The organism is Picosynechococcus sp. PCC 8807 (assembly GCF_001693295.1).
Classification (GTDB): domain Bacteria; phylum Cyanobacteriota; class Cyanobacteriia; order Cyanobacteriales; family MRBY01; genus MRBY01.
In genome coordinates this window covers 2,104,397-2,335,082 of record NZ_CP016483.1, presented here as the reverse complement: position 1 = coordinate 2,335,082, position 230,686 = coordinate 2,104,397, and the positions used below count along the sequence as shown (strand labels likewise).

Annotated in this window: 218 protein-coding genes, 8 tRNA genes and 1 pseudogene (2 of these 227 cut by a window edge); 100 read left to right on the top strand and 127 right to left on the bottom strand. The window is 49.7% G+C overall.

Translation table 11 applies throughout. The annotated features are described in order from the left end of the window. Both AWQ24_RS11375 and AWQ24_RS11370 read left to right on the top strand, forming a co-directional pair. Positions 1–170 carry the final stretch of an acyl-CoA dehydrogenase family protein gene (locus AWQ24_RS11375; RefSeq protein WP_071932322.1) on the top strand. Its footprint begins 931 nt before the window's first position, so only the last 170 of its 1,101 coding nucleotides appear in the window; its start codon lies off the left edge, out of view; the stop codon is at positions 168–170. After that, a tRNA-Gly gene (locus tag AWQ24_RS11370) sits at positions 150–221 on the top strand. Before AWQ24_RS11375 ends, AWQ24_RS11370 begins: the two co-directional genes overlap by 21 nt. A 170-nt stretch (positions 222–391) precedes the next feature. Here AWQ24_RS11370 and AWQ24_RS11365 read toward each other — a convergent pair. The 8 genes from AWQ24_RS11365 to tatA form a co-directional block, all read right to left on the bottom strand. Beyond that, positions 392–1,435, bottom strand: coding sequence for a hypothetical protein (locus AWQ24_RS11365; RefSeq protein ID WP_065716865.1), 1,044 nt, complete (start codon positions 1,433–1,435; stop codon positions 392–394). A gap of 100 nt (positions 1,436–1,535) precedes the next feature. After that, positions 1,536–2,369 (bottom strand): matrixin family metalloprotease, encoded by an 834-nt coding sequence (locus tag AWQ24_RS11360; RefSeq protein WP_232318807.1) that lies wholly within the window; start codon positions 2,367–2,369, stop codon positions 1,536–1,538. Positions 2,370–2,376: 7 nt separating this feature from the next. Beyond that, complete coding sequence (gene secG, locus AWQ24_RS11355; protein ID WP_062435414.1) at positions 2,377–2,619, bottom strand: preprotein translocase subunit SecG; 243 nt, start codon at positions 2,617–2,619, stop codon at positions 2,377–2,379. Positions 2,620–2,678: 59 nt separating this feature from the next. Beyond that, positions 2,679–4,256 carry a 2,3-bisphosphoglycerate-independent phosphoglycerate mutase gene (gpmI, locus tag AWQ24_RS11350; RefSeq protein ID WP_065716863.1) on the bottom strand — a complete coding sequence of 526 codons (1,578 nt, stop codon included), beginning with the start codon at positions 4,254–4,256 and terminating at the stop codon, positions 2,679–2,681. A 157-nt stretch (positions 4,257–4,413) separates the two neighbouring features. Then, entirely contained in the window at positions 4,414–5,955 is a 1,542-nt protein-coding gene (locus AWQ24_RS11345) for a Gldg family protein (protein ID WP_065716862.1), read from the bottom strand. 29 nt (positions 5,956–5,984) lie between these two features. Further along, on the bottom strand, positions 5,985–6,776 hold the full coding sequence (locus tag AWQ24_RS11340) for an ABC transporter permease (RefSeq protein WP_198161543.1): 792 nt from the start codon (positions 6,774–6,776) through the stop codon (positions 5,985–5,987). Further along, a complete protein-coding gene (locus AWQ24_RS11335; RefSeq protein WP_065716860.1) occupies positions 6,766–7,743 on the bottom strand; it encodes an ABC transporter ATP-binding protein in 978 nt (325 codons plus the stop codon). Before AWQ24_RS11335 ends, AWQ24_RS11340 begins: the two co-directional genes overlap by 11 nt. A gap of 38 nt (positions 7,744–7,781) precedes the next feature. Next, a complete protein-coding gene (gene tatA, locus AWQ24_RS11330) occupies positions 7,782–7,958 on the bottom strand; it encodes a twin-arginine translocase TatA/TatE family subunit (RefSeq protein ID WP_041443593.1) in 177 nt (58 codons plus the stop codon). Positions 7,959–8,122: 164 nt separating this feature from the next. On the opposite strand from tatA, the gene AWQ24_RS11325 reads away from it, so the two are divergent. Continuing rightward, positions 8,123–8,860, top strand: a complete 738-nt coding sequence (locus AWQ24_RS11325; protein ID WP_065716859.1) for a phycocyanobilin:ferredoxin oxidoreductase — start codon at positions 8,123–8,125, stop codon at positions 8,858–8,860. A 110-nt stretch (positions 8,861–8,970) separates the two neighbouring features. Here the strand turns inward: AWQ24_RS11325 and AWQ24_RS11320 are convergent, their stop codons facing one another. Beyond that, entirely contained in the window at positions 8,971–9,444 is a 474-nt protein-coding gene (locus tag AWQ24_RS11320; protein WP_065716858.1) for a hypothetical protein, read from the bottom strand. 242 nt (positions 9,445–9,686) lie between these two features. Here AWQ24_RS11320 and AWQ24_RS16725 point away from each other — a divergent pair, with 242 nt between their 5' ends. After that, on the top strand, positions 9,687–10,070 hold the full coding sequence (locus tag AWQ24_RS16725; protein WP_065716158.1) for an IS5 family transposase: 384 nt from the start codon (positions 9,687–9,689) through the stop codon (positions 10,068–10,070). Between the two features lie 23 nt (positions 10,071–10,093). Further along, positions 10,094–10,507, top strand: coding sequence for a transposase (locus AWQ24_RS16720; RefSeq protein ID WP_315862304.1), 414 nt, complete (start codon positions 10,094–10,096; stop codon positions 10,505–10,507). Here the strand turns inward: AWQ24_RS16720 and AWQ24_RS11305 are convergent. From AWQ24_RS11305 to AWQ24_RS16260, 7 genes are all read right to left on the bottom strand, one after another. Continuing rightward, positions 10,478–10,807, bottom strand: coding sequence for a hypothetical protein (locus tag AWQ24_RS11305; protein ID WP_065716857.1), 330 nt, complete (start codon positions 10,805–10,807; stop codon positions 10,478–10,480). The genes AWQ24_RS16720 and AWQ24_RS11305 overlap by 30 nt on opposite strands. A gap of 133 nt (positions 10,808–10,940) precedes the next feature. Further along, positions 10,941–11,013: transfer RNA gene (locus AWQ24_RS11300), tRNA-Arg, on the bottom strand. Between the two features lie 31 nt (positions 11,014–11,044). After that, the gene (locus AWQ24_RS11295; RefSeq protein ID WP_065716856.1) at positions 11,045–12,721 is read right to left on the bottom strand and encodes a hypothetical protein; all 1,677 of its coding nucleotides are present in this window, start codon (positions 12,719–12,721) and stop codon (positions 11,045–11,047) included. 75 nt (positions 12,722–12,796) lie between these two features. Continuing rightward, entirely contained in the window at positions 12,797–14,491 is a 1,695-nt protein-coding gene (locus AWQ24_RS11290) for a hypothetical protein (RefSeq protein ID WP_065716855.1), read from the bottom strand. Between the two features lie 69 nt (positions 14,492–14,560). After that, complete coding sequence (locus tag AWQ24_RS11285; protein ID WP_065716854.1) at positions 14,561–15,538, bottom strand: ABC transporter ATP-binding protein; 978 nt, start codon at positions 15,536–15,538, stop codon at positions 14,561–14,563. A 193-nt stretch (positions 15,539–15,731) separates the two neighbouring features. After that, complete coding sequence (locus tag AWQ24_RS11280; RefSeq protein ID WP_012307821.1) at positions 15,732–15,929, bottom strand: DUF2949 domain-containing protein; 198 nt, start codon at positions 15,927–15,929, stop codon at positions 15,732–15,734. 446 nt (positions 15,930–16,375) lie between these two features. Further along, positions 16,376–16,513, bottom strand: a complete 138-nt coding sequence (locus tag AWQ24_RS16260) for a hypothetical protein (RefSeq protein ID WP_157072221.1) — start codon at positions 16,511–16,513, stop codon at positions 16,376–16,378. Here AWQ24_RS16260 and AWQ24_RS11275 point away from each other — a divergent pair. The 4 genes from AWQ24_RS11275 (at position 16,512) to AWQ24_RS11260 (ending at position 19,054) form a co-directional block, all read left to right on the top strand. Beyond that, the gene (locus tag AWQ24_RS11275) at positions 16,512–16,853 is read left to right on the top strand and encodes a histidine triad nucleotide-binding protein (RefSeq protein ID WP_012307820.1); all 342 of its coding nucleotides are present in this window, start codon (positions 16,512–16,514) and stop codon (positions 16,851–16,853) included. The two genes, AWQ24_RS16260 and AWQ24_RS11275, sit on opposite strands and share 2 nt — an antisense overlap. Positions 16,854–16,902: 49 nt before the next feature. Then, a complete protein-coding gene (locus AWQ24_RS11270; RefSeq protein WP_041443592.1) occupies positions 16,903–17,463 on the top strand; it encodes a gamma-glutamylcyclotransferase family protein in 561 nt (186 codons plus the stop codon). A 42-nt stretch (positions 17,464–17,505) separates the two neighbouring features. Continuing rightward, positions 17,506–17,994 carry a thioesterase family protein gene (locus tag AWQ24_RS11265; protein ID WP_012307817.1) on the top strand — a complete coding sequence of 163 codons (489 nt, stop codon included), beginning with the start codon at positions 17,506–17,508 and terminating at the stop codon, positions 17,992–17,994. A 73-nt stretch (positions 17,995–18,067) separates the two neighbouring features. Next, positions 18,068–19,054, top strand: a complete 987-nt coding sequence (locus AWQ24_RS11260; RefSeq protein WP_065716853.1) for a saccharopine dehydrogenase-like oxidoreductase — start codon at positions 18,068–18,070, stop codon at positions 19,052–19,054. Between the two features lie 57 nt (positions 19,055–19,111). Here AWQ24_RS11260 and AWQ24_RS11255 read toward each other — a convergent pair whose 3' ends face one another. The 8 genes from AWQ24_RS11255 to AWQ24_RS11220 form a co-directional block, all read right to left on the bottom strand. After that, the gene (locus tag AWQ24_RS11255) at positions 19,112–19,729 is read right to left on the bottom strand and encodes a HEAT repeat domain-containing protein (RefSeq protein ID WP_065716852.1); all 618 of its coding nucleotides are present in this window, start codon (positions 19,727–19,729) and stop codon (positions 19,112–19,114) included. A gap of 52 nt (positions 19,730–19,781) precedes the next feature. Next, positions 19,782–20,588: a HEAT repeat domain-containing protein gene (locus AWQ24_RS11250; RefSeq protein WP_065716851.1), complete on the bottom strand. Its 807-nt coding sequence runs from the start codon at positions 20,586–20,588 to the stop codon at positions 19,782–19,784. Positions 20,589–20,724: 136 nt separating this feature from the next. Next, positions 20,725–20,967: a phycobilisome linker polypeptide gene (locus AWQ24_RS11245; RefSeq protein WP_012307811.1), complete on the bottom strand. Its 243-nt coding sequence runs from the start codon at positions 20,965–20,967 to the stop codon at positions 20,725–20,727. A gap of 178 nt (positions 20,968–21,145) precedes the next feature. Next, positions 21,146–22,018, bottom strand: coding sequence for a phycobilisome linker polypeptide (locus AWQ24_RS11240; protein ID WP_012307810.1), 873 nt, complete (start codon positions 22,016–22,018; stop codon positions 21,146–21,148). Between the two features lie 118 nt (positions 22,019–22,136). Further along, positions 22,137–22,625: a phycocyanin subunit alpha gene (gene cpcA, locus AWQ24_RS11235; RefSeq protein WP_012307809.1), complete on the bottom strand. Its 489-nt coding sequence runs from the start codon at positions 22,623–22,625 to the stop codon at positions 22,137–22,139. Positions 22,626–22,730: 105 nt separating this feature from the next. After that, positions 22,731–23,249 (bottom strand): phycocyanin subunit beta, encoded by a 519-nt coding sequence (locus AWQ24_RS11230; protein ID WP_062435379.1) that lies wholly within the window; start codon positions 23,247–23,249, stop codon positions 22,731–22,733. A 744-nt stretch (positions 23,250–23,993) separates the two neighbouring features. Then, the gene (locus AWQ24_RS11225; RefSeq protein ID WP_041443948.1) at positions 23,994–25,523 is read right to left on the bottom strand and encodes an ammonium transporter; all 1,530 of its coding nucleotides are present in this window, start codon (positions 25,521–25,523) and stop codon (positions 23,994–23,996) included. A 474-nt stretch (positions 25,524–25,997) separates the two neighbouring features. Next, positions 25,998–26,240, bottom strand: a complete 243-nt coding sequence (locus AWQ24_RS11220) for a 2Fe-2S iron-sulfur cluster-binding protein (protein ID WP_012307806.1) — start codon at positions 26,238–26,240, stop codon at positions 25,998–26,000. A 226-nt stretch (positions 26,241–26,466) separates the two neighbouring features. On the opposite strand from AWQ24_RS11220, the gene hemL reads away from it, so the two are divergent. Beyond that, on the top strand, positions 26,467–27,765 hold the full coding sequence (gene hemL, locus AWQ24_RS11215) for a glutamate-1-semialdehyde 2,1-aminomutase (protein WP_065716850.1): 1,299 nt from the start codon (positions 26,467–26,469) through the stop codon (positions 27,763–27,765). 129 nt (positions 27,766–27,894) lie between these two features. Then, on the top strand, positions 27,895–29,157 hold the full coding sequence (locus tag AWQ24_RS11210; RefSeq protein ID WP_065716849.1) for a pentapeptide repeat-containing protein: 1,263 nt from the start codon (positions 27,895–27,897) through the stop codon (positions 29,155–29,157). 21 nt (positions 29,158–29,178) lie between these two features. Here the strand turns inward: AWQ24_RS11210 and AWQ24_RS11205 are convergent, their stop codons facing one another. Then, on the bottom strand, positions 29,179–29,781 hold the full coding sequence (locus AWQ24_RS11205) for a hypothetical protein (protein ID WP_065716848.1): 603 nt from the start codon (positions 29,779–29,781) through the stop codon (positions 29,179–29,181). A 122-nt stretch (positions 29,782–29,903) separates the two neighbouring features. Next, on the bottom strand, positions 29,904–30,938 hold the full coding sequence (trpD, locus tag AWQ24_RS11200; protein ID WP_065711117.1) for an anthranilate phosphoribosyltransferase: 1,035 nt from the start codon (positions 30,936–30,938) through the stop codon (positions 29,904–29,906). Positions 30,939–31,060: 122 nt separating this feature from the next. Here trpD and AWQ24_RS11195 point away from each other — a divergent pair, with 122 nt between their 5' ends. Continuing rightward, positions 31,061–31,558, top strand: a complete 498-nt coding sequence (locus AWQ24_RS11195; RefSeq protein ID WP_012307801.1) for a pentapeptide repeat-containing protein — start codon at positions 31,061–31,063, stop codon at positions 31,556–31,558. An 81-nt stretch (positions 31,559–31,639) separates the two neighbouring features. Here the strand turns inward: AWQ24_RS11195 and AWQ24_RS11190 are convergent, their stop codons facing one another. Then, positions 31,640–32,944 (bottom strand): ABC transporter substrate-binding protein, encoded by a 1,305-nt coding sequence (locus AWQ24_RS11190; RefSeq protein ID WP_065716847.1) that lies wholly within the window; start codon positions 32,942–32,944, stop codon positions 31,640–31,642. Positions 32,945–33,070: 126 nt separating this feature from the next. Here AWQ24_RS11190 and AWQ24_RS11185 point away from each other — a divergent pair, with 126 nt between their 5' ends. Further along, the gene (locus tag AWQ24_RS11185) at positions 33,071–34,525 is read left to right on the top strand and encodes a carotenoid oxygenase family protein (RefSeq protein WP_012307799.1); all 1,455 of its coding nucleotides are present in this window, start codon (positions 33,071–33,073) and stop codon (positions 34,523–34,525) included. A gap of 81 nt (positions 34,526–34,606) precedes the next feature. On the opposite strand, the gene psbD is transcribed toward AWQ24_RS11185, so the two are convergent. Beyond that, positions 34,607–35,665, bottom strand: a complete 1,059-nt coding sequence (psbD, locus tag AWQ24_RS11180) for a photosystem II D2 protein (photosystem q(a) protein) (RefSeq protein WP_012307174.1) — start codon at positions 35,663–35,665, stop codon at positions 34,607–34,609. A gap of 410 nt (positions 35,666–36,075) precedes the next feature. Further along, the gene (locus AWQ24_RS11175; RefSeq protein WP_041443588.1) at positions 36,076–36,909 is read right to left on the bottom strand and encodes an acyl-CoA desaturase; all 834 of its coding nucleotides are present in this window, start codon (positions 36,907–36,909) and stop codon (positions 36,076–36,078) included. Positions 36,910–37,322: 413 nt separating this feature from the next. Between AWQ24_RS11175 and AWQ24_RS11165 the strand changes: the two genes are divergently transcribed. Continuing rightward, a complete protein-coding gene (locus AWQ24_RS11165) occupies positions 37,323–38,552 on the top strand; it encodes a methionine gamma-lyase family protein (protein WP_065716845.1) in 1,230 nt (409 codons plus the stop codon). Here the strand turns inward: AWQ24_RS11165 and rodA are convergent. The 4 genes from rodA to AWQ24_RS11145 form a co-directional block, all read right to left on the bottom strand. After that, positions 38,549–39,811 (bottom strand): rod shape-determining protein RodA, encoded by a 1,263-nt coding sequence (gene rodA / locus AWQ24_RS11160; protein ID WP_062435339.1) that lies wholly within the window; start codon positions 39,809–39,811, stop codon positions 38,549–38,551. The two genes, AWQ24_RS11165 and rodA, sit on opposite strands and share 4 nt — an antisense overlap. 64 nt (positions 39,812–39,875) lie before the next feature. Further along, positions 39,876–41,021, bottom strand: coding sequence for a quinone-dependent dihydroorotate dehydrogenase (locus AWQ24_RS11155; RefSeq protein WP_062435336.1), 1,146 nt, complete (start codon positions 41,019–41,021; stop codon positions 39,876–39,878). Positions 41,022–41,114: 93 nt separating this feature from the next. After that, positions 41,115–41,651: a DUF2062 domain-containing protein gene (locus AWQ24_RS11150; protein ID WP_012307793.1), complete on the bottom strand. Its 537-nt coding sequence runs from the start codon at positions 41,649–41,651 to the stop codon at positions 41,115–41,117. A 67-nt stretch (positions 41,652–41,718) separates the two neighbouring features. Beyond that, the gene (locus tag AWQ24_RS11145; protein ID WP_065716844.1) at positions 41,719–42,039 is read right to left on the bottom strand and encodes a 2Fe-2S iron-sulfur cluster binding domain-containing protein; all 321 of its coding nucleotides are present in this window, start codon (positions 42,037–42,039) and stop codon (positions 41,719–41,721) included. A 205-nt stretch (positions 42,040–42,244) separates the two neighbouring features. On the opposite strand from AWQ24_RS11145, the gene AWQ24_RS16450 reads away from it, so the two are divergent. After that, on the top strand, positions 42,245–42,421 hold the full coding sequence (locus tag AWQ24_RS16450) for a hypothetical protein (RefSeq protein WP_012307791.1): 177 nt from the start codon (positions 42,245–42,247) through the stop codon (positions 42,419–42,421). 34 nt (positions 42,422–42,455) lie between these two features. Further along, the gene (locus tag AWQ24_RS11140; RefSeq protein WP_065716843.1) at positions 42,456–43,457 is read left to right on the top strand and encodes a zinc-dependent alcohol dehydrogenase family protein; all 1,002 of its coding nucleotides are present in this window, start codon (positions 42,456–42,458) and stop codon (positions 43,455–43,457) included. On the opposite strand, the gene AWQ24_RS11135 is transcribed toward AWQ24_RS11140, so the two are convergent. Then, positions 43,454–45,184, bottom strand: coding sequence for an ABC transporter ATP-binding protein (locus tag AWQ24_RS11135; RefSeq protein ID WP_065716842.1), 1,731 nt, complete (start codon positions 45,182–45,184; stop codon positions 43,454–43,456). The two genes, AWQ24_RS11140 and AWQ24_RS11135, sit on opposite strands and share 4 nt — an antisense overlap. 135 nt (positions 45,185–45,319) lie before the next feature. On the opposite strand from AWQ24_RS11135, the gene AWQ24_RS11130 reads away from it, so the two are divergent. The 3 genes from AWQ24_RS11130 (at position 45,320) to AWQ24_RS11120 (ending at position 49,285) form a co-directional block, all read left to right on the top strand. Beyond that, positions 45,320–46,525 carry an aspartate aminotransferase gene (locus tag AWQ24_RS11130; RefSeq protein WP_065716841.1) on the top strand — a complete coding sequence of 402 codons (1,206 nt, stop codon included), beginning with the start codon at positions 45,320–45,322 and terminating at the stop codon, positions 46,523–46,525. 388 nt (positions 46,526–46,913) lie between these two features. Continuing rightward, complete coding sequence (locus AWQ24_RS11125) at positions 46,914–47,771, top strand: restriction endonuclease (protein ID WP_198161461.1); 858 nt, start codon at positions 46,914–46,916, stop codon at positions 47,769–47,771. A gap of 338 nt (positions 47,772–48,109) precedes the next feature. Then, entirely contained in the window at positions 48,110–49,285 is a 1,176-nt protein-coding gene (locus AWQ24_RS11120; protein WP_012307786.1) for a TRC40/GET3/ArsA family transport-energizing ATPase, read from the top strand. A gap of 67 nt (positions 49,286–49,352) precedes the next feature. Here the strand turns inward: AWQ24_RS11120 and AWQ24_RS11115 are convergent, their stop codons facing one another. The 4 genes from AWQ24_RS11115 to AWQ24_RS11100 form a co-directional block, all read right to left on the bottom strand. Beyond that, positions 49,353–50,357: a glycosyltransferase family 2 protein gene (locus tag AWQ24_RS11115; protein ID WP_065716839.1), complete on the bottom strand. Its 1,005-nt coding sequence runs from the start codon at positions 50,355–50,357 to the stop codon at positions 49,353–49,355. A 9-nt stretch (positions 50,358–50,366) separates the two neighbouring features. Continuing rightward, entirely contained in the window at positions 50,367–51,065 is a 699-nt protein-coding gene (locus tag AWQ24_RS11110; RefSeq protein WP_030006592.1) for a C40 family peptidase, read from the bottom strand. Between the two features lie 69 nt (positions 51,066–51,134). Continuing rightward, positions 51,135–51,584, bottom strand: coding sequence for a hypothetical protein (locus AWQ24_RS11105; RefSeq protein WP_065717364.1), 450 nt, complete (start codon positions 51,582–51,584; stop codon positions 51,135–51,137). A gap of 4 nt (positions 51,585–51,588) precedes the next feature. After that, positions 51,589–52,437: an ABC transporter permease gene (locus tag AWQ24_RS11100; RefSeq protein WP_012307782.1), complete on the bottom strand. Its 849-nt coding sequence runs from the start codon at positions 52,435–52,437 to the stop codon at positions 51,589–51,591. A gap of 188 nt (positions 52,438–52,625) precedes the next feature. Here AWQ24_RS11100 and rpmI point away from each other — a divergent pair, with 188 nt between their 5' ends. The 3 genes from rpmI to AWQ24_RS11085 all read left to right on the top strand — a co-directional run bounded on the left by rpmI (position 52,626) and on the right by AWQ24_RS11085 (position 54,140). Next, positions 52,626–52,829 (top strand): 50S ribosomal protein L35, encoded by a 204-nt coding sequence (gene rpmI, locus AWQ24_RS11095; RefSeq protein ID WP_012307781.1) that lies wholly within the window; start codon positions 52,626–52,628, stop codon positions 52,827–52,829. 78 nt (positions 52,830–52,907) lie between these two features. Beyond that, positions 52,908–53,258, top strand: coding sequence for a 50S ribosomal protein L20 (rplT, locus tag AWQ24_RS11090; RefSeq protein WP_012307780.1), 351 nt, complete (start codon positions 52,908–52,910; stop codon positions 53,256–53,258). A 99-nt stretch (positions 53,259–53,357) separates the two neighbouring features. Beyond that, positions 53,358–54,140: a transporter substrate-binding domain-containing protein gene (locus AWQ24_RS11085; protein WP_065716838.1), complete on the top strand. Its 783-nt coding sequence runs from the start codon at positions 53,358–53,360 to the stop codon at positions 54,138–54,140. 20 nt (positions 54,141–54,160) lie between these two features. Here the strand turns inward: AWQ24_RS11085 and AWQ24_RS11080 are convergent, their stop codons facing one another. Continuing rightward, positions 54,161–56,833, bottom strand: a complete 2,673-nt coding sequence (locus AWQ24_RS11080) for a hypothetical protein (RefSeq protein ID WP_157096860.1) — start codon at positions 56,831–56,833, stop codon at positions 54,161–54,163. 609 nt (positions 56,834–57,442) lie between these two features. Here AWQ24_RS11080 and AWQ24_RS11075 point away from each other — a divergent pair. Next, positions 57,443–58,012, top strand: a complete 570-nt coding sequence (locus AWQ24_RS11075; RefSeq protein WP_065716836.1) for a hypothetical protein — start codon at positions 57,443–57,445, stop codon at positions 58,010–58,012. A gap of 313 nt (positions 58,013–58,325) precedes the next feature. Then, a complete protein-coding gene (locus AWQ24_RS11070; RefSeq protein WP_065716835.1) occupies positions 58,326–58,856 on the top strand; it encodes a tetratricopeptide repeat protein in 531 nt (176 codons plus the stop codon). A gap of 181 nt (positions 58,857–59,037) precedes the next feature. Here AWQ24_RS11070 and AWQ24_RS11065 read toward each other — a convergent pair whose 3' ends face one another. The 10 genes from AWQ24_RS11065 to psbA all read right to left on the bottom strand — a co-directional run bounded on the left by AWQ24_RS11065 (position 59,038) and on the right by psbA (position 76,215). Further along, the gene (locus AWQ24_RS11065; RefSeq protein WP_083993525.1) at positions 59,038–61,143 is read right to left on the bottom strand and encodes a DUF11 domain-containing protein; all 2,106 of its coding nucleotides are present in this window, start codon (positions 61,141–61,143) and stop codon (positions 59,038–59,040) included. 86 nt (positions 61,144–61,229) lie between these two features. Beyond that, positions 61,230–66,095 (bottom strand): hypothetical protein, encoded by a 4,866-nt coding sequence (locus tag AWQ24_RS11060; RefSeq protein WP_065716833.1) that lies wholly within the window; start codon positions 66,093–66,095, stop codon positions 61,230–61,232. Beyond that, on the bottom strand, positions 66,092–67,630 hold the full coding sequence (locus tag AWQ24_RS11055) for a DUF11 domain-containing protein (RefSeq protein ID WP_065716832.1): 1,539 nt from the start codon (positions 67,628–67,630) through the stop codon (positions 66,092–66,094). The genes AWQ24_RS11060 and AWQ24_RS11055 overlap by 4 nt, the downstream gene beginning before the upstream one ends. A 60-nt stretch (positions 67,631–67,690) precedes the next feature. Continuing rightward, a complete protein-coding gene (locus AWQ24_RS11050) occupies positions 67,691–68,350 on the bottom strand; it encodes a DUF11 domain-containing protein (RefSeq protein WP_083993524.1) in 660 nt (219 codons plus the stop codon). A 6-nt stretch (positions 68,351–68,356) separates the two neighbouring features. Further along, positions 68,357–70,993: a hypothetical protein gene (locus AWQ24_RS11045; protein ID WP_083993523.1), complete on the bottom strand. Its 2,637-nt coding sequence runs from the start codon at positions 70,991–70,993 to the stop codon at positions 68,357–68,359. 564 nt (positions 70,994–71,557) lie between these two features. Further along, positions 71,558–72,376, bottom strand: a complete 819-nt coding sequence (locus AWQ24_RS11035; RefSeq protein WP_065716830.1) for a hypothetical protein — start codon at positions 72,374–72,376, stop codon at positions 71,558–71,560. Positions 72,377–72,630: 254 nt separating this feature from the next. Further along, positions 72,631–73,458, bottom strand: coding sequence for a bifunctional diguanylate cyclase/phosphodiesterase (locus tag AWQ24_RS11030; protein ID WP_012307767.1), 828 nt, complete (start codon positions 73,456–73,458; stop codon positions 72,631–72,633). 293 nt (positions 73,459–73,751) lie between these two features. Further along, positions 73,752–74,240 carry a DUF3122 domain-containing protein gene (locus AWQ24_RS11025; protein WP_065716829.1) on the bottom strand — a complete coding sequence of 163 codons (489 nt, stop codon included), beginning with the start codon at positions 74,238–74,240 and terminating at the stop codon, positions 73,752–73,754. 23 nt (positions 74,241–74,263) lie between these two features. Then, complete coding sequence (locus tag AWQ24_RS11020; RefSeq protein WP_083993522.1) at positions 74,264–74,911, bottom strand: DUF3365 domain-containing protein; 648 nt, start codon at positions 74,909–74,911, stop codon at positions 74,264–74,266. A gap of 221 nt (positions 74,912–75,132) precedes the next feature. After that, positions 75,133–76,215 carry a photosystem II q(b) protein gene (gene psbA / locus AWQ24_RS11015; protein WP_030006608.1) on the bottom strand — a complete coding sequence of 361 codons (1,083 nt, stop codon included), beginning with the start codon at positions 76,213–76,215 and terminating at the stop codon, positions 75,133–75,135. 200 nt (positions 76,216–76,415) lie between these two features. Between psbA and AWQ24_RS11010 the strand changes: the two genes are divergently transcribed. Beyond that, positions 76,416–77,282: a mechanosensitive ion channel family protein gene (locus AWQ24_RS11010; RefSeq protein ID WP_012307763.1), complete on the top strand. Its 867-nt coding sequence runs from the start codon at positions 76,416–76,418 to the stop codon at positions 77,280–77,282. Here the strand turns inward: AWQ24_RS11010 and AWQ24_RS11005 are convergent. From AWQ24_RS11005 to AWQ24_RS10965, 9 genes are all read right to left on the bottom strand, one after another. Next, positions 77,271–78,182, bottom strand: coding sequence for an RluA family pseudouridine synthase (locus AWQ24_RS11005; RefSeq protein ID WP_065716828.1), 912 nt, complete (start codon positions 78,180–78,182; stop codon positions 77,271–77,273). The genes AWQ24_RS11010 and AWQ24_RS11005 overlap by 12 nt on opposite strands. Before the next feature lie 9 nt (positions 78,183–78,191). Then, on the bottom strand, positions 78,192–79,139 hold the full coding sequence (locus AWQ24_RS11000; protein WP_012307761.1) for a DnaJ C-terminal domain-containing protein: 948 nt from the start codon (positions 79,137–79,139) through the stop codon (positions 78,192–78,194). A 98-nt stretch (positions 79,140–79,237) separates the two neighbouring features. Then, positions 79,238–81,496, bottom strand: a complete 2,259-nt coding sequence (gene dnaK / locus AWQ24_RS10995) for a molecular chaperone DnaK (RefSeq protein ID WP_065716827.1) — start codon at positions 81,494–81,496, stop codon at positions 79,238–79,240. Between the two features lie 107 nt (positions 81,497–81,603). Further along, entirely contained in the window at positions 81,604–82,428 is an 825-nt protein-coding gene (locus AWQ24_RS10990; RefSeq protein WP_041443935.1) for a tetratricopeptide repeat protein, read from the bottom strand. 161 nt (positions 82,429–82,589) lie between these two features. Then, the gene (locus AWQ24_RS10985; protein WP_065716826.1) at positions 82,590–83,162 is read right to left on the bottom strand and encodes a Uma2 family endonuclease; all 573 of its coding nucleotides are present in this window, start codon (positions 83,160–83,162) and stop codon (positions 82,590–82,592) included. Between the two features lie 79 nt (positions 83,163–83,241). Beyond that, positions 83,242–83,442, bottom strand: a complete 201-nt coding sequence (locus AWQ24_RS10980) for a hypothetical protein (RefSeq protein WP_012307757.1) — start codon at positions 83,440–83,442, stop codon at positions 83,242–83,244. Positions 83,443–83,517: 75 nt separating this feature from the next. Next, a complete protein-coding gene (locus AWQ24_RS10975; RefSeq protein WP_065716825.1) occupies positions 83,518–84,573 on the bottom strand; it encodes a metallophosphoesterase in 1,056 nt (351 codons plus the stop codon). 5 nt (positions 84,574–84,578) lie between these two features. Then, entirely contained in the window at positions 84,579–85,319 is a 741-nt protein-coding gene (locus AWQ24_RS10970) for an HAD family hydrolase (protein WP_065716824.1), read from the bottom strand. Positions 85,320–85,358: 39 nt separating this feature from the next. Continuing rightward, entirely contained in the window at positions 85,359–87,329 is a 1,971-nt protein-coding gene (locus tag AWQ24_RS10965; protein ID WP_065716823.1) for an NAD(P)/FAD-dependent oxidoreductase, read from the bottom strand. Positions 87,330–87,501: 172 nt separating this feature from the next. Here AWQ24_RS10965 and AWQ24_RS10960 point away from each other — a divergent pair, with 172 nt between their 5' ends. Further along, positions 87,502–87,798, top strand: coding sequence for a 2Fe-2S iron-sulfur cluster-binding protein (locus AWQ24_RS10960; RefSeq protein ID WP_012307752.1), 297 nt, complete (start codon positions 87,502–87,504; stop codon positions 87,796–87,798). Between the two features lie 132 nt (positions 87,799–87,930). Next, on the top strand, positions 87,931–88,035 hold the full coding sequence (gene psbM / locus AWQ24_RS10955; protein WP_012307751.1) for a photosystem II reaction center protein PsbM: 105 nt from the start codon (positions 87,931–87,933) through the stop codon (positions 88,033–88,035). A gap of 93 nt (positions 88,036–88,128) precedes the next feature. On the opposite strand, the gene AWQ24_RS10950 is transcribed toward psbM, so the two are convergent. Continuing rightward, on the bottom strand, positions 88,129–88,980 hold the full coding sequence (locus tag AWQ24_RS10950) for a universal stress protein (protein WP_065711086.1): 852 nt from the start codon (positions 88,978–88,980) through the stop codon (positions 88,129–88,131). A 131-nt stretch (positions 88,981–89,111) separates the two neighbouring features. Here AWQ24_RS10950 and AWQ24_RS10945 point away from each other — a divergent pair, with 131 nt between their 5' ends. Further along, complete coding sequence (locus AWQ24_RS10945) at positions 89,112–89,975, top strand: energy-coupling factor transporter transmembrane protein EcfT (protein WP_041443581.1); 864 nt, start codon at positions 89,112–89,114, stop codon at positions 89,973–89,975. On the opposite strand, the gene AWQ24_RS10940 is transcribed toward AWQ24_RS10945, so the two are convergent. Next, complete coding sequence (locus tag AWQ24_RS10940) at positions 89,976–91,004, bottom strand: ABC transporter permease (protein ID WP_065716822.1); 1,029 nt, start codon at positions 91,002–91,004, stop codon at positions 89,976–89,978. 197 nt (positions 91,005–91,201) lie between these two features. Here AWQ24_RS10940 and aroC point away from each other — a divergent pair, with 197 nt between their 5' ends. Then, entirely contained in the window at positions 91,202–92,296 is a 1,095-nt protein-coding gene (aroC, locus tag AWQ24_RS10935; RefSeq protein WP_030006618.1) for a chorismate synthase, read from the top strand. Here the strand turns inward: aroC and AWQ24_RS10930 are convergent. Next, entirely contained in the window at positions 92,293–93,228 is a 936-nt protein-coding gene (locus AWQ24_RS10930) for an AEC family transporter (protein ID WP_065716821.1), read from the bottom strand. The genes aroC and AWQ24_RS10930 overlap by 4 nt on opposite strands. A 135-nt stretch (positions 93,229–93,363) precedes the next feature. Between AWQ24_RS10930 and AWQ24_RS10925 the strand changes: the two genes are divergently transcribed. The 3 genes from AWQ24_RS10925 (at position 93,364) to AWQ24_RS10915 (ending at position 95,719) form a co-directional block, all read left to right on the top strand. Next, positions 93,364–94,149, top strand: a complete 786-nt coding sequence (locus AWQ24_RS10925) for a D-alanyl-D-alanine carboxypeptidase family protein (protein ID WP_173867237.1) — start codon at positions 93,364–93,366, stop codon at positions 94,147–94,149. A 69-nt stretch (positions 94,150–94,218) separates the two neighbouring features. Then, positions 94,219–95,061, top strand: a complete 843-nt coding sequence (locus AWQ24_RS10920) for an SWIM zinc finger family protein (protein WP_065716820.1) — start codon at positions 94,219–94,221, stop codon at positions 95,059–95,061. Between the two features lie 106 nt (positions 95,062–95,167). Then, entirely contained in the window at positions 95,168–95,719 is a 552-nt protein-coding gene (locus AWQ24_RS10915) for a hypothetical protein (protein ID WP_065716819.1), read from the top strand. Between the two features lie 93 nt (positions 95,720–95,812). Here AWQ24_RS10915 and AWQ24_RS10910 read toward each other — a convergent pair whose 3' ends face one another. The 5 genes from AWQ24_RS10910 to AWQ24_RS10895 all read right to left on the bottom strand — a co-directional run bounded on the left by AWQ24_RS10910 (position 95,813) and on the right by AWQ24_RS10895 (position 100,208). Further along, positions 95,813–96,358 (bottom strand): hypothetical protein, encoded by a 546-nt coding sequence (locus tag AWQ24_RS10910; RefSeq protein WP_065716818.1) that lies wholly within the window; start codon positions 96,356–96,358, stop codon positions 95,813–95,815. 35 nt (positions 96,359–96,393) lie between these two features. Beyond that, complete coding sequence (locus AWQ24_RS16680; protein ID WP_257784382.1) at positions 96,394–96,528, bottom strand: hypothetical protein; 135 nt, start codon at positions 96,526–96,528, stop codon at positions 96,394–96,396. Positions 96,529–96,673: 145 nt separating this feature from the next. After that, positions 96,674–97,159: an allophycocyanin subunit alpha-B gene (gene apcD, locus AWQ24_RS10905; RefSeq protein WP_012307741.1), complete on the bottom strand. Its 486-nt coding sequence runs from the start codon at positions 97,157–97,159 to the stop codon at positions 96,674–96,676. Positions 97,160–97,339: 180 nt separating this feature from the next. Then, positions 97,340–99,904 carry an alpha-glucan family phosphorylase gene (gene glgP, locus AWQ24_RS10900; RefSeq protein ID WP_012307740.1) on the bottom strand — a complete coding sequence of 855 codons (2,565 nt, stop codon included), beginning with the start codon at positions 99,902–99,904 and terminating at the stop codon, positions 97,340–97,342. A 215-nt stretch (positions 99,905–100,119) separates the two neighbouring features. Then, positions 100,120–100,208, bottom strand: a tRNA-Ser gene (locus AWQ24_RS10895). A gap of 80 nt (positions 100,209–100,288) precedes the next feature. Here AWQ24_RS10895 and AWQ24_RS10890 point away from each other — a divergent pair. Both AWQ24_RS10890 and AWQ24_RS10885 read left to right on the top strand, forming a co-directional pair. Next, positions 100,289–100,870 (top strand): TIGR04376 family protein, encoded by a 582-nt coding sequence (locus AWQ24_RS10890; RefSeq protein WP_012307738.1) that lies wholly within the window; start codon positions 100,289–100,291, stop codon positions 100,868–100,870. Between the two features lie 41 nt (positions 100,871–100,911). Then, on the top strand, positions 100,912–101,496 hold the full coding sequence (locus tag AWQ24_RS10885) for a Uma2 family endonuclease (RefSeq protein WP_065716817.1): 585 nt from the start codon (positions 100,912–100,914) through the stop codon (positions 101,494–101,496). On the opposite strand, the gene AWQ24_RS16255 is transcribed toward AWQ24_RS10885, so the two are convergent. The 6 genes and pseudogenes from AWQ24_RS16255 to AWQ24_RS10860 form a co-directional block, all read right to left on the bottom strand. Then, a complete protein-coding gene (locus AWQ24_RS16255; protein WP_012307736.1) occupies positions 101,497–101,643 on the bottom strand; it encodes a hypothetical protein in 147 nt (48 codons plus the stop codon). Further along, on the bottom strand, positions 101,640–102,020 hold the full coding sequence (locus tag AWQ24_RS10880; RefSeq protein WP_083993521.1) for a nucleotidyltransferase family protein: 381 nt from the start codon (positions 102,018–102,020) through the stop codon (positions 101,640–101,642). The genes AWQ24_RS16255 and AWQ24_RS10880 overlap by 4 nt, the downstream gene beginning before the upstream one ends. A 23-nt stretch (positions 102,021–102,043) precedes the next feature. Next, positions 102,044–104,800, bottom strand: a pseudogene (locus AWQ24_RS10875) (class I SAM-dependent DNA methyltransferase). A gap of 150 nt (positions 104,801–104,950) precedes the next feature. Beyond that, complete coding sequence (locus AWQ24_RS10870) at positions 104,951–106,246, bottom strand: homoserine dehydrogenase (RefSeq protein WP_065716815.1); 1,296 nt, start codon at positions 106,244–106,246, stop codon at positions 104,951–104,953. Between the two features lie 76 nt (positions 106,247–106,322). Beyond that, positions 106,323–106,802, bottom strand: coding sequence for a hypothetical protein (locus AWQ24_RS10865; protein ID WP_041443575.1), 480 nt, complete (start codon positions 106,800–106,802; stop codon positions 106,323–106,325). Between the two features lie 87 nt (positions 106,803–106,889). Continuing rightward, complete coding sequence (locus AWQ24_RS10860) at positions 106,890–107,177, bottom strand: YggT family protein (RefSeq protein WP_012307731.1); 288 nt, start codon at positions 107,175–107,177, stop codon at positions 106,890–106,892. A gap of 255 nt (positions 107,178–107,432) precedes the next feature. Between AWQ24_RS10860 and AWQ24_RS10855 the strand changes: the two genes are divergently transcribed. After that, on the top strand, positions 107,433–107,918 hold the full coding sequence (locus AWQ24_RS10855; protein ID WP_157096858.1) for a hypothetical protein: 486 nt from the start codon (positions 107,433–107,435) through the stop codon (positions 107,916–107,918). Positions 107,919–107,983: 65 nt separating this feature from the next. Here the strand turns inward: AWQ24_RS10855 and accC are convergent, their stop codons facing one another. From accC to glgA, 3 genes are all read right to left on the bottom strand, one after another. Beyond that, positions 107,984–109,330, bottom strand: coding sequence for an acetyl-CoA carboxylase biotin carboxylase subunit (accC, locus tag AWQ24_RS10850; RefSeq protein WP_030006631.1), 1,347 nt, complete (start codon positions 109,328–109,330; stop codon positions 107,984–107,986). 111 nt (positions 109,331–109,441) lie between these two features. Then, the gene (locus tag AWQ24_RS10845; RefSeq protein WP_065716813.1) at positions 109,442–109,723 is read right to left on the bottom strand and encodes a hypothetical protein; all 282 of its coding nucleotides are present in this window, start codon (positions 109,721–109,723) and stop codon (positions 109,442–109,444) included. A 141-nt stretch (positions 109,724–109,864) separates the two neighbouring features. Continuing rightward, entirely contained in the window at positions 109,865–111,337 is a 1,473-nt protein-coding gene (glgA, locus tag AWQ24_RS10840) for a glycogen synthase GlgA (protein ID WP_065716812.1), read from the bottom strand. Positions 111,338–111,604: 267 nt separating this feature from the next. Here glgA and AWQ24_RS10830 point away from each other — a divergent pair, with 267 nt between their 5' ends. Next, positions 111,605–112,462: an urease accessory protein UreD gene (locus tag AWQ24_RS10830; RefSeq protein ID WP_012307725.1), complete on the top strand. Its 858-nt coding sequence runs from the start codon at positions 111,605–111,607 to the stop codon at positions 112,460–112,462. A 78-nt stretch (positions 112,463–112,540) separates the two neighbouring features. Here the strand turns inward: AWQ24_RS10830 and AWQ24_RS10825 are convergent, their stop codons facing one another. Next, positions 112,541–113,218, bottom strand: coding sequence for an HAD-IA family hydrolase (locus tag AWQ24_RS10825; RefSeq protein WP_065716811.1), 678 nt, complete (start codon positions 113,216–113,218; stop codon positions 112,541–112,543). Between the two features lie 14 nt (positions 113,219–113,232). Then, positions 113,233–114,405 carry an NAD(P)/FAD-dependent oxidoreductase gene (locus tag AWQ24_RS10820; protein WP_065717361.1) on the bottom strand — a complete coding sequence of 391 codons (1,173 nt, stop codon included), beginning with the start codon at positions 114,403–114,405 and terminating at the stop codon, positions 113,233–113,235. Between the two features lie 289 nt (positions 114,406–114,694). On the opposite strand from AWQ24_RS10820, the gene AWQ24_RS10815 reads away from it, so the two are divergent. Further along, positions 114,695–114,781, top strand: a tRNA-Ser gene (locus AWQ24_RS10815). Between the two features lie 2 nt (positions 114,782–114,783). Here AWQ24_RS10815 and AWQ24_RS10810 read toward each other — a convergent pair. Then, the gene (locus AWQ24_RS10810) at positions 114,784–117,165 is read right to left on the bottom strand and encodes a DUF3488 and DUF4129 domain-containing transglutaminase family protein (protein ID WP_065717360.1); all 2,382 of its coding nucleotides are present in this window, start codon (positions 117,163–117,165) and stop codon (positions 114,784–114,786) included. A 179-nt stretch (positions 117,166–117,344) separates the two neighbouring features. Next, a tRNA-Asn gene (locus tag AWQ24_RS10805) sits at positions 117,345–117,416 on the bottom strand. 146 nt (positions 117,417–117,562) lie between these two features. Here AWQ24_RS10805 and AWQ24_RS10800 point away from each other — a divergent pair. The 3 genes from AWQ24_RS10800 (at position 117,563) to AWQ24_RS10790 (ending at position 119,166) form a co-directional block, all read left to right on the top strand. Further along, complete coding sequence (locus tag AWQ24_RS10800; RefSeq protein ID WP_030006642.1) at positions 117,563–118,162, top strand: sigma-70 family RNA polymerase sigma factor; 600 nt, start codon at positions 117,563–117,565, stop codon at positions 118,160–118,162. After that, the gene (locus AWQ24_RS10795) at positions 118,159–118,581 is read left to right on the top strand and encodes a hypothetical protein (RefSeq protein WP_065716810.1); all 423 of its coding nucleotides are present in this window, start codon (positions 118,159–118,161) and stop codon (positions 118,579–118,581) included. The genes AWQ24_RS10800 and AWQ24_RS10795 overlap by 4 nt, the downstream gene beginning before the upstream one ends. 87 nt (positions 118,582–118,668) lie before the next feature. Then, entirely contained in the window at positions 118,669–119,166 is a 498-nt protein-coding gene (locus tag AWQ24_RS10790; protein WP_030006644.1) for a Spy/CpxP family protein refolding chaperone, read from the top strand. A 6-nt stretch (positions 119,167–119,172) separates the two neighbouring features. Here AWQ24_RS10790 and AWQ24_RS10785 read toward each other — a convergent pair whose 3' ends face one another. Then, entirely contained in the window at positions 119,173–122,112 is a 2,940-nt protein-coding gene (locus AWQ24_RS10785; RefSeq protein ID WP_065716809.1) for a calcium-translocating P-type ATPase, PMCA-type, read from the bottom strand. A 311-nt stretch (positions 122,113–122,423) separates the two neighbouring features. On the opposite strand from AWQ24_RS10785, the gene AWQ24_RS10780 reads away from it, so the two are divergent. Then, the gene (locus AWQ24_RS10780) at positions 122,424–123,539 is read left to right on the top strand and encodes an RNA-guided endonuclease TnpB family protein (RefSeq protein WP_162010638.1); all 1,116 of its coding nucleotides are present in this window, start codon (positions 122,424–122,426) and stop codon (positions 123,537–123,539) included. Between the two features lie 220 nt (positions 123,540–123,759). On the opposite strand, the gene AWQ24_RS10775 is transcribed toward AWQ24_RS10780, so the two are convergent. Both AWQ24_RS10775 and AWQ24_RS10770 read right to left on the bottom strand, forming a co-directional pair. Further along, on the bottom strand, positions 123,760–124,743 hold the full coding sequence (locus AWQ24_RS10775) for an ATP-binding cassette domain-containing protein (protein ID WP_065716808.1): 984 nt from the start codon (positions 124,741–124,743) through the stop codon (positions 123,760–123,762). 37 nt (positions 124,744–124,780) lie between these two features. Next, entirely contained in the window at positions 124,781–125,908 is a 1,128-nt protein-coding gene (locus tag AWQ24_RS10770) for a septal ring lytic transglycosylase RlpA family protein (RefSeq protein WP_232318805.1), read from the bottom strand. 398 nt (positions 125,909–126,306) lie between these two features. Here AWQ24_RS10770 and AWQ24_RS10765 point away from each other — a divergent pair, with 398 nt between their 5' ends. Continuing rightward, on the top strand, positions 126,307–128,556 hold the full coding sequence (locus AWQ24_RS10765; RefSeq protein WP_065716807.1) for an ATP-dependent helicase: 2,250 nt from the start codon (positions 126,307–126,309) through the stop codon (positions 128,554–128,556). Here the strand turns inward: AWQ24_RS10765 and argC are convergent. From argC to AWQ24_RS10750, 3 genes are all read right to left on the bottom strand, one after another. Continuing rightward, positions 128,553–129,611, bottom strand: a complete 1,059-nt coding sequence (argC, locus tag AWQ24_RS10760) for an N-acetyl-gamma-glutamyl-phosphate reductase (protein WP_065716806.1) — start codon at positions 129,609–129,611, stop codon at positions 128,553–128,555. The genes AWQ24_RS10765 and argC overlap by 4 nt on opposite strands. A 158-nt stretch (positions 129,612–129,769) precedes the next feature. After that, positions 129,770–130,024 carry a hypothetical protein gene (locus AWQ24_RS10755; protein ID WP_041443573.1) on the bottom strand — a complete coding sequence of 85 codons (255 nt, stop codon included), beginning with the start codon at positions 130,022–130,024 and terminating at the stop codon, positions 129,770–129,772. An 837-nt stretch (positions 130,025–130,861) separates the two neighbouring features. Beyond that, entirely contained in the window at positions 130,862–132,157 is a 1,296-nt protein-coding gene (locus AWQ24_RS10750; protein WP_065716805.1) for a PAS domain-containing sensor histidine kinase, read from the bottom strand. A 138-nt stretch (positions 132,158–132,295) separates the two neighbouring features. Here AWQ24_RS10750 and AWQ24_RS10745 point away from each other — a divergent pair, with 138 nt between their 5' ends. Genes AWQ24_RS10745 through pyrC form a run of 3 tightly spaced genes read left to right on the top strand, consistent with a single transcriptional unit; the run spans position 132,296 to position 135,242 of the window. Beyond that, positions 132,296–133,246 carry a branched-chain amino acid ABC transporter permease gene (locus tag AWQ24_RS10745; RefSeq protein ID WP_030006650.1) on the top strand — a complete coding sequence of 317 codons (951 nt, stop codon included), beginning with the start codon at positions 132,296–132,298 and terminating at the stop codon, positions 133,244–133,246. A 1-nt stretch (position 133,247) separates the two neighbouring features. After that, positions 133,248–134,144: a branched-chain amino acid ABC transporter permease gene (locus AWQ24_RS10740; RefSeq protein WP_065716804.1), complete on the top strand. Its 897-nt coding sequence runs from the start codon at positions 133,248–133,250 to the stop codon at positions 134,142–134,144. Positions 134,145–134,201: 57 nt separating this feature from the next. Next, on the top strand, positions 134,202–135,242 hold the full coding sequence (gene pyrC / locus AWQ24_RS10735; RefSeq protein WP_065716803.1) for a dihydroorotase: 1,041 nt from the start codon (positions 134,202–134,204) through the stop codon (positions 135,240–135,242). Here the strand turns inward: pyrC and AWQ24_RS10730 are convergent. Next, the gene (locus AWQ24_RS10730; protein WP_065716802.1) at positions 135,239–136,267 is read right to left on the bottom strand and encodes a hypothetical protein; all 1,029 of its coding nucleotides are present in this window, start codon (positions 136,265–136,267) and stop codon (positions 135,239–135,241) included. The genes pyrC and AWQ24_RS10730 overlap by 4 nt on opposite strands. Before the next feature lie 312 nt (positions 136,268–136,579). Between AWQ24_RS10730 and AWQ24_RS10720 the strand changes: the two genes are divergently transcribed. The 6 genes from AWQ24_RS10720 (at position 136,580) to AWQ24_RS10695 (ending at position 141,364) form a co-directional block, all read left to right on the top strand. Next, entirely contained in the window at positions 136,580–137,179 is a 600-nt protein-coding gene (locus AWQ24_RS10720) for a chromophore lyase CpcT/CpeT (RefSeq protein ID WP_030006655.1), read from the top strand. 44 nt (positions 137,180–137,223) lie between these two features. Further along, positions 137,224–137,439, top strand: a complete 216-nt coding sequence (locus tag AWQ24_RS10715; RefSeq protein WP_012307699.1) for an NAD(P)H-quinone oxidoreductase subunit O — start codon at positions 137,224–137,226, stop codon at positions 137,437–137,439. A gap of 15 nt (positions 137,440–137,454) precedes the next feature. Further along, positions 137,455–138,426, top strand: a complete 972-nt coding sequence (gene mdh, locus AWQ24_RS10710) for a malate dehydrogenase (protein WP_030006656.1) — start codon at positions 137,455–137,457, stop codon at positions 138,424–138,426. Positions 138,427–138,436: 10 nt separating this feature from the next. Then, a complete protein-coding gene (locus tag AWQ24_RS10705; protein WP_065716801.1) occupies positions 138,437–139,120 on the top strand; it encodes a 4'-phosphopantetheinyl transferase superfamily protein in 684 nt (227 codons plus the stop codon). 65 nt (positions 139,121–139,185) lie between these two features. Beyond that, positions 139,186–140,286: a branched-chain amino acid ABC transporter permease gene (locus tag AWQ24_RS10700; RefSeq protein WP_012307696.1), complete on the top strand. Its 1,101-nt coding sequence runs from the start codon at positions 139,186–139,188 to the stop codon at positions 140,284–140,286. Between the two features lie 118 nt (positions 140,287–140,404). Further along, positions 140,405–141,364: a DUF362 domain-containing protein gene (locus tag AWQ24_RS10695; protein WP_065716800.1), complete on the top strand. Its 960-nt coding sequence runs from the start codon at positions 140,405–140,407 to the stop codon at positions 141,362–141,364. 107 nt (positions 141,365–141,471) lie between these two features. On the opposite strand, the gene AWQ24_RS10690 is transcribed toward AWQ24_RS10695, so the two are convergent. Continuing rightward, positions 141,472–141,542 (bottom strand) — tRNA-Gly (locus AWQ24_RS10690). Positions 141,543–141,633: 91 nt separating this feature from the next. Next, the gene (modB, locus tag AWQ24_RS10685; protein ID WP_012307694.1) at positions 141,634–142,335 is read right to left on the bottom strand and encodes a molybdate ABC transporter permease subunit; all 702 of its coding nucleotides are present in this window, start codon (positions 142,333–142,335) and stop codon (positions 141,634–141,636) included. 244 nt (positions 142,336–142,579) lie between these two features. Between modB and AWQ24_RS10680 the strand changes: the two genes are divergently transcribed. Beyond that, positions 142,580–142,900, top strand: a complete 321-nt coding sequence (locus tag AWQ24_RS10680) for a Mo-dependent nitrogenase C-terminal domain-containing protein (protein ID WP_045441732.1) — start codon at positions 142,580–142,582, stop codon at positions 142,898–142,900. A 104-nt stretch (positions 142,901–143,004) separates the two neighbouring features. Then, complete coding sequence (locus tag AWQ24_RS10675; protein ID WP_012307691.1) at positions 143,005–143,256, top strand: hypothetical protein; 252 nt, start codon at positions 143,005–143,007, stop codon at positions 143,254–143,256. Positions 143,257–143,411: 155 nt separating this feature from the next. Here the strand turns inward: AWQ24_RS10675 and AWQ24_RS10670 are convergent. Beyond that, positions 143,412–143,496: transfer RNA gene (locus tag AWQ24_RS10670), tRNA-Leu, on the bottom strand. A 313-nt stretch (positions 143,497–143,809) separates the two neighbouring features. Between AWQ24_RS10670 and rpsD the strand changes: the two genes are divergently transcribed. Further along, complete coding sequence (gene rpsD, locus AWQ24_RS10665; RefSeq protein ID WP_030006662.1) at positions 143,810–144,418, top strand: 30S ribosomal protein S4; 609 nt, start codon at positions 143,810–143,812, stop codon at positions 144,416–144,418. A gap of 127 nt (positions 144,419–144,545) precedes the next feature. Continuing rightward, a complete protein-coding gene (locus AWQ24_RS10660; RefSeq protein ID WP_065716799.1) occupies positions 144,546–145,688 on the top strand; it encodes a hypothetical protein in 1,143 nt (380 codons plus the stop codon). Positions 145,689–145,715: 27 nt separating this feature from the next. On the opposite strand, the gene AWQ24_RS10655 is transcribed toward AWQ24_RS10660, so the two are convergent. From AWQ24_RS10655 to AWQ24_RS10645, 3 genes are all read right to left on the bottom strand, one after another. Beyond that, positions 145,716–146,096, bottom strand: coding sequence for a hypothetical protein (locus tag AWQ24_RS10655; RefSeq protein WP_030006664.1), 381 nt, complete (start codon positions 146,094–146,096; stop codon positions 145,716–145,718). A gap of 82 nt (positions 146,097–146,178) precedes the next feature. Beyond that, positions 146,179–146,427 carry a Ycf34 family protein gene (locus AWQ24_RS10650; protein ID WP_012307687.1) on the bottom strand — a complete coding sequence of 83 codons (249 nt, stop codon included), beginning with the start codon at positions 146,425–146,427 and terminating at the stop codon, positions 146,179–146,181. A gap of 128 nt (positions 146,428–146,555) precedes the next feature. Further along, complete coding sequence (locus AWQ24_RS10645; protein WP_062435153.1) at positions 146,556–148,583, bottom strand: elongation factor G; 2,028 nt, start codon at positions 148,581–148,583, stop codon at positions 146,556–146,558. Between the two features lie 239 nt (positions 148,584–148,822). Here AWQ24_RS10645 and AWQ24_RS10640 point away from each other — a divergent pair, with 239 nt between their 5' ends. Next, positions 148,823–149,740: a lipopolysaccharide assembly protein LapB gene (locus tag AWQ24_RS10640; RefSeq protein ID WP_232318804.1), complete on the top strand. Its 918-nt coding sequence runs from the start codon at positions 148,823–148,825 to the stop codon at positions 149,738–149,740. Between the two features lie 38 nt (positions 149,741–149,778). On the opposite strand, the gene rph is transcribed toward AWQ24_RS10640, so the two are convergent. Both rph and AWQ24_RS10630 read right to left on the bottom strand, forming a co-directional pair. Then, on the bottom strand, positions 149,779–150,501 hold the full coding sequence (gene rph, locus AWQ24_RS10635; protein ID WP_065716797.1) for a ribonuclease PH: 723 nt from the start codon (positions 150,499–150,501) through the stop codon (positions 149,779–149,781). 114 nt (positions 150,502–150,615) lie between these two features. Beyond that, positions 150,616–150,687: transfer RNA gene (locus tag AWQ24_RS10630), tRNA-Lys, on the bottom strand. A gap of 279 nt (positions 150,688–150,966) precedes the next feature. Between AWQ24_RS10630 and clpS the strand changes: the two genes are divergently transcribed. The 3 genes from clpS to AWQ24_RS10615 are packed head-to-tail and all read left to right on the top strand — an operon-like array spanning position 150,967 to position 152,525. Beyond that, positions 150,967–151,260: an ATP-dependent Clp protease adapter ClpS gene (gene clpS / locus AWQ24_RS10625; RefSeq protein WP_012307683.1), complete on the top strand. Its 294-nt coding sequence runs from the start codon at positions 150,967–150,969 to the stop codon at positions 151,258–151,260. Beyond that, positions 151,261–151,548 carry a DUF2103 domain-containing protein gene (locus tag AWQ24_RS10620; protein WP_012307682.1) on the top strand — a complete coding sequence of 96 codons (288 nt, stop codon included), beginning with the start codon at positions 151,261–151,263 and terminating at the stop codon, positions 151,546–151,548. It begins immediately after the preceding gene. 41 nt (positions 151,549–151,589) lie between these two features. Beyond that, a complete protein-coding gene (locus AWQ24_RS10615; protein WP_065716796.1) occupies positions 151,590–152,525 on the top strand; it encodes a YegS/Rv2252/BmrU family lipid kinase in 936 nt (311 codons plus the stop codon). Here AWQ24_RS10615 and AWQ24_RS10610 read toward each other — a convergent pair. Next, complete coding sequence (locus AWQ24_RS10610; RefSeq protein WP_065716795.1) at positions 152,491–153,252, bottom strand: hypothetical protein; 762 nt, start codon at positions 153,250–153,252, stop codon at positions 152,491–152,493. The two genes, AWQ24_RS10615 and AWQ24_RS10610, sit on opposite strands and share 35 nt — an antisense overlap. A 166-nt stretch (positions 153,253–153,418) precedes the next feature. Continuing rightward, positions 153,419–154,018 carry an urease accessory protein UreG gene (ureG, locus tag AWQ24_RS10605; protein WP_065716794.1) on the bottom strand — a complete coding sequence of 200 codons (600 nt, stop codon included), beginning with the start codon at positions 154,016–154,018 and terminating at the stop codon, positions 153,419–153,421. Positions 154,019–154,183: 165 nt separating this feature from the next. Here ureG and AWQ24_RS10600 point away from each other — a divergent pair, with 165 nt between their 5' ends. Next, the gene (locus AWQ24_RS10600; protein ID WP_065716793.1) at positions 154,184–155,449 is read left to right on the top strand and encodes a dihydroorotase; all 1,266 of its coding nucleotides are present in this window, start codon (positions 154,184–154,186) and stop codon (positions 155,447–155,449) included. A gap of 73 nt (positions 155,450–155,522) precedes the next feature. Here the strand turns inward: AWQ24_RS10600 and ahcY are convergent, their stop codons facing one another. Beyond that, on the bottom strand, positions 155,523–156,899 hold the full coding sequence (gene ahcY, locus AWQ24_RS10595; protein ID WP_062435133.1) for an adenosylhomocysteinase: 1,377 nt from the start codon (positions 156,897–156,899) through the stop codon (positions 155,523–155,525). A 252-nt stretch (positions 156,900–157,151) separates the two neighbouring features. On the opposite strand from ahcY, the gene grxC reads away from it, so the two are divergent. The 12 genes from grxC (at position 157,152) to AWQ24_RS10535 (ending at position 166,661) form a co-directional block, all read left to right on the top strand. Next, positions 157,152–157,457 carry a glutaredoxin 3 gene (gene grxC, locus AWQ24_RS10590; RefSeq protein WP_065716792.1) on the top strand — a complete coding sequence of 102 codons (306 nt, stop codon included), beginning with the start codon at positions 157,152–157,154 and terminating at the stop codon, positions 157,455–157,457. Further along, on the top strand, positions 157,454–157,930 hold the full coding sequence (gene tadA, locus AWQ24_RS10585; protein ID WP_198161457.1) for a tRNA adenosine(34) deaminase TadA: 477 nt from the start codon (positions 157,454–157,456) through the stop codon (positions 157,928–157,930). Before grxC ends, tadA begins: the two co-directional genes overlap by 4 nt. Before the next feature lie 52 nt (positions 157,931–157,982). Further along, positions 157,983–158,378, top strand: coding sequence for a phosphomannose isomerase type II C-terminal cupin domain (locus AWQ24_RS10580; RefSeq protein WP_030006675.1), 396 nt, complete (start codon positions 157,983–157,985; stop codon positions 158,376–158,378). A gap of 33 nt (positions 158,379–158,411) precedes the next feature. Continuing rightward, positions 158,412–158,741 carry an iron-sulfur cluster assembly accessory protein gene (locus AWQ24_RS10575; RefSeq protein ID WP_030006676.1) on the top strand — a complete coding sequence of 110 codons (330 nt, stop codon included), beginning with the start codon at positions 158,412–158,414 and terminating at the stop codon, positions 158,739–158,741. Positions 158,742–158,823: 82 nt separating this feature from the next. Next, positions 158,824–159,198, top strand: a complete 375-nt coding sequence (rpsL, locus tag AWQ24_RS10570; protein ID WP_012307672.1) for a 30S ribosomal protein S12 — start codon at positions 158,824–158,826, stop codon at positions 159,196–159,198. Positions 159,199–159,422: 224 nt separating this feature from the next. Continuing rightward, the gene (rpsG, locus tag AWQ24_RS10565) at positions 159,423–159,893 is read left to right on the top strand and encodes a 30S ribosomal protein S7 (RefSeq protein ID WP_012307671.1); all 471 of its coding nucleotides are present in this window, start codon (positions 159,423–159,425) and stop codon (positions 159,891–159,893) included. Positions 159,894–160,109: 216 nt separating this feature from the next. Beyond that, positions 160,110–162,191 carry an elongation factor G gene (gene fusA, locus AWQ24_RS10560; protein ID WP_065717358.1) on the top strand — a complete coding sequence of 694 codons (2,082 nt, stop codon included), beginning with the start codon at positions 160,110–160,112 and terminating at the stop codon, positions 162,189–162,191. 22 nt (positions 162,192–162,213) lie between these two features. Continuing rightward, positions 162,214–163,443 (top strand): elongation factor Tu, encoded by a 1,230-nt coding sequence (tuf, locus tag AWQ24_RS10555; RefSeq protein WP_030006678.1) that lies wholly within the window; start codon positions 162,214–162,216, stop codon positions 163,441–163,443. Positions 163,444–163,600: 157 nt separating this feature from the next. Then, positions 163,601–163,909 (top strand): 30S ribosomal protein S10, encoded by a 309-nt coding sequence (gene rpsJ / locus AWQ24_RS10550; protein WP_198016669.1) that lies wholly within the window; start codon positions 163,601–163,603, stop codon positions 163,907–163,909. A gap of 153 nt (positions 163,910–164,062) precedes the next feature. Further along, entirely contained in the window at positions 164,063–164,701 is a 639-nt protein-coding gene (locus tag AWQ24_RS10545) for an LON peptidase substrate-binding domain-containing protein (RefSeq protein WP_012307668.1), read from the top strand. A 44-nt stretch (positions 164,702–164,745) separates the two neighbouring features. Continuing rightward, positions 164,746–166,161 (top strand): GTP-binding protein, encoded by a 1,416-nt coding sequence (locus AWQ24_RS10540; RefSeq protein WP_065716791.1) that lies wholly within the window; start codon positions 164,746–164,748, stop codon positions 166,159–166,161. 59 nt (positions 166,162–166,220) lie between these two features. Continuing rightward, positions 166,221–166,661 (top strand): OsmC family protein, encoded by a 441-nt coding sequence (locus tag AWQ24_RS10535; protein ID WP_065716790.1) that lies wholly within the window; start codon positions 166,221–166,223, stop codon positions 166,659–166,661. Here the strand turns inward: AWQ24_RS10535 and AWQ24_RS10530 are convergent. Further along, the gene (locus tag AWQ24_RS10530) at positions 166,658–167,596 is read right to left on the bottom strand and encodes a serine hydrolase (RefSeq protein ID WP_065716789.1); all 939 of its coding nucleotides are present in this window, start codon (positions 167,594–167,596) and stop codon (positions 166,658–166,660) included. The genes AWQ24_RS10535 and AWQ24_RS10530 overlap by 4 nt on opposite strands. A 67-nt stretch (positions 167,597–167,663) precedes the next feature. Between AWQ24_RS10530 and AWQ24_RS10525 the strand changes: the two genes are divergently transcribed. Beyond that, complete coding sequence (locus tag AWQ24_RS10525) at positions 167,664–168,245, top strand: DUF924 family protein (protein WP_065716788.1); 582 nt, start codon at positions 167,664–167,666, stop codon at positions 168,243–168,245. Positions 168,246–168,297: 52 nt separating this feature from the next. After that, complete coding sequence (locus AWQ24_RS10520; RefSeq protein WP_065716787.1) at positions 168,298–168,921, top strand: ribonuclease H-like domain-containing protein; 624 nt, start codon at positions 168,298–168,300, stop codon at positions 168,919–168,921. Between the two features lie 9 nt (positions 168,922–168,930). Here the strand turns inward: AWQ24_RS10520 and AWQ24_RS10515 are convergent, their stop codons facing one another. Beyond that, on the bottom strand, positions 168,931–169,482 hold the full coding sequence (locus tag AWQ24_RS10515) for a phycobiliprotein lyase (RefSeq protein ID WP_030006683.1): 552 nt from the start codon (positions 169,480–169,482) through the stop codon (positions 168,931–168,933). A gap of 89 nt (positions 169,483–169,571) precedes the next feature. Beyond that, positions 169,572–170,324 (bottom strand): hypothetical protein, encoded by a 753-nt coding sequence (locus tag AWQ24_RS10510; RefSeq protein WP_065716786.1) that lies wholly within the window; start codon positions 170,322–170,324, stop codon positions 169,572–169,574. A gap of 153 nt (positions 170,325–170,477) precedes the next feature. Here AWQ24_RS10510 and AWQ24_RS10505 point away from each other — a divergent pair, with 153 nt between their 5' ends. Then, positions 170,478–170,867 carry a hypothetical protein gene (locus AWQ24_RS10505; protein WP_012307660.1) on the top strand — a complete coding sequence of 130 codons (390 nt, stop codon included), beginning with the start codon at positions 170,478–170,480 and terminating at the stop codon, positions 170,865–170,867. Between the two features lie 24 nt (positions 170,868–170,891). Continuing rightward, positions 170,892–171,317, top strand: a complete 426-nt coding sequence (locus AWQ24_RS10500) for a hypothetical protein (protein ID WP_065716785.1) — start codon at positions 170,892–170,894, stop codon at positions 171,315–171,317. Here the strand turns inward: AWQ24_RS10500 and hisD are convergent. Continuing rightward, the gene (gene hisD, locus AWQ24_RS10495; protein WP_065716784.1) at positions 171,306–172,619 is read right to left on the bottom strand and encodes a histidinol dehydrogenase; all 1,314 of its coding nucleotides are present in this window, start codon (positions 172,617–172,619) and stop codon (positions 171,306–171,308) included. The genes AWQ24_RS10500 and hisD overlap by 12 nt on opposite strands. A gap of 239 nt (positions 172,620–172,858) precedes the next feature. On the opposite strand from hisD, the gene rpsT reads away from it, so the two are divergent. The 5 genes from rpsT to AWQ24_RS10470 all read left to right on the top strand — a co-directional run bounded on the left by rpsT (position 172,859) and on the right by AWQ24_RS10470 (position 183,644). After that, on the top strand, positions 172,859–173,158 hold the full coding sequence (rpsT, locus tag AWQ24_RS10490; protein ID WP_012307657.1) for a 30S ribosomal protein S20: 300 nt from the start codon (positions 172,859–172,861) through the stop codon (positions 173,156–173,158). Between the two features lie 75 nt (positions 173,159–173,233). Further along, positions 173,234–174,013, top strand: a complete 780-nt coding sequence (locus tag AWQ24_RS10485; protein ID WP_012307656.1) for a TatD family hydrolase — start codon at positions 173,234–173,236, stop codon at positions 174,011–174,013. Between the two features lie 208 nt (positions 174,014–174,221). Further along, positions 174,222–177,533, top strand: a complete 3,312-nt coding sequence (gene rpoB, locus AWQ24_RS10480) for a DNA-directed RNA polymerase subunit beta (protein WP_012307654.1) — start codon at positions 174,222–174,224, stop codon at positions 177,531–177,533. Positions 177,534–177,645: 112 nt separating this feature from the next. After that, entirely contained in the window at positions 177,646–179,556 is a 1,911-nt protein-coding gene (locus tag AWQ24_RS10475; protein WP_012307653.1) for a DNA-directed RNA polymerase subunit gamma, read from the top strand. A 92-nt stretch (positions 179,557–179,648) separates the two neighbouring features. After that, positions 179,649–183,644 carry a DNA-directed RNA polymerase subunit beta' gene (locus tag AWQ24_RS10470; protein WP_065716783.1) on the top strand — a complete coding sequence of 1,332 codons (3,996 nt, stop codon included), beginning with the start codon at positions 179,649–179,651 and terminating at the stop codon, positions 183,642–183,644. Between the two features lie 98 nt (positions 183,645–183,742). On the opposite strand, the gene AWQ24_RS10465 is transcribed toward AWQ24_RS10470, so the two are convergent. Continuing rightward, complete coding sequence (locus AWQ24_RS10465; RefSeq protein WP_065716782.1) at positions 183,743–184,402, bottom strand: Uma2 family endonuclease; 660 nt, start codon at positions 184,400–184,402, stop codon at positions 183,743–183,745. On the opposite strand from AWQ24_RS10465, the gene AWQ24_RS16675 reads away from it, so the two are divergent. Further along, the gene (locus AWQ24_RS16675; protein ID WP_254903439.1) at positions 184,390–184,515 is read left to right on the top strand and encodes a hypothetical protein; all 126 of its coding nucleotides are present in this window, start codon (positions 184,390–184,392) and stop codon (positions 184,513–184,515) included. The genes AWQ24_RS10465 and AWQ24_RS16675 overlap by 13 nt on opposite strands. Here the strand turns inward: AWQ24_RS16675 and AWQ24_RS10460 are convergent. Beyond that, on the bottom strand, positions 184,512–185,912 hold the full coding sequence (locus AWQ24_RS10460) for an aspartate ammonia-lyase (protein WP_012307650.1): 1,401 nt from the start codon (positions 185,910–185,912) through the stop codon (positions 184,512–184,514). The two genes, AWQ24_RS16675 and AWQ24_RS10460, sit on opposite strands and share 4 nt — an antisense overlap. Before the next feature lie 99 nt (positions 185,913–186,011). On the opposite strand from AWQ24_RS10460, the gene AWQ24_RS10455 reads away from it, so the two are divergent. The 5 genes from AWQ24_RS10455 (at position 186,012) to AWQ24_RS10435 (ending at position 191,202) form a co-directional block, all read left to right on the top strand. Further along, positions 186,012–186,695: a Uma2 family endonuclease gene (locus AWQ24_RS10455; RefSeq protein ID WP_065716781.1), complete on the top strand. Its 684-nt coding sequence runs from the start codon at positions 186,012–186,014 to the stop codon at positions 186,693–186,695. Between the two features lie 75 nt (positions 186,696–186,770). Then, positions 186,771–187,886, top strand: coding sequence for an ABC transporter ATP-binding protein (locus AWQ24_RS10450; protein WP_065716780.1), 1,116 nt, complete (start codon positions 186,771–186,773; stop codon positions 187,884–187,886). An 85-nt stretch (positions 187,887–187,971) separates the two neighbouring features. Continuing rightward, positions 187,972–189,273, top strand: a complete 1,302-nt coding sequence (locus AWQ24_RS10445; RefSeq protein WP_157096857.1) for an ABC transporter substrate-binding protein — start codon at positions 187,972–187,974, stop codon at positions 189,271–189,273. 85 nt (positions 189,274–189,358) lie between these two features. Beyond that, positions 189,359–190,339, top strand: coding sequence for a carbohydrate ABC transporter permease (locus AWQ24_RS10440; protein WP_232318803.1), 981 nt, complete (start codon positions 189,359–189,361; stop codon positions 190,337–190,339). Continuing rightward, entirely contained in the window at positions 190,339–191,202 is an 864-nt protein-coding gene (locus AWQ24_RS10435) for a carbohydrate ABC transporter permease (protein WP_065716778.1), read from the top strand. The genes AWQ24_RS10440 and AWQ24_RS10435 overlap by 1 nt, the downstream gene beginning before the upstream one ends. Here AWQ24_RS10435 and AWQ24_RS10430 read toward each other — a convergent pair. The 3 genes from AWQ24_RS10430 to AWQ24_RS10420 form a co-directional block, all read right to left on the bottom strand. Continuing rightward, positions 191,199–191,888 (bottom strand): GUN4 domain-containing protein, encoded by a 690-nt coding sequence (locus tag AWQ24_RS10430; protein ID WP_012307644.1) that lies wholly within the window; start codon positions 191,886–191,888, stop codon positions 191,199–191,201. The two genes, AWQ24_RS10435 and AWQ24_RS10430, sit on opposite strands and share 4 nt — an antisense overlap. Positions 191,889–192,019: 131 nt before the next feature. Further along, on the bottom strand, positions 192,020–192,544 hold the full coding sequence (locus tag AWQ24_RS10425; RefSeq protein WP_065716777.1) for an adenylyltransferase/cytidyltransferase family protein: 525 nt from the start codon (positions 192,542–192,544) through the stop codon (positions 192,020–192,022). Then, positions 192,544–193,203 (bottom strand): response regulator transcription factor, encoded by a 660-nt coding sequence (locus AWQ24_RS10420; RefSeq protein WP_065711026.1) that lies wholly within the window; start codon positions 193,201–193,203, stop codon positions 192,544–192,546. Before AWQ24_RS10420 ends, AWQ24_RS10425 begins: the two co-directional genes overlap by 1 nt. A 243-nt stretch (positions 193,204–193,446) precedes the next feature. Here AWQ24_RS10420 and cruF point away from each other — a divergent pair, with 243 nt between their 5' ends. From cruF to purT, 3 genes are all read left to right on the top strand, one after another. After that, complete coding sequence (gene cruF, locus AWQ24_RS10415; RefSeq protein ID WP_065716776.1) at positions 193,447–194,355, top strand: gamma-carotene 1'-hydroxylase CruF; 909 nt, start codon at positions 193,447–193,449, stop codon at positions 194,353–194,355. Between the two features lie 78 nt (positions 194,356–194,433). Continuing rightward, the gene (gene cruG / locus AWQ24_RS10410; protein WP_065716775.1) at positions 194,434–195,627 is read left to right on the top strand and encodes a 2'-O-glycosyltransferase CruG; all 1,194 of its coding nucleotides are present in this window, start codon (positions 194,434–194,436) and stop codon (positions 195,625–195,627) included. Positions 195,628–195,672: 45 nt separating this feature from the next. Beyond that, positions 195,673–196,845: a formate-dependent phosphoribosylglycinamide formyltransferase gene (purT, locus tag AWQ24_RS10405; RefSeq protein ID WP_065716774.1), complete on the top strand. Its 1,173-nt coding sequence runs from the start codon at positions 195,673–195,675 to the stop codon at positions 196,843–196,845. On the opposite strand, the gene AWQ24_RS10400 is transcribed toward purT, so the two are convergent. The 8 genes from AWQ24_RS10400 to AWQ24_RS10360 all read right to left on the bottom strand — a co-directional run bounded on the left by AWQ24_RS10400 (position 196,842) and on the right by AWQ24_RS10360 (position 206,222). Next, positions 196,842–198,305 (bottom strand): LCP family protein, encoded by a 1,464-nt coding sequence (locus AWQ24_RS10400; protein WP_065716773.1) that lies wholly within the window; start codon positions 198,303–198,305, stop codon positions 196,842–196,844. The two genes, purT and AWQ24_RS10400, sit on opposite strands and share 4 nt — an antisense overlap. Before the next feature lie 93 nt (positions 198,306–198,398). Then, entirely contained in the window at positions 198,399–198,782 is a 384-nt protein-coding gene (locus AWQ24_RS10395; RefSeq protein ID WP_012307636.1) for a hypothetical protein, read from the bottom strand. Between the two features lie 82 nt (positions 198,783–198,864). Then, positions 198,865–199,773, bottom strand: coding sequence for a pentapeptide repeat-containing protein (locus AWQ24_RS10390; protein ID WP_012307635.1), 909 nt, complete (start codon positions 199,771–199,773; stop codon positions 198,865–198,867). A 14-nt stretch (positions 199,774–199,787) separates the two neighbouring features. Beyond that, positions 199,788–200,426: a hypothetical protein gene (locus AWQ24_RS10385; RefSeq protein ID WP_012307634.1), complete on the bottom strand. Its 639-nt coding sequence runs from the start codon at positions 200,424–200,426 to the stop codon at positions 199,788–199,790. A gap of 96 nt (positions 200,427–200,522) precedes the next feature. Further along, positions 200,523–201,863, bottom strand: a complete 1,341-nt coding sequence (locus AWQ24_RS10380; protein ID WP_065716772.1) for a bifunctional diguanylate cyclase/phosphodiesterase — start codon at positions 201,861–201,863, stop codon at positions 200,523–200,525. A gap of 564 nt (positions 201,864–202,427) precedes the next feature. Further along, the gene (locus AWQ24_RS10370; protein WP_065716771.1) at positions 202,428–203,540 is read right to left on the bottom strand and encodes a hypothetical protein; all 1,113 of its coding nucleotides are present in this window, start codon (positions 203,538–203,540) and stop codon (positions 202,428–202,430) included. Positions 203,541–203,647: 107 nt separating this feature from the next. After that, a complete protein-coding gene (locus AWQ24_RS10365; RefSeq protein WP_065716770.1) occupies positions 203,648–204,487 on the bottom strand; it encodes a mannosyl-3-phosphoglycerate phosphatase in 840 nt (279 codons plus the stop codon). Beyond that, entirely contained in the window at positions 204,468–206,222 is a 1,755-nt protein-coding gene (locus AWQ24_RS10360; RefSeq protein WP_065716769.1) for a sugar phosphorylase, read from the bottom strand. Before AWQ24_RS10360 ends, AWQ24_RS10365 begins: the two co-directional genes overlap by 20 nt. A gap of 313 nt (positions 206,223–206,535) precedes the next feature. On the opposite strand from AWQ24_RS10360, the gene AWQ24_RS10355 reads away from it, so the two are divergent. From AWQ24_RS10355 to AWQ24_RS10340, 4 genes are all read left to right on the top strand, one after another. Then, positions 206,536–207,792, top strand: a complete 1,257-nt coding sequence (locus tag AWQ24_RS10355; RefSeq protein ID WP_065716768.1) for a glucosyl-3-phosphoglycerate synthase — start codon at positions 206,536–206,538, stop codon at positions 207,790–207,792. A gap of 106 nt (positions 207,793–207,898) precedes the next feature. Continuing rightward, positions 207,899–208,294, top strand: a complete 396-nt coding sequence (locus AWQ24_RS10350) for a hypothetical protein (RefSeq protein WP_012307629.1) — start codon at positions 207,899–207,901, stop codon at positions 208,292–208,294. After that, a complete protein-coding gene (locus AWQ24_RS10345; RefSeq protein WP_065716767.1) occupies positions 208,281–210,074 on the top strand; it encodes an ABC transporter substrate-binding protein in 1,794 nt (597 codons plus the stop codon). The genes AWQ24_RS10350 and AWQ24_RS10345 overlap by 14 nt, the downstream gene beginning before the upstream one ends. A gap of 6 nt (positions 210,075–210,080) precedes the next feature. Further along, positions 210,081–211,472 carry a TldD/PmbA family protein gene (locus AWQ24_RS10340; protein ID WP_157096856.1) on the top strand — a complete coding sequence of 464 codons (1,392 nt, stop codon included), beginning with the start codon at positions 210,081–210,083 and terminating at the stop codon, positions 211,470–211,472. 61 nt (positions 211,473–211,533) lie between these two features. Here the strand turns inward: AWQ24_RS10340 and AWQ24_RS10335 are convergent, their stop codons facing one another. The 5 genes from AWQ24_RS10335 to rpoD form a co-directional block, all read right to left on the bottom strand. After that, positions 211,534–212,181, bottom strand: a complete 648-nt coding sequence (locus AWQ24_RS10335) for a DUF4145 domain-containing protein (RefSeq protein ID WP_065716766.1) — start codon at positions 212,179–212,181, stop codon at positions 211,534–211,536. A gap of 94 nt (positions 212,182–212,275) precedes the next feature. Continuing rightward, positions 212,276–212,914, bottom strand: a complete 639-nt coding sequence (locus AWQ24_RS10330) for a Vat family streptogramin A O-acetyltransferase (protein WP_315862331.1) — start codon at positions 212,912–212,914, stop codon at positions 212,276–212,278. Between the two features lie 113 nt (positions 212,915–213,027). Then, a complete protein-coding gene (locus tag AWQ24_RS10325) occupies positions 213,028–213,408 on the bottom strand; it encodes a DUF423 domain-containing protein (RefSeq protein ID WP_065716765.1) in 381 nt (126 codons plus the stop codon). Between the two features lie 9 nt (positions 213,409–213,417). After that, positions 213,418–216,165, bottom strand: coding sequence for a bifunctional acetate--CoA ligase family protein/GNAT family N-acetyltransferase (locus tag AWQ24_RS10320; RefSeq protein WP_065716764.1), 2,748 nt, complete (start codon positions 216,163–216,165; stop codon positions 213,418–213,420). 180 nt (positions 216,166–216,345) lie between these two features. Continuing rightward, complete coding sequence (rpoD, locus tag AWQ24_RS10315; RefSeq protein ID WP_012307623.1) at positions 216,346–217,473, bottom strand: RNA polymerase sigma factor RpoD; 1,128 nt, start codon at positions 217,471–217,473, stop codon at positions 216,346–216,348. A gap of 768 nt (positions 217,474–218,241) precedes the next feature. Here rpoD and AWQ24_RS10310 point away from each other — a divergent pair. Then, a complete protein-coding gene (locus AWQ24_RS10310; RefSeq protein WP_065716763.1) occupies positions 218,242–219,054 on the top strand; it encodes a carbon-nitrogen hydrolase family protein in 813 nt (270 codons plus the stop codon). Here the strand turns inward: AWQ24_RS10310 and AWQ24_RS10305 are convergent. Genes AWQ24_RS10305 through AWQ24_RS10295 form a run of 3 tightly spaced genes read right to left on the bottom strand, consistent with a single transcriptional unit; the run spans position 219,051 to position 220,687 of the window. Then, complete coding sequence (locus AWQ24_RS10305; RefSeq protein ID WP_030007874.1) at positions 219,051–219,272, bottom strand: type II toxin-antitoxin system HicB family antitoxin; 222 nt, start codon at positions 219,270–219,272, stop codon at positions 219,051–219,053. The genes AWQ24_RS10310 and AWQ24_RS10305 overlap by 4 nt on opposite strands. Continuing rightward, positions 219,265–219,477: a type II toxin-antitoxin system HicA family toxin gene (locus AWQ24_RS10300; protein ID WP_041443565.1), complete on the bottom strand. Its 213-nt coding sequence runs from the start codon at positions 219,475–219,477 to the stop codon at positions 219,265–219,267. Before AWQ24_RS10300 ends, AWQ24_RS10305 begins: the two co-directional genes overlap by 8 nt. A gap of 10 nt (positions 219,478–219,487) precedes the next feature. Next, the gene (locus AWQ24_RS10295) at positions 219,488–220,687 is read right to left on the bottom strand and encodes a class I SAM-dependent methyltransferase (RefSeq protein ID WP_065716762.1); all 1,200 of its coding nucleotides are present in this window, start codon (positions 220,685–220,687) and stop codon (positions 219,488–219,490) included. 279 nt (positions 220,688–220,966) lie between these two features. On the opposite strand from AWQ24_RS10295, the gene AWQ24_RS10290 reads away from it, so the two are divergent. Beyond that, a complete protein-coding gene (locus tag AWQ24_RS10290) occupies positions 220,967–223,627 on the top strand; it encodes a phycobilisome rod-core linker polypeptide (RefSeq protein WP_065716761.1) in 2,661 nt (886 codons plus the stop codon). A gap of 117 nt (positions 223,628–223,744) precedes the next feature. Here the strand turns inward: AWQ24_RS10290 and AWQ24_RS10285 are convergent, their stop codons facing one another. Then, positions 223,745–224,239, bottom strand: coding sequence for a hypothetical protein (locus tag AWQ24_RS10285; RefSeq protein ID WP_012307617.1), 495 nt, complete (start codon positions 224,237–224,239; stop codon positions 223,745–223,747). Positions 224,240–224,579: 340 nt separating this feature from the next. Between AWQ24_RS10285 and AWQ24_RS10280 the strand changes: the two genes are divergently transcribed. After that, positions 224,580–224,972, top strand: a complete 393-nt coding sequence (locus AWQ24_RS10280) for a DUF3110 domain-containing protein (RefSeq protein ID WP_012307615.1) — start codon at positions 224,580–224,582, stop codon at positions 224,970–224,972. Between the two features lie 15 nt (positions 224,973–224,987). Here the strand turns inward: AWQ24_RS10280 and AWQ24_RS10275 are convergent, their stop codons facing one another. The 4 genes from AWQ24_RS10275 to AWQ24_RS10260 all read right to left on the bottom strand — a co-directional run bounded on the left by AWQ24_RS10275 (position 224,988) and on the right by AWQ24_RS10260 (position 227,980). After that, positions 224,988–225,572: a manganese efflux pump gene (locus tag AWQ24_RS10275; protein ID WP_083993520.1), complete on the bottom strand. Its 585-nt coding sequence runs from the start codon at positions 225,570–225,572 to the stop codon at positions 224,988–224,990. Between the two features lie 224 nt (positions 225,573–225,796). Beyond that, positions 225,797–226,357: a manganese efflux pump gene (locus AWQ24_RS10270; RefSeq protein ID WP_065716759.1), complete on the bottom strand. Its 561-nt coding sequence runs from the start codon at positions 226,355–226,357 to the stop codon at positions 225,797–225,799. A gap of 105 nt (positions 226,358–226,462) precedes the next feature. Beyond that, positions 226,463–227,509, bottom strand: a complete 1,047-nt coding sequence (hrcA, locus tag AWQ24_RS10265; RefSeq protein WP_065716758.1) for a heat-inducible transcriptional repressor HrcA — start codon at positions 227,507–227,509, stop codon at positions 226,463–226,465. A 114-nt stretch (positions 227,510–227,623) separates the two neighbouring features. Next, positions 227,624–227,980, bottom strand: coding sequence for a rhodanese-like domain-containing protein (locus tag AWQ24_RS10260; RefSeq protein ID WP_030007866.1), 357 nt, complete (start codon positions 227,978–227,980; stop codon positions 227,624–227,626). Between the two features lie 319 nt (positions 227,981–228,299). Here AWQ24_RS10260 and AWQ24_RS10255 point away from each other — a divergent pair, with 319 nt between their 5' ends. The 3 genes from AWQ24_RS10255 to AWQ24_RS10245 form a co-directional block, all read left to right on the top strand. After that, positions 228,300–229,880: an NAD(P)H-quinone oxidoreductase subunit 4 gene (locus AWQ24_RS10255; protein WP_065716757.1), complete on the top strand. Its 1,581-nt coding sequence runs from the start codon at positions 228,300–228,302 to the stop codon at positions 229,878–229,880. A gap of 216 nt (positions 229,881–230,096) precedes the next feature. Continuing rightward, positions 230,097–230,291: a type II toxin-antitoxin system VapB family antitoxin gene (locus AWQ24_RS10250; protein WP_065716756.1), complete on the top strand. Its 195-nt coding sequence runs from the start codon at positions 230,097–230,099 to the stop codon at positions 230,289–230,291. A gap of 2 nt (positions 230,292–230,293) precedes the next feature. Then, positions 230,294–230,686, top strand: partial view of a PIN domain-containing protein gene (locus AWQ24_RS10245; RefSeq protein ID WP_065716755.1) — the 5' portion only. The gene runs 6 nt beyond the window's last position; the window shows 393 of its 399 coding nt (coding positions 1–393); its start codon is at positions 230,294–230,296; the stop codon falls past the right edge of the window.

Below are 230,686 nucleotides of genomic sequence, written 5' to 3'. Positions count from 1 at the left end.
CAGGAAATTTACTCACCAGTCCGGCCCAACGTCTTTATCGCGAAGCAATGATGTACAGCATCTTTGGTCAAACCCAGGCCATTCGCGCCGCCATGGTCAAAAGCTTGCTACCGGGAAAAAGTTCAGGATATACTGTTAAATCGAATTACGCGGGTGTAGTTCAGTGGTAGAACGTCAGCTTCCCAAGCTGAATGTCGTCGGTTCGAGTCCGATCATCCGCTTTGACTTAGAAAATCAAGATTATTTCCCAGGATTAAAATTGAGTGGTTTTGCTCCATTCAGTTTGGAACAATTATCAGCCTACCCTAAACATCCGAAAAGATTCCCAGCAGATTATTGAATCCACTGGGAACTGAAATTTTGAGATCATCTAAGGACAAAAATTCGCCTTTTAGTATTTACGCCAACGGTTGAGATAGAATTCACCGATGCTGGCAACGCCTGTCGTTTGGTGAGTCTGGGCTTCTAAGGCGCGGAGGCGATCGCCTTGCAATTTGTATTGTTGCTGCAAATCCGCATGGGCCTGTTTCAGACTGGCGATCGCCTGGGCTTGGTCAGCTTGGGCGGCTATTTGTGCTCGACTAGACTGTAGCGCCTGTTCGAGTTGAGCGATCGCCTGGCGTTGCTGGGTCATTTGGCTTTGTAACGTTGCCTCAGCGGTACTGGCTGCCTGGAGTTGCTGTTGCAGTGTTGCTGTTTCTTGTTGCAGAGCCGTAAGGCGTTCCTGAAGTTGGGTTTGTTCAGTTTGGGCTTGTTGTGCCGCTACCCCCTGTTGCTGGAGTTGAGCAATCTCTGCTTTCTGAGATTCAAGGGTTTGAACAAGGGTTTTGTTTTCCCCTTGAATTGTTTCAAACTGGGTCGTTACTTGGTCAAGTTCTTGTTGTAATGCTTTATTTTTTTCGTTGGTTACAGCAAGATTTTTTGCTGATTCATTTAACTGTTTTGTTAAGTCTTGAACCTGATTTTTTTGCTCAGCAATTTGCTTTTCGAGGGTCGCAATTTTTGGAGACTGATCGGTGACCGCCGGGGCTGATTTTTCGGCAGTATTGGGACGAGCCACTGGCCGTTTAAGGGGAGGAGAAGCCTCTGCTAATTTAGCTTCTAGATCGGCAATGATCTTCGCTTGAGAGGCAACTTTTTCTGCTAATTCTGCATCGGGATCAGGGGCCGTTGGTGCGTTATTAGCGGCAGTGGTTTCGGCCAAATCTACTTGTACTTTTGCGGTGTCTTCGGCCTCGTTTTCAACGGACACCAAAAGATTCTTTTCTGCTTCCGGTGCCGTGATTGAGACAGTACCCGCCATTAGATTCTCGACAAAGGCAGACCGGGAAAAGCCAGATTTTTGAGCCATTTCTGCAAGGCGATCGATGGCTTGGGACGTAAGGGATAGGGTAACAGCATTTTTGCCAGTGGTCTTACGTTTCTTTTTTGCCATGTAGATTGCCTCAAAATTTTCTCTAGCCTTTAACTATAGGATAGGCATCTGCCCACTGTAAAGTCAGAAAAAGCCTTCATAATACTTCACAAAAGAAATCTTATTGACCTTCTTTAAGGCTGTGGGGATCAGCGAGTTTTTTATTGGCAAAAGGAGGCATTGGCCAACCTAAGCGGGTTGGTTGTTGGTAAATTTTGCGGAGGGTATTGATATCAGCGGCAGAGATCCTTGCTTGGGTGCCCATTTGTCTTGGAAAAAGTGCATCTGCAGCATTGGGACTATGACCCCAAATACCAAGGGCATGGCCCAATTCATGGCAGGCGGTGTTTTGGGTGGCGATCGCCCCTTGGTGATCATTCAGCAGAATAGTCATGCGGTGACGGAGGATATTTTGGTCATCGATGTAAAATTCGTAGCGAGTTTCGGCATTGCGGCCCAAGGAATAACGAATTTCGCCTGTTTCTGGGTCGGTCTCCCTTTGAATTGGGGGAGCTTGGCGCTGAATGATGATATCCGCAGTCTCTATTGTTTCTACAGTTAACAACGGTATGTATGCTTGCCATTGGGCGATCGCCGCAAAAGTAGCCCGTTGCCATTGCTGTTGACGTTGTTGGGCCGCTGGACTGACAGTGAGATCAAGGGGAGCCACATATACCTTCACTGGAAATTCCGACCAGATCAAATGACCCAGGGGAGAAGGGGTGACGGCCTCAAAGTAATCTGCCGCAGTTATCGGGTCTGGTGTCCCTTGGAGTACTTCTGGCAAAGGATGAATTTGGGCTTGGGGTAACCGCGTGAGTAATTCTGGGCCTAAACCATAGCTGCCCCACTGAATCCCTAAGGCGATCGCCAGGCCCCCAAGGAGACCAAACCAAAAACGCCACCCCCAAAGGTGACGCCGCCAAGCACGAAAAATATCGTCCAACCTAGCCAAAAGAATCCTATTGACCAACGACTGGTGTTAACCAACCCGCACTCAGAATGACTGTCAAGCTCATAAAGGTAATGCACAAAATCCAAGTGGCACGGTTGAGAGCTGTTTCGGCACTTTTTGTACTGGTAAACATCTGCGCCTGACCGCCAATGCCCCCTAAACCGTCTCCCTTGGGGCTATGGAGTAAGACCAGAAGCACAAGGCCAACAGCGGAGACCATCCACACAATTTGCAAAATAGATTCCAACATAGATCAATGACGAACGAATAAATGTTTGATTTCAGCGGGGAAACTTTAGGATAACCGATTTATCGACGTCGGGTCACGGCATAGGGGGCCGGAGCAATGAGAGACTGACCCGTCATTTCCTGTGGTTTGTCAATGCCAAGAATATCGAGGATCGTCGGGGCGACATCTGCTAAACAGCCATTTTCCCGCAACACCACATCAGCACCATGGCCAACTACCTTACGGCGTTCCCCTTCAATCAAGATAAAGGGCACAGGGTTAGTTGTGTGCGCTGTCCAAGACTTCCCATTTTGATCGGCCATATATTCTGCATTGCCGTGATCAGCGGTGATTAATGTCGTGCCGCCCATTTTGCCGATGGTTGCCACCAAACGACCTAAACAATGATCAACGGTCTCAATGGCCTGTACCGCCGCTTCAAGTTTTCCAGTATGGCCGACCATGTCCGGATTGGCATAATTAATCACCACCAGACTATAAATACCTTTTTCGATGGCTTGGCAGGCCGCATCCGTCACTGCTTTAGCGGACATTTCTGGCTTTTGGTCGTAGGTCGCCACCTGGGGGCTAGAAATTAACTCTCGGTCTTCTCCTTCGAAGGCAACCTCTAAGCCACCATTAAAGAAATAAGTAACATGGGGATATTTTTCTGTTTCTGCGGTGCGGAATTGCTTCAGGCCATTGTCCGCAATCACTTCCCCAAGGATTTTCGTCAGGTTTTGGGGTGCAAAGGCGACCTGTACGGGCAAATTGGCGTCGTATTGAGTAAAGGTGACAAAATTGAGATCCGGAATCAGTTCCCGCTCAAACCCTTGGAAATTCTTATCTACTAGGGCATAGGAGAGTTGGCGGGCACGGTCGGGTCGGAAATTGTAGAAAATCACCCCATCGCCTGGTTCAATGGCGCCTTCTTTAAGACGCACGGGCGGGATAAATTCATCGGTCACACCGTTGTCGTAGTGGCTTTGGAGAATCTCGGCGAAGGAACGTTGGTCGAGATTAACGTTTTGGGTCATCACGTCATAGGCTTGCTTGACGCGATCCCAGCGGCGATCGCGATCCATGGCAAAGTAGCGGCCACTGATCGTCGAGATCGAGCCGACCCCAAATTTATCGATGTGCGCTTGGATCTGTTGGAGGTAATTAATCCCTTCGGTGGTGTTGGTGTCGCGCCCGTCGGTAATGGCATGGATATGGACATCGGCAATGCCGTTAACCTTGGCTAGGTCTAACAAACCGAGGAGATGATTGAGATGGGAGTGGACACCACCATCTGAGCAAAGACCGATAAGGTGTAATTTTTTTCCGGATTGGCGGGTTTCTCGGCAAACTTTAACGAGGACGTCATTGCGGAGGAAGGAACCGTCTTCAATGGCATCGGAAATACGCACCAGTTCCTGAGGGACGACACGTCCTGCCCCAAGGTTTAAGTGACCGACTTCAGAATTCCCCATTTGGCCATCTGGCAGCCCCACCCTTTTTCCGGATGTATGAATTAATGTCGAAGGGTATGTAGCGAAAAAGGCATCGACATTTGGTGTATTGGCAGCCGCAATGGCATTTGCGTTAGCTTCTTGACGGTAGCCCCAGCCATCTAAGATTACGAGCACCACTGGGGATACAGGTGCGTTCGCCATGATGAATTCTTTCCTCTATTGTGGGTGTCTGTACGGGGGAATGCAAATCGATAATATCACTTTCTGTAATTTAGACTATCATTCCCGAAAATTAATAATGTTTTAATGTTGTTTTCTCAAAGTTTACGTAAATTTATCGGTCATCTCACATATTTTTCTAACGGCGTCGCCAAAGGCAAAAGATTGCGCCGCCTAAACCACCAAGGGGAAATAGGATGGGGGCAAACCAGGCAAGGGTTGCAATTTGCCAACGACGGAGATTTAGACGTCGCTCTTGGGGGGTTCTCGGTTGGATTGCGAGGGGCACCTCTTCCGTTTGGGCCAGCCAATTCACGGTATTGAGCAAGAGGTCGCTGTTTAGGTATTGTTCTAGCCAACCATTGGTTACAAAGGTGGTGTTACCAATTGCCACAAGGCGAGTTGCCTTCATTGTAGCTTGGGAATCTATTTTTTCCAAAGCCCAGCCAAAGGTCAGGGGGCCGGGGCGATCGCCTGGGGGGTCAAAGGTCGGATCCGGGATTTCGGGTTGGCTTTCAGCCCAGGTCTGGTCATCGGTACGGAGAATTGCGGTGGCGGCGATCGCCTCTGTGGTGTCGCTGAAAATGGGGCGCACCGCTTGATAGATGGAGTTTTGTCCAGCAAGGGCCGTGGTGATCGGATGGTCGCCGTATTGATTGAGGACAAGGGTCGATTGTCCTAAACCGAGGAAGTCCGCCCGGTTCCCTTGGTCGAGAATAAGCCGTTGATCGAGGCTGAGGCCCCACTTGTCCAGGAGCGAATTTAACTGGGGGTCTGTCTGGGGATCAAGCAGAAGGAGGAGACTTTGGTTATTCGCGAGGGCAGTTTCCAAGAGGGCAACTTCCCCTGGGAGAAATGGCGTTTGGGGGCCAATGACTGCAATCAGATCGGCATCTGGGGGAATCGTAGGCGTTTGGGTGAAATTCAAAGGAGAGACTATATAACCTTGGGTGGCCAAAAGTTGGGCCATTTGCCCTAGCCCTCCGGGAATTTGGTCGAGGGGCGGTTCGCCGTGGCCTTGGAGGACGTAGAGGTGGGGTTGGCGATCGCCTTGGATTTGCAGAATGCTATTGGTCAGTTGGCTTTCTGTGAGGGGTTCCCCCTGGGCTAAAACTTTCAGCAGTTGGGTTTTATCGCCATACTCAAGGTGGACTTCGCCGCGACTCTCGACCTGGAATCGCTGTACTGCGTCAAGATTACGGTCTGGATCGACAAAAACATAGCGAAAATTATTGGGATTGAGCCGTTGATAATTGTCTAAAAAGGGCTTTAAATTCGCATCGTCCGTTTCTTGGAAGAGCCACAGGGTTAGAGGTTGAGATAGATTTTGCAGCACCCCTTGGGTTTGGCTAGAGAGGGTGTGGATTTGGTTTTCTGTGAGGTCAATGCGGAGGGGAATCTGGATAGCTAAAAAATTCGTCAGACCAAAAATGAGCAAAATGGCGATCGCCCCCACAACCCCATTTGTCCCCATCTGGGTAGATCGCTTGCGCCAGAACCGTTGCAGCCCCGTTCCCAAACCTGGAAAATGACTGATCCCCCAACCCAACAACAATAACCCAACCAGAATCAAGCCATAGGCGAAGCCTTCTCCCGTGGCCCCTAGAACGACAGCGCCCGCGACCACCAGAGCCAAGCCTAACCAAATGAAATATCGTGAAAATCGTTGCTGTGGAAACATGATGCTCTGTTAACAATATCAAGAAACCATCAACGCCGTGCCCAGCGCAAAGCTTCAATGGATTGAGCCGTGAGGACAACCCCCAGAATGCTATAGCTGAGGAGTAAGACCAGGCTACTGCTATCGAAAATTCCCTCGAGGAAATTGTTGTAATGCTTCAGTAAAGAGAGATGTTTGAGGCCATTGCCCAACGGCCCCGACAGGTGATCGCCCAGCATATCTAACAGCCATAACATCAGCACTAGGGTAAAGGTCAAGACCGCCGCAATCAGGGAACTGTCTGTGAGAGACGACACGAACATCCCCAAAGATAAAATAGCGGCCACCAAGAGCAACAAGCCCAAATGCGCTAAAAGAAAAAGACTGAGGGGAAAAGCTGGGGCTGCATTCACTAAGACGATTAGTTCCCACAGCACCATGGGCAGGAACAGTACCGAAAAAAACGTTACGACTCCCAACAATTTGCCCACTGCCACCGCCCAGTTCGTCACCGGAGAAGTCGCTAAAAGTTCCAAAGTGCCCTGTTTGCGTTCTTCAGCATAGAGACCCATGGAGAGCAACGGCAACAGAAACAAGACTAAAATGCCCAGGATGCCCCAAAAAGCCTGGAGAAATTCTGTGGCTACATCAATGGGAGGTAAGGCAACGCCCATCTGTTCTTGGGTCGCGACAAAGGTGACAATCCCCTGGGGGCCAATCAGGAGCGTTAGGAAAAAAAATCCTCCCAAAAACCACAGCAACGTCGCAAAAATATAGGCAAGGGGAGCCGTAAAGTAGCTCTGTAGTTCCCGGCGAAAAATCGCCACAATGTTATTCAGCATCAGCATGGAGTTGTTCAGACATCGGATCGTTCGCCTCAGCGTCTAATAATTCTAAAAAAACGTCCTCAAGGCTGGGGCGCAGTCGTTGCATTTCATAGAGACCGACCCCTGCATTGACAAGGATTCTGGCAATGTCTTTGCCCCATTCGGGATTGTCCGCAGTGGTGATCCGGAGGCGGGGACGCCGGGGATTCATTGGTGCTAAAGATTCGATATGAATAACACCAGATAAGGGATCGAGGAGACGTTGGATTTGCGCTAGTTCGCCGTCGGTCTCTAGTTCGTAACCGTGGTAATTGAGGAAATGATTCTGGAGATTGTGGGGGGTATCGGTGGCGACGAGGTGGCCTTGGTTAATCATTACCACCCGGTCACAGGTGAGACTGACTTCTGAGAGGAGATGGGTGGATAGCAAAATAGTGCGATCGCCGCCTAAGGATTTAATCAGGTGCCGCACTTCGATCATCTGGGCGGGATCTAAACCAACGGTGGGTTCATCGAGAATGATCACCGGGGGGTCATGGACGATCGCCTGGGCAATGCCGACCCGTTGCCGATATCCCTTAGACAGATTACGGATGTGGTGGTTGGCTTTGGTTTGTAATTGGCACTGGGCGAGGGCAGCTTGGATTTTGTGGGGGCGATCGCCAGCACTGACCCCTTTGAGCTGTGCGACAAAATTGAGATAGCCAGCCACGGTCATATTGGGATAGAGGGGCGGATTTTCCGGGAGATAGCCCAGGTGTCGCCGCACTGCCATGGATTCTGTGTGGACATCGTAGCCCGCAATTTTCGCGGTTCCCGTTGTCGCGGGTAGATAGGCGCTGAGAATGCGGAGGGTCGTGGTTTTCCCTGCGCCGTTTGGCCCCAAGAAACCGACAATTTCCCCTGTTTCTACCCGAAAACTGAGATCGGCGATCGCCTCTGTTTGGCCATAGGTTTTGCCAAGCTGCTCAACTTCAATCATGGTGCACTAAAAATTTCGCCAACCCCAAATAACTGAGCCTAACGTTGGTCGGAGTCAAGATAATCCTCTTCCGTCTCTGGAGTTTCCATTTCTTCTTTGAAGCCCCGCAGAGTTTTTCCTAGGGCACTGCCCACTTCAGGGATTTTCTTGGGGCCAAAGATCAACACCACCACCCCTAAAATAATCAAAACTTCAGGCCAACCTAAGCCGAACATGGGCGTACCCCTTACAAACATTAATTTATGGGACAATTGTGCCGCATTTGCGGCGGTTCCAGTATATCTTTGGTTCTAAATTCTGGGTCTGGGTCACCGCTCGCGTTACCCAAGCGACTTTAGAACATTGTTTTAAACCACTTTTTAAGATTTCTTTTTAGCCCATGACTGCCCCTGCAACCAAGCCAAAATTTTATCCCCTCATCGAACAGCTCGCTGGTGTCATCCTCGAAACCTGGCATCAACACTTAGATCTAGAACCCTTTACCCTGCCGGAGGGCCTCGGCTACATCGAAGGGAAATTAGAAGGGGAACGGCTCACCATCGAAAATACCTGCTACCAGAGCCAGCACTTCCGCAAAATGCACCTGGAAATGGCCAAAGTGGGGGCAAACCTCGATATTCTCCATTGTGTGATGTTTCCCCGCGCGGAATATGCTCTACCAATGTTTGGCTGTGATTTAGTCGGTAATCCCCGTGGTGTGAGTGCGGCGATCGCCGATTTATCTCCGACCAGCGCCGATAAAACTTTGTCTACGGCTTACCAAACACGACTACGACAAAATCAAGGCAACTTAGACTTTTCCCAGCCCCGTGATCTCCCGGAATGGGGCGCAATTTTTTCAGAATTTTGCCTCTTTATTCGTCCCAGCAATCCCAGCGAAGAACAGCAGTTTTTGGAACGGGTGCGAGAATTTCTCACGATTCATTGTCAGTTGGCCCTGGGTTTAGAAAAGCTTTCTCCGGCTGAACAGGCTATTTATCTGGCTGGACAACGGCACTATTGCCAAGAACAGCAGCGTAATGACAAAACGCGGCGTGTTTTAGAAAAAGCCTTTAATCCTGACTGGGCCGAGCGCTATATGAGCCAGGTGCTGTTTGATATCCCTAACTCCATATAGTGATGGGATCCGGTTGAGCAACGGAAACTTCAGGCTACGTCTGAACCAGTTTAAAGAAATGCTTATTGTCTGCATTCAGTATTAAGCTTGCCATTGCAGTTCACATGCTTCTATTTCACAGACGTAGTTCGACTTGTGCCGTATATCAAGGAAATCACTATTCCTTCCACTAAAACGACGATAACCCAGAAGAGTAATTCGAGAAGAACAAGAGGGACAGGCTCATGAAACATGTTAAATGGCACATGAAACTCAAAATATAATGCCATTAGCGCCCATAAAATCGCAGCAAATGCAGCACCACGCTTGATTTTATCTTTGGGTAAGGAGGGTTCTATATATGTAAAAACTAATCCATGGACAATGCCAATAACTGCAGCAATGGCCATATATTGAGATCCGTTGGTGAACATTAGAGGCAATGGTTCTATCTCAAAAAGAACGGCAATTAATTTTTCACTCTGAATCTCCGGATTAAAGAGAATTGATTGACCAATCTGGAAAAATAAAAGATTGCTGACGATGTTGGCGATAACAAAAGCAATAGCTCCAGAAAATCCACCCCGTATCAGTTTGAATCGCATAAGAGAAGTTTTTTTTGTTGTCTATAACGCTAGAACAAATAACCTTATCTTTGAACCCATGATAATACTCTGGTTGATATCAGGCGTTTTCCAAAATGAGCAATAATGAGCAATTTTTAATTACCACAACACCGGTCAATACCTAAGAGGGTATTTATAAAGTAAAGATAAAAAAGATGAAAATTGGAAAAGATAGAGGCTAGATTGGTTGGTAACTGAGCGTTGTGGTGAGGCTTTGACCCATGACAGATAAAGTCTATCCTAGCGACCTGAGCGATGCAGAATGGGCCTTAATCCAACCCTTGATTCCCCCCGCCAAACCCGGTGGTCATCCTCGGACTACTGACATGAGACGGGTTTGCAATGGTATCTTCTATCTCCTCAAAACAGGCTGTCAGTGGCAATATTTACCAAAGGATTTCCCGCCCTCCCCAACGGTGTACTACTACTATCGAAAATGGCAAAGGAAAGGGGTATGGGAAAGCATTAACCATGCTCTGCGCGGCCTATGTCGACAACAAGTAGGTAAATCAGTACAACCAAGTGTGTTAATCGTAGATGCTCAGTCGATAAAAACGACGGAAAAAAGGGGGAGGTATTTGGCTTCCATGGAGGCAAAAGAGTAAAGGGAAGATGCCGGGGCCTGTTGGTGGATAGCTTAGGTCTGGTCTATAAAGCCATGGTGGCAGAGGGGAATGCCTCAGAACGAACCTTAGCAAAGGCGGCGGTGATGGAGTTATTAGAAACACAGCCAAAGTTGTTAGAGAGAGTGAAATTAATGTGGGTCGACGCCGGATATCGTGGCGAGGTCTTTGGACTGGGGATTTGGCTGATGATACAGGCGACAGTAGAAGTAATCAAAAGAGAGGGGCGAGAATTTCAGATGCTACCAAAACGGTGGATTGTGGAGCGAACATTTGGGTGGTTGAATTGGTATCGTCGTCTGAGTAAGGAATATGAAAAATTCCCCGAAGTATCGGAGGCGGCAATTTATGCTTTGCATGACTCGCTTAATGCTACGGCGATTGGTTACCTAAAGATTTACTTTATAGATAGGCTCTAAGCTATCAAGGATCAAATCACTCACGGCATTGGCCACCGCAAATTCGCCGTAAAACGATTCTTTAAAATTAAATGAGCGCATTTCTGTGACGATGGCAATCACGAGGGAACCAAGGTCATTTTCCCCTTCGAGACGTTGACGCACATAAATTTCCCGGGCGCGATTGGCAATTTTTTCGTTGGCCGGTTCTGGTAAAAACTCCGTATCAAGCCAATGCTGCAGGGATTTTTCTAACCATTGTCCCTCAATGGCGGGATCAGTAATCGGTGGTAAGGTGATCGGCGGAATCGGTTCAGCCATATAAATTGCAAAAAAGGTGCACAGTAGCGGATTGACCCTCAGTATATCAATTTCCCTTAGACCTGGGGGCCTTTAAGAAAAACGACCTGCACCTTACGGAAGACAAGTCGTTAATGTTTTTTCTTTTTTTTCACGAGCACGGAGGGATTCGAACCCCCGACCCTCAGAACCGGAATCTGATGCTCTATCCACTGAGCCACGTGCCCATACAGGAATACAAGAATAACATGTTTTAGATCATTCGGTAGGGGTCGGCTGAAAAGTTTTCAGGTCGGATTGTCCGAGACGTTGGATCTGTTGTTGCAGTCCCCAAAGACAGCCGAGAATCATGCCCCACTGGGCGATCGCACTCCAGATCACCATACTGGGCACCGCCATGGCAACGGCACTGAGGGGAAACGCCGAAAAGAGGCCGAAGGTAATGGGCAAGGTAAAGCGTCCATGGAAGACCATGAAGAGGATAAAAGGGACAACACTAGGCCCGATGACGGCAACGCCGAACCAAATAGCTCGTTTTTGACGACGGAGAAAGATCCATTGGGTTAAAACTGCTAGAAGGAAAAGACAACTTCCCTGGAGCCCTAAACCTGTGATCACCAACAATTTTTGGCTGGGCATGGAGGATAGGAGGACAATGGCCATTTGGTAGCCCGTGGTGAGGAGCAACATCAAGGCGATCGCCCCTAGGGCTGGAGATCGATCCTCCCTGAAAAAAGACCATTTAAACCGTCGGTGAGCAACATCCTGGTGCCGAAATCTTGCCCAATCTTGTACCCGCTGCCGGGTCGGTGTTAACAAAAGAATTAGCCCCAACATTACCACCCAATAGAAGCCTTGTAGGGTTTGAAAATTGGCAAACAGACGTTCGGGGCGATCGCCAGCCCAAACAAACCCAGTCATAAAAATCGTGCTGCTAATGGCGACCCCGCAACCCATGGCTTTCGTGATCATCGTGGCCTGGGGATCATAAAAACGCCGCCGAATCCCTTGCCAAGCCAAGGCCCCTAAAAGAGCATAATGGATCGCCATAAACCCAAGGCCCCCCAGCCTGATCACCCAAAGGGAAGAGCCGTACCATTGGGTCTGAAACCAGTTGTGGGGTGAAAAATAACCGATGGTTTCCGGGGCGAGAGAATTCTGGTCAACGAGGTAATAAAAGACATTACCTGGATAAAATAGCCGCACCCAATCAAAGGGGGTATAGCTGGGAAAATTATCCTCAAAGCAAGCCACAGACATCCCAAAGAGATAGAGACCAAGACCACCACTATAGAGCCAGGTATGAAAGCCTCCCAGCAGTTCGCGCCCCACGAAACTCCATAGAACCGCCCCCGTAAAGGCAGTGAAACAAGCGGCGATCGCCACCCCATAAAGCACCATTAGCCAACCCAGAGCAATGCCACCTTGAAAACCGAGCCACAGGTGCCAGGACAGGACAAAAGCTAAACCAACATAAATCAGGCTAGGCACTCCCAACAGCTTCCCGAGCAAAATTTTTGAGACGGGTTGGGGACTGAGGCGCACAAAACCCAGGGTGCCCCGTTGTTCTTCCTTCGCGATATCGGCCCCAATTAAATGGGTACCAACCACCAGGAGAATCCCCAGGGCCACTAGGGTCAGGGCGACAAACAGGTCAAAATGCCATAACTGCCAGTTGATCAGCCAGTCGTTGCCATCCCTCAAACATTGATAGGTAGACCGCCAGTAGTCATCTTCCGGGCCGGTACAGTAACGGTTGTAGGGTTGATCAACCAGGGCATTGGGCAATTCTCCCAGGTAGAAAAGATAAAGCAGGCATTGGGTAAAGCAAGCAAGACCAAAGGCGATCGCCACATTTTTACGGGTGAAGCGGCCTTTTAATTCCCGAAAAAGTTGGGGATTCCAATCACCGAGGGGGTTGAGGATTCTATCCATGGTTGATACCTGGGATTATAGTTCTTAGCAAGGGAGAAGCATTTTCGACCGACGAGACTTCAGGTAATTTAGGGATTAATCTGCTGGGGTCAGGGTTTGCTTTAGCTCTGAGGTGCCAAGCTGCTGAATCCGGCGACCCACAACCCGATGCAGCACGGCGATCGCCCCCATTTGGCCCAAAATGGTGAGAAAAATGCTGGCTAAACTGGCGTTTTCAGTGGCGACCATCGGGATAATTGTCCAGAACCAAGGGGCCGCCTGCAATTCTGGGTTAACGCCATTAATACCGAGGAAAATGAAGGGCAAGATCACCCCACTGGTGACGAGAATCGTGGCGCCAACGCCTTGCCGCTTGCCTTTTTTCAGAAGTACCCGCTGGGCCACAACACAAAGTAGAACAACTATTAAGCCCTGCATCACCACCCCAAGCGCAAAGGAGATTTTGTAGGGAGAAGCGACAATCACAGCCACAGCCAAGGCGATCGCCCCGGTGACAATGGCAACATTCACCATCACCGCACCAATGGCAGGACTTCGTTCCCCAAAGAACCAATCTTGCCATTCTCCTTTTTGGTAACGGCTCCAATCTTGGAGGGACTGGAATGACGGCGAAAGCACCGCCATCAGCGTAAATAAGTAACAACTACCGGCGAGGGAAAGCAGCAGAAAATTAAACAACCAGTCGTTATGATCAGCGATCGCCCCCAGGGGAGATTGCACCGTAAAGCCAAGCCCAAAAATGGTAAGCAACGCCGTTAGGCTATAACTTTGTTTCTTGCTAAGGAGGGTGCCATTGAGATAATGAAATTTCCGGCGGAACGCTTGGAGAAACCAGTAGATCCCTACTCCGTAAAGCAACAGATAAATCAGAGCGGTGATCGCCCCATTCTCCCAAAGATAAACCCGGAAAAAGGAAACATCGGCGAGGCTGTCATAGTTAAACGTGAGCAGTTGTTCCGCGGCGGCACTGGCTTGACCCAAATACACCAACATGTGCAGCGGATTAAACAAATTGACGCCATCCATGAGATTGCCGACGTGGCTATTTTCCTGGAGGAGAAACGTCGTGCTCCCCATCATTAAGTAAAAAAGTCCCCCTGTCGCTAACCAAGCTTTCAGGGCCGGTTGGGTCGGATTCACCAGACTATACAATGCCGCACCACTATAGAAAAAGCCGTAACTGGCCGTGATCACCCCGTAGAAGAGAAAAATCAACGGTAAAGGAATGCCTCCCCTGAGCCCAGCCCAAAAGTGTAAGGGAAAAACCAAGGCCAGACCGACATAAATGAGACTGGGAACCCCTAAAATCTTGCCAATGGCGATCGCCTGGGCCGACTGGGGACTCAATTTGACAAAGTTTAATGTGCCTGCCTTTTGCTCTTTGCCCAAATCTTGGATTAGTAAATAAACGCCCCCTAGCAGCGCCACGAAAAATCCCACCACACTGAGGGTAATAAATAGGTCAGTCCACCACAGGGGCCAATTTAGGTTCAAATTTCCCGCCGCATCAGCCACACAAAAGTTTTGGCTATGGATTAAATGGCTCTTGGGATCAAAGTCTGCCGGGGCGCGACCAATGCAGTAATGGTTGGTGGTGCTAATCCCAGCACTGGGGAGGGCGATTCTCAGACTTAAATAAAATATTCCCTGCGTGAAAAAAGAGGCGATCGCCACTAAACTGAGGGCTTTTTTAGACAGTCGGCCTTTTAGCTCCCGAAAAAGTTGTGGATTCCAGTCACCGATGCGGTCTAGCCATTGATGAAAAACCATGATGTTTTGGAGATGGAGATCAATAAACGATTAAAAAATGTGGGCAAACATAAATTCAAGCGACCACTGCTAGGTTGTTTGTTGGTGGCCCAGCTTCAGGAAGATGCTTTCTAGATCCTCCGTTTTGCCATAAAACTCAGACACTGGAATTCCCGCGGCAATGAGATCCTTTAAAAGTGCCGTGCTTTCTGCGGGAGTTCCCGCAAATTCTACTTGCAAACGATTGGGGGCGCAGCTTTCCCAACCCCGAACCAGGGGCTGCTGCTTTAGTTCCCCCACGAGTCCGTCTAGGTTATCCAGGGTACTAACCACTAAATATTGCCGGGAAAGCCGCTGGTACAAATCCTCTAGGGAGGTACTCTCGACGAGATAACCCAATTCCATAATGCCCACAGAAGAACAGAGTTCTGCCAAATCACTGAGGACATGGGAGGAGATCAGGATGGTCATGCCAGCTTCCTGGAGCACCTTAATAATTTCACGAAATTGCATCCGCGCAATGGGATCTAAACCCGATACCGGCTCATCTAGGAGCAATAGGAGGGGTTCGTGAATAATGGTGCGGGCCAGGCTGAGCCGTTGTTTCATCCCCCGGGAAAGGGTGGCGATCTTGTCGTCCCGCTTGTGGGTAAGTTGCACCAGTTCTAGGACTTCGCTTAAACGACGCCGACGACGGGGTTGGTGGAGAATATAAAGGCGCGCGAAGTAGTCCAGATAATCCCAAACATTGAGGTCATCGTAGAGGGGAAAATCATCGGGGAGATAGCCGAGGCGTTGCTTCAGGTGAGGATTGCTGTCGTCCCGCAGGAGGCGATCGCCATGGATATAAATTTCGCCGAGGGTGGGTTCCTCTGCCGTTGCCAACATCCGAATTAATGTGGTTTTCCCAGCACCATTGGGGCCAATCAAGCCGTACACTTCCCCCGGTTGTACCTGAAGTTCCACATCACTCACAGCCACCTGTCGGTCAAACTGTTTCGTCAAATTAAAGGTGGCGATCGCCATTTGGTCAATGATCGGCGAAGAGGTCGATTGTGCAGCAAGCATAGGCCCTTAAATTCTCAACCTAATTTGCCCCTAGCTTAACCACAGTTAACCGCCGCTGCCCTGGGCCGTTACAAAATTGAAACAGCATCTCCCCAAGGGTTTTTTCACTAAAAAGCAGGCCCCACTCGTGCGAGAACCTGCATCACGTATCATCCGTTGTGATTGGGTCAATCCAATTCAGCTTGAATTCTTTTTACGCTGTCTCCAGCCATTCATAAATGCGGTCTAACTGCTCTAGGGTCACCAGGCCATACTGCCACAGCACCATGGGTAAAGGATGATGGGCAGAGGTATTACTCCGATGGCGTTCCATCACAGAAATAGATTCCCCAGGGATAGCCAGTTCTTCTTGCAGGAAGTGAATAAATTTTGAGTAGGTGATCGGCGTCATATATGGTTTTGCGCTCCATAACTTATGGAAATTTCACTAATACTTAGCGGTGAGGGAGAGGAGGATATGCGTTGACTGGGGTGAGGGGAAAATTGAAATTATCCTAAAGGACTTTGAGACAAACAAACATTATCTTAAAGGTGAATTTTTGATAAGTCTGTAGTAGAGATCACAAGGGGTTAGATTTCGCCTAGGGAGATGGGAACTCAGCGAAAAAAAGGTGATCCACGCTCTGCTCATCAATACTCCAGCCTTTATAAGTTTCCCCGATTATAGGGAGTGTTTTTCCCTTGTGGTGTGCTGTTTCTGTTTTTGCAACCCCAGATTGGTTAGGATAAAAAGAACCAAATTTCACCGGCAAACCTAGAGGCCCTATTTAGGTCGATGGTGAACGAAAAAGTGGAACTGATAAGGTTAAGGCCCATATCCTACTGTGCTTTTTTGCATTAAGCAAGAATCTTAATATCTTTTTCGGTTTGTTTGCGGTAGCGGGGATTTGCTTCACTGAACTTAATACTCAAGCGCCCCAGGCGAGCAACCCGATAAAATAACTCCCCAGAGACTTTCACAAGGCGATAGCCCATGAGCGATACGATTTTTGGCAAAATTATTCGGCGAGAAATTCCGGCGGATATTGTCTATGAGGACGATCTAGCCCTGGCTTTCCGTGATGTCAACCCCCAAGCCCCTGTGCATATCTTGGTGATTCCCAAAAAGCCAATTCCCATGCTGACAGCGGCCGATGATACAGATCAAGCGCTTTTGGGTCATTTATTATTGACCGTTAAAAAGATTGCCCGCCAGGAAAACCTCGATAAAGGCTACCGTGTCGTGATTAATACCGGTGAAGATGGGGGCCAAACGGTATTCCATCTCCATCTGCATCTCCTCGGCGATCGCCCCCTAGCTTGGCCTCCTGGCTAAATCCTTGTAGCGTAAACCCCAGGCTTTTATTCCCTTGAGGTAGCGGCCCATGTCCTTTGACCCTTCTGCGCCCCCTTTCCAAACCCACACAGCGTCCCAACCCCGCACCATCACCCACACAGACAGGGCTTTCTATTATTTCGCCTATGGGTCTTGTATGTGTCCCGTCGATTTGGCCCGCACCATCGAGGAGGATGCCCACCAATTTGTTGTGGGTCGGGGCATTTTACAGAATTATCGTCTGGCGTTTAATCGTCTTTCTCCCAAACGCAAAAGCTGTGGTGTTTTGGATGTGGTGCCCCACGCAGGCAGTCATGTGGAAGGCGTTCTCTACCATTTGCCCTGGCGAGTCAGTGAAAAGCTCGATCTGCGGGAGGAAGTCCCCACCAATGGTTATCGCCAAACCCAAGTGACCGTTGAATGCCAAGGCCAGCGGTTCCCCTCGGTGCGTACCTACGTCGTCGTTAATAAAACGCCCCAGGAAGTTCCCCCAGACGATTGGTATTTTTATATTGTGATGCGGGGGGCAATGACCGCTGGCCTTTCCCGCGACTATTCTTGGCGATTGTTTAACCACATGAAACGTCTCCAACGGGGTCAGACCCTTTAAAATTTTTGATGCTGTGTGCTTAGGAAGAAGGATTGATATTTTATGGTTGCCCCTAAACAAGAAGAACTCCCCACAACGGCGATCGCCCGTTCCCCGGCCTTACATGCCACCAGTGAACCCTGGTTTGACTATCCAATTACGGTTTATCCCCATCACACCGATTATGCTGGCGTCGTTTGGCACGGCACCTATATTAAATGGCTAGAGGAAGCCCGGATCGCCTGTCTCCAATCCATTGGCCTTGACTATGCCGATCTGGTTCAACTGGGTTGCGAATTACCCGTGATCGCCCTATCAACCCGCTACCATAGTTTTCTGAAGATGGGAATGACCGCGATTATCAAAACCCGCATGCAAGAAATGAAAGGCGTCCGCATGGAGTGGGACTACCGCATTGAATCCCCAGACGGACAAGAACTGTACTTCACCGGTCAAGTGACCCTGGTTAGCGTTGACCGAGAAAAAGGCAAAATTATGCGCCAATTGCCACCCGCCGTGGAAGAAGTCTTCAAGAAAATTCGTGGGATTTAAGGCCATTTCTGCCGATAATAGACAGTCTATGCTGGACTAACAGACAAAATTTTGACGTTTATCGAAAATCACTATGAGTAATATTATTCGCGTGGGTGTCCTGGGCTTTGGGGGCCTCGGTCAAGCTGCAGCCCGATTACTAGCTCCAAAATCAGAAATGCGCCTCGTCGCCGCTGCTGACCATAAAGGTTATATCTATAACCCTGAAGGTCTCGATACCCAAGCCTGCATCAGCACCTACAACCAGCAGGGTTCCGTGGGTCATGTGCCAGAATATGGCGTCCTCAGTCAAAACAGTATTGCCGATCTGATCGCTAATGCTCAAGTGGATGGTTTTTTCCTCGCTCTGCCGAACTTGCCCAACACGTTTATGGCTGATGTGACCCGGCAATTTATTGCTTCTGGTTGGCAAGGGGTGTTGGTGGATGCCCTGAAGCGCACCAGTGCCATGGAACAAATCCTCTCCCTCAAGGACGAGGTGAAAAACGCAGGTATTACCTACATGACGGGTTGCGGCGCGACGCCTGGTTTGTTGACGGCGGCGGCGGCGATCGCGGCCCAAAGCTATGCAGAGGTTCACAGCGTTAAAATCACCTTCGGGGTGGGCATTGCAAATTGGGAAGCTTACCGGGCGACCATCCGGGAAGATATTGCCCACATGCCTGGTTATGATGTGGACAAAGCGCGGGCCATGAGCGATGCAGAGGTTGAAGCCCTGTTGGATGAAACCAATGGCATTATTTCCCTCGAAAATATGGAACATGCCGATGATCTCATGCTGGAATTGGCCGGGATTTGTTCCCGTGATCAAGTTAGTGTCGGTGGTGTGGTAGATACGCGCAATCAAAAAAAACCCCTCAGCACCAATGTGCAATTGACGGGCCGTACCTTTGAAGGCAAGATTGCAACCCATACGTTCACCCTTGGGGATGAAACTAGCATGGCCGCCAATGTTTGTGGCCCCGCTTTCGGTTACCTCAAAACGGGGGTTTGGTTGCAAAAGCAAGGTTTAACAGGCATCTTCACGGCGGCGGATATGATGCCCCAATTTGTGAAGTAGTTTCGCTTGGAGAATGACATTCCCACAAATCCTCCTGGGTCAGGGGGATTTTTTTGCTTAGGGAAAACTCAGAATTGCTTTTTGGATTCGGGCACGGATCGCGGCTTCTGGTTCTGTGGTGAGAAATTCGGTGAGTTTGTTTTTGATAACGGTTTTTTTAGCTTCTGGAATGGCTTGCGACAAACCCTCTAGTCCGGCGATCGCCCCATAGCGAACCACCCATTCTCCGTCTTCAAGGGCCAGGAATAGACAGTCACAGACCTTTTGCTGCTGCACTTCTCGCTCAGAATCTGGCACTTTATGCCATTGAATATTTCCTAACCCTTTGGCCGCAGAGCGCCGCACACTAAAGGCAAAATCCTTATTCGCCGCCTCAATTAGCAAGTCTAAGGCTCTGGGGTCACCAATCCCGGCAAAGATCCGTAGCATCCATGCCCGCGCCCCGTAGTTATAGCCATCGACATTTTCGAGGAGGTAGGGCACAACGGCCTCGCCAATATTGATCAAACCATTGACCGCCGCGACGGCCGCCCCCGGATTATTAAATTTCAGCACGTCTACTAGAGTTGGAATAGCTTGTTCATCTTTTGTTGCGGCGAGTTGCGCCACATTTTTGACCAGGTCTTGGGCTGAGGTGGGGTTGTTAACGGCACGAATTAAAACGTCGACGGTCATGGGTTCAAAAATTAGCGATCGCAAAAAATGTAGGGATTTGGTTTAAAGGTTCCTAGAGCAGACTATCCATTAATTCGAGCAATTGTAAACCGTCCGCATCGAGGGTTGCGGCTGTCCGTTGTAAATGGGATTCGAGAATGCCCTTGAGGGAAATTAACTTTAAGCTATTTTCGGCATAGGCTTTGGCGATCGCCTGACCCGCCGGAACATAGCCGATAGCACCCAAATCTAACAGCGCAGACCGTCGTAACTGTAGCTGGTTACCATTCAGGGCTTCCATTAACTGTTCAGCGTAATGGGCTTCTTGGGTCAGTTGATATAAGGCCCGTAGTGCTGCGTAGCGAATTTTTGCGAATTCATGATCTAAAAATGGCTCAATCTCGGCGATCGCCGCCGTGGCACCAATCGTCCCTAACGCCTCAATCACCGCTTCATAGGGCTGCACTAAATGGGGTTTGCCCTCAGCCTTGATTGCCGCTGCAACCCCTCCTGCAAGTAGCGCTTGTAACGCAGGAATTGCCTGCCGATCTCCCAACATCTCCAACGATTGGGCCGCCGACTCCCGCACATAATAATCAGGACTTTCTAAACTCTCAATTAACGGTTGCACCGCTGCCGGATTACCCAGCTTGCCCAACGCCTTTGCTGCGTTCCGACGTAGGGGATAACCTCCATCCGGCGACCGATCCGTCTCATCTTTTAACGCTGCTAGCAACGCATTTACGGCCCGCTCATCCTGCACTCGGAACTTGCCAAACCACCAAGCCGCATAATAGCGTTTACCTGTATCTTCCGTTTGTTGGATATTGGCGATCGCCTCCTCTAGGGTCCAGGCCTCAGCCATCTGCCAGTCCGACATAAATTCTCCTTTAAATAGCCCCCACAACAAGTCGGAGCAACAGCACTAAAACCAAAGCACTGCTACCCCGTCTAGAAAAAATATTCAAAACAACAATGTTATTAAGCTTATTCAGCGACAGAAAGAAACAACAAAATTATTCCTCGTCAGAAGCAGTCGCACCCGTATAAGGTTTAATCGAAACAATCTTGCCGCCTAGACGCAAAATCCGTTGCATCTCTTGATTCATCCGAGCATAGGGCACATTGATAAAAACACTACCACTGCGACGAAAGGCGTATTCTTGATTGTCTGTTTCTTCTGTTTGGCGCAGCCCTTGCACTTCGTAGGTAAAAACACGCGAAGCCGCTTCCGTTCCATTCGCAAATTGACTCAACATGGTTCTTTCTTGGAACTCCGTAAAAGATTTATGTACAATAAACGCTTAAGGTAAAGTCGCCAAAACCAGGCACAAAATCGAGAAGCTTAGACCCCCTCTCAAATTTTGTCCCTGATTTTCATCAATTACCCACTCCGGTAACAACTTAGAGATCACGCGAAAACGAGACCTCTAACCTTTACTGGCCAGCAGGTGAAATACTGGCGACTCTACCGCCCATCCGCTGAATTTCTTGCAGCTTCTGAGACAGACGAGATACCGGTACGAAGAAAACGCGACTGCTACGGCGAATCCGAGGATAACGGGGCGTAGACAACGCAGCAACTTCAACCCGGACAACTTGGTCATCCGCACTCAAGCCAGTGGAACCACCAAGGGATTGACCAGGATGATAATCATCAGCCGCAGACCGGAAAGCCCAACCTTCGTTAACACCAGAAGGCCCAACCACCGCAGAGGTAGTATTACGAGCGAGCTCTTGGGCTAAGCGAGAAGCATTCCCCGCAATCTGAGCGCGATCGCTGTTGGCATAACCCCGTTGCAGACTAAACATCCGGGTAAAACCAACGGTACGATGTCCAGTTTGAACAACATAACTACGGATGTAGGGCACAATGTTGTCCCCGAAGTTTTCCGTATATTCAGCGCTATCAATGTAAGAATTGATATCAGCTTCAAACCCTTCATTTTGATAGCGATCGAGGTGCTCAATCACCTCTGCTTCATCGTAGGGAGCCCGACCCAACAAGTGCTTGAAGTTCAGTTCAATCACACGGGTTTGGAAATTGTTGTATAAAAACTTTTCTTTATATAGCTCAGACTGGGCCACAGCACGGACAAAATCCCGCACAGAAATAAACCCATTCGTGAACAAAGATTCCGCAGCTGTTAAACGCTCAGAAGACATGACATAGTCATTGCCTAAAACCTGGCGATAAACGGCGCGGATGACGGTTTGTGCATCATCTCGAGAATAGTTAGCGCGCAGTTCGACGGGTGATTGGTCAAACGCAGCGGTTCCCAAGCGAGAGGCAGCGACAGTAACTGGCATTTGCCTAATACTCCTTGTTAAACCAATGTTTTTAGATAGAGCAAGACCCGGAGAAGTAAGTAGAACCCAACACTTAAGCTGAAAACCACTTACCCATCCGGGCCTAGACTAAGCAAAATTAGCTGAGGGCGTTAATTGCGTAGTCGATGTAGTTGTTAGTTTCAGTAGCAGCATCGCCAGTCAAACCATGGTTTGCTTTGATGTGCTTGAGAGCTTCAACATACCAGCTGGGAGAAAGATCGAAAGTACGGTTGATTTCGTCAACACCAGCGATGAGGTACTCATCCATGGGGCCAGTACCACCAGCAACTAGGCAGTAGGTAACCATGCGGAGGTAGTAACCGATGTCACGAGCACACTTGTCTTTACCGCGCTGGTCAGCAGCGAAGTTGTTGCCAGGAGTGCTTGTGGTGTAGGGGAACTTGCTGTAAACCGCTTGAGCAGCACCATTAACGAGGGTGTCAGCTTTTGCAGTCAACGTTTGAGCCGCTTCAAGGGCGAAAGCACCTTGACGAAGACGACCATAGAGGTATTGGAGCTCAGTGTTGCTGAGGAAACGGCCTTGAGAATCAGCGAGTGCTACTGCTTCGGTAAGAGGGGTTTTCATTGTCAGATTATCTCCCTATGGATTATCAATAATTTTCTTTAAAAGGGCGCCTTACGGTATCAGTAAGACTTAAAACGAAAAATGTCAGAGTTGAATTAAAAAAGATTATTCAACAGCTTTTGCAGCAGTTTCGAAGTAGAGTTCGATTTCCTGTTGGAGAGAGCTGCAGTCACCGGGAGTTACACCAGCGGGATCCATAACAATCGCTACAGCAGCTTTACCCATTGCACGTACACCAGCAGCAACGGAAGCACCGGGAACACCAAGCGCAACGTAGGTTTCACGGAGGCCATTGAGGCAGCGGTCGTTGAGTACAGACGCATCACCAGTGAAGGTTGCGTAGGTTACATAACGGAGGATGATTTCCATGTCGCGAAGACAAGCAGCCATGCGACGGTTGGTGTAAGCATTTCCACCGGGAGCGATGAGTTGGGGCTGGTCAGCGAAGAGTTGACGAGCAGCGTTGGTAACGATGGAAGACGCATTGTTGGTCATGCGGCTTACGGCATCAGAACGCTTGGTACCTTCGGCAACAACTTTTTTGAGAGCTTCGAGCTTGTCGCTAGAAATGAACTCACCTCGGGCATCAGCCTGAGAAACAACCCGGGTAAAAATATCAAACATGTTTTTATCTCCTACTTATATTTTGATGAGTGGGATTTATTTTGTGCGGTTTGCTTACTAACAAGAGTGAAGCAAGTGCTGAGGGGCTCTCTTGCTGAAAACAAAATCCTAGAGTCGATAAAAGGTTTTGTTTTCGAGTTGGAAACTTAATCCCCAAAGCCAATTAAGAGTGTCAGCTATTTTTGCTTGTTTTTCACCTTGGCATTTAAGAAACTTTACATTCATTGAATTTTTCAGATTCTCAAAGTTGCCAGATAAAGTTCATGCTAGTTCCTTGGAACCTATGGGGTTTCTAAGGAGTACTGCGAGTGACTCTTAATCTTAGGTAAATGTTATACAACGTCTGTCGGCATTTAAACATTACATCTTGTAAAAAGATCTGTCACAAAACTTCATGTTTATAGGCGATCGCCGCTAATTTTCTCAGGGAGTGCTTGGGCTAGACAGAAGAAGAGTAGGGCATTTGCAGGGTTGAGCAGAGCCGTTTTTCAGTGGACTCCCCCTAAGGTTAGATCTCTGAATTTCCAAAATTTCACAGAAAATCAACTCAGGAAACCAAGCGGAAAGACCGGATTAATGAGTCGATATACTTAGGGACTTTCCTTCTCTAGGTCAGACTTTTTGAGCGGCTTAAGTATTGATTGGGTAACGTAACAAAATGTGAACTCACATAAAAAACCTCCCTTGGGTAAGGAAGGTTAGGAAAAATTTCTTTAAATTGTTTTAAGGATTTCCTGGGAGGATTTATCCTTCGGTTTCGGAACCAGTGGCAGTCCCTCGGAAGATAACATCGGACTCTTTAACAAAGCCACTGTAAGCTTCCATGCCGTGCTCACCAATGTCGAGACCCCGGAGTTCCTCGTCTTTTTCGACGCGAATTCCACCAAGGACTGCCGATAAGGCATACCAAACAATGAAGCTGAAGGCGACGGTAAAGCCACCAATGGATAGGATACCGACGATTTGAGCAATCAGCTGTTGGATGCCACCGCCAGTGAATAAACCTCCATCCATCTTGAACAGACCAACGGCAAGAGTTCCCCAGATACCGCAGACGAGGTGTACAGAGGTCGCACCAACGGGGTCATCGATTTTAATAGCATCGAAGAAGGCCACAGAGAAAACCACGAGTACACCGGCGATCGCCCCGATGATCACAGCAGAAAAGAAACTGACGCCATCACAACCGGCCGTAATCCCAACGAGACCAGCCAAAATACCGTTAATAATCATAGATAGGTCTGGCTTCCCATCTTTGATCCAAGAGGTTGCGGTTGCGGTGATTCCCCCAGCTGCAGCCGAAAGGTTTGTAGTGATTGCGATGTAAGGCACCGCAGCATCTGCTGCCAATTGAGAACCGGGGTTAAAACCAAACCAGCCAATCCAAAGAATTAGACAGCCTAAGGTCGCAATACTCATGTTGTGACCAGGGATGGCATGGACTTGACCATCACGGTATTTGCCGAGGCGAGGCCCGACTACTGCAGCACCCACAAGGGCAGCCCAACCACCAACGGAGTGAACAATGGTTGAACCAGCAAAATCATGGAAACCAAATAAAGCAGCCCCTTCTTCATCCACACCGAGGAAAGGAAGTGCAGACAGCCATTCGCCATCCCACTGCCAGTGACCTGTAATGGGATAGGAAATCGCCACTAAAAGGAAGCTGAAAATCAAGAAAGCGTCGAATTTAATCCTCTCAGCGACAGCCCCAGAGACGATGGTGGCAGCGGTGGCGGCGAAGGCAACCTGGAACAGGAAGGAGACACTTTCCGGTACGAACTGAAGAATTTGAACTGTTTCACCATCAATAACTTCTTCGATGTACCATTCACTACCATCTCCACTGTAGGGAATACTACTACCGTTGAAGAAAAAGCCCTTCAGACCGATAAAAGTATTTCCATCGCCATACATAAAGGCATAACCAACCGCCCAATAAGCAATGGTGGCAACGGCGAAGACGATCAAGTTCTTGGAGAGGATATTGACCGCATTTTTTTGACGACAAAAACCAGCTTCAAGCATTCCGAACCCTGCATTCATGAAAATAACAAGGACGGACGCAATCAACAGGAAGATCGTGTCTAGGATAATTTGGACTTGACCTGCGGCATCGACGGCGTCGGATTGTGCCATTGCTGCAGTCCCCCAAACGACGGTGATAATCGCCGCTAAGGGAATACAGGCAAGCCAGGCAGGGGAGAAATGACGGGAGAGCTGACGGGCAAAGCGAAGCACCACACTGTTATCTGTTGTGTGGGGAGACCGCATGTCTTCCCGTGCCCATCCACGTTGTTGAAAAGTTGACTTAGGCATTAGTTTGAGATGTTGTTTAGGCATTCACTCAATGGAATAACACAGGCAAAATTCGCTAATGGTAGCAGAAGTAACCTTTTGAAAAGCCATCAACGAAAGTTGCCGAAAAATCATCTATGGTCTGAAGCTGCACCAAGCTCGGCCTGGCACCTAAGGGCCTTAAAGTTTTCATGGTGATGGGATTTGGGGTTTTCACCATTGAGGACTTGCTGACATTTATTCAGAGCAAAGATGTTTTCAAAAAATCAAATCCCAACGCAAGTTTAAGGACTGATTGCGGTTATTCTAAGGCACCCTGGTTTTTAAAATGTTTACCACTAACATTCTGTATAAAATGATACGCTTCAGACAGATTAAAGGGAGAACTAGAATGGCTCTAACCCTTACGACACAGGCTTTTTGGAAGGTCTGTTCTAAGACTGCTGCAATTTACCAAACGGGGTCACTGAAGAGATGAATGGTGATCTCAGGGCGATCGCCAGGGATGCCACTAATGCAAGCACAGAGATTTGTACCATCGTCTAATTCCACTTCGCAAGCATGGCATGAGCCCATCAAGCAGCCTGTGGGGATCGCAACCCCAGCCCGCCGTGCTACTTCGATCATCGGTTCCCCTGCGGTGGCGGTGACGGTAACATCATTGGGCATAAAGTGAACGGCGATCGCGGACATAAAAGCGTAAAACTCCAGGAGTTGAAGACAATAAACTAAACTAGGAAATCCCCACTAACCACAGGCGAAAAGAATTCCAGCGGAAAACATTTTAGGGACCGTTACTGCGTAAAATGATAATCCGTTATAATGGCTCCCTGCATTGGGATGCTTTCCACAAAGCCATCAGAGCCACTCATTTTAACAAAAATAAGCTTTAAGAAAATTTGCGACAAGGAGAAAACGTTTGGTGACTACAGCCTTAAACACAACCAAATCCGAAGAGATTTTTAGTGCCGCCCAAAAGCTGATGCCTGGTGGTGTTAGTTCCCCGGTGCGGGCCTTTAAATCCGTTGGCGGACAGCCCATTGTTTTTGATCGCGTCAAAGGCTCCCGCGTTTGGGACGTCGATGGCAACGAGTACATTGACTATGTGGGCACTTGGGGGCCAGCCATCTGCGGCCATGCCAATGATGAAGTTAATGCAGCACTCCGGGAAACCCTCGAAAAAGGAACAAGCTTTGGTGCCCCTTGCCTCAAAGAAAATATCTTGGCTGAAATGGTGATCAATGCAGTTCCCAGCATTGAAATGGTGCGCTTTGTGAATTCCGGTACGGAAGCTTGCATGTCGGTGTTACGTTTGATGCGAGCTTTCACGGGGCGAGAAAAAATCATCAAATTTGAAGGTTGCTACCACGGCCATGCTGATATGTTCCTGGTGCAGGCCGGATCTGGGGTGGCAACCCTCGGTTTACCTGATTCTCCTGGTGTGCCCAAAACCACCACTGCCGCCACATTGACTGCCCCTTATAACGACCTTGAAGCGGTCAAAAAAATATTCGCAGAAAATCCCGGTGAAATTGCCGGGGTGATCCTAGAGCCTGTGGTCGGTAATTCTGGGTTTGTGGTTCCCGATGCCGGTTTCCTCGAAGGATTGCGGGAAATTACCAAAGAACATGACGCCTTACTGGTTTTTGATGAGGTGATGACGGGCTTCCGAATTTCCTATGGTGGTGCCCAAGAAAAATTTGGGGTAACACCGGATCTCACCACTCTGGGTAAAGTGATTGGTGGGGGGCTGCCTGTAGGAGCCTATGGTGGCCGCAAAGACATTATGTCCATGGTGGCTCCGGCGGGGCCGATGTACCAAGCAGGCACCCTCTCAGGGAACCCCTTGGCGATGACAGCGGGCATTAAAACCCTTGAATTACTCCAACGTCCTGGTATGTACGGGCAATTGGAAACCATCACGAAAAAGTTAATTGATGGCTTGTTGAGCATTGCCCGGGAAGCGGGTCATGAAGTCACGGGTGGTAACATCAGTGGTATGTTCGGCATGTTTTTCACGGGAGAACCTGTCCGTAATTACGAAGATGCGAAGAAATCGGACTTACACAAGTTCAGCCGCTATCACCGTGGGATGTTGGAACAGGGAATTTATCTCGCCCCCTCTCAGTTTGAGGCTGGTTTTACCTCCCTTGCCCACACCGATGAAGATATTGAAAAAACCTTGGCCGCAGCTAAAGTGGTCTTGAATAATCTCTAAAGCCTAAATTTCGGTTCTATTTTTGAGATATAGCGTTCCCTCTTTCTGTCACGAAAGGGGGAATTTTTCTGGGAATCGCGAGGGGATGAATCCGCTACAATTGCTTAAAAATTCTGTTTTCAGGGGTTTATGAGCCAAGGGAAACCAAATTTATCGCCTGAGGGGACTGAGCTTGAAGGAAAGTCTCCCGAATCTGAATTAACAACGGCCTCGGAGCAGGCGGGATCTCAACCGGTAAAAATTCCACCACCCCGTTCGGATTTGGCGGCACGGCACTTTTATCTGCGCAAAATTGATCCTGGTAGTCCTTGGCTCATTTCAACGGCGATCGCCGTGACGATGTTGGGGTTATTAAGCCATTGGCTTTGGCTCGGACTATCCGGCACCCTCGTCACCCTCTTACTCTCGCTGCGGATTATTTTGCCTTCCCTGAAAAATTGGCTAGGGACTTTTTTGACCCCCGAAGAACGTCGCACCCTCATTGGCGTAGTGGCTTTTGTGGTGGCGATCGCCAGTTTGTTGAGATTTCTCGGTTTTTATCGATTGGTGAGCCATTGGCTCAACCAGATTGTCTGGGATGAATTTGGCTCCTGGGCGGACTGGGTAGGGGCTTTGGGGCAAATTATGATCGCTGTGCTGGCCGTCTATGTCGCCTGGGAACAATACGTTATCTCCCGTGATTTGACCATCCAACAAAACCGCATTACCCAGCAGCAAACCATTGACACCTATTTCCAAGGGATTTCTGATCTCGCCCTGAACGAAGAAGGACTTTTAGAAGACTGGCCCCAAGAAAGGGCGATCGCCGAAGGGAGAACCGCCGCCATTTTGAGCAGTGTTGATGCTGGTGGGAAAGCAAAAATTCTGCGATTTCTTTCCCAATCCCGATTTTTGACCCCCCTAAAGCGGGATGGTCGTTTGGGACGCGCAATCCTCGATGGCACGGGTAGCTATGCCGAAGACCGAGAATGGGGCGTCCGCGTGATCGATTTAGGGGTAATGCTGGCAGGGGCAAATCTCGCCAACATGGATCTGCGCTGGACAGAGCTCAGTGAAGCCAATTTAGTCCGGGCGAACTTACAAAACTGCGACCTAGTCCGGGCAAATCTTTCTCGCACCATTTTGGTGGATGCAAATCTGCGGCTGGCGGACGTGAAAGGCACAATTTTCTTTTATGGCCCCTTTGAAACGGCGAGTCCCCGCATTAAAGCAAAGTTACCCAACTACCGCACTGGCGAATATACGGGGGCTGTGGTGGAAAATGTTGACTTTACAGGGACAAAACGCATGGGAGAAGAGCTACGTTATTATTGCTGCGCCTGGTGCGGCGAAAAAAGTCGGGCCACGGTTCCTGGGGGCTGTGAGGGAATTCCAAATAAGTTGGGCCGTTAAATTAGCCGTAAAAGTAACTGTCTAACTCGTTTCCGCTTTAACCCAGAGGGCTAAGCCACCGCCACGACCACGGGCCGCAATCACATCGGGGGAGACGTAAAAGTAACTGAAAAAGGCCTGTTTCCCAATGGTTGTTGCGTAAAAATCTTGCCTGGCCGTTTCGCCGCCCCGGATTTGGCCCCGATAAAGCCTCAAACCACTCAAGCTTACGGTGAGTTGGGTAAAGTCAAAAGCCAGTAGCCGCTTCTGAGCCTGAAATTTCACTGGGCCAGTTAAGGATAAATGCAGTGGCCCCAAGTGAACGTTGTTAGTAACGCTGCCCTGCTGCCAGGGCGTTGTTGAGTCTTGATCCGTCAGAGCGTCATAGGCGATCGCCACCGTGACCCACTGGGGTAAATAGCGTCCCTGACCCAGCACTTTTCCCGCTTGTTTTTGGGCTTTTTTGGTGCCCGTAATAAAGGTGAGCTGCCAGGTACCCAAGAGAGAAACAAAAGGATAAGTCCGCTTCTCCCGTTTGGCCGTTTTTTCCAGGCCAAGCAACTGTGCCGTGAGGGCCTCTGGGGTGGGTCGCCGCTGCGAATTCAAAAGAACAGCACGGGTCAAAATGTCGGCTTGGGCAGTCATAAAAAAAGGGGATTCATCCTTGGTGTATGGTTTTCTGGTGAAAATTTATCCAGTGAAAATTTAACTGTGGTAGTCACAACCGTTGGGCGCTAGATTTTCCAGGGCGGCGATCGCCATGGAGATTATTTTAAGAAATTGACTAAGGTCTGGAGTTTGTCCCAAGCTGCCCCGCTAGCCATCACTGTCTGGGCTTTTTGGACGCCCGCGAGATGATCCCCCCAAGGCACCACTTCCGCCACCTGGAGCGCCAACCCCGCATTCAAAGCCACCGCATCCCGTTGAGCCTGGGTTCCTTTCCCCTGGAGAATATTCGTTAAAATCTCTTGGTTTACAGGCACATCGCCGCCCTTCAACGCTTGCAAGGAAACAGGCGTTAAACCCAAAGTGACGGGATCTAAAACGCTAGTTGTGACTGCACCACCATTCACAAGGGCCAAATCCGTTTTATCTCCAAGGCCCGCTTCATCTAAGCCTTCCCGACCATGGAGCACCATCGCCTTAGGGGTTCCCAGTTGATTGAGCGCTTGGGCCATCCGTTCAATAAACTGCGAATCATAAACACCAATAATCTGGCCTGTGGGCTGGAGGGGATTAACCAACGGCCCCAACAGATTAAACACTGTACGAATCTTGAGTTCGCGGCGGATCGGGGCCACACTTTTCATCGCCGGATGCCAGCCAGGGGCAAATAGGAACGTAATGCCCACCGCATCAAGGGCCCCATGAACTTTTTCCGTAGGAGCGCCAAGGTTGACCCCTAGGGCTTCTAAAACATCCGCAGAGCCGACTTTGCTCGAAGCTGAGCGATTACCATGTTTGGCAACTTTCACCCCAGCGGCTGCCGTCACGAAGGCCACCGCCGTCGAAATATTAAAGGTAGAAGAACCATCTCCCCCGGTGCCGCAGGTATCAATCACCGGTTGCCCGTGGCTTAACAGCTGTTGCTGTCGGGATTGGGCTTTGAGGACTTGGGCCATCCCCGTCAGCTCATCAGCCGAAACCCCCTTTGTTTGTAGGGCCGCAAGTATAGCTCCAGACAGGGCTGGGGAAATCGCCTCTTGTAGCCAACCTTCCATGAGTTGAGAGGCTTGGGTTTGGCTTAGGGATTCGCCATTGATGAGTTGTTGGAGGAGAGCAGACCAATTTGGAGTTGTCATAGATTCGAGGCAAACGTGCTAGAGAGGTTTTCCAAAAACTCTATCGGATTTCCTCCCTTTCCGAGAATCTTTTAGAATATCCTTTGGAAAAATTTTGTTAAATGTCAGGCGAGTTGAGGGTTATGAAGGTTTTAGCGCGCATTGTTGTTTTAGGTTTCGTCATTTTCGGGCTTTGTTGGGGGACACCGGCTTACGGGGCCAGTCCTGCGGCCACATCCCGGTCGGCGATCGACAGTGAAGATCTCGCCGGCAGCAATTTTGCGGGGCAAAACCTCCAGGGGGTTGAATTTTCCCAGGTGAACCTCACCAATGCAGATTTAAGCGGCAGTGATCTCCGGGGGGCTGTTTTTAACAGCACGTTATTGGAAACGACCAACCTCCACGGGGCCGATTTTACCAATGGCATCGCCTATCTCTCCAAGTTTACTGGGGCCGATTTGACCGATGCGATTTTTGTGGAGGCGATTCTCCTGCGATCTACCTTTGAGAATGCCAAGATTGATGGCGCAGATTTTAGTTTTGCTGTGTTAGACGGGCCACAACAGAAAAAGCTCTGTGCGGTGGCTACAGGGGTTAATCCGGTGACGGGGATTGCCACGGCGGACTCTTTGGGCTGTTAATCAAAGCCTGAACATTCGATTTTCATGGGGATGAACTGGGGGAAATGCTCCCCCTTTTTTTGTGTTGTATCCCAGGTAACCCTAGAGGGCTTCTAGGGGGTTAACGGTATCGATGACCGAGAGACTGGCATCTTCATTAACGGTCCAAACGTCATAGTTCCCAGCCACGTCACCATTTTCATCAAAGTCAACGTTCCCGCTGGCTCCTTGGTAGTTAATCGCCTGGCCTTCGCGAACGAGGGCGATCGCCTCACAGGGATCACTCACTTCTTGGCCGTCCCCACTGGTAACTTCCCGGAGGTAATTTTTAATGCCTTCGCCAGTATTTACATCCGCTGCTTCGGCGGCCAACATCATGGCGATCGCCGCATCCCAGGAATGGGGCACATAGGCCGTAACCTCCTTACCTGTTTTTTCGCGCCAGAGAGCTGTAAAAGCTTCTAAAGCTGGGCCATCCGCACCGGGAACCGTCCCTAGAGCCCCCGCAATAATTGACTGACCAGCGGCGGTCGTACCTACCTGTTGGGTAAAGTCTTCGCTGTAGACGCCATCGGTTAATAGAACAGTGATCCCTTCGCTTAAGCCTTGTTCATAGGCGGCTTTGAGCAATAAACTACCAGTCTCTGCGTAGAGCACCCCAAGGACGGCATCGGGTTCCCCGGCAAAAGCGGCTGCCGCTTCACTATCGAGGGTGGCGGCTTTCGGGTCATAGCGCACCGGATTATCTTTGTTGACAATGGTGCCCCCAAGGTTTTCAAAGGCTTTGATAAATTCTTGCTCAAAGCCCACGCCATAGTCGTTGTTAATCACCACGGTGGAAACCCGTTCAAAGCCTTGTTTTTGCGCTAAAACAGCCAAAGCAGGGGCTTGGTAGCTGTCGGGGGGCGCAGTTCTAGCCCAATAGCCATCAAAATCGCCATTCGCGGCCCGTTCTGTAAACACAGGACTGGTACTGCCGGGGGAAACGAGCATCACTTGGTTCCGCACCGCAACATCAACAGCGGCACTAGACACACTACTGGCAAAGGCCCCCACAACCCCGGCGACTCTATCGACTTCCGCCAGCTTTGTCATCGCTGCCCCTCCGGCGGTGGGGTCTGTTTGGGAATCTTCTTGGATGAGGGTAACGGGTTGCTCATTGACGCCCCCGCAAGCGTTAATTGTTTCTACGGCCAGTTCTACGGCGATCGGCATATTTTGCCCAATGGAGGAAAGGTCGCCAGTGGTTGGCGTCAGGGAGCCTAACTTCAGGCCCTCAGTACCAGTATTTGTACTGGTTTCGCCGTTGCCATCGGTGGGGGCAGTGGTGTCTTGGCAGGCTCCGGTGAAGGTTGCGATCGCCACCAGGGAAAGGGCGATCGCCAAATTAAATTTCGATGTTTGCATGGTTCAGATTTTTTCAAAAAAAGATTAAAATCTCCCTCATTTTATGCACAAACCCCAGGATGCAACCCCAAGAAAGGGGAGAAGGCGATTTACAATAGTTAACATTGCTTGAGGGTAAAACTGACTATGGTTGCTGCGCCAAATTCTCCACAACTATCGACCCAACCGGCTTGGTCACGACTTTTTGCGAACCCCGCCCGACCGTTTGATTTAACGCCTCTGCTCGTTCTAGAGGGGGCAATTCCACCAGGATTGCGGGGGAGTTTGTTTCGCAATGGCCCCGGACGTTTGACACGGGGAAGGCAGGCCATGGGCCATTGGTTTGACGGCGATGGTGGCATTCTAGGGGTGTATTTTACAGAAGCAGGTGCCCAGGCCCAATATCGCTATGTAGAAACCCCCTACTTTCAACAGGAAGCAGCAGCAGAAAGCTTAATCTATCCCAACTATGGCACCCTTGCCCTGGGACAAATTTGGCAGCGGTGGGGGAAGCCCGCCAAAAATTCGGCCAATACTTCTGTGTTGCCCCTAGGCGATCGCCTTTTAGCCCTGTGGGAAGGGGGGAAACCCTATGGCCTCAATGCCCAGACTCTTAAAACCTTGGGAGAGATGGATCTTGGCTTTGCCCACTCTAGCGATACCTTTTCGGCCCACCACAAAATCCAGCCTGAAACTGGGGAAATTTACAATTTTGGCGTGACCTTCGGCCCCAAGGCGACATTCCAGCTTTACCGTTGTCACCCCCAGGGCGAAGTTTCACAGCAGACTCATTTTTCTGTACCAGGCTTAAAAGGATTGCCGCTGGTGCATGATTTTGTCTTGGCCGGAGATTACCTCGTGTTTTGTATTCCGCCGGTGCGCTTGCAGCTGGTGCCGACACTATTGGGCCTAAAAACCGTTAGCGATGCCCTTCAATGGCGGCCAGAACTGGGAACGACGATTGTGATCATTGATCGCCATACCCTCCAACCGATCAGCTTTTGCCAACAGGAGGCTTGGTTCCAGTGGCACTTTACCAATGGCTATGTTGATGATCATGGCGAAATTGTGCTGGAAATGGTGCGGTTTCCGGATTTTGCCAGCAACCAGCAGTTTGTGGAAATTCCCCAAGGTAAAATTCACACCTATACAAAGGGCACCCTCTGGCGCTACCGACTGGCACCGAAAACAGCCAAGGTCATTGAAGCCTACGAAATTTGCGATCGCTCCTGTGAATTTCCGATCACCCTCGAATCCCGCACCGGGCAGCCTTGGCTCAAAACCTTTATGGGGGTCCATCGCCAGGAAACAGACATTGGTCACGAGATCATTAATGCGATCGCCGCTTTTGACCACCGTACAGAAACCTTCACTATGGCAGATATGGGCGCCAACCATTACCCCTCCGAACCCATCCCCGTCCAAAATCCCCAGAATTCCGATGAAATCTGGCTCTTAACTGTTGTCTTTAATGCCCCAGCTAACCGGAGTGAACTCAGAATCTACGGTGGCGATCGCCTGGAGGCTGAACCCCTTTGTATCCTAGAATTTCCTGAAATTATTCCCCCCAGCTTCCATGGCAAATGGCAGCCTGCTCTTTAAAATTCCTCGGTAAAAGTTCCAAGAAAAAACCCTCCAACTTGGAGGGTAAGGGCTAAACAATTGAATCTTTGAAAAATGTTCTTAGAGCGCGTTACCACGGGGTAGAACTTCTTCAGGGAATACAAATTGTTCGTGAATTTGGTCTTGCGGTGCCATCCATGCACGCATACCTTCGTTCAACAGAATATTCTTCGTGTAGAACGTTTCAAATTCGGGGTCTTCCGCCGCGCGGATTTCCTGGGATACAAAGTCATAGGCACGCAGGTTCAATGCTAAACCCACAATCCCCACAGAACTCATCCATAGCCCAGTCACCGGCACAAACAGCATGAAGAAGTGCAACCAACGCTTGTTGGAAAACGCAATCCCGAAAATCTGAGACCAGAAACGGTTCGCGGTCACCATCGAGTAGGTTTCTTCTGCCTGGGTCGGCTCAAAAGCGCGGAAGGTATTTGCTTGGTCACTGTCTTCAAATAGGGTGTTCTCTACCGTTGCACCGTGGATCGCACAGAGCAGCGCACCACCGAGAATCCCTGCAACCCCCATCATGTGGAAGGGGTTGAGCGTCCAGTTGTGGAAACCTTGTAAGAACAGAATGAAACGGAAGATACCAGCGACACCAAAGCTGGGGGCAAAGAACCAGCTAGACTGACCCAAGGGGTACATCAGGAATACACTGACGAATACCGCGATGGGGCCAGAGAAGGCGATCGCATTGTAGGGGCGGATACCCACCAGACGGGCAATTTCAAACTGACGCAGCATGAAGCCGATCAGACCAAAAGCACCGTGGAGGGCAACAAAGCTCCAGAGTCCACCGAGTTGGCACCAACGGGCAAAGTTCCAGTTGGCTTCGGGGCCCCAGAGGAAAAGGAGGGAGTGACCGAGGCTGTCAGCAGGGCTGGATACAGCAACAGTCAGGAAGTTACACCCTTCGAGATAAGAGGATGCTAATCCGTGGGTGTACCAAGAAGTAACGAAGGTGGTACCAGTCAACCAGCCACCGAGAGCCATGAAGGCGCAGGGGAACAGGAGGATACCGGACCAACCGACGAAGACAAATCGATCTCGCTTCAACCAGTCATCGAGGACATCAAACCAGCCTCGTTCCTGGGGCGCGCGTCCGACTGCAATAGTCATAAGGACGAAGTCTCCAAAATAGTAAGCAACAAAAAATTACATATAATTTCGGGTGTTTATTTGATGAAACACCTTACTTTCGTCTAGGTTCTAGGCAAAAAATGATAGTGAATCTAGACAAATGTGAGAAAAGTTTACCTTTCTTAATAACCCATTTTAGGGGATAAAGGCTGATTTTGCCAAATATTTTTGCCGCCCTCACTCCCCTAAGACCCTTGAAATTGGCTTGATCTTGCCCCTAAATGACACCGTTGTTCACGGCATTGGAGCGAGGCTTTGGGGCGGCATAGATATAGATTCTTCAATATCCAAGAAGTAATGAGTCTTGCCAAAAGCCAAAAATAAAAAGATGCCCCCTTTTCAAAGGACATCTACAACAACTTAACTTTCCAGGATGGTCGTTATTTTTGTTACTTGGCCGGAGCGAGACGAATATTTTTGGCCAATCCCAAGGCTTGTAGGAAACGAATTGTCATCCAAGTCATATCAATTTCCCACCAGTTGAGGCCATGGCGCGCGGAATATTGATAGGCATGGTGATTGTTGTGCCAACCTTCGCCGTAGGTGACAAGGGCAACCCACCAGCAGTTCTTGGAGTGGTCGTTGGACTCATGGCTTTTATAGCCAAATTTATGGGTGGCACTATTCACAAACCAGGTACAGTGGAAAACCACGGCAAGGCGGAGAAACACGCCCCAAATCACGAAAGACCAGCCGTTACCGACCCAGGCTTCTCCCCAGGCATAAAGGGCTAAACCCAAGGCCACCTGGATGAGAACCATGTATTTTTGGCAAAAATTATAGAAAGGATCGTCCTTAATGTCTTTGATGTAGCGATCAATATCGCCACGGGCAGGAATTTCAAACAGCATCCAACCGATGTGACTCCACCAGAAGCCTTTATTGGAGTCATGGGGATCGGGTGTGTTGTCAGAATGTTTGTGGTGGATGCGGTGTAGCCCAATCCAGTCAATCGGCCCCCCCTGACAGGCGAGGGTGCCACAGAAAATCAAGAAATACTCAAGCCACTTTGGTACTTCAAAGCTACGGTGGGACACGAGGCGATGGAACCCTAGGGTAATTCCAATGCCGCCGGTAATCCAGTGAAACAATAAAAAGACGCCCACGGCTTGCCAACTAAAGTTACCGGGTAAAAAGGCAAGGAGGGCGACTAGATGGATCAAGCTGAAATAGATAATCGTTGTCCAATCTAGGGGGAGTTTTTGGGAAGTGGCAACAGTCATGAAATATCCTTTCTGGAAATTGTACTGTGGGACATGGTATGCGGAGGCTCCGTATTTTTTCCACTGTCCTACATGATAAACACAAGCACGGCTCAGCAAAGGGAAGATAAGAACACTTTAGAAAGACAGTGCCTATCGTCGGAGAAGTCTTTCAAAGCGAAGCACAAAAATCTTGAAAATTCGGAACTTTGGGCTGAAATAGCGCTTGGGTGTTTTCTAAACTTTACTTTACTTTTAGATGTAACCGGGTATTTTCTTCGTTAAATCAGATTTAAATTTAACATTTATTTACGAATTTAATCAAGATTTGCTGAATTTTAGCGCGGAATTATCGGGGCGTCCATTCCCTAGGTTAGAAGTTTGGGGGCTTGGTATGATTGGCTCGCTCTTAATTTTTTGCTGTTCGTTTTTTTATGAATTCTGCTGAGATTGTTCGCCGGGCGATCGCCACCCTGACCCCCACCTTCCAAGCCATTGACCAACAAACCCAAACCAATCTCCGCAAAGTTTTGGGAGCCTTTCAGAAATATCGGGTGGGCGTCCACCATTTCAGCAGTGTCAGCGGTTACGGCCACGGGGATCTGGGGCGGGATACCCTCGATCAAGTTTATGCGGAGGTGATGGGCGCAGAAGCGGCTCTGGTGCGGGTGCAGTTGGTTTCAGGAACCCATGCGATCGCCGCTGCCTTGTACGGTGTCTTGCGTCCGGGCGATGAAATGCTCGCCGTGGCGGGTGCCCCCTACGACACCCTTGAGGAAGTGATTGGTTTGCGGGAGGAAGGTCAAGGTTCCCTGGCAGAATTTGGCATTGGCTATCGGCAGTTAGAACTCACCCCCACGGGAGAAATCGATTGGGAAACCCTCAAAACGGCAGTAAAGCCAAAAACACGGCTGGTGTTGATTCAACGTTCCTGTGGCTATTCCTGGCGCAAGAGTCTGTCTACGGCTGAGATTCAGCGCATTGTTGAAATTGTCAAAGCCCAAAATCCGGACACCGTTTGCTTTGTGGACAATTGCTATGGAGAATTTATCGAAACCCAGGAACCCACCGCCGTAGGCGCGGATCTCATGGCGGGATCACTCATCAAAAATCCGGGGGGCACCATTGTCACGGGTGGCGGTTATTTAGCGGGTAAAGCAGATCTGGTTGAAAAAGCGGCCTGTCGGCTTACGGCACCGGGCATTGGGAGTCACGGGGGGGCAACCTATGATCAAAATCGGCTGTTATATCAGGGATTATTTCTTGCGCCCCAGATGGTAGCTGAGGCTGTGAAATGCACTCATTTAGTGGCCACGGTGTTTGCTGACTTGGGCTATGAGGTGCAGCCCCACCCCCTAGAAAAACGCCAGGATGTGATTCAGGCGATTCGGTTGGGTTCTCCGGAGAAATTGTTGGCCTTTTGTCGAGCTTGGCAAAAATTTTCACCCATCGGTTCTTACCTCGATCCAGTGCCAGCACCAATGCCCGGTTATGCCAGTGATTTAGTGATGGCTGGGGGGACATTTATTGATGGCAGTACCTCGGAGTTATCGGCGGATGGGCCACTGCGGGAGCCCTATATTGTCTTTTGTCAGGGGGGCACCCATTACACCCACGCGGCGATCGCCCTCGAAGCGGTACTAGATGCCTTTGGGGACCTCTAGGGGGTGCGGTTGGCGACGGACTGCACCAGGCCAATGGCGATGAAATTGGTGAGGAGAGAGGATCGGCCATAGCTCAGCCAGGGGAGGGGAATCCCGGTAATGGGCGCAATGCCAATGGTCATACCGACATTAATCAAGACCTGGAACAACACCATCGACAGCACCCCGACGGCGATGAGGGAACCAAAATTATCCTCGGTTTTGCAGGCAATGCGGATCAGGCGTAGGCACAACAGCCAAAATAAAAACATCACGGCGATCGCCCCCATAAAGCCTAATTCTTCGCCAACCACCGAAAAAATAAAGTCCGTGTGTTGTTCCGGGACGTAGTTAAGCTGGGTTTGGGAGCCATGGTAAAGACCCGTGCCCCACAGTTGACCAGAGCCGATCGCAATGCGCGATTGAATGAGGTGATAGCCGCCCCCAAGGGCGTCCTGTTCTGGATTGAGGAAAAGGGTGAGACGGTCTTTTTGGTAGGGTTGGAGCATATTCCAGAGGATGCCAGCCCCGACCCCGGCGATCGCATTGCCCGCCATTGCCCCAACAGTGCCGAGCCAGCGCCAAGGAAGTGTTAACCAAGCCGTCAGGCCCATTAAGCCAAACCAAATCAGCCAGACGGGAAAAGCAACCCCAAACAAAATAGCCGACACAATGGGCGAGATAATCAGGAGAATCCAGCCGAAATTGGCATTGGCCCAGTAGAGCATTCCCAGGGTGATCGCCCCGAAAACCAGCGAGGTGCCAAGATCCTGGAGCAAAATTAGACTGCCAGGGATCGCCGCAATCATAAACACCTTCAGTAACATGGGCAGCCGTGCCGCCGTATCTTGGTGGAGGGTCGCCGCCAGAGAAAGAATCAGGCTCACCTTGGCAAACTCCGAGGGTTGCACATGGAAGCCCGCCACATTAATCCAGCTCTGGGCACCGTTGGCACTCACCCCAATGAATAACACAGCGATCAGGGACAGAATACTCAGGCCATACACTAACCAATGGCCGACAATCATCGTTTGGTAACGGGAACGGGCGATCGCCAAACAAACCCCTAGACCCACACCACCAGTGACCCAATGTTGCCACCAGTCCGTCGAACCAATATTGAGCTGGGCACTGCGGATCGCCAGACCAGCCAAGACCGTGAGGCCAACGGTGACTGTCATGAGCCACCAATCGATCCCCCACCAGGGGGCCAAAGCATTCACCAGAGGTTCCGCAATATAAGTCTTGAACGGATGACGACGTTGGGAGCGACGAAACATAGAATCATGTCCGAAAAAATCACTCCTATCTTGCCATAGACAGATGGCAGTCAACAGTAATTTGCTAGTTGTGCTTGTTGGCCATCCCAATCGCCTCGGAAATGTGATTGAGATTGTGGGTCTCTAATTTTTCCAGCAGACCCCGGAGGATATTGGGGATAATCCAGGGGCCTTTGTAAATCCAGCCCGTATAAAGCTGCAACAAACTCGCGCCAGCCGTAATTTTTTCCCAGGCATGGTCAGCGGTAAAAATCCCCCCAACACCGATAATCGGCAAGCTGCCTTGGGTTTGTTCGTAGATAAAACGAATTACTTCGGTGGAACGTTGACGTACCGGCGCACCACTGATCCCCCCCGCTTCCTCGGTGACGGGATTGCCAGTTTTTTCAAGGATTTGAGTCTTGAGGCCGTCGCGTCTGGTGGTGGTGTTGGTGGCAATAATCCCAGCAAGTTGATAGTCCTGGGCAATTTTTACGATATTGGCGATCGCCTCCCAGTCGAGATCTGGGGAAATTTTAATAAAAATCGGCTGTTGTTTTGTATTTGCTTGCTGAAGTGCTTCAAGGATCGGTTGAATTTGTTCCCCACCTTGCAGCGATCGCAAGCCTGGGGTATTGGGAGAACTCACATTCACCACAAAGTAATCGGCCACCGCTTGCAATGCCTCAAAGCTCCCCAGATAATCCTGGGCTGCGGCCTCAAGGGGCGTCACCTTTGACTTACAGAGGTTAATGCCGATGGGAATAGTGCGGGGTTCGATTTGCCAACTTTCCCCTAGGGTTTTCGCCATCACAGCGGCCCCTAGGTTATTTGCGCCCAAACGATTAAGGGCCGCTTGATCAGCGGGTAAGCGAAACAGCCTTGGCAGGGGATTTCCCGGTTGGGCATGGAGCGTCACTGCGCCCATTTCCGCAAACCCGAAACCAAAGCGCGACCACATCCCTGCCGCCATTGCATCTTTATCACAGCCCGCCGAAAGTCCCACCGGATTCGGAAAATCGAGGCCCCAGAGGGTCTGGCTTAAGCGCGGATCTTGGACGCAAAATTCCGCGACCATCTGCTCCTTTGCCAGGCGACTCCAAAGCAAATCCGGCGATCGCTCCAACCAATGGAGGGCGTTAATGAGTTGACGGTGTCCCTGTTCTGGATTGTCCTTAAAGGCCGCCAGGACGAGGGGATAACCGGGTTTTGCAAAGTTCAAGAATGCCATGGGCTTGGGAAGAAAAGAAATGTTGGCTTGAGGAATCGCTTGTCGGGGAACGAGGCCCCAGGAAAATCCTTGAGATGTTGATTGAGTAATTTTCTATCGATGATGGTCATGGGGTGGTTGTCGCCGCTGGAACTGCCGGGTCGCCCGGAGCGATCGCCAACGATATATTAGCCAGAGGGAGAGAAAATAGACCGCCACCGCCAAACCCACACCAACCACCGTACAGCCGATAAATAGGGTGCTGATAAAATTCATCCCCGCCAGACTCAAATCAGACCAGGATTCTAGCTGGGCTTCATCAAAGGTGATCGGCTGTTGGAGCAGCACTTCTCCCACCTGAAAGTTGAAGTAAAAAATGGGCACATAGGTCAGGGGATTACTCACCCAGGTACCCGCCGCCGCCGTCAGTTTGTTGCCATTAAAAACCGTGGCCAAGAGTAGGCCAATGATTGTCTGGAGACCGAAAAGCGGAAAACTCCCGGCAAATGCCCCGCAAGCCCAACCCCTGGCGATCGCCTCTGGTGTGCCTTCTTGCCGTAACACTTTGAGGTACCAATACCGGATCCAACGACGCCAACGGGACAATACATACTTGAACTGTTTGTGAGGCAGCGGTTTCACAGTAACCATACGGATCTCAGCTAAAAAAAATGGGGAATCACTCCCCGAATTGGATGGGTTGAAGTGGAGAAAGAACTTAGGCGCTCTTACCAAATTGGCGATCGTAGACCATTTCTTCCTTATCTGATTCTAGCTTGACGTCAGAACGGGGGTAAGCAACGCAGAGCAGTGCATAGCCTTCGTCTTGTAGCTCAGGAGAAAGCCCGATCCCCTCTTCACGACTGACACTGCCTTCGGTAATCAGTGCCGCACAGGTCGTACAGACCCCAGCACCACAGGAGGTGGGGAGATCAATGTTGTTGGCATGGGCAACATCGAGGATCGTTTGATCTTCTGAAACGTCGATGGTGTAGGTGTTGCCGCGATGTTTAATCTCTACTTTATAGGAGGTGGTCATAGGGGGGATTTTAACAATTATTTTAAGGTTTCTTTCGCTACATATTTTAAAGGATCGCCGCGCTTATTAAGAAATGTCGCTAAATCTAAACCTTAATTGCGTGGTCGCTGAGGCCGCAAAGTTCGGGTGTTAATTTGAAGGGCGAAATTCCCGTTGGAAAATCCTTTTAAAACGCTTTAATTCGTCCATTTCAAGATTAATTCCTATGTATAACGGCAATACTAAAAAAGACTATATCCAAGCTGGCCTTGTAGCTGGTTTAGGGGCTGGGGTGGCCACTTCCTTTGCGGTGGGCCAGGGGCAACATCCGGCGATCGCCTTGGGGATTACCCTGATGGCGGCGGTGTTTGCGATGGTTTGTCACCGTTATGATCTGATTTAGATTGAAATCGCAGTTTAGTTTTTAAAAATCCGCAATGAAGGCGATCGCCATGACCGCAGCGGGGCGCCCCAATGTCCTCCAGCTTATTGAGGTGCCGCAGCCGCAAATCACAACCCCCCAGCAAGTCCTTGTGAAACTCCAGGCGGCGGGGGTGAATCCCATTGATACAAAAGTCCGTAGTCGAGGCACGTTTTATGATGATCCCCTCCCGGCAATTCTCGGTTGTGACGGGGCCGGGATAATTGAGGCGGCGGGCCGCGATGTCGAAAATTTTGCCGTGGGTGATGCTGTCTATTTCTGCGATGGCGGATTGGGGAAAGCAGGCACCGGAAATTACGCCGAATATGCGGTGGTCGATGCCCGATTCATTGCGAAAAAACCAGAAAATTTATCCTTTGCGGCGGCAGCAGCGGCTCCCCTCGTCTTGATCACGGCCTGGGAAGCTTTAGGCGATCGCGCCCGGTTGCAGTCTGGCCAAACAGTACTGATCCACGCCGGAGCGGGTGGTGTGGGCCATATGGCAATTCAACTGGCAAAACTGTGGGGCGCAACGGTCTTCACGACGGTGAGTACCCCCGACAAAGCGCGGTTGGCCCGGCAATATGGCGCCGATGAAGCAATTTTGTACCGCGACGTGGATGTGGCCGAAACGATACACAAGTTAACCGACGGGGCTGGGGTTGATGTGGCTTTTGATACTGTCGGCGGCCAAGTCTTTTGGGAGACAGTGCCAGCGGTGAAAACCTACGGCGATTTGGTGACAATTCTCGAACCAGATTTTCAGCTTGGCAATCTCAAACAGGCCCGGCTAAAAAATTTACGGATTAGCCTAGAACTGATGCTAACACCGATGCTTACTGGGGATGTGGCCGGACAAATGCACCAGGCCGATATTCTGCGGCAATGTACCCAATGGTTTGAGGCCGGGGAACTCAATATTCACCTAGGCCAAGCGTTTCCTCTGGCTGAAGCAGCAAAAGCCCACCAAATCATCGAACAGGGTTCCAGCACAGGAAAAATTGCCCTTACCATTTAGGCAAACTGTTGGGCATGGAATTGGGCATAGCGACCCTGGTGGGCGAGTAATTCCTCGTGGGTGCCGGATTCAACAATTTCCCCTTGGTCTAAAACGATAATGCGATCGCTGCTGCGGACAGTGGCCAGCCGGTGGGCAATTACAAACACGGTACGGTCTTGCATAATCCGTTCCAAGGCTTCCTGTACCAGAGCTTCGGATTCGGCATCAAGGGCAGAGGTGGCCTCATCCAAAATTAAAATGCGGGGATTGAGTAAAACAGCCCTGGCGATCGCCACCCGTTGCCGTTGACCACCAGAGAGATTAACACCCCGTTCCCCCACATAGGTGTGGTAGCCCTGGGAAAATTCCGAGATAAATTGGTGGGCATTGGCAATTTTGGCCGCCGCCTCCACCTGTTCTAAGCTAAATTCCGTTTGACCGAAAGCAATATTTTGGGCGATCGTTCCGGAAAAAAGTACCGTTTCCTGGGGGACAATGCCGATCTGCTGGCGCAAACTTTTGAGGGTGACGGTGCTGGTATCAATGCCACCGATGAAAATTTTTCCGGCCACCGGATTATAAAAACGAGGTAATAAATTGACTAAGGTCGTTTTGCCCGCCCCCGACGATCCCACTAAGGCGATCATTTCTCCCGGTTGCACTGTCAAATTGATATTTTTTAAAACGGGCTTATCTGCTTCGTAGGCAAAGGAAACATTCTGATAGTCTACTTTTCCCGTCACAGCGGGCAATGTCTGGGCATCGGCTGCTTCTAAAACCGTTGGCTGCACGGCCATCAGTTCAAATACCCGATCAACGGAGGCTTCCCCTTCTTTAAACTCGTTGAAATTGCTGGTGGTGATTTGGATTGGGTCAATCAGCAAGGCCACTGCTGCCACATAACTGACGAACTCTGCCGCCGTTAAATTTTCCTGGGCAATTTGCCAGCCTCCCAAGAAAAACAGAAAAATCACCGCCATCGCTTCCAGGAAACCCACCACCACAAATTGCAAGGCTTTAATCTGGGCAGTGCGGAACTTAGCGCGACGGTTTTGTTCGGCTTCCTCGGTGAACCGTTGCAGCTCGTAATCTTCAGCGGCAAAGGCTTGCACGAGACGAATCCCATTAAACACTTCCGTCAGTAGAGAGGAAAGGTTGGAGGTGCGGGTTTGGCTGCGGCGGGAAAAATCCAGAAGTTTCTCCCCAAAAGAACCAATCAAAATCGCCATCAATGGCCCAATGATCAAAGCCGCTAGGGTGAGTTGCCAGTTGACATAGAACATATAGCCCAGCACCACGATTAGCTGCAAAATGCTGGGCACAAACTGATGGAAAATCTTGTTAATTACTTCCCCAACTCGGTCTACATCTTCCGTGAGGCGATAGGAGAGATCGCCGGTTTTTGCCCCCTCAAAGTAATTCAAACTGAGACGATGGAGGTGGCCATAAACCTGGGTGCGGAGTTGGAGGGCAATTTTTAGGGCGGCCTTGGCCATTAGGGTATCTTGGCCGTATTGCACCGCCCCCCGGATGAGAAAGATGATCGCCGCCTGGCCTGCTAAGTTAACAATGCCCTGGATATTCCCCGCACCAATGTCGTTGGCCATATCACCCGCCAGGATCGCCAAAATCGGCCAAAAGACGGTGAAGCCGACGGTACAAATGAGGGCTTGGCCAATGGTGAGCCGCTCGGCCTTAAGATAGGGCAATAACTGGAAATAGCTAGAACGGGGACGACGTTTCAAGGGAATAGGTCTTTAAAAGGGTGGGCAGACCCATGGTAAGCGAATTCGGCGGCAATTCTTTAAGGAAAAATACATCCTGGGGACTATCGGTGCGATGATGATAGGCTATACCTTTATCTATTTTTTCCGGCTTCGATGAGTGTAGATTGGATTACGAGAGCAGATCGTCTCAGTGCTTTACCGCCCTATGTGTTTGCCCGGTTAGATGAGCTGAAAGCAAGGGCACGGGAACAGGGTATTGATTTAATTGATTTGGGGATGGGTAATCCAGACGGGTTCGCCCCACAAGAAGCCATTGATGCGGCGATCGCCGCCTTTGAGACGGCCCAATTTCACGGGTATCCGCCCTTTGAGGGGACTGCTAGCTTTCGTAAGGCGATCGCCACTTGGTACAAACGCCGCTATGCCGTTGAACTCAATCCCGATAGTGAAGCCTTGCCTCTGTTGGGATCGAAAGAAGGTCTTGCTCACCTGGCCCTTGCCTACGTGAATCCAGGGGATACGGTGCTGGTGCCGAGTCCCGCCTATCCGGCCCATTTTCGCGGCCCATTAATTGCCGGCGCAAAGATCCACGAAATTATCCTCAAGCCGGAACAGGATTGGGTGATTGATCTCAGCAGCATCCCCGAAGAAGTGGCGAAAAAAGCCAAAATTCTCTACTTCAACTATCCCAGCAACCCCACCACCGCCACTGCGCCTCGGTCTTTCTTTGAGGAAGTGGTGGAGTGGGCGCACAAGTATCAGGTGATGCTCGTCCATGACCTTTGTTATGCGGAGCTTTCTTTTGACGGTTACAAGCCCACCAGTTTGCTCGAAATTCCTGGAGGGAACGAGATCGGCGTGGAGTTTCATACTCTCTCAAAAACCTACAACATGGCAGGTTGGCGCGTCGGGTTTGTGGTGGGGAATGCGGACATTATTCAAGGTTTGCGCACCCTCAAAACCAACCTCGACTACGGCATTTTTTCAGCAATCCAAAAGGCCGCAGAAGCAGCATTGGGACTACCGGATAGTTATATCCAAGGGGTGCAGGAGCGTTACCGGGAACGGCGAGATGCCCTCATTGAAGCTCTGGGGGAAATTGGCTGGAATATTAAACCTTCCAAAGCGACGATGTATCTCTGGGTGCCCTGTCCGCCGAGTATGAATTCCACGGACTTTGCGCTCTATGTGTTGCGAACTACCGGGGTTGTTGTGACTCCAGGCAGTGCTTTTGGGGCTGGTGGAGAAGGTTATGTGCGGATGAGCTTGATCGCGCCTGTTGATCGTCTCCGCTATGCGATCAGCCTCTGGAAAAAAGCAGGTATTCACTTCGATATGCTGGCCCCAGAAACCAACTAAATTTACGATTACTTTGGGATAAATCCCCAACTTTTTCAAAAAGTCGGGGATTTTTGGTAGTCATAGATTTTCCGATTAATCATTCAGTGAAAATAGATGCAGCCTAGAATTTCATGTAGCTTTGGGACTATTCATAATCATATGATGAAGTTATATTACTCAATACAGTTTGCTGTTTGTGCGAGCTATCAGGTTTTGTGTTGTATTTAGAACCATCCAAAAAATTGAGATATATCTTATGTAAAATCAAGTAATTACGCCGCAGGCCGTAGTGCAGTGTAAGCTCTTAGTTGAGCGGCTACAGATAACGAAAGTCTCAACAATAATGCCAAAGAGATCGAATCAGTTTCAGAAGCTTGTCACCTACATTGCGGAGCAAGTTGCTCCTGTGGGGGCTACTGTGCAAGAATCCGCCGAGCTATACGAGAAAGGCCTTGATGCCAAAGTCTCACGAGAAGTAGATGTACTGATCGAAGCAAATGGAGGAATGGCGACCATACGTATAGCTCTCGAATGTCGAGATCGGTCGCGCAAAGATGATATTCAATGGATTGATGACCTAATCGGTAAGTACCAGAATCTCGAAGTTAACCAGGTAATTGCGGTTTCGAGTTCAGGCTTCTCCCAAACTGCCCAACAAAAAGCAGAATTCAATAGGATAGTAACGATGTCTCTCGAAGAGGCTTCTGAAACTAACTGGCCTGAGCAATTTGTCAAACTAGGCATAGGAATGGTTAATCAGCACTTGCAGGTCATTAAGCTTCTGTTTGTCACCGATCCGCCGTTTCAAGAAGAAATTGCTCCTGATGACAAGATCTATTTCATGAGTACACATCCCCCCGAGATAGAGATGGAGCCAGAAGTGATGGATATGAAAAGCTTCGTAGCGAAAGTTGATTTACATATTCTTAATCAAATCAAGAAATACATGTCATCCAACATGCTTTCGATTTATAAGACCCTAGAAAACTTAGGGAAGGACGCTCTTGTCGAATGGCCATTATCTGTAAGTAATCTACAACTTGAGGGTAAACAAGCAGACAGGTATGAAATCAGAAGGATGGTTTACACAGTGCTCATTCGTACTGAGTATTTAGAAGTGGGTTTCAAGAATCATCTGTTGAGTGATAAGGCAATGATAACTTCTGCTACTCTAGATCCAGGCGACGGCAACAAAATTTCTCTATCAGTAGTTCAAGCTAATGGCTCGGCGGAAGGGAAACTCTTCGTGAATAAATCAAATTAGAAAAAACAAGCCATCACTATTGCTATGCTCCAATCTTGGATCGATGATGAGGATATTGAAGAGCTACAAGATACAGGCGAGTATTTAGTTCAAGTGTTGGACGAAGATCGACTTTCTGACTGCAAGTTATTTCCCCTTGAGATGAAATACGTTACGTGGTGAGGCGAGTAGTTTTATTGACTGTTCAAAATTTAATCGAATAAAAGGCGATCGCCCTTCACTATCGCCTTTCCTCCCTTCATTACCCCTCAAAAGTCGATCCATAGCGAAAACCAGAGACAATGGGAGATAATCAGTAAAGAAATGTAAAAATCTCTCAGCAAAGGACAAACGCAACCATGCGCGTAATTTTAATGACGGGAAAAGGAGGCGTCGGCAAAACCTCTGTCGCAGCAGCTACAGGACTCCGCTGTGCCGAGTTGGGCTATCGTACCCTAGTGCTCAGTACCGATCCTGCCCACTCCCTCGCCGATAGTTTTGATGTAGAGCTTGGCCACGACCCCATCGAAGTGAAACCCAACCTCTGGGGCGCAGAACTCGATGCCCTGCGGGAACTCGAAGGCAACTGGGGCGCAGTGAAACGCTACATTACCGAAGTCCTCCAAGCGCGCGGCCTTGATGGTGTCCAGGCAGAGGAACTCGCAATTCTGCCGGGCATGGATGAAATTTTTGGCCTAGTGCGCATGAAACGCCACTACGACGAAGGCACCTATGATGTTTTAATCATCGACTCGGCCCCTACAGGCACAGCTTTACGTTTATTGAGTCTGCCGGAAGTGGGCGGCTGGTATATGCGTCGCTTCTATAAGCCCCTCCAAGGGATGTCCGTGGCGTTGCGTCCCCTCGTTGAACCCATTTGGAAGCCCCTCACGGGTTTTTCGTTGCCTAACAAAGAAGTAATGGATGCGCCCTATGAATTTTATGAGCAGATCGAAGCCCTCGAAAAAGTGCTGACGGATAACACCGTTACTTCCGTGCGCCTGGTCACAAACCCTGAGCGGATGGTGATCAAAGAATCCCTCCGCGCCCATGCCTATCTGAGCTTATACAACGTTTCGACGGATATGGTGGTGGCCAACCGGATTATCCCCGACAGTGTGAATGATCCGTTTTTTGCCAACTGGAAAGACAATCAACAGACCTATAAGCAGGAAATTCACGACAATTTCCACCCTCTGCCCGTGAAGGAAGTGCCCCTTTATCAGGAAGAATTATGTGGTTTGGCGGCCCTCGAACGACTCAAGGAAACCCTTTATGGCGAGGAAGATCCGACCCAGGTCTATTACAAAGAAGATACGGTGCGGATGATCCAAGGGGATGGCGGTTACAGCCTCGAACTTTATCTTCCTGGTATTCCCAAGGAGCAAATCCAGCTCAATAAAACGGGCGATGAACTGAATATTCGTATCGGTAACCACCGTCGGAACCTTGTGCTTCCCCAAGCCCTCGCAGCGTTAAAACCCTCTGGGGCAAAGATAGAGGAAGATTTCCTGAAGATTAAGTTTGCGGCCTAGATTGCCCAGGATTTTTTAAATAAAAATCACTCAACTCTCTGTTCTGTCTCTGGAATGGAGAGTTTTTTTAGTGAGAGGCAAAATGTTTAGACTGCCCGACAATCGAACGAACCCGGTAGATGGGCCGCCCCTGGGATTCGTGGTAGGTGCGGATCAGCAGTTCCCCCAAGAGACCAAAGCCAAAGAGTTGCACCCCGGCTAATAAAAGGATCGCTACCAGGAGCAACAAAGGGCGATCGCCAATCGCTTGGCCCAAAAAGATCTTGAGGAAAGATAAATAGCCCCCCAGCATAAAACCAACGAGCATAAAAATAATACCGAGGTAGCCAAAAACGTGCATTGGGCGGGTGAGGAATTTTTTCATAAACCACACCGTCAGCAAATCGAGCAATACCCGAAACGTCCGGTCTAGGCCATATTTACTGCTGCCAAACTGCCGGGCATGGTGCCGCACCGGGATTTCGGCGATGGTCGCCCCCTCAATAAACGCTAGGGCAGGGATGAAGCGGTGCAGTTCCCCATAGAGATTGAGATCTGCTAAAATCTCTGTCCGGTAAGCCTTGAGGGAACAGCCATAGTCATGGAGATCGACCCCCGTCACCCGCCGGATCAAGGCATTGGCAATTTTTGAAGGAAGCAGCCGTGTCCATTGATTGTCCTGCCGTTCTTTGCGCCAACCGCTGACGAGATCATAACCTTCGTTCATTTTCTGGAGCAGGTTGGGGATATCCGCCGGATCATTTTGTAAATCTGCATCGAGGGAAATAATAATCTCCCCTTGGGCGTGTTGAAATCCTGCTGCCATCGCTGGGGTTTGGCCGTAGTTACGCCGCAAAATAATTGCCCGTAGGTCTTCCCGTTCGGTGGCTAATTTTTTTAAGAGTGCCGTGGAGCCATCCTTAGAGCCATCGTCCACGCAGATAATTTCGTAGGCATAGTTGTGGGCTTGCATCACCGAGGCGATCGCCTGGATCAGGTGCGGCAGACTTTCCACTTCGTTGTAGATGGGCACCACAATCGACAGGGTTTGCGTGGTGGCAGGCGCTTCGGTAATCGGGGCAGGGCTAGACATCAATGGTGGTTAAATTTGACAGGCTAAGGACGGTGGGGCGTAACTTTCCATGACACGACCAAAGCCACAGAGGGTCTGGTGGTAGGCGCGACTAATCATGTCCCACGGCTCCCAGAGGCGATCGATGCCAATGCCATTGCGGCCCATCTCGATGCCGGAGCTATGGATATAATAGCCTTCTCCGAGGTAGAGGGCGACGTGATCAATGCGTTGCTCTTTGGCAAAGAAAATCAAATCGCCGAGTTCCAGTTCTTCTTGGGAGATAGGCTCCACGAAATCCCCCTGTTGATAGGAGTTGCGCGGTAACCAAATCCCCTGGGAAGCATAGGCCGCCTGGATAAACCCAGAACAATCATAATTCGGCGCAGTAGTGCCCCCCCATAGATAGGTATTACTCACCCGCTTTGCAGCGTGGGCAAAGATCAAAATATTTTCCATGCGCGCTTCGATTTCCGGGCGATCAACGGGGACAAATTCGTAGGGTTCTTCGGCGACTTCGAGGTGTTGTAAATCTGCTTTTTTGAGCCAGGTACAGTAGCCATCTTCGACGGTCATCACCCGCACAGCCTGGTCTGTTTCTTTATTGAGCATTTGCACCCGACGACCAGCGGCAGCTTGGGTACCGAGGGACTGACATTCGGCGTCGTCATATAGATCGAGGGTTTGCAGGCAAAAGTATTCACCACTGGGAGAAGGGGACAGTTGCATAGATTTCAAAGGGGTTAGGGGGGATGGATGCGGGAGGAGAGAAATCAACGGTGCAGCCGTCTTTGCCGCCTATTCTATCCTGACCTCGGCCTGGTGCAGCGATAACTGGAGGCGATCGCCATAGGTGAGATCCAGAATCAGGGGAGCAAGGACTTCGAGGGTGGCAGGGGCTTGGAAATGACCCAGTTTCGTTTCAGGGTGCGGGTAATAAATTAGGCCATCATACCGCTGCTGGCGGTGCTCAATGTAACAGGGACTAAAAGAAAAGGTCTCTGGGGAAAAATCCGGGTGCCATTGCAGATTTGTGAACGTGTGACGGGGTTGAATCAGAGTAAAGGTTTTGGGCGCAATGGAAATATTGAGGGTGCCGGGGAAATAGCCGGATAAATCTAGGCCCAGGTTCCGAAAATGAGGTGTTTGCAGCGCAATGGTACCCGCTTCATAGGGACTGTTTTTTGCTTGCCCCGAAGCCACTTGATGACCCCGTGTAAGCAAGCCTGTCACCGTTTGCCAGGTCATGATTTTAATCCCGCTGGTGGGAAAATTGGTAAGCACCGACAAAGGCTAGGGCGATCGCCACCCCTGCCAAAATGGGAATCGCGTGCCAGGGAAATTCCGAAAGGGGTAAATAGGCCGCCGCCCGCAGTCCGGTGGTGGTGTAGGTGAGGGGAATGCAATAGACAATCGCCCGGAACAGACGGGGTAAAGTTTCCGGGTCGAAAAAGGTCGCCCCCAAAAAGGACATCGGCACAATCAAGAAATTATTAAAAATCCCCACACTTTCCAGGGATTTGACCCGTAGACCGACAATCACCCCTAACCCCGCAAACACAGCGCAGTTCAACAGCAGTAACAGAATAAACAGAGGATTGATAAAGCTAAAAACTTTGCCCGTAAAAAGGATTGCCACAATCAGCACCGACCCTGCCGTCATCAGTCCCCGCAGGATGCCAGCCATCATTTTCCCTAGGTGTAAGGCGAGGGGATGAACGGGCAAAAGAAGCAGTTCTTCAAAGGTTTTGCTGTAGAGGCGATCGCCACAGATCGAGAAGGTTGTCCCCCCAAAACTAATGGTCATCGAAGACAGGGCAACCATCCCCGGCAAGATAAATTCTAGGTAGGTATCCCCGGCGGGGGGAGTGATCGCTTGATCTAGGGCACTACCGAGTCCCAGACCAAAGGCCAAAATATAGATGAGTGGCGAAACCAAACCCGTTGCTGCCACCTGTTTGAGGCGCACCCGCAACTTTAACCAGTCCCCCCAAAAAACACCGAGGGTATCACCCCAAAGATGGGCGAGTTCAAAGCGTTGACGGGGCGGTGGGGTCGTGGTGGTACGGACTTGATCGGAGACGGCTTCTAGGTTAGTCACGGTGCTTTTTAGGACAACTTTACATCGCTTCACATTATCGAATTTTAGGCGAACTTGCTAGGGTTCATCATTTAGGTAGCTAATGATTCGGGGCTAGATTCGTAAACCAAATCAAACTGCCATGGGCCTTGAAGGATTTGGCATAAACGAGGTATTATTGTAAGCTGTGTCGATTTATAGAAACTTATATGCCTAAATTAAAGACTCGCCGTGCAGCTGCGAAACGGTTTAAGCTGACTGGCAGCGGCAAGAAAATCGCCCGTCGCAAAGCGTTTAAGAATCACCTTTTGAACCATAAGAGCGCAGAACAGAAGCGTCGTCGTCTGTCTGGGATGGCCCTCGTGGACAAGAGCGATGAGAAAAATGTTCGTCTGATGCTTCCCTACGCCTAGAGACAACGAACGGTAGAAACTGTCTGGTTTCTGAAAAATCGAGAGTTTTATTACTTAAATTATATATAGGTAAAGTTTATGCCAAGAGTAAAGCGCGGTAACGTCGCCCGTAAGCGTCGTAAAAAAATCCTTAAGTTAGCGAAAGGTTTCCGGGGTTCCCACTCCAAGCTCTTCCGCACTGCAAACCAGCAGGTCATGAAGGCACTCCGGAATGCCTACCGCGATCGCCGCAAGAAAAAGCGTGATTTTCGTCGTCTGTGGATCGTGCGGGTTAATGCCGCAGCTCGGTTGAATGGTCTGAGCTACAGCAAACTTACCCACCAACTCAAAAAAGCGAACATTGAGATCAACCGGAAGATGCTGGCTGAACTGGCTGTTGTTGACCCCCAAGCCTTTGCCCAGGTGGTTGAAGTGGCAAAAAGTGCCTAGACAGTAACACCATTTCGTCGGTTGTGGCATTATTAAAAGTGAAGAATTGAATTAGCCCCCAGAGTAGCCATTCTGGGGTTTTTTTGTTAGGGGGAACTCATGGCGCGCGGTGGAGTATTTGGATATGGGTTGGCGATCGCCGCTAGCTTCTTTTTCGGGTCAACATCTTTAACCCAAGCAACGCCCCTCGAAACCATCCAAGCACGGGGGATTCTCCGGGTCGCGGTCAAGGAAAATGTGCGGCCCTTGGGATTTCGGGATGAAGCGGGAAATTTACAGGGCTTGGAAATCGATATTGCGCACCAACTGGCGGCGGAATTATTAGGCGATCGCCAAGCAGTAGAATTGATTCCCCTCACCAACCAGGAACGCCTCGATGCGGTGCTGACCGGGGAAGTGGATCTCGTCATTGCCCAACTCGGTCTCAATGCTTCCCGTCAACGGCTGGTGAATTTTAGTCCCTACTATTACCTCGATGGGATTGGCTTCGTGACAAGGGATCGCGAGATCCAATCCCTAAATCAAATCAGTGATCAACGGGTCGTTGTCCTGGAAGGTTCCGAGGCGATCGCCGCCGTGCGCGCCTATTTTCCAGGAGTCACTCTCGTTGGCGTTAACTCCTACCAAGAGGCGTTAAATTACCTCGAAAATAACGAAACCGCCCTCTTTGCAGGGGATCATTCCGTCCTCACGGGTTGGGTACAGGAATATTCAGAATATCAACTCCTCCCCGCTTGGCTCACGGGAAATCCCTTGGCGATCGCCTTTCCCAAGGGAAGACAACACCAAAGCCTAAGCCAAGCCCTCCAGGAAACAGTAACCGATTGGCAAAATAGCAATTGGTTAACGGAACGTATCAATCATTGGGGCCTACCCCAATAGCAACTTAGTCTCAAAAGTAACTAGCGGCGAGTGCCCGTCACAAAAGGAGCATTAGGCTGACCCGTGCTAAAGGAGACCGTGAAACGATCATCCGTAAAAGTTCCTGTGGCAAACTTATACTCGTCCTGACTCCAACCAAAGACTAAGCTGGGACTATTGTAAAAAGATCCAAATTTAATCCCTGCGTTCACACCATATCTAGCAACCACAGTATCCTCATCAAAAGGTGTGTAATAACCAGACAGAGAGAAGTTATCTCCTAATTGAGTTCCTAACCGGAGCGTCAAATTACTTTCGTCAGAATTGGGCAAAAGACCGCCGAAATTTTGATCTGCCGATAAAGTCACATCCCCAAGTCGGGCCGCCGCACTTACCGTTGCTCGACTCCCGGTCGAACCTACAAAAATATCGCCAATCTGCTGATCTTGGTCAATCGCGTAATCCAAGCCTGCCGCTAAAGTAAACGAATTGCCATTATTTGCCGAAAAAGTTTTTGCAACATTGCCCCAGAGACGACTGTAGTAGTCTTTGTCAGGGTTGAGGTAGCCAATGCCGCCCACTTCTGCGCGCACCCCAGCATTCACATTTTGATAGCGATAATCGCCTCCGACGTAGGCCTTGAGCCAGTCTTGGGTCTCCTCAGCTGTGTAATCTATTAAAGCCCCTAGATAGTAGCGAGTCCGGTTGCGATTATCTGTGCGGTTGCCTGTAAAGCTAAGGTGAGGCACATAATTTGTTCGCTCACTATAGCGAGTTTTGATGATTTGTGTTGCATCCCGCTCAAAAAAGGCCAAGCCAATTTGAGTATAGGCATCCTGAATATCATCAAAGTCCAACAATAGCTGCTGATCAACACCACCAACCTCGTTGAGTAATGTCGCTGCTACTTGGGCACTCAGATTATCTGCATCTGTGGCTCCCCCTTCACCATAAGCGGCTGCCACCAGACGCGGCCCACTAAAATCCTTAAAACGACTGCCATCTTCTAAGATTTCAATCTCACGATCAACCACAGGAGAAAGACCGACCCAAAAACTGTTCGAGGTTGCTGCGGGAATATCCTCTGGCGGAGTACTTAGATCCGTAACGCTTTCTGCACGGGAAACACTCCCTTGGTAAGCCGTGAAGCTATTGGCAGGTAAGCGAGAATTGTTCGCAGCGCTAAACAAGTTAGCATTAACATTCGGATTTGGTGGTGCATCTCCCCCTTCTAGGGCTGGGTCAACATCCGGCAAGAGTAAGGTTGCTAGCTGCACTGCACTATCGAGGCCAAAATCTTCATCGTTGGGAATCGCGGCAAACCCGCGTACTGTTCGCCCTAAAACGGCTTCCTGGTCATTTTGCTTGAGCACTTGCCGTACATTGGCAATCCCAACACTGTAGGTATTATCTAAATTTTCGCGACGAATGGTTTGGCCCTGGCGACCTGTCTCTGGACCAACGGCAACAATTCCAGAATTGGGTACGTTTAGTTCAATACCGACTTCTTGACCGGGTAATCCTCGTTGGAAACCAGGTTGCTTGATAAAGGCTAAGTTTTCTTCTGAAACGACCCCACCAAAAGCAATACCCGAATCTAGGAGCCGACCGGGGAGGAGGGTATCTGGGTCATAGCTTTGGGGATCGAAGGCAACCGGGGGTAAAAAACTACAAGTCTCGTCACTACCGCCTCCTCCGGGATCAAGGATGTCGCACCCTCCTGTGAGGGTGAACTGGTATAAATAGCCCCCCAGAGTTACAGGCTGATCAATCTCAGTTTCCACTTCCCGGTCTTGGACGGCAGATCGCAGGCGTACGTAAGTTCCCCGAAAATCTGTCACCGCCACATTATCAGCGGTTGTTCCTTGGAAAATGTCAGAATCCAGCCGAGCAAAGCCGTCTACATTCACATCGCTCGTTGTGGAATCGGACAGGAGGCCAGATGCGGCAATTTCCCAATCGGAAAAATGAGAAATCGGTGTTCCATCCAGATTTTGTGTCGTGATTAAGGGATTAACACGGTTGAGAGGCATTTTTTGAAGAAAATCGTCAGTCTCAGGGGCTGGTGTCTCTTCTTCTAAAGTTGGATCTGGCGTTGGAACAGGAATTTGCGCGACGTCACTGTCTGTTTCTGTGCTGGCTTCTGTACTAGGAACTGGTGACGATGTTGCTACAGGACGCGAATTTTCTTGATTCGTCGCAACCCTCTCTTGCTGCTGTATTGGTTCAGATAAGCGAGGGGGGGCCTGAGAGTTAATGACACTCTCCTGTTGGAGATCACGAACCACCGATCGAATTTCACTCAACTCTTGTTGGATATTACTGAGTTGCTCTTGGAGTGCGGAGAGATCGCCGAGCTGCGAAAGGAGCTGGGCTAACTGGACTAACTCAGCCGACGAGAGACCTGTTGCTGGGGCTCCAGAGCTACCTGTGGTAGGGACTTGGGCAATTAGTTGTTCTGTTGGAGGAGCTTCGGCTGATGGCTTTGATTCATCTTGTGCTGTGGTGGCAGGGGCGCGGGCAATGAGTTGCTGCTTTGGATTAGGCCCAGGGACAGTATTCTGAACTACGGTTGAAACTTTTGCTGGAGACTGGACTGCTTGGGCTTCTGGTGCAGAAGTGGGGGATAAATTGACCTGCTCAAGGGAATTATCAACGCTGACATTAGTCGCTTCCATTGCGGCGGCGAGGGTGGCGAAAGGAGTGGAGGCCATCGCACAAAGAAGGCTACGGAGAATGGGGCGAGATCTAGGCAAGGTCATTTTGCTGTGGATTGTAAAAAATAGATGGTCACTAGAAAGATCTACAACAGAAACACAAAAGTAGTACGGCGTAATACAACCGGGCCTGAAGTTGGGCTTTGCTTTTAGCTCAACACTATTTTGCTGTGCCAATCGATAAAATTCAAGGCAGAGATTACTCGATAATATTTCACAATGTTAAATTTGAGTTATCGACAAGATGACCTTATCAAAACAACAGTATCAATGATGTCTCTCGCCAGAAGATAGCTAAATTTGCTGAAAAAAGCAATATCTTAGATGGACTCACAGCAAGAAATCATTTTTTGGGAAAGACAAAAATTTAAGATATGAACACAAAGCTCAAATGCTGTTGTATTTTTATGATAAATGGGTATATTGTCTAAGGGGACAAGATTAAATGCTAAAAGTCGTGATGGCTTTTAGATACTTTATCCCTTGTTGTTCGCTCTTCTGCTTATATACTTACGTCTTCAGAACTAGCAGTGATTTTTTCCTATCAATTAGGTCACTGCTAGGCATGACAAAACAATCAACTCAACTTAGAAATATCCTAAATCCATGAAAAAATTTTCTTTTGCTTTAGCCGCCGCTAGTGCGCTCTCCCTCGGTCTCGCTTCCACTGCCCAAGCTGGTGAAGGTGGGATCGCCGCCGGTGCCGCTGCCACTTTTGATGCTGGTGATCTGACTAGCCTTTCTGTTGCTGCCGCTGTCGGTAAGGAATCTGCTGCTGTCGCTGTCCGAAGCAATATTAGCAATGTTATTTTGCAAGAAGTAGCAACAGATGGTAGCGGTAATCCTATTGAGGAAGGTCAAACTCCTGATGTCACCACTGGTCAGGGAATCCCTGGAACTGGAACTATTGTCTTGGTGGATGTTGCAGGTCCAGCGATCGCCACGACTGAAGCTTATGCACTGGGTGGTTCTGGAGACATTACAGTCAACAGTATTGCCTCTTCCGAAGCACTTGGCGCTGGTAACGTAGCACCGAATCCTGTCCTTGAAGGTGGCGACGATACTAATCCTGGTATTGCTCAAGCAAACAATATCGGCGATGGTGGTCAGTCTTTTGTTGTTTTTGATCCGAGCACTGGCGACGTTGTTCTTGTAGAGGGTAATGCTCCTAATTAATTTCTGATAGTGATCCTAGACAAATTAAGTCGATAGGAATTTGAAACTAATCAGATAAGGTGTATTGCTTAAGAGTAATGCACCTTTTTTTGTGCTTTTCACTAAGATCTATAGTTGTATTACCAAAGCCTCAGCCAAACCCAACAAGAAACCACGGCAAAGCAGCGGATCGTTAACGGAACGTATCAATCATTGGGGACTCCCCTAAAGACCTGATACACTAGCAGGGCTTAAGTTTCTGTTGATTTTGCCGCAGCAGACTTAGGGAACAATAAAAATTTTTTATAAAACCTGCTATCAATCATTTCCTGTTATGGATCAAGAGTTTCTGCCAATCTTTTACCTGTCTATCCTCGTTGCTCTGCTAGGGGGATTAGCCTTTTTCCTATTCCGTCAAGTTATTAAGACCCGCCGCGTTGAAAACACTTTTTCTAAGCTACAAACCAAGCTCAAGCAAGGCTCTGGCACCGCAAAGGAGTATTACGAACTGGGTAGTCTCTATCTCGACAAAAAACTCTACGTCCAAGCGGCCCAACTGCTCCAAAAAGCACTGAAGGTAGAAGACGAGTTGGAACCAGAAAATCAGGCATTAGTATATAACGCCCTTGGTTATGCTTATTTTGCCCAGGAACAATACGACCTCGCCATTCGCCAGTACAAAGCAGCCCTAAAGGAAGTCCCGGATTACGTCACAGCTTTAAACAATCTGGCCAATGTGTACGAAAAAAAGCAAATGACAGCGAAAGCCCTGAAAACCTATGAACTTGCCCTAAAAGCAGAACCAGAGAATAAAACAGCGAAAAAACGGGCCGAATCACTCCGCAAACGGTTTGTTTCTTCTTAGACCCCTTCCCTTCCGGCCTTCGGCCACCTTCCCTAGGGAAGTAGACCCCCTTTGCCTGGCAGTATCTCCCCCAGGGGCCACCCCTCTAGCTCCCCTCTAGGGGAGAATACGCCTTCCGGCCTTCGGCCACTTTCCCCAGAGAAGGATGTGCTGGGGTCTTTTTTGGCGGCTGAATTATGAATTATTTTACGCGAGCCCGGAAGCGGATATAACCATAGGCCGCACTTTGTACAGTAGCTAAATTGACTCTGATAATGCCACTAAGCTCTGCTTGCTGTTCTGGAGTTAAATCGTTATCAACACCTGTGCAACCTGTGGCTTCAGTGTATGCTGAAAAAAAACGACCGCGATCGCCATCAGCAGCACTTGTCAGATAGACATCCGAACCTAAATTCAGCTTAATACCAAGGTCCTCTGTGGAAGTTGCACCATTATCAACAGGCGTAAAACCATCATAACTATCTGGAAGGTACGTTAGATACCTTGACAAAGGGTCACAGATTTTGACTTCTGCAGCGGTACTTATTCCTTTATTCAAAAAGTAAATAGTGTATTCCACTATATCGCCTGGGGCAGCTTCTGTACTAATTTCACCAACAACAAAATTAGCTGGCCACATTTCATGATTAGTTCCATCAGAGGGAATAATAGTCGAGAAATTGGTGGTATTTCCATTGACCGCCGTGATTTGTGTAATCCGTTTTAACAATAACAATTGCGGCAAAATATTACGAATCCCAAAATCTCTACCTTGAATATTATTACTACTATTAAAAAGATCCGTCTCTAAAGGACTAGTCGCCCCCCAACCTGATGGTAGAGAAGCAGCAGGGGCGGGGTTTCCCACAACGGCAACACCGGTACTTAAACGAATTCTGACATTTGTATTAAATGGGACATCATTAAAGGTATAAGTACCATCTGGTTGAACTGGAGCACTCGCAAGAACATTACCATTACTATCCACCAAAATTGCCTTTAAAAGGCCATCAGCATTTGTTCCTACTTCAGAACCTGTTTGAATATTTGTAAAAGTGTTATTGGCAGAGTTGTCAACATCATTCCAAACTGTACCACTTAAAAATTCATCATCAAAGATCGTGTAAATAGAGCTTGTAATCGGCGCCGCACCACAAGTAGTCGTGGAGAGATTGAAAAACTTGGTAGGATCTGCATTGATCACAAATTCAATTGTTTCATTTCCCTCTGACTCCTGGTCTTGAATAATTTCAATTGGAATATTGATTAAGCTTCCTGTTGCCGCTGTGCCATCATAGTTTCCGGCAGGGATATTAAGAGTAACGGTATTACCAGTAGAGATAAAACCCCCTTGAAACTGAAAATCCAAACCTAGTGTTGCGGTACTGGATGGCTGGACTGTGATGGTAATATCCAAACCAGAAGAACCGACCAGACCAACTACCCGAATTTGAGGAGGATTGGTTGTGGGAACTCCTTCGGACTCCGGTGCATTGCCCGTCTGTGCTGCAATTTCAATGACGGGCAAACCCGCAAACTGAGTATTATCAATAAAATTACCGATTGTAAGATTGCCACCAGCCGTGGAAATTGCCTCAAAACCGACCGGAATAGTGCCACTTACCCCTGTATATCGCAGGCTACCAGAATACCGTACCCATCCGCCTCCAGGGAGTGTTAATGGGTTTGTTGTAATGTTTGCGACATTGCTTGGTGAGAGGGTTGTGATAGAACGAGGATCCCCATCACTGGCTGTGCCAAATTGAACAGCTCTTTGGTTGTTGACAACAAAGCTTGCCACATCTGCAGTGCTTGCACTACTTCTACCACGGTGATTAACAGAAAATGTAATTGTTTCCCCATTAATTAAACAAAGATTCTGAAAAAGTTTGGAGTTTGCTTCTGCATTAAGTTCTGCAAAAACATTGCCATTCGGTGGAACTACGCCATTGAAGTTTCTGGTCCATAACTCAATTAAGCTTGCCCCCGTCGGAGAAACACTAAGATTGGGGTTGACATAACCAGAACAATTACCACTTCCATTAATTCGAGGATGAGTAGTACTCCATCCAGGAACACTAGTCTGATCAACTTGAATAAAGCAATTAGTGAAACTACTAATTGTTGTTATGCCTGGAGATGTTGGCTTGGCAGGATAGGGCGTTAAATTTTGTTCGAAGCTAGGATTCAAAAATGACCGCTGGATAAATTGAGCTTGTGCGGTTTGAGGAAGAATACTAATAGAGGCGATCGCCCCAATAGTTATTGATAAAGTTTTTGAAATTGTTTTTCTTTTCGTGCTTTTCATTCTTTATCAGCTAGCTTTATTAATGACAGAAGAAATTTTTGAGAATTGAAAAAGTCTTGAACAGTCTAGTTGACATTATTAATTTCTCATTGAGAATTTGGATTTATAAAACGATCAAGATCAATGCGTTGTCCTAGATCACGACTCCGCTGACGACCACTAATTTGGAACAAATCATCCAGACGATTCAAATCTTCACTGAGGAGGAAATAAAGCGCTGATTCTAAACGGCGAATTTCTCTAGCACTGAGGAAGTTCGAGGTGGGTTCGAGGGTGAGCAGTTCGGGCATATTCTCCTCTAAACGGCGATCGCCAAAGGTCAGCGGTTCGGTATTGGCATTACCAAAGAGGAAACTGTCGTCGGTATCGAGGCGGCGGGCCTGGATCTCACCCCCAAAGACCGCATCATAAATTTCGAGGGCGAGGGCCTGGAGTTCACGCTCGCTCAACTCATCCAAACGGCGATCGCCAAAGATCAGCGGTTCGGTAGTGTTCGTGATCAACTCATTGGCTGCTGATTCATCCAAACGGCGATCGCCCAGAATTTGCGCCTCTGGTTGGGGCCTGGGCTGGGGTTCGCTGCGGGTGAGGAGCCGTTCTGTCGGGATCTCTGCAATGGGGTCAGATTCTGGCATCAAGCTCGTGACAAATTCGGTGATCGGATTCATCGGCGTAACATCGGCAAGGAGGAGGGTATCGGGATCAGCAAGTGGCACAAAACCGAGGATCCAGTAGGGCAGATAGGTAAAGTTGGGGTTGAGGTCAGCATCGGTGCGGTTATAGGTTTGGACTTGGAGATTTGTATCGTCGGGGGTAAAGGTAGCCTGGGATAAGTTCAATGAAAAACTTTGGGGCTGTTCCTGGCGAGAATTGCGATTCACTGTACTGGTGGTATCCTGGGGGAGATCAGGCGGTAAAGTCGCTAATTGGGGTAATTCTGTGTTGATTAAGTTACCCACAATGGGATTGCCGCCGAGCTGGGTAGAAATGGCCTGGAAGGTAGCAGCAGTACCACTCAGGGTAAAGGTAATCGGCTGTTCTGGAACTTTGTTTTGGGAACTGTTGCCTAGGGATCGGAGCGTTAGGCGATCGCCACTGATCCCCCGACTGAGGAGATATTGGCGGGCGGTTTGCAGACGACGGGCTTCGAGATTATCGGGGGTAAGTTCAGCTAGGGGCGGCAGAATACCTTGGATATCCAATTTTAGGTCTGAATATTGACCCAAAACAGTGACCAAACTATCGAGCACCATTTGCCCTTCCAGGGAAACACTGGTTTTCCCCCGCTCAAAATCAATGGCCTGGGACACATCCAAACGCAGGGGTGCTGCCAAGGCTGCCTGTAAATTAGCATCAGGCTTGGGGGCTTCGACCATTAATTTGCGGGTTTCTGGCACAGCAGCAACGGGTTGCTGGCGACCAAAATCAAACAAACTGTCCAGCTTGAGAGTAACCCCCGCATACAAACCTCCATCAGAGCGACTGCCGGAGAAATCCCGATCATTGTTCACCTGACCAGAACTGTAGCCCACCGCAAAGCGGAGATTTGGTGTCGCATAATAGCCCACCTCCGCGAGCCAACCCATTTCGCTATAGCCTGCTGAATGTTGATTAATCCAACGAATCCCACCAGTCAGATCAAACCGTCGGTTGAGGAGGTAAGTGGCCCGGAGTTGGGCGAGGGTCGCAGAAGTCGTTGTTTCAAAATCCTCGGCGAGCTTGAGGGAGGAATGGCGATAACCGAGCTTGCCGTAAAATTCCCAGCGGTAGTTAGGCGCATAGATCGCCTCGGCGGCAAATAAATGTTCCGTGACGTCGTTCCCCCTGCCTGTGAGGAGGGTTTCGGGGATGGTGTTCGGATTTTTGCGATATTCATAGCGGAGGAGGGCGTTAAATTTATCCTCGTAGGGATTGCGGTAGGCGAGGCCAACACGCAGTTCTGTGGTGGGAGGTAAACCACGGGTCGCTTGGCCTGCGGCGAAACGTCGGTCAAAATTAGCGAGGGCTGTCAGAGACGGCGATAGTTTGCCCCGGACAGAAGCTGTGAGGTTACTGGTGCTGCTGCCGTTGGTATTGCGGAATTCGTAGCCCGCTTCGGCTTGGAAATTTTCCCCATCGCCCCCACCTCGATAGCGGCCCCGGATACTAAGACTATCGCCCCCACGTAGGCCGGTCGAACGGGATGCCCCTTGACCCACTGCGCCATCACTACCCACAAAAAGATTACCCACAACTTTTTCATAGGCAAAATCGAGGTCAAAATTTTTGAAGACGGCCCAGTTATGTTTAATGCCAAAGGTCGCTGCATCCTGCATCCCTGTACTAAAGCGTTCCATGTCATAACGGGCACTGAGGATGGTGTTGTGCCAGGGTTTGTATTCGCCAGTAAGGCCGATGCTGGTGGTGCTTTGGCCAGAGAGGGTACCGCTGTGGTACCAGTTTTGGTTCAGGTTTAGGTTGACGCCCTGGGCGATCTTCCAGTCCAGGCCAATTTGACTGCGATCGCTAAATACGGCATCGGACTCCGCCGAAAGGGTGGTTTGGTTGAGGAGGCGCAGTTTAAGGCGATCGCTGAGGGGCGTTGTGAAATTGGTACGCAGTTGGGTCGAGCTACCGTCGTTTTCAGGGTTGAGATAATCAAGGCGATCGCGGAATAACAAATCCACATTCAGATTCGCTTTGCCGAAACGCTGGGCGAGGCCGGCGGTGATGGTGGTGAGTTCGTTGTCCACCAGTCCAGTGGGAATCCCTTCTTGGCCGGCGTTGATCAGATCGCCGAGGGTAACGATGGGGCGAATATTCACCCCCTGATTTTTTTCGTGGTCGTAGTTAAAACGCAGTTGGGTGCTGGGGGAGAGCCGGGCATTCAGGTCAACGCCATAGCGAGTTTGGCCGGGGACAAAACTAATGGTGGAACGGTTGGCAAAACCGGTGTCGGCATGGCGATAGTAGGCCCGTCCGGTAAAACCATCGGCAAATTTAGCATCCAATTCAAAGCGGTAGGCGGAACCGGAAACATTCCCTAATTCGGCGGAACTATTTTGGCTCTGGGCGTATTCGCCAATAAATTTGTAGTTTTCACCGAGGTGAATTTGAGCATCAACCCCGTAAACTTCGAGATCTCGCTCTCCTTGGTCTTCACGGAAGTAGGTCGCCCCGATCCAACTGGCTTGCCCTGGGTCGCGGTTGAAATGGTAGCGTAATCGTCCGGCATATACTTTATTGTCTTCACCGCTTTCATTTTGGTAGGTGACAACAATCCGCCGCACAAGAATTTCGCCGTTGTCGCCTATTTCTGTGCGCAGTACGGGATCGCTAAAGACAATGCTGCCCCGGTCGTAGTCAATTTCGTAATCTTGGCCCCGGAATAGGCGATCGCGCCAAATAATCGTACCGGGTCGTTCGAGTTCCTCTAGCTCAAAGTACACTTCTTCACTGCCGGGGACGACGAGGCGTTGGGTGAGGAAATAAAAACCGCTCGTGCCATCGGGGAGGAGGGTATCCCGCTGGAATGCTTCTCCCCCCTGGCTATAAAGGGCAGAAATTTGCAGATCGCCGAAATTGTAGTTGAGTTTCGCGCCGTTGAGTTGGCGACTGAGGGCAGTGAACTCCTGGGAAGCGGTGGCAAATTCCGCACTTGTGCCGTAGTCCCCCCACATGATGTAGTCGGGGTCAGTTGCGCCTTCAATATCCGGAGTGCGTTCGAGGCGGAGGTAGAGACTGTCCTGGGAGGGGGTCAGGTTGCGGACGGTGGAATTATCACCGTAAGTGAGATAGGGTTGTTCGGAAACTTGATCGGCGCGAAAGAGGCGATTGGTACAGGTTTCACAGGCTTCGTTTAGGGGGCGATCGCCATTGAAAGCCGCTGTGAAGAGCCAATCCCCAATCGTACCTGTGGCAAAGGCTGCGCCATCCACATCAATGACGGTATCGCCGTCAGCATCAGGGTTGAGGAAATCGCGATAGCTGCTGAAATAGTCCGTATTGTCTGCCCCGACCCGGAGACTAATCACCCCCGTGAGGAGACTAGGCCGGAGGGCTGTTTCAAACTGGACTTGGGTATAGGCTTCTAATTCAAAGAGGCGAGCCCGAATTTGGACGGGGCCACTGTCGAGGGAGGACTGTAAGGTAGCGGTAAATTCTCCATCCTTGGCATCTACCTGAAAACCCGGTGCCCCTGGCCCAGCATCTTCACCGAGAAATTCTCCGGCGGTAGCCTCGAGGGTAATCCGACCGCCCCCATTAGCCCGATTGCCATTTTTATCGAGTAATATCCCCTGGATCGTCACGGGCGATCGCCCATCGGCGGGCACGCGGGTTTCGAGGGTTGAGAGCTGTAAATTTGCCACATCCCCAGGGGCTTGCACCTGAATTTCGTTGCTGACCGTGGTGCCATTTAGGGTGGCCGTCGCCTTAAGGGTATTTTCTCCGGGGCTAAAAATCACCCCATACCAGGTTTGGCGCATCAGACCTGTACTGCCATTGGTTTCCAGTTGGCCAATTTGATTCGAGTCAATTTCGACACCATTGACGCTGAGGGTGGTGCTACTGCCCGTGGGGACTTCGATCACGACGGCACTGGCATTTTTTTCTAAAATTGCCCCCATGCCAGGGCTAATAAATTGCACGGTGGGTTGGGCGATCGCCGTTGGTGGCGGAGTAGACTCAATGACCGGCGTCAGGGTCTCACTATTCTCTGACGGTTCAGTCGCCACGGGGACAGTCGGGGATGATTGGGCCAGTAGGATTTCTCCCTGAATCTCACTCGCCGCAGACGATTGATTGAGGATCGCTTGGAACTCAGTTTCCTGGGGGCCTGTGGGCGTCTGGGTGGTTACAATGCCACTAATTTCAGCCGTTGTCACCGTTGGCGTTTGGGCCGTCACCTCACTAAACCAACCGCTGAGGGCCAAAATTAATGTTGTTAGGGGAACGGAGAAGCGTTTTTTCATTCGTCTTCTCCAGGGATTAAGGGCGTTACGGCAAAGTTCATCCGGGCCATGCCACCGGGTTCAAGGCGGACGGCACGGCTATAGGTGCGGTCTTCGGCGATAAATTTTTCGTTGGGGGCGGGCGCATAGCCAGGGACGCTGGTCAAATCAAGCACACCGGTGTGCCAACCGGGGAGGACATTGGCGACGGAAAAGAGACCATTTTCATCGGCGACGATGCGGTTGCCATTTTCCATAAAGACGACGGCATTGGGGATGCCGGGTTCACCATACTGCTGTTCACCATCGAAGTTTTTATCTTTAAAGACCCGTCCGATAATCGTGCCCAAATCTGAAAGCAGCCCATTGCGGATGCCAATCGTATAAACAGCGGGGCCATCGCGGATGGAGAAGTCGTTATCGTTGCGATCGCCGGTAACAAAGGCCACATTACGGCCATCCCCCCGCAGGGCATCGGGGGTCACTTCCACTGCATAGAGGATCCGGGCAGGGGGGTTATTTTCAGGGGAGGTCGCACCAGGGAAGGGGGCCTGGAAAGTGAAGGTAATATCACGTCCATTTACCGTTGTGTCTAGGGCCACAGGGCTGTCACCAATGACCCCCTGCACAGAATCTTCGAGGAGACGGAAACCCAGGGGCAGGCGATCGCGCACTTCAACATTTTCTAGGGTGCTCGTGCTGAGGTTATTGATGCTCAGGCGATAGACCACCGTTCCCCCAGGCTCGACGGTGGCCCGGTCGGCGGTTTTTTGAATTTGGATTGCTTCGTTTTGACAGACGGAAATCACTGTTGTTGAAAAGACGATGAGCGCGGTCGTTTCTGCTTTCGGGATGGTCACTTCTTGGCTGGTTAAGGTCGGGTCTTCTAAACTCAGGGGCAGCCCATCGAGGGAATTCGCCACATAGGTAAAGGAGTCTGGTTTGACCGCTGTGATCCGAATCTGGATCCGCCTCTCATCAAACAATGACCCCAAGGGCGGCCGAATCACCAAGATATAAACAGTGCCCACATTGAGCTGGTCAGGCCGCAAAAAGAAATTAAACTGACCCCGCAGATCCGGGTCGCTGAGGGTTTCGGTGTTACCGAGGTCAAAGGGATTAGCGTTAGCTTCATTGACATTGACCGCTCCAGGGGGAAGGGGCACTGCCCCAGTGAGGGGATCGAGGACAAGCAAAGCACCAATCTCGGTTTGTAAGGAGCCACCAGCCTCGTAGAGTCCCACCCGAAAACCGCTGTAATCATCTAGGGTCTCTCCAGCACAGCCAAGGACGCGACCAAAGGGGTCAATGGGTGGCGGCGGGGGAGAACCATCAGATCTAAGAACCACTGGGTTGCTGGTGGTATTTACGGCTGGGCCATTCTCCCCAATTTGGTAGCTGGCTTCGGCCCGGTTAAAGAGGGTGACAGCTTCTGTCGTCCCTGGGGTCTGGGCCAGAACCAAGGGCATACCTAAATTCAAACCCACACCGACTAGGGCCATCACCAAAGGCGATCGCTTGAGGATTAGTCGTGAATGGTCAAGAAAATTAGGCATTAAAAAGACTCTGGCCGACGAAGGCCTCCAAAAAAGTAAAGACCAGTGAATGTTTGACGTTTATTGAACGCGGACTTGGTACTGGCCATTCACGCTAGCCCTTGCAGGGACAGCATTTTGGAAGGTCCAACGCACATGGGTATAGCGTTCCGCTGGGGCCGGGCGCGTTTCCACACGACCATCGGGCAAGGTGACGCGAATCGTCGGGTTGGCACTGTAGGTTTTGCCGCCATCGATGCTGTAAGTGATTGTTGCGCCACCCACAGAGGCCGCTGACCCCATCACATAGACGGTATTGGCGGGCAGATCATCGGTAAGGACGAGACCGGAAATGGGTTGTTCGGTGCGATTGTTGCCGCTGACAGTGTAGCGAATGGTGTCACCGGGTTTGACCCTGGGGGCGGGCCGCATAAAACCACCCTCTAGGCTACGCCAGGCAACTTTTTGTTCACCACGCCAATTTTTTTCGATTACCCGCAGATGGCCAGCTAGCTCAACATCAAGGTTCTGCTGGGTTTGGGCGAGGACAGGCTGGGGAGTCAGAGGAGAAATATGAAGGGGAGCAAAACTCAGAGTAAGAGCGAGACCAACTCCAAAGAAAGGTAGGGAGGAACGTTTCATCGTCAAAAGACCTTTGTCTACTAGCAACATGAAATTTTTACAGCAGCCCCCTGTCCATGCCTCGACGGTAGTAATCGAAGCATGGAAACTTGAGGGCATAAAGAGTTAGTTCAAAACACGACGGAAAATGAAGCTGCCTTGGTAAGTCGAAGCAGTACCCGGTGTCACTGCTGTGTCAGGTGTCAAAGTGCCAACACTATTGACGTAGCGTGTTACCGTCGCTCCATCTGCTGGGTCTAAATTGCCCAGATTAGTCACACCATTGAAATACTGTAGTGTTCCTAGAGTTGCAGAAGTATTCTGTTGGTGAGTCGTTGAGGGAGTCGATAATGGTAAGGCCCAGTTATTCGCAGTTCCAGCACCACCAGCAACAAAGGTTCCAGTTGTGCCATCCTCCGTAATCACCAAATTACTGATGCCGAGAGTGACGTTTCCAGATGAACCTGTAGTAGAGGGTGTTGAGAAATTTACGTAAGAAATACGATACTCAATGAATTGCCCAGGTTCAACATCATTAATTGGGCCAGTTGTCCACGTTTCAATTTCTGTTGTGCCATCCGTATCCAGCACTCGCTGTTCTTTTAATAAGGCGAGGTGGCCAAGGTACAAGCGGTCAATTTTGATGTTGAAAACGTTGTCATTATTTGACGAAGGCGTTGTTGAGAACTCAAATGCGCCAGAATTATTGTTATCGACAAAAGCAACAACTGGAACAGAATAACCGGCACGACTTACACCGTTTGCACTGAAACGATCCGCAGACAATTGGGAACCTGCCGGTAGATCAATGGTGACTGTGTAGTTGATGGAAACTCCAGGACTGATATTGTCAAATTTTAGGGTGTTTGCTGTCCCATCAAAGTTCGGCCCAGTCCCAGAGCTGGCGACATATGTGTAACCAGTGGCATCGTCATAATCATAAGCAGCACTACTGGAACCCACTGTAATCGTTACACGAGTGCCATCAGGAATATCTGTCGCTTCTTGCGCGGGATTTGTGGCTGGAACGGCAGTATTATTCGGGGCAAGGGGAAGTAGACGAACTGTGTCTAGTTCTCCAGCGTTGCTTGATGGGTTCTGGAAGGTATTGTTAAAAACAACTGGTGCCGGATTGAAGGTTTGTCCTGGAGTTGCTGTTTGGGTGCCGCCGCCTTCAATAGCAAGACTAGACTTATTGACAAAGTCATCGTTGTTGTTTGTCGGGCCAACAGCGCCAGGTTGATTTAGCGGGCCGTTTAGGATTGCCCCTGGAGGTGTAATCGCTAAGACATTTGCTTCACCTTCTGGGCCAGTACCTGTGTTGTTGTTGTTGTTATCTGTGTCTTGGTTAGCGGGATCTGCGACACCAGTATCATTTACAGGATCATAGTTCGTCCCGGTGGGATCTGGAGGTGTGTCATCGTCGTTAAAGTTGTTCGGGTTTTGGTCACCAGATTCATCGTAAACAACTTCGTTGTTCGGATCACCAACCGTTTCACCGAAGGCTTGGGCAATGTTGGCGATCGTTCCACCTGCTGTTAGACCACTGGTAACAACTTGGAAACGGAAACCATTCGCATCGCCAGTGGTGGCACTACCAGCTGCAAGAGTTGGGCCAGAAACTGTACTGTCAGCAACATTACTCGGACCAACATAAATCCAACCAATCCGTTCGACTGATGCCAAACTAGCTGGAGCCACTGTTTGCCAGACTGCAGCTGCGGGGGCAGTAGCTGTACTCCCACCAACTGTTCGAGTTGTGGTCGCACTCGTACTATAAACAACTTTCCAGCCTACCGGAGCAGTTGGTGGGGTATTTGTCAGTTCTGTATTTTCAGGAATCGCATCAGAGACGAGAATGCGCTGTACATCGACAGGGTTAGAACCATTAGCCGCAGTAGAAAGCTGAATGGTTGTACCTTCTAGGTTGGTGGGGGTAAAGGAAGAATTGGGAGAACTACTTTCAACCCGAAAATCTAAACGATAGGTAATTGTGTCATCGGTTGTCGCTGGAGTTGCTGGATTATAGGCAGCACGGGTTTTGAGAACTGTCGCTAATGCTAATGGTGTAACAGACTGAGAGGTTGCGCTACTTTGGAGGGCTGCAGCTTCTCTTTGTCCATTAACTGGTGTAGTTGCGGTTGTGAAAACATCATCAACTGTACCATCAGCATCATAGGACTGGTTTTGAGTCCCAGCACTATTATCATTAGGCGGGGTATTACCAAGCTGGATCGCGACAGGCTCACTTGCTCCCAGGCCGGAATTTACAGTGGTGACAACACGAACCTTAACAGAAGCATCAGCTGCAATACCTGTAGCTGTGACGTCAGTTGTAAACGGATTTCCTGAATTACTTTCACCAGTATCATCGAAATCCCCATCATTGTTGAGGTCAACGAGAAAACCAGTAACGCTTAGATTTCCATCGGGGTTTGTGATGGCAGCGAATGGAATCTCGATATTATTTGTCGCGTTTCCTGTATTTGTCAATAAAAAGTCGTAATTGACAATATCATTGGAGTTGATACTACCGCCATTTTCATCAACAATCCCTGCGGGAACGTTAGTTAAACCTGCGACCTCTGCAACGGTAACAGTGACAGTATTAGATTCTGCGTTTAGAGGAACCCCTGGATTTGCAGGATCATTGTAAGTCGCGGTGGCTTTGTTAATGATGTCTGTATCTGCTGCTGTGCCAATTGCGATCGCCTGGGGGATGAGCTGGAATTGACCGGCGGCCATGAGGCCCGCAATCACCAAGGGACTAGCGAGCTTACGGATCGTATTTTTTCTGGGGGTTTTGCACTTTGGCGATCGCCAAACTTGATTGTTCACTTAAAAATTCCTCAAACAAAAATTTGCTAGTAGGGGAGGGAAGAGATGGGTCTTCTCAATTGAGGGGAGCAAAAAGTTGATTGTCAACGCATATAAATAAATAGCGATTTAGTTTTGCTTTGATTTGCTTGGTATAAATTACCCATTAATTGCAGACGAATATCGCTACTTCCATGAAGAGTTAGAGAAGCGATTTAGGTCTTTTGTTGAAGAAATAATGAAGATCTTGGCCTCAGCATCACAAAAACAAAAAAACCTTAAATACTTAACTAAAAAGCCTTTAATCAGATATGAGCGCAGATTTATTCACGAATTTCTCTATGAAATTTTTTTGATCACTGACTTTCCCAAAGAGAAGATTCAGTTTGACTGATTTATTTGGTTTCGCCAGAAAATAACTTAAAAGCGTTGAAGTAAAAAATAAAATTTGATGAAGTTTTTATGTTGTTTCAATATGGTCAAAATGCCGAGGACTAAAGTGAATCTTTTTCACTGTGCTGTGGCAAAAGCCGTGCGGATCACGTCAATGTGATTTTGAATCTCGCCGGACAAAGGTGTAGAAGTTGCTGCATTTGACCAAGCTGCAGCCGAAAAGAATGCTTGCATTACGGGGGTTGCGAGACGAGTATCCGGATCAAAAAACTGAAGTTCGCCTTGGTCGTATTGCGTCCCCTTACGGATTTTTAGACCCTGGGGGTGATTGGCGCTGCTGAGGATAATTTCGCCCCACAAAACTTCAACGATTTGGCGCTTGTCTTGGGTTGTGACGCGAACACAGATCGGTGTCTCTCCACTGGGCTGAATGACGAGTTCTGAATCGGTGGGGATAGCACTGGCAGCGGCGGGCGAAAGCACCATTTGATAGGCAAAGATTTTGAGATGTTGGGTCGGCGATCGCCCCTCAGGGTTTGGGCGAATGCGGAGACCTTCAGCACAGCCCCGTTGCTGACCTTTTTGCCAACTCAGGGTGATGGTGCCCCCTTCAACTACACAGGGAAACCGATATTGGGTCTGTTGGGGGGCGGGGCCAGTTTGTAAAAGCAGTCCGTCATAGGTTTGGCGATCGCCCACCAGGACAAGACGCGCAAAAGAATGGTTATTACCCGGTACAATCAGGCTTTGGCTATGGTTTTCGAGGCGATCGCCCACCTGGGCCGCTTGTTGACGGTGACTACCCTGTTGCATCATTAGGCGATCGCCCGTGAGGGAGACAATTTGACTCGCATCCGGCGGCGCGGCGATCGCCCCAGGCATTAATCCCAAATACAACAGCGAAAAAAATTGGCTAATTGTCCCAAGCTTAAACATTTCCTATTCCCGACGCTCCTAGACATCAACGTAGATCTCTTCCTGGGAAAAAGCATGAAATCATCGCCCAGCACGATTTCAGCCTAATCAAATCATAGTGGGCGTTACCATTTACCGATGCACATTGCCGTGATGTCACCGCTGAATCTATATTCTCTGAAAAATTTTGCTGATCAATTTTGAGTAATCACCATCACACTTAATCGAACAGGTGATCTGCCATGAGGCTTTACAGCAACGGATCTATGTTTAACTCAGGCAGCTAAATAGGCGATCGCCCCAGGCATCAAATGACCACCCGTAATCTGCTGAATTTCGAGTAGAGCTGGCATGAGGGGGCGACTAAAGTAATATCCCTGAACTTCATCACAACAAAACTGCTTGAGCATTGCCAATTCTTCTGGATGTTCGATGCCCTCAGCAACCACCTTAAACCCCAGATCATGGGACATATTAATGAGATTTTTGGTGATCGCCGAATTCACTTTATTACAATGTAAATTTTTAATGAAGCAGCGGTCTAACTTCAGGGTATCCCAGCCAAATAACCTAGTGTAATTAAAAGAAGCATAGCCTGTACCGAAGTCATCAATGGCAATCTTGACACCTAATTTTTGCAGTGATGCTAAAACGGCGCAGATATTTTGAAAATCCTCAATCAAAACTGACTCCGTGATCTCTAGCTCTAGATGTTGGGGCGCAACTTGATGGGAAACCAGGAGATCCTGGAGCCGCTCAAAGAAGTGAGGTGCCGTGACCTGATGTACCGAAATATTAACGGCCATCCGAAAAGTTTGCTGGGACTGTTGATGCCATTTTTTTAACTGTTTTATGGCCCGCTGCAAGACCCAGTCCCCAAGCTCGTGGATCAGACCGGCTTCTTCGGCAATGGGGATAAATACCGTGGGAGAAATCGAACCGAACTGGGGGTGATCCCAACGAAGTAAGGCTTCAAATCCCGTCACCATCGTTGTTTGAGGATTGACTTGGGGCTGGTAAACGACGGTCAACTGATGGCGAGCGATCGCCTGGGCCAGGGCTAATTCTAAAAAACGTCGTTCTTGGGGGAATACAGTTGCCATAGTCAGTTTTTATCCGTCACACCTTTTTGAATCAAGCGTAGGACAACCATATATGTTGTCTAGCAAGGAGAGGTTCGCTGGTGTCGAGCTTTGTCCCCGCTGAAGTTGAAATTTACCACTACTAAGCCAAGGTGACTTCATCAAATGTTTAAGATGCTGTGAATTCTAAGAATTCATAAAGTTCATAAAGACAATATAAAAGGCAAAACCAAGATAAAAAAGTAATCGTCGCTACGAAGTCTCCCCAGACCTCTCCTTTGTCTGGAGTTGTTTACCTGTACGAAAATTTCAGCCTAGGCCATAAGTCGCCACTCCAAGAGAACTGCCGGGGGAATCTCGATGGTCGTCTGTTCCTTGAGGGGCAAGCTAAGTTGGACTTTTTGATCGGTGGGCAACTGGGGCAAAATCTCTTTTAAATCAAATTGACCCACATTGGGCGCAGGGGCTTCGGTGGCAAATTGATCTGGTGCTGTGAGGATCGCTTGATTGGGAGCAGATAAATTCAAAGAACCCGGATGGATAAAAGTCGCCTGGCCGGGGTAGGCCACAAGGCGTAGGTCAACGGTATCAACACGACCATCTTTAACCCGTTTAAACAGCACCACCTGCCAAGTTTGACCGTGATTGTCTTGGATGGATTGGCGAGACTGATAAAGGATTTGTCCAGGGGCTTCTTCCTGTTGGCGGATACTGGCGAAACTGGGTCTTGCCCAAACGCCGCTACTCACCAAGAGAAACAAGCTTAGGCTGAGGAGAATCAATCCTTTTTTAAGAAAAAACATTGGCTGAATCTGGGGTGAGGGGTTTACTCAGGGTTAGTCTGGGCCGCTTCTAGGCTAGGAATAATGACGGAATACAGTCCCCGTAGGTCGCCAGCTTTGAAGTCGTAGGCGAGATCATCTAAATATTTGGCTTTGATGAAATTGGGGCGATTGTCCTTCGGGCCGTGGCAGGCGAGACAACTGCTTTCGACATTAATGCGGCGGTAGTAGTGGAGGCGATCGCCTTGGATTTGGCTATAGCTCAGGAGTTCGGGGTGTTGCGTAAATTTGGCGATCGCCATGGTTTCCTGGAGATTTTGGGGGGCATGGTCTGGATTGCGATATTTTTTAGCCACCTGCTTGACTTGCCAACCATTGTCTTGACTCAGTTGCCTCGCTTTCATCCCCACTGGTTTACAAACTTCCTGCATGGTTTGCGGCGTGATGTCTGCAGTCGGGTCAATGGTTTTGGCCAACTCAGACCGCATTTGGTCAAGATCTTCGATGGCTTGCACCGCACGGGCAAAATCCGGGGGATTGGGGGCTGCTTGCACAGGGACAATGGGCCAAACCAAGGTGGCGATCGCCAAGGCACTAATGAGAATGCCGGTCAGAAAATGTGAAAACTTTCGACCACTGCTCATTTGCACATTGAATTGTTTGTTTTTAAGAATAAAACGCAAAATCTTCATTGTATTTTTCCCACTTTTTATTCAATAGTTTAGTCAATTTCTCAGGAAAAATTCGCTTTTTAGAATTGATAATTAAATCTTCTTAAAATTCAAGAAAAGCCTCTACTTTAATGGCAGAGGCTAAGAGCATTTAGAGTATATTTTTCGTTCAGGATTCAGAGCAAACCAAGATTATTCAAAGCAATCATCATGCCACTGCAATCCCAAATTCAAACTTCCAGTTAGCCATTAATTGCCGGGGCTTGGAGGGCGACAGGCGCTTGATCTCCGGCTGCTAAATCGAGGGGGAAATTATGAACATTGCGTTCATGCATGGCCTCAATCCCCAGATTTGCCCGATTGAGAATATCCGCCCAAGTATTGATCACCCGTCCTTGGGAATCTAACAGAGATTGGTTGAAGTTAAACCCGTTCAAATTAAAGGCAAAACAAGCCACTGCTAAAGAAGCAAACCAGATACCAATCACTGGCCAAGCAGCAAGGAAAAAGTGGAGGGCGCGACTATTATTAAAAGAAGCATATTGGAAGATCAAGCGTCCGAAATAACCATGGGCCGCCACAATATTGTAAGTTTCTTCCTCTTGACCAAAGCGATAGCCACTATTTTGGGACTCCGTTTCTGTGGTCTCCCGAATCAAAGAAGAGGTCACGAGGGAACCGTGCATCGCAGAAAACAACGCACCACCAAAGACACCTGCAACCCCCAGCATATGGAAAGGATGCATCAACACATTATGCTCAGCTTGCAACACGAACATAAAGTTAAAGGTGCCAGAGATGCCCAACGGTAAACCGTCCGAGAAAGATCCTTGGCCAATTGAATAAACCAAGAGTACCGCCGTCGCCGCCGCCACCGGAGCAGAATAGGCAACCGCAATCCACGGACGCATCCCCAAGCGGTAGGACAGTTCCCATTCCCGCCCCATATAGGCAAAGATGCCAAGCAGAAAGTGGAACACAATTAGTTGGTAGGGGCCACCGTTGTAAAGCCACTCAGCCAGATTCGCCGCATCCCAAATGGGGTAAAAGTGCAGACCGATCGCATTAGAACTCGGCACAACGGCGGCGGTAATAATATTGTTGCCATACAGCAAAGAGCCAGAAACCGGTTCGCGAATCCCGTCAATATCAACCGGGGGCGCGGCGACAAATGCCAGGACAAAACAAATCGTTGCGGTCAACAGCGTGGGAATCATTAAAACCCCAAACCAGCCTACATAGAAACGATTTTCTGTGCTGGTGACCCATTGGCAAAAGCGCTCCCAAAGATTGGCAGAGCCTTGCTGTTGTAGAAGTGTAGTCATAATTGCATGTACCAGTTTAAAGTACTGGGGACTAAGCAAATCGCTCAATCGATTTATTGCTTAATCACTTTTTGATTATATAGCATCGTTTTTAAAAAAGACAAGGCTTGCGGAAACTAAAGCTGCAAATAATCTTTTCTGTCCGTTTCTTGAGAGGCGATCGCCCCATTACACTAAAGTCATTGCCACTACGCAGCACCATGTCAACCCTGTTCACCAGCATCGCCAATCGCCTCCAAAACGTTTTTAACCTAGAGGTTATCGGTGACCAAATCGCCCAGGGCCTAATCAACCTCGTCGTTGCCCTCATTACCTTCGCAGTGTTCTACTGCCTTTGGAAGATTGTTGATGTGCCCCTCTATGCGTCCTTCAAAAAATCAAAACTCGATAAAACCTCCGCCAGCTTCTTAAGAACCCTCGTTCGCTACGCCATTTTGACCTTTGGCGCGATCCAAGCCCTCAACGCAGTTGGGATTAACATGGCCGCAATCGTCACCAGCCTGGGACTTGTGGGATTAACGGTCGGTTTTGCTGCCCGGGATGCCCTTTCTAACTTGATTTCTGGACTGCTCATTTTTTGGGATCGGCCCTTTGTGATTGATGACCTCGTGGAAATTAATGGCCTCTATGGTCGCGTCGAAACAATTACCCTAAGGAGCACGCGCATTGTTACCGTTGATGGCCGGATGTTAGCGGTGCCCAATTCTGTCGTGATCAATTCAACGGTAATCTCCTACACCAATTTTCCGCAGTTACGCCTCGATATTGATGTCACCGTCGCTGTCCATGAAAATCTAGAGCGGGTACGACAGATCCTCTTGTCTTTGGTCGATGATCGCAGCATATTTACCGACACACCGCCCGCTAAAGTGGTGGTGACAGCTCTCAATGACTATAATGTGGCACTCCAACTTCAGGTTTGGTTACGCAATGAGCGAACCCATATTCCCGAACGCTTTGCTCTCCGAGAAAAAGTTTTTACCGCTTTAACCGCAGCAGGGATTGATATGCCCTTTGAAACGATCCAGCTCACTCCCCTGGCCGTACAATTGCAATCAGAAATCTAGACAAGACGCCTGAAGCTGCGAGAAAAAATCGATTGGTTTGTCCTGGTGGGGATGTTGAAACTTTAGGTAATAAGCATTAAGAGAATAATCACAATCCCCTGGCAAAGGACTGTGATTAGCATCTTCATAAATAGCCGGTAAGCCCCCTGGAAGATAAAGGCGATCGCCGACCAGGGGAAAGCCCATTGCTGCCATGTGAATCCGAATTTGATGGGGGCGTCCAGTGAAAATTTGCACCTCAACCCGTGAAACTTTTGCTAGACGTTCTAGAACTCGCATTTCACTATGGGCAGATAAACCATCTGCTGTGGCGGCAAAGATTGTCCCCAGGCTAGGATGGCAGATTTTGCCGATGGGCGTGGTGATGGTGATTTGATCAGGATAATCGCCCGCTGGAATGACGGCCCGATAAATTTTTGTGATTTGATGTTCTCGTAATTGGCGTGTTAGGGATTGTCGCCCCAAAGGCGATCTCCCCAGGATCATCAACCCAGAAGTCCCCCGTCCCAAGCGATGAATCGGCACTGGTGTTTCGTCAGGAAATTGCCTTTTGAGTTGCGCTAACAACGTATTTTCTAAAAAATTTCCCGCTGGCAGCACCGGTAAACCCGCTGGTTTATCGATGATCCAAAAATGGGGGTCTTGGTGCAAAATTTGGAAATTTAACGGCACATCTGGCTCTTCCCAAGGGGGACGATGATACTCTAGCCGTTGATTTTTTGCTAAACGTTGTGTGGCAGTGGCTGGTTTGCCGTCTACAAAAATTTGCTGGTTTTCAATCCGTTTCGCCCATTCTTGTCGCGTTGAATGGCGATAAAATTCTGCATAAAAATCCAAGACCGCTAGGCCCGCTTGGGAGGGTTTCACGCGATCCCGGTAGACCCAGCCTTGATTGAGCATTTTACGAATTTACGAATACTGATAAATATTTTTGCGGGGATTAAAACTTTCGACTTCCTGTAATTTTTCGTACAAAGCCCGCTCTTCTTCGGTAATTTCTGGTGGTAAAACAAGCTGGACTTCTACCAGTTGATCGCCACGAGAGCCGGAGCTACGGGGATACCCTTTATTCGCCAACCGTAATCGCTGACCTGGTTTAACCCCCTTGGGCACAGTCATTTTTACTAGGCCGTCAATGGTCGGAATTTCGATGGAACCACCCAAAATAGCTTCGCTAGGACTGAGGGGCACTTGGCAGTAAATATCAGCACCCTGCACTTCAAAGAAAGGATGGGGAGCCACAGTAATTTTGAGATATAAGTTACCGCCATTGATACCCTGATTGCGCAACCGAATGCGCTGGCCATCGACCATGTGGGGCGGCATATCGACTTCAAGCGATCGCCCATCTTCGAGACGAATCCGTTCTCGCCCACCGCGATAGGCTTTTTCCAGGGGCAGGGTGAGACGTGCTTCCACATCCCGTTTGGCAGGGGATTTTGGGGTAGCCACTTTGGTTGTTTTTGTGGTGCCGGGGCGAAAATCTTCGTAGCTATTGCTCCGAACCCGGGCGGTGGTCTGCTGTCGGTCTTTCGGCCCAAAGGGATTGACACTGCCAATATTGGCGAACTGACTAAAATCGTTGCGCTGGGGTCGATTGGTGCGATTAAAACCAGGGCGACTGTATTTTCCCCCCATGGCCCGGGTGAACTGGTCATACTGCGATCGCCGCCCATCATCGGACAGCACTTCGTAGGCCTCGTTGAGATCCTTAAACTTTTCTTCTGCTACCTTATCCCCTGGGTTGACATCCGGATGATAGCGCCGCGCTAACCGTCGAAAGGAGCGCTTAATCTCATCACTAGAGGCATTACGAGGAACGCCTAAAATTTCATAATAGTTACGCAAATTGTTCATATTTAGGCGACAGAGTGAGGAATTCTCTCCTTAGATAATGGCGCACTGTTCCCAGATGTGATGTTTATTATGCCGGAATTACGAAGTAAAACAACTGTCTAGAACCATTCATCGTCCTCGTCCCAATCATTTTCGTAGGGGATATTGCGCCCCTGGCCTTGGCTGTAATACTTGCGGGAGACGTTCCGTTGTTCGTAGGGATCGCGACTGGTGGGTCGCGGTGGTCGAGAAGCGGGCGGTTCCACGGGACGACGGGGGGCAGTACCATTCCCATAGCGGTCATCTAGCGGGCGATCGCCCCCATAATTTTGGCGCGGTTGGGCAGCCCCATAGTCATAATTGCGGGTCGGTTGCGGTCTTTGGGGTGGCCGGGGGGCATAGTCATAGTTGCGTTGGGGTGGTGGCGCATCATAGCCCCGCTGGGGTGGGTAACCAGCCCCTGGTCGGTAGTTAGAACGGGAATCATAGTACAAATCATCCTCATCATCACCGATCAAGGTTTTCTTAATCGTGTCAAAGAAAGAATCATCTTCCCCTTGGTCATACTGGAGGCGTACCTCGCGGTTAAGCTCATACAACGCATCCTGTAAATCCGCCTGGGCGCGATCCAAACGGCGATCATCATTTTGTTTGAGGCTCTCTAAAATTTCCTGGGACAAACTCTCAATGCGGCGACGATAGTAGCTCGCAAACTGACTACCAAAATCAAGGGTGACTTCCTTCAATCTGCGTTGGGCTTGATCCGTTAAAGCTTTGGCCCGGTTGCGCTTTTCAACCTTCTCCCGTCGCTCTCGATCCTCTTGGGCAAATTGCTCTGCATCCCGCATCATCCGGTTCACTTCACTATCTGTCAAGGTGGAGGAACCCTGGATCGTAATACTCTGTTCCCGTCCAGTGGTTTTATCCCGCGCCGACACCTGCAAAATACCGTTTGCATCAATATCAAAGGACACCTGCACCTGGGGAATTCCACGGGGCGCTGGTGGAATTCCCGTTAACTTAAAACGACCGAGGGATTTATTCCCCTGGGCCATTTCCCGTTCCCCCTGAACCACATGAATCTCGACAACGGTTTGGTTATTTTCCCCCGTCGAAAAAATATCTGAACGCCGCACTGGAATTGTCGTATTCCGGGGAATCAGCTTTTTCGTCACACCACCGATGGTTTCTAGCCCTAAGGACAGAGGCGTTACATCCAGGAGCAAAATGTCTTTGACTTCTCCACCGAGGATCCCCGCTTGGATCGCTGCCCCCACTGCCACTACTTCATCGGGGTTGACGTTTTGATTGGGTTCGCGGTCAATGAAACTCCGCACGAGACCCTGCACGAGGGGAATACGGGTAGAACCCCCCACAAGAACTACTTCTCGAATTTGCACAGGGCTAATGCCTGCATCCTGGAGGGCACGTTTAATGGGGCGACGCAAACGACTGATCAATTCTCCACAAAGGCCCTCAAAGGTGGCACGGTCGAGTTGGGTTTCGAGGTGCTTCGGGCCTTCCTCGGTGGCGGTAATAAAGGGAAGATTGATCTCAGTGACCGTGACCCCAGACAGTTCAATTTTGGCTTTCTCGGCGGCTTCGGTGAGTCGTTGGAGGGATTGGCGGTCTTTGCGCAGATCAATATTTTCCGCTTCGAGGAATTTTTCAGCGAGCCAATCAACAATTTTTTTATCGAAATCATTCCCACCAAGCTGGGTATCGCCACTGGTGGCTTTCACTTCAAAAACGCCATCGCCCACTTCTAGGACGGAGACATCGAAGGTCCCGCCGCCCAGGTCAAAGACGAGGATGGAGGAACTGCCTTGTTGTTCTAGGCCATAGGCAAGGGCGGCGGCGGTGGGTTCGTTGATAATTCGCAGGACTTCAAGGCCGGCAATGCGTCCGGCATCACGGGTTGCCTGGCGTTGGGCATCGTTGAAGTAGGCGGGTACGGTGATTACGGCGCCTGTGACGGGTTCACCGAGGTAACGTTCGGCTTCGTCGGCAAGACGACGGATAATTTTGGCAGAAATTTCTTCGGGGGCGAATTCTTGGCGGAGACGGGGACAACGAATTTTGACGGTATCGGTATCGGTGCGGCGAATGGTATAGGGGACTTGTTTGGATTCGGGGGTGAGTTCGCTGTAGCGGCGACCCATGAAACGTTTGACGCCGTAGTAGGTGTTTTGGGGGTTGAGTACGGCTTGACGGCGCGCCATTTGGCCGACGAGGAGTTCGCCATCTTTGTTAAAACCAACGACGGAGGGGGTGGTTCTGGCTCCTTCGGAATTTGCAATGACAAGGGGTTTGCCGCCTTCCATCACTGCAACGACGGAATTTGTGGTTCCTAGATCGATGCCGACTACTCTACCCATGCGTTTTTTGATTCTCCTTGGTGTGGCCCGACAATCTATATATATTAGGTTGCGCCACGATTGTTAACAATATTTGCCCTTTATTTTATCGGAGCGATTGGGGAATTTCAGAGCTGACCTTGGAGGCTTTCGAGAATTTTGAGGGCTTGGGTTTGGTTTGTGGCTTGGTTTTGCTGCTCAAAAAGGGAGACAGCTTGGGTCATATCGGCGATCGCCTGTTCGAGATTATCGAGTTTGTAGTGGGTAATGGCGCGGTTGTAGTAGGCTTCGGCGAATTCAGGATTGCCAGTAATGCTGGCGGTGTAGTCCTGGAGGGCGGCAGTGTGATTTTCAAAACGGTTGTGGGCCAGGGCGCGATTGTAGTAGGCCTTGAAATAGTTGGGCCGGAGGGTCAGGGCTGCGTTGTAGTCGGCGATCGCCTTGGCATGGTAACCGTTGGCGAGTTCGGTTTGGTTGGCGTTGCGGGCCTGGAGTGCGAGATCGTCGTAGGCGTTGCCCCGGTTAATGAAAAAATCTGGATTGTTATTTTTGAGGATAATCGCTTGGTCACAATCGGCGATCGCCTGTTCATAGTTGTCGAGCAAATAGGCAGCGTAACAGCGGTTCCCGTAGGCGTCGGCAAATTCGGGTTTGAGCTGGATCGCCTGGCTATAGTCATCGTAGGCGGCCTGGTATTCCCCCAGGACATGGTAGCTGTAGCCGCGATTGTAGTAGGCGTCGGGGTCGGATTCGTCGAGGTTAATGGCCGCTGAAAATTCGGCGATCGCCCCTTCAAAATTCCCTTGGGTGAGGGCATCGACCCCCGCGTTATACCGTTGGATCGCGTTGGCGGCGTTATTGCTTGTTTCAGGGGCGGTCTGGGACAGTCCGGGGGTGCCGGAGCCGAGGAGAAGGACTGTTCCCAAAAGGATCCAAGGGGTGCTGCTGTTCATGGGAATTTTCGTTCGGGGCTGCGCATAGTTACCTAGTTCCATCTTAGAGGGCTATGACAGCGTTAAGTTCCCGTCCTTAAGACTTTGCATTAGTTTGATGATTGGTGGCGATCGCCTAACTTACCGCATTCCCACATATTTGCCATGGCGAACAAGCAAAATTACAATTCGATGTCTTCGTAAATATCGGCTAGGGCCAGATCGCAGTCGATAGAAACAAGGTGAATCACTTCGTCAATGGCCGTGTATTCCGTGAGGCTCCATTGTTTCGGGCCTTGGCGATGGTAATGCTCCACAAATAGCCGCTCCGGTTCGATGAGCAGATAGTCTTGAAACTCTGGGATAGGGCGATAGTAATGGAACTTTTCGCTGCGGTCATAGTTTTTTGTCGCAGGGGAAAGCACTTCGGCAATGAGGCAGGCATTTAAAACGGTATCTTTTCGCCCCTCCTGCAACACCAAGGGCTTGCCAGTGACCATTACATCGGGATAGGTATAAATTTGCTGGGAGGGAATCCAGAGTCGCTGATCAACGTGAAAAACTCGATAGGGACTTTTTTTGAGCCTTAGTTTTAAAGCAATATATAAATTGCCACTAACTTCATTGTGAATAGGTGTCCCACCAGCCATGGGTTTAATCACTCCTTGGATATATTCGTGGCGATCGCTTGCCTGTTCCTCTTGGGCTAAATAGGCTTCGGGGGAAATGGGTTTTGCCAATGTTTGTGGGGTCATAGTTTTTTCTCACCTGGGGCTTTACCGCTTGCCTTGCCTTCAAGCTAACATAAGTTTTTCGCGCAGATTGCCTTAGCGATTAGGATTTGGTGTTGCTTTGGTCGTCGGGTGATTCCTTTGATTTGAAGACTGTCATGATGCCTTTGTCATAGTTGGAGGCGATCGCCAAAAAAGCGCCCCCCAAAATGTAGAAAGGCAAGGGCACAAAAAATCCTTTGATTAGCTGAAAAATTTGCACTGCGATAAACAGGACGACAACACTCGTTAACCAAACTTGCATTTGTTTTTCTCCTCAAATCCCAACAGTCTAGGTAATTTTTAGCGCATCCAGGTTGGCGATCGCCAGAAATCTTGCTCAAGTGGCCCGCAGATCGCGGCGTTGCAAATGTCCCCTCGGAGTATTCAAACTGCCGGGTAAAGTGCCGTGATCAACCACAGTCAGGCGATCCATGTTGTAGGTGGTGTAGCGCAAGTTTGTGCCGCCCCTGGGAATATCAATTATCGTAAGGCTCCGGTAGGGGGAAAGATTGCCTTGAACTAGAGAACGCGGCCCATCTCCTAAAGCACCAGTATGGAGCAGTTCCAATTGCCCCCGGTGAGCGGGATAGTAAGCGTGTTGGTGACCGCTGATGTAGGTGTGGACGTTGTATTTTTCGAGCAGAGCCTGGAGGCGATCGCCATCATAGAGATAATTTCCTGGTTCTGAGCGGCTGCCCGAAGCGACGGGATAAAGGGATAAATGGCCTAGGGCGAACCGTAAACGACTCCGTTGGGCTTGGTCACTGGCAAGACTGGCTTCGATCCAAGCCAACTGTGCTGGACTAATGCGGGCGGTGGAAGCATCCCACACAGAATAAAAAATATCGTTTTGAGTAAAGCTGTAATAGAAAGGGAAATGACGACGGTCAACAAAGTCTAGGGTCGGAGTATGGGCAGGGTTGCGCCAATATTGACTGGCCGCCTGACGATCTGCGGCAAAGGCATATTCTCCATCACGAAGGGAGCCGGAAGCATCGTGGTTCCCTAGGGTGAAGGCGAAGGGAATGTTTGCTTGGCGCAGGGGTTGGGCAATGTATCGTTCAAAGACTTGCCACATGGCGGTGAGCTGGGCTGGGGTGAGGCTACTTTTTTGGCCTGCGACCATATCGCCCGCACAGAGCACTAGATCCGGTTGCCAATCAGGAATCAAGGCGATCGCCCGTTTCACTTGGGACAGATAATCCGTGGAACCATAGGCGCTGTTCAGGTCGCTAATCACCACCAGGCGCGTCTCCCCTGGGGCTGGGGTATTGAGAGCAGTTGGTACAGGATTAGCGATCGCCTGAGATTTTGCAATAATCCCACGCGAAATAAGTAAACTCCCTAGGGCCAAGCCCCCATAGGTTAAAAACTGTCGTCGATTCCCGTGCATTGGTTTTAGCCCCGCAAAATTTTCACGTCATCGAGGTTGGCGATCGCCACATCCGCTGTTTCTAGGTGCGCTTGGGTGGCATCTCCCCAACAAATTCCCACGGTGCCCGCGGCCCCTGCCGCCTTGGCCATTTGAATATCCCCTGGGGCATCGCCAATCATTAGGGTTTGACGTGGCTCAGTGCCTAAGGTTGCACAGGCTTGTAAAAATAAGGCTGGATCGGGCTTGAGGCCAAATTCTGCACCCATTTTTAGCTGAATATAGTCTTGCAACTGGTAAGTTTTGACGAAAATTTCCACATTAGCGGTGCTGTCCATGGAGAGAATGCCCAGCTTCAACCCAGCATCATGGCAAAATTTCAGCACCTCCAGGCTGCCGGTAAACAGCGGTGAGGTGTCGCTGCGATCGCCAAGGATTTCTTCTGCTTCGGCAAAGGCTTTTTTGGCAATGTCAAGGGCTTCAAACCAACTGCGCCCCGTTTCGGCAATGTAGGCAGCGGCGGCGATCGCATTTTCTGGGTGACTGCCCACCGCCATTAAGCCCGTCGGGTCAAGCACTCCATCCACCATCCCAAAGGCCATCAGGAGCGGTTCTCCCACCCCAGGAATTTGGGCATCGATCAACCGGGCGCGCTTTTGGGCCAGTTCCCGCAGGTAGTTTTGGGAGTCGGCGAGGGTGCCATCTTTATCAAAAATGATCCCCGTAATATTTTCAAAAAGGCGATCGCCCACTTGCACTGTAATCATCGTAAATGCCGCTAATCCGTTGCCAAGGTCAATAACATTTTAGGTGCCGACGGTGAGCCGATATTTCAAACTGAGCAGACTCAGCCAGAGGGAAGGGTATTTTTCCGATAGCCAAGCTTCCGAGTTTTCGAGCCACTGGGGTAACCAACCCATCAACAGCAGACTCAACACCGCATCAAAACTAAAGGCAAAATAAGCACCGACCCAGCGGATAAAGTCCTTCGCCCCAGCCATTTGCCAAATCCACACCAGCAATGCCGGATTTTGGCGGGCGGCAACCAGGGCCAGCTTATTGAACATCAGCCAACTGGTGCGATCCTTGATAAAGGTCTCGGCCACCTCTGGGGGGGAATCCGCTAAAAGCCCAAAGAAGGTATTCAACATGGCATTGATCCGTTGGGGCGGTAACTTCATCCCCGTCGGCACCATCATCCCCTTAGAAAAGAGCCAAGTCACCGCAATATTACTTTGGTAGGCGCGGATCTTGCTCAAATTCTGCTGGTCGAGGAGATCTTTTTGGAGGGCAATATCCAGCAGTTTTGTCAGACGGTCTAAATTGCGCACCAGGGAACCAAACCCCGTAAAGACCAACGGAGACTGGAGGGACGCCGCATCCCCAATGGCGAGGAGTCGATCAAAGGCCACTTGGCGATCGCCTGCGCCCACATTGAAATAACCCGGAATATAACCAAACGTCGCCTTCTCAAAGGTGAGTTGTGCCATGTCACAGCGGCGGTACTCCGGCAAAATGCTGAAAAAGTCTTCGTACATTTCCAACAAAGACCCCGGATTCTCCGGATTTACCTCGTGGTAGTGGAACAGATAAATGGTCATCTCGTCCCCTTGACCCGGAAACAATTCCCAAATTAACTGTCTGCCCCGGGAAATATCCCCATGGGAATTTAAAACATCCCCATATTCGCTATCCCACACCGCCGGGTCAAACCCCTTCACCACGGCCCCTACTGTCGGACAAACGCTATCAAAAGGACGTCCCTGGTTCAACTGCGCCGCAATGGGAGAAGCCGTCCCCATCGCATCTATCAGCAGTCGCGCCTGAACAATTTTTTCTTCCCCGGTCGCCAATGATTTCGTGAAAATCTGCGCCCGTTCCCGGCCAATATCTGCCCGGATAAATTCCGTCTGATCCCAAATTTCGCCCCCAGCAGCCCGTAATTTTTCACCACATTTTTCGAGCAACAGTTCCGAAGCTACGGCAATATTCAGCACCGTCGGCGTGTAGAGAATATTCGCCTTGAGGTGGGATGGATTATTCCCATCGAAAAACTTGTTAAACCCATTTTTATATTCACGGGCAACTAAGGTTTCAATTTCTGTTTCATCAAACAAGCCCAGATTAATCAGACTTTGGAGTTCACTGCGGGAAATATTCCACTCCCGGTTCATCCGCCCAAAGGGCAACCGCTCAATTAGCAACACCTTGTAACCCAGTCGTGCCATAACAGCAGCATGAATCACCCCTAAAGCGCCACCAATGTAAACCAAGTCATATTGGGCGAACTGGGGATCGGCGGGCTGATTTTTTTCAAAAATAACGGGTTGGGGCGCTTGGGGATTTTTCACCGTTTCTCGCCAGCGTTTTTCCCACCAATAGGCCCGCTGCAAGTCAAACTCTCCCTGGGGAAATTTCTGGAAATATTCGACTGTTTTCGGATAATCTGCGGCCAAAGCGTCAAAAATGGATTGGCCTGGTTGAATTTCAGGGGGGGCTGGGTACTGATTGGGGAAAGCCTGTTCTAAATCTGATTTGAGTTGGCGACAAAGACTCTGGGGCTGGGGAAATCCTGACGCCCAGGCAAATACTTTTAAGTAGGTGGTACGCTGCACATTCCAGGTGAAAATCGAGAGTTTGGCCCCATTGGCGACTAGGCGAATGCCTGTGGGGGTCTGCTGCTTCTCTCCGTGCCGGGGTTGCCAACTGGTCTGTAGCCAATGACAAACTTTGTCAGTGTCGGGGGTAGGGACTTCGAGATAAAGCAGTTCTTCCATGGAAATTACAGATGGGTGAGGGGTGATGTCGCTCTGGATTATCATACCCGCTTTGATTTGCCCAAGGGAGAGGCCTTAGGATCGACAAAACAGCGTTGGGTTCGTAATTTTTCTTATAAAAACTTAACCTTGTTAAAATAGAATTGATCATTTATTCAACACAGGAGGGTTCATGGCTAATATCACCTACGTTCCGGCAAATAAGGACGTGATTGCGGCAGATGGTGCAAATTTACGGGAAAAAGCCCTGCAAAATGGCGTGGATTTGTACACTTTCGGCGGAAAATTGATGAATTGCGGTGGTGTTGGCCAATGCGGAACCTGCATTGTCGAGATTCTGGAGGGGATGGAAAACCTGTCGCCCAAGACTGATTTTGAGAAGCGGCGTCTCAAGCGTAAGCCCCCCAGCTATCGCCTTGCTTGCCAAACCTTGGCCCATGGGGATGTTGTTGTAAAAACCAAACCCTAAGGGCAGCCTCTTTGGTTTTTTGTTTAGGAAGATATTCTTTGGGAATCCCCGTGGCGATCGCCCCTGGTAAGGAGCTAGAGGTGATATTCTTGATATCATTGTGATCTAGCTCGATGAAGAGGCGATTATTCAATGCAAGTTAACGATCTCGGTTTCATTGCAACGATTCTTTTTGTACTCGTACCCACCGTTTTTTTGTTGATCCTTTATATCCAGACCAACAAAACGGCTTCCTAAGAAAAACCATTTTAAAAAAACACGATAAAAAACAATGGGGGACAGATCCTTGGCGATCGCCCCCTTTTTTATGGCTGTGAATCGGGTTTCTTTTTAGCTGGCATCAGTCCGAGCTAAGAGCACAGGACAAGGCGCATTTACCCGCACATAGTCCGATAGAGACGTGCCCAGTAAGCGATCCAGGTCAGGCATACTCTTAGCAATGGAAGGACGGCGGTCTGGGGAACCTAGGATTAACAAGTCAATGTTTTGGTCTTTGGCGACATTGCAGATTGTGGCCCCAGGACGACCCCCAACGACTAACGTTTTGTACGCAATGCCCATTTGTTTAGCCCGTTGAATCGCTGGAGCGAGGGCCGGATTCGCGTCCATTTCTGCTTGGGAAAGGGAAAGATTCCCTGGTAAATCAGGGTTAACCCGCAGGAGTAGCAGTTCGCAGCCACTATAGTCCCGCAGCATTTGCAGGGCTAGATCCAAACCATACATCGCCGCATCGGACTTATCGATGGCGACCATAACTTTTTTGACCGTGCGCACATAGATGTCATCCTTGACCAGGAGCATCGGGCGATTGGTGAGCTGGAAGACGTATTGACTCACAGAATTAGCGAGGATCGACTGTAGCCGTTTGAGTCCCCGGGAGCCCATCAAAATTAGGTCGGCATCAATCTCATCGGCGACTTTGCAGACCACGTCTTTAGGGTCCCCTTGGCGCAGGATGGTGTTGACGTTGCCAGGATCAAGCTTGAGGTCTTGGATCGCTTGGGCGAGGAGCTTACCACCGGTTTCGTAGCCTTTTTGTTCGATGTCGGGAGTCAGCTCTTCCTTCACAACATGGAGAATATTAATGCTAGTGTCTTTGAAGGCAGGGAGCTTGAGCAAGTTTTTCAACATATCCTGGACTTGCCCAGTGCCAGAATCAGCGAAGAGAATTTTTCTAATCATGGGACGACTGTTAACGGGGTTTTTCAAATGGGCTTTTATCCCTAGGATCCAGCATACTCCCTTCTGAGGGCGGGAAATTTTAAGGCTTATTACATAATGGAAGTTGATTTTTTTACGGAATTTTCACCACGATGGATTTGATGCGATCGCTGCCCATTGGGTTATATCTGGAGCAGCCCCAAACCTGGCTCCACCGACTAGACCCCCGGGTAAAACTCGCTTGGTTGATGAGTTTTTTGATTGGGCCGATTTTGGCGAACAACCTGTGGCGCTTGGGTTTGGTGGGGTTATTAATCGCGATCACCCTAACGGCATTAATTCCCCTGCGGGTCTGGAAACAACAGATGGGGTTGCTATTAATTTTTTGTTTGGTGTTGTTTGGGGTTACGTTAATCACCCCCGATGGCTTGGTGCTTGATCATCAGCCCCGTTTACCGGCAGAGGATCTAGATATTCAGCAAAACTATGAATATGTGGTGTGGCAGTTTAAATTTATCTCCGTCACGCGCCTCAAACTCGATCTGGGCATTAAGCTCAGTACACAAATTTTCACGTTGCTCTACAGCACCAATCTCTATCTGTTGACCACGGCAGCGGAAGAAATCACCACGGGTTTAGAGTTTCTCCTGGGGCCGCTGCGCCGACTCAAGGTTCCGGTGACAGAAATTTTGCTCACCCTGACCCTCTCGCTCCGATTTATTCCCCTCGTGTTGGAGGAAATTCAGAATTTAACGCGTTCAGTCCGCACAAGGGCGATCGCCTGGAAGACCCTAGGGTTCAAACAGAGTGCTCAACTGTGGCTGATGGTCTCCGAAAAACTCCTCGAAAATCTCCTAATGCGGGCTGAACAAATGGCGACGGCGATGGATATCCGGGGCTTCACCAGTCCAAACCAGCACCTTGTCCGTTGGCATCAACTGCGCTTCCACCGTTGGGATTGGCTGATCCTTGTGTTGCTGCTGCCCTTTTGGTCATTGCGCTTCCTCTGGGGCTAGTTAGTAACGAATCCGTGGGTCGATCAACGCATTCACAATATCAATCACCAGACTGACCACCACCACAATCGCCCCGAAAAACACCATAATCCCCTGTACCGTTGGATAATCCCGCAGGGAAATTGCCTCATAAAGACGATTCCCCAAACCTGGCCAGGAAAATGTCACTTCCGTTAAAACCGCTCCTCCCAACAAAGCCGCGAAGGTTAAACCCAAGACCGTGATTACCGGAATGAGCGCATTTTTCAGGGCATGGTTCCAGAGAATTTTTCGTTCAGGAATCCCCCTGGCCCGCGCCGCTTCGACATAATCCGACTGCAACGTTTGGCGCAGATTAACCCGCACAATGCGCTCAAAAATACCACTCAAGAGAATTCCCAACGTACAGCAGGGCAACACCAAATAATACAAAGCCGTTCTGAGTTGCAAAAAACTTCCCGTGAGCAGACTATCGAGGGTATAGAGGCCCGACAAGGTGGGCGGTGGGGGCACATCCAACGGAAAGCGTGTCCCCAGGGGAAACCACCCCAACTGCACCGAAAAAATGAGTTGCACCACCATTCCCATCCAGAACAAAGGCAGTGCGTAGGTGATAATCCCAAATAATCGCCCGCCCACATCAAACCAAGTGCCTTGGCGGGAGGCTGCAATCATCCCCACGCCAGCCCCCACCACCACCGCAACAATCATGCCAAACAAGGTTAATTCTACGGTTGCGGGAAAATGCTGCTGAATCACCTCCCACACCGGTAAGCCGCGACTGGTGAGGGATGTTCCCAAGTCAAATTGCAACAGGCTGCCGAGGTAACGGACATACTGTAACCAGAGGGGCAAATCTAAGCCTAGTTGTTCCCGGAGTAGGGCCTTGGTCGCTTCAGGGGCACGGTTGCCGAGGATTGCATCAGCAGGATCGCCTGGGGTCGCCCGGAGGAGCAGAAAGACGACGGTGATAATGGTTAACAACATCAAGGGAGCCAGGAGCAGACGCACCAAGATGTAGTACTGGAGAGCTTTACTACGGGAAGCCATGGGCAATGGGTGGGGAGAGATAGAACTGGAAAAATTATAGGAAACTGCGGTCGTTCCTCAAGAAAATTATTCTGGGCTAGTGAGGGGAATTAACGTCATGACAGGCGGTAGGGTTGGGGAACTGGGTTACAATACAGTCTCGAAATTTTCTGAAATTTCGGCACAAATTTTTCTCTTTCATCATTGCGATCAGACCTATGGGCAACAGCTTCGGACATTTATTTCGGATTACAACCTACGGTGAATCCCATGGGGGTGGCGTTGGCGTCGTGATTGATGGTTGTCCGCCCCTCGTGGAAATTTCTGAAGCGGAAATCCAGGCGGAATTAGACCGCCGTCGTCCGGGCCAAAGTCGCATTACAACCCCTCGGAACGAAGCCGACCGCTGTGAGATTATGTCTGGGGTCTTTGAGGGAAAAACAACGGGAACTCCGATTTCAATTTTGGTGCGCAATAAAGATCAACGCTCCAAGGATTATTCGGAAATGAAGGAAAAATATCGTCCTTCCCACGCGGATTTTACCTACGATGCGAAGTATGGGATTCGCAACTATGAAGGGGGTGGTCGCTCTTCGGCGAGGGAAACTATCGGTCGGGTGGCAGCGGGGGCGATCGCCAAAAAAATCCTCCAGCAGGTGGCCGGGGTAGAAATTATCGGCTATGTCAAGCGGATCAAAGACTGTGAAGCCGTTGATATTGACCCGAATCAAGTCACCCTTGCGCAAGTAGAAAGCAACATTGTTCGTTGTCCCGATGCGGCGGCGGCGGAAAAAATGATTGCCCTGATCGATGAGATTCGCAAGCAAAAGGATTCCATCGGGGGGGTGGTTGAATGTGTGGCTCGCAATGTCCCTGTCGGCCTGGGGATGCCTGTATTTGATAAGCTCGAGGCAGATTTAGCCAAAGGGGCCATGTCGCTCCCAGCCAGCAAAGGCTTTGAAATTGGTTCTGGCTTTGCGGGGACTTTGCTCACGGGCCAAGAACACAACGATGAATTTACCGTGGATGACCAGGGCCAGATCCGCACTAAAACCAACCGTTCTGGGGGTATCCAAGGGGGCATTTCCAACGGCGAAAACATTGTCCTGCGGGTCGCCTTTAAACCCACTGCAACCATTGGGAAAGAACAACAGACAGCCACACGAGCCGGTGAAGAAGCAACCCTCGCCGCCAAAGGCCGCCATGATCCCTGCGTGTTACCCCGTGCCGTACCGATGGTGGAAGCGATGGTCGCCCTCGTGCTGTGTGATCATCTCTTGCGGCACCAAGGGCAATGTCGCACACTCAGTTAACGAAACCACAAGAGCCAAATGGGTAGCGTTCCCAACAAAAGTAGGGTGCCAGTGGCCAGGGAACTAACGGCTAACTGGCGATCGAGGGCATAGGTTTCGCTGACGATCAGGGTGGCAAAGGCGGGCGGCATCGCGATCTGCAACACCAACACTAGACAAATAACATTGGGCAGATTAAAAAAGGGCAAGATCAAGCCGAACAGAAACGGGGCGATCGCCATTTTGATCAAAAGACTACTGCGCACTGGCGGTATTTCTTGGCCCGGTTCCAATTCCCCTAGGCGCATCCCGATCAAGATGATCGCCAAACCAATGACTACCCAGGAAGCGATTTCTAAACTCCATTCCAAAGGTTCCGGAAAAACGAGCGGCTTACAGGCCAACCCCAACACCAAACTCCAGAGGGAAGGGTTGATGCCCACCTGGGTACCCATATTTTTCAGGCGCGTCCCCCAAGTTTGATTTTCCCCCTGGCCGTAGTAGGTAGCCACCATCACCCCGACCCCATAGCCCCACAACAGACTGCCCAGTAAGTCGTAGAACAAAGCCCAAGCAAAGGTTTCTGGCCCGGCGATCGCCAAACTGATCGGATAGCCCAGATAGCCCGTATTACCAATGCTCGAAACCAATAGGAAACTGCCCTGGGAGGGGAGCGATAAATCGGGGGTACGGTAACGCAACCAGAGCCAAGCCACCCCAAAACAGAGTCCCATCGCCAACCAAGCAACGACCGGCGCAAACCAGAGAGTGCCTGTCAAATCCACCTGGCGCACAAAGCCAAACACACTCAAGGGAATACCAAACCAAAACAGACCTTTGCCCAGATTGCGCCCCAGGGATGCAGGGAGATATTTCCCCAGGAGCCAACCGCCCCCAATGCCGAGCCCCAACTTGCCGTAGATGAGCGCCAATTGCAGCAGCAATTCTGCCATAGAGTCCCTAACCTTTGATCCTTGTTTGAGCCTAACACCAGATGATGATTTTGCCGGAGAACTTCCCCATTGCGAAGAAAGCAACATAAGATAGAACCACAAAATATTTAGGGAGTGCAGCGGTAGGAATTGAGCGTGTCCGAAGAATTTGATGACCTCTCTGTCCTGGATGACATTGATATTCCTGAGGTCGTGCGGGACGAAGATCCAGAACAAAGCGAAAAAACCACGGGATCTAACCCCAAGCAACGCCTCTTGTTAGGGTTGGGGGGAATCCTCATTGTCGGGTTTGGGGCGATCGCCTCACGCCAGTTTTTCCAGGCTACCCCAGATCCCGCTGCTCCAGAGGATCTTGCCAGCGATGTTTCTCCGTCCGAATCAGGCAGCAATGATACCGAAACCAGCGAACAAATTCTCGGTCATTTTCCCTACCCCGAAGCCGAGGTCAGTGAACTGGTCGCCGTGAGTGCCGATGGTCGCTTGAAATTACGCCCCGCCGCCGCCGAAAAGTTTCTTCAAATGCAGGCCGATGCCAGACAAGCCGGGATCAACTTAGCCTTACTTTCTGCCTTCCGCACCATCGAAGAGCAACAATATTTATTTTTTGACATTAAAGAACAGCGCGCCCAGGACACCACCAAGCGGGCTGAGGTGAGTGCGCCCCCCCGCTACAGTGAACACCATACGGGCTATGCCATTGATCTAGGGGATGGAAATTTGCCAGCGACCCACCTCCAGGAAAACTTTGAAAATACAGCGGCGTTTCAGTGGCTCCAAAATAATGCCGCCCGTTATAGTTTTGAGTTGTCTTTCCCGCGAGATAATCCCCAGGGCATCGCCTACGAGCCTTGGCATTGGCGCTTTGTGGGGGATCAAGATAGTCTGGAAACGTTTTACAAATCCCGCAATTTGAATCCGTAGCCCTTTTCTTGGGAAACGATTGGGAGAGAAAAAGGTGATGGGCGTACATTTTCAGAGGAACATTAGATCATGGTAGAAACCCTCGATCAACAGCGTTGGTGGGTACAACGGTGGCTAGAATTACTGGATTCTTACCGCTTTAAAAAACGTCTCGAACGGGCGCGCATCTATGCGAAAGCGGGTAATGTGCTGCAAATTGATTTCGTCGAAGCCCAGGCGATTGCCCTCGTGCAGGGGAGCGAACCAGAACCCTACCGCGTTTCTTTAAAACTAGACCCCTTTAGTGACGAAGCTTGGGGCTATGTGGTGGAAAGTTTAGCCCAAAAGGCGCTCTTTTCGGCCCAACTGCTAGCCGGGGAAATGCCGGCGGCCATTGAGCAGGTCTTCACGGCAAATGGTTTAAATTTGTTTCCCTTTACCCTGGCAGATATCCACTCCCGCTGTACCTGCCCCGATAAAGCCAACCCCTGTAAGCACATTGGCGCGGTTTATTATCAACTCGGCGATCGCTTTAACGAAGATCCCTTTGTGATTTTTCAACTGCGGGGCCGCACCAAGCAACAAATCCTCGATGCGCTCCGGGACTACCGACGGCAACATTTTGCCACGGCAACTGCGACCAATTTACCCAGCCATGACCAGGCTGAACTTGAGACAGTCCAACCGCAACAGAACCCGAAAACTATTGATATTAAACAGTTCTGGCAATATGACCATCCCCTCGATCCAGATTTGGTTGTGATTACGCCGCCCACCGATGGCACCACGAGCCTCGATCTTTTGGGGGCGATCGCCCTTAATCCAGAGGATGCCCAAGCTTTCCAAAGTTACCTTAATTATGTCTATGGCATGGCTAGTCAAAAGGGGTTAATGCAAGCTTTACAGGGGTTGAATGCGAGCGAATCAGCCTAAATCCAGAAAAATTCGCTAAAATCAAAAGCCGATTGCCTTGAAATACAGCAAAAAGGTCACAATCGATCTGTTTTTTTAGTGGTTTTGCCTGGAGTGTATTGAAATTATGTGGATTATTCCCTTTGTGATTGGTTGTGGTGTTGGTGCGGGGGCGTTTTACCTCGTCAAAAAAGATGACCTGAATCGGCTGGGCACTTTAGAAACAGAACTGAGTCAACTACGACGGGATCTACAAACCAGCGAAACCAACCATGAGCAACGGTTACGGGAGGCGATCGCCACCTTACAGCAAGAGTATCAAGGCAAAATTGCCACCCTGGAAACGCAACTTGCCGCCGCAAAAAATCCGGCCCCGGCAGAAACAGCAAGCCTGAAGGATCACACCGTCCCGAATACCCTAGAACCGCCGATCCTGGCCGCCACCATCCAGCCCCGCACCGACTCTACCCCCGTCTTGGTCAGTAGCCCCAGTGGTAAACCCTGCATTCCGCCAATTCTCGCCCAAGGGGTGACTTTCCAAACCGTTGAAGCGGCGATCGCCTCCTTTGAACCCCCAATTCTCGCTGCCGAAATTCACTGTCGCACCGAAACCTCAAGCCCCAGCCTCACCACCCCCAGCGGCAAACCCTGCATTCCACCGATTCTTGCCCAAGCCTAAACCAATTTCCCCTTGGGGAGATGCCATAGGATAGAGAGAGCTCTTCCCTGGAGAAAGGTCGCAAATACAAAACTGACTTCCCAGGGAAAATATCTAAGCGGCTTGGAAAATAGACCAGAATTGGGCAATCTCAATTTGAAACTGAGAAAATAAATATCCCCCCAAGGCAAAACTCCCCAGGCCCATCCCACTGAGAATGAGGAACACCTGCCACACCCGATAACCGCGAATCTGTAAATCTAAGTGACACAAAATCCCCGCTGAAAGCAACACAAAAAAGCGGACAAATTGCTCTAGCCAACAAATAATCAAGACCGCCGCAAAGGCCCAGGCTAAGACCGATGTAAAGGCCTTAGCATCGGAGCGCAACCAAGTCCCAAATAACAATTGCATGATTCGTAGAGGAGCCACTAAGACCACCATCAAAAGCAGCACAAGTCCCCCGCCAAATCCCCAGGCCATCTTAAAGGCGATCGCCTGATCAATAGGCCAGAAAAACCATGTCTGATGCCCTAAGAGCCATGCCTGCCACGCGGGGACCATTTCCCCCACCAGCCAACCAAACACCCCATAGGCCAAACAAAAAAGTCCCAAGGAAATCCAAGGAAAACCATAATCTTGGGTTCGTGATGCTGTCATCTCTATTCTTTACCCACGGACAAATCTGTCAATTGCTAGGATACCCAACAACCATCCTTCCCTGGGGAAGGTGGCTGAAAGCCGGAAGGGGTAATTCCCTGGGGAAGGTGGCTGAACGTCGGAAGAAATTCTCCCTTGAGGGAGGTGGCCGTCAGGCCGGAGGGTGCCATTCTCCCCTTGAGGGGAGTTAGAGGGGTGGCCCTTGAAGGGAGCAGAGGGGTGGCTCGAAAGCAATAAAAAATCAGGGTGCGCAAACAACCCTGATCCCTGACGGAATAATTGAATTGAATTAGACCGCAATCCCAGAACTCAACCCTAGGACATTGCTTGGGTAATGAAGTCAAAATAAGGAGCAGCAATTCTTGCTTCCTCTGAATCAAGCACACCAAGGGCGGCATCCTTGAGGCAGCGAATCGCATCAACCATCCCAGGCACCGGTACACCGAGGGCGTTGTACATTTCCTTCACCCCGATTAAACCAATCCTTTCAATGGGATCTTTGTCGCCAGCGAGGATACCGTAGGTGACCAGACGTAGGTACCAACCGTAGTCCCGCAGACATTGGTTATATTGCTTCGTGGTGGCTGCATTCCCGCCCGAGGTTCGATATTCTGGGTGGATGCTAAACAGTTGCTTTTGGGCTTGGTCAACGATTTTCTTTTCGTTGTCGGCAAGGGCCTCCGCAATGCGGATCCGTACCGCCCCAGTGGCTAAAAAGTTTTTAATCCCCGAGAGTTCACCGCTGCTGGGATAGCGGAGTTCGTCATCGGCTCTCAGGATAACTTGACTAACGACGCTCATATTATTGCTGTTTTAATAAATGGATTCTTGCTTAGTTTAATAGCTTAGACTATTGTCTCACAAGGCATTCGGGCTTTAATGATTGCCCGATAATTTTAAGAAACGTAAACTCTCTCAGGGAAAGTTCTTCCCCAGTATAGGGGTAAATTGCCATTGGCATCGTCTCTTGGACGGTTTGTCCTAGGCCCAACGGATGAGCCGGGGTTCGGTGGCATCATCTAGGTGAGGGTGGTGGGGAAGAATACGTAGGGCCATGCCTTGGTAGCCACTTTTTTTGTATTGCACAACGCCTTGGTAGATTGCTTTTTGGTCGGTGGTCAGGCCCTGGAAGGTCATAGGGTAACTTTCGCCGTTAATGAGTTCGTCCTGGTCATTGATGGTGCCGAGGTAAATTTGCACGGCCAGATCGTCTGGGGTCAGGGCTGCGAGATCGAGAATTGCTTTGACATGGACGGGCTGTTGAATGTCGATTTCGGCGGACTCCCCGACATCAAAGGCTTCGACGCGGATGTTGTACCAGGCCTTAAAGAGTTGGGATTTCCAATCGGCGAGTTCTTGGACGGCTTGGTAGTGATTGTCGCTGAGTTCAAAATGGCGATCGCTCAATTTAAAATAAGCCTTCTGGGCATAGTCCCGGAGCATCCGCGATGTATTAAACATGGGGCAATTCAGGCGAATGGCCTCCTTCATTTTATTGACCCAACCTTCGGGGACATCGAAACTGTTGCGCGTATAGAACAGCGGCACAATTTCTTTTTCTAGCAGTTCATACAGGGCACTGGCTTCTACCCGGTCTTGGTAATCTTGATCATCGTAAATTTCCCCGTGGCCGATCGCCCAACCGGTGCGGGTATAGTCGGCCTCATCCCACCAGCCATCAAGGACACTTAAATTCGGCAAGCCATTCATCGCCGCTTTCATCCCGGAAGTGCCAGAGGCTTCTCGAGGGCGTCGGGGGGTATTAAGCCACACATCGCACCCAGACACCATTTTGCGGGCAATGTGAATATTGTAATTGGGTAAGAAGACGACGTAATCTTCGAGGCCTTCTTCCTGGACGGTATGGATGATGTTGCGGATTAGTTCTTTCCCCGGAATATCTTTTGGGTGGGCTTTCCCGGCGATAACAAATTGCACTTGACGCTCTGGATTGCCGAGGATAATTTTTTTAATGCGTTCAATGTCATACAAAAAGAGGTTGGCCCGTTTGTAGGTGGCAAAGCGACGGGCAAAGCCAATGGTCAGGAGGTTGGGCTTGAGTACCTGGCGGGCTTTGGCGATCGCCGCTTCAGTGGCTCCTTGTTTTTGCAGTTGCTTGGCGAGGTGCTGCCGAATATAGACAACCAAATCGGAGCGTTGACGCTCGTGGTTACGCCATAGTTCTTCGTTGGGAATGGTGCTCACTTTTTCCCAGATATGGCTTTCGGCGGGGGCTTCATCCCAGGTGGGGGCCAGGTAGCGGTCGTAGAGATCTTGGGTTGCGGGGGCGGTGACGCTGCGGGCATGGACACCATTCGTGATCGAGGTAATCCCCACTTCATCGCGGGGAAAATCTGGCCACAAGCTATGGAACATTTCCCGGGAAACTTGGCCATGGAGTTGACTCACACCATTAATAAAAGCACTGTGTTTGAGGGCAAAGATCGCCATATTAAAGGGGGCTTCTAGATCCCCGGTATTTTCCCGACCCAGGCCCAGGAAGCGGTCTGGGGAGAGGCCAAATTTTTCGGCATAGTGGCCCACATAATGCAGGGTTTGCTCCGGGGAAAAAAGATCGAAACCGGCAGAAACCGGGGTGTGGGTCGTAAACATTTGGGTCGAGAGGGCAAACTGTTGGGCATGGCGGAAGGTTAAGCCTTGCTCTTGCATGAGTTTGCGGATGCGCTCCAGGATCAAAAAGGCGCTGTGGCCTTCGTTCATGTGGTAGACCGTCGGTTTGTAGCCTAGTTTTTCGAGCATGCGCACGCCGCCGATACCCAGGAGGATCTCTTGGTGGAGCCGGAGATCGCGATCGCCCCCATACAGTTCATCGGTAATGTCGTGGTCGTAGGGGTTGGTATTCTGCTCAATGTTGGTATCTAACATATAGAGGGGCACCGTCCCCACATCGATACGCCAAACCCGTGCATAGATCATCCGCCCCGGAAATTCCACCTCAATGATCAGTTCATTTCCCTGGTCATCTTTTTCTAAATGGAGGGGCATATTGTAGAAATCATTGATCGGATATTCTTCCTGTTGCCAGCCGTCATGGTTGAGATACTGGGCGAAATACCCCTCCTGGTACAGCAAACCGACGGCTACTAGGGGTAAACCGAGATCACTGGCGGATTTGAGGTGATCCCCCGCAAGAATCCCCAATCCCCCGGAATAGATCGGCAGGCAGTAGCTGAGGCCATACTCCGCACAGAAATAGGCATAGCATTCTTTGCCTTTGGTTTCGCCCCGTGCTTTGTGGTACCAAGTGTGTTGTTGGAGGTAGTCATCGAGCTGTTCAATGGCCCGTTCCATGTGGGCGATAAAACCGTCATCCTTAGCTAGTTCATCGAGGCGGGCTTGGTCAACGCGACCCAACATCGCCACCGGATTGTGGCTCGTCTGCTGCCATAGGTCTGGATCGAGGCGAACAAAGAGACTTTTTGCGGCGACATTCCAATCCCAGTGGATGTTATGGGCGAGGCGGCGTAGGGGTTCCAGGACAGGGGGTAAAACGGCTTTGACCTGAAACTTGTGGGTCGGTTTCATGGGAAAAATCCTTCAACGGACAACGGGATGATCTGTCTTTAATAAATAGCGAATTCCCTTTGATTTTCTGGCGATCGCCCCTGGGGAATTTATAAATCGATAGAACTCCACACATTTCTTCTGAAAGCCCAAGGAACCGGGGAAATACTAAAAAATCCCGTCAATCGTAGGGAGTTGCGGGAAATACAGGGGAATATATTTAGTTAATTTTGGTACGGAGAGAGAGGGATTCGAACCCTCGGAGCCGCGTACACGACTCGGCACATTAGCAATGTGCTGCTTTCGACCACTCAGCCATCTCTCCTGGCGTGACGATAAATGATTGTAGCAGACCTCCCTAAAAAAAGCTAACCTAAAGTCAGCAATTGTGAAAACGGCGGAATTATGGGTCTTTTTAGCGAAGTTGGGCAGTTTTTTGAGACGCGATTAGAGGAATTTCTCAAGGCACATCCCCAGTTAGAACTCCAGGCGATCGCCGAGCAACTCCAAGAACAAGAACGAGAAGCCAACCGCCTCACCCAGGATCTACAACGGCAACTGACCCAGGTGGAGCAACAGATCGCCCAGGTGGCCCAGGATATCCAACATTGGCACCAGCGGGTACAACAGGCCGAAGCGGGTCGGAGACCGGATCTCGCCAGCGCCGCCAAAGCGAGGGAAGCGGCCCTCCTCCGCCAGGGGAATCAACTCTGGGGCAAGATGCAAGGCACTAAAAAACGCATTGAACAGGCCCAGTCTCTTTTGGTGCAGCTCCAGCAGAAACGCCAGGAAGTGAAGCAAAAAATGGATGAACTGCAAGCGTCTCAAAAAGTAGAGGATGCCTACACCAGCAGTTGGGAAAACTTTAGTGGTACCAATGGCGATCGCCAAACCTACAACAGTGCCACCGATCCCCTCGAAGCTCAGTTCCAAAAGTGGGAAATGGACGAACAAATTCGGCAAATGAAGCAAAAAATGGGCCGCTAGTTTTTCACTAAGTGACTCAGCTTAGAATGAGGAAAATAACGATGATTGCAACACCTAAGTTTCCAGAAAAAATGACTGCTGCGGAATATCTCCAGTGGGAAGAACGGCAGGAACTTCGCTATGAATATATTGATGGTGAAATTATTGCGATGACTGGAGGAACGTTGCCTCACAATGATATTGCAATCAATCTATTAGTTGCTTTGAGAGCACACCTTAAGCCCAGAGGTTGTCGGGTAAATATGTCTGATGTAAAAGTGCAAGGGAAAGCAAATCGGCGTTATTTTTATCCGGATCTGGTGGTCAGTTGTCATCCTGAAGATCTCAAAGCCCGTAAATGGATTCAGTATCCGAAAGTAATTGTTGAAGTTTTATCACCAAGCACTTCAAATTACGATAGCAAAACAAAGCTGAAATATTATCGACAAATGCCTAGTCTAGAGGAATATATTTTGCTTGATTCTGAGCATATTTATGTAGAACTTTATCAACGGCAAACGGGAGAAATGTGGGGATATCGAGATTTTGGTGTTGACGATACGCTGGTGATTCCAAGTATTGAATTTGAGTGGGCAGTGGCAGATATTTATGCTGATGTAATTCTAACGGCAGAGGATAGTGAATAATTAGGCGATCGCATCGATCAATAAGTCACTATCAAGGGCATTCGATTGTCGAGCTTGATTGGCACGATGAATTCTCTGGTAGGTTTTTTCTAAGCTAACAAGTTCATCATTAATATGTCCTGCGACTTTCAAATAAGAAGAAATCATATTTCCTGGTGGTTCTTTAGAATGCTTTGGTAAACTTCTGATTTGACTGTGTTGATATCGACCAGATTGATTTCAATCTCATCACTAAGGCTTTGTACTGTGTCCATAGCTAACAACGTTTCACTTGGCTCTAGTCCCCATGCAGCAATGTCAATATCTGACCACTTAAATGTTTCTAAATCAAGAATTGAACCGAACAAAGCAACTTTAGAAGCATTGAATTTTTCTTTTAAAATTATTGCTGCTTGCTTGGCTAAATAAAGACTATTTTTCTGATGATTTTTGTTGATCTCAATTTTTTTTTGTGACTTTTTCAATGCTGATTGATAGTAGAAATAGAGTCTTTCTTGGTCTTGTAATAATTCTTTGATGGTCATTGTTCTCATTATTCAATGTGAAATTAAGATGTTTTGTTTTTGCGGGCTTTTTTCTTTTTTGTACTTTGTAGGAGTGGTGTTATCAGTTTCTCGTATTCATTAAATAAAAATTCGATGCGGTTGAGTTCGCTGGTAAAAGCTTGGGGACGGTAACAAAGATCCACCGCTTTATCGAGTTTTTGGTGGGCTGTCATTAAGTCGGGGGGCATAGTAAGCGGATCGTAAAGATCGGCAAGGCTACTATCGGGATATTTGTCTCTGGTGTCTAACACTAACTGCGCTGCTTTTTCGACTGTTTGTTTTTGTTTCTCGGTTACGTCCTGTGGAAAAGGAAAATTGTTATAGACAATGGTATTAGAATAACGGTAATCACTTTTTAATCTTCCACATGTGTACTTGACCCAAGTCATGTGCATTTCTGAAGTCAAAATCCCAAAATCATAAATTGTTGCATTAGGAATAGTTGAAACTTGATCATTCGCAATAACTAAGCGACTTATTCCATAACCTATTGGAATGTATTTTCTTCTCTCTGAAGATACACGAGGGAGTAATAAATAATCACTTTTAGGCTGTCTCATTTCACCAAAGAGTGTTGAAAATTCAGCTAGTTTTTGGGTTGCTTTTCTTGTACTTTCACTGCGAATACTCTTCACTTTCTGAACTCTTTCATAGACTCTAGGTAAATTTTTAAGCTCTTTAGGTGAAATGTTAACAAGCCAAAAACAGTAACGAGAATAACCATTAATAAACTCCTCTGATCCAGTATAAGGTTTAATCCACTTTTCTGCTTCTGGCTCTTGCTGTAGAAAGGAATCCTTTTCGGATTCTGTAAGAATTAAGTTCCCTCTATCATTAGGCATACTGCCATACATGATTGCAGGTCTTGGAGAAATTCCAGTTCGCCTACTACTAATAACAAGATCATTACCTCCAGCTAGATATGGATTAATGTTTTTAACAATGATCTCAGTTGGTTCACTATTGATATTGATATAATCAAATATTCTTTTCTTTCCAATATCTTTTGTCCCAAAGCCAATAATTACACAGTGCACGGCAGCATTACTCTTTGCTTCATTTGTCCAATTAAAAGTACGATGTGCGAAATAGATTTTAATATTATAGGTTTCATACATTTCTCTCCATAAAATACTGACCTGTTCACCCTGAGAGATAGAATTTGTGCTCACAAAAGAACAAGATATGTTGGTTTCTTGAATAATTTGAGCCGCCTTAATATACCAAGCTGTTACGTAGTCTAAAACTCCAGCACCTTTGACACTATCAAAAACAGACTTCATGTCTTTTTTTTGTTGTGAATCTTGAAAGGATTTTCCAACAAAAGGCGGATTGCCGAGAATGTAATTTAACTTTTCCTTTGGAATCACTTCTTCCCAATCAATCCGTAACGCATTCCCATTCACAATTCTGGCAGCCTTCTTTAGCGGCAACCGGACAAAATACTGCCCAAACTCATTACTCACCTTGATATTCATCTGATGATCGATGAGCCACATCGCCACCTCTGCTACCCGTGCCGGAAACTCATCATATTCAATGCCCCCAAACTGATCCACATCCACCTTTAGGAACAAACGAATATCAATAAACCCCTCCTTCTTCTTGTAAAGCTCTTTGAGAATCAATAACTCTAGATCTCGCAATTCCCGATAAGAAATAATCAAAAAATTTCCACAGCCACAAGCCGGATCAAGAAAATGTAATTCCCCAAGCTCATCATGGAGCCGCTTTAACGCCGTTGGACTGCCTTTTGCCTTCTTAAATTTCTCGTGCAACTCATCCAAAAACAAAGGCTTAATCACCTTCTGAATATTTTTCTCAGACGTGTAATGCGCCCCCAAATTTCGTCGAGTCTGTTGATCCATCGCCGCTTGGAACATTGACCCAAAAATTGCCGGAGAAATTTTCCCCCAATTAAATCCACAAGCTTCTAATAACATTTCTCGCATTTTGCGATCAAAAGCCGCAGGCGCTAACTGCTCTTCAAATAACTTGCCATTCACATAGGGAAACTGCCCTAAACTCTCATCCAGATTTTTTAACCGCTTCTCCGGTGGCGTATTCAACACATGGAAAATATGCCCCAAGTGCATCGCCAAATCACTACCATCTTCTTTGGTATGAATATCGAGATATTCCTCAAAAATTCCCTTTTCAAAAATGCCTGTGTCATCTGCAAATAAACAAAATAACAACCTCACTAAGTAAACTTCTAGATCATGACCCGTATAACCAATCTCCCTGAGACGGTCATGCAGCTTACCCATCAACTCCGCCGCGTGAATATTAACCGGATCTTCATCCTTATAAGTTCGCTGCTCATATCCCGCAATAAAATCAAACAGATGAACATAATTGACGAAATCTTTTAGGAGAAATTCATGGGTCTGATCTGTTTCGAGGTCATAAAGCCGGAATTGAGCGAAATCCGACACCAAAATATATCGAGGTAGCTCATGCTCCTTTAACCCCGGGAAATAATCTTTTGCCTGTTCAAACGCCTTATCTAAACTTTTTCCTCGTGATTTATGCTCAACAAGAATATTTCCCTTCCATAACAGGTCAATAGAACCTTTCTTATTCCCTAATTTGTTAACTGACTTCTCAAATGTTGCGATTCGCTTACGAGAAATGCCAAATACCTGAAAAAAATCATTCCAAAACGATTGTGCTTCTGATTTTTCTGACTCCTCAAATTCTCACTCCTTCGAGAAGGCGATCGCCCGACTTTTGATTTCATTCCAACTTAAAGGCATTATTTCTCGATATCCTCAAAAAGTATCGCTAAAGAGGCATTTATTCACTAACTTAGCCCAACTCTGGAAAACATCGTCAGAATTGTAGACAAATTAACAAAAAATCCTCCAGAAATGTGGAGGATCAAGAATTTTGCAGTTGAATGATTACTAAAGGACGCGGAGAATACTCGGCACTTCCTTGATCGCCTCTAGGCCTTCAATTTCTCGCATGGCTTCCCGGAAATTCGCCTCATGGACATCATGGGTCACGACGACGATCTCAGCGCAATCATCCTGAAGACCAATCTGCACGACTGATTCCAAGCTCACTTGGTGCTGCCCAAAGCAAGTCCCCAGATCGCCGATCACACCGGGCAAATCCCGCGACAAGAAGCGCGCATAAAAACGAGTTTTTAGGGTATCAATGGGTAAAATTTTGCTGTAATGCTCATGGGTGCAGCCCAGGAGAGGGTTGAGTTTCTGGATCACCTGGTCAGAATGCAACAGACCCACCACATGAACAATGTCAGAAACTACGGCGCTGGCCGTTGCCCCAGCCCCAGCCCCAGGGCCATAGAACATTACCTGGCCGAGGGGTTCCCCTTCCACGAGGATCGCATTAAAGACACCATTGACGCTGGCGATGGGATGATCTTTTGGCACCAAAGTCGGGTGAACGCGCAACTGTAGGGCATCTTCTTCGAGGTCTGGTCGTTCGGCGATCGCCAATAATTTGATCACAAAACCGAGCTTTTTCGCAAAACTGATATCTGCCGCACTAATGGAACGAATCCCTTCGCAGTAGACATCTTCCCGCCGAATTCGTCCCCCAAAGGCCAAGGAAGCAAGAATTGCAATTTTGTCCGCCGCGTCGCCCCCATCCACATCGGCACTGGGATCGGCTTCGGCATAACCCAATTTTTGGGCCTCGGCTAATACTTCCCCAAAGTCCGCCCCGTGCTGGGCCATCTGGGTGAGGATGTAGTTAGTGGTGCCATTGATAATGCCAATGACACGGGTAATGCGGTTCACTCCTAAAGATTGCTTGAGGGGTTTAATGATCGGAATGCCACCGCCCACCGCCGCCTCGAGGAGCACATAGACCCCCGCTTTGTTCGCTGCGGTGTAAATTTCTTCGCCATATTTGGCAATCACTGCTTTGTTGGCCGTGACCACATGTTTCCCATTGGCGATCGCCGCCAGGATGAGAGTCCGCGCTGGCTCCAGGCCGCCCAACAACTCAACCACCACCTGAATCTCTGGATCTTTGACGATGGCCTCTAGATCAGTGGTTAGGCAACCCGCTGGTAAATCAATGTTGCGGGGCTTGTCTAGGGAGCGCACCCCTGCCCGTTTCAAAACCACTTCCCCCAACAGCGGGTGGCGGCCTTGGGGCGACAGCAAAATTTCTGCGGTGCCCGTGCCAACCGTTCCTAAGCCAAGTAAACCAATTCCGATAGCCACAATGTTTTCTCTAGTGCAACATCAAGATAATGTTTCCATTATCCCCCATTACCTGATCTCCCAACTTAGGGATCAACTACTTCCGATGGTGAATTTCTAAAATATAGGGATAATATTGCCGTTGTCCCCGGGAGCCAACCCAGACTTGATACAGTCCTTTTTGCCATTCGCCGCGAATTGCCGGATTTTGACCCACCGCATCGTCATTGCACCATACACCACCGGGGCCTTTGACCACGAGCACCGTATCTCCGGCACTTTCAACGCTCAGTTCTAAATCATTAAAAAATGTCATGAGGCTGAGGCGATGGTCGGCATGGTTATCGATAAAGCCAACACAAGACCCCGTGGGGGTATCCTCGATTCCTAAAAATTCTGCGGCGGGTTCACTTCCCCCACTGACCCCCCGTAATAGCTGGGGATTGGGGGCAAAATTAGGGCGCAACTGGAGATTTTCAAAAATGGCTTGTTTTGGTAACGGTTGGGCCATCACCGGGGCGATCGCCAGTCCCATCCCCCAAGCCCCCGTTAACGCCAATAAGCACCGTCGCCACATATCGAATATCCTTTTTTGATTCCAGCATTACCTCGCTAGACGTGGATCAAAAGCCTGGGGTTCCAACGGCTCGCCCCTTCAATCCACCTAACGCAATAGCATCACCAATAGACCCTGCTGACCCAAGAGTACCTCCCGCAGGAGGGTGACGATCCCGACCCAAATCACCGGAGAAATATCAATGCCTCCCAGGGGCGGCACCAGCTTTCTGGTCGGGGCCAAAAGCGGTTCCGTCGGCAATACCACCAAGCTAAAGGGCAGTTTCGTTAATTCCGCCTGGGGATACCAAGTGAGCACAATGCGGAAAATAAAAAATAAAGTCATCGCGCCCAACAGCAGATTGAGCCCCAAACTTGTCACAGCTAACCAAGACATCGCATTCACCAAAAATTCATTGCGTTAAGACTTAATTTAACTTAACTGCGACCTTGATTTTTACCGAACCCATTGAAAATGGGGGCAACGACCTGGGATTTTCAGAAACTGCATCAGTCTGCCTGGGTGCCCACTATAAATTATTATTGGCGGTTTGTTTTGACCATTGCCCTTAAAACCAAAGCACATAACCCAAAGGGCCATGGCAAGTACCACAAGCCAATGATCAACAAACAAAATTTAAGGACAAAAGCCGTGAAAAAGTTGATTCTCCCTGCCTTCTTCCTCTGTGCCCTCAGCCTCGGTGGCTGCGGTATGGTTCAGGAAATAATTTTTGAAAAAGCGATTGAAGCTGGCTCCGGCGAAAAAGTCGATATCGATATGTCCAAAGAATCCGTCGATATCAAAACCAACGAAGGAAATCTGTCTGTCAGCAGCGGCGACAACGTCAAACTCCCCGACACCTTCCCCAAGGACATTTATTTCGATAAAAATGTCGAAATTAGAATGGCGATGGATTTACCGGAAGGGGTTTCTGTCACCTTTGTCACTAATGAAAGTGTGGCCGCTGTCAAAGACAAATACACCGCAGAAATGGCCAAAAACGGTTGGACTCAAGAAATGACCATGGACGTCAACGGACAATCGATGTTTGGCTTTCAAAAGCAAGAGCGCGCTTCCCAAATCATGATCTACGCAGACCAAGACCAGACTTTGGTGCAAGTCATCGCGAAAAAGTAAGGGCACTTCCCCAATCGTCGCTTATGGGGGTTGCCCTCAAGGTTAGAGACTATTTGCGATCGCCCCTAGGGCAACATGTGTTGCTGGATAAAGTTTGTATCGACATCGGCCGCCAAAAAAGCTGGGTGATTCAAAATCTTTTGGTGGAAGCTAATGGTGGTCGATACTCCAGTAATCGCACATTCTCGGAGTGCCCGCTTCATGCGGCGAATGGCGGTATCTCGGTCTGGCCCCCAAACGATTAATTTACCGATCAAAGAATCGTAGTAAGGAGAAATTTCATAGTCGGTGTAAACGTGGGAATCCATCCGTACCCCAGGGCCACCGGGGGGAAGGTAACCACTGATTTTGCCTGGGGTCGGTCGGAAATCATGGTCGGGATCCTCGGCGTTAATCCGGCACTCGATGGCATGACCAGTTAAGTTCACTTGATTTTGATTCAAACTGAGGCGATCGCCTTGGGCAACTTTAATTTGTTCGGCGATCAAATCTAGTCCCGTCACCATCTCTGTGACCGGGTGTTCCACCTGAATGCGGGTATTCATCTCCATAAAGTAGAAATCCCCATTTTTATCTACGAGGAATTCCACCGTTCCCGCCCCGACATAATCAATGGATTTAGCCGCTTTGACCGCTGCTTTCCCCATTTTGTCCCGCAGTCTGGGGGTGAGGATCGCGCTGGGAGCTTCTTCGAGGAGTTTTTGGTGCCGTCGCTGGATCGAACAATCCCGTTCGCCGAGGTGAATCACATTGCCGTACTGATCCGCGAGGATCTGAAATTCAATGTGGCGGGGCCGTTCAATAAATTTTTCGATGTAAACGCCGCCATTCCCAAAGGCTGCTTCTGCTTCCCCCTGGGCCGCTCGGTACAAACGGGGTAACTCCTCAGCGCTGGGCACAAGGCGCATCCCCCGGCCGCCACCACCCGCCGTGGCTTTGATCATCACAGGATAGCCAATTTGTTGGGCGATTTCTAGGGCTTGTTCTTCGGAGGCCACCAACCCAGCACTACCGGGTACGGTGGGGACTTTTGCCGCCTGCATCGTTTTTTTGGCAGTGGATTTGTCCCCCATGGCGATCATTGCTTCTGGGGAAGGGCCAATGAAGGTGATTTGGTGGTCGGCACAAATTTCTGCAAACTTGGCATTTTCGGCGAGGAAACCGTAGCCTGGGTGAATTGCGTCGGCGTTACTGCTGAGGGCCGCAGCGATAATATTGGGAATGTTGAGATAGCTTTTGCTGCTCTGGGGCGGGCCAATGCAAATGCTCTCATCGGCGAGCTGAACGTGGAGGGCTTGGCGATCTACGGTGGAGTGGACGGCAACTGTGGCAATGCCGAGCTCCTGACAGGTGTGGATAATGCGTAGGGCAACTTCTCCGCGATTGGCGATGAGAATCTTTGAAAACTGCATGGTGTTCCGTTGGCGTTTGCGTCCCCAGTGTGATGGGTAGCCAACATTATCATGGTAAGGGGTATCCCTCGGCAAGCGGCGATCGCCCCGGAACAGACTTTCACGATTCCCCTAAAACGAGCCCTGGCGAAATTCGTCATTTTCACCCCGGTCATCTGTTTGGTAACGAGATGGGGGGCGATCGCTACTCCAGGCCCACCAAACGGTGCCACATTGACATTCATAAAACTCCTGCCAGCGGCGACGGTGCAGCGCATCGGTCACGGGGGCATAGCGATTTAACCAAGCCCGTTTCGCATCATGGGGGAGTGCTTCACAGCTGGGACAATGGAAACTGAGGGCGTGACTGGCATTTTTGATCCACTCAGGCGGATAGGGGCTAAAGGCATCCATAGGCACGGACAAAGGAAAAACTTGCCTACCATGGTAACGACTTCCCTGGGAATTGTTAGGAACCTCGGTTTAGGCTTTGGGGACAAACTTCCCAGGTCGGTTTTCGTCGTTAAACCTCGAAACGCTTTTGATCAGCCCCCCTTAGGCGCGGATAAACTCGTAGAGATCGATGTATTCATTGCCGGGGTTGTTCCAGGAATAGTCATATTTCATTCCCTGGATTTGCAGCTTCCGGAACTCCTCTGGGTACACGGTGTATAAACCAATGGCCCGTTCCATGGCGGATTCGAGGGCGTGGTTATCCGTTTGGTAAAAGACATAACCATTTCGTTCTTCGGGGGGATGTTTATCATCATGATCCCGGTCAAACACGGTACTCACGAGGCCACCGACACCACGGACAATGGGCACCACACCATACTTCAGGGCGATGAGTTGGGTCAGGCCGCAGGGTTCGTAGTTACTGGGGACGACAAGCATATCAGCCCCGGCATAGATCATGTGGGACAGTTCGGCGTTGAAGCCCAGCTCGATGTGACAGTTGGGGTTGTCGTTGAGGTGGAATTTTTCATGCCAGAACCAAGAGTTGATCGAGCCTTCGGTGGCGGAACCAAGGAGGACAAATTGGGCTCCCCGATTCAAGGCGTAGTACATGGCATGGTGAACGAGATGAACGCCTTTTTGGTCATCGAGACGGCCAATGTAGGCGATGATCGGTCGGTCATTGTCTTCAAGTAATAGGCGATCGCGTAGGGCTTTTTTGTTTTTCGCCTTATTTTCGAGGCTATCCCAACTGTATTGCAGCTCGATATTGTGGTCTACTTCTGGGTTCCAAGTGCTGTAGTCGATGCCGTTGAGAATTCCCTTGAACTTGTCTTGGTGGAGATGGAGGGTATGGCTTAGGCCACAACCAATATCGGTGTAGTGGGCTTCCCAGGCGTGGTGGGGAGAAACGGTCGTCACCGCATTGGCATAGACAATGCCCCCTTTCATGCAATTTAAGGCAAAGGGATTAAAGTTATCCCGGAGGCGATCGTAGTGGAAATAGTAGCCCTCGTTATTGAGGCCCGTCGCCCACAGGACGTCAGCACCCGCGATACCCTGATGTTTAAAGTTGTGGATGGTGTAACACACCCGCTGATTCCACAGGCCATGCCACTTGTACATTTCAAAGAGCATCACCGGAACCATACCTGTTTGCCAGTCATGGCAGTGGATAATATCGGGGCGTTTGTTGGATTTTTGTAAAAATTCGAGGGCGGCCTTGCTAAAGAAGGCAAAGCGCATGTGGTCGTCTAAGGCCCCATAAAAAAAGCCCCGACTGAAAAAGTTATCACCGGAGTGGGGTTCGATAAAGAAACATTGTTGGCCATGGACCCAGCCATAGAAAACGGTGCAGTGGATCGCACCGCCAAACCAGGGTACCCAAAGATCCCGATAGGCTTCGTGCATCCCCCAAATGTGGTCGTAACGGAGACAATCATATTTGGGCAAAATGATTTCGACACAATGACCGCGCAGACTAAGCTCGCGACTGAGTCCGTAAACCACATCTCCAAGTCCACCTACCTTCGCGACGGGGGCGCATTCCGAAGCAATCTGGACGATGTACATAGGGACTCCTTATGTTTCTGAAAGAATGGGAAATTCGTAAAATTTTTTCAAAGATAAAGCATCTGTCTGTGAGCGGCAACTATACGGGGGCGGAAGTGTGATTAGGATTCTTGAGGTTTGTTTGCTCCATTGTTTTAGGAACAAAATATTTGGCGATCGCCGTTGGGTCTGCCCGGATCAGTGGGATGATCGAAAAAATAGACTGCTGCTGGGGGCTGTTTTGGCAGTAATTTTTAGTCCCCCTAATCCCATCAATTTCAGACAAAAATGCAAGATCAACAACAGGTGATTCACAAAGCGCAGCCCTGGCACGGCAAGGTGGGCTTAATTTACGGGCAACGCCAGGGCAAGACGGAAATGCAACGCTGTTTTACCCAAGCGCCGTTTCGCATCCAGCGGCCTTTTTATCCGGAAGGAAATCGAGTTTGTCACACGGTCTTGCTCCACACGGCAGGGGGCATTGTCGGCGGCGATCGCCTATCTCTGGATCTCGAACTGAAGCCAGAAAGTCATGTTTTCCTCACAACGGCAGCAGCCAACAAAATTTATCGTACTAACGGGGAAACGGCGCAACAGGACGGCATTATTCACCAGGCACCGGGCAGCATTTTGGAATACTTTCCCCAGGAAATGATTATTTTCGATGGGGCGGAATATCACCAGAGCCTGCGGGTCAATCTGGCTCCCGGTGCGGTGTGGTGTGGCTGGGAAGTTCTTCGGTTTGGGCGCACGGCCCGGGGCGAAAAATTCATCTCTGGTAACTGGCGGGGGCTGACAGAAATTTGGCAAGATGATGAACTGCTCTGGGGCGATCGCCAATGGCTACCGGGACATCCAGAAGTCTTCGCCGCCTGGAATGGTCTGAATAATCAGCCGGTGGTGGGAAGTCTGGCCTTGGTGGGGCTAGAGATTAGCGAGGCTCAAATGGCGGAGTTGCGACAAACCATGGCCACCATTCAGCAGGGCTTGGGCGGGATCACACAATTACCCAAAGGCGTGCTCTGTCGCTACCGGGGCCCCTCCAGCACGGAAGTAAAACGCTGGTTTATCTCCCTTTGGCAAAATTGGCGATCGCTCTATTCCCCGCAACCACCAACCCTGTCCCGCGTCTGGCAGACTTATTAACCCATCCCTAGCCCCCCGAAACATTCTTCCCTTTGAGGGGAGTTAGAGGGGTGTCGTGGCTGAAAGCTAAAGTGGGGGTTAAGGCTGGCGACTGTAGGGAAAAGGCTGATCCCGTTCGATGAGGTGCGCCTGCATCCCCAACCGTTTTGCTGCTTCGTAATCTTCCAGGCGACTGTCGCCGATGTGGAGCGCTTCTTCTGGCTGACAACGATGTTTAGCGAGGGCTGTTTGGAAAATTTTGGGGTCTGGTTTCGCTGCTCCGGTTAGGGAGGAAATGGTCACACTCTGGAAATAGGGAGCTAATTCTAAGGCGTCTAGTACCTGCAACAGGCGGGAGTCAAAATTTGAAATTAAACCCAACTCAATGCCTTGGGCGTGCCAAGTCTGCACCGAAGCTAAGGTTTCTGAAAAAATAAACCAGGGTTCTGCCGTCGCAAAATGCTGGTACAAATCCGTAAAAAAAGCACGAAAATCAAGAAACTGCTCAATCACCCCGGCAGCAGTAAAGGTTTCCTGGGCGATCGCCTCCCACCACAGAAATTCCTGTTTCGGGATCAACTCAGCATCAATATTCGGAAATGCCGGGGCAGGTTTACGCTTAAAGGATTGACGAAACCCCTGTTCTAAACGCTCCGGATCCGCCGTTACCCCGTGACGTTGGGCAATTTTGGCATAGGTCGCCCCGACCCCATCTTGGACGCCAAAGAGCGTCCCCACCGCATCGAAAAAAATAACCTTTGGTTGTGTTGCCATCATTTTGCTTGTTTCGTCTACTGGGCCAATAATTTTGTGAGGGGTTGCACAAGCCAATTCAGTCCCACCTGCACCTGATGTTCCCAGGTCGGCAAACGGTAGAGGTAAACCAAGCGACGGGCGACATGGGCGAGATTGCCTTCGAGTTCTAGGCCCAAACCGCTGAGGGTGGCATTATTTTCGCCGAGAGTGAGCATTTCACCAAGATTAAAGAATTTAAACGGCAAAAGAGGCTTATTTGTAATCAAGCCCCGCAAATTCCAGGCGCAGACATCGGCCTGTTGAATCGCCACCTGGGCTGTCATCGGTAAATTATCTTCTGCTTGGGCGACATCCCCAAGGGCGAAAATGTTCGGGTGGATCTGGATCTGGAGTTGGGCATTGACATCGAGTTTGCCATTGTCTGCGTGGGGCAGGGCGAGATCTTTTACCCAAGGGGCGATCGCCGTTCCCCCAGTCCACAACACGAGATCAGCGGGAATGGTATCTACTTCCCCTTTGTAGCGCAGGCTCAGGCTATCGGCAGTGACTTCGGTGACTTCGGTGGCATAGTCTACCCAAATCCCCCGTGCTTCCAGGGCTTCCTTCGCGGCTAATTGGTTAAATTTAGGCGCATTTTTGAGGATTTCATCGCCGCGATCAATGATCCGTAACCGGCCGCGATCGCCTAAGCGATCCGCTAATTTACAGGCTAATTCCACGCCACTGTAGCCACCCCCAACGATGGCAATGCGAATTTTTTCCGCCACACTAGTTTCCAAAGCCCGTAATTTTTCCTTGAGGTGCAGGGCATCATTGAGGGTTTTAAAGGGCAGAGCGTATTCCTTGATGCCAGGCAAATTCACAAATTTTGTTGTGCCCCCAGCCGCAATGACGAGGTAGTCATAGGTGATTTGGCGATCACCGCAGACGACGGTTTTTTGCTCCGGGTCAACGGTTTGTACTTGAGTTTGGACAAATTTCACCGGGCCATGGCGCAACAATTCCGTGTAGGTGGGGGCCACTTCCCAGGGTTGCATTTCCCCCGTGATCAGCTCGTAGAGGAGGGGACTAAAGACAAAGTGATCCTGGCGATCGATTAAGGTAATGTCTGGCCGCTGGGAGGTCTCCCAGGGAAATTGCAACAGACGGAGCGCCGTATAGAGTCCGGCGAAACCGCCGCCGATAATGACGATGTGGGGCTGACTCATGGAGAAATAAAAGGTGAGGGCGGGCAACGTTTAACTATTGTGCCTTAATTTTCCGGTCGGGGGGGCCATCCCTTGGGCAATAAAAAACCGCCACTGGGTGAGGACGGTCTAGCTTGATAAGCAATCGGAGGGTATTGCTAACCTAGCGCGGGGATCACTGGGGAAATGTAATCTTTTTAACTTCTTTAGGTTTTTTCCCGTCTATTTTGGGTGTAAATAACTTTTGGATTCTTTATGGCAATCGGACTAGCCAAGACCCTGAATTGTGCTTAGAATAGTTTAGGCCCCTGGAGAGGTGGCAGAGTGGTTGAATGCGGCGGTCTCGAAAACCGTTACTGGGGCAACTCAGTCGGGGGTTCGAATCCCCCCCTCTCCGTTTTAAGATTGACCCCGATAAAAGGAACGTCGTAGGCGTTTGAGTTGCTGCCGGAGGTAATCCGTATTGGCAGGCTGTTCACCGTAGCGCCAGTTGACATAGGCTTCGGTCAGTTCCGTCAAAATTTCTAAGGTTTCAGGACGGTATTGCGGTTGAATCGTCCGCAAAAACTCCCAGGGGGTTTGGGTACGTTGTTTTTGGTGCCCTTTGTTTTGGAGCAGCAGGAGCATTTGTTGATAGAGCTGCTCCATCATTGGTAATCGAGCAAAGCGGCGTCGTTGAAACCAGTTGCGAATTTGTTTAATGACAAACCAACCGCCCATGCTGGCGACAGCAACGGCGATCGCCCCCGTAATGGCCCCAACAAGACCACTGGAAACAAAGCCCCACAGCCGCGAAATTACATATCCCAGTATTTTCAAGGTCGTAAACCAAAGCCCCTCAAAGAAGCCAAGAATCGGCGACGGCACCCAACCCGCAACCCAACGCCAAAATGATCTCAATACGCCAAAAGCACCACCATCCTCAAAGGAAGGCGGCACAACTTCATAACCCGGCAGTGGATTGAACGCAAACCAACCCTGGCCCGAAAAATAGGCTTCTGTGACAGCATGGGCATCGGTATTGTGGACGAGGTAATAGCCCGTAAATGGATTAAAATCTCCCTGGTCAAATCCCGTTGCAAACCGGGCCGGAATCCCAATCGAACGCAGCATGATTGTAAGGACTGTGGCGTAATGGTCGGCATAGCCCCCCTTGTATTTGAACAGGAAAGCTTCAACGAGATCTTCATCGTCTGCGAAGAACGGAATTTCTTGGGCCTGGGGGAAGCGTTGCTTCAACCCTTGGGCGAGATAGAGGGCCTTTTCGTAGGGGGAAGTGATGGGGCTATTGGCCTGGGAGAGAATTTCCTCGGCAACGGCTTGTACCTCTGCTTTTATCTCTGGGGGGACATCTAGATATTTCTCGGTGACAAAGGGCGGATAATCTGTCCCTGCTGCCGCCAATTCCGTTCGGTTACGGTAGGGTACTTTAGAGACAACGGTGTAGGTTAAGCCTTCTAAAAGTCCCAAAGGCGATCGCAAATTTCCCTCTGGATCTTGGCCAATCTCCGCCGTGGGAAAATAAAGCTCCGTCGGATACTGCATCGCCGGGACAATGTTCGGCAAAGACAAAACGGCGGTATAGCTCTGGATAATTTTTTTCTTTTCCACTGGGTTGGGGATAAAAGGCGTTAGGAAAAAACGTCCTGCCCAACGGGAACGCTCCGTGAGTTGCAAATCATCGGCATTGGTGACTTCCCAGCCCTGGCCTGTGTAACGGTCAAAGGACATCACGCGCCAAAAACCAGGGGCCTGCGATCGCACCCGCATCACCAGCACCTTTTCCATCTCACCCCGGAGATTTTGGTTGATTTTGCTATTGAAACCATAATACTGGGTTTTATCGAGTTCCCCTTGACCTTCGCTGGGACTACTGCCCTCACCAGTGCCCGGACTATTCCCAAAGGTCGCACCATCGGCGTTTTCATTTCCTTCGCTGCCAGGATTCTCATAACCGGGATTGACGAGGCTAAGGTTAGTCGGGCTAAAACGCTCATTTTCAGGGGCATCGGCGGGCAAACTCACAGGCAAGGTGCTGAGTTGATAGCCAGGAAAACGGGGCATGATGCTAAAGAGTCCCAAGCCCAATACCAAGGTGATCCCCAAAATTGCGCCCAGGCGTTTGGGTGACAGGGGAGAATTTTTCAGGAGGTCAGCGCGGCCTTTACGGGCACTGGAGCGCTGCGGCCAAAGGATCGTCTCCAAGCCAGCTAGGCCAAGGCGTGAACGGTAATCTAAAACTAGAACAGGGAGGGCGATCGCCAAAAATAGAATTAACCAGGGCGCAAAGGTTAGCGTTTGAGAAACAGTGCCCGCCACCCCCAACAAAATAAGGCCGATTACCATCGAATAACCTAGATCCTTTCGGCGGGGCAAATCGAAGCTATGGAGAATTTGCAGTTGAATGAGGAGCTCTGCCAGCACCAAACGCGTATCGTTTAAATTGGCATACAGATTCCGGAAAAAGAGCAACAGCATGCCCAACATGCCGATGGCAATAAAAAATTTTGCCCCCACATTCGCCTTCTGACGGTTTTGCCAACTCCAGACTCCCCCCAGGAGCGTTAAGGGCACCGCTAGAACACTGATCGGCCAGCCAAACCAGATCATGTTTCCTTCTGAGGCCACGTCCGTCGCAATAATGCCGACAACCACCAATAGCTGTACCAAGGCCCGTAGCAGTACGGAATCTTCGCTTTGGGGTTTGGGAAAATTACGCAATTGGGCCACTAAATCCGCAAAGGATTTCGGTTTGAGGCGTTGGGAAGAGGGTGATGTCATCGTGCTGTAGGCGGAAATCAAAAACCTTCTACTAGACTACCCTTATCCTTCAGATTCAGCATAAATCCCACTGACGCTATAAAGCAGAACAGCAACCTACAGTTTCTTTTGAATCCTGACGTAAACCGATAAAATCCGAAATTCCGTGGTTCGATTAGCGGGTGATTTAATTTTTTGTACTCCCCAGGCAAGATTCGAACTTGCGACCAATCGATTAACAGTCGACCGCTCTACCGCTGAGCTACTGAGGATTGTGTAGCGCGTTGTGTTCCAACGGTTTAACATTGTAGCCACAGTTTTCGGATTTGGCAATACCTTGGTTCAAGTTTTTTTGAGCCGGTTGAACTTTTTGGGTAAAGGTTCAGTCTAAAGGGACGTGCGATGACTGGAGAGGGATATGCCCGATCAAGCTGTTGACCACCCTACTGCCATTTCGGATAGGGAATTGGTTTGTCTTTGCCAAGGGAAAATAGGGTCTATTCGGGGGCGGCGCGATCGCCAAAGTTTCCGAATCCTGTACCGACGCTATCACCAAAAGGTACGCTCTACCCTGTATCAACTCTGTGGGGTGGCGCTCTTGGATGATTTAGTTCAAGAGGTTTTTTTAAAGGCCTGGCAGGGACTACCGCGCCTCAAAAATCCGGACTATTTTGCCACCTGGTTGTACCGCATTACTTGGAATGTGGCGACGGATCAACGGCGACGCTTTGCGAAGCAGATGACCTTAATCACAGGATTGGAGGCGCAAATTGGTGCGGTGGCAGATCCGGGGCCGGAGGGGCTGAGTCAAATTTATTATCAAGATTTGGTGCAACGGGGTTTGCAGTCGCTAAGCTTGGAACACCGGGCGGTCTTGGTGCTCCATGATCTCAAGGATCTGCCCCAAAAGGAGGTGGCTGAAATTCTTGGGATTCCGCCAGGAACGGTGAAATCTCGCCTCCACCATGCCCGGCGATCACTGCGTCAGTTTTTAGAAACCCAAGGAGTCAGTCTATGAATTTCCATGACCATGACAACTTAATTCGGTTTTTAAAGAACCACGAACCCTACGGGCCACCGCCACCAGGGGATCACGAAGAAAGGCTTTTGGCGCGACTCAACCAAACAGAACCGTCAAACCTGACAGCTTCGTCCCAGGGGAAATGGTGGGTTCCGACAGTGATTGCTGCCGGGCTTGTGCTTGTGGTTGGCCATGGACAACTGCACCAGGAATTTGGGGCGCTGCCGGAGGTGATGCCGCAACAATATTGGGGGAGAGTTGAACAACCCCAGCCAAAGGCGATCGCCGGGGGAGCCGATGAAGAACTGGAGGCTTTTCTTGAAGAAAGCTGGTCTTACTCCTTTGGGGAGCACCTTTACCAGGAACAGGAACTGTCCTACGAGTACGTTGATTTTGTTGTCAATCCTGATCCCTAGTGCCTCGCAAAACATTCCTAAATTTCAACACTGGGCTAATGCTGTCCTAGCGGAATCTGTGATTAGTTTTGGAGATGAATTTTAATCATGTTTAAAAAACAAGTATTAATGGCTTCTGCGGTGGCCCTCTCGTTGACAGGGGAAATGGCGATCGCCGACTCAACCACGAAAGCCACCCACTTCACCGTTGCCCCAGCGCCAGTCCTCATGAGCCAAGGGGATGAGCGGGAGGCAGATCTCGTTGATCGGCTTGACCTCAGTACTGCCCAGAGACAACAAATCCAAGGAATCCGCGCCAATTACCGTAGCCAAATGGGGGCCAAACGGGCGGCAATTCAACAGGCAAAAAATACCATGCGGACATTAATGCGCAATAGCACGACTTCCCGCAATCAATTAGAGGCCCAACACCGTACCATTACAAACCTACGCCAAGATTTAGCAGACCTCCATTTCCGGCAGATGTTAGACATTCGTGAAGTGCTCACCCCCGCCCAACGGGCAGAATTAGCGCAGCACATGGCCCAAAAACGCCAGGGCGATCGCTTCCAACGGTGGCGGAGCTGGTTTGGCTGGCGGCAGTAGTCAAAATTATTGAGACGAGCCTTGCACTTTGCGCCAAATTTCCCCGAACCACAACACAAAAGAGGTTCCTCCGATAATCCATAGCCAATCGCGGCAGGCCAGGGGGACGGTACGAAAGGCACTGCTCCCCCACTGCACCATGGCCACTTGACCGATAAAAATGGTGGCAATAATCGCGCTAAAAGCTGGATTTTTCGAGAGCCCTGTAAACGCAGAAATCGAGAGGCCAAAACAGCGGGCATTAAATAAATTCCACAGTTGCAGAAAGACGAAAATCGCGAAAAAGACGGAAAGCTCGTAGGTATTGATGGTGCCATCGCGCATTTCATATTCCAAAATGCCTACCATCAGCACCAGAAATCCACACCCTAAGAAGGCAATTTGTTTGGCCATGGCCCCGGTGATGATAAATGCCTCGGCTTGGCGGGGCGATCGCCCTAGGACTTCTGGATTGGGCGGTTCTGTGGCTAAGGCCAGGGCAGCAAAGGTATCCATAATCAAATTGACCCACAACATTTGGGTCACCGTTAGGGGAAGCTCAATGCCAATGAATGGCCCCAAAAGGGCCGTCCCCAGGGCAACCACGTTGATAGTGAGCTGAAAGAGGAGAAATTTTTGAATATTTTCATAGAGCGATCGCCCCCAGAGCACAGCATTCACAATGCTGCTAAAGGAATCATCTAAAAGAATAATGTCACTGGCTTCCTTGGCGATCGCCGTACCACTCCCCATGGCGAGACCCACTTGCGCCTGTTTGAGGGCCGCCGCATCATTCGTCCCATCCCCCGTCACACCAACCACTTCTCCCGATTGTTGGAGCAACTTCACCAAGCGTAATTTATCTAGGGGACAAGCGCGGGAGAGGATCTTTAAGGACTTCACGGCTTCCCGTGCGGTGTCATCATCCATCGCGGCAAACTCCGGCCCAGTCAGGTGCAAGGCTTTAAAGTTAACCTCTTCGGTTTGGTGCCAGAGGCCAATTTGTCGGCCAATTTCCCTCGCCGTTTGGGGACTATCACCGGTAACAATTTTGACCTGAATGCCGGCACGGAGACAGGCTTTAACGGCGGCGGGGACATCGTCCCGCAGGGGGTCAATAATCGCAAAAAAACCAAGCCATACCAGGTGCCGTTCGATTTCAGTGATTTTAAAATGCTTGAGATCCCCCAGGGAACGATAGGCAAAACCAAGGGTCCGCATCCCCCGGCTTTGGTAGTCTTGGAGCGTTTTGATAATGGCAGCCCGTTCGGTGAGGGGCATAACCCCACCAGCACTTAATTGATAATCACAGCGTTTGAGTACGACTTCTGGAGCGCCTTTAACGTAGAGAACTTCCTCCTGCAAAATGGGCGATTTGCCGAGGCTGGTCATGTACTTTTTTTCGGCAGAAAATGCCCCCTGGGAACTGAGGTCGAAATTGTAACGGTAGTCGAGGTAGTCAAGGTTTTGTTGATCGAGCCAGAGCAAAAGGGCTCCCTCTGTGGCGTTCCCAATGACCGTGGGCAGCGCTTGGGTGGCATATTCTAGATCGGCGGTACTGTTAGCGGCGATCGCCTCGGCGAGCACCTGACGAACATGGGTGGCTTGCGCCGGTTCAGCCTCCACCAGCCCAGGGATACAGGTTTCATGGACATGCATTTGATTACAGGTCAATGTCCCGGTTTTATCGGAGCAGATCACGGTGGTTGCGCCGATGGTCTCACAGGCATGCATCCGCCGCACCAGATTATTTTCGGCGGTCATGCGGCGCATACTGTAGGCCAAAGACAAGGTGACACTCATGGCCAGTCCTTCTGGCACAGCCACCACGATAATCGTCACGGCCACCATGAAGTAATTGAGGAGGGCCAGCCCCACATCTAGGGGAAGCCATTCTCTCACTGTGGGGGACAGCCAGTGGGTAGCAACACCATAGCCGAGACTCCCCCCTAACCAGAAGCTGCCCCCAAGCAACATCAAGGGAGTATTTTTTAGGGCCGCCGGGGCTGGAACAGCGAAAACTTCGGGTAACTTCCCCAAGCGTTCGAGTAGTTCTTGGCCATCTTCGAGCACCGGCAGCCACACGGGTGCTGACATCATGGCGATCGCCCCCAGTAAACAGGCCATCACGTAACCCTGGGAGCCTGTTAGCCTCAGTTCTTGGGTGAGGAGACCCCGGATTAACAGAGCATTAAACGTTAGGAGAGCTACGGTTAAACCCACCACCCCAATTGCTTTACTCAGGGTTTCGAGTTGTTGATTGAGGGGCGTATTGGGATCATCTTCAACGGTGGCCACCGCTTGGGCTAACTTACCAATTTCGGTGCGATCGCCAACGGCAATGACCTCACAAAAACCATGGCCTTGGGTGACGATGGTACTGCGGTAGACACAATTAAACGGGTAAGCGGACTGCTCGGCTTCTACCTGGAAAGGATCCGCTTGGGCTGATTTGTTAACGGGTTCTGATTCCCCCGTGAGTTTTGCTTGATCAATGTGAAGGGAAACGCTTTCAAGAATTTTGGCATCGGCGGGAACTTCATGGCCCTGTTCGATGTAGATAATGTCGCCCACCACCAAATCCTGGCGCGGCAGACTGTGATATTGAGCCTCGCGAATCACCTTGACCATGACTTGATCGTAAACATGGTTGAGGAGGGCAAATTCTTGGTTCGCTTTAAATTCATTAAAAAAAGCAACGACGGTAGCCAACAAGATCGCGACAATAATCCCCAGACCTTCGGCATATTCGCCCCGCAACACCCCTACCGCAAGGGCGATCGCCGCCGCAATCATCAGAATGCGAATCACCGGGTCAGTAAATTTCTCTAAAAAAAGTTGCCACCAGGGACGCCGTTGGGGCGGGGTTAAAACATTGGCGCCATATTCGGCACGATTCGCCTGAACTTGTGCGGCCGTCAACCCTGCATAGGGCAGATGGCGATCGCCTGGAGATGCAATAGTCATAGGTAGTAATGCTGGGAAAAGGCTGACCCTTACGGTAGTGGTCGCTACTTCTACTCCTATGGTAGGTTTCACCCTTTGGCCGATGGGGGGGAACGTTAGAAAAATTTAGCTGAGTCGCGGGGAAGCCCGCGCTGTATGCGTAGCGTCAGCATCGGGATGAAGAGCGAGCGACTGACCAACGGGAGGAAGCAAACTTCCAATAAGTAGTCTTAGGGACTGGCGCAACGTCCCTAAGTATTTGCTACAATAGGAGCATGCTCAACCTAACTTACGAGTACAGAGCTTATCCAACTGCCGACCAAGCCCTTCAAATGGCTCAATGGTTGAACACCTGCCGCCGTGTGTATAATTACGCGCTGGCGGAACGTCGTGATTGGATTCAGGCCCGTAAGTGCCCCGTTAATGCTTGTAGTATCCAGCGGGAATTTATTTATCCCATGGATGCGGAAAAACCGACTTATTACAGTCAAAAGCGAAATTTGACCGCTGCGCGAAAAGAGAATCCTTTTCTGCAAAACGTCCATTCTCAAGTGCTTCAAGATGTCATGGGTCGGCTAGAAAGGGCATTTAACGCCCTGTGGAATAGTGGGTTTGGATTCCCAAGGTTTAAGAAGCGTTTTCGCAGCTTTAACTTCCCACAGTTGGGCAAAAACCCAATTGGTGACAATCAAATTAAGTTGCCTGTATTTGGTTGGGTTAAGACCGTGATGCACCGCCCAATCCCTGATGGGTTTGAGGTGAAGCAAGCACGGGTAGTTAAACGCGCTTCTGGCTGGTATATCCAGTTGGTAATCCAAAGCGATGTAAAGATTCCAGATCCCCCGATTGGTGGTTATGCCATCGGGATTGATGTGGGGTTAAATCATTTTGTTGCGACATCAGACAACGAGTTAATTGGGAGACCCCGATTCTTTGTGGAGGCACAACACAGGCTGAAAGTGCTGAACCGTGCCGTTGCCAGAAAGCAAAAAGGGTCAAAGAACCAGCAAAAAGCTCGTCAACGAGTCGCAAGATTTTACGAACGAATTGCTAACCGGCGTAAAGACTTCCATCACAAGCTCGCCCATCATCTCTGTGATCAAGCAGGCATGATATTTGCGGAGGAGTTGAACCTTAAAGGACTGGCTAAAGGAATGCTGGGTAAGCATTGCCTTGACGCTGGTTGGGGACAATTCCTCGATACGCTCAAATGGGTTTGCTTTAAGCGTGGTGTGTATTTCCAGAAAGTTGCCGCCCATGGCACTAGCCAGGAATGCCCAGCCTGCGGAGTGGCGGTGAAAAAAGATTTGTCTATGCGTCGGCATGAATGCCCGGAATGCGGCTACACCACTAATCGAGATGTAGCCAGCGGGCAAGTGATTCGCAATCGTGGACTAGCTAGCACTGAGCATGTTGCTGAGCATGTTGCTGAGCATGTCGAAGTGTAGCGGTTGGACAGACCGTTCAATCCTGTGGAGCTACGCCCAGTAGGGAGGCTTTGAAGCAGGAATCTCTTAAGGCGACTTAAGAAGCCCACGCTGTCTCGTAGAGCAGCGTCGGGAGTGTGTCACTCTCTGGGTTACTGCCCTAAGCCCTTGGTTTCCTGGAAATCAGAAAGGCGATCGCCTTTCTGAAAATATCAGCAAAAAATAATGCTGTACTTTGCCCCTAGGCGACGATGCCTTCACTAAATACCCGGCCAATTACTTCTTCAACGGGGGGATCATTGACGCTGAGATCCGCCACAGGCAAATTTTCTAAGATTTTGGCGATGCTCTGGGTCAAATTTTCTCGCTTCACCAAAAAACGTACCGCTTGACCATCTATGTGTTCCACTTCCCCAAAAAAGCTCAGGGCCTCGCGGGAATAGGTTTCTGTTAATTCGACCCGCACTTCTCGATAGGGCGCAAAGCGATCCAGTAACTTTTCTAAATTGCCATCGTAGATCAGTTTTCCCTGGTAGATGAGCAACACCCGCTCGCAGAGGGCGGTAATATCAGCCATGTAGTGGCTGGTTAAAAGAATTGTCGCCCCATAACGCTGGTTATATTCCCGCAGAAAATCCCGTACAGCCACCTGGGCATTTACATCTAAACCGAGGGTCGGCTCATCCAAAAAGAGCACCTGGGGATGGTGTAATAGGGCGGCCAGTAGTTCCGCCTTCATCCGTTCTCCTAGGGAGAGTTTGCGCATGGGTTGGGTCAGTTTCCCTTCTAGGGAGAGCATCGCGCTAAGTTCGGCCAAGCGTTCTTCAAAAACAGGTTCAGGAATGTCGTAGACGGCGGCATTAATGCGGAGGGAATCGAGGGCAGGCAAATCCCAAAGGAGCTGTTGTTTTTGCCCCATGACTAGGCTGATTTGCTTGAGAAACGCCCGTTGCCGCTGGAAAGGAATCGCTCCTGCCACACGTACTACCCCCGTGGAGGGATAAATTAGCCCCGTGAGCATTTTGAGGGTCGTGGTTTTGCCGGCCCCATTTGGCCCCAAAAAGCCCACAATTTCGCCGGGTTCAATGTTAAAGGTGATCTTCTCAACGGCTTTAATTTGTCGGTATTGCCGCTGGAAAAAGTGTTTGAGGGTTCCCTTAAAACCGGGTTGCTTGAGGGCGACGGGATAGATTTTACTGAGGGAATCGACTTCAATAATTGGCATGGTCAGGGAACGGGCCTAGGCAGCACTCAAGATAGACCTAGATCATATCAGGGGCGATCGCCTCTGGTTCGGGCGATTTTTGTTCCATGATCGTGGCCTTGTAGGGAATGACACCCGTTTCCACGCTATTGAGACAGCGGGCGGCACCGAGGGATAAATCCAGGCTCCGGGGCGGAATATAGGGGCCACGGTCATTGAGGCGGATGATTACACTCCGGTCATTGTTGAGGTTGGTGACCTTGAGGTAGGTATTCAGGGGCATCGAAGGGTGGGCCGCCGTCAAAGCGTATTGGTCGTAGGTTTCCCCATTGGCCGTCAGGCGACCGTGAAAGTAGGGGCCATACCAGGAGGCTAGTCCTTCGAGGGATTGACCTGTTTCTTCGAGCTGATACATTTGCTGCTGGGCGGTGACCATATCCAGCGCCGGGACACCGAGGGCGAGGCGAAGATTATTGGCCCATTGAATCGCCAGGATCTCATGGTTGAGAACGTCCTCATGGGTAATTGTTTCGTCCACAACTAAAAGAATGTCATCACCAAAGGCGATCGCTGGTTTGTCTTCATGTAACGTCGGGGTGATCGCCGTGGCTTGGAATTCCGCCATCGCCGTCAGTTGTTCAAGGCGTTGGGCCAACCGTTCGGCCTCCTGTTGGGAACGAATAGTGACAACGGGCTTATTTTGGAGCCACAGTTGATGGCTGTGAGGGTTAGTGGCGGGGCGGTCTGCGTCGTAGCTAATCAGCTGTGCCCCAGACTCAGCAGGCGCTTGGGGTGTTGCTTCCGGCGTAGGCACCACCGCGACGAGGGGGGCAGTGGCCAGCGGCACTTCTAACTGGAGTAAAGAATCGAGGCCCAGACTTTGGGTAAATCGCTGAAATAAATTAAAGGCCCACCACTTAGAGACCTGGGGCGTGAGTTGTTCCGGGTTTGTATCGGCCACGAGTTGCGCTTCCGGGGCCTTATCCAGGGTACTCGCTAAACGGCACAGGGGATTTTCGGCCAGGGTTTCCCGTTGGGCGTTGAGGCTCACTGTTTTGGCTGGGTCGGCACTGGTGGCGATCGCCTTAGTTTGAAAGGGAGCGAGGTTAACGGCTGCCGCGCCGAGGCCCATCACCAGGGAAGCGCCCAAAGTAGATAATAATCCTGTGAATTTCGGTAAATGCATACAGAATAAAAGAAAAGCTAAAAATCACAGACAGCACCCATTGTTTAGCAGAGATAATCTGAAACTGGGTTTTAGGTGCCGCGTCACATTGCAGGTTCATCAGATAAATTGCTCTATGTTTTATAGCCCATGAATTTCCAAAAAAAGTTGGCCTTCAGCGACAATCCGAGGCTGAATTGACAGGAAATCCTCCCCTCCGTCATCCCAAAAATTCTTCCAGGCGCTTACTGTGACCACCTTTAGGCACTGCTGGGCAAATCTCTGGTTAACACGACATTATGATTTCTTATTTAATGTTTTTACTAATGCAAAAAATCGCCACTGATAACGAAAGCTAATTTAAAATTCCGCTATTTTGTTCGTTCCGCTACAAAACTTCCAGGCAGTAAGTGAGACCCATGAACCACCTTAGTGTGCATCAACAGCAATTTTTAACGCAACTGGCCGCTGGCCTCCGCCCTGGCCAAGATGCGTTGGCCCAATGGCGGTCTGGAGAAATGGCGATCGCCGCCGTTCCCGGTTCCGGAAAATCCCATGCCCTAGCCGTTGCCGCTGTCCTCACCCTTGCCCGGCAATCTTTGCACCACGGCCAACAGTTAGTCATTGTGACCTTTACGCGAGCCGCAGCCGAGGGGATTAAGCAAAAAATTCTGACCCACCTCAAGGCCGCCCAGTTACCTGTGGTGGGTTTTTCGGTACAAACAATCCATGGTTTAGCCTTACAAATTGCCAGTCGGCACCCGGAGATTTCTGGCGTTGATCTCGATAGCCTTTCTCTCCAGGATATTCCCGCAAATCACCCCATCCTCCGCGCCGCCGTTGAGCAGTGGATTCAAGCCCATGGGGAACAATATGAACGTCTTTGTCAGGGAGCACGCTCTGATCAGGAAAAAACGGAGCAACTGCGCCGCCGTTTTGCCCTCAGCACAGAAATTTTGCCAGACCTTGCCCATACGGTGATCCATGAAAGCAAAAGTTCTAATCTCTCGCCCCAGGCCGTAGCCAAACTGGGAGAAACCCTGGACGATCCCTACCAATCCTTGGCGATCGCCGCTGGCATTTATCAGAATTATCAACAACTGCTCCAGGAGAACAATGTCCTTGACTACGACGATCTGGTGTTAGGGGCCATCCGGGTGCTGCAACAGCCGGAGTTACAGCAATATTGGCAGGGACAAATTTACGGGATTTTTGAAGATGAGGCCCAGGATTCTAGCCCCCTCCAAGAGCAATTGATCCGCCTCCTGGCCACAGCTCCCGAATCTGGAGAATGTAACCTCGTGCGGGTGGGCGATCCAAATCAGGCGATCAATTCCACCTTTACCCCCGCTGACCCGTTTTATTTCAATCGCTTTTGTCAGGCCGTAGACTGTGCCGAAATTCACTACGCGGGCCGCTCTAGCCTGCCAATTATCACTGCGGCGAATCAGATGCTCCACTGGGCCAGCCACACCCTTTCGCCGCCGGATCGGTTTGCGTTTCGCTGGCAAGAAATTTTTCCGGTGCCCAGCCATGACCCCCAACAAAATGCCAATCCTGATCCCATTGGCGCGGGGGTAGAACGCCATTACCCCCAGGATATTTACGCGACGGTGCAACAACTTGGCGATCGCCTCGAAACTTTATTAACCGAAAATCCAGACCACAGTGCGGCGATTCTCGTGCGCAAACAACGCCAGGCCAAATTTGTCACTGAGCAATTAAGGGCGCGATTTCAGCCAACAACAATTCGCCTTTATGATGCCCGCAGCGGTAATGATGCCAACCATCTGGTGCTAGAGCTTTATCAAATTCTGCGGTTTCTGGAGCGGCCCCACTCCCCTGACTGCCTGAAGGGTGCCCTCGATGTTTTAGGCGATCGCCAAAAAATTCCCACCCAAGATCTAGCTCGTTTAGCCACCTATCCCGAAAAATTTCTCTATCCAGGCCCCCTCGACCCGGCCCTCTCCTCTGGCCCCGCCCAGGCCGCCCAAACCCTCTGTGTTCAACTGCTCCAGGCCCGCTGGCAACTGCCCCACTACCAACTACTACCCTTTTTGGCGATGACCCTGGACTATAGCGATGTCGAACTCGCCACGGTGCAAAAACTCGCCGAACGCATCGCCCAGCAAACCCAGGGTCAAAAAAATCTGCGCCAGAGCCTCGAAGTTTTAGAAATGCTTCTCCGGGATGGTTTTGAAGGCATTGAACTCGACACCGACGCCCGCTACACTCGCCCGCAGCAAATTACGGTGATCACCATGCACAAGGCGAAGGGCCTAGATTGGGACTATGTCTTTATTCCTTTTTTGCACGACTCCGAAATCCCCGGCATGAGTTGGGTGCCTAGTGGGGCGCAATTCCTTGGTGATTACAACCTGGCGCAGGTGGCCCGGGCCCAAATCCGTCATTTTGTCCATGGCCAAGATCAGGGGCGATCGCCAACGACACCAGCGACGATTGCGACCCTTTGGCAAGAAGCCCAACAGCTTAAAACCGAAGAAGAATACCGACTTCTGTATGTGGCCATGACCCGCGCCAAACGACTCCTGTGGCTTTCTGCTGCTAAACAAGCTCCCTTTTCCTGGAGTACCTTTAAACCCCACCAAAGTTCATTGCAGTCCCAGAAACCCTGTCCAATTTTTGACGTTTTACAAGGAAAAATTTAAGGATAAAACGCTAACTGCGGTAAGCCTGCCGTTTCCTCCCAGCCCAGCATAATATTCATACACTGGACGGCTTGGCCCGACTGTCCCTTCAGAAGATTATCAATGGCGGACATCACAATGACGCGACCCGTGCGGTGGTCTACCTCAATCCCTAGATAACAGAGGTTTGTGCCACAGGCCCACTTCGTCTGGGGATAAACACCGTTTGGTAGAACCTCTACACAGGGAGCCGCCCGATAAAAGGCGCTGTAAATGGTCAGTAAATCATCGCGCACCAAACCCGGATCCCGGAGGGTTGCGTAGACCGTCGCCAGAATGCCCCTGGGCATCGGGATGAGGTGGGGGGTAAATTGCACGCGAATATCTTGGCTGGCGAGTTTGCTACAAATTTGTTCAATTTCTGGGGTATGGCGGTGGGAGGCTACTCCATAGGCTCCCAGGGAAGCATCGGCTTCGGCTAAGAGTAAATTAATTTTCCCTTGACGACCCCCGCCGGATGTACCGGATTTGGCATCAATAATTGCGGTTTCTGGCTGAATCAAGCCCTGTTTGAAAAGGGGTGCCAGGGCCAAGAGGCTAGCGGTGACATAACAACCAGGGCAACCCACCAGTTGGGCGCGGCGAATGTCATCCCGGTAGAGTTCTGGCAGACCATAAACGGCGATCACATTGGTCTCTTGGTCGGTGCGTTCTGTTTTATACCAAGCCTGATAGGTGTCGAGATCCTTGAAGCGATAGTCAGCCGAGAGATCGAGGACTTTACAGCCCCGTTCGATCAGTTGGGGGGCAAGGTCACAGGCCAAGCCATTGGGCAAACCGAGAAAAACCACCTGGCAACGGCTGGCAATCACATCGAGATCAATGGGCTCAACGATCATTTTGATGCGGTGGCCGACATGGGGATAAAGTTCTGCGTAGGGTTTTCCGGCACTGCTGTTGCCCCCTAGATAGGTCAGCTCCACTTGGGGATGATCACTCAGCAGACGGACGAGTTGCATACCACCGTAGCCCGACGCGCCGACAATCCCGACCGAAACCTTTTCCGAACTGCTCATAAATCCTGCTATTACCTGAACATTGCCTGGGGGCGATCGCCCTTGTTGGCTGCAATTGTACAGGGAAACGCTAAGGACAACCGATTTTATTTTGCGCCATCACCGTGGCCAAGAAAAACCGTTGTCATTCGGAGGGAAACTCGCCGATCAGTCTGGCCCTAAATCAAGCGACACAGTTGATCTTGGTGGAGCACAACTTCCCCTTGGGACGGGAGCCAAGCGACCCAGGATTGTTCTCCGTGGGGACATAACAAAAGCGCATATTCTTCTTCGGCGATCGCCTCAGGGGTTTGGGCTAACTTAACCCAATCGCTATTTGCTTGGGCCGGAGCAAAAGTCGTATCAAAGGGGTGTTCCGTTGTGTTGGGGCAGTAGCGAATACTAGATAAATCAAGGGAAGGGGTGCGTTGCATCAGGATTTTCTCCGAGACGAGTATTTGAGATACAGAGCATAGATGATTAGCCAGCCTAATCACTGCAATGTTTGTATTTAATGATACAGAAAATATTCCAAAAATCAGGGTCTGCCATAGAAGTTTACGGATTGTTGCCCAGGACAACCGCGCCAAAATCTATTGATTTACCCCCATGATTAGGTACAAATGAACGACATTTGTCCTAGGAACGAGGGTGATCATTGTGGGCATAAATGAGTTTCATTAGCTCCTCAAAAGACCTTATCTTGGAAATTCCCCCTTGAATGGAGGGGGGGGTTAGATGTTAGGATGAAATTGGATAGGGATAATTAAATTTTTTGAAACTTTAGTTTTCTACACAGAGTAATAACCCCTTAAGCCCAAGCAGAATGCCATTTAGGCGCTGCCTTGGGGATTCCCCCTTAGGTGGGTCGATCTATTTTAGATCTTAATTGGTTCGGGAAAATACGGCCTAATTTTGGCTTTTATTTTCGTTGAATATGTGTGTAAAAAGCGAAGAATGGGAATATTAAAGCTGTAAAGAAAAGCGAATAATAGTCTCAGGTCGATCCCTTTGGGGAAAACCTGGGGAGTTAGCGTAATTTCCAGTTGTAATTTCGGATTATGGGGAACAAAAAAGCAATTTTACCTGTGGCATAAAGATTAACCACCGGGAAAGTTGGTGCTTCGGAATGCAACTTTTCGCTGCAGTTGATTGTCTCTGTCCAGCACAGAGAGACACCATCTAGTTCAGATATGTGGGGGAAGATCATATGCCAGTGCAAATTTATTTCTTGATCGTTGTTTATCTATTCACGATCCTGTGGGAGAAAATTAAATATCAAGATCCTCATTAGGCAGTTGCAGCGGTAGGGTGAAGGTTAGCCAAGCGCCTCGATATTTGGGGTGATTGCGGGCGGTAATTGAGCCGCCGTGGGCAGTAATAATTTGCTGCACGATCGCTAAGCCTAGCCCACTCCCCTGGCGCAAATCGGTATTATCTCCTGGTCTTGTTCTTGCTTGGTCGCCCCGGTACAAGCGCTCAAACACAAATGGTAAGTCTTCTGGATCAAAGCCAACGCCTTGATCGATCACTTCTACGGTAACGAAGTCTGAATCGACTTCAGGGGGAGATACAGTAACAAAAATGGCCTCCCCAACGGGATTGTATTTAATGCCATTGTCAAAAAGATTGAGAAAAACCTGGGTGAGGCGATCGCCATCGGCGGTCATTTTTAATGCATCTGGCCCCTGATATTGTCGCGTGACTTGTTTTTGTTGGGCGAGGGGGGTGAGGGTTTCCCAAGCATCGTTAATCAACTGCACCAGATCAAAGGTTTGGTAGCTCAAAACTTGATGGGGGTGGGACTCTAGTCGACTCAGTTCTAGCCAGTCCTGGACAAGGTAAAACAAACGATTAATTTCCTTAAGAATTTGACCAGCCCATTTCAATTCCAAGCCCGTTAGACGCTGTTCTAGGGTTTCTGCGAGGAGCCGCATCGCCGTGAGGGGCGTCCGCAATTCATGGGTTAGATCAGACAGTAATTTTTCTTGGGAACGTTTCAGGATGTGAATCGGCTCTTGGTTTTCTAAAAAAACCGCCACATCGCCACGACTTAAAGGGATAGTGCTTCCCCGCAGGTGTATCGGTTGGTTAGGGCCTTCAGCACGGGTTTGGGCGTCATGGCTCGGAAAAAATTCCCATTCCTGGCTTTGGGCGGTGCGAGCGCTGCGGGTGGTTTCGATGAGCTGGTCTAACTCATAGGAGCGGACTAATTCCAGCAAGAGACGAATTTGCCCTGGCTGCCAACGATTCAAGCACAGGAGCTGTCGGGCCTTTGGGTTGCACAAAATGAGTTGATTATCCATGTCAACCCGCAGATATCCAAAGGGGGCATTTTCGATCACCCGATACCATTGGTCTAACTCTGCCTGGAGTTCTTGTTTTTCTTCGTAGAGGCTTTTTAGTTCCCGGCGGAGAGAAGAAAGGGGCGCAAAGAGAAGCTCGTCACTGGGATGTTCACCGTAGGAGTAAAGCATTTGTCGGACTTGTTGCTTTTGGCGCTGTTGCCAGGTGAAACAAATAATGCCTGCTGTGCCACAGCCAATGATTATCGGAATCCAAATCATGCTTTGATACGGGTGCTTTTGGCGATCGCCGTTATTTGCTAGGGGTTACTCAGGATGATGGCGTTGAGAATGGGGCAGGACTTTCCCATTGGTGGTATTACTATTTAGAAACCACCGTGCCGTTCTTCGCCTGACAACATGGATCTTACCCTGTTCCTCCAGCAACTTCTCAATGGTCTTTCCATTGGTAGTGTCTACGCGATTTTTGCCCTGGGCTATACCCTCGTTTTTTCGATTCTTGGCATTATTAACTTTGCCCACGGAGCGATTTTTACCCTAGGCGCTTACTTCACTTATCTCTTTGCCGGGGGACAATTTGGCTTCAATGGCTTCTTGGCCCAGGTGAAATTACCCTTTGCCCTGCCCTTTGGTTTGGCGTTATTAATTGGCTGCGGCTTCGCGGGCTGCGTTTCGATGTTAGTAGAATGGCTCGCGTTTCGTCCTTTACGCCTCCGGGGCGCCGATCCTCTCCTGAGTTTGGTCTCCAGTCTGGGGGCTGCCGTGGTGATTGTGAATGGGATTCAGCTGTTGGTGGGCGCAGAGATTTATACGTTTCCAGCGGATATTTACGGTGGTTTGCCGGAGTCGATTAACTTTGGCTCTCCAGAGCGACCGATTCTGATCCGGACAGTACAGCTCATTATCTTGATGGTTTCCGCACTGGTTGTGACCCTGTTGACCTATGGCATGACCCGAACGAAATTTGGGAAAGCGATCCAAGCGGTGGCAGAGGATAGCACAACCGCCAGTCTCTTGGGGATTAATACGGAACAAGTGGTGCGGGTGACGTTTTTTGTGAGTGGTGCCTTGGCGGGCCTGGCGGGAACATTGGTGGGTTCTAGCGTGAGCATTGCGGGGCCTTATTTCGGCATTAGCTATGGTTTGAAGGGATTAGGCGTAATTGTTCTAGGGGGTTTGGGGAATATTCCGGGAGCGGTGCTGGGCGGTTTAATTATCGGCATGGCAGAAGCGTTCATTCCAGCGGATTTTTCAGGGTATCGGGAGGCGATCGCCTTTGCGTTACTGTTTGGGATGTTGCTGCTCCGGCCCCAGGGGTTATTGGGCCAAAAAACGATTCAAAAGGTGTGAGATGGCGACATTTTTGAGTACCTATGGCTATTTGATCGTCTCGACTCTCCTGGGGGCACTGTTGGGGATATCGGTTTACCTACCGTTGATGGCGGGACAGCTTTCTCTAGCGACACCGGGTTTCTATGCCCTGGGGGGTTACATTGCGGCGATCCTCTCGACCCAGGCGATCGCCTTTACGGGGCCAACCTTTCCACTGCCTTGGCTCCTGGGGGAAATGGCCTTGGCGGGGTTAGCCTCTGGGATTGTTGCTCTGATCATTGGCGTGCCTGTGTTGCGGTTGCGGGGGATTTATTTGGCGATCGCCACCATCGCTTTAGTGGAAATTGTCCGGGTATTGTCGCTAAATTTGCCCATTACCGGGGGCGCTGTGGGAATTTTTGGTATTCCCCAACCCTTTCGCAGTCCCCTCGGTTATCTGTGGTTGGTGGGGCCGTTGCTAATCATCGTGGGCGTTTTGGTATGGCGTCTAGAAAATACCAAGGTGGGCCGCGCCTTTAACGCCATCCGTGAGGATGAACTTGCCGCCAGTGCCATGGGCGTTAACCCAACTCAATATAAGGTGTTGGCGTTTGTATTGGGGGCAATTTTAGCGGGGATTGTCGGGGCGATCGCCGCCCATTTTCTCAACACCTGGAATGCGCGCCAGGGTACTTTTGATGCCAGCATCACCTACCTAGCCTTTGTGTTGGTCGGGGGCAGTCGTACTTTTTTAGGGCCGATTCTGGGGGGCATTGTCCTCACGGCTCTCCCGGAAGTGCTGCGGGGTCTAGGGGATGCGCGGCTGATCTTTTTCGGTTTGCTTTTGCTGCTGGGGACGATTTTTTATCCCCAGGGTTTGATTACCCCCGAGCTGCTACGTCGTTGTTTACCCACTGCCTTGAAGCCTAAAATCTAATTTTTTAGCGTTAAATCGCCTCTTTTTCCCCTTTTTTGACCAATTTATCTAGAAATAATGGAAACAATCACCCTCACTCGCCCCGATGACTGGCATTTGCACCTCCGCGACGGGGAAGCGCTCAAGGCTGTTTTGCCCGATACGGTGCGCCAATTTGCCCGGGCCATTGTGATGCCCAACCTCAAGCCCCCCGTGCGTACCGTTGCCGAAGCCGCTGCCTATCGCGATCACATTTTGGCCGCCATTCCCCCAGGGCAAGCCTTTGAACCCCTGATGACCCTCTACCTCACGGACAATACCAGTCCTGCTGAAATTCAGGCGGCGAAAGAATCCGGGTTTGTGAAAGCGGTGAAATATTATCCCGCTGGTGCCACAACCAACTCTGACCTTGGCGTCACAGATATCCGCAAATGTGATGCGGTGTTTGAGGCGATGCAAACGGTTGATCTACCCCTGCTACTCCATGGAGAGGTGACCGATCATCGGGTGGATGTGTTTGACCGGGAAAAAGTTTTTATCGAAACTTATCTCCGTCCCCTGAAGGAACGCGTTCCGCAGCTACGCATTGTTTTAGAGCACATCACCACCAAAGATGCGGTGGAATTTGTCCTGGCGAGCGATGAAAAAGTGGCGGCGACGATTACCCCCCAACATTTGCTGTTCAATCGCAACAGTATTTTCCAGGGCGGCATTCGGCCCCATTTCTACTGTTTACCGATCTTGAAACGAGAGACCCACCGGGAAGCACTTCTGGAAGCGGCAACCTCTGGCAATCCAAAGTTTTTCCTCGGCACCGATAGTGCGCCCCATGGCCGCGATCGCAAAGAAAGTGACTGTGGTTGTGCGGGGTGTTATTCGGCGCTCCATGCCCTAGAGCTATATGCCACGGTGTTTGAAGCAGCAGACGCCCTGGATAAACTTGAAGGCTTTGCCAGTTTCTATGGGCCAGATTTTTACCAACTGCCCCGCAACACCGAAAAAATTACTTTGACGAAAACCCCTTGGCAGATTCCCGACGCGCTGCCTTTTCCGGAATCAAGTCTTGTGCCCCTTTGGGCTGGCCAGGAATTAAGCTGGAAATTCGCCCCAGTCGCCTAGGAATTTTCGTACCAACTGGCGCGCCAGGCAGCCTCGGCTTCGGCGATCGCCAAATCCTGTTTTGCCTTTTGGTAATACTTTTGCAAATTACGGAGCTTATCAACCTGTTCCCGGAGACGGCGGCGCTGGGCCGACACTTCCGGTTCCGTAAACTCGACTTCTGAAACTTTGAGGTGTACGGCCGTTAGGTGGGTACGGTGCTTCCTCTTCTTCTTTTTTTTACCCAGTTCAGCTTCAATGACGACGTTTACTAAATGGCTCGGCATCTGACCGCCATGCTGTTGATTATCGGCTTGGATCGCCATATCAAGGACGGTGGTTGGGATATTTTCCGGGAGAATCTTGGCGTCCTGGAGCTGGTGATTAACCGTTTGGGAGACTTGGTTAAGGGTGCGACGAATACGTTTTTCAGTGGTTTTGCACCATTCGAGCCAATAATCTGGGCTATTTTCATCGGTGGAGACCTCTACCGCAGGCCCCTGCATCATTTCTGCCAAACTATCGGCGATGCGCTCTGCCAACTGGGACAATTCCCGCCGCTTTTCTTTGTCTTCGAGTTGGGCTGGCAGTTGATCGTCTTTATCTATTTTTTCTTCTGGCTGCTCATCGGTGGCGATCGCCTGATCGAGGCTTTCAAAAACTTCAAACAATTCTTGATCAAGATCCTCGCTATTTTCCATATCGCCAGCATCAACAAAAAATTCGGCCATTACTTCCGATTCCGCTTCACTCGGCTGATCCTCTGGCTCCGTTAGGAGGGTGTGTAGGCGTGTCTGGAGATCGATTCCCAATTGACGCAGTTCCTGTTGTAGAGCTTGCCGCTGACTATGGGAAAGTTGCAAAAATTTTTGAGGATAAATCTGGGTGCAGAGTTGATAACTGGCAAGAACCAATTGACGTTTGAGGCTATCTCCGAGGCAATTGAGGTAATCGCCATAGGCGCTGGTCAGGGCTTCACGCACCCCCACTACCCGCTCACTAATGGTGGCTAAATCTCGACGAACCTGTTCAATTGCTTTGACCATTCACTTCCTAAATCTTATTGGTGTACGGGGGCTTATTTGGACGGGTAACGATGTAACGAGTGCAAAAATTAAACCTCAAGATGTTTTATTGTCTGAGATGGTCGACGAAAAGGAAAGGGAGGATGCCGCACTCCCCAAGGGGCGATCGCCCCACCTAAGCCGTCAATTTCTGCTGGGGAAAGTCAAGACGACGAATGTTGCCTAGCTGTCCCCCTTTTTCCTAAGCTTAGACAATCAGCCCCTAAAGCTGACCCCAATCTTTTTAGAAAATCCTTTACCAAACCATTTATCAAATTATCAAAGCAATTTCCTATGTCCCACTCTACCGATGCCCATACCCTTGCCCGCTGGATGGCAGGGGAATTTTCTAACGAAGCCCAGGCCCTCGCCAATCCGCCCCTCTGGGCTCACATCAAAGTTTGTATGCGCCCCCTGCCCAATCAATTTTTCGATGGCTATGGCCTCTACCTCGAACAGGCCTACAGCTCTGATACCTCTGCTCCTTACCGTTTGCGCTTGTTTCATATCAAGCCCGTCGATGACCACATGGAACTGGTGCATTACAAACCCAAAGATGACGCCAAAACCAAATATATGGGCGCTGCCCGCAACCCTGCCATGATGCAGCACTTTGACATGGCTGATCTAGACCCGATGCCCGGTTGCGACATGATCGTCACCTGGAGTGGGACGAGCTTCAAAGGTACTGTTCAAGCCGGAAAAGGCTGCCGGGTTGTGCGTTATAACAAAGAGAGCTACCTCGATAACAGCTTTGAAATCACCGATAACGCGTTGATTAGCATTGATCGCGGTCGTGATCCGGTCACCGATAAAATCCTCTGGGGCTCCCTGGCGGGAGCGTTTGAGTTTGAAAAGATCAACAATTTCTCTGGGGAAGTTCAACCCCATTAACCTCTAAAATAAAATTCATCACAATTAGGAGAAAAGCAAAAATTATGGCGGCTAAACTAAAGAAAGGAAGCCTTGTGCGGGTGATTAAAGAACAATTCACCAATAGCCTCGAAGCGAAAGCGAGTGATTCCCGTTTACCCGCCTACTTTTTCGGAAGCCAAGGCGAAATCCTCGATCTCGACGATGAATACGCCTTTGTGCGTTTCTATACCCCAACCCCCAGTGTTTGGCTCCGTCTCGATCAACTCGAAGCTGTCTAAATTTGGAATAGTCCCATGTGTGCGATCGCCGTCCCTTCCATTTCCTGTAAAGCGCCCCAAGTGACGGTGATCGGTGCCGGAAAAGTCGGTAGTACCCTAGCCCAACGGGTCATCGAAAAAAACCTCGCGGATGTGGTCTTGCTCGATATTGTTGAAGGTCTTCCCCAAGGCATTGCCCTTGATTTATACGAAGCCCAGGGTTTAGAAGGGCACCACAAAACCATTCTCGGCACCAATGATTATGCTGACACAACGGGTTCCGACATTGTGGTGATTACTGCTGGGCTGGCCCGCAAGCCCGGCATGAGCCGAGAAGATCTGCTCCATTACAATGCCAAGATCGTTGTCCATGCCGCAAGGGAAGCCATGGAGCGCAGCCCCCAAGCCATTTTTATCGTGGTGACAAACCCGATGGATGTGATGACCTACCTCACCTGGAAAGTGACGGGTTTGCCAGTGAACCATGTGTTGGGGATGGGGGGCGTTCTAGATTCAGCCCGTTTACGCACCTTTATTGCGATGGAACTAGGGGTCAGTACTGGGGATGTCTCAACCCTCGTCCTTGGGGGCCATGGGGATTTGATGGTGCCGCTGCCCCATTACTGTACGGTCAGTGGTATCCCAATTACTGAGTTGATGGATGCCACTAAAATTCAAGGGTTAATTGAACGCACCCAGAACGGTGGCGCAGAGATTGTGTCCCTCCTTAAAACGGGCAGTGCTTTCTATGCCCCGGCTTCGTCTGTTTGTCACATGATTGAGTCCCTCATTCAGGATCAATCTCGTCTGTTACCTGCCTCGGTTTATCTTCAAGGTCAGTATGGTTTGACGGATTTGTTCTTGGGGGTGCCTTGTCGGTTGGGGTGCCGGGGCGTAGAAGCAATTGTTGAGATCCCTTTGACCGATGCTGAACTGGCACAATTGCATCGCTCTGCGGCTTCGGTACGGGATAGCCTTGATAAAGCCCTCTCTAAACTGAGTTTTTGATAGACCGTCCATGGCAGTGTCGGTGGAATATTGGTTAATTTCCCTGGAAAAACTGGGACAGTCGAAGGCACTGTGGTGGCTCTTGAGCGATGACGAACAACAGCGGGCCAAGGAGTTTAAATTCCTAGACTTGCAACGACGTTTTATTCTGGCACGGGCTGGTTTACGGCAAATCCTTGGGTTTTATCTCCAGCGAGATCCCAGGGCGATCGCCTTTGATTATGGTGACCACGGGAAACCGCTATTGCCGGACATTGCGTTTAATTTGTCCCACACAAAAAAATTAGCCTTTTGTGCCATTAGCTTAGATGTTCCCCAAGGCCACTTAGGGGTGGATTTAGAAGCAAAAAGACGAAAAAGTGACATTCTAGGGCTTGCAAAACGATTTTTTACAGCAGCAGAATTTGATTTCCTGCGACAGCTCCCAGAAACAGCGCAACAATCGGCCTTTTTACAACTCTGGACAGCAAAAGAAGCCTACCTAAAGGGCACCGGTTTAGGCTTACAGGGGGGATTAGACGCCGTTGAAGTGCACCTAAGACCCACACCCCAACTCATTACCCCCGCCTCGCAACCTTGGTCGTTATTTTTAGGGGAGCCGGATCAAAATCATTGGGGGGCGATCGCCATTGATCAACCTAGTGCCCAGTTTACAAACCGGGGGGAATGGATGCTATATGATGGGGCAGTTTGAGGCTTTCCTTCGTCTTTTTAAAACAAGCTTTTTAATCTCCATCCTTATAAAAATCACAAATCACTATGGTCGGCTATCTCGTCTATCTCACCATCTCAGCGGCAACCTACGGCATTTTTTGTCTGGGCCTCAATTTACAATGGGGCTTTACGGGCCTGATTAACTTTGGTCATGTGGCCTTTATGACCGTCGGTGCCTATGCCACAGTTTTACTCTCAAGCCAAGGCGTGCCCTTACTGCTTTCTCTCGCCATTGGGGCTGGGGTCGCGGCTTTACTGGGGCTGCTCATTGGCCTCTCAACCCTGCGGCTGCGGGAAGATTATTTGGCAATTGTGACCATTGGGGTGTCTGAATTGGTGCGTTTGGTGGCCCTCAACGAAGAATGGTTAACCAGGGGAGCCTTTGGGGTGCAGGGTTATCCGTTGCCCCTGGGAAGTTTTCGACCGAATCAGGTGGGTAAGATTTCTTTGATTTTTTGGTTGACGATCATTGCAATTTTTGCAGCATGGCAACTGTGGCGGGGGTTGCGCTGGCGCTGGAAAAAACTCAAAAAACAGGAAAAATCTGGTTTAGGGGTGATTGTCTGGGGCATCCTTGGGGGCGGCATCATCACCAGTTTGTTTATCAATGGCTGCATTGCCCTCCAAAATTACAACTACAAAGCAGGGCTGATGTTGCTGTCGGTGGTTGCCTTGACTTTGGTGTATGCCGGTCTGGAATATCTGGTGCAATCCCCCTGGGGTCGGGTGCTGAAGGCGATTCGCGAAGATGAGGAAATTCCCCGTGCCCTCGGTAAAAATGTTTTTTGGTATAAGTTGCAGGCCTTTATGCTCGGTGGGGCGATCGCCGGTGGAGCAGGTTCTTTTTATGCGTGGCAGTTGACCAATGTTTATCCGGCTAATTTTGATCCGTTAGTCACCTTCAACGCTTGGACGATTGTGGTGTTGGGCGGCGCTGGTACGAATCCCGGTACTTTAATTGGTGCGCTCATTTTCTTTGCCTACGACTCCCTGACGCGGTTTGTGTTGCCCCAGTTAAATTTGGTGGACGATGCCCGCCTCGGCGCATTACGGATAATGGTGATTGGTCTAATTTTGATGGTGTTGATGGTGTGGCGGCCCCAGGGAATTTTGGGGAATAAAGATGAGTTGACCCTTGGTAAATAATTGGCAAAATTTCCGGCATTACTGTCATTACTGCTGAGATAAACATAACGTCCTGGCATTTCCTACGTTAATCTATGGGAAATGCTTTTTTGTCGCCTATTATCTCCGTTCATTTGCCATGTCTACCGTTAGCTTACTTGCGGCCCAAGCCTACGAACTGCCCGAACTGCGCCAATCCCTTGAAACTTTGCTGGAGCCTTTGGGGGGGATGGCGGCTTTTGTGAAACCAGGCGATCGCGTTTTGTTAAAACCGAATATGCTCACCGGCGCACGGCCGACCAAAGAATGCATTACCCGTAAGGAAGTAGTTTACTGCGTCGCCCAGATGGTTTTAGAAGCAGGCGGCAAACCCTTTATTGGTGACAGTCCGGCGTTTGGGTCGGCCCAGGGGGTCGCGAAAAATAACGGCTATTTACCCTTGCTCGAAGAGTTGGGGATTCCCCTGGTGGAATTCCACGGCAAACGGTACCGCACGGCAGGGGACAACTACCAAAATTTGCGTCTTTCTAAAGAGGCAATGGAGGCGGATGTGGTGATTAATCTGCCTAAGGTAAAATCCCACGTGCAACTCACCTTGACCCTGGGTGTGAAAAATTTGTTTGGCTGTGTACCCGGAAAAATGAAAGCTTGGTGGCACATGGAAGCAGGCAAAGATCCTGAACAGTTTGCGACGATGCTCATCGAAACGGCCCAGGCGATCGCCCCGGATTTGACGATTCTTGATGGGATTATTGGCCATGAGGGAAATGGCCCCAGTGGTGGTGAACCGAAGCAATTGGGCGTATTGGGGGCTTCTACGGACGTTTTTGCCCTAGACCGGGCGATGGTGGATATTTTAGGCGTTGAACCGGAATTGGTGCCGACGGTGGCGAAATCCATGGAACTAGGACTCTGTAGTGATCTTGCTAAAATTCACTTTCCCCTAGCGACGCCGCAACAGTTGGCGATCGCCGATTGGAAACTCCCCGAAGCCCTGATGCCCATCGACTTTGCCCTGCCCCGCATTCTCAAGTCCACTTTTCGACACCTCTACATTCGCTTTATCAAAGAACCCATGGCTTCCTATAGCGGCAAGTAGGTTGAGTTTGGCCCTGTCTAGTTGCAAAATTTAGTCTGGGCCAGCACAAACTACCTGACCCAGAATTTCTTCTCGGACAATTGCAGCTTTCGGTTTTCTGTAAACTAAGCGGGTGAGGGGAATCGAACCCCTATCATCAGCTTGGAAGGCTGAGGTTTTACCACTAAACTACACCCGCAAGCGGTTTAGACACTCACACAAATCTAGCATCTTTAAGTCACTTTGACCAGAAAAATCATAAATTTTTTCTCTTCTTCCCCAAGGGATTATTACCGGAAAAACTGTGGTTTTGTCGCGGTGCGAGATTCTAGGTATTGGGTCATTAATAGGCTGAGGAAAGAAATCCCTGTCAAAATCGCCACAAATATGGCTGCAAGGGTCTGGTCTCCCGTTTGCACCGCTTCATAAATGGCCATGGGCATCGTTTGGGTTAACCCAGGGATATTGCCAGCCACCATCAAGGTCGCGCCAAATTCACCGAGAGCCCGGGTAAAACTCAGCAAAATTCCCACTAAAACGCCACGGTTTGCCAACGGCAGCCACACCCGCCAAAAAATTTGCCATTCCGATTGCCCCAGGGTCGCCGCTGCCTCCAAATAAATAGGATTGACGCTTTGTAGGGCTGCTTTGGTGGTTTTAAACATAAGTGGCAGAGCCATGACTGTCGCTGCGATGGTGGCCCCTTGCCAGGAAAAAATTAGGCGAATTTGCAACCATTGATCTAACCAGAATCCCAGTAAACCCTGTTGACTCAAGAGTTGTAGTAAATAGAAGCCAACGACGGTGGGCGGCATCACTAACGGTAAAGTGGCGATCGCCTCTAGCCAAAATTTCCCCCAGAACTGATAGCGCACAACGCCATAGGCCAACCCTCCCCCAAAAAACGTCGATAAAATTGTGGCGAATCCGGCCACCTTGAGGGAAATCCATAGGGCAGGCAACACAACGGCGATCGCCTCAGGCGAGAACATCAAACCCCAGACCTCAAAACGCGCTTAAAGTTCAAAAAACAGCGGAGAATCCCAGAAAAAATCTCGATTTGCCGGAAAATTGTCAATTCAATCACGTTTTTTCCAAGCCAATTTATCGATACTAAAATAGAGTTAACCCCCGAAACAAGTCAGCATTTGTTTGGCGATCACCCCAAAATCCCCTACACCAAATTTTCCCATCATCGCTCCGCACACCCATCATTTTTATCAAGGGATCATCTCAATGCACTCTTCTCCTAGTAATCGTCATCACCTTCATTATTCTGGCCTTTTTCGCAACCGACGCTTTGATTTATTCCAATCCCTACGATTTTGGCTCAATGCCATCGAATTCACGACCCCCGAAGCCGCCCACCTCGTCTGCCGCTTGATTCCCGCCCAATGTCCCTTTGCCCGCGATGTGAGCCTTTTAGGGCGCGTTTTATTTAGTATTCCGCCCTTGTGCAAACTCAACCCCCTCTATAACGAACTGGTCGCACTCCGCTTCCGAGCCCTCACCTTCCTCGCCGAAACCGGTGAAGACATCAATATGTACTGCCAATGAGAAACACAGCCCTATGGCAGATCCCACAACCTGAGATACACTAGGTCAAGAATCAATTACCCTTTGGTTTTCCTGAATTTGACCCCTGCTGAGTACAAGACCCTATGCCCAGACAAGCAGACGAATACGCTATTTTTTTCCTGATCGAAGGTGGTCACCGCGAGGAAGTTCGCTTTAGCGACATCAAAGAATTTCAAAAATGGTACAGCAGCGTTCTAATTCCCAAGGCTGAGGCCGACGACTTTATCAATGTGCCGATTAAGAATATGCAGGGAGAATTTATGGTTGTTCGCCCTTCTAGCATCAAGGCCATTCGGGTAGAACCTGTATTTCTCGGTAGTATTGAGCGTTTCTAAAATCGTTCGTTCTCGGAATTATTTGAACTTCATCGGATCACATTGTCCAGTGATTTCTCCGATACCGTATAGCTCAGAACAGACCCAGTTTCCTTTGAAAAGCACTGAGGGTCGTGACACAAATATTAATCTGAAAGTACGAATTTGACTTTTGATGGGGGTAGAGAGACTTGAACTCTCACGACATTTTACTGTCAACGGATTTTAAGTCCGCAGCGTCTACCATTCCGCCACACCCCCGTTTGGGCACTCTTACAAGTAAATCATAGTTTTTAGGTTTCGACAAGCATTCACCTCTGGCGATCGCCCCGAAAAGGCAATTTATTCACTGTTTCGAGTGAGAGCATGATATGCTTGTTAAATTGTGGAATTTTCTAAAATCCTCGATTGTCTCTATTGGAAAGACAGTCGGACTTTGGAATGTTTACAGCCCGTGGGACGTCAAGTTTCGACCTCCCTCCCGTGGGTAAAAATCTCAAAAAGAGCCGTAGTAAGCGGTTTGAGGTCTTTATTTCTACATCCATTTTTTACTTGTAAGGAGAAAGAAAACCTTATGGCTCGTTATCGTGGAGCACGTCTACGCATCACCCGTAGACTCGGAGAACTACCGGGTTTAACCCGTAAAAGCGCCCGTCGGGAATATCCCCCGGGACAGCATGGCCAGGGTCGCCGCAAGCGTTCTGAATATGCAATTCGTTTGGAAGAGAAGCAAAAGCTACGCTTCAACTATGGTGTATCTGAAAAGCAGCTCATTCGTTATGTGCGTAAAGCGCGACGGACGACTGGTTCTACGGGACAGACCATTCTGCAATTGTTAGAAATGCGCTTGGATAATACTGTCTTCCGTTTGGGGATGGCTGGTACCATTCCTGGGGCACGCCAGTTGGTAAACCATGGTCACATCTTGGTGAATGGCCGGGTTGTGGATATTCCGAGTTACCAATGTCGTCCTGGAGATGTGATCACCGTGCGTGACCGCGATCGCTCTCGGAAATTAGTCGAAGCGAACATGGAATTTCCTGGTTTAGCGAATATTCCCAGTCACTTGGAATTTGATAAGCCCACTCTAACCGGTAAGGTTAACGGCATCATCGAACGGGAATGGGTTGCACTCCAAATTAACGAGCTACTCGTGGTGGAATACTACTCTCGGATGGCCTAAATATTATTTGACAATTTTTGCAAAGTTTATTATTTGGGAGAGGGGCAATTATGCCCCTTTTTTTGTGGGGGAGAGTGGCTAGAATGAGGGAAATGTCAGAGGCGATCGCCTTTTTCTTTGTGTTGCCATGGTTCAGTCTGTTCCGATCCTCAAACAAATTCAGGTCGCCCTTGCCGCAAAGGACTATGGCCGGATGCGCCAATTGCTGCTGCAATGGCAAAAGGTAGAGGCAAAAAATCCTTGGTTCCGTTTGTATGTGGCCCGGTGGTGTGAAGAAACAGAACAATGGCAGAAGGCCGAAAAGGGTTATCGACGGTTACTCAAAGGCGTTTCTGTGCCCAAGGTAGTCACCCAAGCGCGGCAAGGTTTGGCCCGACTCGAAGCAAGGGAATTAGCTCTGACCCAAGCGGCGATCGCCGAAGAAAAGGCTGCCCCCGGCGGAGAAGTTTATGGTCTGATGGTGTTAGAGCCCATTAGCCCCAAACAAAAGAAAACAGCCGCCCAATATTTCGCGACGGTATTACGCACCGATGCCTACTCGGCGGGATTACAGCTGCCCCTGAAATCTTGGCGCTTATTCCGCACAGGTGCCTTGGGAGAACTCCGTTTTTTAAAGAAAGCCCTCACCCAGGGTAATATTCCCAGTTTTTGTCTCTCTTTGGCCCAGTTACAAAATATTCCGGTGATCCAAGTCCAGACCATTGAACAACTCGATCCCCATTTGCTGCTCCGGGGCCTTGATGAAACCCAACAGGCCGTTGAATATACAGTGCCTTGGTCAGAAATTTCCCAATGGGTAACGGGCATGTTGCCAATTTTTGAAGAGTCCCTAGAAAAAGACGGTCGCGGCAAACCCTATTACAAAACAAAAGTCCTTGATTATGCCCAATTCTGCGATTTACATTGGGGCGATCGCCAAGTGATTTTCCGGCTGAATGACCAGCACTACCAATTCCAGCAGGGATTATCTTTTCTCGAAGTAACCCAAAATCCCATTGAACAGCTCAGTAACCGCCGCAACTGGAATCAGATGCAACACCGTCTTACTGAGCACCTGAGCCATAGTCGAAAATGGTCAGACTTTAAGAGTTTCGCAAATAATGCCCGTGACTTTCCGGAACTGCTGCGTAAAATCCAACCTCAGGTGAATCTATTCCGCCAGGAAACTCACCAAGATACCTATTGGGATCCGGCCTGGCACCTCTACAGCACAATTATTTTCGCCCATGGTGCCGAAACCCATTCTGAGGCGATCGCCCAAAAGAACTAACGATTGATTTTGCTAACTTAAATAACCCTAAAAAGTCGGCACCGTATCAGTGCGCATATTGGGGTTACTGCCAGAACTGGAGTTGGGGTTGGTTGCATTGGGATTCGGCAACGCCTCCACCGTCCCAGCACAATAATCAGACGCGGGCCAAGCGGCAATGCGGGTATTGTTATTGCGGAAATTTACGAGGAAAGACCGGTATCGCTCCAGACTAGACCGATCTTTGGGACTAATGCGCTTCATGGTGTCGAGGACTTGGATCGCCCGGGGCCAGTTTTGCCCGCAGAGGGCTTCTCGCATCTGAACATTGAGAAAGCCATTTTTCATATTGGCCTGGGCGATCGCCTTTGACCCCGGTAGGAGCATTCCCGCCAAGGCACAGGCCCAAACAAAACCCTTTATCTTCATCGGATGTTTCCTCACAGCGATGTTCACGCCCATATTTTACTGGAGAAAACCCGTGGACTTTTGCCAAGGGTTAAGCGATTATTCAAGTGGGAATCGCCTCCCCCGGTCGGAGCCGCGCCCATTTTCCTTTTTCTTGGGAAAAACTCGCGCAACCCACCACATCCCATTCCATTTCGATCATTTCCCCTTCAGAGCGGATATTGACGTTGATCATCGGTTCGATGGGCGAAAAATCAGGCTGGTCGGTTAGATGGGGCTGTTGGTGCTGGGTTTCAACGACATGGTAGGTTTCGCAGCGGTCAACATATTCACAGTCCACGCAAATGCACATGGGGCGCACCTCCAGGGGTTACGAAACTTTGTTTTAGTATAGCGAGATCCCCAGAGGCGATCGCCTCAAAGAAGAATCCCCAATGCCGCACACACCAGGGATTTATTACTTTTTGGCAATAATTAGATTTAATGATCTTTTAGGGTTGCCAAGACTTGCTCCGAAACTTTATCCGGTACCTCCTGGAGGTGGTCATATTGCCAATCAAAAAAGCCGACCCCAAAGGTGAGCGATCGCAGTTCGATGATTAAATTGTGCATTTCAGCGAGGGGGAAATAACCCGTAATGTGGTCCCAACCGCGCCAATCGGTCAAACTTTCGTAGCCGAGAATTTGACCCCGTTTACTGCTGATGAGCTGCAAGGCGTTGGAGGTAAATTCATTGGGAATATAGATATTGATCAGCAGAATAGGCTCTAGCAACTGAGGATCACAGAGGGGCATCCCTTCAGTCATCGCAATGCGCGCCGCTTGTTTAAAAGCCTGCTCAGAACTGTCTACGGCATGATACGAACCATTGGTGAGGGTCACATCCACATCCACCACCGGGAAACCCAAAGGCCCCTGAGTTAAGTATTCCCGCACTCCCATTTCCACCCCAGGAATGTACTGTCTGGGGACAACGCCACCGACGATGGTTTCGTGGAATTGAAAACCCGTGCCCCGATTGAGCGGTTTAATTTCGAGGTACACATCCCCAAAGGCCCCATGGCCCCCGGTTTGGTGTTTGTAACGACCATGGGAGCTACCACCATGGCGGATTGTTTCTTTGTAGGGCACCCGTGGTAAATGGGTCGTCATCGGTAGGTTATATTTGCGGCGGAGACGTTCGAGGGCCACCTGGAGATGGATATCCCCTTGGCCCCAGAGGATGACTTCGTGGGTGTCACCATGTTGTTCCCAGGCCAGGGATGGATCTTCATCGACTAGTTTGTTGAGGGCATTACTCAGCTTGACTTCATCTTTGCGATTTTCTGGGGCGATCGCCAAAGCATAAACCGGTTGCATCACCGTGGCTGTCCGGAGCGGTTTAAGGGGTTTATCACCACTACTGAGGGTTTCGCCGACCTTGATATCCTCCAGGCGAGCCAGGGCAACAATTTCTCCGGTAATCGCCTTTTGGATCGGCTTTTGTTGGTGTCCCATCAGTTGGTAAATTCCCGCTGGTCGGAGGCCATTGAGGAGCATCCCTTCCTGGAGTTCCCCTTGCCAAACCCGCACTAAGGATAATTTTCCACCCTGGGGCGTATAGAAGTTCTTTAAAACCTGCACAACGGTTTCCTGGGGGGAAGCTTTGAGTTCCCGACGGGCGGTAGTATCCACAGGGGCCGGGGCCTCCTGCACCAAAATATCGAGGAGTGGTCGGACACCATAATCTTCGCTGGCAATCCCAAACACCACGGGCACAATTTGATCCGCGCTGAGTTCCTTGCGGAGATCCTGGAGAATTTCTTCTGAAGAAGGGGCTACCTCTTCCAGGAGCATTGCTAAAAGTTCATCATCAAAGTCGGCCAGGGTTTCTAGCATTTCTTCCCTGGTGATCTTTTCTTCAATGTGCAGTTCTTCCGGGAAAGGGACCGGATCCGCTGGACAGTCGGGATGGTAGTGATAGGCCTGTTCTGAAACTAGATCGATGTAACCCAGGAGGGTTTGCTGATCCTTGCGGATGGGGTACTGTTGGGGCACTAAAGGACGGTTCGAGGCTTCCTGGAGGGCGGCGAGGACATCGAGGAAGTTATTCTTGGCCCGGTCCATTTTGTTGATAAAAACGATGTGGGGAATATTCCAATCGTCGAGGAATTTAAACAGGGGCGACAGGGTGAGAATTCTTTCGGTTTCTGGCTCACAAACAATCACAGCGGTGCCGACGCCCACAAGGGCATTGTAAGTTTCCTGGAGAAATTCAATGGAGCCGGGACAATCGAGAAAGGTCAGTTCAATATCTTGATATTTTGTGCTGGCGATGGACAGTTCGACGCTCATGGTATGGTCACGAGCCTCGGGGCTACTGTCGCCAACGGTATTTTTGTCTTCGATGCGGCCTTTGCGAGTAGTGGCTTGGGTGAGAAAAAGTAGGCTTTCGAGGAGGGTGGTTTTACCCGCAGAATAGGGGCCAATGATCGCGATGTTACGGATATTTTCGGTCGTTCTGGTCATGATTTTCTCGTCTCGTGATTGAAGCAGGGGGCGCAATGGGGCAATATTTGCGGGGAAGTAGGAGATGATCCGCTGAAAAACGCTGGAACTTATGGGAAAAGCTAATCTTCTTAGGTAAGAGGGACAAGATACGCCCTAGTGGTAAGCCTAACGCCGTTTGGCAGCCTGCCGCGTAAAACTGATATGTCTCGTAAGGTATTTTGCGTTTAAGTTTAAGTTGGATAAATATCTGTAAATCTGTGCTGAATTTGTTTACGCTTCGCAATGTTTTTCTCGCGCTGCTCTTGTTGGGTTGGCCGAGGGGAGGGGCGATCGCCCAAGACATTCCCCAGACTTCAGTGCCGCAAACATGGCCGAGCATTACCCCAACAACTCCGGCAGCCAAAGCCAAGCTCAGTGAGGGATTAGCCCTCATCCAACGAGGAAATTTAGACGGGGCGATCGCACAATTTCAACAGGCGATCGCCCTTGATCCGCTCCTGTGGCAGGCCCATTACAATCTGGGTTTAGCCCTGGGGCAACGGGGTGATTTACCAGGCGCAGCTCAGGCTTTTAGCGAGACCATTGCTCTTCAGCCTAATTTTGCGGTGGCCTATGGCAATCTAGGGGGAGTGCTCATTGATAGTCAAAATTGGCCCCAGGCAGAAACCTATCTGCGGCGGGCTTTATCTTTAGATCCTAATTTGGCGATCGCCCATTACAATCTCGGCTTAATTCAGCGTCACCAGGGCAACCGGGATGCCGCGATCCAAGCGTGGCAAAGGGCCCGTGAACTGGCCCCCAATTTTCCTGACGCTACCATCCAACTGGCGGAGCTGTACCTCGCTGGCGATCGCCCCGAAGCAGCCCAACCCTTGATCCAAGATCTCTTGCAAAATCAGCCGAACCTCGCCGCTGTGCATTATCTCCAGGGACGTTTGCTCACCCAGCGGGGGGATTTTTCGGAAGCCCTCGCCGCTTTTCGGGCCAGTAGTGAGCGGGATCCAACCTACGCCAATGCCTACTTTGCAGCGGCCCAACTTCTGATCAGAAATAATCAACGTGCCGCCGCGATGCCCCTGTTGGACTATGCCCATTCCCTCTACGGCCAGCAGCAACAGGCTCCCTGGCTAGAAGCAGTTCAAGCTCTCCGGCAACAACTACAGAATCCAAAGTAGGGTCAAAAATAGGTGATCGCCTTTTCCCAAAAAATCCATTAGTGAATGGCTTTTGTTTGTAGGGTCATAATGGTTTGAATCCCTTTTTCTGCAATATCGAGAATTTGATTCAGTTGGGCGCGGTTATAACTGCCTGCCTCGGCGGTGCCCTGCACTTCGATGAGATTTAACGCCTGGCCGCCGATCATCACCACATTGAAATCCACATCCGCCGCCACATCTTCGAGGTAATTCAAATCGAGGTAAGCTTGCCCGGCGATGAGACCCACGGAAATGGCCGCCACTGGGGCAATAATCGGCGATTTCCCTAGGATGCCTGCCTTGACTAAACGCTCACAGGCGATCGCCAAGCCCACATAACCCCCTGTGATTGCCGTGGTCCGTGTTCCCCCATCGGCCTGGAGCACATCCGCATCGATGGTAATTGTCCGCTCGCCCAAAGCCTTGAGATCGATTGCCGCCCGTAAACTGCGGCCGATCAGCCGTTGAATTTCCTGGGTGCGCCCCGATAATTTCATAAACTCGCGCCGTTGCCGTTCTGGGGTTGCGCCGGGCATCATCCGATATTCTGCGGTGAGCCAGCCTTGGCCACTATCCCGTAAAAATGGCGGCACTCCTTCCGCCACAGAAACCGTGCACAAAACCTTGGTATCGCCACAGCTTGTTAAAACAGAAGCCTGGGCAAATTTTGTGAAATCTAGCTCAAACTTAAAGGGACGCAGTTGATCGAAGAATCGATTATCCGGACGCTGCCAAACCATAGCTTACTCAAAACACAAACACAGCCCATCATACCGGAACCTTTCCCAAAGGCTATGTAGAGCAAAAAATGAGAAAGTCCCACAAACATGATGCTTGCAGGACTTCCTAAAAAATGGGTCGTCAGAGATTCGAACTCTGGGCCAATCGGTTAAAAGCCGAGTGCTCTACCGCTGAGCTAACGACCCGTCGTGCTTTTCAACACAGTTATACAATGTAGCACCGAATTTTTGAAAGCGCAAGGTTTTACGTTAACTTTTTTCTGAGAAATGTCGCCAACCGAGTCAATGGGCCACCCACATCTTGTCAAGCAGGGGGGTTCTCTCTAGAATAAGGGGCATTATCGGCGCAACTTTTGCCCCCAGAGGAAGTGATTTTGGTTACTAAACCAAATGCTTCTGTCATAAATTTTTTTACACATTTGTTTTAACGTTCTTCGTCTATCCCAAAGGATTGATTCGGTTACCATGGCCCCTGCTCCCGGCATTCTCAAAGAAAGCGATCGCCAAACAGTCCGTAAGCCTTACCCAAACTTTAAGGTGATTGTCCTCAACGATGATTTCAATACCTTTGAGCATGTTGCCCATTGTTTAATGACCTACATCCCGAATATGACGGCGGATCAAGCTTGGAATTTAACCAATCAAGTGCATTTCGACGGTCAGGCCATTGTCTGGGTAGGCCCCCAGGAACCAGCGGAACTTTATCACCAACAATTGCGACGGGAAGGTTTGACCATGGCTCCCCTTGAGGCGGCGTAGATGGCATCAGAGGAAAAAGGAAGACTCGTTTGGAATCATTCGACCCACATTGAGGGGCTGATCCCAGTGCTCGAAAAATTAGTCAACTGTGAGGGGATTCGCACGATCACCCCAGGGGCTCTCAGTCGAACCAGAGGCAATATTCCCCGGTTGAAACTGCGGGTGTCTGTGCCATTGCAAGGGGGCTTTAAGGTCATTGCCCGCAAGGGAAAATCGGTCCAGGAGGTTTTTATCATTACTGACCTCGCCCAGGAACAACTCCAAGCGGCGATCGCCACGGTACTCTAGGAAGTCTAGGGCGAACTTTTCATATCCCCTCGTAGAACACGATGAAAAAAGTGCATCTCATTTTTAATCCGGTATCCGGTGCGGGCCATGCCCCCCAGGAACTGGAACAAATTCGAGCCAAGCTCCTCGATCAGGTTGAGCTTGAGATTCAATTTACCTCCCCCGAAGAAAGTGCGACGGCCTTGGCAGAAACGGCGATCGCCCAGGGAGCTGATCTCATCATTGCGTCTGGGGGCGACGGCACTGTTTCAGCGGTGGCGACAGTTTTGATGCACAGTAATATTCCCCTAGCCGTTATTCCCCGGGGGACAGCCAATGCCTTCGCGGCGGCCTTAGATATTCCCACAGCTATCGACCAAGCCTGTGATGTGATTTTGCAGGGGCAGCCCCAACAGATCGACTGCGCCACCTGCAATGGTCAACCGATGATTCTTTTGGCTGGGATTGGCCTAGAGGCGGCGACCATTGGCGAAACTGACCGGGATAGTAAGCAACGGTTTGGTTTCTTTGCCTACTTGTCCACGGCAGTACAACAACTGCAAAAGCTGCAACCCTTCCAGGCAACCCTCGATTTTGGCGATCGCCAACAGATCTTTGACGACGTGCTCGCGATCACCGTAGCGAACTTAGCGCCCAGTACCTCGATTTTGGCCCAGGGAACAGGCGGGGCATCAGGTCAAGATGCCCTACTCGATGTCACCGTTCTCACCATGGCTGACGAGGGAGAGCTTTTTGGTTTGCTCAGTGCGTCCTACGAATTGTTCCAGGCAGCTCTCCAAGACAACCCCGCTGATCATCCCCATATCCAATCTTGGCGCACCGCCGAGTTAACAGTAACCACCACGTCGCCCCAGGCTCTACTCTTAGACGGAGAATTGCTAGAGGAAATAACCATGGCCCAGTTTGCGGCGGTACCCCGGAGCCTCTGGGTGCAGCTTCCCCCTAAAGCGGCAACCCCCCCTGAAGAATCACCGTAATCCCTGCAATTAATAAACTCAAACCAATGAGTCCTAAGCTCCCCAAAATAATCACAATACGGGCGCGGGGTTGGTGGGTAATCACCCAAGGGATAAGGATTTTGTGCTGGCGATCGCGCCGGATCAGCTTGCCATAGATATAAACCGGATCCCCCGCCACCCAAATGTATTCCCGCAAAACCAGCCCCCGACGATTTCCTAGGGGGCCTTTGGGGTTAATGTGATTCGCTTCTAAAAAGGCGATCGCCTGGGGATCTTTGAGGGGCATGAAAATGTTTTGCTGCACTTGGTAATGGCATTTGCCGAGGCCCATGTAGTTATCCAGTTCCTGCTGGGGAGACGACAACACAACTCGACTTTTTCCGATAGCGATCGCCGTGCCAGAGCGTTGCTGACGGGGGAGCACTTCTAGGATTTGTTGTTGATCGGCGACAAAAAAAGTGCTTTTAGAAGTTTGATCGATGAGGCGTATTGATTGTTTTCCTCGCGTTTCTATCACCATTAATTGCCATCTTAGACAAGTCGTTTTTGTTAAAGGAGAAAGAATACTTTTGCCAACGCTATATTGTCCCTGAAAATAAATTTTCTCACCAGGGCGAATTTGGCCCAGGGGAGGCTTACGGTAGCTCAGTAAAGGACGTAGTTGCTGACCAATAGTTGCTTTAAGGAGCATTCCCCCAAAGAGAATGAACCAAAAACCGATAAACCAGGCAAAAAAGTAAGACATTATTGAAAGAGGCTTCTTTTACTTTTCAAATCGCCCCAAAAGCCACCATTGTTTGAGTTGGATGATTATGTGAAAATGCCATCAAGAAAATTTTGAAAATGCTTATAAATTCATTTGGGAGACAAAAAAATCAGTTCTTTAAATTAGAATTATTTTGTTTTTTACGCTACTCAAGAATATGTTTTTTGATGAAATCAAGCACCGTCTCTAAGCCAGTTTGGGTCTTGAGATTGGTAAAAATAAAGGGCTTATCCCCCCGCATTTTTTTTGCATCGCGATCCATCACGTCTAGGTCAGCGCCCACTGCTGGGGCTAAATCGATTTTGTTAATGACCAACAGATCCGATTTGGTGATACCAGGGCCACCTTTACGGGGAATTTTGTCACCTGCGGCCACGTCAATCACATAGATCGTCACATCCACGAGTTCCGGGCTAAAGGTCGCCGCCAGATTATCGCCCCCACTTTCAACGAACATCAGGGTCAAGGGCTGGAATTTTTCTTCGAGTTCGGCGATCGCCGCCAAATTGAGGGACGCATCTTCACGGATCGCCGTGTGGGGACAGCCCCCTGTTTCAACTCCCATAATGCGTTCTGGGGGAAGTGCGCCGGAGCGGGTTAAAAACTGGGCGTCTTCTTTGGTGTAAATGTCATTGGTGACGACGGCGATCGCATATTGGTCGCGCAGCGCCTTACATAGGGCATCCAAAAGGGCTGTTTTCCCTGACCCCACTGGCCCCGCAATGCCCACTCGCAATGCACTCATTTTTGATTCACTCCAAAATCACCACAAAATCATCATAGTGAGACCGATTCGCTTTTGTCGTAAATGTTGTTGAATTTCACAAAGTCCAGGGGGATTTGGGGCAGAAACAGTAGAATGGGGGACGGATTTTCATGGAAGGGGAATATTTCGGTGGTAAGCGCGGCAATGGATAACGTTGTTTTACGGCAGGTGCGGGTTCTGGATCCCGTGGCCAACTTGGATCATCGCCAAGATGTCTGGTTTAAGGATGGTCAGCTCCAGGCGATCGCCCCCCAATTGTCAGATCTCCCCGCTGCAGTAGAATCCATCGAAGCCGCAGATCTAATCCTGGCGCCCGGTTTAGTGGATCTTTATAGCCACAGTAGTGAACCCGGGTATGAATCCCGCGAAACATTAAAGCAACTCGCCCAAGGTGCCCTTGCGGGGGGGTTTACCCAGGTGGGCATTTTGCCGAATACCCAGCCTCCCCTCGATAATCTTGGCCAACTGCAAAGCTTTCAACAACTCATCCAGCAATTACCCGGCCCCAAACCAAATTTTTTACCTTGGGCTGCCCTGACGAAAAAATGCCAAGGGGAAAGCCTCACGGAATTAGGAGAACTCGCGGCCGCAAACATTGCCGGATTTAGCGATGGCCAAGCGTTAAACAATTGGCTTCTGCTGCGGCGTACCCTCGAATATTTACGCCCCCATCACCGACCCATCGCCCTCTACCCGCAAAATTTAGCCCTCCATAACGGGGGAACGGCCCGCTACGGCAAGGCGAGTTTAGCCTATGGCCTCGTGGAGGAATTAGTCTCAGTAGAAACCACGGCGATCGCCTCGATCTGTGAACTGGTGGCCGAACTGAAAACCCCTGTCCATCTTATGCGCATCTCCACCGCCCGGGGGGTCGCCTTAATTGCGGAAGCCAAACAACGGGGATTGCCAATTACGGCTAGTGTTTCTTGGATGCACCTCCTCTGGAATACGAAGGCCCTCAGCACCTATGACCCGAATCTCCGCCTAGATCCGCCCCTTGGTAATCCCGAAGATCAACAGGCTTTAATCGAGGGGGTGAAAACTGGTGTCATTGAGGCGATCGCCATTGACCACCAACCCTATCTCTACGAAGAAAAAACCGTCAGCTTTGCCGAAGCCCCTTCCGGCGTGATGGGTTTAGAAATTGCCCTGCCAATCCTCTGGCAAAATTTTGTTGTTTCCCAAGAATGGCAACCCCTCCAACTTTGGCAAGCCCTCAGTACCAATCCTCAGAAATGCTTAGGTCAGGAAATAAAGGCGATTACTCCCGAAAATTGCCAACCCCTAATCCTTTTTGACCCCAGCAAAACCTGGCAGGTTAACCACGAAAATCTCCACTGTCCCCAGACCAATACCCCTTGGTGGCAAAAAACGCTCACGGGCAAAGTGATCAATACATTTTTAGGTTAAAACCCGCCATCAAAAAGGGGTTGACCCAGATCAACCCCTGTCATGTTTATTCAAGTTAAAAAGAAATCAAGCTTTAGTACTTGTAGCTTTCCGTTTTGAAAGGCCCTGCCACAGGCACATGGATGTAGTCTGCTTGGGTTTGGGTGAGTTGGGTGATTACGCCGCCAAAACCTTGCACCATGTAGCGAGCCACTTCCTCATCAAGATGCTTCGGTAACACCTCAACCGTAATCTTGCGTTCACTGGGATCTTGGTTAGCAAACTGCCGCTCAAACAAGAACATTTGCGCGAGAACTTGGTTAGCAAACGAACCATCCATAATCCGGGAGGGGTGCCCCGTCGCATTCCCCAGGTTTACCAAACGACCTTCCGCCAAAAGAATCAAAAAGTCCTGGGGGTCATCACTACGATAAACCTTATGGACTTGGGGCTTGATTTCTTCCCACTGCCAGTTTTTCCGCATGTAAGCAGTGTCAATCTCATTATCGAAGTGACCAATGTTGCAAACCACTGCACTGGGCTTTAGGGCAGCGAGCATATTGGCATCGCAAACATTAAAATTACCGGTGGCCGTCACCAAGAGATCCGTATTCGCTAAAAGATCTTTATTGATGCTTTCTGGCCCATTGTTAATGCCGTTAATGAAGGGTGAAACCACTTCAAATCCATCCATGCAAGCCTGCATCGCGCAGATGGGGTCAACTTCAGTGACCTTGACGATCATGCCTTCCTGACGGAGAGACGCAGCCGAGCCTTTGCCCACATCCCCATAACCAATCACCAGGGCTTTTTTCCCGGCGAGGAGGTGGTCAGTGGCGCGTTTAATCGCATCGTTTAAGCTGTGGCGACAACCATATTTGTTATCGTTTTTCGCTTTGGTAACGGAGTCATTAACGTTAATGGCGGGGATTTTTAGTTCGCCCTTTTCGAGCATTTCGTAGAGACGATGGACGCCAGTGGTGGTCTCTTCGGTGACGCCATGGATGCGGGAGAGCATTTCGGGATAGGTAGTGTGGATGTAGCCTGTCAGGTCACCACCATCGTCGAGGATCATATTGGCATCCCAAAGTTCGCCGTCAGGGGTGCGACAGGTCTGCTCAATGCACCACATGTATTCTTCTTCGGTTTCCCCTTTCCACGCAAACACGGGTACGCCTGCTTCGGCGATCGCCGCTGCGGCATGGTCTTGGGTAGAGAAAATATTACAGGATGACCAACGCACTTCGGCCCCCAGTTCGACCAGGGTTTCAATCAGCACCGCCGTCTGAATGGTCATGTGGATACAGCCGATAATCTTCGCCCCAGCTAAGGGCTTGCTTGCACTGTATTTTTTCCGGATGGTCATGAGGGCGGGCATTTCGCCTTCGGCGATCGCAATTTCCTTGCGGCCCCAGCTTGCCAAATTAATATCGGCGACCTTGTAGTCACGGGTGAGGGTTGAAGTGCTCATAGTTTTGCTGTTGAGTTTAATGTCCAGAGAAAGGTGATTAAAAATATATTGTGGCTGATCTAGAAATATATCGATCCGGTCATCATGCCACTCGCTCGCATGCTCAGATAGAATTTTCCCTTAGGATCAGCAGTGTTTAAAGTATTCTAAAGTTTAACCTTAAGTCCATTGACTTTGTCAGTCCCATGTTGAGTGTGAATGGGCATAATTGGCGGCAGAGCAATAATTAAGGGTATGAGAGAACGTCAAAAAATGTTTGATTGCCTGAAGTCGCTATTTGGAAAAAAAGCAACGGGGATTCATGCCAAGATTGAAATTTATACTTGGCGGACTTGTCCCTACTGCATTGCAGCGAAAATGTTGCTCTTTTTTAAAGGGGTACATTTCACGGAATACAAAATTGATGGGGATGAGATTGCCCGTAAAAAAATGGCAGAGCGGGCCAATGGCAAGCGTACTGTCCCCCAGATTTTCATTAACAATGCCCACATCGGCGGTTGTACAGATTTATTTGCCCTTGAACAAAAAGGTGAGCTCAACGTATTACTACGCCAGTGATTACCCAAGCAGAATATCAACGCCATTATCACTGGATGCAAAAGGCGATCGCCCTCGCAAAAGTTGCCGGACAATCCGGAGAAATCCCCGTCGGTGCTGTGATTGTTGATGGCAAAAATCAATGCCTTGCCCAGAGTGGTAATCGCAAAGAAAAAACCCAAGATCCCACCGCCCACGCCGAAATGCTGGTGATCCGTGCCGCCAGCCAGATGCGCCAAGATTGGCATCTCCAGGACTGCACCCTCTATGTCACCCTCGAACCCTGTCCCATGTGTGCCGGAGCGATGATTCACAGCCGTCTTAAGCAAGTCGTTTATGGTGCTGATGATCCGAAAACAGGCGCTCTACGCAGTATGGCTAATTTTCCCGATGCTCCCTTTTCTAATCATTCTTTCCCAGTTCTTGGCGGGATCGCAGCAATGGAATGTCGGCAACTTCTCCAGAATTGGTTTCAACACAATTGCCGTCCCTGACGCATAATGGGAGGCAAGTATTCATGTTGTCATCTACGGTTTTTGAGTGCCCATGATCTTGACGGGACAATCCAGCAGCTCTACCACCACGGCCCCAACTCAACCATGCCCCACTGATTCTCGACCCTGGGGTACTTTTACGGTTCTCGATGAAGGGCCAGGCTACAAAATCAAACGCATCGAAGTAAAACCCGGTCATCGCCTCAGTCTCCAGATGCACCACCATCGTAGTGAACATTGGATTGTTGTATCTGGAACGGCCCACGTTGAATGTGGTGACAAAACTGAACTCCTGACCCCGAACCAATCCACCTACGTCCCGGCCTGTACCAAGCATCGCCTCCAAAATCCTGGCGTTGTGCCCTTGATCTTGATCGAAGTGCAGAATGGTGAGTACCTGGGTGAAGATGATATTATTCGCTTCCAGGATGACTATGCTCGCCAGTAGAGCTTGGTTCCCATTGGCTTTTCTTTTTTTGAAATGATTCAAATCACTCCGAGCGCCGCCCAAGAAATTAAACGTATCCAGCGTAGTCGCCAAGCGACCGATAGTTATCTCCGGATCACTGTGCAGTCCGGCGGCTGTTTAGACTACATCTATCAATTTTCTCTAGATGCTGAACCCCAGAGCGGCGATCGCCAAGAAACGATCCGCAATATCAACATCTTGATTAATCACGATGATGCCGAGCAGCTCAAAGACCTCAGCATTGACTACTCCGAAGATTTAATGGGGGGAAGCTTTCGGTTTAAAAATCCCCACACAATCAAAACCTGTAACTGTGGTCAGTCCTTTCAGAAAGAACCTTGACAGTAGCCGATCTTTGTCACTAAGATTGTAATTTGTCAATGTTAATGACCTACGTTAAATCATCCGCGTAGGGCAATTGTCCATGCCAACTATCCAACAGCTTATTCGTTCAGAGCGCTACAAGCTCAAGAAAAAGACTAAGTCCCCCGCTCTTAAGCAATGCCCCCAGCGTCGTGGCGTTTGTACCCGTGTGTACACCACCACCCCCAAGAAGCCGAACTCTGCGCTTCGGAAGGTGGCTCGTGTACGTTTGACTTCTGGCTTTGAAGTGACCGCTTACATTCCTGGCATCGGCCACAACCTCCAAGAACACTCCGTCGTCCTCATCCGGGGCGGTCGTGTGAAGGATTTACCTGGTGTCCGTTATCACATTGTCCGTGGTACCCTCGATGCGACTGGCGTCAAGGATCGGAAGCAAGGCCGCTCCAAATACGGTGCTAAGCGTCCTAAAGAGTAATCTATCCGGTTGAATGATTGGCAAGAGTTGCGATCGCCAATTTTCCCTAGATTTAGATTCTCCATTGAATTTATTTAAGCTTGTTGCGAACCTCCCAAAGCTCACGACTACCGGTGGAGTGTTCCCTTTATATAAAATTGCTGCCCCTATTTTAAAAATCGCGCCTAGGCCACCTAGCGCAACCCCCCTAAGAAAACCCTCTATCTGTAAAAGCATAGAAAAATATGTCTCGTCGCTCAGTTACTAAAAAGCGTGTTGTGCCGCCTGATGCCGTGTACAACAACCGTCTTCTCAGCATGACTATCCGCCGTGTGATGAAAAGCGGCAAAAAATCCTTGGCAGCACGGATTGTTTACGATGCCCTCGACATCATCAAAGAAAGAACTGGCAGCGATCCCATCGAAGTCTTTGAAACAGCAATCCGTAACCTGACTCCCCTCGTGGAAGTTAAGGCCCGTCGTGTTGGTGGCGCAACCTACCAGGTGCCCATGGAAGTCCGCCAAGGCCGGGGTACTGCTTTGGCCCTCCGTTGGTTAATCGGTTATGCTCGGCAACGCTCCGGTAAAAGCATGGCGATCAAGCTTGCCAACGAATTGATGGATGCAGCCAACGAAACGGGCGGCGCCATCAAGAAGCGGGAAGATACCCACCGGATGGCAGAAGCGAACAAGGCTTTCGCCCACTACCGCTACTAAAAACAATCTATGCCGGGGAAGATTTCAGTTTGTTTTTCACAACAAAAAATTCCCCGGTGCTAGACGAAACGAAACAGCAAGACTATAATAATGAGTCGCCATTGCTAAGAAGTATTAAGCAACTGTTTTCATCATCATTTTTCGGCGCGCACCCTTTAAAGAGATTTTTTTTGATTGTGTGATCGCCTTTAGAAAATCAGTTTGCAGGAGGTCATCGTGCCACGTAGCATCGCCCTAGAACAAGTCCGTAACATTGGCATTGCCGCGCATATTGATGCGGGTAAAACCACGACAACTGAAAGAATTTTGTTCTACTCCGGGATTGTCCACAAGATCGGAGAGGTTCACGATGGCAACGCAGTGACCGACTGGATGGAACAAGAACGGGAGCGGGGCATTACAATTACCGCTGCCGCGATCAGCACGAGCTGGCGCAATCACAAAGTTAATATTATTGACACCCCTGGACACGTTGATTTCACGATTGAAGTAGAGCGCTCGATGCGGGTGCTCGATGGTGTAATCGCAGTTTTCTGTTCCGTTGGTGGTGTGCAACCCCAATCAGAAACCGTTTGGCGTCAGGCTGACCGGTACCGCGTGCCCCGGATTGCCTTCGTCAACAAGATGGACCGCACCGGTGCAAATTTCTTTAAAGTTTACGAACAAATCCGCGATCGCCTCAAAGCCAATGCCATCGCGATTCAGATTCCCATTGGTAGCGAAAGCGAATTTCAAGGCATCATTGACCTGGTGAAAATGCGGGCCCATATCTACAAAGATGATATTGGTCAGGACATTGAAATCACAGAAATTCCCGCAGCATTACAGGATAAAGCCGCTGAATATCGCACGATTATGATCGAGGCGATCGCCGAGAGTGACGAAAGCCTCCTGGAAAAATATCTAGAAGGAGAAGCCTTTACCGAAGCAGAAATCATGGCCGCACTCCGGCAAGGAACCATTGCCGGGACGATTGTTCCCCTGCTGTGTGGCTCTGCCTTTAAAAACAAAGGCGTACAACTCCTCCTTGATGCCGTTGTCGATTACCTGCCCTCCCCCCTAGATGTCCCCCCCATCCAAGGGGAACTCCCCGATGGCACCCTAGGCGATCGCCCAGCCGATGACGAAGCCCCCTTTGCCGCTTTGGCCTTTAAGATTGCCTCTGATCCCTACGGTAGACTCAGTTTTATCCGTGTCTACTCCGGCGTTATCGAAAAAGGCAGCTATGTCTACAACTCCACAAAAGACCAAAAAGAACGAATTTCTCGTCTAATTGTCCTCAAATCCAATGAACGGATTGAAGTTGACGAACTTCGTGCCGGCGATCTCGGTGCCGTCATCGGCATGCGTGACACAATGACTGGTGACACCCTCTGCGAGGTAAATGACCCGATCATCCTCGAATCCCTCTACATTCCAGAACCTGTCATTTCCGTCGCCGTCGAGCCGAAGACCAAACAAGATATGGAGAAGCTCTCTAAAGCGCTCCAAGCCCTATCCGATGAAGACCCGACCTTTCGTGTCAGTGTCGATCCGGAGACCAACCAAACAGTAATCGCAGGGATGGGAGAACTTCACCTCGAAATCCTTGTGGACCGCATGCTGCGAGAATTCAAAGTTGAGGCAGATGTCGGTCAACCCCAAGTCGCCTACCGGGAGACAATTCGCCAGAAAGCAGATGCCGAAGGTAAATTTATCCGTCAGAGTGGCGGCAAAGGCCAATACGGCCATGTTGTCATCCAGATTGAACCTGGAGATGAAGGCAGTGGCTTTGCGTTTGAATCAAAGATTGTTGGTGGTGCCATTCCGCGTGAATACATCCCGTCTGTAGAACAGGGGATGAAAGAAGCATGCGAATCTGGTATCATCGCAGGCTACCCGATGATTGATCTCAAAGCCACCCTGCTTGATGGCTCTTTCCACGACGTAGATTCCTCAGAGATGGCGTTTAAGATTGCCAGTTCTATCGCAATCCGTAATGCTGTTGACCAGGCCTCTCCCGTGGTGCTAGAACCCGTCATGCAGGTTGAGGTCGAAGTCCCTGAGGAATTCCTTGGTGACATCATGGGTGACCTCAATGCCCGTCGGGGCAACATCCAAGGTATGAATTCCGAAGAAGGCCTGGCCAAGGTTTCTGCAAAGGTTCCACTGGCAGAAATGTTTGGTTACGCTACCGATATCCGTTCAAAAACCCAAGGACGTGGTATCTTTTCGATGGAATTCAGCAACTACGATGAGGTGCCTCGCCATGTGGCTGAAGCCATCATCGCAAAAAACAAAGGGAACGCAAACTTTTAACGATTAAGGAATAACGAAACTCATGGCACGCGCTAAGTTTGAAAGAAACAAAGACCACGCCAATATTGGTACTGTTGGCCACGTTGACCACGGTAAAACAACGCTAACCGCAGCGATCACTATGGCCTTAGCGGCTCAAGGTGGCGGTAAAGCGAAAAGCTATGAAGATATCGACGCGGCTCCTGAAGAAAAAGCGCGTGGTATCACCATCAACACTGCCCACGTAGAATACGAGACAGAAAATCGTCACTATGCTCACGTTGACTGCCCTGGTCACGCTGACTATGTGAAAAACATGATCACTGGTGCAGCACAGATGGATGGCGGTATCCTTGTGGTTTCTGCAGCCGATGGCCCGATGCCCCAGACCCGTGAACACATCCTCTTAGCCAAGCAGGTTGGTGTACCTAGCCTTGTTGTTTTCTTGAACAAAGAAGACCAAGTTGATGACGAAGAACTCCTTGAGTTGGTTGAACTTGAAGTTCGTGAATTGCTCAGTGAATATGACTTCCCTGGCGATGATATTCCGATCACTACTGGTTCTGCGCTCAAGGCAGTAGAAGCCCTCGTTGCCAACCCCAACATCAAGCGTGGCGAAGACAAGTGGGTTGACAAAATTTTGACCCTGATGGACAGCGTTGACGAATACATGCCCCTTCCTGAGCGGGATGTTGACAAGCCTTTCTTGATGGCTGTAGAAGACGTCTTCTCCATTACCGGTCGTGGTACCGTTGCCACCGGTCGGATCGAGCGTGGTCGCGTTAAAGTTGGCGAAACCATCGAAATCGTTGGGATCAGAGACACCCGCAGCACCACCGTTACTGGTGTTGAAATGTTCCAGAAGACCCTCGATGAAGGGATGGCTGGGGACAACGTTGGTGTACTCCTCCGTGGTGTACAAAAGGATGATATCGAGCGCGGCATGGTCCTTGCTAAGCCCGGTTCTATCACTCCCCACACCAACTTCGAAGCTGAGGTTTATGTTTTGACTAAAGAAGAAGGTGGTCGTCACACGCCTTTCTTCCCCAACTACCGTCCTCAGTTCTACGTCCGGACAACTGACGTAACTGGTACCATCTCTGCTTTCACCGCCGATGATGGCTCCAGCGCTGAAATGGTTATGCCTGGCGATCGCATCAAGATGACCGTAGAACTCATCAACCCCATTGCCATTGAGCAAGGGATGCGTTTTGCAATTCGTGAAGGTGGCCGCACTATCGGTGCTGGTACCGTTTCTAAGATCCTGAAGTAAGCCTAACGGCTGAATTCACTGGTGGGGAGCGGGTTTAAAGCATGCGCCTACTCCCCATTCAGACTCAAAACCTAGCTTGGTAAAATTACACAGCCGCTTTTTCGACGTGTGATTTGTAATCTATCCTGCACCTTGACAAATAAAAACAATGGCAACTCTGCAACAGCAAAAAATCCGGATTCGTTTGAAAGCATTTGACCGTCGCCTACTCGACACATCTTGCGAAAAAATTGTTGATACCGCTAACCGTACCAACGCAACGGCGATCGGCCCAATTCCTCTTCCCACGAAACGTAAAATTTATTGTGTGCTCCGCTCTCCCCACGTCGATAAAGATTCCCGGGAGCACTTCGAGACCCGGACTCACCGTCGCATTATTGACATTTACCAGCCCTCTTCTAAAACCATCGATGCTTTGATGAAGCTTGATCTACCGGCTGGGGTAGATATCGAAGTGAAACTCTAGGCTAAGGCCAGTATTTTTCAACCTTAAAAAAGTCATCTTTGAATGATCTTCAATCTGGGTCTTTTCTGAATTTATTTCGGGGAAGACCCTTTCCGTTTCCCTTAGGTTTTGTATATCCGCTACAGTATAAACAGATCGTATTTGTCACCGCCCATGACCTCTTTTTCCGTTGCTGTCCGAGAACTACCGCTTTTCCCCTTACCGGAATTGGTGCTGTTTCCATCGCGGCCTTTACCGCTCCATGTGTTTGAGTTTCGGTACCGCATTATGATGAACACGATTTTGGAGCATGATCGACGTTTTGGGGTATTAATGGTCAATCCTGTGGATGGCACGATCGCCAATGTGGGTTGTTGCGCAGAAATTGTCCACTGTGAAAAATTACCCGATGGCCGAATGAAAATGTTGACGATTGGCCAACAGCGGTTTCGGGTTTTAGATTATGTCCGTGAAAAGCCCTACCGGGTCGGTTTGGTGGAATGGATCGAAGATGATCCCACGACAGGCAATTTATCTTCTTTGGCGGTGGATGCGAAACAGGTGTTAATGGATGTGGTGGGTTTATCCGCTAAGCTCGCCGGTCAAGATCTAGAGCTACCGGAGGAGTTACCGGATCTGCCACGGGAATTGTCTTTTTGGATTGCGGGTAGTTTGTATGGCGTTGCGGAGGAGCAACAAGCCCTCTTGGAATTACAAGACACCCAGGAAAGATTGCGGCGAGAGGTGGAAATTTTGACTTCTACGAGAAATCATTTGGCGGCCAGAACGGCGTTGAAAGATGTCTTTGAATAACTGAGATTGTCCCTAGATAGTCATGGAAAAGTTGTATTAAAGCGATGGTGGACTGGTCACAGATGGATTTGGAAGGGGCGATCGCCAACTTTTCAGAGATTCAAACGGAAATCAATTACCAACACGCCCAGGATGTACTCCGCCAGGCATTGCAACATCTGGATCTCACCCAGACAGAACAACAGGGTTTAGAGGGAGAAATTGCCCAGCTTTCACAGATGCTGGATAAATTAGAACAAACCCGTCTGCAAATCGCGGCCTTTGGTTTGGTGGGACGAGGCAAATCCTCGGTCTTAAATGCACTGTTAGGGAAAGAGGTTTTTCAGACCGGGGCCCTCCATGGTGTCACGACGGATATTCAGCAGGTACCTTGGACATTACAGACGGAGGCGATCGCCAATAGCGAAATTCAACGGGCGACTTTTTTTCGGGAAGGTCAAGGACGTTTAGAGTTGATCGATACCCCAGGCATTGACGAAGTGAACGGCGAAACCCGCGAACAGCTCGCTAAACTGATTGCCAAGCAAATGGATTTATTGCTGTTTGTCATCGCCGGGGATATGTCACGGGTCGAGTTTGAAGCGTTGTCCCAGCTCCGGGATGTGGGCAAGCCGATGATCTTGGTTTTTAACAAGGTAGATCAATACCCTAGCACTGACCGAGATTTGATTTACCAAACCATCTGCGATCGCCGGGTGAAAGAATTGCTCTCCCCCGCAGAAATTGTCATGGTTTCAGCGGCTCCTCTCATCACCAAAATCACTACCGATGCCACAGGACAACGCCACATCCTTCGGGAACGGGGCACCGCGAATGTAATTGACCTCAAGTTGAAAATTCTTGAAATCCTCGACCGGGAGGGAAAAGCCCTTTTAGCACTCAATTCCATGCTCTTTGTGGATCGGCTCCATGGCCAACTGACCCAACGCAAACTTCTATTGCGCGCCCAGGCAGCCGATCGCCTCATTGAACGGGCGATGCTCACCAAAGCGGTTGCTGTGGCTTTAAATCCCGTGACAGTTGTGGATGTATTTAGTGGGGCGGTGGTAGATGTGGCCCTGATTATTCGTTTGGCCCAGTGGTATGGTTTGCCCTTAAACCAACGGGAGGCGATCGCCCTGCTCCAGAAAATTGTCTTGAGTATGGGGGGGATTAGCCTTGGGGAAGTGCTGGCAAATCTTGGCCTCAGCTCCCTGAAAACCGCCCTGGGGGTTAGTGCGCCACTTACGGGAGGATTATCGGTCATGCCTTATCTTTCTGTGGCAGTGACCCAAGGGGCGATCGCCGGACTCACGACCCAAATTATCGGCAAAAGCACCCAAACCTATTTAGCCAATGGTGGTTCCTGGGGGGACGCTGATCCGAAAGTCGTCGTTAAAAACATCATTGAATCTTTGGATCGAGACTCTATTTTGCACCGACTACGCCAGGAACTCACGGCCAAATTACAGCCCCAGTAGAGCATCCCAAAAAATCACCGCTACCATGATTGTATCGATACATGATTTTTTAGTAAAAAATGACGAGCCAACCTCTTCCCCACTATTACACCGTCCAGGCTAGGGCAAGCAACACTAGCAACGTCACCCTCGAAAGTACTGGCCTGAACGCCATGGAGTCTGCTCCTCCTGTAGAATTTGGCGGGCCAGCAGGATATTGGTCGCCAGAAACTTTATTGGTAGCGGCGATCGCCGATTGTTTTATCCTCAGTTTTCGGGGGACAGCGCGAGCCTCTAATTTTGCTTGGGAATCTTTGCATTGTTCCGTGGCAGGCACCCTAGAAAAAGTGGATCGTTTGACCCAATTTACCCATTACCAAATTACCGCAACCCTCGTGATCCCCCCGGAGAGTGACCCCGCCAAGGGCGATCGCCTCCTCCATAAAGCAGAAGCCAATTGTTTGATTACGAATTCCCTTTCAGGCACCGTTTCCCTTGAGACCACCATTCAGGTGTGTTAAATCTTGGCGATCGCCCCCAGGATTTCCTGGGAAATAAAAGGGAGAATGGCGCGATTTTTCGCATTGGCTTCCCCTTCTGTGAACACAACCAATAAATAAGGTTGCTGCCCCGGCACTTCGATGTAGGCCGCATCATGGCGGGCGCGGCTCGTCCAACCCGCCTTCGACCACAGTTGACTACCGTCTGGGAGCACTTCCCCCAAAAAGCCAGTTACTTGATTTTCCTCGTCAAATTCCTGCAGATCTGCCGGATCAAGGGAGCGGTTTAATAACCGAATCATACTTTGGCACCGTTCACGGGAGACAGCAACGCCACCCATAATGCTGTGAAATAACCGGGTGATCGCATTGGTGGTGAGTATATTTCGATTTTCATAGTTTGCCCCCAAAAACTGCTGCTCCCGACCGTAGGGGCCATTACTCCAAGGTTTTTGATTGACATTGATCGGCGCGAGTTCCGCCCAACCGAGGGACTGATAATAGCGATTGATAATGTTGCGCTGGTGGCTCCAGGTTTGCAATGGTTCTGGGGGAAGTTCCGGGCCGCTGGTGGTTCCGGTGAGGCTATCGACAATGTAGCTCGTGGCGTCGTTGCTCGACTCAACAATCATGTCCTGGATTGCCCGCTCTAGCTCGGTGCTATCCTGGAGCATTCGTCCCTCTAGCCATTCATGGATCGCCACTAAATAAAAAAGTTTCACCACACTCGCCGGATAAAGGCGCACATCACCCCGATATTGAAACCCCCGGACTGGGTGCTCCCAAAAAGCTTCTGGCGAAAGGGCACCATCGGTATTGACCACCACCGGATTGTCATAGACCAACCACGTTAGGGCGATTTGTTCGGGACTCAGGCTGGGAAATTTGCGCCAGGTCGTCTGTAAAATTTGCTGTCCTAGTTCCGTGAGGCGATCGCAACTTTGATAGAACGGCACACCCTCTCTCCTTGCTTACATTAATGGTAAGATTCTGGCATATTTTCAGTGGGAGGCACGGTTATCGATGGCGGAACCCTGGCAAACGGTCTTAAATTTTTGGTTTGGCCGACCTGATGCGCCGGATTATGGTCAACCCCGCAAAGAATGGTTCCGCAAAAGCCAGACATTTGACCATGCCGTTGCTGAAACCCTAGGGCCTTTATACCGAAAGGCGATCGCCGCAGAATTTAGTACCTGGCGTGATGCCCCCGAATCTTGCTTGGCCTTAATTTTGCTTTTTGATCAAGTGCCCCGCAATCTCTTTCGTGGTGATCCCCAAGCCTTTGCCACAGATCCCCAGGCATTAGCCCTAGCGAAACAGGCGATCTCCCAGAAATTTGATCAAGATCTTTGGCCAATTCAACGAGTATTTCTCTACCTTCCTTTTGAGCACAGCGAAAATCTTGATGATCAATACCAATCTCTCGCCTTGTTTCGTCAACTGGAAAAAAATACTGCAATGGGCAGCGATTTTTTAGAATATGCCCAGCGCCACTTTGACGTTATTCAGCAATTTGGGCGTTTCCCCCACCGCAATCAAATTTTGGGCCGCACCAGCACCGAGGCCGAATTGGACTTCCTTGCCCAACCAGGTTCCTCCTTTTAACGGGTGCTAAAACGACTGCGCCATTTTTTTATTACAAACTTAGACCGAAACCATGGATCAATTTGCACTTTTTGACCAAGACCTCAGCCCCGAAATTTTAGAACGCTACCTCAAATCTGGGGCGATCGCCGTTGATACCGAAACCATGGGCCTCAATCCCCACCGCGATCGCCTTTGTCTGGTGCAACTTTGTGATGATGCTGGCTATGTTAGTGCGATTCGCATTGCCCAGGGCCAGACCGCCGCTCCCAACTTAAAAGCCCTAATGGAAGCTCCTGAAATCACAAAAGTTTTTCACTTTGCACGATTTGATCTTGCCCAACTACGCCATGTCTTTGGCATCGAAACTCGGCCTTTTTTTTGCACTAAGATCGCCAGCAAATTGGGCCGTACCTACACTTCTAGCCATGGTCTCAAAGCATTGGTCAAAGAATTAATGGGCGTCGAACTAGACAAATCAGCCCAAAGCTCTGACTGGGGAAATGTGGCGGCCCTCAGCACGGAACAGCTTAAATACGCCTCAAACGATGTGCGCTATCTCATTCCGATGATGCACAAGTTGACGGCCATGCTCCAGCGCGAAAACCGTTGGCCCCTGATGGAAGAATGTCTCCGTTGTCTCCCCACCTTTATCAGTTTAGATCTTGCCTTTTATGACAATGTTTTCGAGCACTAAAAGCGTTCGTTAATTACTGGCTTCAGCGGTTACTTCTGCAGTTTTTTCGGGTTCAATGATCCGACGGATTTCTGAATAAAAAGCAGTCTGTAAAACGCCTGTTTTACCCGTGACGATGTTGGTTCTGAGGCGGAGATTTTCATTACCAAACCATTGCCGTTCGATAATTTTCACTTCTCCCGCTTCTAGGGTAACGATCAAGATTTGATCTTCCCCAAGGCGATACCGACCCTGGGCAAAGGTACGCTCATCTAAGCTAAAGGCTTGCCCTTGGGTCGGCTGGTCGGGATTAATCACAAAGGCAAATAAAGAACTGCCAATCGCTTTCGGTTTGCCCCAATCTACGGAGGTGTCCCAACTGCTCTGGAAGACACGCCAATGTTCATTGGGAGCCTGGGCGATCGCCGCCGCAAAACGACTAACTTCTGGGTGATCGAGGGGCAGTAGCTCAAAGGCTAAATTAGCTTTGCCATTATCAGGCTCTGGGTGATGAGCTTGATAAAATGTGCGCTGGGCGAACCAATTGCCCGCACTCTGATGGATAAAGGCGTTGATATCCATAAAAACAGTTACAACAGGATAAAAGTCAGAATTCGATCCATCATACCGGACTGCCCCAGGGCTGACAAAAGTCAGTTATTCCCAGTCAGTTACTCCCAGTAAAAATCGTCATTGCGCACGGTTTGGGGGGTGCGATAGTTGTAAGGCTCGATGCTTAGGGCACTGCTGAGGATTAAATCCAGGTCACGGTCAGCATCAAAGGCGATTACTTCACCGTTGCTATTACCGCCAAGCAACCAACCCCCCAGGGCACCGAGGCCGCCACCCAGGAGAATTTCCCCGAAATCAATGCTGCGATCGCCTGTGACCAAGGCAATAATCGCTGCCGCCCCAGCCCCGATCGCTGCCCCTTCTAGGAGATCACCGCCATCGGCACCTTGGTTAATATTTTCAACTCGATCATTGACCCGGGATTCAGCATAGATACGCTGGGTGTCGTTGTTATCAAAAATTAAGCGTTCAGCAATGAATTGGGAACCGCCCCGCACGGGTCGAATTTGTCCCTCAATTTCTGTGCCATAGGGAATTAAAATCTGGCCATTGCGATCCCGCAGGTTGGCGGCTACTTCCACGGTCAAATCAAGGGTTTCTTCAGAAGACACGAGAATGCGCTCGGCGTCAGGGTACATCACCGGAATACTCGTGCCCCGCGCAATGGTGATCGTTTGGCCGTAATATTGGCCCTGGCGTTGAATGGTCGTGTTGCGGTTCGACTGGCGTGGAAAAAGTTGGGCCTGGGCTGGATTTAGTGCAGCAAAGGGGGCGATCGCCGTACTCAAGAGCAAGGCACTCAAACAAGTAATGGTGCCGGTTTTCCCAGGAGAGATTGAAGTAGTAGACATGGCAAATATCCCTTTACTGAATAATTAAACTGAAAAACTGATTTACATAGGTCAGTCTTTAAAGACGCGCGCTTGGGGTCGTTTGTTTCCAATGACCAGAGCATCCCTCGTTATAATCATAGGCATTCCCTTGAGAAGGCCCAGAATTTTTGCATGTTTGGACAGTTTCAGCAGAGTAACATTCGCCTCGAAATCAACGCTTCTAGCCAGACCATCCGTGAGAGCCTAACCCAACCCCAACAACTCAAACAATGGCTCTGGTTGCAGCGCTGGCCGGAGCTGCCCGCCCAATTGACGACGGGGACGACCTTTACGACTCAGATTGGGGTTGTGCCGATTCACCACACCGTTGAGACGCTCCATGACCACGGCATTCGCTTTCTATTGCGCCAAGGAATTGATGGTTTCCATGGGTGGTCTTGGGATGATGGCTGGCTCCAGTCCCATTTAGAAGGCGTTTCTCTGTTACCGTTAAATCTGGGTCAGACAGTAACGCTGCTCAGTTTACGTCGTTTCATCGAAACCAAAGCAGCAAAATCGTAAACAAAATTTCTATGTGAATCATTTATGGAAAGGGGATTATTGTGGCTGCCGCTATTGGCGCTATTTATCGGGCTAGCCTGGGCTGGTTGGGCCGAATACCAAAAAATTGAGGCCTATCAACGGTGGGCCGAAGGTTTTGATCAAGCGAAATATGATCTGTATTCGATTCTGGGTTACCGCAATGGTCAGATTACCTACGGTAAAGCGACCCGGCGAGGCATGGTGGATCTGCAAACGGTGGCGATCGCCTCGATCCAAAAAATTGCCCTACGCGTTGATCAACAAGTGATTGATCGCTTGGACGAGCCAGAAAAATTACCCCGCCAGGGAAAAGCCTTTTTATTACTCGAAACCCAAGATCAAGGAACAATCGAAATTCCCTTTACCCAAATTGAATTAGCCGCCCAATGGGGCCTGTATCTCCGCAAATTTCTGGAGTTAGGGATCTAGAGATTGACCCTTCTGGGTCCGCAACCGCACGGAATCCCCATGGGAGGGTAGACCTTCGGCTTCGGCGAGGGTTTGTACAGCACTGGCAACGTTTTGGAGTGCCTTGGCAGAATATTGAATAATACTGGAGTGCTTCATAAAAGTTTCTACCCCCAGGGCCGAGGCATAACGGGCCGCCCCAGCCGTCGGTAGAGTATGGTTTGGCCCGGCGAGATAATCTCCCACCGCTTCCGGGGTTGAGTGGCCCAGGAAAATCGCGCCAGCATGACGAATTAAGGGTAATAGTTCCCAGGGTTCTGCCACTTCCAGTTCGAGGTGTTCTGGGGCAAACAAGTTTGATAGTTCCGCTGCTTTCTCCAGGGAATCCACCACCACCACGAGGCCATAGTGGGCGATCGCCTTTTCTGTTAACTCTTGACGGGGGTGATTTTCTAACTGTTGGGCTACCGCTGCTTGTACCTGTTCGGCGAATTCTTGGTCGGGGGTAAGGAGGATCGCCGCTGCTAGGGGGTCATGTTCTGCCTGGGCGAGCAAATCTGCTGCTACATGGGTCGGATTTGCACTATTGTCCGCAATCACCAGCACTTCCGAAGGCCCTGCCAAGGAATCGATCCCCACGCGACCGTAGACCATCTTTTTGGCAAGGGTGACGAAAATATTCCCCGGCCCAGTAATCACATCCACTGCTGGAATTGTTTCGGTACCGTAGGCGAGGGCGGCGATCGCCTGGGCCCCCCCAACGCGATAAATTTCTTCGATGCCTGCTTCCTGGGCCGCAACCAAAACCGCCGGATTGATTTTGAGATCTGGCCCTGGGGGCGTCACCATCACAATTTTTGGCACACCAGCCACCTTTGCTGGAATCGCATTCATCAGCACTGTACTCGGATAGGCCGCGCGCCCCCCTGGCACATATAAACCCGCTCGATCCACAGCCGTGTAACGTTTCCCTAAAACCACATCATTTTGGCCAAATTGCACCCAGGATTTGGGTACCCGTTGGCGGTGAAAGGCTTCGATCTGCTGACTTGCCAGTTGGATCGCCTCTAGCAGGGGACGGTCAATTTGTTGGTAGGCCGCATCTAGCTCGGCGGCAGAAACCCTTAATTTTTCGGGAGTGAGGGTTTGGCGATCAAATTTTGCCGTGAAATCAACCAACGCGCGATCGCCATTATTTTTCACCGCTGTGACAATCTCTTTCACCGCCGCCTCTTGGGTTAGAGCTACATCATGGGAGGTGCGGTTCGCAATACGTTGTAACTCAGAAGGGGCATCAGTCTGCTGATAGAGAATGCGCAGCATAGAAAATATCAATCACTCATTGCTTAAAATCTTGTCTCATTCTACTGAATTTTCCTAACCAATGGCAGCCATTCCGCGCTTATCCTCAGTTTTCGTGGTAGAATTTCACCTCTGAAATTAGAGACTTCCAACTCCTAACCTAAATTCTGCGGTGATTGATCTCAGTGGGGCAACTTTTGCTACAATGAGATTTTTGATCATCTATATTTATCTGTCCACCTAAATTAACCTAGACCACTGTGGCTAATATTAAATCTGCGATTAAGCGTATCCAAACTGCTGAACGTAATCGTCTCCGCAACAAATCCTATAAGTCTGCGGTCAAGACCCTCACCAAAAAGTGCCTCCAAGCGATTGAACAATATGCAGCGGCTCCCTCTGCAGATGCCCAGGCAGAAGCACAAAAATATCTCTCTGCAACCTACAGCAAAATTGATAAAGCTGTAAAACGGGGAGTTTACCATCACAATACGGCTGCCCGGAAAAAGGCACGGCTCGCAAAGGAATTTAAACAAGCAACTGGACAAGTGGCCGCCTAGGACGAGAGAGCGGTCGCGTTCTCTGGGGTTTTCCCTATTTGCTAATCATTTGAAGGAGCCGCTGTCACTTTTACCATGCAACTTGTTGACACCCATGTGCACATCAACTTCGATGTTTTCCAAGAAGATATCGAGGCGATCGCCAGTCGTTGGCGTGCCGCTGGTGTTGCCCACTTGGTCCATTCCTGCGTCGAACCCCAAGAGTTCACTGAAATTCAAGCCCTAGTTGATCGGTTTCCGGAGCTAAAATTTTCTGTCGGCCTGCATCCCCTCGATGCAGATAAGTGGACAGAGACCATGGCTGCAGAAATCAAGGCCTTGGCCCAGAGTGATTCGCGGATCGTTGCCCTTGGGGAAATGGGCCTAGACTTTTTTAAGGCGGAAAATCACCGTCACCAGGAAAAAGTACTCAGGGCACAACTTGAGCTGGCGGCGGAACTCGATTTGCCGGTGATTATTCACTGTCGTGATGCAGCGGCAGAATTGTTAGCAATCCTCAAAGAGTTTCAGGCGAATGATCAACCAGTGCGCGGTGTAATGCATTGTTGGAGTGGCACCCCCGAAGAAACTCAATGGTTTCTTGACCTTGGTTTTTTCGTTAGCTTTAGTGGTGTGGTGACTTTTAAAAATGCTGAACAGGTCAGGGATTCCGCTCGTCTAGTGCCCGATGATCGCCTTTTGATCGAAACAGATTGTCCTTTTCTTGCCCCTGTACCCAAACGGGGAAAGCGAAATGAACCAGCCTTTGTCCGCCATGTGGCAGAATACCTTGCTCAATTACGGGAAACTTCTTTGGAAACCCTTGCCCAACAAACGACAGCTAATGCCCGCCAGCTGTTTCGGCTGCATTTCTAAATATCTTTTTTATTTTGTCGGCATTCTCGTCACCTTAGGATTCAACCTAGGGATCAGAGAAGGTCGCATTCTGCTGTAGGAGCCTTTGTCCCGGACTATCATTGAAGGGCCTTATTGTTTCTACACAAACCCTCTATTTAACCCAAGGCGATCGCCTGCCATTTGCTGCACCATTGCCTCCCAGTTATCCCGACCCAAGATAATACCTATGACTCATATCACCCAAAGCCTGCTTCCTGATCTAATTGATATTCAACGGTCAAGCTTTCGTTGGTTCCTTGAAAAAGGGTTAATTGAGGAGCTCAACAGTTTCTCGCCCATCACCGACTACACCGGCAAATTAGAGCTGCATTTCATTGGGGAAAAATATCGTCTCAAAGAACCCAAGTACAGCATGAGTGAGGCCAAGAGTCGGGATAGCACCTATGGCGTCCAGATGTATGTGCCCACCCGGCTCATCAACAAAGAAACTGGCGAAATCAAAGAACAGGAAGTCTTCATTGGGGATCTGCCTCTGATGACAGACCGTGGTACCTTCATCATCAATGGTGCAGAACGGGTAATCGTCAACCAAATTGTGCGATCGCCTGGGGTTTATTACAAATCTGAAGTCGATAAACATGGTCGTCGCACCTATTCCGCATCCCTCATTCCTAACCGTGGGGCATGGTTGAAATTTGAGACAGACAAAAACAACATTGTCTGGGTGCGGATTGATAAAACCCGTAAGCTTTCAGCCCAGGTACTCCTCAAGGCTATGGGTCTATCCGACAGCGAAATCCTTGACGCCTTGCGCCATGCTGACTTCTACCAAAAAACCCTTGAAAAAGAAGGCAATCCCAGCGAAGAAGAAGCACTCCTCGAACTCTATCGCAAGCTCCGCCCCGGTGAACCTCCCACGGTCAGCGGTGGTCAGCAGTTATTAGAATCACGTTTCTTCGACAACAAGCGCTACGACTTGGGTAAAGTTGGTCGTTACAAAATCAATAAAAAGTTACGGCTCAACATCCCCGATACCGTACGGGTACTCACCCCCACCGATATCCTCTCGGCGATTGATTATCTCATTAACCTAGAGTTCGATACTGGAAATATCGACGATATCGATCACCTGGGCAACCGTCGTGTCCGGTCCGTGGGGGAACTCCTACAAAACCAAGTACGCGTTGGTCTAAACCGTCTCGAACGCATCATTCGTGAACGCATGACCGTCAGTGAAGCCGACACCCTAACACCAGCCTCCTTGGTTAACCCAAAACCCCTTGTTGCGGCGATTAAGGAATTTTTCGGCTCCTCCCAGCTTTCTCAGTTTATGGATCAAACCAATCCACTCGCTGAGTTGACCCACAAACGGCGTCTATCCGCCCTCGGCCCCGGTGGTTTAACCCGTGAACGGGCCGGCTTTGCTGTGCGAGACATTCACCCCACCCAGTATGGTCGGATTTGTCCTGTAGAAACCCCAGAAGGTCCCAACGCTGGTCTCATCGGTTCCCTAGCAACCTATGCCCGCGTTAATGAATATGGCTTTATCGAAACGCCCTATTACAAAGTCGAAAACGGCAAAATCCTCTTTGACCAAGGCTCTGTTTACCTCACAGCAGGCGAAGAAGACGACCTGCGGGTTGCCCCCGGCGATGTACCACGGGATGAAGACGGTAACATTCTCGGTGAAACAGTTCCCGTGCGTTATCGTCGGGAATTCTCGACCACCACTCCCGAACAAGTAGACTATGTGGCAGTTTCGCCCCTACAAATTGTCTCTGTTGCAACCTCACTGATTCCCTTCCTAGAGCACGATGACGCAAACCGTGCCCTGATGGGTTCTAACATGCAACGGCAGGCTGTTCCCCTCCTCAGACCAGAACGTCCCCTTGTTGGCACCGGTCTGGAGGCACAAGCAGCCCGTGACTCTGGGATGGTCATTGTGTCCCGGTGTGATGGTGTTGTTACCTTCGTTGACGCTACCGTAATCCGCGTGCAACCAACCGGTGAAGGCACCGAGGACGCCGCTGAAATTGTTTATCCTCTGCAAAAATATCAGCGTTCTAACCAAGATACTTGTCTTAATCAGCGTCCCCTTGTAGACATTGGTGAAGATGTTGTCGCTGGTCAGGTTCTCGCAGATGGCTCCGCAACTGAAGGTGGTGAAATTGCCCTCGGTCAAAATGTGACCATCGCCTATATGCCCTGGGAAGGCTACAACTACGAAGACGCAATCCTCATCAGTGAACGCCTTGTCTATGACGATGTGTATACCAGTATCCACATTGAAAAATTCGAAATTGAAGCCCGTCAAACGAAGTTGGGGCCTGAAGAGATTACCCGTGAAATTCCCAACGTTGGGGAAGATGCCCTGCGTCACCTCGATGAACAAGGGATTATTCGCATTGGTGCTTGGGTAGAATCTGGTGACATTTTGGTCGGTAAAGTCACTCCGAAAGGTGAGTCCGATCAGCCACCGGAAGAGAAACTCCTACGGGCAATTTTCGGGGAGAAGGCACGGGATGTACGGGATAACTCCCTCCGGGTTCCCAACGGTGAAAAGGGACGTGTGGTTGATGTCCGCGTCTTTACCCGTGAGCAGGGTGATGAATTACCCCCGGGTGCCAATATGGTGGTTCGGGTCTACGTGGCTCAAAAACGAAAAATCCAAGTTGGGGATAAAATGGCAGGCCGCCACGGGAATAAGGGGATTATTTCCCGGATTCTCCCGATTGAGGATATGCCTTACTTACCCGATGGTTCCCCTGTCGACATTGTGCTCAATCCCCTAGGGGTTCCCTCCCGGATGAACGTAGGCCAAGTTTTTGAGTGTCTCCTAGGCTGGGCCGGTGAACATCTCAATGCTCGCTTTAAGATGATGCCTTTCGACGAAATGCACGGAGCTGAAGCATCACGGGAAACCGTACATGGCAAAATTCGCGAAGCAGCGAAAAAGCCAAACAAAGACTGGGTCTTTAATGAAGATGAACCTGGCAAAATCCAAGTCTACGATGGTCGGACTGGGGAATCCTTTGATCGAGCCGTGACTGTCGGTAAAGCGTACATGCTTAAGCTTGTTCACTTGGTTGACGATAAGATCCACGCGCGTTCTACGGGGCCATACTCTCTGGTGACGCAGCAGCCCCTTGGTGGTAAAGCCCAACAGGGTGGTCAGCGCTTCGGGGAAATGGAGGTTTGGGCTCTCGAAGCTTATGGAGCCGCCTATACTCTCCAAGAGTTACTCACGGTGAAATCCGATGATATGCAAGGACGTAACGAAGCCTTAAATGCGATTGTCAAAGGGAAGCCGATTCCTCGCCCAGGTACTCCCGAATCTTTCAAAGTTCTAATGCGAGAATTGCAATCCCTGGGTCTCGACATTGCTGTTCATAAAGTGGAAGCAGCCGATGATGGTACCAGTCGTGATGTGGAAGTAGATTTGATGATGGACAACCAACGTCGCGCCCCTAACCGGCCCACCTATGAGTCAGTCACCAATGAAGATCAAGAGGATTTAGTAGAAGAGGCAGCAGAGTAAGCATCCTTAAAAGTAGTGGGGCCAGCATTTTGCCAAATGTGCCCCATGCTTTTTGAAGCTTGTATAGGCCAAATTTTATTCGTCGAGTCGTTTTTAAAGAGCAGTTACGGGCATGAAAAGTCAACAAGAGCAACATTTCGATTACGTCAAAATTGGTATTGCTTCTCCTGAACGGGTACGCCAGTGGGGAGAGCGGACTTTACCAAATGGTCAAACCGTCGGCGAGGTTACAAAACCAGAAACTATTAACTACCGGACGTTAAAACCGGAAATGGATGGTTTATTTTGTGAGCGGATTTTTGGCCCGGCCAAGGACTGGGAATGCCACTGTGGTAAATACAAGCGGGTTAGACACCGGGGAATTGTCTGTGAGCGTTGTGGCGTAGAGGTCACTGAATCCCGGGTGCGTCGTCATCGCATGGGGTACATCAAGCTCGCTGCGGCAGTTACCCACGTTTGGTATCTCAAGGGGATCCCCAGCTACCTCAGCATTTTGCTGGATATGGCACTGCGGGATGTGGAGCAGATTGTTTATTTCAATGCCTATGTCGTCCTCGATCCGGGTAATGCGACTAACCTCAGCTATAAGCAACTATTGACGGAAGATCAGTGGTTAGAAATTGAAGAGCAACTCTACAGCGAAGATTCTCAGTTAGAGGATGTGGAAGTTGGCATTGGGGCTGAAGCGATTGAGCGTTTGTTGCAAGAGCTTGAGTTAGAGGCGGTTGCTGAGGAACTACGGGAAGGCATTGCTAATTCTAAAGGTCAAAAACGGGCGAAGTTAATTAAACGTTTGCGCGTTATTGATAACTTTATTGCGACTGGGGCACGCCCTGAATGGATGGTTCTGAACAGTATCCCTGTCATTCCACCGGATCTGCGCCCGATGGTGCAGCTCGATGGGGGCCGCTTTGCCACCTCCGATTTGAATGATCTTTATCGCCGCGTTATCAATCGAAACAACCGTCTCGCTCGATTACAAGAAATTCTGGCACCGGAAATTATCGTCCGCAACGAAAAACGGATGTTGCAAGAGGCGGTGGATGCGCTAATTGACAATGGCCGTCGTGGTCGGACAGTTGTCGGTGCAAATAACCGTCCCCTCAAGTCTTTATCGGACATTATTGAAGGGAAGCAAGGTCGTTTCCGGCAAAACCTCCTTGGGAAACGGGTTGACTATTCTGGTCGTTCTGTCATCGTGGTTGGGCCAAAGCTAAAAATTTATCAGTGTGGTCTGCCCCGTGAGATGGCCATTGAACTGTTCCAGCCTTTTGTAATTCAGCGACTGATTAAGAGCACTATTGTCAGCAATATTAAGGCGGCGAAAAAGCTGATTCAACGGGGGGATGAAAGTGTTTGGGATGTGCTCGCTGAAGTAATTACGGGTCACCCTGTACTACTCAACCGGGCACCAACGCTACACCGACTAGGGATTCAGGCTTTTGAACCGATTCTCGTGGAAGGTCGCGCGATTCAGTTGCACCCGTTGGTTTGTCCTGCGTTTAACGCTGACTTTGATGGCGACCAAATGGCGGTGCACGTGCCTTTGTCTTTGGAGGCCCAAGCTGAGGCTCGTCTGTTGATGCTGGCTTGTCATAATATTCTTTCGCCCGCTACGGGTAAACCCATTGTGGCTCCTTCCCAGGATATGGTTTTAGGTTGTTATTATTTGACGGCGGAAAATCCAGGGGCACAGCGGGGTGCGGGACGCTACTTTAGCAGTATGGATGATGCGTTGCGGGCCTATGAGCAAGGGGATGTGGATTTGCATGCCTATGTATGGTTGCGCTACCTCGGCGATGTTGAGACCAATGAGGCGGATGATCGGGTGTTGGAATCTGAAACGTTAGAGGATGGTTCTATTTTGAAAATTTACCGTGAACGGAAGGTTCGGGAAACGGCAGAGGGTGAAATGATTAGTCAGTTTATCCGCACAACGCCGGGACGAATCATCTACAACAAGACGATCCAAGATGCCCTTGATTTAACCGAGCGGACGCTCCCAGAAGGACTACCTGTATAAGGTGACTGTAAGCGGAAAGAAAAGGGCGATCGCCTTTTGCTTTCTTTAAGTTTTTCTTCTTAAGTTATTAACACCAGAGATCACAAAAAACCATGACCAAGGAAAAACCCGCCGTTTTTTACAACCGCATCATCGATAAAGGACGTCTGAAGAAGCTGATGTCCTGGGCCTACACGAGTTTTGGTTCTGCCCACTGTGCCACCATGGCCGACGAACTGAAGACCCTTGGTTTTCGTTACGCAACCCAGGCTGGTGTCTCGATTAGTGTCGATGACCTCCAGGTGCCTCCCATCAAGCGGCAGATGCTAGACAGCGCCGAACAGGAGATTAAGACCACAGAAGCTCGTTACTCCCGTGGTGAAATTACTGAGGTTGAGCGCTTCCAAAAGGTTATTGACACCTGGAACAGCACCTCTGAATCCCTTAAAGATGAAGTGGTCAAAAACTTCCGGGAAACCAACCCCCTCAACTCCGTTTACATGATGGCCTTTAGTGGTGCCCGGGGTAATCTCTCCCAGGTGCGTCAGTTGGTCGGGATGCGTGGTTTGATGGCGGATCCCCAAGGGGAAATTATTGACTTGCCGATTAAAACCAACTTCCGGGAAGGTCTGACGGTAACTGAGTATATTATTTCCTCTTACGGTGCGCGGAAAGGTCTGGTAGATACGGCACTGCGGACTGCGGACTCCGGTTACCTAACCCGTCGTCTGGTGGATGTTTCCCAGGATGTGATTGTTCGCGAAGAAGACTGCGGCACCGCCCGGGGTCTCAAACTCCGCGCCATGACCGATGGTGAACGCGAACAGATTTCCCTCGAAGATCGTCTCTTTGGTCGGGTACTCAATGCCGATGTGGTTGATCCCAAAACTGGGGAAGTCATTGCCCAACGGAATCAAGATATTGATGCTGATCTGGCGAAGAAAATTGCGACTACGGTGGCTGAGGTGGAAGTGCGATCGCCTTTAACCTGTGAAGCGGCCCGTTCCGTCTGTCGCAAGTGCTATGGTTGGAGCCTTGCCCACGGTCACATGGTCGATATGGGAGAGGCCGTCGGGATTATTGCGGCCCAATCCATTGGGGAGCCTGGCACCCAGTTAACCATGCGGACTTTCCACACCGGGGGGGTATTTACCAAGGAAGCCGCCCGGACAATCAAAGCCTCCAAAGCTGGCACGATTCAATTTAAAGATGGCCTCAGCACGCGGCGGATGCGGACGCCCCACGGGGATGAAGTAGAGCAGGTAGAAGTAGCCGGTACTCTGGTGTTGAAGCCCAGCGACAATGGCAAAATGGTAAGCCATGCTCTCTCACCGGGTTCCTTTGTCTTGGTGGCAGAAGGAGCTTCCGTCAAGAAAGGCGATCTGCTCGTTGAAGTTGGTGCGGGTCAGAAAACCCAAAAATCCACCGAGAGAGCGACCAAAGACGTTTCCTCCGATCTGGCTGGGGAAGTTCTCTTTGATAATCTCATTGCCGAAGAAAAAACGGACCGTCAAGGCAATACAACCCGCTCCGCCCAAAGAAGTGGTTTGATGTGGGTTTTAGCTGGGGATGTTTATAATCTGCCGGCTGGGGCTGAACCCGTCGTTGCAAACGGCACCCATGTCAATGTGGGTGATATCCTCGCTGAAACAAAATTAGTTTCCCTCTCCGGTGGTGTTGTACGACTCATTCCCAATAGTCGAGAGATTGAAATTGTCACCGCTTCGGTACTCCTAGATGAGGCGAAGGTACTCCACGAAACTGGGGGCGGCTCAGAGCAGTACATCATCGAAACCTCTAAAGGGGATCAATTCCTTCTAAAAACAGCCCCTGGCACGAAGGTGCAAAACAACGCCAACATCGCCGAACTCATCGATGACCGCTACCGGACGATCACCGGAGGCATCATCAAATACTCTGGTGTAGAAGTGGCCAAGGGCACGAAAAAACAGGGTTACGAAGTTCTGAAAGGAGGCACACTCCTTTGGATCCCAGAGGAAACCCACGAGGTAAACAAGGATAGCTCCCTGCGTATCGTTGAAGATGGCCAGTACGTCGAAGCGGGCACAGAAGTCGTTAAGGACATTTTCTCCCAATCGGCTGGGGTCGCAGAGGTCATCGAAAAGAATGACATTCTCCGGGAAGTGATTATTAAGCCGGGTGAATTGCACCTGACCGAAGAGGCGATCGCCGATAAATATCACGAACAACTGATCCAGCCCGGTGAAGAGGTGATCCCTGGAGTGACCATCGACAAACTGAGCTACGGCGAAAAAGTGATCAGCACCGAAGGGGTCGCGCTCCTTGTCCGTCCCGTCGAGGAATTCCAAGTCGAGGATACCCCCGTTGAACCGTCCCAAGGTTCCATTAACGAACAGGGCGCAGGCCGGAATATCGAACTCCATGCTGTCCAGCGCTTATTCTTTAAAGATGGCGAACGGGTGAAATCCGTTGATGGTGTTTCTCTCCTGAGCACCCAATTGATTATCGAAATTGGTGCCATTGAAGGGGAAGATGAAGATGTCCTCGCGAACCTCTATGCGGACATTGAACTTCAAGATGATCCCACCGATGACGAAGTAAAACGTCTCCAGTTAGTTATTCTTGAGTCCTTGATTCTCCGCCGTGATTCTGACAGTGACCCCTTCGGTGGGCAAGTCCAGACCCGACTCATGGTCGAAGATGGCCAGGAAATTTTGCCCGGTGCAGTGGTAGCCCGCACAGAAATCCAATGTAAGGAACCCGGTGAGGTTCGGGGGATTCGTTCCGGTCAAGAAGCGATTCGTCGTTTGTTGATTGTTCGCGATAGCGATCGCCAAACCCTCGCCATCGACGGCAAAGCCAAGGTGAAAGAAAATACCCTGGTGGTTGCTGGCACCGAAATTGCCGAAGGCGTTGTGATCGAAGATTCCGCCCAAGTCCTTAAGGTCAGCGACAAAGAAATTGTCCTCCGTCATGCCCGGCCCTACCGTGTGTCTGGTGGTGCAGTCCTGCACATCGACGAAGGTGATCTTGTCCAACGGGGTGATAATCTCGTGCTGCTCGTCTTTGAGCGGGCAAAAACTGGGGACATCATCCAGGGTCTCCCCCGGATCGAAGAACTCCTCGAAGCCCGGAAACCCAAGGAAGCAGCAGTGCTCGCCCGTCGCCCTGGCACCTGCCAAGTCGAATACCTCGACGACGAAACCGTGGATGTCAAAGTCATCGAAGATGATGGTGTCATTAGCGAGTATCCGGTTAGCCTCAACCAAAGTGTGATGGTAGTTGATGGTCAACGGGTTGGCCCAGCAGAACCCCTCACTGACGGCTTGAATAATCCCCACGAAATCCTAGAAATTTTCTTTGATTACTACGCTGAGAGTAAGGGGATATACGAAGCAGCTTTGATTGGTCTCCGGGAATCTCAACGGTTCTTGGTAGAAGAAGTGCAGCGGGTTTACCAGTCCCAGGGCATTGACATTTCTGACAAACACATCGAGGTGATCGTGCGTCAGATGACGGCAAAAGTCCGCATCGATGACGGTGGCGATACCACAATGTTGCCAGGAGAATTAATTGAGCTACGTCAAGTAGAACAAGTTAACGAAGCCATGTCCATTACTGGTGGTGCACCGGCCCGTTACACTCCAGTGCTCCTAGGGATTACCAAAGCTTCCTTGAACACCGATAGCTTTATTTCTGCGGCTTCCTTCCAAGAAACCACACGGGTACTCACCGAAGCGGCCATTGAAGGGAAATCCGACTGGTTACGGGGTCTTAAGGAAAACGTGATTATCGGTCGCTTGATTCCGGCCGGAACGGGGTTTGCGAGTCAAAACGATTTCGTAGACGAAGGCACTTCACGGTCTCCCAATGGCTACAGTAATGTTGTGACCAATGACAATGGTGCTGGGTTATCGAGTCGTACCTATGATGATCTCGATGGCAGTGAAATTCTTGATGATCAAACAGCGCGGGCCTTTACGGAAGGAAAATCAAACCGTAAGGATATTATTTCTGGCGATGAATTGATTTCTGATGATACGCCGATCCCGTCGGATGTTCAGGGAAAAGCACCTGTGATTGATGATGATGCGATGATTGATGATAATTGGATGAAAGACCAATAATGGCAATCTAATCGCCAAAAATCATCAAACAATGTGGGTTAGTCTTCGGGCTGGCCCATTTTTTTATGTGGCTAAAAACTCATTTTAAAATCGCCTTTTTAATTGTCTTCATCTGTTATTTTCTGTTTTAAGAAAGCTTGAAAATTACGCATTGCCTCCATCTCATCCTCTACTGCCTCAGCGAGAAAACGATATAAATCTTCTTTCTGCACAATCGAGAATAATGGACTGGTTTCACATTCTTCATATTCGCCATTGTTTAGCGTGAATATGCGTAGAGTTTCGCCATTGTATCGCCAAAATTCAGGAACGCCCATGGCTGCATAAAGTTGATTTTTATTAATATTTGTGTTGGTGATATCCACTTCTATGATGAGATCGGGCGGCGGATCTTTGTCAAAATCAACATTACGTCCTGCAACCTGGGGCTGATTTTGAATGTAATAGGCACAGTCGGGCTCTGCTCCTTTCTTTACATCCTTACGATTTATGGTTGTTGAACCCATTGTCTTTATTTTTAATCCCATTTCAAGGACAAGGAGTCGAATAAAGAGTTCAATGAGTCGTAGGGCAAATTCGTGATCTTCTAAAGGCGCGGTGATTTCTAACGTTCCATTACAAAAGGAGAGGCGGAAATGGCGGTCTTGGGGTAATGCTTGAAAAATTTTGAGATAGTCATCCCAACTGAGGTTATGAAATGCGACCCGCTGTTCTCCCACTGGTTTAGGAATATCTGTTCTAATTGGTGTTGCGACCATGGTATTTCCTCTTCACAACAAAACCTAAATCTATCTTACTGAAGTGCATTGGTTTAGAGTGGCGATCGCCTTCCCTTTTGCCTGAGGCGATCGCCTTTTTTATTCCCGATTAATTGCTGGGTAATTGACTCATTTTTTCGAGGTCGAGAACTTGGGCCAGGGTCGCCTCATCCATTAAGCCCCGTTCGAGGACAATTTGCCGGAGGGTTTTGCCCGTTTGCAAGGATTCCTTGGCGACATCGGCAGCGTTGAGATAACCGATATGGGTATTGAGGGCTGTCACAAGGGACAGACTGCTTTCAGCATAATTGTGACAGCGTTGTTCGTTGGCGGTGATGCCTGCAATACATTTGTCGCTGAGGGCCTTGATGGTGTTGCCGAGAATTTCGATGCTGTGGATTAAATCATAGGCAATCAGAGGCATCATCACGTTAAGTTCCAATTGACCTGCTTGGGCGGCAAAGGCGATCGCCGTATCGTAGCCCATCACCTGAAAGCACACCATAGAAGTCATTTCCGCCATGACGGGATTGTACTTACCGGGCATAATCGAGGAACCGGGTTGCACAGGGGGCAGTTGAATTTCCTTAAAGCCAGTGTTGGGGCCAGAATCCATCAGACGCAAATCATGGGAAATTTTCACGAGATCCTGAGCAAGGTTACGCAACGCACCGGAAACATTGACGAAGGGCGACATACTTTGCATCGCTGCCATTAGGTGGGGGGCGGAGGTCAAAGGTTGCCCGATCAGTTCACTTAAAATTTCTGCCACGCGGAAACGATATTGGGGATGGGTGTTTAAACCTGTTCCGGAAGCACTACCGCCTAAACCTAAAACCGTTAAATCTTTGGCGGCGGTTTCGATGCGCCCCATGTGGGCGGTTAAAATTTCTGCCCAAGCGCGGAATCCTTCCCCAAGCCGGACGGGAACGGCATCCTGCATATGGGTGCGGCCAGATTTGACGATGTGGGCAAATTCTTCTGCTTTATTATCCAAAGTGGCGATCGCCCCAGAGAGAGCTGGATATAAACAATGTTCGAGGGCTAATAACCCACCGATACGAATTGCCGTGGGAATCACATCATTGGTGGATTGCCCGTAGTTCACATGATCGTTGGGGCTAACGGTTTGGTAATCGCCCTTTTCGCCGCCGAGAAGTTCGAGGGCACGGTTCGCCAAGACTTCATTGACATTCATGTGGTGGGAGGTGCCAGCCCCCGCTTGGTACACATCGACGACGAATTGCTCTCGTAATGCCCCCTGCAACACTTCATCACAGGCTTTTACAATTGCCTCGGACATCTGGGCTTCAATACAACCGAGTTCCGCATTGGCGATCGCCGTCGCTTTTTTGATCAGAACGCAAGCATCGATATAGGTAGGGAGGGGTTTAATGCCGCTGATCGGAAAATTTTCCGTCGCCCTCAGGGTTTGGATGCCATAGTAGGCGTCGTGGGGGATTTGGCGATCGCCCATGGAATCTTTTTCAATGCGAAAATCTGCGCTCATATATTTTGACTGAATCGAGTTTGTATCCCCCTAGTTTAAAAGGATGGCACGAAATTCAGATCTTACAATGGAGCTAATCAATGGTCTGGAGGATAACCGATGGTTGCTTCGATGAAGAATGCCCGCCAGAAAGAGGCGATCGCCCCCTGGGTTCCGTCCCAGTGGGAAGCGTACCAACAACAGCGGAATTTGCCCACCGATGATCTTAATAAACAAAAGCTGTATTTTTATCAAAATTCATTATTAGTTGAAATGGGCGCAGAAGGAATTAATCACGCTTCAGTAAATAATCTATTTACTTTACTCATTGGTTTTTGGTTTGCGTTCAATTCAGAAAATACAGGACATTTAATGGGCGGCTGTCAACTAGAAAAAAGCTCAAAAAAAATTGCCGCTGCGCCTGACTTGGTTTTGTATCTTGGGAAAAACCATCCTGTGTGGAAACAAGGCGATCGCCGTTATTTAAACTTAGATGAATGGCGCGTGCCAGATTTAGTGGGTGAAATTTCTGACACGACAATTTTCCATGATTTAGACCGTAAAAAAGAAATTTACGCTACCTTAGGTATCCCTGAATATTGGGTGATTGATATCCAAGCCCAACGGTTTTTTCTCTTAGTTTTAAATGGGGCTGGACGCTATGAATCTGTTGAAACATCTCAGGTTTTAAAGGACTTACCAAAAGCACTATTAGAAGAAGCCCTAGAACGTGTTGCCTCAGACGGCAATGCCCAGGTGGCCCAGTGGTTTATGGGACAATTGCAAGCCGAACAGCCCTCATGATGTAGTTTCAGTTTTGGGAAATTGAAGGATTATTCGCTTTAATGGGGAATAATTGTTGTCAATCCAAAACTTTCTATGGCTAGCGTAACGTTCGAGCAAGTGACGAAGCGATTTGATGATTTTGTCGCCGTCAACAACCTCAACCTTGCCATCGAAGATGGTGAATTCTTAGTATTTGTGGGACCGTCCGGCTGTGGGAAAACGACTTCTCTCCGGTTGCTGGCGGGTCTGGAATCGATTACCGATGGGCAAATTTGCATTGGCGATCGCCGGGTCAATCACCTCTCTCCTAAAGATCGTGATATTGCGATGGTGTTCCAATCCTACGCCCTCTATCCCCACATGAGCGTCTATGAAAATATGGCGTTCAGTCTGCAATTGCAGGGAGTTGATCAAACCGAAATTAACAAGCGTGTCCAGAGTGCCGCCGCCCAATTAGGCATCGAAAGACTATTACAACGCAAACCCAAAGAACTTTCTGGGGGACAGCGGCAACGGGTCGCCGTGGGGCGGGCAATCGTCCGTAAACCCGCCGTCTTTCTGATGGATGAACCCCTTTCTAATCTTGATGCAAAATTGCGTGTCCAGGCCCGTAAAGAGATTAGTAAACTCCACCAAGACCTCAACACCACCTTTATCTACGTCACCCACGACCAAGTGGAAGCGATGACCATGGGCGATCGCATTGCCGTGATGAAGGATGGGATTTTGCAGCAGGTCGATAGTCCCGGCAATCTCTATAACAATCCCAATAATTTGTTTGTCGCTGGATTTATTGGCAGTCCTGCGATGAACTTTTTTGACGTCGAACAAACCACCAATGAAGGGGAACCCTGTCTCAAACTGGGGGAAAACTTAATTTCAATTCAAAAGTATTTACCGCAACTTATAGTCGATGGTGGCGTGACGTTCAAGGATCGGCCCCTTACCCTAGGGATTCGTCCTGAAGATATTTATCATCCCCAATATTTACCCCCTGATATTCCCACTGTCGCTGTGCAAGCGACGATCAATATGATTGAAATGATGGGCAATGAACTCATTGTTTATCTCACAACGGCTGAACAAGGGGAATTCGTCGCGCGCTTTGACCCCCGTGCTACGGTTAAACAGGGAGAAACCCTTGATGTGTTATGGAATGTCCAACGCTTGTATCTTTTTGATCGCGAAATGGAAACCGTTATTGCATAAAATCATCTGCTATTTTTGGGGCGCTTAAACCCCATTCAAAATAAAACTTCTCTTTTAATTTATTTGCTGAATTCAACTTTTATGAATGTTTTTTTTACAAAAAAAATCTCCACTTAAGCTTACTTCCCTTGCACTTAGTTCCGCACTGGTTTTAACGGGCTGTGTTGGCGAACAAACAACCTCTGAAGACGATGCAGCAAGCGATACCAAACAAGTCACCGTTTTCGGAGTAATGATCGGGGAGCAACAGGAAAAAATTGAAGCGGCACTGGCTCCCTTTACCGAAGAAACAGGCATTGAAGTGGTTTACGAAGGCACAGATACCTTTGCGACAACCCTGCCGATTCGGGTTGATTCTGGCAATCCGCCTGATCTAGCGATGTTTCCCCAACCGGGGCTGATGGCGGATTTCGCGCGGGAAGGTCGGTTGGTTCCCCTCACAGAATTTATGAGCCTTGAGGATTTGCAGGCGGCCTATGATGAGTCTTGGATTCAGCTCGGTAGTGTGGAAAATGTGCCCTATGGGGTGTGGTATCGGGCTTCGGTTAAAAGTTTAGTTTGGTACAACCCGCAGCAATTTGCGGCGAATGGCTACGAAATTCCCACCACTTGGGATGAAATGCTAGCTCTGAGCGATCGCCTTGTGTCTGAAGGCAAAACCCCCTGGTGTATTGGCATGGAAAGTGGCGATTCGACGGGTTGGGTCGGTACCGATTGGGTCGAAGAAATTATGCTACGCACCGCAGGCCCCAATGTCTATGACCAGTGGATCAACCACGAAATTCCCTTTAACGATCCGGCGGTGGAAAATGCGGTCAACATTTTTGGCGACATTGTTCGCAACGAAGATTATGTCTATGGTGGCGTGGTGAGTGCCCTGAGTACGCCCTTTGGGGATTCGATTCAAGGATTGTTTGGCGAAGATCCCAACTGCTACCTACACAAGCAAGGGAATTTTATTGAGGCGTTTTTACCAACGGACATTAACCTCAATGAAGATGTGGATGTGTTCCCGCTGCCGCAGATTAATCCGGAGCAAGGTTTACCGATCCTCGTTGCGGGGGATGTGTTCGCAATGTTTAATGACACCCCGGAAGCGCGCCAGTTGATGGAATATCTCGCCAGTAAAACGCCCCACGAAGTTGCCGCAGGACTGGGGGGTTATCTTTCGCCCCGACAGGGCATTGATTTGGCCCTATATCCCACAGATTTAAGCCGCAAACAAGCAGAGATTTTGGGGAATGCGGAAGTGATCCGCTTTGATGCGTCGGATATGATGCCGGGTGCGGTGGGCACGGGCACGTTCTGGTCGGGCATGGTGGACTATGTCGGCGGCGCAGATGCCGCAACGGTTTTAACCAATATTGAAAACAGTTGGCCTGAGTAATATCCCTCTAAATCCCCCTTCAAAGGGGGACTTCGATTCCCCTGAATCCTTCTTTAACCGAGACTGTAAGTATTTCATGGAGGTCATGATGGAATTCTGGACGCGTCTACTAAACGTGGTCTTGGCGATCGCCATTGGTTGTGGCGGTGTGATTGGGCTGTTTTATTTAGCGAATATTGCGATTAATGCCCTGCCGAAACCCTGGAATCAGCGACTATTGCCGTGGGTTTATATTTCTCCGGCATTATTATTGCTTTCTGCCTATTTGATTTTACCGACGGTGCAAACTTTTTATTTGAGTTTTCTAGATGGGCGATCGCAAAATTTTGTGGGGCTAAAAAACTATATTTTTGCCTTCACTGACCGGGCAATGTTAATTGCGTTTAAAAACAATTTGCTTTGGCTTGTTTTGGTTACAGGTGTCAGCGTCAGTTTGGGATTAATTATTGCCGTACTGGTTGACAAAGTGCGCTATGAACCAATTATTAAATCCTTGATTTTCTTGCCGATGGCAATCTCCTTTGTGGGGGCGAGTGTCATCTGGAAATTTATGTACGCCTACAAACCCGCTGGGGATGATCAAATTGGTGTTTTAAATGCGCTGTTGGTGAATTTTGGCTTTGAACCCGTGGGCTGGATCGTCGAACAATCGGTAAATAATTTTGCTTTGATTGCAATTATGATCTGGCTCTATACGGGCTTTGCGATGGTGATTTTATCTTCAGCAGTCAAGGGCATTCCCGAAGAAGTGATCGAAGCGGCGCGGATTGATGGGGCGAATAGTTGGCAAATTTTTTGGCGAATTACGATCCCAATGATCCGTTCCACGATTCTCGTTGTCAGTACCACGATTATTATTTTGGTCTTGAAAGTATTTGATATTGTTTTTGTGATGACGGGGGGTAATTATGGCACGGAAGTGATTGCCAGTCGCATGATTAAAGAGATGTTTAATTATCGAAATTTTGGGCGTGGTAGTGCGATCGCCATCGTGCTTTTAATCTTAATTATTCCGGTAATGATCAGTAATATTCGACGGTTTAGAACACAGGAGAAATTACGCTAATGGCACAGCAAAAGCAAACTCAATTTTGGCAAAAAACACCGATTCATATTTCGTTATTGGTGATCGCTTTTATCTGGACATTGCCGTCGGTGGGGTTACTGATTAGCTCCTTTCGGCGACGGGATGCAATGCTGGAAACGGGCTGGTGGACAATCTTTCAACATCCCTTTGAACTGACCCAATATCACATTGGTAATTATGTGGATGTGTTGCAATCAGAGGGCATGGGGCAGGCATTTTTTAATAGCTTGACGATCGCCATTCCCGCGACGGTAATTCCGATTGCGATCGCCTGTTTTGCCGCCTATGCCTTTGCCTGGATGAAATTTCCGGGGCGACAATTTTTATTTATCGTGGTGGTTTGTTTGCTGGTTGTCCCGCTACAAACGACTCTGATTCCGATTCTGCGGGCTTATCGAGATTTTGGTCTGTCCAACAGTTTTCTGGGGGTGTGGCTCGCCCATGCAGGCTATGGCTTGCCTTTAGGGATTTATCTTCTGCGGAATTATATCGGGGAACTACCAAAAGATTTAATCGAAGCGGCGGCGGTGGATGGCGCGTCCCATCTGAAAATTTTTACGAAATTAATCGTCCCCCTCTCGATGCCGGCGATCGCCTCCTTTGCGGTCTTCCAATTTCTTTGGGTGTGGAATGATCTGCTCATCGCCCTAGTTTATTTGGGCACCACAAATGACGTTGCCCCCGTCACCATCCAACTGAGTAATTTAGTCGGGTCACGGGGTCAGGATTGGCACCTACTCACTGCCGGAGCCTTTATCTCGATGATCGTTCCCCTCGGCGTTTTCTTCAGCCTACAACGCTATTTCGTACGGGGAATTTTAGCGGGTTCAGTGAAATCCTAGTCCTTTGTCCATACGGGATGTTGGAACAGCGCGAGGATCGTTTTTGCGCCCCGTAACTGGTTGGAGGTGGGCAGATGTCCCCTGGGTGCATCCAGATTCCAAATAAATGCTTTGGGATAACGCGCCCAGGTTCGCCCATCTCGCCAGGCAATTTTTTCCCAGAGGGCATTGAAGTCTTTACCGAGGGAATTCCATAATTTACGCTGCACCGAAAAGCCAAATTTCCCGCCAGAATAAACCTGCCACAGCTGATCGAGGGTGAGCAGATCCTCGTCGGGAAATCGCTCTACCTCCGTAAAGTAGAGCCATTTTCGTTTCATAGCAGATTCTCCTGCCAGTTCACACATTTTCTGGAGGGTTAAGATATCCGCTTCCAGAAACTCCTCTTCGATCAATTTGTCTTGAATAATCTGGTAATCAATCTCTCGCGCTGACTTGAGTTCAACGACCCCCTCCGGAAATTCCTGCTGCATGAACAGTAAATTTTCGGCGGTTTGATTCTGGGTGAGCACCTGGCAAATTTTTCCCATGACAGGGGTTGCCGCCTGGCCCTGTTGCGCCATCAAAAATTCTCTCAAGCAAGCAAAACCAGCATCCCCTTGGTCAATCAGTTGGGGGATTTGTTCTAGCTGCTTTTTCGCCGATAATGCCGAAAATTCTTGCAGTAAATCGCTGGTTGCCTCCATGTAAACTGTGTCTCCCCAATGTGTTGCGTCAAAAAATTGTGATGGATGTAGTGCGTGGGCGATCGCCGTCGAAATCTACTATTGAGTCAAGCAGAGCGATAAAGCTTTACCCAGTGGGACGGAAATCACCATCAAACCAGACTATCACAGGACACAGTAGGAAATATTGACTCTTGTTTAAGAATCTTTTGGATAATGCCACTGGTGGAGGTCGGAATTTCAATCTGGATCAACTCAATTTTACCGCCGTAGGCCTTAACGGTAGGCGCTTCCGGGAGTGTTTCTGGCGTGTAATCACCCCCCTTAACATAAATATCTGGTTGTAGAGCAGCGATGGTTTGGGTGGCGGTGGGTTCATCAAATAACATGACGGCATCCACAACAGCGAGAGCGGTCAAAAGTTCGGCGCGTTGGGCTTCGGGGATGATGGGACGATCCGGTAAATGGTCGGGTTGGGGTTTAAGGCCTGCCACGGAGCGATCGCCATTTAAGCCAATCACCAAAGTTTTGCCCAGTTGTTTCGCAGCGGTTAGATAACGGACATGGCCCACGTGGAGCAGATCAAAACAGCCATTGGTAAACACAAGGGGACGCCAGCGGTCTGGATCAGTGGCGATCGCCCGCTGCAATACCGCCAACTCATAAACCTGTCCCATTAGCTTTCCTCAGAATGATTTGCTGGTTTTTCATAGCCATTTTCATAGGCAAACCGCACCAATTGAGACCGATTTTCAAGGTTTAATTTATTCAAAATACTACTGAGGTGCGTCTGGACAGTGCGCGGACTGACATAAAGATGCTCGCTGATTTGCTTATTGGTCCAACCTTGAACCGCCTCCCAAAAAACACGCATCTCGGCGGGGGTTAACGGGAGTGGTTCTGGGGCTTGCTTCATCTGCTCAACGTTAGCCTGGGCAGCGAGCCGTTGCATTTCTGCACGAATGTTTTCTATTCTGGCTAGCTGGCGCTCAATCTTTGCGAGTAATTCCTTCATTTCAAAAGGTTTGGCGATATAGTCATCGGCCCCTGAAAAATGACCCTCGACGCGCGCTTCTACATCAGTCTGACTCGACAAAAATAGAAAAGGAATCAACTGTCCTGTCGGTTGAGAACGAATATACCGGCAGAATTCAAAACCATCCATTTCTGGCATACGCACATCAGAAACGATTAGATCCGGTTGAAACTCCAGCCAAATATCGAGTCCCTGCTTTCCAGACAGAACGACCGCGACGAGATATCCAGCTTGCGTGAGTAAATTTTCCAGGATCTTTTGCAAGATAGGATCATCATCGATCACAAGAATTCGTTTCATGTCATTGCACCAACTGAAAATAAAGATTTACGGGTTAATCTACAGACTACAGACATTTCGGAAAGCTCTTCTCCACCCAAAAAACGTGGTTAGATCAAGGGTATTACAGATAAGAGCGATACGAGTGGTTATTTTGTAACCAATCTACAGATTTATTTACAATTTTTTGTAAACTATGGGGAGTGTCAATCGCTTCTCAGTTCAATTTTGCGCCCCAGGGACGCCAGGAGGTCAGCGCCAGTTATGAAAATTAGGCTCAAGCCAGAAGAATATTTATTGTGGGGTCATGGGTTGGCCATGGCCTTTGGTTTAGCGGGCTTACTGCTTGTTTTACCAAATGCCGACTTCATTGCCAGCTTGCCCGATTTTGGCCAGGTTGCTTTTCGTCTCTCGATGGCCAATGGTGGTGTGATGTATATGCTCCTGGGGATGGCTGCGGTCACTGTCTATGCCTATCGCCTGCTGGGGAAAAAATATTTATTGTCTTTTCTTATTCCAGCGCTAGCAGTGTCGGTATCAGCGGAACTAATGGGCACCAGTACGGGGTTTCCGTTTGGGGCTTATCACTACACCAGCGGTTTGGGCTATAAGATTGCGGGGTTAGTCCCGTTTACCATTCCTCTGTCTTGGTTTTATCTGGGCTTTAGTAGTTTTCTGATCGCGCGGGTGGGTTTGCAGAAATATAATTTGCCTCGGTGGATCTATTCTTTAGCGGCGATCGCCCTTGGCGCTTTGCTGCTCACCTCTTGGGATTTTGTTTTAGATCCGGGGATGAGCCAAACCGCTGTGCCTTTCTGGGAATGGGAAGTGGTCGGGCCATTTTTTGGGATGCCCTACGAAAATTTCTCCGGTTGGTTTGGAACCGGTTGTGTGTTTATGGGCATTGCCAGCCTGTTTTGGGGCAAGGAACCCCTTGAGCTGTCCCGGGAACAGTTGATGTTGCCCTTCGCCATGTATCTTTTGAATTTTGGCTTTGCGACGATGATGAGCATTGGTGGCGGCATTTATCCACCGATTTTGTTGGGAATCCTGCTGGGCTTGGCACCGGTTACTGTGTTGTACTTCAGTATCCCCAAAGCAAGCCAAGCAACGACGACGCTGCCGATGGTGGATGCCACGACTGAGAAAATGCCCGTGGGCGCCGGTCGTTAACTATTTTTTTCGTATTGCCCCCATCCTCTAAAATCGGGGGTTTTTTGTGTTTATTTTTAGCTGGAAATTACTTGAGTTATGGATTTTTCCCCGGTATGGATCGGTGGTCTTTGTCTGTTTGGCTTGCTCATTCAGGGTAGTGGGGCTTTAGTTGTCCTGGCGCGGTTAATGAAGGGGGCGGTGCGGCGATCGCCTTTGACTCCCCAAGCTTCAAATTCTGATAATTTAGCCGCCGTCACAGTGGTGGTGCCGAGCCTCAACGAAGTAGAACGGATTCAACCCTGCCTGGATGGGCTAAGTCAGCAAAGCTATGAAGTGCGAGAAATCCTCGTCGTTGATAGTAATTCCACCGATGGCACCAGGGAAAAGGTTTTAGCCAAGGCAAAAACAGATCCACGCTTTCGCCTACTGACGGATGATCCCCTTCCTCCGGGTTGGGTGGGCCGTCCCTGGGCGCTGAATTGGGGTTTTGAGCATAGTTCCCCAGACAGTGAGTGGATTTTGGGAGTCGATGCCGATACCCAACCGCAGCGAGGCATGATCGCCAGTGTTCTCCAGGCTGCTGAAGAGGAGGGGTTTGATTTGGTTTCCTTGTCGCCCCGGTTTATTTTGCGATCGCCGGGGGAGTGGTGGTTACAGCCAGCGCTATTGATGACCTTGCTGTTTCGCTTTGATGTGGCGGGGATTCGCCAACCAGATCAAGATAGTGTGATGGCCAATGGGCAATGTTTTCTCTGTCGGCGCGAGGTTTTAAAAAAAGTAGGGGGCCACCGTTCGGCGGCGGGATCTTTTTGTGATGATGTGACCCTGGCGAGAAATATTGCGAAGGCTGGGTATAAGGTGGGCTTCTTGGATGGGGCGAAAATTATTAAAGTCAGAATGTACGAAGGGATGCGGGAAACCTGGGATGAGTGGGGGCGATCGCTCGATTTAAAAGATGCCACCTCCCGGACAGAACTCTGGGGGCAACTGTGGCTACTGACCATGGTGCAAGGCCTACCGATTCCCTTGACGATGCTGCTGTTTGGGGGCATCGAAGAAGGTCTAAGCAATCCCTTTTTGTCTGGTTGGTTGGGCTTAAATGTCTTTTTGCTCCTGGTGCGCTTCGGGATGCTGTTGGCCATTTCCGGCTCCTATGATCGCCAATTTAGCGTCGGTAAAAGTGCATGGCTATTTTGGTTATCTCCCTTCGCCGATCCCTTTGCGGTGGCACGGATTTTTCTGTCAGCCCGACAAAAACCCAAGGCCTGGCGGGGGCGCGTGTACAGCTAAAAACGGTATGATATCCCTGTTTTGTTCTTGGCAATAGGTGAAAAAATGGCGATCGCATTACCGAAAAAAATCATGTTGTTGGGCTCTGGGGAACTGGGTAAAGAAGTGGCGATCGCCGCCCAACGTTTAGGCAATACCGTGATCGCTGTGGATCGCTATGACAACGCCCCGGCAATGCAGGTGGCCGACCAACGGGAAGTCATTTCGATGCTCGATGGGGTAGCCCTCGAAGCGGTGATCAAAAAACATCAACCGGATCTTATTGTGCCGGAAGTGGAAGCCATCCGCACCGAAAAACTCATCGAATTAGAACAGCAAGGCTACACCGTTATCCCCACCGCCGCCGCCACTAACTTCACCATGAACCGCGATCGCATCCGGGATCTCGCCAGCGAAGAATTAGGCCTGCGTACCGCCAAATATGCCTACGCCACCAACCTCGCAGAACTCAAAACTGTGGCCCAGGACATCGGCTTTCCCAACGTGATCAAGCCCGTAATGTCCTCCTCTGGTAAAGGGCAATCCGTGGTACAAACTGCCGACGAATTAGAAACGGCCTGGAATTACGCCATTGAGGGGGCCAGGGGGGACACCGCCAAAATTATCATCGAAGAATTCATCGATTTCGAAGTAGAAATCACCCTCCTCACCATCCGCCAATGGGCAGGAGAAACCCTCTTTTGTCCGGCGATCGCCCACCGCCAAGAAAGGGGTGACTACCAAGAATCCTGGCAGCCCGTTGGTTTAACCGCAGCCCAAGTGAAAGATGCCCAAGACATTGCCCGGAAAGTTACCGATAAACTCGGTGGCGCGGGCATTTTTGGGGTCGAGTTTTTTATCACCAAAGATGAAGTGATTTTTTCGGAATTATCTCCCCGGCCCCACGATACGGGCATGGTGACGCTCATTTCCCAAAACCTGAATGAATTTGAACTCCATCTCCGGGCGATCTTGGGTCTACCTATTCCCACCATTGAATTGCTGAGTCCGGCAGCCAGTGCGGTGATTTTAGCTGAGAAAAATAGCGATCAAATTATTTTTACTGGCGTTGCGGCAGCCTTGGCTATCCCAGACACAGATCTCCGCTTGTTCGGTAAGCCTGATTCTCGTCCCTACCGTCGCATGGGGGTCGCCCTCGCCAAGGGGAAAGATGCTACCGAAGCCCGCCAAAAGGCAACGACGGCAGCAGCCACAATTAGGATCGTTGAATCGCTCTAATTGACTGTGGTTTGACCGGGGAGATTATTTGCCAGGGTGAGCCAGTCGCGGCCCAGTTGAATCGTGATATCAGAGTTTAATACTCCGGTACTTTCCACCCGCACTTCCCCAAATCCCAGGTTTGCGCGAATTTCAGAAGCCGCTAGATCATCTCCCTTTTGGGCGACGATGCGCGTGTTTTCCAACGGTTCTGACCAGTCCTGGGCAATGCTGACCCGACTGTAACCCGCTTCGTTTAAACGCTGGAGGAGCGATCGCACGGCTTGGGAATTCCCGGTACTGTCTTGGATTGCAATGCGCACATCCCCAGGGGAGAGAAAGTCTAAATTGCTGGCGTAATCGGTCTGGATGTCAAAATGCTGGGCCATCACCCGACTAATGCGGCTGCGGTGGGGTAACCAATAGCTTGTGCTGCCGTTTCTGCCGTCGCCGCTAAATTCCCCTGGAAGCATCACCATCTGAATATTACTGCGCTCGATCTGAGAACCAAAGCCAGCGAGGGCAATCAGTTCTTGAACGCTCATATTCGTATCAATATGGGATTGAATAATCGACATGACCTGGGAAAATTTCACCAAGTTACTGGGAGTTAAACTTTGCTCTAGAACAGCACGGATTAAGGTCTGTTGGCGCTGAACACGTCCAATATCGCCATATTCGTCATAGCGGAACCGCAAAAATTGGAGGGCTTCGTCGCCATTAAGGTGCTGTTCTCCTTCCTTGAGGTTGATGTAGAGACGCTGGCTATCGTCCTGGTATTTCATGTCCTTCGGGACGTAGACCGTAACCCCACCGAGGGCATCAATGAGTTTGCCAATGCCCTGGACGTTGACGCGGATATAGCGGTCAATTTCGACGCCACCCAGAAGATCCCCAACGGTTTTGGCGGAAAGGACTGCACCACCGTAGGCATTGGCATGGTTGATTTTCGAGAGACCATAGCCTTCGATGTTGGCCTGGGTGTCCCGGGGAATGGAGAGGATAGAGATTTGTTTGTCGGCGGGGTCAAAGCGCAATAGCAGCATCGTATCGGCCAGCCCTTCAAAGGAATTCACGAGGGCGTGGTAACCGAGGTCTTCATTGGTGCCGTCATCCACTTCGGAGGTGAGCACTTTTGTCCCCAACAGCAGAATATTTACGGGGCGCGTCAGTTCTGGTAAACGGAGGGATTGTTTGGCGATCGCCTCATCCTGGGAGAAGACGCTGAGTTCTTCCGGGGCGAGGGGCGTTTGGCGCAGGGGGGTTGAGGAGAGGGACACCGCCAGTAAAGCACCCGCCGTAGCAGACACAATCGAAACACCCGTCAAACCACACCAAATCATTAACCAGTGCCAGGTCGAAAGGGGCCGCCGTTTTTTCGACGACGACTTCTGAAAAGGGTTAGCTTTAGCGTTTTTTTGTTTTTGGGTTGCTTTGGCTGATAGACGTTGATTTGCTAGGGACGATTTTGTTGCAGGCACAGGTTTCCTCACACCGGAAAGACCACACTAAAAATTGCGGGACGAAATACTTTGATAGCTATGCTAAACCAGAGGTTCCACTTTTGGTGAGTTTTACTTCAGAAAATATTCCTCGAAATTGTCGGCCATCTGATCAGTGTTTGTCGGGGTCGTTTTAGCGGATTTTTGCCAAACACGTACCATCAAAACAAAGCAACCGAGAAAATATCCAGACGTCAGCAGGGCATTGAGATACATCATCCGAAACCCGCCAATTCCCGCCAGATGGTCACTCCCCCAGCCTAACCCCAGGTAGAGGCTTAGCCAGCTCAGCATTAGCATAATCGCCTGGCGACTAATGCGTTGTTCACGGCGATCACCTTTGTTTCCATAGAGCTGCCATAATGCCGGAAAAAAACCCAGAATCGGCACCAAATAGAGGTAAAGACGTAATTGTCGTAGACGATTCTCACCAAGGCGATCGCCAGATTCAGCCATAGATCTCGACTCCGCAGGGACTACATTTATCCTAGCTTAAGTTCTTAATGCTCCAGCTTTCCCCAGCGGGACAACACCGGATTTAACAACGCCGTTGGCCATCGGGCATGATCGCCCCCTGCAAATTGACCCGTCCCAAAGCAACTCCTTCTAGGTCAGCATTTTCTAAGTTGCAACCCTGGAGATTTGCCCCCTGGAGCAGACAACCCCGCAGATTTGCCCCCACCAAAGACGCCCCGGTTAGATCGCTATGACTGAGATCTGCCCCCCGGAGATTTACCCCTTCTAGATCCGCCCCCACCAGATTGCTATAGGCCAGATTGCTCCAGCGTACATCGGTTTTACGGAGGGTCGCCCCCTGGAGATTTGCCCCAAACAGGTAACTGTGGTGGAGGTGGGCTTGGGTCAAATCCGCGCCCACAAGTTTGACTTTATAAAGCTGTCCCTTGCCGACTTCTGCCTCGAATAAATTGGCTTGACTGAGATCCGCTTCATTGAAACTCACTTCATTCAGGTTCGTTTCGCTTAAATTAGCGCGATGCAGTTGGGCTTGGCTGAGGTTTGCCCCTAGGAGGCTGCTGTAGCGGAGATTGGCCCCGATCAGATTTGTGTGGTAAAAATTGACTCCTTGCAAACAGCATTGACGTAAGTCCGCACCGATCAAATTGGCAAAACTGAGATCGGCCCCCGAAAAATTACTATTGGCAAAGTGGCCATTACTGGCGTTGGCAGACTGCAAATTGGCATCCAAAAGCTGCAGAGATTCCCCCTGGGCACCACTCAAGTCGGCTTGTTTGAGATTGGCCGCAATTAAACGACTGTGGTCAAAGAGGCATTGGGACAGGTTGCAGCGACTGAGATCGACCCCCCGCAAGTTGAGGCGACTGAGATTGGCGTGGCTCAAGTCAGGAATCACGGTGGGGTGGGCTTGCCGCCATTGGAGCCATGCCAGGGTGCCTTGTTTGAGGATATTGAGCGGTTGAGATGCCATGGTTCGTTTCAGAATTATTCTTGACGCTGGGTTGATTGGGGTCGGCCAGGGGCATAGGCGATCGCCGCAAGGGCAGCCTGGGAACCGGCAATAATGTCCCGTTCTTCACCCCCAAGATAGACCCGGCCAAAACTCCCCACCGCCGTCACCTGCAAAATATTAATCTGGGCATATTTTTCCGCCTCATTAGCTGCGAGGGCAGCATAGGCTGCGGGTTGTACTTCTAGGACATAGAGGGTTTGGCCCGCCAGCAACATTTGCCCCCGTCGATTTCGGTTTACCAATTGGGCCTGGTGGGCATCAATATTACGAATAATTTGGCTCGAGACCACCTCCGGTTTGAGGCAATCCTTAGCCGTTACCCCAAGGGAATCGAGGATTGCTTGGCCCGCAGCTTTCGTTTCCCCTTGGCGGGGCGAGTGAATTTCGAGTAACCCATACAAACGTTCAACGAATTGTACCCCTGGGCGCACGGAAGTGGATTTGAGGGCCACATCGGTGATGCGGTTGATTTCAATGCCTGGGGACACTTCAATCCAGAGGGATGAGTCTCCTGGTAAAGGTAGAAATCCAAGGGCGACTGTACCAATGTAGGATGCGTGTTGCGGTTGCAGGCTATCGAGATAAACATAGCTGCGCAGTTCAATGCCCAAGATTGTCTCCCTGTATTGTCTGGGTTTACTGGGTTAAAAGTTTACCCCACTTCCGGATCCTACTGGGATGTCTTGGGCTAGGTTTTTTTGGCAAATTTAGGCTGCTAGGATTAAGCTTTTGTCGTTTTGAAATAGACGCTCGAAGGCATTAACCATGAAGGGCGATCGCTCAAATTCAGCAGCTTGGATCGGGCGACTGAAAACAAAACCTTGGATCTCGTCACAGTTAAACTGCCGGAGGAACTCGAGCTCTTCTTGGCTTTCGACCCCTTCAGCGATGACTTTAAGGTTTAGTTTGTGGGCCATGCCGATGATTGCCTTGATGATGATGGCATTGGCGGGATTATTTTGCACTTGACGGATAAAAGAACGATCAATCTTTACGGTATCAAAGCAGGCATGTTGCAGGTAACTCAACCCAGAGTAGCCGGTACCAAAGTCATCGAGGGAGATTTGGACCCCCAGGGTTTTGAGGGCCTTAAGACGACGAATGGAGGCATCCCCTTGGCTGACGAGGGTGCTTTCGGTGAGTTCGAGTTCCACATCCTGGGGCTGGAGCTGATGGTCAATGAGGATTTGACTCAGGCGCTGGTGTAGATCTAGCTGAGTGAATTGGCGGGCCGAGAGATTGATGGACATGGTGAAGTCCTGGAGTCCGGCTGCTTTCCATTGACGGAGCTGCCGGCAGGCTTTGTGAAAGACGAGATCCCCAATGGGAATAATCAAACCCGTTTCTTCGGCCAGGGGAATGAATTGTTTAGGAGAAATCAAACCATGGTCGGGGTGAAACCAGCGCAATAGGCCTTCCGCCCCGGTGAGCTGCCCGGTTTGGATATTGATCTTGGGTTGATAAATGACTTCGAGTTGATCCCTGGCGATCGCCTTCCGCAGTTCCGTTTCTAAAGATGTAAAATTCGACCGGCCCACATTAAAGGCCATGGAGTAGAACAGGGACTGGTTGCCGCCCTGCTGACTCACCCGGAGCATCGCGATATGGGCGTTTTTGAGGAGGGTATCGAGGTCAAAGCCATCCCTCGCATAGACCGCCATGCCGATACTGGCGTTGATAAAAGTTTCCTGGTCATTGGCTAGGGGGAAAGTCTGGGAAAAAATTTGGAGAATTGCCTGGGCAACGTCGGCGATCGCCTGCTTATTCGGTAGCGGATTGAGGACGATGCAAAATTCAAAACTATTGAGGTGAAATAATCTGCCATAACGGCTGACCAACTCATTTAAACGTTCAGTCGCTTGGGCGAAAAGATGATTCGCGACTTCATGGCCGAAATTAGCATTTACCCGTTGGAACCGATCAAAAACAAGACAAAATACACCGATTAAGGATTCGCCATCATGCTCTCGACTGACGGATTGAAAAAACGTTTTTAGATTATTAGTTTGACTAGATAAATGGGCGGCAGCAGGCTTGATTTTTGTCATTTTTTTAGTCCACTGGCTAGTTGAAACAGGCTTTGGGAGACAGTTATTATTGAAACGAATGGAGCGAGGACTGAAAGTAGTATGGCAAAGATAATGTTGATGTGATTTCCTCTATTGAGCCATCTTTTTTGAGTAAAAAACGTATTGAAAACAACAATAACACTATCTGGATGCAAAAAAAGAATCGAAGTGATTGCTTTGCAGAACCTAGAAGCTAGGAGTAGCATCTATTTATGATGAAGGGTCAAGATTAATTTTTTACTAAGAAAGTCTAAATTTCATACCAAATAATTACTTTATTATCGCTTTCTGCAACATCCATTCCAAAAGAATATTGACAAATCTTGGAAAATATTTGGTTCAAAGACAAGTTGTATTGGAGGGATTGCCATGACCATACAATCACTTAATACCGATGAAATAAACTGAATGGAAATTCAATTAAGAGAGTTGATTCTGTTCTTCTATTTAGGGAATATTTTGTTTGAGTTTTGATTGTATTACTATGTAGCTTTATAGCAGGGCACAATAGGCGATCGCCCACGCGTCATCATTATTAATGGCTTAACTTTCAATAGGCTGCCATTGGGGAGAACGACCAAATAGCAGAAAAATGGCGGTATCGGCGAGAGAGGAGGCTGGGTAAACTCGCTTGGTCATCAAAAAAATGAAGCTTAAATAAATGGCGATCGCCCCACAAAATACACAAAATAACGGCAAGCTGAGGAGCCCAGCCTGGAGTAAGCAGGCAAAAATTCCGACCCGCATTAACAGATCCCAGAGGGTACTGGCACACCAAATCCGGTCTTTCCCGGCAATGAGGAGAGTGCCGGAGCGGGACAACATCAACAAATTCCCCACCACAAACAGCACTTGGGTTGTGAGGGAGAGAGCCGCCAGATCATCGGGATAAATTAAGCAGTTCACAAACTGAGCCAGGGAGTTAAACATAAACAACAGATTTGCCGTCCAGCCCGCCAAACCGCGCCAGCCCCGCCGCAGCCAGCTTTTCAGCCAAGTGCTCTGGGCCATTACCCCCCGTCGCCAGCGGTTTTGGTATTGAAAAAAGTTGGGTAGGCTTACGGTTTGCCGTTGAATTAGTTGCACCATCAAGCCACTCAAGAGGAATGCCGCTCCAAGGCCTCCTGGCCATTCTGGGAGGTTCGGTAAAAAAGCATCGTGGAGTTGGAGCACAACCAATGCGGGGAGCAGAGCAATGCCGAGCCACTGTAAAATGCGTCGCCATTGGGGCCAAAATTGCGCCTGCCAACTGGGGCGATCGCCAACGAAAAAATGGCCGTAGTTCAGCACCATCCCCACCACCAAAAATAGGGTCGCTGGCCAAAATAACCACCCCGGAATGAAACCCACCTGAAACAGTTGAAAGATCACAATGTCGGCGGTGACAATCCCTACCGCTTGGACGGTGGTGCCCCAAAATTCCCGTTGCCCGGCAAGGAAATTCATCAACAACAAATTACCTAAAATCCCGGCCGCATAACCGCCCACGGGAATCACCCCCAGGGTGGCGATCGCCGCTGGATTTCCCGTACCAATGACGGCGGCATTGCTGATCACCTGGGGAAACTGGAGGGGTAAAAAGGCCAAAATTGAGAGACTCACCAGGAATTGATTCCAGCGGTCCCAACTGGTCAGTTGCTTCAAAAAGAAAAACATAGGCGGTGCTTGGGCGATGTCCGGGAATAGCCTAACAAATGGTTGGCGATCGCCTAATCAGAAAAAATGATGATTTTTTGCTGAATTGTTGAAGAATCCAAGTCGCGCTAGTCAAACGAAATCTCAAGTTGAGCGGTTACGGCCCTGGCCCATCCTTTTGCACCGGGTTCTGGAGCGACGAGCCAGCCTTTTGTTTCAATCTGGGACACGAGTTTGGGATTAACCCCTTGAGGCCCCGGCACGGCGATCGCCACATCCACAGCTTCTAGTAAAGACAAATCATTGGGACTATCCCCCAGGCCGAGGGTTTTGATCGGTGCTTGATCGGGATGAGCTTGTTGCCACGCCTGCTGGAGGAGTTGCACAGCCCGTCCTTTGCCAGCACCTGCACCTAGGAGATGACAGAAACGATTGCCCACCAGGATTTGTAGGCCAGCTTTTGTCGCTAAAAATTCCAACTGTGCTAAATCCGTCTGGGGTCGCAAAAACGGTTCACTAAATTGGCGATCGCCCGCCTGTTTTAACGCCGCTAAGGGTAGTTGCGTAAGATCCTGCAAGGCTGCCAGACTCAAATCCCCAAACCCCGTTAACGGTTCCCCGATCTGTTGGGCCAAATGCTGGAGGGATTGTCGCGCTTGGGCGTAAGCAATGCCGAGGGTAATAGTGGTTAGGGTTGCCTCGGTTGCCATCTCCAGATCCAATGCCGAAAAATCAAAGCGTGGATCGTCAGATTCTAGGAAAATGCCGCTGCCATTCTCCACAATGAATGGATCTTTTAACCCAAGGGCTTCCCGCAGTTCCAGCACTTCAGCTTTTGTTTTGCTGGTGGTGGGAATAACCGGAATTCCTAATTTTTTTAAGGTCTGGATCGTCGGTATCGCCGCATCGTAACGATAGTCATCATGGTTGAGGAGGGTGCCGTCGAGGTCAGTGAAGCAGAGGAACATTGGTAATCCACGCAGTTTGATAGGGGGCTAGGGAAATGTCCGTTGTGCCTTCTTCTAACACAACTTCATCTAATAAATCCTGCCAGTCATCGGTGCAAATCAGGTTTAAGCTGGCCACCGGGATGGTTGTCGGGCGATCGCCTAGGTTAAATAAACAGAAAATACTCTGGCGGCGATCGCGGCTCTGACGCCAAAACCCAAAGACTGCCGGACTCTGGAAATCAAGGGTGTATTGGGTTGCGTTGGGATGAAATGCCGGCTGCTGGCGGCGGATCCGGATGAGTTTTGTCAGTTCTTGCAACACCCAGGCTTGGTCAGAATCAGGGTCAGCGAGCTTTTGCTGGAGTCGGTCATAGTCCCATTGGTGACGGTTAATGCTGCGGTTATGGTTTGTCATCGCCACCTTGGCGTCATCATTGGGGGTCGCCAAAAAACTATGGATATAGAAAGCGGGCACTCCCTCTAAGGACATCATGATCGCCTGGGAACAGAGAAATCTTTGCCGCTGCCAAGGATCGGGGCCTGTAACTGTGCCTTTGAGGGCATCGAACAAAGAAATATTCAGTTCATAGGGTTTTTCGGTGCCATTGGGCAAACTACGGTAGCTAATTCTGGCCCCAAAATCGGCCATGGTTTGGATCAATTGATCGAATTCTTTGCCTTCTAGCAGACCTTCAGCGGGGCGGAGGCCAATGCCATCGTGGGAGGCGGTGAAATTAAAGTAGGCGCAACCATCCTGGGCCGGGGGCATACTTTTCATCCAGGTTTTGAGGTGCCGGGCTTCGCCCCGAATCAGCGCATTGAGGAGTAGGGGCGGCAGGCTGAAATTGTAGATCATGTGGGCCTCGTTGCCCTTGCCGAAATAGCTGAGGTTTTCCCGGTTGGGGACGTTGGTTTCGGTAATTACCACGGTGCGTGGGTAGGTGACAGCAAGGATTTCCCGGATCAATTGGATTACCAGATGGGTTTCCCGCAGGTGAATGCAGGCGGTTTGTAATTTTTTCCAAAGAAAGCCCACCGCATCGAGACGAATAAAGCGGATGCCGTGCTGACAGTAGCCCAAGAGGATATCGATAAATTCAAAAAGGACGTCGGGGTTCGCGAAGTTGACATCTACTTGATCGCGGCTAAAGGTGGTCCACACGTGGCGATCGCCTTTTATCGTGGCAAATTGACTCAGGAGCGGGCTACTGCGGGGGCGCACCACTAACTGGGTATCGGTATCTGGGGGCACCTCAATAAAATAGTCACAACCGGGTTTTTCTTGGGCGAGGAATTGCCGAAACCAGTCTGATTCGCTGGAGACATGGTTGATCACGAGATCGGCCATCACTTCAAATTCTTTGGCGATCGCCTCGATATCTTGCCAACTGCCCAACTGCGGATTGACCTGGCGGTAATCAATTACCGCAAAGCCATCATCGGAACTGTAGGGAAAAAACGGCAGAATATGCACACCGCTAATCACTCCCTGGAGCCGTTCCCGCAGAAAAGTCAAAAGTACCTGGAGGGGGTTGGGGCCATTGTCAGTATTGGGTTGGTACAGGCTATCCCCGTAGGTAATCATCAGGGCCGTGCTTTGATCCCATAACTCTTCATTTTTCGTCGCCGTCACATGGGGCGCAAGTACCTGCTCCAAACGCGCAACTAATGCTGCAGGCGGATGATCAGGATATAGGGTCGCAAAAAATTCATCAAGGCGATCGCCAAGACCTGCAATCTGGGGAATGGTCATAGGAGTAACAGGAAAAACACGCTAATTTCACTCATCGGGGACAAGCCCACGTCGCTTTTTTAAACCCCAGAGTCTCGTGATTACAGGATCAACAGACATCATTTTTAAAAACTCGCTTGATCTGTTTTTTCAGTATTTTCTTGGGGCGAAAAAACGGCTGACTCATCCTTTATTCAAGTTAAATCTCAGCCTATCAACAAATGCGGATGACATTGTAGTGATTTTTACGTCGCTTTAGATACGGCCAACCCCCAAAAATTGGGTTACTTTAAAGGCAAATTTTAAGATTTTCTTTTTATTTAGGTGACTAGCAATGGACTTTTGCCAAGAATTCATCACCACCATCCATGATCTTGATGCCGATCTGGACTACCTCGAAAAACGCCTGATGAATCTTCGTGAAATTTGCCCCATGGCGTTACTCATTCCCTCACTTTATGAAGAACTTCAACGGCCTGCCCTCACTCGGATCAAAGAGCATTTAAAAGGCTGTGCCTACATCAAGACCATCAATGTTTGTCTCCACGCCGAAACCGTCGAACAGTATCACCATGCCGTGACGTTTTTTCGTGAATTGCCCCAAAAAGTCAACGTCATTTGGACGAATGGAGCCCGAATTCGCGGCATTTTAGAAAAGCTCGCCCAGCAAAATCTCAATCTCCTTGACTACATGGGCAAGGGCTGGGCGGTGTGGCTGGGCCTTGGTCTGGCGTCCCTAGATGCCCGGGCGATCGCCCTCCATGATGCCGACATTGTCACCTTTGACCGTTCCCTGGTGGCCAAGCTGTTCTATCCCATCGTGGAGCCAGAATTCGGCATTGCCTACAACAAAGCCTATTACACCCGTCTCGGCCTCGAAAACCGAGCGATGAATGGCCGGGTTGTGCGCCTCTTCGTTGCGCCTCTGTTGGCAACCCTCGAAGATGTCCTGGGACGCAATGCCTATCTCCACTACCTCAAATCCTACCGCTATCCCCTCGCCGGCGAATTTGCCATGACCGCTGATTTGGCCTTAAATCTGCGCGTTCCCTGTGACTGGGGTATTGAGGTGGGGCTATTGGCAGAAGTTTATCGCAATGTAGCGCCGAAACGGGTGGCCCAGGTGGATCTGGGGTTCTTTGACCACAAACACAAAGCCGTGGGCAACAATCCCCAGGAAGGGCTACAGAAAATGTGTACCGAAATTTTGTCCTCTATTCTGCGCACCCTGACAGAAACAGAGTCAATTGTTTTCTCTGAAGGGCACCAAATCGCACTCCAAGTGAAGTTCCGCCGCGTGGCCCAGGATATGATCCGTCAATATTTTGTCGATGCGACCTGTAACGGTATTCCTTATGATCGCCACCGGGAGGAAATGACCGTCGAAAGCTTTGAACAGATCATTCCTTTAGCCTTTGATAAATATATGCACGAGCCGGCTGTGTACCGCATTCCAGACTGGACAAGGGCCTTGGCTGTGATGCCTGACCTCCGGGAGCAACTGATGGCAGCGGTGGAAGCGGATATGGCAGAGGTGCAGTTAGAGGCGACGATGCAGCGCTCGGAAATTCCCCCTTTGGAGATGGTTTAACTCCCTAAGGCGATCGCCATTGCCGCAACAGATGATGGGGGGAGGATGCCGAAGGCCACCACAATCGATACAATCTTTAAACACAGTTGTCGCCCTTACTCCCCCTATGTTGCGTGAATTTTTCCCCTTTATTATTCCCATCGAAGCCAGCACGATCGCCGGCGCTTGCCTCTGGGCCTTTGCCCTCTACATTGGCATTGCTCCGTTGCGGGAAGGGATCTTGAATGGTCTGGAACGCTGGATGAATTGGGCCGAGCGATCGCTCTATTTTTCCGAAGAAGAATTTGAAAAGGACAAAGAAATTCGTGAATCCAAGAGTGCTTTTTCGGCCTCGCTCCTGAGCATTGTGCCTTTTTTATTATTTGGCGCAGGGTGTAATTTTGGGGTGGAGTGGAGCCTCGGCCACAGTTGGGCAATCAGTTTGGGGGTGATGGCCTGTGCTGGCTGTGGTGTGTATGAACTAGGGCGTTTAGATGGGGCGCAGCGCAATGAAGAAGAATAAAGTCTTGAAACTTTCTAAATTATTTCGGTTACAGCGGTTTTGGGCATTTGTGGCGGCGATCGCCTTTACCTTGACTTTGCCCTCTGTCCTCACCGCCTGTAATCCCCAAGCCAGTAACGCCACGGGGGCAGGGGACAACCAAATTGTGATCAGCGTCCTCAGTGACCCGAAAACCTTTAACCCGGCCCTCTCGGCAGAGTCCCCCAGTATTTTTGGCCTTACCTACGAAGGCTTAGTTTCAGAAAACCCCGTCACGGGGGAAACGGAGCCACGGCTTGCCGAATCCTGGGAATTTTCCGAAGACCAACTCAGCTTGACCTTTACCCTGCGGGACAATTTGCAATGGTCTGATGGAGAACCGCTCACCGTTGATGATGTGGTCTTTAGCTACAACCAGATTTATCTCAACGAAAAAATCCCCACCAATTCCCGTGATGGCCTCCGGGTGGGCGTTGCCGGAACCTTGCCGACGGTGGAAAAAGTAGGCGATCGCCAGGTGAAATTCACGATTACCGAGCCCTTTGCGCCTTTCCTCAACAATACGGCCCTGGAAATTTTGCCAGAACACGTCCTCCGCGAAAGCGTTGAGCAGACCGACAGCGAAGGCAATCCGCTCTTTTTGGGCACCTGGGGCGTCAGCACGCCTCCCCAAGACCTGGTTTCCAGCGGCCCCTACCAGTTAATTAACTATGCCGTGGGTCAGCGCTTAATTTTCCAGCCCAACCCCTACTACTGGCAAACCCCCAAGCCCTACGTGGAGCAAATCGTTTGGCAAATCGTCCCCAACACTGACACCACTTTGCTGCAATTTCGGTCTGGCGATTTAGATGTCACGGGGGTTAGTCCAGATTATTTTTCGCTCCTGAAACGGGAAGAAGACCGGGGTAAATTTACCATCTACAACGGCGGCGAAGCCTACGGCACCAGTTTCATTTCCTTTAACCTCAATACCGGGAAGCGGGACGGCAAACCCCTCGTCGATCCCATCAAGTCGAAATGGTTCAACAATCTAAAGTTTCGCCAGGCTGTGGCCTATGGCATTGATCGCCAGCGCATGGTGAACAATATTTACCGGGGCTTGGGGGAAGTGCAACATTCGCCGATTTCGGTGCAATCTCCTTTCTATAATGATCAAATAAAAACCTACGATTACGACCCAGACAGGGCCAAGGTGCTCCTCGAAGAAGCGGGCTTTTTCTACAACGCCCAGGGACAATTAATCGATGCCGACAATAATCCCGTGCGTTTTTCCTTGATTACCAATGCGGGCAACAAAATTCGCGAAGCAATGGCGACTCAAATTGAGCAGGATCTCGAAGCCCTGGGAATGCAGGTGGACTACAGCCCGATTGGTTTTAATATCCTCGTCGATAAGTTGAGCAACTCCCTCGATTGGGATTGTTTCTTGTTGGGCTTGACAGGAGGGAATGAACCCAATGGCGGCGCGAATGTGTGGTTCCCAGAGGGGAATTTGCATATGTTTAACCAAGCGGCGCGGCCAGGCACTACCCCCCTGACGGATCGGCTGATCAATGACTGGGAACAGGAAATTGCGGATCTCTACATCCAAGGGGCCCAGGAGCTGGATCTCGACAAACGCAAGGAGATTTATGCTAAAACCCAAGAACTTGCAGCGGAATATTTACCGTTTATCCATTTAGTGAACAATTATTCCCTCGCAGCGGTGCGTGACAAAATTGAAGGGGTACAACATTCGGCCCTGGGTGGCCCCCTCTGGAACCTAGAAGATTTAACGATTGCGGCTGAAATTAAGGAGTAAAGATCGATGACGACCCTCACCATGCAACAAATTACCGATGCCCTCAAGGGGGCGATCGCCACCCATCAAGAGGCTGTGGACTACCTAGAAATTCGGGTGCAGCAGAGTGAATCTACCAGTCTGGCCTTCCGGGGGGCGCAGTTCGACGGCAGTAACCGTAGTTTTGCCCTCGCCGGCGGGATTCGGGCCTGTCACCAGGGGGGTTGGAGTTTTGTCACGTTCAATGGCCTTGCCGAATTAGGCGATCGCGTCGCCGAAGCGGTTTCCCAGGCGAAACTTGTGGGCAAAGAATCTACCCAACTGGCTCCCAGTGGGGCCATCGAGGACTATGTACCGGTAGAGATTAAAACTGACCCCCGCACCATTTCCCTCAAGGAAAAACGGGATCTACTGGCGAAATATAACCAAATTTTGCTGGATTATGACCCCCGGATTCAAACGACGATGGCCAGCATTAGCGATAGTTTCGTCACCACCTACTTCGTCAATTCCAATGGCAGTTGTATCATCCAAGAACGCCTCGATGTCAACGGTAGATTTGGGGCGATCGCCAGGGGAGAAAATGGTGTCGTGCGCCAGGGCTTCGAATCAATTAATTCCCGCTGTGATTTCGATGCGCTCATTGGAATCGAAGACCGTGTTAAAGGCGCCGCAGAACGAGCGATCCGTCAACTAGAAGCCAAGCCCGTCAAAGGAGGTCAATACACCGTCGTCCTCGATCCTTACCTTGCAGGGGTCTTTATTCACGAAGCCTTTGGCCACCTATCTGAAGCCGATTTTGTCTACGAAAATCCCCGGATGCAGGAACTCCTGACCATCGGCAAACCCCTCGGCATTTCCCAACTAAATGTGATCGATGATGCCACCCTCCCTGATCTGCCCGGCACGATGAAATACGATGACGAAGGAGTGCCCGGCCAACGCAAATATTTAATCAAAGACGGTGTGCTCACCCAGCGACTCCACTCCCGTGAAACCGCAGGGAAAATGAGTGAAGCGCCCACAGGGAATGCCCGCGCCATTCAAGCTGGTTATCCGCCCCTGGTGCGCATGACCAATACGGCAATTGAACCCGGTGATACGCCCTTTGCAGAAATGATCCAAGATATCGACGAAGGAGTCTATGCGGTGCGGATGATCGGTGGTCAAACTAATGGGGAAATGTTTACCTTTGCGGCGGCGGAAGGCTACATGATCCGTGATGGTAAAATCGCCGAACCTGTCAGTGATGTCACCCTCTCTGGGAACGTCTTCCAAACCTTAAAGGACATTGAGGCGATCGGTAACAACACCCTCTATACCAACGGCGGCTGTGGTAAAGGTGGCCAAGGAGGTTTACCTGTCAGCGTTGGCGGCCCGCACTTGCGCATTAAAAATGTTGTCGTCGGTGGCCGTTAAATAGAATTTAAAATTTCAAGCTATCTGCAATCTGCGATGCCCTGCTTAAACATAGAGAAAATTAGCAGGGTTTTTTTCCAGTTTTAATTTGATTTGAAAGTTCAGGAATAATGTAGATTGTCTTAAGCATCACTTCTGCTATATCTAAAGCGGCAATCAATTCCCATGTTTTTGTAGATGTAATTTCATGTGCCGCACTATTTCCGAGAAAGCGATGACTGTGAAGAATTGAAGCTTGACTCTCTGACAGAATTCCAGTGGTAGCCAAACCATCAATACGCTCTTTAAGATTGCGAGCTTCAATGCCTTGGTCTTTACATATCGCTTCAATGAGCGCTCTTAAGCCAATTGCTGTTAGAACTGGCAACTGTGCATTCATTGCACCAATTATTTCTTGATAGATTGATCTGATTTTAATTGGTAACTTGTATAGATCATTTATTGCACTACGATGACTTTTGTCTTTTGGATAAGTTTTCCACCTGTAATTCAATTCACGTGTATGAAAATCAAAATCTCCTAGATCCCACTCGGCGATCGCATATGAATAGCTATCACATCCTGCACATTGACAAAAATAGTGGCTTTCGCCCCAGTAAAAATGATCTTCTGGAGGTGCATCTACATTACGTTGAGCAAGAACTTTATGATTTGTAGATTGTTTACAAGTACCGCAATAGATCTTTATTTTTTCTTTTTCTTGAGTCATACAAACTTTTTAAAGCGACATAATAAAAATGATAAACTATCTTTCTATAATTCAATGAAACAATTGTTGATTAGCAATTTATATAAAGATTTCGTTATTCACACTGGAGCAGAGCATCTAAATCCGCTGCGACAATTTTTTCTAAATTGCGGGTAATTTTCTCGATCTCCCAATCCCACCAAGCCACTGATAGTAAGGTTTTAATCACTTCATCGGTAAAGCGTTGTCGAATATATTTAGCAGGGTTGCCACCCACAATGGTGTAGGGAGGGACATCGTTAACCACGACTGATTTGGCAGCAATAATCGCACCATCCCCCACGTGTACACCGGGCATAATCACGGCTTCGTAGCCAATCCAAACATCATTGCCGATAATCGTATCGCCTTTATAGGGAAAGTCACTAGGTTGCAGAGCAAGTTTGTCCCAACCATTGCCGAAAATCTGAAATGGATAGGTGGAAAAACCATCGATTTTGTGGTTGCCCCCGTTCATGATGAACTTGACGCCCCGGGCCAAGGCGCAAAATTTACCGATGATTAGGCGATCGCCAATAAAGGGAAAGTGATACAAAACATTGCGCTCAAAGTTTTCTGAATCCTCCGGATCATCGTAGTAAGTGTAATCGCCGATGATGATATTCGGATTTGTCACCGTGTTGCGGATAAAACAAATCTGTGGGAATCCTGCCATGGGATGCGGATTATTGGGGTCGGCTCCATACACAGGCAGGTACTCCTATTGCTAAAAAATTCGTAGTTCCTTGAATCTTAGCGAGGAATTGAAAACGAAGTTACAGCAAATTCGCAAAATCTGTCCAAACTTAATCGCTTTGCCAAAATTCTTTAGCGGCTAAACTGCCAACCGGCGATCGCCAAACAGATCCAGCCAATCAAAAATGCCGCCCCACCGAGGGGCGTAATCGCCCCCAGGATTTTGACCCCACTTAAACTGAGGGCATAGAGGCTACCGGAAAAGAGCACAATCCCGACAATAAAGGCAATGCCAGCTCCATTAAGCCAACTTTGGGGGAGCGACCCCTGGACAGAAAATAGGCCCACCAGCAGTAAGGCGATCGCCTGATACATTTGGTATTTAGCGGCAGTTTCCCAAATATCAAGGGCATTGGCGTCGAGGGTTCCTTTAAGGCCATGGCTGGCAAAGGCACCAGCGGCGACGGCGAGACCAGCAAGGATGGGGGCAATAACTAAGAAAAAACGGGTCATAGTCTTTGTTTAATTGAGTTGTAGAGTCGCTTTAACCACTTCAAAGTTTTGGCGCTTGAGGGTAAAACCAGCTTTTTCTGAAACCCGCTGCATCCCTTTATTTTCTGAGAGAATGTCGGCGGTAATAGCAGTCAGCCCTTCATTGCGACCAATTTCCACCAGACGCCGGAGCAATTCGGTACCGAGTCCTTGGCGTTGGATCGGGTCACTGACAATCATCGCAAATTCTCCCTCCGTGGTGCCGTGGAGTTGACTCAAACGGGCCACAGCATAGACTTCTTTTTCGTGGGTATCAGGGTCGGTGTATTCGGCAACCAGCGCCATTTCCCGGTCGTAATCAATGAAACAGAGGCGGGTTAAACGTTCGTGGGCGATGCGACTTTGCAGGGTGACGAGGTGAAAATAACGGAAATAAACACTTTGTTCAGACAAAGTTTGGTGAAATTTGACGAGCATCGGTTCATCTTCGGGGCGGATCGGGCGAATCATAAACTCCCGTCCATCGGCGCTTGTCCAGGGTTTTTCGTATTGCAGCGGGTAGGGGCGAATGGCGGGTTTAGGTAAGTCTTTTTCGGCTAAGTCGAGGGGATGCAGCATAATCCGCGCATCGAGGGCAACAAGGCGATCGCCGGAGGCAAAGAGGGGATTAATGTCCATTTCTTTGATCCAGGGTTGTTCGACGATTAAACGGCTAAAACGGATTAAAATTTGCTCTAGTTCGTCTAAATTGACGGCTTTTCGACCCCTTACTCCCTTGAGGGCTTTATAAATTTTGGTTTGCTCCATCGTGCGGCGGGCAAGGGTACTATTTAGCGGCGGTAGGGCGATCGCCCGGTCTTGAAATACTTCCACGAGTTGTCCCCCTGTGCCAAAGACCATCACTGGCCCAAATTGCGCATCGATACTACTGCCGAGGATTAGTTCGTAACCATCCTTGAGGTTGAGCATCGGTTGTACCGTCACCCCGTGGAAATGCTCTGCGCCGACTTTTTCGGTGACGCTCTGGCGAATCCGTTCAAAGGCTCGTTCGACACTTGTGGCACTGTTTAAATTGAGTTCTACGCCGCCCACGTCGGTTTTATGGGTGATGGTGGTCGAGAGCAGTTTTAATACCACTGGATAACCTAATTCTGCCGCGAGGGCGATCGCCGCCTCTGGGGTACTGGCATTGCCCGTCAACACAATCGGGATTCCGTAGGCGGCTAAAACTTTTTTCGATTCTGATTCTGTGAGTAAGGTGCGACCCTCTGCGCGGATGGAGTCGAGGATCACCTTCACATTGTGGCGATCAATAATCCCGTCGGTATCGGGGGCGAGGGTCGGCGTTTCGTAAATGCCTTCGAGGGTATATTTATAGCGCCACAACAATTGAAATAAATAGGCGGCGGAATCGGGATAACGGTAGGTGGGCACTTGGGAGCGATTTAAAAACAGTTCCCCCTCGGTCACTTCGTTGCCCCCCATCCAACTGGCAAGGACAGGTTTATCTGTTTTTTCGACACATTTTTGTAAGGCGATCGCCGTGGCGGTGGGGTCAGTCATTGCTTGGGGGGTCAGGATCACCAAAAATCCGGCACTGTTCGGGTCAGCGATCGCCACATCGAGGGTTTTGGCATAGCGTTCCGGTTCCGCGTCCCCCAAAATATCGATCGGGTTACTATTGCTCCAATGGCTCGGCAAAAATTCATCCAAGGCGGCGATCGTTTCGGGGGCTAATTCCGACAGTTCTCCTCCCCGCTGAATAATCGCATCGGTCGCTAAAACTCCCGGCCCCCCCGCATTGGTGATAATCGTTAGTTTCGGTTTTTTCGGTAAGCGGGGCTGTTTCGCGAGAATTTCCGCCAAATTAAACAATTCTGAAATGCGATCCACCCGCAGCACCCCGCAGCGTCGAAATGCCGCATCTAACACCGCATCACTCCCCGCCAAGGAACCCGTATGGGAAGCTGAAGCTTTTGCCGCCGCCTCCGTCCGTCCCGCCTTAATCACAATAATCGGCTTGGCGATCGCCACCTCCCGCGCCGCCGAAAGGAACGACCGGGCATCCCCCACCGACTCCATATAAATCACAATGCTTTTCGTGTTCGGGTCATCACCGAGGTAGGTGATCAAATCACCCCAATTCACGTCCAGCATCGACCCCAGCGAAATAAAGGCACTAAAGCCCACATTCTCCGGAAAACTCCAGTCCAACACCGCCGTACAAAACGCCCCACTCTGACTGATAAACCCCACATGACCCGGTTGCGCCATTGCGTGGGCAAAGGTGGCATTTAACCCACTATGGGGATTCATTAATCCCAAACAGTTCGGCCCAATAATCCGCAACTTCCCAGTGGCGATCGCCATAATTTCTTTTTCCAGCGCCTTCCCTTCCTCACCAATCTCCTTAAACCCCGCCGAGATAATAATCGCCGCCTTCACCCCCACGTCAACACACTCGCGCACCACTGCCGGGACTAACCGCGCCGGAATCGCAATCACCGCCAACTCCACCGCCTCAGGCACTTCCGCAATACTTTTATAGGCTTTGACCCCCAACACACTATTGCGCTTCGGGTTCACCGGATAGACCGTCCCCCCAAAGGGATGACTAATCAAATTCCAGAGCAACGTCCGCCCCACGCTACCCTCTTTGTCCGTGGCACCAATGACAGCAACAGATTTGGGATTAAAAAAATAACTGAGGGGTTGTTTTTCCGAGCGAAGAATATCGTATGCCGGATCAATCGTGATCGTCAGGGGAGAGCTTGCCATGGGAACTCGCTAAACTGCTGTTGCCGCTATGCTACTGTGAACCATCTAAATTTTTACGGTTTTTTTACAGAATATTTCTCCGGGAAAATTGAGCAATAAAAAACCCCACCGGCTGGCAAGGTAATTCTAAAATTTTATGTTCTCAGTATTCAGCTTTTAAAGATTGAGGCTGAATATGGCCTAGCGGATATATTCTTTCAGGATGCTGTTGCGGTTCGGGTGACGCAGTTTACGCAGCGCTTTTGCTTCGATCTGACGAATCCGTTCACGGGTTACGTTAAAAATTTGGCCAATTTCTTCGAGGGTTTTCATGCGGCCATCATCCAAGCCATAACGGAGACGGAGGACATCACGCTCACGGGCACTGAGGGTATCAAGTACATTTTCAAGATCTTCCCGCAGCAAGCTCTTGGAGACTTGATCTTCTGGAGTTTCCCCATCGGCTTCGATAAAGTCACCCAAGCGAGAATCTTCTTCTTTACCAATCGGTGTTTCGAGGGAGATCGGTAACTGGGCAGATTTAGCGATGAAGCGCAGTTTCTCGATGGTCATCTCCATGCGCTCAGCAATCTCTTCCTCGGTGGGTTTGCGGCCCAATTCTTGGGAAAGAATCTTGGTGGTTTTTTTGATGCGGGAAATGGTTTCGTAGAGGTGAACAGGCAGACGAATGGTCCGGGATTGATCGGCGATCGCCCGCGTAATGGCCTGACGAATCCACCAGGTCGCGTAGGTAGAAAACTTATAACCTTTTTCGTGGTCAAACTTTTCGGCGGCACGGATCAGACCCAAAGAACCCTCTTGAATCAAGTCCTGAAACGAAAGGCCGCGGTTCATATATTTTTTCGCAATAGAGACCACCAGACGGAGGTTTGATTGCACCATTTTGTCTTTGGCACGGCGACCATGGAACAAGCGACGCCGAAAATCTTTGAGGGGCATCCCAGCGGCTTCGGCCCACTCTTTGTCCGTAGGAACGCGAGACTCATGCTCGGTGAGTTGTTCCCGCATCCGCTCTAGTTCGAGCAAATCAGCAATTTTCCGGGCCAGTTCAATTTCTTCTTCAGCCCGCAGCAGACGAATCCGGCCAATTTCTTGGAGGTAAATCCGAATCGAGTCTTCGGTGTAGGGTTTTTTCTTGGTGGCAGTTTCCTTACGACGACTGGTTTTTGCTTTCCGACTTTTTTTCGTGGGGAGGGTAAGTTCTACATAGTCGGTACCTTCTTTAATTTGCGCTTCCGCAAGGGCACTGTAATCAATATCACCCTCATTCCGAGTCTGATCCAGTACGGGGTTCGTCGCTTGGGTCATGCCTATTTCCTCTTGTTCGTTTAAAAAAGCAACTAAATGGACATTCAATGGAGACTTCTAGCAAACAGAATAATTCTGTCGAAGTCGAGGTTTTCCCTACCAAAGGCTATGTTTGATAGAAAAAAACTGTGGGTTTTGATTGTACTAGTAGATGGGAACTTTCCTGCTACCTTTTGGGGGTTTTATTCCGTCTCTAAAACTAGTCAAAATCTGTAATGAGCTTCTCCGACGAGATAGCTTGGAGCAAATCCTTAGCCATTTTAGTGAATTTGTCTTTTATTGCCCACATGGTTATAGCAAAATCTGTAAACTTCGCCCACCCATAGGTTTTTTGTTAAGTACAAATATTCTAGTGCCCAAGTAAAGCGACTGATGGATGGCGATCGCCTCTAGCATCGCCAGTCGCAAAAACTACTCCAGGTGGGATGCAACCTTTGTCAAGGGCTATCCAGAAACTTGATGCTAATAGGTTAACTGATCTTTTCTGAAAATGTTCACCATGGGCAAAATTTTCTGCGCTAAAGGTTTTCAAACCGAGACATCTGTGCTTCGGTAATGCGATCGCCGCAAGATTTCCATGCCAATGATTCACAGCCTCCAGCGTTTTTGATCATCCACTCAAGAAAGGTATGCTGCAAAGCCCGTCTCGAAGCGATCGCCCCATGTTGGTGGGGAAAGATTCTGCTATGGTATTAAACCAGTTTAACCATCAAAACTTCTGGTTGACGGTTTTCCCAGATCCCTATTTCTAAAAACATCTCAGGCCATATGAAATCCTATCTCGCGGCAGCGATCCAAATGACCAGTAAGCCCGACTTAGACCACAACTTGGGCGAAGCAGAAGACTTGATTCAATTGGCTGTCAACCAAGGGGCGAAACTTGTGACGCTTCCGGAAAATTTTTCTTTCCTCGGCGAAGAAGCCGCTAAGCTTGCCCAGGCCAGTGTTATTGCCCAAAAAAGCGAAAAATTTCTCAAAACCATGGCCCAGAGATTTCAAATCACTCTCCTCGGTGGTGGCTTTCCGGTGCCTGATGGTGACAATAAAGTCTTTAACACAGCCCTGCTGATTTCCCCTGATGGCCAAGAATTAGCCCGCTATCACAAGGTGCATTTGTTTGATGTGAATTTGCCCGATGGAAATACCTACAAAGAATCAAGCACTGTCCAGGCGGGCGATACACTCCCCCAAATCTTTGCTTCGCTGGAGTTGGGCAAAATTGGTTTATCCGTTTGTTATGATGTGCGCTTTCCGGAGTTATATCGTTCGTTATCAAAGCAAGGGGCCGAAATTCTTTGCATTCCCGCCGCATTTACGGCCTATACCGGCAAAGACCACTGGCAAACCCTAATTCAAGCCAGAGCCATTGAAAATACTTGTTATGTGATCGCGCCAGCGCAGACAGGCAACCATTACGGCATGCGTTATTCCCACGGCCATGCAATGATCGTCGATCCTTGGGGAACTATGCTGAATGATGCGGGTGTTCACCCAGGGGTGGCGATCGCCGAAATTAATCCAAATCGCCTAGCCCAAGTGCGCCGTCAAATGCCCTCCCTCGAACACCGGGTTTTCGGTTAGGCTGCAACCAAGACAGCGGTGGGCTTTGGTAAAGTTTCTCCTGCCGCTTCGTAGTCTTCAATTAAGCTTTCTAGGCATTCAACACCATTTTGAACAGCTTCTTGATAACTCTCACCATGGGTACGCCAGGTTTGACCAATAAAATCCGGAAAGCCAACCAGATAACAATTATCAGGGTCACTCCACTGAATTACCATTTGATATTTGAGTTTATCCATTGTCTTTTGCCTCGTTAACCTGTTGAATGGCATCTAGAATAGTTTGTTCCTGATAGGGCTTTGCGTCTCTTCCATCTTTTCCGGCTAAGGTGATCCTGCCTGCATATTTTGGATGTGTCCAGTTGGTATGACTTCCTTTACCAGGTCGCATCGTAAATCCAGCCCGACGCAAGAGTTTTTTTAACTCACGAATCTTTTTAGGCATCCTTCACTGCTTATATTTTAGGTGTCAGCATAATCAATTGTCTGGCCTGGAGCGATCGCCCTAGATCTAACCCGACTCCCAGAGCTTGGGAAATTTCACCAATCGTTTTTGTGCCGTCGCAAGCCTGCATAAACTGAAACTCAGTGTCGTTGAGGCTAACGAGTTGGTAGTCGTAGTCAAAGAGAGACTGGCTAGGCCAGCCATTCAAACAAGGATGAACCTCTGCTATTGCTTGGGCAAGAGTTTGATCGTCAGACCAATCCATTTTTGCCAGGGGCGGTTTGCAGAGGAAAAATTCGTAGTGGCTAATGGTGGTATCCAACAATTCGATTAAACGATAACGGGAACGTTCATCTAAGTTTTTTGCCCGCTCGATTAACTCTGGTTCCTTGCCCACAAGTCGCTCTAGCTCCCAGAACTGGGGATTAGAAAAGCCAACAAATTCTAGTTCTGACGCATCAATGAGTTCAAATAAAGTCTTGATGTTGTAGTCTACTTCCTGGGGATGAACATACATATCTGCAAAGGATGCATCCCGGTGATTTTCTAAAGACCAGCGTTCTTTGTCGTACTGAACAAGGCGACTATTTTCTGGTAGGTTTGCGAAAATTTGGCGGCCTACTTTAACTCCGTCAATATAGTCGCCGCGCTTATCGGCCTGCAAAATGGCGATCGCCTCTTGCATCAGTTGAATTTCCCAACGGCCCAACTCCGCATAGACAAAAATATGGAAAATGCCGCCGGGGGCTAGTTTTTGCGCGAGGGCTTGAATTCCCTGAATTGGGTCGGGCATATGGTGCAAGACGCCGACGCAATTGATTAGATCAAATTCCCCTTCTAGTTCCGTTGCCTGTTCAATAGGTAAACGCTTAAAGGTGACTGGTGCGGTATGGCGATCGCGTACCCCAGACTGTTGACAGCGTTTTTCGGCGACTTCTAAGGCCCCTTCACTGAGGTCAATGCCGACAATTTCAGCGGCTGGGTTTAAATGAATTAAATATTCCGTACCGACTCCCGTGCCACAACCAGCATCGAGGATGCGAATTTTATCGGTGCTCGGTTTACGTCCAGTGCAAAAGTTATAGGCGGCCTGCCAATGCCAACGCCAGTTATACCCTGGGGGCGGTTCATCCAACAGCGGCTCCGGCGGAAAAGGATAGGTATTGTAGAGATTTCGGACGGCTTGTTGGCGATCGCTAGGGTGAGTCATAGGGGGAAGGTCGCAAATAGATTAACTGGCTTGAAAACAGTACAGGTCACATTGTGCAACCTTGATCCCCAGTTTTTCTGAATTTTTGACATACTTCTTAATAAATTTCGTGTCTGGGCCGGAAACGTTCTACCCTAAAGTCTAGCTAACTGATAAACATCTCATTTAATAAAGCATTTGGGAGAAGCGATCGCCAAAGGGAACCCGAAAACTCTTGCTGACTTTCTCCCCAATTTCGCTATAAATTGAACATTTTTGATTGGAGATAGTTGAAAATCCATGACGATTAAGGCCAGCGGTGGAAGCTCTTTAGCTCGCCCCCAGTTATATCAAACCGTTCCCCTCTCCAACATTTCCCAGGCAGAGCAACAGGATCGCTACCTGGAATCTGGAGAACTAACGGCACTGAAAACGTTTTATGACTCTGGACTCAAGCGTTTGGCGATCGCCCAAGCGATTAAACTGAGTTCCCAGCTCATCGTCTCCCGTGCCGCGAACCGGATTTTTGCCGGTGGATCCCCCCTTGCTTACCTCGACCAACCGGAAACTGATACCGATGACAGCGATCTCGGCGTTTCCATGGCCGTCGGGGATGCCAGTGGCGCCACAGGGATCTTTGGTGGTGTCAAAAATTTGTTTCTCGGTTCTGGTGGCGGTAAGATTCCCGCTGGTTTCCGGCCAATCAGTGTTTCCCGTTACGGCCCCCGCAACATGACCAAGTCCCTGCGGGATATGGCTTGGTTCCTCCGCTACACTACCTATGCCATTGTGGCCGGTGATCCGAGCATCCTCGTGGTCAACACCCGTGGTCTAAAAGAAGTCATCGAGAATGCTTGTTCCATTCCGGCGACCATCGTGGCGATCCAGGAAATGAAAGCGGCTTCTTTGGATCTGTTCCGGGGCGATCGCGAAGCCCAAGAAACCGTGGTTCAGTATTTCGACGTGTTAATCACTGAAATGCAGACCCAAGTGCCCAACGATAAATTGCGCCAACGGCCTTCCATTGATGCCCAGGGTTTACAACTGCCCCAGAGCTACTTCAACGCCGCCGAAAAGCGTCAGAAGTTCGTGATGAAGCCTGGCTTGTCTGCCCTAGAGAAAAACTCAGTCGTCAAAGCCGCCTATCGCCAAATCTTTGAACGAGACATTACACGGGCCTACAGCCAATCCATTTCTTACCTTGAATCCCAAGTGAAAAATGGCGACATTTCCATGAAGGAATTTGTCCGTCGCTTGGCGAAATCTCCCCTCTATCGGAAGCAATTTTTTGAACCTTTTATCAACAGCCGAGCTTTAGAACTTGCTTTCCGTCACATTCTCGGTCGTGGCCCCTCTTCCCGCGAAGAAGTCCAAGAATACTTTGCCATTGTCTCTAGCGGTGGTTTAGCGGCCCTGATCGATGCTTTGGTCGATTCCCAAGAATATGCCGATTATTTCGGGGAAGAAACCGTCCCTTACCTCCGTGGTTTAGGCCAAGAAGCCCAGGAATGTCGTAACTGGGGCATGCAACAGGATCTGTTTAAATACAGCGCACCTTTCCGCAAAGTCCCTCAATTTATCACGACCTTCGCCAGCTACAATCAGCCCCTACCGGATCAGCACGTGTATGGCTCTGGTAACGATGCCTTAGAAATTCAATTTGGGGCAATCTTCCCGAAAGCAACCCGGAGTCCCAGCGCCAGCCCTGCTCCCTTTAATAAGGATACTCGGCGGATCTTGATTCACCGTGGCCCTGGCATTAACAACCAACTGGGTAATCCCCGTGCCCGCGCCACACAACCCGGCAGCCTTGGAGCTAAAGTATTCCGTCTCAATAACGAATTACCATCAGGTAAGACTACCAACGTTAGTTTCTCGGAAAGTGCGACCCAAAAGGTCATTGAAGCGGCTTACCGTCAGGTCTTTGGTCGGATGGTCTATGCTGGCCAACGCCAGAAAGTGGCAGAGATCAAGCTTGAAAATGGTGAAATCACCCTGCGGGAATTCATCCGGGCTTTGGCAAAATCTGATGTTTTCCGGAATACTTACTGGTCTTCTCTATACGTAACCAAGGCTGTGGAGTACATCCACCGTCGTCTGTTGGGTCGTCCCACCTATGGTCGTCAAGAAATCAACAGCTACTTTGATACCTGTGCGAAAAAAGGTTTCTATGCCCTCGTTGATGCGATCATTGACAGTAAAGAATACGAAGAAGCTTTCGGTGAAGATACAGTTCCCTACGAACGCTATCTGACTCCCGGTGGTTATTCGCTGCGCCAGACTCGCCCCGGTGCGCTCCGTGAAGATGTGGGGGCTAAGGTTCAGGTTGAGAAGACAGCTCGCTTTATTGAGTTGGGCACTTCTAGCACGAAGAATCTACCGGTGACGGATGTGGATGCTCGCCTCAAGCAAGGGGTTAACGTCCAACGTCAGCAAACGAAGGCCTTTAAACTCACGGATACCTTCAACAAGGTCGAACTGAAAACGGCGATCGCCGCGGCTTACCGTCAGATCTTTGAGCGGGACATCGAACCCTATGTTGTCGATGCGCAATTTACTGCCCTCGAAAGTAAGCTGGGCAACCGCGAGATCAACATGAAGGAATTCATCGAAGGTCTGGGTTGTTCTGAGCTGTACCAGAAGGAATTCTATACTCCCTACCCCAACACGAAGGTGATTGAAATGGGAACGAAGCACTTCCTTGGTCGGGCTCCCTTAGATCAGCAGGAAATCCGTAAGTATAACCAAATCCTTGCTTCCCAAGGTCTGAAAGCCTTTATCGGCGCGATGGTTAACAGCATGGAGTACCTCGATAACTTCGGTGAGGATACGGTACCCTTCCGTCGCTTCCCGACTTTACCGGCGGCAAACTTCCCCAATACGGAACGACTCTACAACCAACTCACGAAGCAAAATCGTGATCTTGTGGTACCGAGCTTTGAGCCTGCGGTAAAACGCTAAAACACGAAAATTCGGTTAAGACCATAAAAACTGCCCCCCTTTCAAAATTAAGAGAGGAGGGCAATTTTTTAATTGATTTTCCAGAGGATTATTTTGGGGAACCGACGGTTGTTGATGCTACTGGGAAATTTGTAAAACGTAGGGAGCGCGACCTGCATTACCAGCCTGTTCAAAGTTGCCGATAAAGACTTGGTAGCGGCCTGGATTCCAAACACCACCAATTTCGGCAGGAATCCCGCTAAAAGGATCGGCGATCGCACAGAAGGGATCTGCACTGGGATCATCGGCATTTTTGATCAGAAGCGTAAAGGGTCTGGAAACGCCACCGTTAGGATCGACAACGCTGAGATTGAGAGACATCAGGCCATTGCCATTAATGCGAAAGGTGTGGTTGGGGCGATTGGCAATCCAGCCACAAAAGTTACTATTGGTTGGCCCCCCAGCCTGGCCGGTGATTGTCCCGTTAAAAACTTCATTGGAGGTAATGGCTCCGTTAGCGGCGATCGTAAAGGTTTCCGGGCCGGCGATCGCCCCTTGAATACCACCAAGACCAGCAGCAATGGTCAGGAGCGTTGTTGCCCCAATAATGGTCGGTGCATAAAATTTTGTCATGGCTGTCCCCCTCCCCAGTTGGGTTATACCGTCAGAGGCTCCCTTGATCAAGTGAGCGTCTAGGCTCTATGAAAGAAAAGATTCCAGGAAAGTTCCACTACTGCTGTTTTGTGAAGGCTTGTTAAGCAAAAAGGCCCTGAAACAGCGATGGCGATCGCCACCTTTAAGATCGATACCAAGCAAAAATAAACCATGGTTGAACATGGGAAGATTCGCAATTTGCCAATCGAGCGGTACCATTTTAAAGGGTTTGAGCGAAATTTCCCGTCACCTTATCATAAACAATTTGATCACCCTCCCCCAAAAGGAGCCGATTAGTAAGCATCTAAGGAGAAAGTCCATGAGTCGCGTGTATGTCTTGCTGTTTAATGCCCGGACAGAAAATGAAGGGATTCACACACTCCAAACTGGCGATCGCAACAAGATTTTAATGTTTGAAGATGAAGATGACGCCACCCGGTTTGGGCTAATGTTGGAGGCCCAGGATTTTCCGCCCGTCTCCATCGAAGCCATGGATGAAGAAGACATTATCGAGTTTTGTCGGGATGCAGATTATGATTGGCAACACGTTGCCGCCGGTGAATTAGCCACGCCCCCCGAAGCAAATGTGACAGATTTAGCTTGGGATCCAGAGGGAAAGCAACAGCCAGCAGAGCAAACCACAGCGTCAGAAAACGATTTGTCGGATACAGAATTAGACCGCATTCGACGTCAATTAGAAGGGCTTTTGTAGTGTATTCGGAATAGATTAGATTGACAGCATCTTAATGCCCAAGGCGATCAAAACTCCGCCGCCAAAAAACTCGACCTTTTCGCCTAAATGTCCGGAAATGAGTTTGGCACAAAATAGGCCCCCATAGGTGGCACAAAAAGCAGCCAAGCCAATGCTGAGGGAGTAGGGCACAAGCGGTTTACCAATGAGGCCGAGGGAAACGCCCACCCCCAAAGAGTCGATGCTGGTGATACTAGAAATAAACAAAATTTTCCACAGGCTATGGATTTTGACGGATTCACCATCGTCATCGCCTGGCTTGGCTTGCATTTCTTGGTAAGCGTTGTAGCACATATGTCCACCCACCAAAACCAATAGGGCAAAGGCCACCCAATGATCGTAGGCCATAATTATAGTCTGGGCAAAGCGTCCCAAAATGAAGCCGAGGGCGATCGCCACCCCTTCAGAAAGCCCCGAACTGAGCGCAAAAAATAAAGCCCGTTTTCCAGAAAAGTGACGAATACCAAGGGCTAAGGCGGCGGAAAAAGAGTCAATACTGAGGACAAGGGCGAAAATAATAATGTCTAATTCAAAACCCATAAATGCCGTGGCGATCGCCAACTCAAAAAGAATGCATTTATTACTATAAACGAAAAATCGTGGGTCGATTTATCATAGTTTTTTCATTGTTTCCGAGTTCCACAAAATTATTTAAAAAATTCTTCCAAAAAAAGTAATTGCCTACAAATAAATCCTAATCCTCGTGAGACTGAGCGAAATAACAATCTGCTTTTTACTTGGAAAATGACGACTCTAGACTTATAAAAATCGGGTCTAAATAATCATTATATTGAGAGCATTTTAAGGCCCATGGCAATCAGAATGCCACCGCCAAAAAACTCTACCTTTTCCTTTAATTGACTAGAAATTAATTGTGCGCAAAATAAGCCCACATAAGTAGCAAAAAAGGCGGAAATCCCGATCCCCAGGGAATAGGGAATTAAGGGTTTGCCCATTAAACCAAGGGAAATACCAACCCCCAAAGAATCAACACTGGAAATGCTAGAGACCAAAAGAATTTTCCAAAGGCCATGAATTTTTCTGGGTTCATCCTTCTTATCATCTGGGAGATTCTGCATTTCTCGGTAGGCGCTGTAGCACATGTGAACACCGATAAGGATCAAGAGAATAAAAGCAATTCCTTGATCATAGAAGGTGATGTATTGGGCAAAATTACCCAGGAGAAAACCGAGGGAAATAGCGCCGCCACCGGAGAAACCTGAACTGAGCGCAAAAAATAAGGCCCGCTTGCGGGAAAAATGGCGTGCTCCTAGTGCAAGGGCGACAGAAAAACAGTCAATACTCAGCACTAGGGCGAAGAGAAAAATATCTAAGTCAAAGTCCATGAAATCCCCTATGGGTACTCCCCTAAAAAGATTGTGGCGATCGCCATCAACAAAAAAAACAAAAAATTAAATTATTTGATTTTTATTTTCTAAGATTCTTAAACCTTAAAAAGCGGCTTTTAAATTCTCAGACAGATAATCTGCTGTGGCTTCAACTAAGGCGATCGCGTTTTCATAGAACATCCGCGTCGGGCCAAGCACCGCAACACTGCCAACGGGCGTTTTTTCTTGGTAATAATATGTGGAAATAAGGGCGCAGGTTTTCATGGGTTCTAGAGGATTTTCGGTGCCGATGTGAATGAGCGTCGGGCGATCGCCTGGTAAACCATTAAAAACCACCGGGAGTAGCTGTTCTTGTTTCGCCTCTAGCAAGTGCAATAGGGTTTGTAACTGCTCAATTTGGGAAAACTCAGGTTGCCGCAGCACTTCCGAAATGCCCCGTACTAGAATCGGCGTCGCAATCGTATTGGGCACAATCTGAGCAATCTTACCCAAAATCGTCTCCAATAACAGCTGACAATGGTGAAAGTCTTCATCTAAAGCCTGGGGATCAAGGCTGGCAATTTCTTGGAGCGATCGCCCCTGGAGATGGTGATTTAAAAAATTCGATAGAATCTCTAGCTCATCGGGGTCACAGTCCAGGATCAAGGACAATGATTGGGGTTGATAGCTATCCGTCACCACAATCATCATCACCTTCTGATCCCCTAGGGGGAGTAACTGCAGATAGCGTAGGCGAGTATGGTTTTGATGGGGCACCGTGATTAGAGCAATATAACCACTTAACGTCGCCAGGATTTGCGTTGCCCGCTGGAGGGTCGCATCTAGTCCCCAATACTCTGCGGCAGTCTGTTCCTGTAACGTTTGGCTCGCTCGTTTGCGGGTCTGGGAATTGGGGGTGACGAGTTCGTCCACATAGAGACGATAGCCGGAATCAGAGGGGACCCGTCCCGCCGAGATGTGTGGTTGATACAAGAAACCTGCCTTTTCCAACTTGCCCATCACATTACGAATGGTGGCAGAACTGACCTGAAAGTCATATTCCTCCACAAGGGTTTTGGAGCCTACGGGTTCCGCTGTGGAAATGTAATGGTTGACCGTTGCTCGAAAAATATTTTGGTGACGGGGATTAAGAATTTTCTGAGCAACCATACGCCGACAGTAGTGCTTTCAATAACTAAGAAATATAAAAAAATAGTAAAAAAACTTGGCTTAACTTAAGAAAGATTTAAGGTCTAAGTTTGGGTTAGTATAGCTCATTCTTCCCTAGTAGCGCGGTAGGCTTTGATCCACAGAGAGGGTGTAAAGGTGAATCCCACCTTCAATATTGATCACTTGGGTAAAACCTTGTTGTTGCAGCCAGTAACACATTTGTGCCGAACGCACACCATGGTGACAGAGCACATAGGTTTCTGCCTGGGGGTCAAAGTCCACGGCAATGCGGGCAGCCCATTGTTCAAATTGACTCAGGGGTAAATTGGTAAAGCCTGGGAGAGCGACAATCTCTAGCTCATCGGGCTCACGCACATCAATGAGTTGCAAAGATTCGGTCGTGGCGACGCGCTGGGCAAAAACTGTGGGACTGACGGCCTGGAGTTGTGGGTTAGAACTAGGGTTGGTCATGGTCAAGCTACTGATAAAAAATTAAGAGGTGAGCATTTCTAGCATTTTCTGGCTGCGTTTGGGAATGCCAAGGCTGAATTGCTAGGGGATCTTCACCTTAGGGGGGTTCAAAGTTAAGGAGTATTGCAGTTCCCCCGGAGAGTCGGTCAAGAAAATTTGGGAATGGTACAAGTAACGTTAGAGGCGTTAGATCTTCTGTCCCACTTTTTGAAGATGGTACAGGATAAAGCATTCTGCTTGGCGATCGCCTTTATTCTGCGTTAACGATTTATAAATATTGCATTTTTTAAGAAACAGCCATTAATTTTTTTGAGTTTGTATGAACTTTGCAAATTTTCCGTGGTTATCCACGATTATTTTATTTCCCATTATTGCGGCATTATTTTTGCCCCTCATCCCCGACAAAGATGGGAAAACAGTGCGCTGGTATGCCTTGACCATTGGCTTAATTGACTTTGTGATCATCGTGACAGCCTTTTACACGGGCTACGATTTTGGCAACCCGAATCTGCAACTGGTAGAGAGCTATACCTGGGTCGAAGCAATCGATCTGCGCTGGTCAGTGGGGGCCGATGGCCTTTCCATGCCCTTGATTCTTCTCACGGGTTTTATCACAACTTTGGCGATCTTGGCAGCCTGGCCCGTAAGCTTTAAGCCAAAGCTATTTTATTTCCTGATGCTGCTGATGTATGGCGGTCAAATCGCTGTCTTCGCCGTGCAGGATATGCTGCTGTTTTTCTTTACCTGGGAATTAGAACTGGTTCCGGTTTATCTGATTCTGTCCATCTGGGGTGGCAAAAAACGGCTCTATGCCGCAACGAAATTCATCCTCTACACCGCTGGTGGTTCATTATTTATTCTGATTGCCGCCCTGACCATGGCCTTTTATGGGGATACGGTCACCTTTGATATGACGGCGATCGCCCAGAAAGACTTTGGCATTAACCTCCAACTGCTGCTTTATGGTGGCCTGCTTATCGCCTATGGGGTGAAGTTACCGATTTTTCCTCTGCATACCTGGCTCCCCGATGCCCATGGTGAAGCCACCGCCCCGGCCCACATGCTCCTCGCCGGAATTCTCCTAAAAATGGGCGGCTATGCCCTACTGCGGATGAATGCCGGGATGCTGCCCGATGCCCATGCCCTGTTTGGCCCGGTGCTTGTGATCCTCGGAGTCGTCAATATCGTTTATGCGGCCCTCACTTCCTTTGCCCAACGTAATCTCAAACGAAAAATCGCCTATTCCTCCATTTCCCACATGGGCTTTGTGCTAATTGGGATGGCTTCGTTTACCGATTTGGGGACGAGTGGTTCAATGTTACAGATGATTTCCCACGGGCTCATTGGGGCGAGTCTCTTCTTTATGGTTGGTGCCACCTATGACCGTACCCACACCCTGATGCTCGATGAAATGGGTGGGGTCGGCAAAAAAATGAAGAAAATCTTTGCGATGTGGACGACCTGCTCGATGGCTTCTTTGGCACTGCCGGGGATGAGTGGGTTTGTTGCTGAATTAATGGTATTCGTCGGTTTTGCCACCAGTGATGCCTATAGCCCTACTTTCCGGGTGATCATTGTTTTCCTCGCGGCAGTGGGCGTCATTTTAACGCCGATCTACCTGCTTTCGATGTTGCGGGAAATCCTCTACGGCCCAGAAAACAAAGAGCTTGTGGCGCATGAAAAACTGATCGATGCCGAGCCTCGCGAAGTCTTTGTGATTGCGTGCTTGTTGATTCCGATTATTGGGATTGGTCTGTATCCGAAGGCCGTGACCCAGATCTATGCTTCTACGACGGAAAATCTAACGGCGATCCTGCGCCAATCGGTGCCGAGTCTTCAGCAAACGGCACAGGCACCTAGTTTAGATGTTGCGGTTCTGCGTGCCCCAGAGATTCGCTAATCGTTCAAACTTGAGTCCATAATTTTTGCAAGGCGGTGTGTTAATGGGCACTGTCTTTTTTATTAGCTGGAGTTCGGCGATCGCCTTTATCAAAGGACTTGATACACTAGAAATCATCAATGATTTCACAGACATGACAAGAAGCCAGGCACTTCTCGAGAGACGATTGGCAAAAAAAATAACAGAGTGAATTTAATTTAACTGAAGGCAACTGAAATGACTGTAGCTTTGAATATTGATGATGCTCTTTTGGAAGAAGCTCTCGCCCTCGGCAATCAAACACCGCCCGATGCCCTTGTTGAAATTGCCCTCAAAGAATATATTCAGCGGCGTAAGCGCCTCAAATTAATCGAGCTTTTTGGAACGATTGAATACGATCCCGACTATAACTACAAAACACAACGACGATAGAGATGCAAACGATCGTTGATACTTCAGTTTGGTCCCTGGCTTTACGTCGAAAAGAACCGTCTGAGCTGTTGCCTCAAGTTTCAGAACTACAACGACTGATTATCGCGGATGAAGTTGTTATGCTTGGGTTGATTCGTCAAGAAATCTTGTCTGGGATCCGCAATCTTGATCAATTTGCCCGTCTCAAAAGCTATCTTCAAGGATTTTTGGATTTAGAGCTAGATACCACTGACTATGAAACCGCTGCTGAGTTTTTTAACCAATGTCGGCGCAACGGTGTGCAAGGATCAAATACAGATTTTTTGATTTGTGCTGTTGCCCATCGCCGAAACTACAAAATTTTGACAGAAGACCGAGATTTTAAAAACTTTCAGGCCTATATTCCCATCAAACTC

Coding starts and splice junctions, on each gene's coding strand:
- AWQ24_RS11365 (WP_065716865.1), bottom strand. CDS start 1,435: ATGGCAAAAAAGAAACGTAAGACCACTGGCAAAAATGCTGTTACCCTA.
- secG (WP_062435414.1), bottom strand. CDS start 2,619: ATGTTGGAATCTATTTTGCAAATTGTGTGGATGGTCTCCGCTGTTGGC.
- gpmI (WP_065716863.1), bottom strand. CDS start 4,256: ATGGCGAACGCACCTGTATCCCCAGTGGTGCTCGTAATCTTAGATGGC.
- AWQ24_RS11345 (WP_065716862.1), bottom strand. CDS start 5,955: ATGTTTCCACAGCAACGATTTTCACGATATTTCATTTGGTTAGGCTTG.
- AWQ24_RS11340 (WP_198161543.1), bottom strand. CDS start 6,776: ATGCTGAATAACATTGTGGCGATTTTTCGCCGGGAACTACAGAGCTAC.
- AWQ24_RS11335 (WP_065716860.1), bottom strand. CDS start 7,743: ATGATTGAAGTTGAGCAGCTTGGCAAAACCTATGGCCAAACAGAGGCG.
- tatA (WP_041443593.1), bottom strand. CDS start 7,958: ATGTTCGGCTTAGGTTGGCCTGAAGTTTTGATTATTTTAGGGGTGGTG.
- AWQ24_RS11325 (WP_065716859.1), top strand. CDS start 8,123: ATGACTGCCCCTGCAACCAAGCCAAAATTTTATCCCCTCATCGAACAG.
- AWQ24_RS11320 (WP_065716858.1), bottom strand. CDS start 9,444: ATGCGATTCAAACTGATACGGGGTGGATTTTCTGGAGCTATTGCTTTT.
- AWQ24_RS16725 (WP_065716158.1), top strand. CDS start 9,687: ATGACAGATAAAGTCTATCCTAGCGACCTGAGCGATGCAGAATGGGCC.
- AWQ24_RS11305 (WP_065716857.1), bottom strand. CDS start 10,807: ATGGCTGAACCGATTCCGCCGATCACCTTACCACCGATTACTGATCCC.
- AWQ24_RS11295 (WP_065716856.1), bottom strand. CDS start 12,721: ATGGATAGAATCCTCAACCCCCTCGGTGATTGGAATCCCCAACTTTTT.
- AWQ24_RS11290 (WP_065716855.1), bottom strand. CDS start 14,491: ATGGTTTTTCATCAATGGCTAGACCGCATCGGTGACTGGAATCCACAA.
- AWQ24_RS11285 (WP_065716854.1), bottom strand. CDS start 15,538: ATGCTTGCTGCACAATCGACCTCTTCGCCGATCATTGACCAAATGGCG.
- AWQ24_RS11280 (WP_012307821.1), bottom strand. CDS start 15,929: ATGACGCCGATCACCTACTCAAAATTTATTCACTTCCTGCAAGAAGAA.
- AWQ24_RS11275 (WP_012307820.1), top strand. CDS start 16,512: ATGAGCGATACGATTTTTGGCAAAATTATTCGGCGAGAAATTCCGGCG.
- AWQ24_RS16260 (WP_157072221.1), bottom strand. CDS start 16,513: ATGGGCTATCGCCTTGTGAAAGTCTCTGGGGAGTTATTTTATCGGGTT.
- AWQ24_RS11270 (WP_041443592.1), top strand. CDS start 16,903: ATGTCCTTTGACCCTTCTGCGCCCCCTTTCCAAACCCACACAGCGTCC.
- AWQ24_RS11265 (WP_012307817.1), top strand. CDS start 17,506: ATGGTTGCCCCTAAACAAGAAGAACTCCCCACAACGGCGATCGCCCGT.
- AWQ24_RS11260 (WP_065716853.1), top strand. CDS start 18,068: ATGAGTAATATTATTCGCGTGGGTGTCCTGGGCTTTGGGGGCCTCGGT.
- AWQ24_RS11255 (WP_065716852.1), bottom strand. CDS start 19,729: ATGACCGTCGACGTTTTAATTCGTGCCGTTAACAACCCCACCTCAGCC.
- AWQ24_RS11250 (WP_065716851.1), bottom strand. CDS start 20,588: ATGTCGGACTGGCAGATGGCTGAGGCCTGGACCCTAGAGGAGGCGATC.
- AWQ24_RS11245 (WP_012307811.1), bottom strand. CDS start 20,967: ATGTTGAGTCAATTTGCGAATGGAACGGAAGCGGCTTCGCGTGTTTTT.
- AWQ24_RS11240 (WP_012307810.1), bottom strand. CDS start 22,018: ATGCCAGTTACTGTCGCTGCCTCTCGCTTGGGAACCGCTGCGTTTGAC.
- cpcA (WP_012307809.1), bottom strand. CDS start 22,625: ATGAAAACCCCTCTTACCGAAGCAGTAGCACTCGCTGATTCTCAAGGC.
- AWQ24_RS11230 (WP_062435379.1), bottom strand. CDS start 23,249: ATGTTTGATATTTTTACCCGGGTTGTTTCTCAGGCTGATGCCCGAGGT.
- AWQ24_RS11225 (WP_041443948.1), bottom strand. CDS start 25,523: ATGCGGTCTCCCCACACAACAGATAACAGTGTGGTGCTTCGCTTTGCC.
- AWQ24_RS11220 (WP_012307806.1), bottom strand. CDS start 26,240: ATGTCCGCGATCGCCGTTCACTTTATGCCCAATGATGTTACCGTCACC.
- AWQ24_RS11210 (WP_065716849.1), top strand. CDS start 27,895: ATGAGCCAAGGGAAACCAAATTTATCGCCTGAGGGGACTGAGCTTGAA.
- AWQ24_RS11205 (WP_065716848.1), bottom strand. CDS start 29,781: ATGACTGCCCAAGCCGACATTTTGACCCGTGCTGTTCTTTTGAATTCG.
- trpD (WP_065711117.1), bottom strand. CDS start 30,938: ATGACAACTCCAAATTGGTCTGCTCTCCTCCAACAACTCATCAATGGC.
- AWQ24_RS11195 (WP_012307801.1), top strand. CDS start 31,061: ATGAAGGTTTTAGCGCGCATTGTTGTTTTAGGTTTCGTCATTTTCGGG.
- AWQ24_RS11190 (WP_065716847.1), bottom strand. CDS start 32,944: ATGCAAACATCGAAATTTAATTTGGCGATCGCCCTTTCCCTGGTGGCG.
- AWQ24_RS11185 (WP_012307799.1), top strand. CDS start 33,071: ATGGTTGCTGCGCCAAATTCTCCACAACTATCGACCCAACCGGCTTGG.
- psbD (WP_012307174.1), bottom strand. CDS start 35,665: ATGACTATTGCAGTCGGACGCGCGCCCCAGGAACGAGGCTGGTTTGAT.
- AWQ24_RS11175 (WP_041443588.1), bottom strand. CDS start 36,909: ATGACTGTTGCCACTTCCCAAAAACTCCCCCTAGATTGGACAACGATT.
- AWQ24_RS11165 (WP_065716845.1), top strand. CDS start 37,323: ATGAATTCTGCTGAGATTGTTCGCCGGGCGATCGCCACCCTGACCCCC.
- rodA (WP_062435339.1), bottom strand. CDS start 39,811: ATGTTTCGTCGCTCCCAACGTCGTCATCCGTTCAAGACTTATATTGCG.
- AWQ24_RS11155 (WP_062435336.1), bottom strand. CDS start 41,021: ATGGCATTCTTGAACTTTGCAAAACCCGGTTATCCCCTCGTCCTGGCG.
- AWQ24_RS11150 (WP_012307793.1), bottom strand. CDS start 41,651: ATGGTTACTGTGAAACCGCTGCCTCACAAACAGTTCAAGTATGTATTG.
- AWQ24_RS11145 (WP_065716844.1), bottom strand. CDS start 42,039: ATGACCACCTCCTATAAAGTAGAGATTAAACATCGCGGCAACACCTAC.
- AWQ24_RS16450 (WP_012307791.1), top strand. CDS start 42,245: ATGTATAACGGCAATACTAAAAAAGACTATATCCAAGCTGGCCTTGTA.
- AWQ24_RS11140 (WP_065716843.1), top strand. CDS start 42,456: ATGAAGGCGATCGCCATGACCGCAGCGGGGCGCCCCAATGTCCTCCAG.
- AWQ24_RS11130 (WP_065716841.1), top strand. CDS start 45,320: ATGAGTGTAGATTGGATTACGAGAGCAGATCGTCTCAGTGCTTTACCG.
- AWQ24_RS11120 (WP_012307786.1), top strand. CDS start 48,110: ATGCGCGTAATTTTAATGACGGGAAAAGGAGGCGTCGGCAAAACCTCT.
- AWQ24_RS11115 (WP_065716839.1), bottom strand. CDS start 50,357: ATGTCTAGCCCTGCCCCGATTACCGAAGCGCCTGCCACCACGCAAACC.
- AWQ24_RS11110 (WP_030006592.1), bottom strand. CDS start 51,065: ATGCAACTGTCCCCTTCTCCCAGTGGTGAATACTTTTGCCTGCAAACC.
- AWQ24_RS11105 (WP_065717364.1), bottom strand. CDS start 51,584: ATGACCTGGCAAACGGTGACAGGCTTGCTTACACGGGGTCATCAAGTG.
- rpmI (WP_012307781.1), top strand. CDS start 52,626: ATGCCTAAATTAAAGACTCGCCGTGCAGCTGCGAAACGGTTTAAGCTG.
- rplT (WP_012307780.1), top strand. CDS start 52,908: ATGCCAAGAGTAAAGCGCGGTAACGTCGCCCGTAAGCGTCGTAAAAAA.
- AWQ24_RS11085 (WP_065716838.1), top strand. CDS start 53,358: ATGGCGCGCGGTGGAGTATTTGGATATGGGTTGGCGATCGCCGCTAGC.
- AWQ24_RS11080 (WP_157096860.1), bottom strand. CDS start 56,833: ATGGCCTCCACTCCTTTCGCCACCCTCGCCGCCGCAATGGAAGCGACT.
- AWQ24_RS11075 (WP_065716836.1), top strand. CDS start 57,443: ATGAAAAAATTTTCTTTTGCTTTAGCCGCCGCTAGTGCGCTCTCCCTC.
- AWQ24_RS11070 (WP_065716835.1), top strand. CDS start 58,326: ATGGATCAAGAGTTTCTGCCAATCTTTTACCTGTCTATCCTCGTTGCT.
- AWQ24_RS11065 (WP_083993525.1), bottom strand. CDS start 61,143: ATGAAAAGCACGAAAAGAAAAACAATTTCAAAAACTTTATCAATAACT.
- AWQ24_RS11060 (WP_065716833.1), bottom strand. CDS start 66,095: ATGAAAAAACGCTTCTCCGTTCCCCTAACAACATTAATTTTGGCCCTC.
- AWQ24_RS11055 (WP_065716832.1), bottom strand. CDS start 67,630: ATGCCTAATTTTCTTGACCATTCACGACTAATCCTCAAGCGATCGCCT.
- AWQ24_RS11050 (WP_083993524.1), bottom strand. CDS start 68,350: ATGCCCTCAAGTTTCCATGCTTCGATTACTACCGTCGAGGCATGGACA.
- AWQ24_RS11035 (WP_065716830.1), bottom strand. CDS start 72,376: ATGTTTAAGCTTGGGACAATTAGCCAATTTTTTTCGCTGTTGTATTTG.
- AWQ24_RS11030 (WP_012307767.1), bottom strand. CDS start 73,458: ATGGCAACTGTATTCCCCCAAGAACGACGTTTTTTAGAATTAGCCCTG.
- AWQ24_RS11025 (WP_065716829.1), bottom strand. CDS start 74,240: ATGTTTTTTCTTAAAAAAGGATTGATTCTCCTCAGCCTAAGCTTGTTT.
- AWQ24_RS11020 (WP_083993522.1), bottom strand. CDS start 74,911: ATGAAGATTTTGCGTTTTATTCTTAAAAACAAACAATTCAATGTGCAA.
- psbA (WP_030006608.1), bottom strand. CDS start 76,215: ATGACTACACTTCTACAACAGCAAGGCTCTGCCAATCTTTGGGAGCGC.
- AWQ24_RS11010 (WP_012307763.1), top strand. CDS start 76,416: ATGTCAACCCTGTTCACCAGCATCGCCAATCGCCTCCAAAACGTTTTT.
- AWQ24_RS11005 (WP_065716828.1), bottom strand. CDS start 78,182: ATGCTCAATCAAGGCTGGGTCTACCGGGATCGCGTGAAACCCTCCCAA.
- AWQ24_RS11000 (WP_012307761.1), bottom strand. CDS start 79,139: ATGAACAATTTGCGTAACTATTATGAAATTTTAGGCGTTCCTCGTAAT.
- dnaK (WP_065716827.1), bottom strand. CDS start 81,496: ATGGGTAGAGTAGTCGGCATCGATCTAGGAACCACAAATTCCGTCGTT.
- AWQ24_RS10990 (WP_041443935.1), bottom strand. CDS start 82,428: ATGAACAGCAGCACCCCTTGGATCCTTTTGGGAACAGTCCTTCTCCTC.
- AWQ24_RS10985 (WP_065716826.1), bottom strand. CDS start 83,162: ATGACCCCACAAACATTGGCAAAACCCATTTCCCCCGAAGCCTATTTA.
- AWQ24_RS10980 (WP_012307757.1), bottom strand. CDS start 83,442: ATGCAAGTTTGGTTAACGAGTGTTGTCGTCCTGTTTATCGCAGTGCAA.
- AWQ24_RS10975 (WP_065716825.1), bottom strand. CDS start 84,573: ATGCACGGGAATCGACGACAGTTTTTAACCTATGGGGGCTTGGCCCTA.
- AWQ24_RS10970 (WP_065716824.1), bottom strand. CDS start 85,319: ATGATTACAGTGCAAGTGGGCGATCGCCTTTTTGAAAATATTACGGGG.
- AWQ24_RS10965 (WP_065716823.1), bottom strand. CDS start 87,329: ATGGAAGAACTGCTTTATCTCGAAGTCCCTACCCCCGACACTGACAAA.
- AWQ24_RS10960 (WP_012307752.1), top strand. CDS start 87,502: ATGGCTAATATCACCTACGTTCCGGCAAATAAGGACGTGATTGCGGCA.
- psbM (WP_012307751.1), top strand. CDS start 87,931: ATGCAAGTTAACGATCTCGGTTTCATTGCAACGATTCTTTTTGTACTC.
- AWQ24_RS10950 (WP_065711086.1), bottom strand. CDS start 88,980: ATGATTAGAAAAATTCTCTTCGCTGATTCTGGCACTGGGCAAGTCCAG.
- AWQ24_RS10945 (WP_041443581.1), top strand. CDS start 89,112: ATGGATTTGATGCGATCGCTGCCCATTGGGTTATATCTGGAGCAGCCC.
- AWQ24_RS10940 (WP_065716822.1), bottom strand. CDS start 91,004: ATGGCTTCCCGTAGTAAAGCTCTCCAGTACTACATCTTGGTGCGTCTG.
- aroC (WP_030006618.1), top strand. CDS start 91,202: ATGGGCAACAGCTTCGGACATTTATTTCGGATTACAACCTACGGTGAA.
- AWQ24_RS10930 (WP_065716821.1), bottom strand. CDS start 93,228: ATGGCAGAATTGCTGCTGCAATTGGCGCTCATCTACGGCAAGTTGGGG.
- AWQ24_RS10920 (WP_065716820.1), top strand. CDS start 94,219: ATGGTAGAAACCCTCGATCAACAGCGTTGGTGGGTACAACGGTGGCTA.
- AWQ24_RS10915 (WP_065716819.1), top strand. CDS start 95,168: ATGTGGATTATTCCCTTTGTGATTGGTTGTGGTGTTGGTGCGGGGGCG.
- AWQ24_RS10910 (WP_065716818.1), bottom strand. CDS start 96,358: ATGACAGCATCACGAACCCAAGATTATGGTTTTCCTTGGATTTCCTTG.
- AWQ24_RS16680 (WP_257784382.1), bottom strand. CDS start 96,528: ATGGCACCCTCCGGCCTGACGGCCACCTCCCTCAAGGGAGAATTTCTT.
- apcD (WP_012307741.1), bottom strand. CDS start 97,159: ATGAGCGTCGTTAGTCAAGTTATCCTGAGAGCCGATGACGAACTCCGC.
- glgP (WP_012307740.1), bottom strand. CDS start 99,904: ATGAAACCGACCCACAAGTTTCAGGTCAAAGCCGTTTTACCCCCTGTC.
- AWQ24_RS10890 (WP_012307738.1), top strand. CDS start 100,289: ATGGGTCTTTTTAGCGAAGTTGGGCAGTTTTTTGAGACGCGATTAGAG.
- AWQ24_RS10885 (WP_065716817.1), top strand. CDS start 100,912: ATGATTGCAACACCTAAGTTTCCAGAAAAAATGACTGCTGCGGAATAT.
- AWQ24_RS16255 (WP_012307736.1), bottom strand. CDS start 101,643: ATGATTTCTTCTTATTTGAAAGTCGCAGGACATATTAATGATGAACTT.
- AWQ24_RS10880 (WP_083993521.1), bottom strand. CDS start 102,020: ATGACCATCAAAGAATTATTACAAGACCAAGAAAGACTCTATTTCTAC.
- AWQ24_RS10865 (WP_041443575.1), bottom strand. CDS start 106,802: ATGTGGCGACGGTGCTTATTGGCGTTAACGGGGGCTTGGGGGATGGGA.
- AWQ24_RS10860 (WP_012307731.1), bottom strand. CDS start 107,177: ATGTCTTGGTTAGCTGTGACAAGTTTGGGGCTCAATCTGCTGTTGGGC.
- accC (WP_030006631.1), bottom strand. CDS start 109,330: ATGCAGTTTTCAAAGATTCTCATCGCCAATCGCGGAGAAGTTGCCCTA.
- AWQ24_RS10845 (WP_065716813.1), bottom strand. CDS start 109,723: ATGGATGCCTTTAGCCCCTATCCGCCTGAGTGGATCAAAAATGCCAGT.
- glgA (WP_065716812.1), bottom strand. CDS start 111,337: ATGTACATCGTCCAGATTGCTTCGGAATGCGCCCCCGTCGCGAAGGTA.
- AWQ24_RS10830 (WP_012307725.1), top strand. CDS start 111,605: ATGCAAGATCAACAACAGGTGATTCACAAAGCGCAGCCCTGGCACGGC.
- AWQ24_RS10825 (WP_065716811.1), bottom strand. CDS start 113,218: ATGATGGCAACACAACCAAAGGTTATTTTTTTCGATGCGGTGGGGACG.
- AWQ24_RS10820 (WP_065717361.1), bottom strand. CDS start 114,405: ATGAGTCAGCCCCACATCGTCATTATCGGCGGCGGTTTCGCCGGACTC.
- AWQ24_RS10810 (WP_065717360.1), bottom strand. CDS start 117,165: ATGACATCACCCTCTTCCCAACGCCTCAAACCGAAATCCTTTGCGGAT.
- AWQ24_RS10800 (WP_030006642.1), top strand. CDS start 117,563: ATGCCCGATCAAGCTGTTGACCACCCTACTGCCATTTCGGATAGGGAA.
- AWQ24_RS10795 (WP_065716810.1), top strand. CDS start 118,159: ATGAATTTCCATGACCATGACAACTTAATTCGGTTTTTAAAGAACCAC.
- AWQ24_RS10790 (WP_030006644.1), top strand. CDS start 118,669: ATGTTTAAAAAACAAGTATTAATGGCTTCTGCGGTGGCCCTCTCGTTG.
- AWQ24_RS10785 (WP_065716809.1), bottom strand. CDS start 122,112: ATGACTATTGCATCTCCAGGCGATCGCCATCTGCCCTATGCAGGGTTG.
- AWQ24_RS10780 (WP_162010638.1), top strand. CDS start 122,424: ATGGCTCAATGGTTGAACACCTGCCGCCGTGTGTATAATTACGCGCTG.
- AWQ24_RS10775 (WP_065716808.1), bottom strand. CDS start 124,743: ATGCCAATTATTGAAGTCGATTCCCTCAGTAAAATCTATCCCGTCGCC.
- AWQ24_RS10770 (WP_232318805.1), bottom strand. CDS start 125,908: ATGCATTTACCGAAATTCACAGGATTATTATCTACTTTGGGCGCTTCC.
- AWQ24_RS10765 (WP_065716807.1), top strand. CDS start 126,307: ATGAACCACCTTAGTGTGCATCAACAGCAATTTTTAACGCAACTGGCC.
- argC (WP_065716806.1), bottom strand. CDS start 129,611: ATGAGCAGTTCGGAAAAGGTTTCGGTCGGGATTGTCGGCGCGTCGGGC.
- AWQ24_RS10755 (WP_041443573.1), bottom strand. CDS start 130,024: ATGCAACGCACCCCTTCCCTTGATTTATCTAGTATTCGCTACTGCCCC.
- AWQ24_RS10750 (WP_065716805.1), bottom strand. CDS start 132,157: ATGATTTGGATTCCGATAATCATTGGCTGTGGCACAGCAGGCATTATT.
- AWQ24_RS10745 (WP_030006650.1), top strand. CDS start 132,296: ATGGATCTTACCCTGTTCCTCCAGCAACTTCTCAATGGTCTTTCCATT.
- AWQ24_RS10740 (WP_065716804.1), top strand. CDS start 133,248: ATGGCGACATTTTTGAGTACCTATGGCTATTTGATCGTCTCGACTCTC.
- pyrC (WP_065716803.1), top strand. CDS start 134,202: ATGGAAACAATCACCCTCACTCGCCCCGATGACTGGCATTTGCACCTC.
- AWQ24_RS10730 (WP_065716802.1), bottom strand. CDS start 136,267: ATGGTCAAAGCAATTGAACAGGTTCGTCGAGATTTAGCCACCATTAGT.
- AWQ24_RS10720 (WP_030006655.1), top strand. CDS start 136,580: ATGTCCCACTCTACCGATGCCCATACCCTTGCCCGCTGGATGGCAGGG.
- AWQ24_RS10715 (WP_012307699.1), top strand. CDS start 137,224: ATGGCGGCTAAACTAAAGAAAGGAAGCCTTGTGCGGGTGATTAAAGAA.
- mdh (WP_030006656.1), top strand. CDS start 137,455: ATGTGTGCGATCGCCGTCCCTTCCATTTCCTGTAAAGCGCCCCAAGTG.
- AWQ24_RS10705 (WP_065716801.1), top strand. CDS start 138,437: ATGGCAGTGTCGGTGGAATATTGGTTAATTTCCCTGGAAAAACTGGGA.
- AWQ24_RS10700 (WP_012307696.1), top strand. CDS start 139,186: ATGGTCGGCTATCTCGTCTATCTCACCATCTCAGCGGCAACCTACGGC.
- AWQ24_RS10695 (WP_065716800.1), top strand. CDS start 140,405: ATGTCTACCGTTAGCTTACTTGCGGCCCAAGCCTACGAACTGCCCGAA.
- modB (WP_012307694.1), bottom strand. CDS start 142,335: ATGTTCTCGCCTGAGGCGATCGCCGTTGTGTTGCCTGCCCTATGGATT.
- AWQ24_RS10680 (WP_045441732.1), top strand. CDS start 142,580: ATGCACTCTTCTCCTAGTAATCGTCATCACCTTCATTATTCTGGCCTT.
- AWQ24_RS10675 (WP_012307691.1), top strand. CDS start 143,005: ATGCCCAGACAAGCAGACGAATACGCTATTTTTTTCCTGATCGAAGGT.
- rpsD (WP_030006662.1), top strand. CDS start 143,810: ATGGCTCGTTATCGTGGAGCACGTCTACGCATCACCCGTAGACTCGGA.
- AWQ24_RS10660 (WP_065716799.1), top strand. CDS start 144,546: ATGGTTCAGTCTGTTCCGATCCTCAAACAAATTCAGGTCGCCCTTGCC.
- AWQ24_RS10655 (WP_030006664.1), bottom strand. CDS start 146,096: ATGAAGATAAAGGGTTTTGTTTGGGCCTGTGCCTTGGCGGGAATGCTC.
- AWQ24_RS10650 (WP_012307687.1), bottom strand. CDS start 146,427: ATGTGCATTTGCGTGGACTGTGAATATGTTGACCGCTGCGAAACCTAC.
- AWQ24_RS10645 (WP_062435153.1), bottom strand. CDS start 148,583: ATGACCAGAACGACCGAAAATATCCGTAACATCGCGATCATTGGCCCC.
- rph (WP_065716797.1), bottom strand. CDS start 150,501: ATGGTTTGGCAGCGTCCGGATAATCGATTCTTCGATCAACTGCGTCCC.
- clpS (WP_012307683.1), top strand. CDS start 150,967: ATGGCCCCTGCTCCCGGCATTCTCAAAGAAAGCGATCGCCAAACAGTC.
- AWQ24_RS10620 (WP_012307682.1), top strand. CDS start 151,261: ATGGCATCAGAGGAAAAAGGAAGACTCGTTTGGAATCATTCGACCCAC.
- AWQ24_RS10615 (WP_065716796.1), top strand. CDS start 151,590: ATGAAAAAAGTGCATCTCATTTTTAATCCGGTATCCGGTGCGGGCCAT.
- AWQ24_RS10610 (WP_065716795.1), bottom strand. CDS start 153,252: ATGTCTTACTTTTTTGCCTGGTTTATCGGTTTTTGGTTCATTCTCTTT.
- ureG (WP_065716794.1), bottom strand. CDS start 154,018: ATGAGTGCATTGCGAGTGGGCATTGCGGGGCCAGTGGGGTCAGGGAAA.
- AWQ24_RS10600 (WP_065716793.1), top strand. CDS start 154,184: ATGGATAACGTTGTTTTACGGCAGGTGCGGGTTCTGGATCCCGTGGCC.
- ahcY (WP_062435133.1), bottom strand. CDS start 156,899: ATGAGCACTTCAACCCTCACCCGTGACTACAAGGTCGCCGATATTAAT.
- grxC (WP_065716792.1), top strand. CDS start 157,152: ATGTTTGATTGCCTGAAGTCGCTATTTGGAAAAAAAGCAACGGGGATT.
- AWQ24_RS10580 (WP_030006675.1), top strand. CDS start 157,983: ATGATCTTGACGGGACAATCCAGCAGCTCTACCACCACGGCCCCAACT.
- AWQ24_RS10575 (WP_030006676.1), top strand. CDS start 158,412: ATGATTCAAATCACTCCGAGCGCCGCCCAAGAAATTAAACGTATCCAG.
- rpsL (WP_012307672.1), top strand. CDS start 158,824: ATGCCAACTATCCAACAGCTTATTCGTTCAGAGCGCTACAAGCTCAAG.
- rpsG (WP_012307671.1), top strand. CDS start 159,423: ATGTCTCGTCGCTCAGTTACTAAAAAGCGTGTTGTGCCGCCTGATGCC.
- tuf (WP_030006678.1), top strand. CDS start 162,214: ATGGCACGCGCTAAGTTTGAAAGAAACAAAGACCACGCCAATATTGGT.
- AWQ24_RS10545 (WP_012307668.1), top strand. CDS start 164,063: ATGACCTCTTTTTCCGTTGCTGTCCGAGAACTACCGCTTTTCCCCTTA.
- AWQ24_RS10540 (WP_065716791.1), top strand. CDS start 164,746: ATGGTGGACTGGTCACAGATGGATTTGGAAGGGGCGATCGCCAACTTT.
- AWQ24_RS10535 (WP_065716790.1), top strand. CDS start 166,221: ATGACGAGCCAACCTCTTCCCCACTATTACACCGTCCAGGCTAGGGCA.
- AWQ24_RS10525 (WP_065716788.1), top strand. CDS start 167,664: ATGGCGGAACCCTGGCAAACGGTCTTAAATTTTTGGTTTGGCCGACCT.
- AWQ24_RS10520 (WP_065716787.1), top strand. CDS start 168,298: ATGGATCAATTTGCACTTTTTGACCAAGACCTCAGCCCCGAAATTTTA.
- AWQ24_RS10515 (WP_030006683.1), bottom strand. CDS start 169,482: ATGGATATCAACGCCTTTATCCATCAGAGTGCGGGCAATTGGTTCGCC.
- AWQ24_RS10510 (WP_065716786.1), bottom strand. CDS start 170,324: ATGTCTACTACTTCAATCTCTCCTGGGAAAACCGGCACCATTACTTGT.
- AWQ24_RS10505 (WP_012307660.1), top strand. CDS start 170,478: ATGTTTGGACAGTTTCAGCAGAGTAACATTCGCCTCGAAATCAACGCT.
- AWQ24_RS10500 (WP_065716785.1), top strand. CDS start 170,892: ATGGAAAGGGGATTATTGTGGCTGCCGCTATTGGCGCTATTTATCGGG.
- hisD (WP_065716784.1), bottom strand. CDS start 172,619: ATGCTGCGCATTCTCTATCAGCAGACTGATGCCCCTTCTGAGTTACAA.
- AWQ24_RS10485 (WP_012307656.1), top strand. CDS start 173,234: ATGCAACTTGTTGACACCCATGTGCACATCAACTTCGATGTTTTCCAA.
- rpoB (WP_012307654.1), top strand. CDS start 174,222: ATGACTCATATCACCCAAAGCCTGCTTCCTGATCTAATTGATATTCAA.
- AWQ24_RS10475 (WP_012307653.1), top strand. CDS start 177,646: ATGAAAAGTCAACAAGAGCAACATTTCGATTACGTCAAAATTGGTATT.
- AWQ24_RS10470 (WP_065716783.1), top strand. CDS start 179,649: ATGACCAAGGAAAAACCCGCCGTTTTTTACAACCGCATCATCGATAAA.
- AWQ24_RS10465 (WP_065716782.1), bottom strand. CDS start 184,402: ATGGTCGCAACACCAATTAGAACAGATATTCCTAAACCAGTGGGAGAA.
- AWQ24_RS10460 (WP_012307650.1), bottom strand. CDS start 185,912: ATGAGCGCAGATTTTCGCATTGAAAAAGATTCCATGGGCGATCGCCAA.
- AWQ24_RS10455 (WP_065716781.1), top strand. CDS start 186,012: ATGGTTGCTTCGATGAAGAATGCCCGCCAGAAAGAGGCGATCGCCCCC.
- AWQ24_RS10450 (WP_065716780.1), top strand. CDS start 186,771: ATGGCTAGCGTAACGTTCGAGCAAGTGACGAAGCGATTTGATGATTTT.
- AWQ24_RS10445 (WP_157096857.1), top strand. CDS start 187,972: ATGTTTTTTTTACAAAAAAAATCTCCACTTAAGCTTACTTCCCTTGCA.
- AWQ24_RS10440 (WP_232318803.1), top strand. CDS start 189,359: ATGATGGAATTCTGGACGCGTCTACTAAACGTGGTCTTGGCGATCGCC.
- AWQ24_RS10435 (WP_065716778.1), top strand. CDS start 190,339: ATGGCACAGCAAAAGCAAACTCAATTTTGGCAAAAAACACCGATTCAT.
- AWQ24_RS10430 (WP_012307644.1), bottom strand. CDS start 191,888: ATGGAGGCAACCAGCGATTTACTGCAAGAATTTTCGGCATTATCGGCG.
- AWQ24_RS10425 (WP_065716777.1), bottom strand. CDS start 192,544: ATGGGACAGGTTTATGAGTTGGCGGTATTGCAGCGGGCGATCGCCACT.
- AWQ24_RS10420 (WP_065711026.1), bottom strand. CDS start 193,203: ATGAAACGAATTCTTGTGATCGATGATGATCCTATCTTGCAAAAGATC.
- cruF (WP_065716776.1), top strand. CDS start 193,447: ATGAAAATTAGGCTCAAGCCAGAAGAATATTTATTGTGGGGTCATGGG.
- cruG (WP_065716775.1), top strand. CDS start 194,434: ATGGATTTTTCCCCGGTATGGATCGGTGGTCTTTGTCTGTTTGGCTTG.
- purT (WP_065716774.1), top strand. CDS start 195,673: ATGGCGATCGCATTACCGAAAAAAATCATGTTGTTGGGCTCTGGGGAA.
- AWQ24_RS10395 (WP_012307636.1), bottom strand. CDS start 198,782: ATGGCTGAATCTGGCGATCGCCTTGGTGAGAATCGTCTACGACAATTA.
- AWQ24_RS10390 (WP_012307635.1), bottom strand. CDS start 199,773: ATGGCATCTCAACCGCTCAATATCCTCAAACAAGGCACCCTGGCATGG.
- AWQ24_RS10380 (WP_065716772.1), bottom strand. CDS start 201,863: ATGACAAAAATCAAGCCTGCTGCCGCCCATTTATCTAGTCAAACTAAT.
- AWQ24_RS10370 (WP_065716771.1), bottom strand. CDS start 203,540: ATGTTTTTCTTTTTGAAGCAACTGACCAGTTGGGACCGCTGGAATCAA.
- AWQ24_RS10365 (WP_065716770.1), bottom strand. CDS start 204,487: ATGTTCCTCTGCTTCACTGACCTCGACGGCACCCTCCTCAACCATGAT.
- AWQ24_RS10360 (WP_065716769.1), bottom strand. CDS start 206,222: ATGACCATTCCCCAGATTGCAGGTCTTGGCGATCGCCTTGATGAATTT.
- AWQ24_RS10355 (WP_065716768.1), top strand. CDS start 206,536: ATGGACTTTTGCCAAGAATTCATCACCACCATCCATGATCTTGATGCC.
- AWQ24_RS10350 (WP_012307629.1), top strand. CDS start 207,899: ATGTTGCGTGAATTTTTCCCCTTTATTATTCCCATCGAAGCCAGCACG.
- AWQ24_RS10345 (WP_065716767.1), top strand. CDS start 208,281: ATGAAGAAGAATAAAGTCTTGAAACTTTCTAAATTATTTCGGTTACAG.
- AWQ24_RS10340 (WP_157096856.1), top strand. CDS start 210,081: ATGACGACCCTCACCATGCAACAAATTACCGATGCCCTCAAGGGGGCG.
- AWQ24_RS10335 (WP_065716766.1), bottom strand. CDS start 212,181: ATGACTCAAGAAAAAGAAAAAATAAAGATCTATTGCGGTACTTGTAAA.
- AWQ24_RS10325 (WP_065716765.1), bottom strand. CDS start 213,408: ATGACCCGTTTTTTCTTAGTTATTGCCCCCATCCTTGCTGGTCTCGCC.
- AWQ24_RS10320 (WP_065716764.1), bottom strand. CDS start 216,165: ATGGCAAGCTCTCCCCTGACGATCACGATTGATCCGGCATACGATATT.
- rpoD (WP_012307623.1), bottom strand. CDS start 217,473: ATGACCCAAGCGACGAACCCCGTACTGGATCAGACTCGGAATGAGGGT.
- AWQ24_RS10310 (WP_065716763.1), top strand. CDS start 218,242: ATGAAATCCTATCTCGCGGCAGCGATCCAAATGACCAGTAAGCCCGAC.
- AWQ24_RS10305 (WP_030007874.1), bottom strand. CDS start 219,272: ATGGATAAACTCAAATATCAAATGGTAATTCAGTGGAGTGACCCTGAT.
- AWQ24_RS10300 (WP_041443565.1), bottom strand. CDS start 219,477: ATGCCTAAAAAGATTCGTGAGTTAAAAAAACTCTTGCGTCGGGCTGGA.
- AWQ24_RS10295 (WP_065716762.1), bottom strand. CDS start 220,687: ATGACTCACCCTAGCGATCGCCAACAAGCCGTCCGAAATCTCTACAAT.
- AWQ24_RS10290 (WP_065716761.1), top strand. CDS start 220,967: ATGACGATTAAGGCCAGCGGTGGAAGCTCTTTAGCTCGCCCCCAGTTA.
- AWQ24_RS10285 (WP_012307617.1), bottom strand. CDS start 224,239: ATGACAAAATTTTATGCACCGACCATTATTGGGGCAACAACGCTCCTG.
- AWQ24_RS10280 (WP_012307615.1), top strand. CDS start 224,580: ATGAGTCGCGTGTATGTCTTGCTGTTTAATGCCCGGACAGAAAATGAA.
- AWQ24_RS10270 (WP_065716759.1), bottom strand. CDS start 226,357: ATGGACTTTGACTTAGATATTTTTCTCTTCGCCCTAGTGCTGAGTATT.
- hrcA (WP_065716758.1), bottom strand. CDS start 227,509: ATGGTTGCTCAGAAAATTCTTAATCCCCGTCACCAAAATATTTTTCGA.
- AWQ24_RS10260 (WP_030007866.1), bottom strand. CDS start 227,980: ATGACCAACCCTAGTTCTAACCCACAACTCCAGGCCGTCAGTCCCACA.
- AWQ24_RS10255 (WP_065716757.1), top strand. CDS start 228,300: ATGAACTTTGCAAATTTTCCGTGGTTATCCACGATTATTTTATTTCCC.
- AWQ24_RS10250 (WP_065716756.1), top strand. CDS start 230,097: ATGACTGTAGCTTTGAATATTGATGATGCTCTTTTGGAAGAAGCTCTC.